General features: G+C 70.9%; 199 protein-coding genes, 1 tRNA gene, 1 pseudogene and 1 riboswitch (2 of these 202 running past the window's edge). Of the genes and pseudogenes, 97 read left to right on the top strand and 104 right to left on the bottom strand.

The window, feature by feature from the left end:
- The 4 genes in view from OG607_RS26750 to OG607_RS26735 are tightly spaced (at most 32 nt apart) and all read left to right on the top strand, a layout consistent with a single transcriptional unit that may run on beyond the window.
- Positions 1-292: the 3' portion of a dienelactone hydrolase family protein gene (locus OG607_RS26750; RefSeq protein WP_405728503.1), read on the top strand. It extends 455 nt beyond the left edge of the window; 292 of the gene's 747 nt are visible here — the last part of the coding sequence; its start codon lies off the left edge, out of view; its stop codon occupies positions 290-292.
- 32 nt (positions 293-324) lie between these two features.
- A complete protein-coding gene (locus OG607_RS26745) occupies positions 325-1,308 on the top strand; it encodes a hypothetical protein (protein ID WP_405728500.1) in 984 nt (327 codons plus the stop codon).
- 22 nt (positions 1,309-1,330) lie between these two features.
- The gene (locus tag OG607_RS26740) at positions 1,331-2,431 is read left to right on the top strand and encodes an alcohol dehydrogenase catalytic domain-containing protein (protein ID WP_405728497.1); all 1,101 of its coding nucleotides are present in this window, start codon (positions 1,331-1,333) and stop codon (positions 2,429-2,431) included.
- Entirely contained in the window at positions 2,428-4,017 is a 1,590-nt protein-coding gene (locus OG607_RS26735) for a bifunctional 3-(3-hydroxy-phenyl)propionate/3-hydroxycinnamic acid hydroxylase (protein WP_405728494.1), read from the top strand. Before OG607_RS26740 ends, OG607_RS26735 begins: the two co-directional genes overlap by 4 nt.
- Before the next feature lie 346 nt (positions 4,018-4,363).
- On the opposite strand, the pseudogene OG607_RS26730 reads toward OG607_RS26735, so the two are convergent.
- The 3 genes and pseudogenes from OG607_RS26730 to OG607_RS26720 all read right to left on the bottom strand — a co-directional run.
- Positions 4,364-4,523, bottom strand: a pseudogene (locus OG607_RS26730) (alkene reductase); the annotation flags it as partial.
- Between the two features lie 131 nt (positions 4,524-4,654).
- The gene (locus tag OG607_RS26725) at positions 4,655-5,719 is read right to left on the bottom strand and encodes a zinc-binding alcohol dehydrogenase family protein (RefSeq protein ID WP_405728491.1); all 1,065 of its coding nucleotides are present in this window, start codon (positions 5,717-5,719) and stop codon (positions 4,655-4,657) included.
- 123 nt (positions 5,720-5,842) lie between these two features.
- On the bottom strand, positions 5,843-6,694 hold the full coding sequence (locus tag OG607_RS26720) for an SDR family oxidoreductase (RefSeq protein ID WP_405728488.1): 852 nt from the start codon (positions 6,692-6,694) through the stop codon (positions 5,843-5,845).
- Between the two features lie 91 nt (positions 6,695-6,785).
- On the opposite strand from OG607_RS26720, the gene OG607_RS26715 reads away from it, so the two are divergent.
- The 3 genes from OG607_RS26715 (at position 6,786) to OG607_RS26705 (ending at position 8,348) form a co-directional block, all read left to right on the top strand.
- Positions 6,786-7,274 (top strand): MarR family winged helix-turn-helix transcriptional regulator, encoded by a 489-nt coding sequence (locus tag OG607_RS26715; RefSeq protein WP_405728485.1) that lies wholly within the window; start codon positions 6,786-6,788, stop codon positions 7,272-7,274.
- 467 nt (positions 7,275-7,741) lie between these two features.
- On the top strand, positions 7,742-8,116 hold the full coding sequence (locus tag OG607_RS26710) for an antibiotic biosynthesis monooxygenase family protein (RefSeq protein WP_405728482.1): 375 nt from the start codon (positions 7,742-7,744) through the stop codon (positions 8,114-8,116).
- A gap of 49 nt (positions 8,117-8,165) precedes the next feature.
- A complete protein-coding gene (locus OG607_RS26705; RefSeq protein WP_405728479.1) occupies positions 8,166-8,348 on the top strand; it encodes a hypothetical protein in 183 nt (60 codons plus the stop codon).
- A 553-nt stretch (positions 8,349-8,901) separates the two neighbouring features.
- On the opposite strand, the gene OG607_RS26700 is transcribed toward OG607_RS26705, so the two are convergent.
- Positions 8,902-9,654, bottom strand: coding sequence for a fumarylacetoacetate hydrolase family protein (locus OG607_RS26700; RefSeq protein WP_405728477.1), 753 nt, complete (start codon positions 9,652-9,654; stop codon positions 8,902-8,904).
- Between the two features lie 195 nt (positions 9,655-9,849).
- Here OG607_RS26700 and OG607_RS26695 point away from each other — a divergent pair, with 195 nt between their 5' ends.
- The 5 genes from OG607_RS26695 (at position 9,850) to OG607_RS26675 (ending at position 13,066) form a co-directional block, all read left to right on the top strand.
- Positions 9,850-10,344 (top strand): VOC family protein, encoded by a 495-nt coding sequence (locus tag OG607_RS26695; RefSeq protein WP_405728474.1) that lies wholly within the window; start codon positions 9,850-9,852, stop codon positions 10,342-10,344.
- A 51-nt stretch (positions 10,345-10,395) separates the two neighbouring features.
- On the top strand, positions 10,396-11,199 hold the full coding sequence (locus OG607_RS26690; RefSeq protein WP_405728471.1) for an IclR family transcriptional regulator: 804 nt from the start codon (positions 10,396-10,398) through the stop codon (positions 11,197-11,199).
- A 119-nt stretch (positions 11,200-11,318) separates the two neighbouring features.
- A complete protein-coding gene (locus OG607_RS26685; protein ID WP_405728468.1) occupies positions 11,319-11,543 on the top strand; it encodes a ferredoxin in 225 nt (74 codons plus the stop codon).
- A gap of 67 nt (positions 11,544-11,610) precedes the next feature.
- Complete coding sequence (locus OG607_RS26680; protein WP_405728465.1) at positions 11,611-11,814, top strand: hypothetical protein; 204 nt, start codon at positions 11,611-11,613, stop codon at positions 11,812-11,814.
- A 70-nt stretch (positions 11,815-11,884) separates the two neighbouring features.
- Entirely contained in the window at positions 11,885-13,066 is a 1,182-nt protein-coding gene (locus OG607_RS26675; protein WP_405728462.1) for a cytochrome P450, read from the top strand.
- Between the two features lie 83 nt (positions 13,067-13,149).
- Here OG607_RS26675 and OG607_RS26670 read toward each other — a convergent pair whose 3' ends face one another.
- From OG607_RS26670 to OG607_RS26630, 9 genes are read right to left on the bottom strand one after another with little or no spacing between them, the layout of a single operon-like run.
- The gene (locus OG607_RS26670) at positions 13,150-13,608 is read right to left on the bottom strand and encodes a MarR family winged helix-turn-helix transcriptional regulator (RefSeq protein ID WP_405728459.1); all 459 of its coding nucleotides are present in this window, start codon (positions 13,606-13,608) and stop codon (positions 13,150-13,152) included.
- 44 nt (positions 13,609-13,652) lie between these two features.
- On the bottom strand, positions 13,653-14,027 hold the full coding sequence (locus OG607_RS26665; RefSeq protein ID WP_405728456.1) for an antibiotic biosynthesis monooxygenase family protein: 375 nt from the start codon (positions 14,025-14,027) through the stop codon (positions 13,653-13,655).
- A gap of 14 nt (positions 14,028-14,041) precedes the next feature.
- Positions 14,042-15,205 carry an NAD(P)/FAD-dependent oxidoreductase gene (locus tag OG607_RS26660; RefSeq protein WP_405728453.1) on the bottom strand — a complete coding sequence of 388 codons (1,164 nt, stop codon included), beginning with the start codon at positions 15,203-15,205 and terminating at the stop codon, positions 14,042-14,044.
- Positions 15,205-15,528, bottom strand: a complete 324-nt coding sequence (locus OG607_RS26655) for a 2Fe-2S iron-sulfur cluster-binding protein (RefSeq protein WP_405728450.1) — start codon at positions 15,526-15,528, stop codon at positions 15,205-15,207. The genes OG607_RS26660 and OG607_RS26655 overlap by 1 nt, the downstream gene beginning before the upstream one ends.
- Entirely contained in the window at positions 15,525-16,763 is a 1,239-nt protein-coding gene (locus tag OG607_RS26650; protein ID WP_405728447.1) for a cytochrome P450, read from the bottom strand. Before OG607_RS26650 ends, OG607_RS26655 begins: the two co-directional genes overlap by 4 nt.
- A gap of 23 nt (positions 16,764-16,786) precedes the next feature.
- A complete protein-coding gene (locus OG607_RS26645) occupies positions 16,787-17,707 on the bottom strand; it encodes a VOC family protein (RefSeq protein ID WP_405728445.1) in 921 nt (306 codons plus the stop codon).
- A 46-nt stretch (positions 17,708-17,753) separates the two neighbouring features.
- The gene (locus OG607_RS26640; RefSeq protein ID WP_405728442.1) at positions 17,754-18,599 is read right to left on the bottom strand and encodes a fumarylacetoacetate hydrolase family protein; all 846 of its coding nucleotides are present in this window, start codon (positions 18,597-18,599) and stop codon (positions 17,754-17,756) included.
- A gap of 41 nt (positions 18,600-18,640) precedes the next feature.
- On the bottom strand, positions 18,641-19,813 hold the full coding sequence (locus OG607_RS26635; RefSeq protein ID WP_405728439.1) for an acyl-CoA dehydrogenase family protein: 1,173 nt from the start codon (positions 19,811-19,813) through the stop codon (positions 18,641-18,643).
- A 57-nt stretch (positions 19,814-19,870) separates the two neighbouring features.
- Positions 19,871-20,401, bottom strand: coding sequence for a flavin reductase family protein (locus OG607_RS26630; protein WP_405728437.1), 531 nt, complete (start codon positions 20,399-20,401; stop codon positions 19,871-19,873).
- A gap of 217 nt (positions 20,402-20,618) precedes the next feature.
- Between OG607_RS26630 and OG607_RS26625 the strand changes: the two genes are divergently transcribed.
- A complete protein-coding gene (locus tag OG607_RS26625) occupies positions 20,619-21,299 on the top strand; it encodes a FadR/GntR family transcriptional regulator (RefSeq protein ID WP_405728434.1) in 681 nt (226 codons plus the stop codon).
- A 297-nt stretch (positions 21,300-21,596) separates the two neighbouring features.
- Here the strand turns inward: OG607_RS26625 and OG607_RS26620 are convergent, their stop codons facing one another.
- The 7 genes from OG607_RS26620 to OG607_RS26590 all read right to left on the bottom strand — a co-directional run bounded on the left by OG607_RS26620 (position 21,597) and on the right by OG607_RS26590 (position 33,947).
- Positions 21,597-22,547 carry a glycosyl hydrolase gene (locus OG607_RS26620; RefSeq protein WP_405728431.1) on the bottom strand — a complete coding sequence of 317 codons (951 nt, stop codon included), beginning with the start codon at positions 22,545-22,547 and terminating at the stop codon, positions 21,597-21,599.
- Positions 22,548-22,603: 56 nt separating this feature from the next.
- Positions 22,604-23,605 (bottom strand): LacI family DNA-binding transcriptional regulator, encoded by a 1,002-nt coding sequence (locus OG607_RS26615; protein WP_405728428.1) that lies wholly within the window; start codon positions 23,603-23,605, stop codon positions 22,604-22,606.
- Positions 23,599-26,046, bottom strand: coding sequence for an alpha-L-arabinofuranosidase C-terminal domain-containing protein (locus OG607_RS26610; RefSeq protein ID WP_405728425.1), 2,448 nt, complete (start codon positions 26,044-26,046; stop codon positions 23,599-23,601). Before OG607_RS26610 ends, OG607_RS26615 begins: the two co-directional genes overlap by 7 nt.
- Before the next feature lie 52 nt (positions 26,047-26,098).
- A complete protein-coding gene (locus OG607_RS26605) occupies positions 26,099-27,409 on the bottom strand; it encodes an alginate lyase family protein (protein WP_405728422.1) in 1,311 nt (436 codons plus the stop codon).
- A 17-nt stretch (positions 27,410-27,426) separates the two neighbouring features.
- A complete protein-coding gene (locus tag OG607_RS26600; protein ID WP_405728419.1) occupies positions 27,427-30,780 on the bottom strand; it encodes an alginate lyase family protein in 3,354 nt (1,117 codons plus the stop codon).
- On the bottom strand, positions 30,777-32,312 hold the full coding sequence (locus OG607_RS26595) for a glycosyl hydrolase family 28 protein (protein WP_405728416.1): 1,536 nt from the start codon (positions 32,310-32,312) through the stop codon (positions 30,777-30,779). Before OG607_RS26595 ends, OG607_RS26600 begins: the two co-directional genes overlap by 4 nt.
- A 117-nt stretch (positions 32,313-32,429) precedes the next feature.
- Positions 32,430-33,947, bottom strand: coding sequence for an alpha-N-arabinofuranosidase (locus tag OG607_RS26590; protein ID WP_405728413.1), 1,518 nt, complete (start codon positions 33,945-33,947; stop codon positions 32,430-32,432).
- Positions 33,948-34,477: 530 nt separating this feature from the next.
- Here OG607_RS26590 and OG607_RS26585 point away from each other — a divergent pair.
- From OG607_RS26585 to OG607_RS26555, 7 genes are all read left to right on the top strand, one after another.
- Positions 34,478-35,830, top strand: coding sequence for an extracellular solute-binding protein (locus OG607_RS26585; protein WP_405728410.1), 1,353 nt, complete (start codon positions 34,478-34,480; stop codon positions 35,828-35,830).
- Positions 35,827-36,861, top strand: a complete 1,035-nt coding sequence (locus OG607_RS26580) for a carbohydrate ABC transporter permease (protein ID WP_405728407.1) — start codon at positions 35,827-35,829, stop codon at positions 36,859-36,861. The genes OG607_RS26585 and OG607_RS26580 overlap by 4 nt, the downstream gene beginning before the upstream one ends.
- Positions 36,861-37,682, top strand: a complete 822-nt coding sequence (locus tag OG607_RS26575; protein WP_405728404.1) for a carbohydrate ABC transporter permease — start codon at positions 36,861-36,863, stop codon at positions 37,680-37,682. The genes OG607_RS26580 and OG607_RS26575 overlap by 1 nt, the downstream gene beginning before the upstream one ends.
- Positions 37,683-37,710: 28 nt before the next feature.
- Positions 37,711-39,717, top strand: coding sequence for a beta-galactosidase (locus OG607_RS26570; protein WP_405728401.1), 2,007 nt, complete (start codon positions 37,711-37,713; stop codon positions 39,715-39,717).
- Between the two features lie 216 nt (positions 39,718-39,933).
- Complete coding sequence (locus tag OG607_RS26565) at positions 39,934-40,782, top strand: hypothetical protein (protein ID WP_405737069.1); 849 nt, start codon at positions 39,934-39,936, stop codon at positions 40,780-40,782.
- Positions 40,668-42,002: a TIM-barrel domain-containing protein gene (locus tag OG607_RS26560; RefSeq protein ID WP_405737066.1), complete on the top strand. Its 1,335-nt coding sequence runs from the start codon at positions 40,668-40,670 to the stop codon at positions 42,000-42,002. Before OG607_RS26565 ends, OG607_RS26560 begins: the two co-directional genes overlap by 115 nt.
- Positions 42,003-42,444: 442 nt before the next feature.
- The gene (locus tag OG607_RS26555; RefSeq protein ID WP_405728397.1) at positions 42,445-43,317 is read left to right on the top strand and encodes an amidohydrolase family protein; all 873 of its coding nucleotides are present in this window, start codon (positions 42,445-42,447) and stop codon (positions 43,315-43,317) included.
- 101 nt (positions 43,318-43,418) lie between these two features.
- Here OG607_RS26555 and OG607_RS26550 read toward each other — a convergent pair whose 3' ends face one another.
- Positions 43,419-43,826 (bottom strand): hypothetical protein, encoded by a 408-nt coding sequence (locus tag OG607_RS26550; RefSeq protein WP_405728394.1) that lies wholly within the window; start codon positions 43,824-43,826, stop codon positions 43,419-43,421.
- A gap of 317 nt (positions 43,827-44,143) precedes the next feature.
- On the opposite strand from OG607_RS26550, the gene OG607_RS26545 reads away from it, so the two are divergent.
- A complete protein-coding gene (locus OG607_RS26545; RefSeq protein WP_405728391.1) occupies positions 44,144-44,926 on the top strand; it encodes an NPP1 family protein in 783 nt (260 codons plus the stop codon).
- Positions 44,927-45,000: 74 nt separating this feature from the next.
- Here OG607_RS26545 and OG607_RS26540 read toward each other — a convergent pair whose 3' ends face one another.
- The 3 genes from OG607_RS26540 to OG607_RS26530 form a co-directional block, all read right to left on the bottom strand.
- Positions 45,001-45,699, bottom strand: a complete 699-nt coding sequence (locus tag OG607_RS26540; RefSeq protein ID WP_405728388.1) for a class I SAM-dependent methyltransferase — start codon at positions 45,697-45,699, stop codon at positions 45,001-45,003.
- A gap of 226 nt (positions 45,700-45,925) precedes the next feature.
- Entirely contained in the window at positions 45,926-46,606 is a 681-nt protein-coding gene (locus OG607_RS26535) for a response regulator (protein ID WP_405728385.1), read from the bottom strand.
- 710 nt (positions 46,607-47,316) lie between these two features.
- The gene (locus OG607_RS26530; protein ID WP_405728382.1) at positions 47,317-48,525 is read right to left on the bottom strand and encodes a sensor histidine kinase; all 1,209 of its coding nucleotides are present in this window, start codon (positions 48,523-48,525) and stop codon (positions 47,317-47,319) included.
- 386 nt (positions 48,526-48,911) lie between these two features.
- Here OG607_RS26530 and OG607_RS26525 point away from each other — a divergent pair, with 386 nt between their 5' ends.
- From OG607_RS26525 to OG607_RS26510, 4 genes are all read left to right on the top strand, one after another.
- Positions 48,912-52,274 carry a S8 family peptidase gene (locus tag OG607_RS26525; protein ID WP_405728379.1) on the top strand — a complete coding sequence of 1,121 codons (3,363 nt, stop codon included), beginning with the start codon at positions 48,912-48,914 and terminating at the stop codon, positions 52,272-52,274.
- A gap of 161 nt (positions 52,275-52,435) precedes the next feature.
- Positions 52,436-56,158, top strand: coding sequence for a helix-turn-helix domain-containing protein (locus tag OG607_RS26520; RefSeq protein WP_405728376.1), 3,723 nt, complete (start codon positions 52,436-52,438; stop codon positions 56,156-56,158).
- 123 nt (positions 56,159-56,281) lie between these two features.
- Positions 56,282-57,715: a polysaccharide deacetylase family protein gene (locus OG607_RS26515; protein ID WP_405728373.1), complete on the top strand. Its 1,434-nt coding sequence runs from the start codon at positions 56,282-56,284 to the stop codon at positions 57,713-57,715.
- A gap of 896 nt (positions 57,716-58,611) precedes the next feature.
- Positions 58,612-60,612, top strand: coding sequence for an RICIN domain-containing protein (locus OG607_RS26510; RefSeq protein WP_405737064.1), 2,001 nt, complete (start codon positions 58,612-58,614; stop codon positions 60,610-60,612).
- 310 nt (positions 60,613-60,922) lie between these two features.
- On the opposite strand, the gene OG607_RS26505 is transcribed toward OG607_RS26510, so the two are convergent.
- Positions 60,923-63,358 carry a SpoIIE family protein phosphatase gene (locus OG607_RS26505; protein WP_405728370.1) on the bottom strand — a complete coding sequence of 812 codons (2,436 nt, stop codon included), beginning with the start codon at positions 63,356-63,358 and terminating at the stop codon, positions 60,923-60,925.
- A 176-nt stretch (positions 63,359-63,534) separates the two neighbouring features.
- Here OG607_RS26505 and OG607_RS26500 point away from each other — a divergent pair, with 176 nt between their 5' ends.
- The 5 genes from OG607_RS26500 to OG607_RS26480 all read left to right on the top strand — a co-directional run bounded on the left by OG607_RS26500 (position 63,535) and on the right by OG607_RS26480 (position 71,930).
- Complete coding sequence (locus tag OG607_RS26500; protein WP_405728367.1) at positions 63,535-64,998, top strand: aldehyde dehydrogenase family protein; 1,464 nt, start codon at positions 63,535-63,537, stop codon at positions 64,996-64,998.
- 267 nt (positions 64,999-65,265) lie between these two features.
- Complete coding sequence (locus OG607_RS26495) at positions 65,266-66,132, top strand: acetamidase/formamidase family protein (RefSeq protein ID WP_405728364.1); 867 nt, start codon at positions 65,266-65,268, stop codon at positions 66,130-66,132.
- Positions 66,133-66,521: 389 nt separating this feature from the next.
- The gene (locus OG607_RS26490) at positions 66,522-67,613 is read left to right on the top strand and encodes a pectinesterase family protein (RefSeq protein ID WP_405728361.1); all 1,092 of its coding nucleotides are present in this window, start codon (positions 66,522-66,524) and stop codon (positions 67,611-67,613) included.
- 880 nt (positions 67,614-68,493) lie between these two features.
- Positions 68,494-71,124: a TniB family NTP-binding protein gene (locus tag OG607_RS26485; protein WP_405728358.1), complete on the top strand. Its 2,631-nt coding sequence runs from the start codon at positions 68,494-68,496 to the stop codon at positions 71,122-71,124.
- Positions 71,125-71,345: 221 nt separating this feature from the next.
- Positions 71,346-71,930 (top strand): hypothetical protein, encoded by a 585-nt coding sequence (locus OG607_RS26480; protein WP_405728355.1) that lies wholly within the window; start codon positions 71,346-71,348, stop codon positions 71,928-71,930.
- Between the two features lie 243 nt (positions 71,931-72,173).
- Here the strand turns inward: OG607_RS26480 and OG607_RS26475 are convergent, their stop codons facing one another.
- Positions 72,174-72,482 carry a helix-turn-helix domain-containing protein gene (locus tag OG607_RS26475; protein WP_405728353.1) on the bottom strand — a complete coding sequence of 103 codons (309 nt, stop codon included), beginning with the start codon at positions 72,480-72,482 and terminating at the stop codon, positions 72,174-72,176.
- 313 nt (positions 72,483-72,795) lie between these two features.
- Between OG607_RS26475 and OG607_RS26470 the strand changes: the two genes are divergently transcribed.
- The 4 genes from OG607_RS26470 to OG607_RS26455 all read left to right on the top strand — a co-directional run bounded on the left by OG607_RS26470 (position 72,796) and on the right by OG607_RS26455 (position 76,482).
- Complete coding sequence (locus tag OG607_RS26470; protein ID WP_405728350.1) at positions 72,796-73,518, top strand: hypothetical protein; 723 nt, start codon at positions 72,796-72,798, stop codon at positions 73,516-73,518.
- Positions 73,519-73,850: 332 nt separating this feature from the next.
- Entirely contained in the window at positions 73,851-74,663 is an 813-nt protein-coding gene (locus OG607_RS26465; RefSeq protein WP_405728347.1) for a hypothetical protein, read from the top strand.
- Entirely contained in the window at positions 74,660-76,156 is a 1,497-nt protein-coding gene (locus OG607_RS26460) for a hypothetical protein (protein WP_405728344.1), read from the top strand. Before OG607_RS26465 ends, OG607_RS26460 begins: the two co-directional genes overlap by 4 nt.
- 253 nt (positions 76,157-76,409) lie before the next feature.
- Positions 76,410-76,482, top strand: a tRNA-Arg gene (locus tag OG607_RS26455).
- Positions 76,483-76,749: 267 nt separating this feature from the next.
- Here the strand turns inward: OG607_RS26455 and OG607_RS26450 are convergent.
- The gene (locus tag OG607_RS26450; RefSeq protein WP_405728341.1) at positions 76,750-77,121 is read right to left on the bottom strand and encodes a hypothetical protein; all 372 of its coding nucleotides are present in this window, start codon (positions 77,119-77,121) and stop codon (positions 76,750-76,752) included.
- A gap of 48 nt (positions 77,122-77,169) precedes the next feature.
- Here OG607_RS26450 and OG607_RS26445 point away from each other — a divergent pair, with 48 nt between their 5' ends.
- Complete coding sequence (locus OG607_RS26445; RefSeq protein ID WP_405728338.1) at positions 77,170-77,439, top strand: hypothetical protein; 270 nt, start codon at positions 77,170-77,172, stop codon at positions 77,437-77,439.
- Here OG607_RS26445 and OG607_RS26440 read toward each other — a convergent pair.
- The 5 genes from OG607_RS26440 to OG607_RS26420 all read right to left on the bottom strand — a co-directional run bounded on the left by OG607_RS26440 (position 77,421) and on the right by OG607_RS26420 (position 84,460).
- Positions 77,421-80,810: a S8 family serine peptidase gene (locus tag OG607_RS26440; RefSeq protein WP_405728335.1), complete on the bottom strand. Its 3,390-nt coding sequence runs from the start codon at positions 80,808-80,810 to the stop codon at positions 77,421-77,423. The genes OG607_RS26445 and OG607_RS26440 overlap by 19 nt on opposite strands.
- Before the next feature lie 247 nt (positions 80,811-81,057).
- Entirely contained in the window at positions 81,058-82,056 is a 999-nt protein-coding gene (locus OG607_RS26435) for an ABC transporter permease subunit (RefSeq protein ID WP_405728332.1), read from the bottom strand.
- Positions 82,053-83,024 carry an ABC transporter ATP-binding protein gene (locus OG607_RS26430; RefSeq protein ID WP_405737061.1) on the bottom strand — a complete coding sequence of 324 codons (972 nt, stop codon included), beginning with the start codon at positions 83,022-83,024 and terminating at the stop codon, positions 82,053-82,055. The genes OG607_RS26435 and OG607_RS26430 overlap by 4 nt, the downstream gene beginning before the upstream one ends.
- A 62-nt stretch (positions 83,025-83,086) precedes the next feature.
- Positions 83,087-83,500 carry a GntR family transcriptional regulator gene (locus OG607_RS26425; RefSeq protein WP_405728329.1) on the bottom strand — a complete coding sequence of 138 codons (414 nt, stop codon included), beginning with the start codon at positions 83,498-83,500 and terminating at the stop codon, positions 83,087-83,089.
- 108 nt (positions 83,501-83,608) lie between these two features.
- Complete coding sequence (locus OG607_RS26420; protein WP_405728326.1) at positions 83,609-84,460, bottom strand: GNAT family N-acetyltransferase; 852 nt, start codon at positions 84,458-84,460, stop codon at positions 83,609-83,611.
- A gap of 135 nt (positions 84,461-84,595) precedes the next feature.
- On the opposite strand from OG607_RS26420, the gene OG607_RS26415 reads away from it, so the two are divergent.
- The 4 genes from OG607_RS26415 (at position 84,596) to OG607_RS26400 (ending at position 88,079) form a co-directional block, all read left to right on the top strand.
- Positions 84,596-84,988: a S4 domain-containing protein gene (locus OG607_RS26415; protein ID WP_405728323.1), complete on the top strand. Its 393-nt coding sequence runs from the start codon at positions 84,596-84,598 to the stop codon at positions 84,986-84,988.
- A 117-nt stretch (positions 84,989-85,105) separates the two neighbouring features.
- Complete coding sequence (locus OG607_RS26410; RefSeq protein WP_405728320.1) at positions 85,106-85,501, top strand: nuclear transport factor 2 family protein; 396 nt, start codon at positions 85,106-85,108, stop codon at positions 85,499-85,501.
- Between the two features lie 182 nt (positions 85,502-85,683).
- Positions 85,684-85,896, top strand: a complete 213-nt coding sequence (locus tag OG607_RS26405) for a heavy-metal-associated domain-containing protein (RefSeq protein ID WP_405728317.1) — start codon at positions 85,684-85,686, stop codon at positions 85,894-85,896.
- On the top strand, positions 85,896-88,079 hold the full coding sequence (locus OG607_RS26400; RefSeq protein ID WP_405728314.1) for a heavy metal translocating P-type ATPase: 2,184 nt from the start codon (positions 85,896-85,898) through the stop codon (positions 88,077-88,079). The genes OG607_RS26405 and OG607_RS26400 overlap by 1 nt, the downstream gene beginning before the upstream one ends.
- Positions 88,080-88,085: 6 nt before the next feature.
- On the opposite strand, the gene OG607_RS26395 is transcribed toward OG607_RS26400, so the two are convergent.
- Positions 88,086-88,766 (bottom strand): PP2C family protein-serine/threonine phosphatase, encoded by a 681-nt coding sequence (locus tag OG607_RS26395; protein WP_405728311.1) that lies wholly within the window; start codon positions 88,764-88,766, stop codon positions 88,086-88,088.
- 5 nt (positions 88,767-88,771) lie between these two features.
- Positions 88,772-89,185, bottom strand: a complete 414-nt coding sequence (locus OG607_RS26390; protein WP_405728308.1) for an SsgA family sporulation/cell division regulator — start codon at positions 89,183-89,185, stop codon at positions 88,772-88,774.
- Between the two features lie 186 nt (positions 89,186-89,371).
- On the opposite strand from OG607_RS26390, the gene OG607_RS26385 reads away from it, so the two are divergent.
- Together OG607_RS26385 and OG607_RS26380 are read left to right on the top strand one after the other, a co-directional pair.
- Entirely contained in the window at positions 89,372-90,910 is a 1,539-nt protein-coding gene (locus OG607_RS26385; protein ID WP_405728305.1) for a sigma-70 family RNA polymerase sigma factor, read from the top strand.
- Positions 90,910-92,064 (top strand): winged helix DNA-binding domain-containing protein, encoded by a 1,155-nt coding sequence (locus OG607_RS26380; protein WP_405728302.1) that lies wholly within the window; start codon positions 90,910-90,912, stop codon positions 92,062-92,064. Before OG607_RS26385 ends, OG607_RS26380 begins: the two co-directional genes overlap by 1 nt.
- Positions 92,065-92,139: 75 nt before the next feature.
- Here OG607_RS26380 and OG607_RS26375 read toward each other — a convergent pair whose 3' ends face one another.
- Complete coding sequence (locus OG607_RS26375; RefSeq protein ID WP_405728299.1) at positions 92,140-93,972, bottom strand: D-alanyl-D-alanine carboxypeptidase; 1,833 nt, start codon at positions 93,970-93,972, stop codon at positions 92,140-92,142.
- A gap of 506 nt (positions 93,973-94,478) precedes the next feature.
- Between OG607_RS26375 and OG607_RS26370 the strand changes: the two genes are divergently transcribed.
- The 3 genes from OG607_RS26370 (at position 94,479) to OG607_RS26360 (ending at position 96,790) form a co-directional block, all read left to right on the top strand.
- The gene (locus OG607_RS26370; protein WP_329316899.1) at positions 94,479-95,180 is read left to right on the top strand and encodes a GPP34 family phosphoprotein; all 702 of its coding nucleotides are present in this window, start codon (positions 94,479-94,481) and stop codon (positions 95,178-95,180) included.
- Between the two features lie 343 nt (positions 95,181-95,523).
- Positions 95,524-96,381 carry a helix-turn-helix domain-containing protein gene (locus tag OG607_RS26365; RefSeq protein ID WP_405728294.1) on the top strand — a complete coding sequence of 286 codons (858 nt, stop codon included), beginning with the start codon at positions 95,524-95,526 and terminating at the stop codon, positions 96,379-96,381.
- A 202-nt stretch (positions 96,382-96,583) separates the two neighbouring features.
- The gene (locus OG607_RS26360; RefSeq protein WP_405728291.1) at positions 96,584-96,790 is read left to right on the top strand and encodes a DUF397 domain-containing protein; all 207 of its coding nucleotides are present in this window, start codon (positions 96,584-96,586) and stop codon (positions 96,788-96,790) included.
- Positions 96,791-96,885: 95 nt separating this feature from the next.
- Here OG607_RS26360 and OG607_RS26355 read toward each other — a convergent pair whose 3' ends face one another.
- Entirely contained in the window at positions 96,886-97,728 is an 843-nt protein-coding gene (locus tag OG607_RS26355) for a hypothetical protein (RefSeq protein WP_405728288.1), read from the bottom strand.
- A gap of 111 nt (positions 97,729-97,839) precedes the next feature.
- Between OG607_RS26355 and OG607_RS26350 the strand changes: the two genes are divergently transcribed.
- Positions 97,840-99,039: a PLP-dependent aminotransferase family protein gene (locus OG607_RS26350; RefSeq protein WP_405728285.1), complete on the top strand. Its 1,200-nt coding sequence runs from the start codon at positions 97,840-97,842 to the stop codon at positions 99,037-99,039.
- A gap of 199 nt (positions 99,040-99,238) precedes the next feature.
- Positions 99,239-100,021, top strand: a complete 783-nt coding sequence (locus tag OG607_RS26345) for an SDR family oxidoreductase (RefSeq protein ID WP_405737058.1) — start codon at positions 99,239-99,241, stop codon at positions 100,019-100,021.
- A 142-nt stretch (positions 100,022-100,163) separates the two neighbouring features.
- On the opposite strand, the gene trxA is transcribed toward OG607_RS26345, so the two are convergent.
- The 13 genes from trxA to OG607_RS26280 all read right to left on the bottom strand — a co-directional run bounded on the left by trxA (position 100,164) and on the right by OG607_RS26280 (position 115,015).
- Positions 100,164-100,478 (bottom strand): thioredoxin, encoded by a 315-nt coding sequence (gene trxA / locus OG607_RS26340; protein ID WP_405728282.1) that lies wholly within the window; start codon positions 100,476-100,478, stop codon positions 100,164-100,166.
- A complete protein-coding gene (locus tag OG607_RS26335) occupies positions 100,475-100,882 on the bottom strand; it encodes a MerR family transcriptional regulator (protein WP_405728279.1) in 408 nt (135 codons plus the stop codon). The genes trxA and OG607_RS26335 overlap by 4 nt, the downstream gene beginning before the upstream one ends.
- 42 nt (positions 100,883-100,924) lie before the next feature.
- Positions 100,925-102,028 carry an ADP-ribosylglycohydrolase family protein gene (locus tag OG607_RS26330; protein ID WP_405728276.1) on the bottom strand — a complete coding sequence of 368 codons (1,104 nt, stop codon included), beginning with the start codon at positions 102,026-102,028 and terminating at the stop codon, positions 100,925-100,927.
- 59 nt (positions 102,029-102,087) lie between these two features.
- Positions 102,088-104,688 carry a bifunctional FO biosynthesis protein CofGH gene (locus tag OG607_RS26325; RefSeq protein ID WP_405728273.1) on the bottom strand — a complete coding sequence of 867 codons (2,601 nt, stop codon included), beginning with the start codon at positions 104,686-104,688 and terminating at the stop codon, positions 102,088-102,090.
- Positions 104,689-104,753: 65 nt separating this feature from the next.
- Positions 104,754-105,332 carry a Uma2 family endonuclease gene (locus OG607_RS26320; RefSeq protein WP_405728270.1) on the bottom strand — a complete coding sequence of 193 codons (579 nt, stop codon included), beginning with the start codon at positions 105,330-105,332 and terminating at the stop codon, positions 104,754-104,756.
- A 15-nt stretch (positions 105,333-105,347) separates the two neighbouring features.
- Positions 105,348-105,767 carry a roadblock/LC7 domain-containing protein gene (locus tag OG607_RS26315; RefSeq protein ID WP_405728267.1) on the bottom strand — a complete coding sequence of 140 codons (420 nt, stop codon included), beginning with the start codon at positions 105,765-105,767 and terminating at the stop codon, positions 105,348-105,350.
- A gap of 12 nt (positions 105,768-105,779) precedes the next feature.
- A complete protein-coding gene (locus OG607_RS26310) occupies positions 105,780-107,888 on the bottom strand; it encodes a nitrate- and nitrite sensing domain-containing protein (protein ID WP_405728264.1) in 2,109 nt (702 codons plus the stop codon).
- 197 nt (positions 107,889-108,085) lie between these two features.
- Positions 108,086-109,816: an amidohydrolase family protein gene (locus OG607_RS26305; RefSeq protein WP_405728261.1), complete on the bottom strand. Its 1,731-nt coding sequence runs from the start codon at positions 109,814-109,816 to the stop codon at positions 108,086-108,088.
- 114 nt (positions 109,817-109,930) lie between these two features.
- Positions 109,931-111,058, bottom strand: coding sequence for an LLM class flavin-dependent oxidoreductase (locus OG607_RS26300; RefSeq protein ID WP_405728258.1), 1,128 nt, complete (start codon positions 111,056-111,058; stop codon positions 109,931-109,933).
- Positions 111,059-111,165: 107 nt separating this feature from the next.
- The gene (locus OG607_RS26295; protein ID WP_405728255.1) at positions 111,166-111,921 is read right to left on the bottom strand and encodes an SDR family NAD(P)-dependent oxidoreductase; all 756 of its coding nucleotides are present in this window, start codon (positions 111,919-111,921) and stop codon (positions 111,166-111,168) included.
- Positions 111,922-111,963: 42 nt separating this feature from the next.
- On the bottom strand, positions 111,964-112,842 hold the full coding sequence (locus OG607_RS26290) for a TIGR03619 family F420-dependent LLM class oxidoreductase (RefSeq protein ID WP_405737055.1): 879 nt from the start codon (positions 112,840-112,842) through the stop codon (positions 111,964-111,966).
- Between the two features lie 162 nt (positions 112,843-113,004).
- Positions 113,005-114,240 carry an amidohydrolase family protein gene (locus OG607_RS26285; RefSeq protein ID WP_405728252.1) on the bottom strand — a complete coding sequence of 412 codons (1,236 nt, stop codon included), beginning with the start codon at positions 114,238-114,240 and terminating at the stop codon, positions 113,005-113,007.
- A 58-nt stretch (positions 114,241-114,298) separates the two neighbouring features.
- On the bottom strand, positions 114,299-115,015 hold the full coding sequence (locus OG607_RS26280; RefSeq protein ID WP_405728249.1) for an AMP-binding protein: 717 nt from the start codon (positions 115,013-115,015) through the stop codon (positions 114,299-114,301).
- Between the two features lie 256 nt (positions 115,016-115,271).
- On the opposite strand from OG607_RS26280, the gene OG607_RS26275 reads away from it, so the two are divergent.
- Complete coding sequence (locus OG607_RS26275) at positions 115,272-118,220, top strand: BTAD domain-containing putative transcriptional regulator (RefSeq protein ID WP_405728246.1); 2,949 nt, start codon at positions 115,272-115,274, stop codon at positions 118,218-118,220.
- A 178-nt stretch (positions 118,221-118,398) separates the two neighbouring features.
- Complete coding sequence (locus OG607_RS26270; RefSeq protein ID WP_405728243.1) at positions 118,399-118,530, top strand: hypothetical protein; 132 nt, start codon at positions 118,399-118,401, stop codon at positions 118,528-118,530.
- A 174-nt stretch (positions 118,531-118,704) separates the two neighbouring features.
- Here OG607_RS26270 and OG607_RS26265 read toward each other — a convergent pair whose 3' ends face one another.
- Both OG607_RS26265 and OG607_RS26260 read right to left on the bottom strand, forming a co-directional pair.
- The gene (locus OG607_RS26265; RefSeq protein WP_405728240.1) at positions 118,705-119,403 is read right to left on the bottom strand and encodes a class I SAM-dependent methyltransferase; all 699 of its coding nucleotides are present in this window, start codon (positions 119,401-119,403) and stop codon (positions 118,705-118,707) included.
- A gap of 77 nt (positions 119,404-119,480) precedes the next feature.
- A complete protein-coding gene (locus tag OG607_RS26260) occupies positions 119,481-121,046 on the bottom strand; it encodes a FadD3 family acyl-CoA ligase (protein WP_405728237.1) in 1,566 nt (521 codons plus the stop codon).
- Positions 121,047-121,104: 58 nt separating this feature from the next.
- On the opposite strand from OG607_RS26260, the gene OG607_RS26255 reads away from it, so the two are divergent.
- The 3 genes from OG607_RS26255 to OG607_RS26245 are packed head-to-tail and all read left to right on the top strand — an operon-like array spanning position 121,105 to position 123,416.
- A complete protein-coding gene (locus tag OG607_RS26255; protein WP_405728234.1) occupies positions 121,105-122,253 on the top strand; it encodes a lipid-transfer protein in 1,149 nt (382 codons plus the stop codon).
- Position 122,254: 1 nt separating this feature from the next.
- Positions 122,255-122,662, top strand: coding sequence for a Zn-ribbon domain-containing OB-fold protein (locus OG607_RS26250; RefSeq protein ID WP_405728231.1), 408 nt, complete (start codon positions 122,255-122,257; stop codon positions 122,660-122,662).
- The gene (locus OG607_RS26245; protein ID WP_405728228.1) at positions 122,631-123,416 is read left to right on the top strand and encodes an enoyl-CoA hydratase/isomerase family protein; all 786 of its coding nucleotides are present in this window, start codon (positions 122,631-122,633) and stop codon (positions 123,414-123,416) included. The genes OG607_RS26250 and OG607_RS26245 overlap by 32 nt, the downstream gene beginning before the upstream one ends.
- A 3-nt stretch (positions 123,417-123,419) precedes the next feature.
- Here the strand turns inward: OG607_RS26245 and OG607_RS26240 are convergent, their stop codons facing one another.
- The 3 genes from OG607_RS26240 to OG607_RS26230 form a co-directional block, all read right to left on the bottom strand.
- A complete protein-coding gene (locus OG607_RS26240) occupies positions 123,420-123,881 on the bottom strand; it encodes a hypothetical protein (RefSeq protein WP_405728225.1) in 462 nt (153 codons plus the stop codon).
- Between the two features lie 68 nt (positions 123,882-123,949).
- A complete protein-coding gene (locus OG607_RS26235) occupies positions 123,950-126,361 on the bottom strand; it encodes a PQQ-binding-like beta-propeller repeat protein (protein ID WP_405728222.1) in 2,412 nt (803 codons plus the stop codon).
- Positions 126,362-126,538: 177 nt separating this feature from the next.
- Positions 126,539-127,357, bottom strand: a complete 819-nt coding sequence (locus tag OG607_RS26230) for a VOC family protein (RefSeq protein ID WP_405728219.1) — start codon at positions 127,355-127,357, stop codon at positions 126,539-126,541.
- A gap of 166 nt (positions 127,358-127,523) precedes the next feature.
- Between OG607_RS26230 and OG607_RS26225 the strand changes: the two genes are divergently transcribed.
- Positions 127,524-128,171: a TetR/AcrR family transcriptional regulator gene (locus tag OG607_RS26225; protein ID WP_405728217.1), complete on the top strand. Its 648-nt coding sequence runs from the start codon at positions 127,524-127,526 to the stop codon at positions 128,169-128,171.
- A 137-nt stretch (positions 128,172-128,308) separates the two neighbouring features.
- On the opposite strand, the gene OG607_RS26220 is transcribed toward OG607_RS26225, so the two are convergent.
- Together OG607_RS26220 and OG607_RS26215 are read right to left on the bottom strand one after the other, a co-directional pair.
- Positions 128,309-128,788: a nitroreductase family deazaflavin-dependent oxidoreductase gene (locus tag OG607_RS26220; protein ID WP_405728214.1), complete on the bottom strand. Its 480-nt coding sequence runs from the start codon at positions 128,786-128,788 to the stop codon at positions 128,309-128,311.
- The gene (locus OG607_RS26215; RefSeq protein WP_405728210.1) at positions 128,785-129,954 is read right to left on the bottom strand and encodes an acyl-CoA dehydrogenase family protein; all 1,170 of its coding nucleotides are present in this window, start codon (positions 129,952-129,954) and stop codon (positions 128,785-128,787) included. The genes OG607_RS26220 and OG607_RS26215 overlap by 4 nt, the downstream gene beginning before the upstream one ends.
- A gap of 51 nt (positions 129,955-130,005) precedes the next feature.
- On the opposite strand from OG607_RS26215, the gene OG607_RS26210 reads away from it, so the two are divergent.
- The gene (locus OG607_RS26210) at positions 130,006-131,193 is read left to right on the top strand and encodes a thiolase C-terminal domain-containing protein (protein ID WP_405728207.1); all 1,188 of its coding nucleotides are present in this window, start codon (positions 130,006-130,008) and stop codon (positions 131,191-131,193) included.
- Between the two features lie 10 nt (positions 131,194-131,203).
- Here the strand turns inward: OG607_RS26210 and OG607_RS26205 are convergent, their stop codons facing one another.
- From OG607_RS26205 to OG607_RS26190, 4 genes are read right to left on the bottom strand one after another with little or no spacing between them, the layout of a single operon-like run.
- Positions 131,204-131,824 (bottom strand): hypothetical protein, encoded by a 621-nt coding sequence (locus OG607_RS26205; RefSeq protein WP_405728204.1) that lies wholly within the window; start codon positions 131,822-131,824, stop codon positions 131,204-131,206.
- Positions 131,821-132,372: a GNAT family N-acetyltransferase gene (locus tag OG607_RS26200; RefSeq protein WP_405728201.1), complete on the bottom strand. Its 552-nt coding sequence runs from the start codon at positions 132,370-132,372 to the stop codon at positions 131,821-131,823. The genes OG607_RS26205 and OG607_RS26200 overlap by 4 nt, the downstream gene beginning before the upstream one ends.
- A 7-nt stretch (positions 132,373-132,379) precedes the next feature.
- The gene (locus tag OG607_RS26195) at positions 132,380-132,787 is read right to left on the bottom strand and encodes a Zn-ribbon domain-containing OB-fold protein (RefSeq protein WP_405728198.1); all 408 of its coding nucleotides are present in this window, start codon (positions 132,785-132,787) and stop codon (positions 132,380-132,382) included.
- Positions 132,784-133,236, bottom strand: coding sequence for a DoxX family protein (locus OG607_RS26190; protein WP_405728195.1), 453 nt, complete (start codon positions 133,234-133,236; stop codon positions 132,784-132,786). Before OG607_RS26190 ends, OG607_RS26195 begins: the two co-directional genes overlap by 4 nt.
- Before the next feature lie 143 nt (positions 133,237-133,379).
- Between OG607_RS26190 and OG607_RS26185 the strand changes: the two genes are divergently transcribed.
- The 4 genes from OG607_RS26185 to OG607_RS26170 all read left to right on the top strand — a co-directional run bounded on the left by OG607_RS26185 (position 133,380) and on the right by OG607_RS26170 (position 138,638).
- A complete protein-coding gene (locus OG607_RS26185; protein ID WP_405728192.1) occupies positions 133,380-134,555 on the top strand; it encodes a flavin-containing monooxygenase in 1,176 nt (391 codons plus the stop codon).
- 299 nt (positions 134,556-134,854) lie between these two features.
- Complete coding sequence (locus tag OG607_RS26180) at positions 134,855-137,041, top strand: acetate--CoA ligase family protein (protein ID WP_405728189.1); 2,187 nt, start codon at positions 134,855-134,857, stop codon at positions 137,039-137,041.
- A gap of 58 nt (positions 137,042-137,099) precedes the next feature.
- On the top strand, positions 137,100-137,936 hold the full coding sequence (locus tag OG607_RS26175) for an enoyl-CoA hydratase/isomerase family protein (RefSeq protein ID WP_405728186.1): 837 nt from the start codon (positions 137,100-137,102) through the stop codon (positions 137,934-137,936).
- Between the two features lie 72 nt (positions 137,937-138,008).
- On the top strand, positions 138,009-138,638 hold the full coding sequence (locus OG607_RS26170; protein ID WP_405728183.1) for a flavin reductase family protein: 630 nt from the start codon (positions 138,009-138,011) through the stop codon (positions 138,636-138,638).
- A gap of 12 nt (positions 138,639-138,650) precedes the next feature.
- On the opposite strand, the gene OG607_RS26165 is transcribed toward OG607_RS26170, so the two are convergent.
- Complete coding sequence (locus OG607_RS26165; RefSeq protein WP_405728181.1) at positions 138,651-139,967, bottom strand: MFS transporter; 1,317 nt, start codon at positions 139,965-139,967, stop codon at positions 138,651-138,653.
- A 70-nt stretch (positions 139,968-140,037) separates the two neighbouring features.
- Between OG607_RS26165 and OG607_RS26160 the strand changes: the two genes are divergently transcribed.
- Complete coding sequence (locus OG607_RS26160) at positions 140,038-141,018, top strand: GlxA family transcriptional regulator (protein ID WP_405728178.1); 981 nt, start codon at positions 140,038-140,040, stop codon at positions 141,016-141,018.
- A 19-nt stretch (positions 141,019-141,037) separates the two neighbouring features.
- On the opposite strand, the gene OG607_RS26155 is transcribed toward OG607_RS26160, so the two are convergent.
- The 4 genes from OG607_RS26155 to OG607_RS26140 are packed head-to-tail and all read right to left on the bottom strand — an operon-like array spanning position 141,038 to position 145,638.
- Entirely contained in the window at positions 141,038-142,087 is a 1,050-nt protein-coding gene (locus OG607_RS26155; RefSeq protein ID WP_405728175.1) for a Zn-dependent alcohol dehydrogenase, read from the bottom strand.
- Positions 142,084-143,574 (bottom strand): aldehyde dehydrogenase family protein, encoded by a 1,491-nt coding sequence (locus OG607_RS26150; RefSeq protein WP_405728172.1) that lies wholly within the window; start codon positions 143,572-143,574, stop codon positions 142,084-142,086. Before OG607_RS26150 ends, OG607_RS26155 begins: the two co-directional genes overlap by 4 nt.
- The gene (locus OG607_RS26145; RefSeq protein WP_405728169.1) at positions 143,571-144,707 is read right to left on the bottom strand and encodes an acyl-CoA dehydrogenase family protein; all 1,137 of its coding nucleotides are present in this window, start codon (positions 144,705-144,707) and stop codon (positions 143,571-143,573) included. The genes OG607_RS26150 and OG607_RS26145 overlap by 4 nt, the downstream gene beginning before the upstream one ends.
- Position 144,708: 1 nt before the next feature.
- Positions 144,709-145,638, bottom strand: coding sequence for an SDR family oxidoreductase (locus tag OG607_RS26140; protein ID WP_405728166.1), 930 nt, complete (start codon positions 145,636-145,638; stop codon positions 144,709-144,711).
- A 95-nt stretch (positions 145,639-145,733) separates the two neighbouring features.
- Between OG607_RS26140 and OG607_RS26135 the strand changes: the two genes are divergently transcribed.
- Positions 145,734-146,660 (top strand): cyclase family protein, encoded by a 927-nt coding sequence (locus OG607_RS26135; RefSeq protein WP_405728163.1) that lies wholly within the window; start codon positions 145,734-145,736, stop codon positions 146,658-146,660.
- A 46-nt stretch (positions 146,661-146,706) separates the two neighbouring features.
- Here the strand turns inward: OG607_RS26135 and OG607_RS26130 are convergent, their stop codons facing one another.
- The 4 genes from OG607_RS26130 to OG607_RS26115 all read right to left on the bottom strand — a co-directional run bounded on the left by OG607_RS26130 (position 146,707) and on the right by OG607_RS26115 (position 150,788).
- On the bottom strand, positions 146,707-147,171 hold the full coding sequence (locus OG607_RS26130; protein ID WP_405728160.1) for an ATP-binding protein: 465 nt from the start codon (positions 147,169-147,171) through the stop codon (positions 146,707-146,709).
- Between the two features lie 366 nt (positions 147,172-147,537).
- A complete protein-coding gene (locus OG607_RS26125) occupies positions 147,538-148,467 on the bottom strand; it encodes an acyl-CoA dehydrogenase family protein (protein ID WP_405728158.1) in 930 nt (309 codons plus the stop codon).
- A gap of 6 nt (positions 148,468-148,473) precedes the next feature.
- The gene (locus OG607_RS26120; RefSeq protein WP_405728155.1) at positions 148,474-149,601 is read right to left on the bottom strand and encodes an acyl-CoA dehydrogenase family protein; all 1,128 of its coding nucleotides are present in this window, start codon (positions 149,599-149,601) and stop codon (positions 148,474-148,476) included.
- Positions 149,592-150,788 (bottom strand): amidohydrolase family protein, encoded by a 1,197-nt coding sequence (locus tag OG607_RS26115; RefSeq protein ID WP_405737052.1) that lies wholly within the window; start codon positions 150,786-150,788, stop codon positions 149,592-149,594. Before OG607_RS26115 ends, OG607_RS26120 begins: the two co-directional genes overlap by 10 nt.
- 167 nt (positions 150,789-150,955) lie before the next feature.
- On the opposite strand from OG607_RS26115, the gene OG607_RS26110 reads away from it, so the two are divergent.
- The gene (locus OG607_RS26110) at positions 150,956-152,491 is read left to right on the top strand and encodes a class I adenylate-forming enzyme family protein (RefSeq protein WP_405728152.1); all 1,536 of its coding nucleotides are present in this window, start codon (positions 150,956-150,958) and stop codon (positions 152,489-152,491) included.
- Between the two features lie 98 nt (positions 152,492-152,589).
- Entirely contained in the window at positions 152,590-153,651 is a 1,062-nt protein-coding gene (locus OG607_RS26105; RefSeq protein WP_405728149.1) for a tetratricopeptide repeat protein, read from the top strand.
- Here the strand turns inward: OG607_RS26105 and OG607_RS26100 are convergent.
- Positions 153,648-154,022, bottom strand: a complete 375-nt coding sequence (locus OG607_RS26100) for an STAS domain-containing protein (RefSeq protein WP_405728146.1) — start codon at positions 154,020-154,022, stop codon at positions 153,648-153,650. The genes OG607_RS26105 and OG607_RS26100 overlap by 4 nt on opposite strands.
- 196 nt (positions 154,023-154,218) lie before the next feature.
- Here OG607_RS26100 and OG607_RS26095 point away from each other — a divergent pair, with 196 nt between their 5' ends.
- Together OG607_RS26095 and OG607_RS26090 are read left to right on the top strand one after the other, a co-directional pair.
- Positions 154,219-154,794 carry a sigma-70 family RNA polymerase sigma factor gene (locus tag OG607_RS26095; protein ID WP_405728143.1) on the top strand — a complete coding sequence of 192 codons (576 nt, stop codon included), beginning with the start codon at positions 154,219-154,221 and terminating at the stop codon, positions 154,792-154,794.
- Positions 154,791-156,053 (top strand): maleylpyruvate isomerase N-terminal domain-containing protein, encoded by a 1,263-nt coding sequence (locus tag OG607_RS26090; RefSeq protein WP_405728140.1) that lies wholly within the window; start codon positions 154,791-154,793, stop codon positions 156,051-156,053. The genes OG607_RS26095 and OG607_RS26090 overlap by 4 nt, the downstream gene beginning before the upstream one ends.
- Positions 156,054-156,057: 4 nt before the next feature.
- Here OG607_RS26090 and purU read toward each other — a convergent pair whose 3' ends face one another.
- On the bottom strand, positions 156,058-156,936 hold the full coding sequence (gene purU, locus OG607_RS26085; RefSeq protein WP_405728137.1) for a formyltetrahydrofolate deformylase: 879 nt from the start codon (positions 156,934-156,936) through the stop codon (positions 156,058-156,060).
- A gap of 90 nt (positions 156,937-157,026) precedes the next feature.
- Complete coding sequence (locus tag OG607_RS26080; RefSeq protein ID WP_405728134.1) at positions 157,027-157,473, bottom strand: hypothetical protein; 447 nt, start codon at positions 157,471-157,473, stop codon at positions 157,027-157,029.
- A gap of 181 nt (positions 157,474-157,654) precedes the next feature.
- On the opposite strand from OG607_RS26080, the gene OG607_RS26075 reads away from it, so the two are divergent.
- Positions 157,655-158,944, top strand: coding sequence for an ABC transporter substrate-binding protein (locus tag OG607_RS26075; protein WP_405728131.1), 1,290 nt, complete (start codon positions 157,655-157,657; stop codon positions 158,942-158,944).
- 5 nt (positions 158,945-158,949) lie between these two features.
- Here OG607_RS26075 and OG607_RS26070 read toward each other — a convergent pair whose 3' ends face one another.
- Positions 158,950-160,257 (bottom strand): hypothetical protein, encoded by a 1,308-nt coding sequence (locus OG607_RS26070; RefSeq protein WP_405728128.1) that lies wholly within the window; start codon positions 160,255-160,257, stop codon positions 158,950-158,952.
- Positions 160,258-160,497: 240 nt separating this feature from the next.
- A complete protein-coding gene (locus tag OG607_RS26065; RefSeq protein WP_405728125.1) occupies positions 160,498-161,880 on the bottom strand; it encodes a transcriptional regulator in 1,383 nt (460 codons plus the stop codon).
- Between the two features lie 269 nt (positions 161,881-162,149).
- Here OG607_RS26065 and OG607_RS26060 point away from each other — a divergent pair, with 269 nt between their 5' ends.
- Genes OG607_RS26060 through OG607_RS26050 form a run of 3 tightly spaced genes read left to right on the top strand, consistent with a single transcriptional unit; the run spans position 162,150 to position 165,227 of the window.
- Entirely contained in the window at positions 162,150-162,794 is a 645-nt protein-coding gene (locus OG607_RS26060) for a bifunctional DNA primase/polymerase (RefSeq protein ID WP_405728122.1), read from the top strand.
- A 49-nt stretch (positions 162,795-162,843) separates the two neighbouring features.
- Positions 162,844-163,611: an ABC transporter ATP-binding protein gene (locus OG607_RS26055; protein WP_405728120.1), complete on the top strand. Its 768-nt coding sequence runs from the start codon at positions 162,844-162,846 to the stop codon at positions 163,609-163,611.
- Positions 163,608-165,227: a transporter gene (locus OG607_RS26050; protein WP_405728117.1), complete on the top strand. Its 1,620-nt coding sequence runs from the start codon at positions 163,608-163,610 to the stop codon at positions 165,225-165,227. The genes OG607_RS26055 and OG607_RS26050 overlap by 4 nt, the downstream gene beginning before the upstream one ends.
- 20 nt (positions 165,228-165,247) lie before the next feature.
- Here OG607_RS26050 and OG607_RS26045 read toward each other — a convergent pair whose 3' ends face one another.
- Positions 165,248-166,621 (bottom strand): PAS domain-containing protein, encoded by a 1,374-nt coding sequence (locus OG607_RS26045; protein WP_405728114.1) that lies wholly within the window; start codon positions 166,619-166,621, stop codon positions 165,248-165,250.
- Positions 166,622-166,926: 305 nt separating this feature from the next.
- Entirely contained in the window at positions 166,927-167,619 is a 693-nt protein-coding gene (pdxH, locus tag OG607_RS26040; RefSeq protein WP_405728111.1) for a pyridoxamine 5'-phosphate oxidase, read from the bottom strand.
- Between the two features lie 203 nt (positions 167,620-167,822).
- Between pdxH and OG607_RS26035 the strand changes: the two genes are divergently transcribed.
- Complete coding sequence (locus OG607_RS26035; protein WP_405728108.1) at positions 167,823-168,923, top strand: citrate synthase 2; 1,101 nt, start codon at positions 167,823-167,825, stop codon at positions 168,921-168,923.
- Positions 168,924-168,952: 29 nt separating this feature from the next.
- Here OG607_RS26035 and OG607_RS26030 read toward each other — a convergent pair whose 3' ends face one another.
- On the bottom strand, positions 168,953-169,714 hold the full coding sequence (locus OG607_RS26030) for an SIS domain-containing protein (protein WP_405728105.1): 762 nt from the start codon (positions 169,712-169,714) through the stop codon (positions 168,953-168,955).
- Positions 169,715-169,828: 114 nt separating this feature from the next.
- Between OG607_RS26030 and OG607_RS26025 the strand changes: the two genes are divergently transcribed.
- Positions 169,829-170,521, top strand: a complete 693-nt coding sequence (locus OG607_RS26025) for a metal-dependent transcriptional regulator (protein ID WP_405728102.1) — start codon at positions 169,829-169,831, stop codon at positions 170,519-170,521.
- 410 nt (positions 170,522-170,931) lie between these two features.
- On the top strand, positions 170,932-171,813 hold the full coding sequence (locus OG607_RS26020; RefSeq protein WP_405737049.1) for an alpha/beta fold hydrolase: 882 nt from the start codon (positions 170,932-170,934) through the stop codon (positions 171,811-171,813).
- A 24-nt stretch (positions 171,814-171,837) separates the two neighbouring features.
- On the opposite strand, the gene OG607_RS26015 is transcribed toward OG607_RS26020, so the two are convergent.
- Complete coding sequence (locus tag OG607_RS26015; RefSeq protein ID WP_405728099.1) at positions 171,838-174,597, bottom strand: FAD-binding and (Fe-S)-binding domain-containing protein; 2,760 nt, start codon at positions 174,595-174,597, stop codon at positions 171,838-171,840.
- A gap of 81 nt (positions 174,598-174,678) precedes the next feature.
- On the opposite strand from OG607_RS26015, the gene serC reads away from it, so the two are divergent.
- Positions 174,679-175,797: a phosphoserine transaminase gene (gene serC / locus OG607_RS26010; protein ID WP_405728096.1), complete on the top strand. Its 1,119-nt coding sequence runs from the start codon at positions 174,679-174,681 to the stop codon at positions 175,795-175,797.
- 348 nt (positions 175,798-176,145) lie between these two features.
- Here serC and OG607_RS26005 read toward each other — a convergent pair whose 3' ends face one another.
- Positions 176,146-177,147, bottom strand: a complete 1,002-nt coding sequence (locus tag OG607_RS26005; RefSeq protein ID WP_405728093.1) for a hypothetical protein — start codon at positions 177,145-177,147, stop codon at positions 176,146-176,148.
- Positions 177,148-177,324: 177 nt separating this feature from the next.
- Here OG607_RS26005 and OG607_RS26000 point away from each other — a divergent pair, with 177 nt between their 5' ends.
- From OG607_RS26000 to OG607_RS25990, 3 genes are read left to right on the top strand one after another with little or no spacing between them, the layout of a single operon-like run.
- Entirely contained in the window at positions 177,325-178,002 is a 678-nt protein-coding gene (locus OG607_RS26000; RefSeq protein WP_405728090.1) for a GDSL-type esterase/lipase family protein, read from the top strand.
- Between the two features lie 33 nt (positions 178,003-178,035).
- Positions 178,036-179,031 carry an aldo/keto reductase gene (locus OG607_RS25995; RefSeq protein WP_405728087.1) on the top strand — a complete coding sequence of 332 codons (996 nt, stop codon included), beginning with the start codon at positions 178,036-178,038 and terminating at the stop codon, positions 179,029-179,031.
- 5 nt (positions 179,032-179,036) lie between these two features.
- Positions 179,037-179,537, top strand: coding sequence for a GNAT family N-acetyltransferase (locus OG607_RS25990; RefSeq protein ID WP_405737047.1), 501 nt, complete (start codon positions 179,037-179,039; stop codon positions 179,535-179,537).
- A gap of 151 nt (positions 179,538-179,688) precedes the next feature.
- Here the strand turns inward: OG607_RS25990 and thpR are convergent, their stop codons facing one another.
- The 3 genes from thpR to OG607_RS25975 all read right to left on the bottom strand — a co-directional run bounded on the left by thpR (position 179,689) and on the right by OG607_RS25975 (position 181,692).
- Positions 179,689-180,255, bottom strand: a complete 567-nt coding sequence (gene thpR / locus OG607_RS25985) for an RNA 2',3'-cyclic phosphodiesterase (RefSeq protein ID WP_405728084.1) — start codon at positions 180,253-180,255, stop codon at positions 179,689-179,691.
- A 1-nt stretch (position 180,256) separates the two neighbouring features.
- Positions 180,257-181,000 (bottom strand): RsiV family protein, encoded by a 744-nt coding sequence (locus OG607_RS25980; protein ID WP_405728081.1) that lies wholly within the window; start codon positions 180,998-181,000, stop codon positions 180,257-180,259.
- Between the two features lie 77 nt (positions 181,001-181,077).
- Entirely contained in the window at positions 181,078-181,692 is a 615-nt protein-coding gene (locus OG607_RS25975; protein WP_405728078.1) for an antibiotic biosynthesis monooxygenase, read from the bottom strand.
- Between the two features lie 235 nt (positions 181,693-181,927).
- Between OG607_RS25975 and OG607_RS25970 the strand changes: the two genes are divergently transcribed.
- Positions 181,928-183,241: a M28 family metallopeptidase gene (locus OG607_RS25970; protein WP_405728075.1), complete on the top strand. Its 1,314-nt coding sequence runs from the start codon at positions 181,928-181,930 to the stop codon at positions 183,239-183,241.
- 10 nt (positions 183,242-183,251) lie between these two features.
- Here the strand turns inward: OG607_RS25970 and OG607_RS25965 are convergent, their stop codons facing one another.
- Positions 183,252-184,583, bottom strand: a complete 1,332-nt coding sequence (locus OG607_RS25965; protein ID WP_405728072.1) for an MFS transporter — start codon at positions 184,581-184,583, stop codon at positions 183,252-183,254.
- Positions 184,584-184,614: 31 nt separating this feature from the next.
- Entirely contained in the window at positions 184,615-184,992 is a 378-nt protein-coding gene (locus OG607_RS25960) for a MarR family winged helix-turn-helix transcriptional regulator (RefSeq protein WP_405737044.1), read from the bottom strand.
- Positions 184,993-185,191: 199 nt separating this feature from the next.
- On the opposite strand from OG607_RS25960, the gene OG607_RS25955 reads away from it, so the two are divergent.
- Positions 185,192-185,407 (top strand): ribbon-helix-helix protein, CopG family, encoded by a 216-nt coding sequence (locus OG607_RS25955; RefSeq protein ID WP_405728069.1) that lies wholly within the window; start codon positions 185,192-185,194, stop codon positions 185,405-185,407.
- Here the strand turns inward: OG607_RS25955 and OG607_RS25950 are convergent.
- On the bottom strand, positions 185,374-186,831 hold the full coding sequence (locus tag OG607_RS25950) for an NCS2 family permease (RefSeq protein ID WP_405728066.1): 1,458 nt from the start codon (positions 186,829-186,831) through the stop codon (positions 185,374-185,376). The genes OG607_RS25955 and OG607_RS25950 overlap by 34 nt on opposite strands.
- A 201-nt stretch (positions 186,832-187,032) precedes the next feature.
- Here OG607_RS25950 and OG607_RS25945 point away from each other — a divergent pair, with 201 nt between their 5' ends.
- Positions 187,033-187,326 (top strand): DUF2530 domain-containing protein, encoded by a 294-nt coding sequence (locus OG607_RS25945; RefSeq protein WP_405728063.1) that lies wholly within the window; start codon positions 187,033-187,035, stop codon positions 187,324-187,326.
- 85 nt (positions 187,327-187,411) lie between these two features.
- Positions 187,412-189,808 (top strand): HAD-IC family P-type ATPase, encoded by a 2,397-nt coding sequence (locus OG607_RS25940; RefSeq protein ID WP_405728060.1) that lies wholly within the window; start codon positions 187,412-187,414, stop codon positions 189,806-189,808.
- Between the two features lie 3 nt (positions 189,809-189,811).
- Here the strand turns inward: OG607_RS25940 and OG607_RS25935 are convergent, their stop codons facing one another.
- The 4 genes from OG607_RS25935 to OG607_RS25920 all read right to left on the bottom strand — a co-directional run bounded on the left by OG607_RS25935 (position 189,812) and on the right by OG607_RS25920 (position 195,991).
- A complete protein-coding gene (locus OG607_RS25935; RefSeq protein WP_405728057.1) occupies positions 189,812-190,597 on the bottom strand; it encodes a DUF5707 domain-containing protein in 786 nt (261 codons plus the stop codon).
- A 196-nt stretch (positions 190,598-190,793) separates the two neighbouring features.
- Positions 190,794-191,552 (bottom strand): calcium-binding protein, encoded by a 759-nt coding sequence (locus tag OG607_RS25930; RefSeq protein ID WP_405728054.1) that lies wholly within the window; start codon positions 191,550-191,552, stop codon positions 190,794-190,796.
- Between the two features lie 164 nt (positions 191,553-191,716).
- Positions 191,717-194,890, bottom strand: a complete 3,174-nt coding sequence (locus OG607_RS25925) for a sacsin N-terminal ATP-binding-like domain-containing protein (protein ID WP_405728052.1) — start codon at positions 194,888-194,890, stop codon at positions 191,717-191,719.
- A 219-nt stretch (positions 194,891-195,109) separates the two neighbouring features.
- Positions 195,110-195,991 (bottom strand): DUF3027 domain-containing protein, encoded by an 882-nt coding sequence (locus tag OG607_RS25920; protein WP_405737042.1) that lies wholly within the window; start codon positions 195,989-195,991, stop codon positions 195,110-195,112.
- A 237-nt stretch (positions 195,992-196,228) separates the two neighbouring features.
- Here OG607_RS25920 and OG607_RS25915 point away from each other — a divergent pair, with 237 nt between their 5' ends.
- The 4 genes from OG607_RS25915 to OG607_RS25900 are packed head-to-tail and all read left to right on the top strand — an operon-like array spanning position 196,229 to position 199,633.
- Positions 196,229-197,626, top strand: coding sequence for an MFS transporter (locus OG607_RS25915; protein WP_405728049.1), 1,398 nt, complete (start codon positions 196,229-196,231; stop codon positions 197,624-197,626).
- A 27-nt stretch (positions 197,627-197,653) separates the two neighbouring features.
- Positions 197,654-198,136, top strand: a complete 483-nt coding sequence (locus OG607_RS25910; RefSeq protein WP_405728046.1) for a hypothetical protein — start codon at positions 197,654-197,656, stop codon at positions 198,134-198,136.
- Between the two features lie 4 nt (positions 198,137-198,140).
- Positions 198,141-198,800, top strand: coding sequence for a futalosine hydrolase (locus OG607_RS25905; RefSeq protein WP_405728043.1), 660 nt, complete (start codon positions 198,141-198,143; stop codon positions 198,798-198,800).
- Positions 198,797-199,633: a 1,4-dihydroxy-6-naphthoate synthase gene (locus tag OG607_RS25900; RefSeq protein WP_405728040.1), complete on the top strand. Its 837-nt coding sequence runs from the start codon at positions 198,797-198,799 to the stop codon at positions 199,631-199,633. Before OG607_RS25905 ends, OG607_RS25900 begins: the two co-directional genes overlap by 4 nt.
- A 157-nt stretch (positions 199,634-199,790) precedes the next feature.
- On the opposite strand, the gene OG607_RS25895 is transcribed toward OG607_RS25900, so the two are convergent.
- Entirely contained in the window at positions 199,791-200,174 is a 384-nt protein-coding gene (locus OG607_RS25895) for a cold-shock protein (protein ID WP_405728037.1), read from the bottom strand.
- A 208-nt stretch (positions 200,175-200,382) separates the two neighbouring features.
- On the opposite strand from OG607_RS25895, the gene OG607_RS25890 reads away from it, so the two are divergent.
- Positions 200,383-200,625: a hypothetical protein gene (locus OG607_RS25890; RefSeq protein WP_405737040.1), complete on the top strand. Its 243-nt coding sequence runs from the start codon at positions 200,383-200,385 to the stop codon at positions 200,623-200,625.
- Here OG607_RS25890 and OG607_RS25885 read toward each other — a convergent pair.
- On the bottom strand, positions 200,604-201,218 hold the full coding sequence (locus OG607_RS25885) for an HAD family hydrolase (RefSeq protein WP_405728034.1): 615 nt from the start codon (positions 201,216-201,218) through the stop codon (positions 200,604-200,606). The genes OG607_RS25890 and OG607_RS25885 overlap by 22 nt on opposite strands.
- 8 nt (positions 201,219-201,226) lie before the next feature.
- Entirely contained in the window at positions 201,227-202,192 is a 966-nt protein-coding gene (locus OG607_RS25880; RefSeq protein ID WP_405728031.1) for a hypothetical protein, read from the bottom strand.
- Between the two features lie 60 nt (positions 202,193-202,252).
- Between OG607_RS25880 and OG607_RS25875 the strand changes: the two genes are divergently transcribed.
- The gene (locus OG607_RS25875; RefSeq protein ID WP_405728028.1) at positions 202,253-204,673 is read left to right on the top strand and encodes a helicase-associated domain-containing protein; all 2,421 of its coding nucleotides are present in this window, start codon (positions 202,253-202,255) and stop codon (positions 204,671-204,673) included.
- Here the strand turns inward: OG607_RS25875 and OG607_RS25870 are convergent.
- Positions 204,636-205,112, bottom strand: a complete 477-nt coding sequence (locus OG607_RS25870; protein WP_405728025.1) for a VanZ family protein — start codon at positions 205,110-205,112, stop codon at positions 204,636-204,638. The genes OG607_RS25875 and OG607_RS25870 overlap by 38 nt on opposite strands.
- A 229-nt stretch (positions 205,113-205,341) precedes the next feature.
- On the opposite strand from OG607_RS25870, the gene OG607_RS25865 reads away from it, so the two are divergent.
- The 3 genes from OG607_RS25865 (at position 205,342) to OG607_RS25855 (ending at position 210,645) form a co-directional block, all read left to right on the top strand.
- Positions 205,342-206,982, top strand: coding sequence for a DNA repair helicase XPB (locus tag OG607_RS25865; protein WP_405728022.1), 1,641 nt, complete (start codon positions 205,342-205,344; stop codon positions 206,980-206,982).
- A 494-nt stretch (positions 206,983-207,476) separates the two neighbouring features.
- On the top strand, positions 207,477-209,525 hold the full coding sequence (locus OG607_RS25860; RefSeq protein ID WP_405728019.1) for a HelD family protein: 2,049 nt from the start codon (positions 207,477-207,479) through the stop codon (positions 209,523-209,525).
- 100 nt (positions 209,526-209,625) lie between these two features.
- Complete coding sequence (locus OG607_RS25855; protein ID WP_405728016.1) at positions 209,626-210,645, top strand: aldo/keto reductase; 1,020 nt, start codon at positions 209,626-209,628, stop codon at positions 210,643-210,645.
- Here OG607_RS25855 and murQ read toward each other — a convergent pair.
- Positions 210,625-211,575, bottom strand: a complete 951-nt coding sequence (gene murQ / locus OG607_RS25850) for an N-acetylmuramic acid 6-phosphate etherase (protein WP_405728013.1) — start codon at positions 211,573-211,575, stop codon at positions 210,625-210,627. The two genes, OG607_RS25855 and murQ, sit on opposite strands and share 21 nt — an antisense overlap.
- Here murQ and OG607_RS25845 point away from each other — a divergent pair.
- Both OG607_RS25845 and OG607_RS25840 read left to right on the top strand, forming a co-directional pair.
- On the top strand, positions 211,574-211,951 hold the full coding sequence (locus OG607_RS25845; protein ID WP_405728010.1) for a hypothetical protein: 378 nt from the start codon (positions 211,574-211,576) through the stop codon (positions 211,949-211,951). The genes murQ and OG607_RS25845 overlap by 2 nt on opposite strands.
- A gap of 4 nt (positions 211,952-211,955) precedes the next feature.
- Positions 211,956-212,222, top strand: coding sequence for a DUF4031 domain-containing protein (locus OG607_RS25840; RefSeq protein ID WP_405728007.1), 267 nt, complete (start codon positions 211,956-211,958; stop codon positions 212,220-212,222).
- Here the strand turns inward: OG607_RS25840 and OG607_RS25835 are convergent.
- Positions 212,179-212,844: a hypothetical protein gene (locus OG607_RS25835; protein WP_405728004.1), complete on the bottom strand. Its 666-nt coding sequence runs from the start codon at positions 212,842-212,844 to the stop codon at positions 212,179-212,181. The genes OG607_RS25840 and OG607_RS25835 overlap by 44 nt on opposite strands.
- Before the next feature lie 25 nt (positions 212,845-212,869).
- Between OG607_RS25835 and OG607_RS25830 the strand changes: the two genes are divergently transcribed.
- Positions 212,870-213,568 carry a copper homeostasis protein CutC gene (locus OG607_RS25830; RefSeq protein WP_405728001.1) on the top strand — a complete coding sequence of 233 codons (699 nt, stop codon included), beginning with the start codon at positions 212,870-212,872 and terminating at the stop codon, positions 213,566-213,568.
- Positions 213,569-213,652: 84 nt separating this feature from the next.
- Here the strand turns inward: OG607_RS25830 and OG607_RS25825 are convergent, their stop codons facing one another.
- The 5 genes from OG607_RS25825 to thrC form a co-directional block, all read right to left on the bottom strand.
- A complete protein-coding gene (locus OG607_RS25825) occupies positions 213,653-214,768 on the bottom strand; it encodes an NADH:flavin oxidoreductase (protein WP_405727998.1) in 1,116 nt (371 codons plus the stop codon).
- A gap of 153 nt (positions 214,769-214,921) precedes the next feature.
- Positions 214,922-216,550: a chaperonin GroEL gene (groL, locus tag OG607_RS25820; RefSeq protein ID WP_405727995.1), complete on the bottom strand. Its 1,629-nt coding sequence runs from the start codon at positions 216,548-216,550 to the stop codon at positions 214,922-214,924.
- 311 nt (positions 216,551-216,861) lie between these two features.
- Complete coding sequence (locus OG607_RS25815) at positions 216,862-217,065, bottom strand: cold-shock protein (protein WP_037910665.1); 204 nt, start codon at positions 217,063-217,065, stop codon at positions 216,862-216,864.
- A gap of 399 nt (positions 217,066-217,464) precedes the next feature.
- Positions 217,465-217,740, bottom strand: a complete 276-nt coding sequence (locus tag OG607_RS25810; RefSeq protein ID WP_405727992.1) for a ubiquitin-like small modifier protein 1 — start codon at positions 217,738-217,740, stop codon at positions 217,465-217,467.
- A 43-nt stretch (positions 217,741-217,783) separates the two neighbouring features.
- A complete protein-coding gene (gene thrC / locus OG607_RS25805; RefSeq protein WP_405727989.1) occupies positions 217,784-219,073 on the bottom strand; it encodes a threonine synthase in 1,290 nt (429 codons plus the stop codon).
- A gap of 17 nt (positions 219,074-219,090) precedes the next feature.
- A riboswitch (SAM riboswitch) is annotated at positions 219,091-219,224 on the bottom strand.
- Between the two features lie 238 nt (positions 219,225-219,462).
- On the opposite strand from thrC, the gene OG607_RS25800 reads away from it, so the two are divergent.
- From OG607_RS25800 to OG607_RS25790, 3 genes are all read left to right on the top strand, one after another.
- The gene (locus tag OG607_RS25800) at positions 219,463-220,428 is read left to right on the top strand and encodes a glucosyl-3-phosphoglycerate synthase (RefSeq protein ID WP_405727986.1); all 966 of its coding nucleotides are present in this window, start codon (positions 219,463-219,465) and stop codon (positions 220,426-220,428) included.
- A 188-nt stretch (positions 220,429-220,616) separates the two neighbouring features.
- Complete coding sequence (locus OG607_RS25795) at positions 220,617-222,077, top strand: trehalose-6-phosphate synthase (RefSeq protein WP_405727983.1); 1,461 nt, start codon at positions 220,617-220,619, stop codon at positions 222,075-222,077.
- Between the two features lie 45 nt (positions 222,078-222,122).
- Positions 222,123-223,169 (top strand): 2-oxoglutarate and iron-dependent oxygenase domain-containing protein, encoded by a 1,047-nt coding sequence (locus OG607_RS25790; protein WP_405727980.1) that lies wholly within the window; start codon positions 222,123-222,125, stop codon positions 223,167-223,169.
- Here the strand turns inward: OG607_RS25790 and OG607_RS25785 are convergent.
- Both OG607_RS25785 and OG607_RS25780 read right to left on the bottom strand, forming a co-directional pair.
- Entirely contained in the window at positions 223,137-223,535 is a 399-nt protein-coding gene (locus tag OG607_RS25785; RefSeq protein WP_405727977.1) for a hypothetical protein, read from the bottom strand. The two genes, OG607_RS25790 and OG607_RS25785, sit on opposite strands and share 33 nt — an antisense overlap.
- Positions 223,532-223,903 carry an ATP-binding protein gene (locus tag OG607_RS25780; RefSeq protein WP_405727974.1) on the bottom strand — a complete coding sequence of 124 codons (372 nt, stop codon included), beginning with the start codon at positions 223,901-223,903 and terminating at the stop codon, positions 223,532-223,534. The genes OG607_RS25785 and OG607_RS25780 overlap by 4 nt, the downstream gene beginning before the upstream one ends.
- A gap of 145 nt (positions 223,904-224,048) precedes the next feature.
- Between OG607_RS25780 and OG607_RS25775 the strand changes: the two genes are divergently transcribed.
- The 3 genes from OG607_RS25775 (at position 224,049) to OG607_RS25765 (ending at position 227,524) form a co-directional block, all read left to right on the top strand.
- Positions 224,049-224,870, top strand: coding sequence for a Scr1 family TA system antitoxin-like transcriptional regulator (locus tag OG607_RS25775; protein WP_405727971.1), 822 nt, complete (start codon positions 224,049-224,051; stop codon positions 224,868-224,870).
- Positions 224,867-225,118 (top strand): DUF397 domain-containing protein, encoded by a 252-nt coding sequence (locus OG607_RS25770; RefSeq protein ID WP_405727968.1) that lies wholly within the window; start codon positions 224,867-224,869, stop codon positions 225,116-225,118. Before OG607_RS25775 ends, OG607_RS25770 begins: the two co-directional genes overlap by 4 nt.
- A gap of 168 nt (positions 225,119-225,286) precedes the next feature.
- Positions 225,287-227,524: a HelD family protein gene (locus OG607_RS25765; protein WP_405737038.1), complete on the top strand. Its 2,238-nt coding sequence runs from the start codon at positions 225,287-225,289 to the stop codon at positions 227,522-227,524.
- On the opposite strand, the gene OG607_RS25760 is transcribed toward OG607_RS25765, so the two are convergent.
- Complete coding sequence (locus OG607_RS25760; RefSeq protein WP_405727965.1) at positions 227,442-228,470, bottom strand: SAM-dependent methyltransferase; 1,029 nt, start codon at positions 228,468-228,470, stop codon at positions 227,442-227,444. The two genes, OG607_RS25765 and OG607_RS25760, sit on opposite strands and share 83 nt — an antisense overlap.
- A gap of 163 nt (positions 228,471-228,633) precedes the next feature.
- On the opposite strand from OG607_RS25760, the gene OG607_RS25755 reads away from it, so the two are divergent.
- Positions 228,634-229,623, top strand: a complete 990-nt coding sequence (locus OG607_RS25755) for a carbohydrate-binding protein (RefSeq protein ID WP_405727962.1) — start codon at positions 228,634-228,636, stop codon at positions 229,621-229,623.
- Positions 229,624-229,684: 61 nt separating this feature from the next.
- Here the strand turns inward: OG607_RS25755 and nagA are convergent, their stop codons facing one another.
- A protein-coding gene (gene nagA / locus OG607_RS25750; protein ID WP_405727959.1) for an N-acetylglucosamine-6-phosphate deacetylase crosses the window boundary here: on the bottom strand, positions 229,685-230,686 show its 3' portion. The gene runs 147 nt beyond the window's last position; 1,002 of the gene's 1,149 nt are visible here — the last part of the coding sequence; its start codon lies off the right edge, out of view — the gene reads right to left on this strand; its stop codon occupies positions 229,685-229,687.

Raw genomic sequence — 230,686 nt, 5'->3', positions numbered from 1 at the left:
TCCCGGCATCGCCGCTGGCCCGCACGCGGTCGTGGACCGGGCCAAGAACATCGACGCCCCCGTCCTGCTGCATGTCGGCTCCCAGGACCCCACCATCCCCGCCGATCAGGTCGCGGCCATCGAGGGAGCCCTCACCGCTGCGGGGACCGACTTCGAGAGCCACGTCTACAAAGGCGCCGGGCACGCCTTCGCCTGCGACGCCCGCCCGCGCCTGTATGCCGAGGACAGTGCACGGATCGCCTGGCGGCGCACCCACGCCTTCCTCGACAAGCACCTGCCCCAGGCCGCCTGACTCCCAGCATCCCGACGAAACAAGGAAGTTTCATGGGTACCGTCACCGAAGTCGTCGCCGTGGTCTGCTCCGACGAGCCGTCGCGCACCATCGAGCGCGACGAGCACCTCCTGCTCTCGCCACCGCACCCCAGCCGCCTGCCGATCAAGCTGTGGAGGGACCACGAGCCGCTGAGCGTCGTGCACTTCCCGCAGGAGTACCAGGCGCTTCCGTTCGCTCCGCCGCGGGGCGTCTACGAGAGCGCCCAACTGCGCGTCGAGTGGCAGACGATGGACGGCCGCCAGCCCTTTTACCACCGCAACTGCGACGTCGACGAGATCTCGTACCAGATCGACGGCGAGCGCACCCTGATGACCGAGCTGGGCGTCGTCGAGCACCGGCCGGGCGAGTTCTCCCGGCTGCCTCGTGGCGTCGCCCACGACAACTGGGGGCGCCGCGAGAGCCACCTGCTCTTCTACACGCCGGCCCCGGTCACGGAGGAACGTGTCGCCGCCCGGCCCTCTCAGGTGGTCATCCCGCCGTTCCCCGGATGGGAGCCCGGGGCGATCAACGAGGCGGTCACCCAGTGCATGGGCTCCCCGGGGCACGACATCACCGTCGCGCCCGTCGACGAGCTGCGGCTGCTGGAGCAGGTGCACGCGGAGAAGGAACGCCTCCAGGTCCTCAACGGTTCGGACGAACCCGGCATGACCTGGCTGTACCGCTCCTCCGGCTTCCGCCTCGGCACCGTACTGCTGACGCCCGGCGGCCCGCGGATCTACCGCCGCACCCTGGACGCCGACGAGATCCAGTACCAGATCAGCGGCCACCGCACCCTGATCAGCCAACGCGGCATCGTCGACCTCGGGCCCGGCGACTTCGTCCGCGTCCCGCTCGGTGTCGCGCACACGAGCGTATGCGCCGAAGAGAGCCGGCACATCGCCCTGTACTCGGACCGGGAGCTCCCGAAGATCACCGAAACGACCAGGACCGCCGAGCCGTACACCCCCGAACGCCTGACCGCCCTGAACGTCTGAGACAACCGAGGAGCCGCACGCCATGACCGCCATGCTCGCCGCACGGGCCCAGAAGGGCTCCGACGCACTGCACCTGCACAAGATCGCCATACCCGAGCCCGGCCCCCAGGACGTCCTGATCCAGGTGGCCTCCGCGGGGCTGGCGCCCGGCATGATGAGCCTGCTGGCCATGGGCGCCTTCAAACATCTGCCGACCACCCTCGGGCACGAGGCCGCCGGCACGGTAGCCGCCGTCGGCAGCGAGGTGGACGGCATCGAGACCGGCACCCGGGTACGGGTCCACCCGAACCTCAACTGCCGTACCTGCGGCTACTGCCGCTCCGACCGGGACATGATGTGCCCGCAGCAGGCGATGATCGGCCACGCCGCGTTCGGCGACGTCCCCATGCCGCTGTACGACCGCTACCACGACGGCGGTCTGGCCGAGTACATCCGGGTGCCGCACTGGCTCGTCGACCCGCTGCCCGACACTGTGTCCTTCGACGTCGGCGCCAAGGTCCACGACCTCGCCAACGCCGTACGCGCCCTGAAGTGCGCCGACCTGCCCCTGGGCGCCACCCTCGTGGTCACCGCCGCCACCGGCACCATGGGCACCGCCACCATCAAACTCGCCCGGCACTACGGAGTGGCACGCCTGATCCTCGTCGGGCGCAGCGCCGAACGGCTGGCGGCGGTCCGACCGCTCGCCGGGGACGTGAGCACCGACATCGTGGCGCTGGAGGAGCTGCCCGCGAACTGGGCCAAGGACGGCGGACTCACCCGCGCCCTGCGCACCCTCGCCCCCCAGGGCGCGGACGCGGTTCTCGACTACGTACCGGACGGACCGGCCAGCGCACAGGCGCTGGCCGCGCTCGCCACCGGCGGAACCCTGGTGCACATGGGCGGCAGCCGCAGCCCGCTGATGCTGCCCCTGGCCGCTGTCATGGTCAACTGCTGGCGCTTCGTCGGCACCCGTGCCTGTACCCGCACCGATGCGCGGGAGGTTCTCACTCTGCTCGCCCAGAACGCGCTCGACGTGGAGGAACTCATCACCCACCGCTACCCGCTGGCGCGCGCCGACGAGGCCGTGGCCGCCCTGCAGAGCAGGACAGAACCGATATGGATGGCGGTCGTCAACCCGTGAACCCGACGCAGCATCCGGTCCTCGTGGTGGGCGGCGGCCCCGTCGGCCTCACCGTCGCCAACCTCCTAGCGGCCCGTGGTGTTCCGTTCGTCCTGGTGGAGCGCAACCCCTCCACCAGCGACGAGGCCAAGGCCATCAGCCTGGACGACGAGTCCCTGCGGACCCTGCAGACAGCAGGCCTCGCGGACAAGGTCCTGGACATCGTGGTGCCCGGCACCGGCACCCGCTACTACGACCGCAAGGGCCGGCCGCTCTTCCACGCCCGCGGCCCGCAGCCCTACCGGCTGGGCTTCCCGTTCAAGAACCAGTTCGCCCAGCCGGAACTGGAAAAGGTCCTCCTGGACGAACTGAAGTACCGTCCCGCGGCCGATGTCCGCTTCACCACCGAGCTGGTGGACGTGGAGGAGAACGCCGACGGCAAGGGAGTCACTGCCACCGTCCGGCTCACCGGTGACACGGCCACGGAACTGCTGCCGGTCAGCTGGGTCCTGGCCTGCGACGGCGGCCGGTCCACCGTGCGCGAACTGCGCGGCATCGATATGACAGGAACCTCCCACCAGGAGGTGTGGCTGGTCGCCGACACCACCGGCGACCACCACGACGAGCGCTACGGGATGCACCGCGGCACCCCTGACCGGCCCACGGTGATCGTGCCCGGCCGCGGCGGCCGCTGCCGCTACGAGTTCCTCCTGCACCCCGGCGAGGGAGGCAAGGGGCTCCGGCCCGACTTCGAGACCCTGCGCCGGCTGGTCGCCCCCTACCGGCCGCTCACCGAGGACCAGGTGGAGCGCTGCACCGCCTACACCTTCAACGCCGTCGTCGCCGACCGCTGGCGCGACGGGCACGTCCTGCTCCTCGGCGACGCCGCGCACATGATGCCGCCGTTCGCAGGACAGGGCCTCAACTCCGGGATACGGGACGCCGCCAACGTCGCCTGGAAGATCGACGACGTGTGGCACGGCAGGGCCGGGGACAGCCTCCTGGACACCTACGAGGCCGAGCGCCGCCCCCATGCCACGGCGATGGTCCGCTACTCCGAGCGTCTCGGCGACATCGTCATGACCACCGACAGGCGACGGGCCCTGGTACGGGACATCGTCGCCCGTACTCTGCTGCGCACCCCGCCGGGGCGGCGCTATCTCACCGAGATGCGGTTCCGGCCCCGGGCCCGGCACGAGGCCGGACTCGTCATGGGCGACCACGTCCTGACGGGCACTCAGCTCCCGCAGCCGCGCGTCCTGGTGCCGCCGAGTCTGCGCCCCAGGCTCCTCGACGAGGTACTGGGAGACTCGTTCGCCCTGCTGGGCGTCGATGTCCCCGACACGGCCTGGCGGCGTTTCGACGGAACGCACTGGCCCGACGACGCCCTGGGCATCAGGCGGATCGACGTACTCCTCGGCGACCGGCTGCCGCCCGCGACGGGAGCGCGCACGTCCGTCGCCGACGCGGACGGCCGCCTGGAGGAGGCACTCGCAGCCGCCCGCAACCGGTTCGTCCTCGTCAAACCCGACCGCTACGTGGCCGCCGTCATCGGACCGGACGACATCTCCGCCGTCGCCGCGGCACTGCGCAAGGAGACCCGGTGACCACTGAGCAAGGAGATACCCAGTGACCACCGTCCCGACAACCATCGCTGCCGTATAGGTCCACGAACACGGCGGCCCCGAGAACTCATGCATGAGCGGCGGCCGCTGCCGGCCCTGGGTTCCACCGTTGTACTGGTGGCCGGGACACCGCCGCCGTCTCGGGCTGGGACCTGAAGTACCGCCGCGGGACCTGCAACCCGGCTCGAGGCTGCCCGGCCGTGACCCCTTCCCCATGCCCCAGGAGCTGGGACGAGAGGTCGCCGGAACGGTCGAGGAGGGCGGCTTCAAACAGAGCGGCGTCGGACGGCTCAACAGCCCCGCGCCCCGGCCGAGTTCCCGGAGATCAGTCGGTCACCTTGCGCCACGCCTCGACCTGCGCGGCGAAGTGGCTGCCCGGCGCGCGTCCGGGCAGCCCTGACCGACACCGATGGCTGCACTCCCTCCGTGACGGTCAGGCCGGCACTCGCCCGCTGTGTGCAGTAGGCGGCCATCAGGTCGGTCGGGCTCTCGTCCTCGACGAAGGCGCGGCGAGGGTCATCAGCGGGCTGCTCTTTCCGGCGGCCGTGACGATGGCGCGCTCACCACGCCGTCTGCCGGCGTCGGCAATCGACCCGGTTGTCATGGATCGACCCGCGTGTCAGGGCAGGAGGAGCACCTTGCCGATCTGCCGTTGGCTTTCCAGGTACGCGTGGGCCTCGGCCGCCTCTGCCAGGGGGTAGGACCGGTCGATGACCGGGTTGATCTTTCCGGCCGCCAGCAGTTCCAGGCACAGCTGCTGGTCCCGCCAGGTCGCGCCGCGCACGCTGGCGATTTTCACCTGCTGGCCGATGAGCGCGAACGAGTCCAGCTCGAGCTGGGATCCCTGGCTGGGCGGTGAGCCCAGGACGATGACCGTGCCGCCGAGCCGTGTGCAGGAAAGGGAGAGCTGGAAGAAGTCGTTGCCGCCGACGCAGTCCCAGACGGCGTCGGCGCCCAGGCCGCGCGACAACTCCCTGACCTGTGCCGGCAGTCGGGCATCGGTGGAGTGCAGGATGTGGTCGTAGCCGAGCTTCTTGAGCGCTTCGTCGCGGTCCGGCTTGGTGGTGGTGCCGATGACGGTGGCTCCGCTCAGCTTCGCCAGTTGTGCGCAGGCGATCGCCATCCCGCCGCTGGCGCCGGTGATGACCACGGTGTCGCCGGGACCGACGGGTGCTTGCCGCGCGCAGTTGAGCGGGGTGGTGTAGGTCCACATGGTGGCCGCGGCCGTCTCGAAGTCGACGCCGTCGGGGATGGGCAGGACCGCGTCCTGGCGCCGCACGACGTACTGGGCGTATCCGCCGAAGACCTGGTGTCCGGGGTAGGCGGTGTCGACGCACAGGTTTTCGAGCCCGCGCACGCACAGGGCGCAGCTACGGCACGGCGGGTGCGGAAGCTGCACCGCCCTGTCGCCGGGGCGCCACGTGGTGACGTTCTCGCCGGTGGCGACGATTTCACCGGCCGCGTCCCGGCCGAGCTGGAACGGCAGCGGCCATGCCGGCCGTCCCGGGAGAGGCTTCGGCAGGTTGCCCGCGCGGTACCGGAGATCCCAGGTGTTGACGGCCGTGGCGTGCACGCGCATCAGGATCTCATCGGGGCCGACCTCGGGTATCGGCACCTCTGTGTACTTGAGCACCTCGGGCCCGCCATGCTCGAACAGGCGGACCGCCATCATGGTCTGTTCCACTCTCATGTTCCCTTCAGATCGTTATGCGGTTCATCGGAGGCTCCATGGAGCCTCCCGCGCCTCACCCGCCCCGGTGGGACCGTGTGCGAGCGGACGTCGGTCAGGCAGCTCGACAGGGGTGGATCAGGAACTGACCGGTCCGGCGATCGGCCACCCGGTCTCGGGGCGGGTGAGCGTCAGCTCGAAGATCCGCGCCACCGTGTCCGGGTCGGACGACCGCGTCGGGTTCGCGAGCAGGTCTACGACGGTCGCGGGCGGCCCCGGCGGAACGGCGACCCGGTCGATCGGCACACGGTCGATCGGCACGGCATACCCGTTGATCTTTTCCGCCATGTCCTCGATGGTGAGATCACTCGGGCCGACGAGGTCGTAGGTACCGGCCTTGCCGAGACCGTGGGTGGCACGGACGATCGCGTCGATGACGTCGGCGGCGTGGACCGGGCGGAACTGCTGCGTGCCGTCACCCATGACGCGAACCGGAGCATCCGGGCCCTTTTGACGGAGCATCAGCTCGAACGGGCGGGGGTCATCGTGTCCACCCACCATCGGGTGGACACGGAAGATCACACTGTCGCTGACGGAGTTGACCAGGTCCTCGGCCTGCCCCTTCGTCCTGATGTACCAGTTGTCGTGCGCCGAGTCCGCGCCCACGTACGACACGTAGATGAGCCGCGCCGCAGGGTGGATCGAGTCCACGACCCTGCGCGTGGAAGCGACGTTGCCGGCCTCGTAGGTGTCGAGGTCAGGAGCGGCGAAAACGCCGCTGAGGTGGACGACCACCGACGCGTTCGCGATGACCTCGACGGCCCGCGGGGACCGAGTCCAGTCCGGGACGACTTCGTCGGCGGGCAGATCCTCCGGCGTCCGGACGAGTGCTGTCACGCGCACGTTCGGGTCTGAGACAAGGGGCAAAAGGTCGCGTCCGGTGCGGCTGTTCGCGCCGGTGACGACGACGGTGCGGGGGGTGCTGGACATCAAGAGCCCCTTCCGAATCATGCGCAGCGAGAATACATCACACAGCACATGGTTACACGGCACATGTTCGCCTGTCATCTATCATGGCGGCATGGATGCGATCGAGGAGTTCGGCCTGCTGGTCAAGGCGCTGACACGGGAGGCGGACCGCCGGATCAACGACCTGCTGCGACCGCTGGGGATCACCACGAGCCAAGCCGAGGCACTGCAGCTTCTCGACCGGTACGGTCCGCTGTCCCTCGGCGAGTTGGGCACACTCCTGATCGCGGAAGGGGGGCATCCGAGCCGACTGGTGGATCGACTGGTCGCCTCGGGGCTTCTTCAACGGGAGTCCGCCAGCGACGACCGCCGCCGGATCGAGATCTCCTGCACCCCACGCGGGCGCGAACTCGCTCACGCCGCCCGCGAGCGCAAGGAGATCTTCCGTACCTGGATGCGCGGCCGGCTGGATGGACTCGACCTGACTTCCACCACGAGCTTGTTGGCAACCTGCCTGGTCGATACCCCCCTGTCGGAGACCGTGCACCAACGCCGCACACGGCCACTCGCCGGGGAGATCCCGCAGCAGCCCGAGGCCTGAGCCAGGGGGACGCCTCGTCGAACGCGGCAGAGGAGCAGCACGCCCACTTTCTTCTTTATATTCATTATGGTAAATTGCTCGCACGGTGAACGCAGTTCCTGTAGCTTCCGGGCACAGGGACCAGGCCGAGGCGCGGCGCTCGACGCCTTCGCATCTCTTCCGCTTCGGTCCTCCCAGCACAACAGGCTGACCCGCTCATCGCGGTCGGCCCACCTCGGCACGGCTCCGACGCAACTCCTGGTTCACGGGGCCCTGCCCCTCTCCCCCACCACCGCCAGTGCAGCGATCCCACACGAACGGCACATCTCACGCTGACGTCCTCGCAGGCGCCAAGGGTCTGTTCAGGCGCCCCCCACCTGCGTTCGGGACCGACGGCCCGACCGGACCGATGACCGGGTCGAACAACAACCGGCGTCACCGATCACCAGCGTTACCAATCACCGGCTTCACCAATGAGAGGAACTCCCATGCTCGAACTGAGGCATCTCGACCCCTCGCACCCCTTCCAGGCCCAACTTCAGGGGCCGGACGACGGACAGCCCATCACCCTCGTCAACACCTTCGTCGCCCCCGAAGGGCAGGCCGAAGAGGTCATCGACATCTGGCGCCATGACGCGCTGTACATGAAGGCGCAACCCGGCTTCGTCGAGGCTCAGCTGTACCGCGGTATCGGGGACTGTCATGTCCTGACGAATGTGGCCGTCTGGGAGTCGCTGACGGCACTCAGGAACGCTTTCATGACCGATGAGTTCCAGAGCATGCTGTCGCGCTACCCGGACGGCGCGGTCGCGCACCCGGTCGCCGTGCACAAGCAGGCCGTCCCGGGTGTGTGCGTCGGATGACCAGCTCCTCCATCGACGACCTGGCCGGTGGACCGGGCACGCCGACTACATGAGGTCCCAGCCCGGCCTGCTCAACGCGCCACTGCACCGGACGCCGGGTGATGGCACCATGCTGATCGACCTCGCGGACCGGCAGTCCCCCGCCGCTCTCCGCGAGGCCGTCTGCACGCCGGAGTTCGCGGCGATCGCGGCGGATTATGCGCCCGGCCCATCTGCACGCGGCAGTTGCTGAGCAAGGCGGCGGTGGAGGGGTCTGCATGGCGTGACCTTGGTGGCAGCGCGACCACGATGACGTGACGCGCAGCCAGCCCGGTTCAGGTCCCTCACCGCGCTGATGGCATGGGTGGAATCGCTGCGCTGCTGCCGCCGGCCGCGCCCGAGTGGCTGGCCGGCGCGGTGGATGGGCCCGAACTGGCGCACCGCTACGGCCCGCGCATGGACGGGTGGAGGCTGCCGGCCTCACTGACCAAGCGGGACCGGCTCGCGGTGGTGTTCGGGCAGGACGCGCTGATGCTGTGCCGGGCGGTGCGCGCGTCCGGCGCCCCGCCGTGGCTGGTGGCGCCTCCCGGACCAGCAGACTCGAACGCCTTACCCACATGCGCACACAGCCTGACCGGCGACCGCTCGGAATGGGGCAACGGAGTCGCGCGCGGGACCAAAGCGCCCCGGGCAGCGCCAGGGCGTCCGATGCCCTGTTTTTCAGGTTGCATGTCCTGTTATGCAATGCCCATGCGGTCACGAGACTGCGGAGCCCGGCATCACCTGGCTCCGCACCTGCGAGCTGCTCAGTCCCGCGTCTCCAGGGCGCACCGGTTCACGGTCTCGCCGAGGCCCTCGATGACGGTCCGCAGGGTCTGGCCGTCCTTGAGGTACACCTTGGGGTCACGCCCGTCGCCGACACCTCCCGGCGTGCCGGTGCAGATCACATCTCCGGGTAGCAGCGTGATGATGCCGCTGACGTACGTCACGATGTCGGCGATACCGAACAGCAGGTCGGACGTGCGGGAGTGCTGCATCACCTCACCGTCCACCTCGCAGCGGATCTCCAGGTCGGGCTCCTTGCCGCCGAACTCGTCCGCGGTGACCAGCTCGGGTCCCAGAGGGGTGGTCGCCTCGAACGTCTTGCCGGCCAGGAACTCCCGCGTGCGGCGCTGGTACTCGCGCACGGTCACGTCGTTGAGGATGCTGTAACCGGCGACGAAGTCCAGCGCCTCGTCCTTCGTCGCATGCCGGGCGGGCCGCCCGATCACGAAGGCCAGCTCTGCCTCCCAGTCCACGGTGCGGCTGACTCGGGGCAGCGTGATGGGGTCGTTGGCCCCGATGAGGGCGCCGTCGTACTTCGCGAACAGCGTCGGGTAACGGGGCGTGTCCCGCCCCATCTCCTTGATGTGTGTCGCGTAGTTCAGCCCAAGGCAGATGATCTTGTTCGGGTGGGGCACCAACGGGGCGAAAGCGGCGTCGCCGACGGCGATGCGTTCGCCGTCCGTCGCTGCAGCGGCCTGGAACCAGCCGTCGCCGGAATTGAGCAGGGCACCCACGTCAGCATGGGAAAGCAGAACGTAGGACTCCCCGTCACGCCGGGCCGCTCGGTTCCCACTACCCGTCCGCAAAGTCGCAAGTCGCATGCCTGTGCACCTCTTCCTTCATTGACCGATGCCGCGACTGATCGTACTCTAGTTGCGATATACGGGACAGTAGTCCTGATAATCGAGACACACTGAGGAGTGGCAGTCATGGCCATCACCGGACTCGGTCACACCGGACTGTGGGTGTACGACCTGCCGAAGATGCGGGACTTCTACGAGCGCGTCATGGGGCTGACCGTCACCGACGAGGACGAGGGCCTGGAGATCGTGTTCTTCAGTGCGCGGCCACAGGAGGAGCATCACGAGTTCGTGCTTCAGGCCGGGCGCACCTCACCCCTCGGGGACAAGCAGCAGCACCAGATCTCCTGGCGCGTGGAGTCCGTCGAGGACCTGCGCGCCTTCCATCGGCGGTTCGAAGCGGAAGGAGTGAAGGTCCAGCAGGAGGTCACGCACGGCAACGCCCTCGGTATCTACTTCTTCGACCCCGAGGGCAACCGCAACGAGGTCTACCTGCGGATCGAGCGGGATGTGCGCCAGCCCTTCCGCAAGTCCATCGACTTCGGCCTCCCGCCCGAGGAGATCTACGCCGAGGCCGAGCGGCTGCTGAACGACGGCGGCGCCGCCTACCGGCCGGTCCAGTGATCTCGAGGATCGGCGCCCCCGACCTCCCCGGATACACGTACGATGTCCTGCATGACAGGACCTAAGTCAGAAAAGGTCGCTCCGGTGGGTCAGTACCGGGAGCGCAACTCGACCGCGGACCGCGCGCTGGACATCCTCGGGCTGTTCTCGGAGAACAAGCTTTCCGTTTCCGGCCAGGAAGTGGCCACCGCCCTGGGGACAGCCCGCTCGACCGCCTACCGGTACTTGCAGAGCCTCGTGGGGGGCGGCTTCCTGGAGGAGGATCCCGGCGGCGGTTTCCGGCTGGGGCTGCGCGTTCTGGAGCTGGCCCGGCTCGCCAGGCGAGGGTACGGCCTGTCGGAGATCGCCCTGCCCGTGATGAGGCAGCTGTGCGCCCAGGTCGGAGAGACCGTGCTGCTGACTCGCCGGGCCGGCGGAGCCGCCATCTGCGTGGAGCGGTGCGAGGCGGACCATCCTGTGCGGATCTCCTACGAGCGCGGCAGTGTCCTGCCGGCGAACGCCGGCGCCTCCGCTCTGGCGCTGCTCGCATGGCTGCCCGAGCAGGAGTGCCGTGAGCTGCTGCAAGGGCAGCGGCTGCAGCGGTTCACCGCCCGCACCATGACGGATGTCGACGCGGTCGTGGAACGGCTCGCGGACATCCGCCGTGACGGGTACTGCGTCAGCCGCGGTGAACTCGACGCGGACATCCTCGGTATCGCCGCACCCGTGCGCGGAGCCTCCGGGGCCGTGGTCGCCGCGCTGAGTGTCGCCGCCCTGGAGCACAGAGTCCCCGACCGCCGGCTCCCGCAGGTGATCGAAGCGGTGCGCAACGCGGCCGACCTCATCAACGACCAACTGGCGGTCACCGGGGACTGACGTACAGGAGTTCTGTTTTATAGGACACTTGACTTGATTTTCAGGTCGCAGCGTCTTAGTTTCAGGGTGATCAGCAATATGCCGATGGGTGCTGCACGCGGGCCACGACAGGAGTTGCGATGGAGCAACGGGAAACAGGCCGGCTGTCGGTCGACAGACAGCGGTGCGAGGGCTACGGGATGTGCGAACAGGCCGCACCGGAGCTGGTGCACCTCGACGAGGACGACGAGTTGGTCATCCACGCCGTCGAGATTTCCGCGGCGCACATGCCCACGGCCGACTCCGCAGTGCGGGCCTGTCCTGTAGCCGCCCTGACCATGTCCCGCGCATTGGCGTCGAGATGACTACTCGGCGCCACATCGTCGTCGGGAGGGTGTCCCGGGCGGGGTTCTCCGACTCCACGGACGCCGCGTGCGCACCCCGCACTGGTCGAGCGCGCTGTCCCGGTTCAAGGCCGCCGCGGCCATCCTGCTCGGTCTCAGGCCGGCCCACGCGGCCGATCCCGCGCTGCCCCTCGTCCGGACCGAGGCCTTCGGGCTGAAGGCCCACCCGGCAGGCCGTCTGCCGCCTGACGGCGAGCCCACCGTGGACGGTCACGGCACCACCCCGTGGTGAACGTCCCGATGCCGGCGCCCCGACTCGCCAGACTCGCCCAGCGCCCATGGGCGCACGGAAAGAGGCTCTGATGGAATCCATCGCCACCGTCCCGCGCTCGGATGCCGACATATTCTCCGAGGAGGTCATGGCCGCGCCGTACACGGTGTTCCGTGAACTGCGCGATGCCGGCCCCGTCGTCCGTCTGGACCGGTACGACGTGCTCGCCGTCCCGCGCTACGCCGAAGCGCGCCACGTGCTCGGCGACTGGGAGGCCTTCTCGTCGGCCGACATCGCGCTGAACGACCGGTTCAACCAGTACCTCGAAGGATCAATCCTGAGCGCGGCCCCGCCGCTGCACGACAGGCTCCGAGGCGTCATGGCCTCCCGTCTGGCTCCCCGGGCCATGCGCGACCTGAAGCCCGACATCACCCGGCGCGCGGAGGAACTGGTCGAACGGCTGGTCGCGAAGGGATCGTTCGACGCGGTGGCCGATCTCGCGTGCTGGTTCCCAGTGGAGGTCGTCGGTGACCTGATCGGGCTGCCGCGCGAGGGACGCGAGCGGTTGATGCCGCTGGTCGACGCGAACTTCAACTGCTTCGGACCCGACAGCGACCGCACCCGGGCGTCGGCCGCGAAGCTGCCTGAGCTGGCCGACTACGTGATGACCAGTGCGGCCCGCGGAGCGCTGACCGAGGGCAGCATGGGAAGCGCGGTGTACGAGGCCGCCGACGCGGGAGACATTCCGCAGGAGTCCGCTCCGTGGCTGGTGATGGGGTACGTCACCGCTGGGATGGACACCACCGTGCACGCCATCGGTCACGCCGTCTGGCTGCTCGCCGAGCATCCCGACCAGTGGGACGCGCTGCGGGCCGACCCGTCGCTGGTGCCGCAGGCGTTCCGGGAGGTCCTGCGCCACGAGTCACCGGTGCAAGTCTTCGGTCGTACCGCGGCGGCCGACTGGACCGTCGGGGACCTCACTGTCCCGGCAGGTTCGCGGCTGGCCATCCTGTACGGCTGCGCCAACCGGGACGAACGCAAGTGGGCCGACGCCGACCGGTTCGACATCACCCGGGCGAACGCGGACCACCTGGCCTTCGGGTACGGCCTGCACGGCTGCGCGGGGCAGGCACTGGCCCGGCTGGAGGGCGAGGCGATCCTGCACGCGCTGCTCAGCAGGGTTCGCCGCATTGAGGCGGGCGAGCCGGTCCGGCACTTCAACAACGTCCTGCGGGGTCTGGAATCGCTACCGGTCACGGTCAGTACCGACTGAGCGAGCCGAACGGGCGGCAGGACGAGCCCGTGCAACGAAGAGCGGCGCGCCGTGTACCGGCGCGCCGCTCGTGCCCGTCGGGCTCACCGGGACGCGGGGGTGAGGGTCCGGGCGAGCTCCCACAGGTCGGGCAGGGCGGCGGTGATACGCCGGGATGTCTCCGGGGGCAGCTGACCGAGGGCCTCGGTGATCGCGTTGTGGAGGCTGTCGTCGACCTCGCCGCCCGCGGTGCGCATCTTGTCGGTCGGGTGGAGCTCGACATAGCGCTTGTCGTGGGCGCTGGTACGGCGCTCCAGGAAGCCGTCGCGGACGAGTTGCGTGACGAGGGTGCTGACGTTGTTGGGCTGCATGCCCAGCGCCTCGGCCGCCTCGCGGACGCTGACGCCTGGGCGGCTGTCGACCAGCCGCAGGACTTCCACCTGGGCGAGCGGGCGCCGTGACTCACCGCTCGGGGGCGACTGGCGCTGGTACAGGACTCGGTGCAGGGTCCAGATGACCCGGACCAACTGCACCGAGGGCTCTCGGGTGACGGACTCACTCATCCCCGAAGAGTACATCTAGCTTTAGAGCTTTTGATCGTGGGCGATCAGGCCACACACACTCCGGCCACCGCTTCCCTGCGCATCACGACCGGGAACGCCAGCGACCCGTCCGGGTAGAGCGGCAGCGTGTTCTGGAACTCCTGGCTCATGAACGCGTTTCTCAGCGAGGTGAGGGACTCCCAGACGGCCACGTTTGTCAGGACGCGACCGTCGCCGATTGCTCGGTGCAACTGCGCGGAGACGAAGCCGGGCTGCGCTTTCATGATCATGGAATCCTGGCGCCAGACGTCGATGACCTTGTCGATCCCGCCTTCGGGAACGACGAAGGTGTTGACGAGGGTGATGGGCTGTCCGTCGTCCGGGCCTTGCAGTTGTGCCAGGAAGGGGGTCGAGGGATCGATGTCCCTGAGCTCTATCACGTGAACTCCTCGGTTCAGGTCGGTTTTAGCTGTTGGCGGGCGGAGACGTGGTCCGAAGGACGGTTGACCGACTCGACGGCCACCAGGGTTGCGCCGTGGAAACACTGCACGGAGAAACTCCCTTCGGCCGGGTCGCCCAGGAGAACCACGCGGTCATGGCCGGTGGAGTCGCCGGCGATCTGGAGCTTGAGATCCCGTTGGTCGCTCCAGAACGACGGGACTCTTCGGTAGTTCTGCGGTCGGCCGGTCGTCAGTTCCTCGGCGACGGTGCGCGCTTGGCCGACCGCGTTCTCCACGCATTCGTACCGGACCGTCCGGCAGCCGCTGGGGTAGCGGGCGCAGTCACCGATCGCGTGGACGTGCGGGTCGGAGGTCCGCAGGCCCGCGTCCACCACCACACCGTTGTCGACGCTCAGGCCCGAGCGTTCGGCGAGCTCCGTGTTGGCGCGCGCCCCTACACCGATCACGACGAGATCGGCGTCCAGTACGGAGCCCTCCTGCAGCCGGACCCCTCGCACGCGGCCCGTCTCGTCGCCGACCAGCCCCGCGACCGGTGACCCCAGGAGAACCCGGCAGCCCCACGACAGATGCGTGTCGTGGAAGAACGCGGACGTCACGGGGGACACCGCCCTCCCCAGGAGGCGATCGGTGCTCTCCACCACGGTGACGTCCTTGTCCTGGCCTCGTGCGTGAGCGGCGAGTTCCAGGCCGATGAACCCACCGCCGACGATCACCATGTCGTGCGCGGCGGCAAGGCGCTCACGCAGTGCGTCGGCGTCGGCACGGGAGTGGAGCCGGAACACGCCGTCGAGGTCGGCACCGGGCAGTACGGCGGTCCTCGGCGTCGATCCCGTGGCCAGGACCAGATGGTCGTAGCGCAGTGACTGCCCGGAAGAGAGGAGGAGGGCCTTCGCCTCGCGGTCGATCCACTCGGCGGGGTCGCCGCGACGCAGGCCGATGCGTGTGCGTTCGTAGAAGTCCGCCGGTCTGAACGCGAGGCGCTGCCCGCCGATGTCGCCGGCCAGGTACCCCTTGGACAGCGGTGGCCGCTGGTAGGGCAGGTCGTCCTCAGCCGTCACGAGCGTCACGGCTTCGGTGTAGCCCTTCTGACGCAGTGCGGCGGCAGCGGTGAATCCGGCGTGCCCCGCGCCGACGATGACGACTCCCGGCTGATCCATCAGTACTGCTCCGACGGGAGGCACACCGTGAGGTCCCCGAGTTCCGGGGTGGTCTTGAGCTGGCACGAGAGTCTGCTGCACGGCGTGCGCGGGGCCGCCGTCGCGTCCAGCATCGCGTTCTCCGCGGCGCTGGGCGGCGGCAGCCGGTCCAGGTCGGCCTCGTCGACGTACACATGGCAGGTGGCGCAGGCGAGGCAGCCGCCGCACTCCGCGATGATCTCGTCGATGCCGTTGCCGACGGCCGCCTCCATCACGCTGCTGCCGGGTTCCGCGTTCACGGTCTCCCGCTCACCGCCGGGCCGCACGAACGTTATCTTGGTCACTTTCCGTCTGCCGTCCTGTTCTGCCGGGCGTCCGGGGTCTCGGGTGTGAACCTGACGGGAAGCTCCAGGATTCTGCGGAGGTTGCCGCCGATGAGGCCGCTGAACCGCACCTCGCCGTCGGTCTCGATGTCCGGCAGCCGGGTGAGGAGCTGGGTGGCGACGGCGGTCAATTCCGCGCGGGCCAGGTGGCGCCCGATGCACAGGTGTCCGCCGAACCCGAAGGCGACATGCGGGTTGGGGCGTCGGCCGAAGTCGAACCGGTCGGGGTCTGTGAACCTCTCCTCGTCGCGGTTGGCCGAGACGTAGTTGAGCAGGATCCGGCTGCCCGCCGGGACGGGGCACCCCTCGATCTCGGTGTCCTGCAGGACGGTGCGCGCGAAATGGGCCAGTGGCGTCGACAGCCGCAAACTCTCCTCGATCACCTTGGGGAGGACCCCGGGGTCGTTCGCGAGTTCCTCCCGGACACCGCTCTCGGTCAGGATGTGGTGCAGGAGAGCGGCGATGGCCGCCGTGGTCGAGTGATGGCCGCCGATGAAGAAGGACATCAGGATGCCGCCGACCTCGTCGTCGGTCAGCGGCCGGTCTCCCAGGGCCCCTGAGGCGAGCTGGGTGAGGTAGTCGTCCCGGGGGTTTTGGCGCCGGTCTTCGAGTTGGGCGGCGGCGAACGCGAAGAACTCCTTCGCGGCCTGGGGCATCCGGTCCGTGTTCTGAGCGGCGACCATCGCCGACCCCAGTTCCCGCATGCGGGGAGCCGCTTCGGCAGACAGCCCCACCATGTGCGAGATGACCAGAGCGGGCACGGTCTCGGCGACGGCCGACGCGAGGTCGGCCCTGCCGTCCCGGGCGAAGCCGTCGATCTGTGCGCGCACGATGTCGTCGATCACCGGCCCCAGCTCGCGCACCTTGGCCGGCGTCAGCGGGGCGAGCATGAGGGTGCGCCACGCGTCGTGTTCCGGACCCTCGTATTCCAGCGGCACGATCTTGGGCAGGTCCCGGCTGGGGAGGATGACCCCGTCCGCCGCGCTGAAGCGCTCCGCGTCACCGGTCACCGTGCGCAGGGCCTGGTAACGGGTCGTGACGTAGAACCCGTTGTGGGCGGAGCTGTGCACCACCGGACACCGCTCACGCAGGTCGGCATACGTGGCGAGAACCACGTCGTGGCTGACGCTCAGACTGGGGGCGTGGTGGTCGAAGTCGGTCTCGGGCGGGGGCGTCGTCGCTTCCGTACTGCTCATATGGGGTCTCCTCGGGCGAATGGCTAGTTGCTGTGCGAGTCCGTCATGAGCGCGGCGAGGTCGTCGGGCCTGATGAAGGAGGGCGGCGGGGGCGGGCCCCAGTTGAACAGGCCCTTGGCGCCTTCGAAGACCTCCGGCTTCCACAGCTGGTCGTCGACGACACAGTCCAGGTCGGAGTAGTACTCGGAGAAGTTGCCGGCCGGGTCCTTCAGGTACCAGAAGAAGTTGGAGCCGGCGTGGTGGCGGCCCAGGCCCCACACGTGCCGTTCCGGGTGGTCCTCCAGCATGGCCATGGCGCCGCGGCCGATCTCGTCGACGTCGTCGACCTGCCAGGAGGTGTGGTGCAAGAAGGCCACCGGCGCGGCGAGCACGAGGACGTTGTGGTGGTCGGTGGAGCAGCGCAGGAACGCGCCGACGTCACCCATGAGGTCGGAGACCTTGAAGCCGAGGCCGTCGCGGAAGAAGCCGGTGGTGGCCTCGAAGTCGGTGGTGCCCAGCACCGCGTGGCCCAGCTTGCGAGGGCGGACGGGGGTGTCACGCGTGATTCCAGGTGCGCGAGTCCCACTCCGTTCTATGCGGCCGGGACCGTTGTACGGAGTGGGCGGGGTCTCCGGCTGCGCGACGCGCGGCTCGACGCGCAGGACGGCGCGGACGCCGGTGGTCTTCTCGTACGCGATGAGGGCGCCGGCATCCCGCTGGACGGGGACGCCGAGCCGGTCGAGCCGGTGGGCGGCCTCCGCCAGGTCGTCGGGGTGGTCGACGCCGACGGTGAGCTCGACGAGGCGGCGGGTGGGTGCGTGGGTGATGCGGAGCTGGCGGCCTCCGTCGCGGGTGCTGAACCAGCCGTCCGCTTCTGGGGCCAGGCCGAAGTCGGTGTAGTAGGCGGCGGTCCGTCCGGTGTCGGGAACACCCATGACGACGGAGGAGAGACGGTGCAGGGCCATACTGAACTCCTGGACGCGGAGAGATACCGGGGTGGGTGCGGGGTGCTCAGGCATGGAAGGTCTGGCGCAGTTCGCCGATCCCCCGCACATGGCTGACGAGCACGTCGCCGTCGGCGAGCCAGCGCTGAGGTGTGCGGCCCATTCCCACCCCGGCGGGGGTGCCGGTGAAGATGACGTCGCCGGGCAGCAGCGGGAGCACGGCCGACAGCCGGGACACCAGCGCGGGCAGGGAGAAGATCAGGTCGCGGGTACGGCCCTTCTGGACCTCCTCGCCGTTGATCGAGCAGCCCAGTTCGAGGTCGTCACGGTCATCCAGGGCGTCCGGGGTGACCAGGTACGGTCCCATCGGGGTGAAGCCCGGATAGGACTTGCCCAGACCGAACTGGGGAGCGGGGCCCTGTAGTTGGGTGATCCGCTCCGAGACGTCCTGGCCCACGGTGAGCCCGGCGACGTACCGCCAGGCGTCGCCCTCCCCGACCTGGTACGCCCACTCGCCGATGACGGCGACGAGTTCGACCTCCCAGTCGGTGTGACCGCCCTCCGGCAGTCGCACCTCGGTCACCGGGCCGGTGATGCTGGAGACGTACTTGGTGAAGACCGGCGGCAGGGTGTCGGGCACCGCGAAGCCGGATTCGTCCGCGTGCGCCCGGTAGTTGAGCCCTGCGGCGAGCACCTGCCGAGGGGCAGGTGCGGGCGAACCGAGGTCCGCGGTGGCGAAGGGCCTGCCAGGGGGCAGGTCGGCGACCGCCGCCCACTCGCGGAAGGCCTTCCAGTGTTCGTAGACGCTCTGGGGGTCGGGACCGAAGCGGCCATCACTGGCCTGCTCGACGTCGACGGCACTCTCGTCGTCGGTGACGAGGACGAGACGCCCGGAGAGGTTGGCGGTACGCACGTGCTGCTCCTTGCGGGTTGAGGATGATGTGCTGTGCCCCGTCAGACGAGAGGGGTGATCTTCTCGTCGATGCCGAGCAGCGCCTTGCCGTAGACCTCCATCGCTACGGTCGGCGCGGCGACCGCGTGGCGGCCGGCGGCGTTGGCGTCGCGCCAGATCCGCTGCAGCGGGTTGACCTCGGCGAAGGAGCCGGCTCCGTGCACACTGACGAGCGTGTTGATCGCTTCGAGCACGTTCTGGATGGCCCAGCCGGTGTCCGCCCGCACCCGGGCACGCTCGGTGAAGTCGGGATACGTGCCGTCCTGCGCCGCCTGGTCGATGGTTTCGGCGGCACGCCGTGCGTGCAGGGTGGCGGTGTCGATGCGCAGGGCGGCCTCGGCGATCTGCAGCTGCACGGCGACCGAGTCCGCCTGGGTCTCGTAGAAGGTGTAGGAGATGGGTTTGCGGGTGGCCTTCTCCGTGACGTAGTTCAATGCCGCGCGTCCCAGGCCCAGTTGAGGTCCGGCCAGGACGAGTGCGAGGACGGGTACGAACGCCGAACGCGACAGGACCTCGTCGGTGTGCTCGGTCGGGTAGTCGCCCTCGATGGCGGCGGGCACCGACATCACGCGGTGCTCGGGGACGAAGATGTCCTCGGCGACAAGGCAGTTGCTCGCCGTGCCCTTCATGCCGGCCACGAACCACGTGTCCTCCAGGGAGAGGTCCGTACGGGGTGCCAGGACCAGCCCCTGGTCGACGACCTCACCCTTGTGGTCGGTGAGCGGCACGCCGAGCACGGCCCAGTCGGAGTGCGAGGAGCCGGAGTTGTAGTACCAGCGGCCTGACACCTGCCAGCCGCCCTCCACCTTGACGGCCGTGGAGGTAGGGGTGAGGACACCGGTGACCCGGGCGTCCGGGTTGGCGCCGAACACGTCGTCCTGGGCCTTGGCGGGGAAGAGGCTGGTGAGCCAGTTGCAGACGTTGACGAGGGTCACGACCCAGGAGGTCGACCCGTCGCCCTCGGCCAGCGCGGCCGACACGTCGAGCATGGTGCGCATGGACGTCTGGTGACCGCCGTACCGCTTCGGGACCGAGAGCTTGAGCAGCCCGGCTTGGGTGATCGCGTCGATCACCTCGTCCGGTACACGGCGGTCGGTCTCGGTGACCGCCGCGTGCTCGCGCAACAACGGCTGGAGGGCTACGGCGCGGGCGACGAGGTCGTCATGGGTCGTCATGGTGGGGCGCTCTTTCTGTCGGTCGGCGGCTGGGAGGTCCGTGGGGGAAGCGGGCGGTCAGCGCGCGCACGCGGCGACCGAGTCCCGGACGGTGTGCCGAGGGCGGCCGGCGTAGCCCGAGTGGGTTCCGAAGGTGCGGTATCCGTAGACGAGCGGCGGCGCGGGAGCCGTACGGGCATGGGTGACGGTGCCGAGCAGCAGCAGGTGGTCACCGCCGTCCACAGCTCGGGTCAGCTCGCACACCAGCCATCCTGGGGCGGTGTCGATGCGGGGCAGACCGTGGTCGAAGTGCCAGTCGGCGCCGGCGAACCGGTCGGCGCCCCGGCGGGCGAAGAGCAGGGCCAGGTCATCCTGGACATGACTGAGGATGTTGACGCCGAAGCGTCCGGTCGCGGTGATGCGAGACAGGACCCCCGAACCGCGGTCGAGGGCCACGGTGACCATCGGAGGCCCCAGCGACAGCGACGCGAAGGAGCTGACCGTCGTGCCGTAGGGGAGGCCTTCCGCCGTGGCGGTCACGATCGTGACCGGGGCGCAGACACCCGCCATGAGGTCGCGGAATTCCTGCTCGCCAAGGACGGGGACCATGGGATCTCCATTCATCATGATGATTATGGTGATGTTGCATCCCTGTTTCGGTGGTCGTCAAGAGGTGAGAAGGTAATCGCCATAATGATTAGAAGGTGCTTGGTCGAAGGGTGGTGGGGCTGTGGCGGCGCCGCGTGAGGGAGCCTGGGGCAGTCCCGGGGGCAGGGGTGAGGACCCTCCGGCGCTGCGCCGGTCCGACTGGGGTCAGGGCGGGGGGATGTCCCGGGCGGAGGTGGCCGCCGACGTCGTGGCGCACCTCGCCGCACGCGTCGCCGCCGGCACTCGGCTGGGCACGAAGGACGAGTTGCGGGCCCGGTGCGGCGTGTCGGTGGGCACGTTCAACGAGACGCTCCGGCTGCTCCAGGTGAGAGGCGTCGTCACCGTTCAACGAGGGCCGGGGGGCGGCCTGTTCGCCGCGGAGCAGACACCGATGGTGAGACTCGCCCATTCCGTCCTGGCGTTGGACGGCACGCAGGCGGACGTGACCGAGGCACTGCGCATCCGCGACGCCCTGGAACCTCTGCTGTGGCAGGACGCGTTGTGGCATGGTTCACCCACCGACGTGAAGGACCTGCGGGCCCTGCTCGGGCGGATGGAGGAAGCCGCCGAGTCGGAAGACGCCGAGGCCTTCGTGCGGGCCAACTGGCAGCTGCACACCAGAGTCGCCGACATCACGCCGAGCGCGCTCCTGCGCTCCCTGTACGTCGGTCTCCTCGAACTGGTCGAACGCCACGCGCTGGACGTCCGCCCGCAGGACGGCGTCGCTCTCGCGGCACACGTTCGCGACCGCTGCCGGCTGCACGGGGAACTGGTCGACGCCCTTGAGGAGCGGGACGAGGAGGCCGTCGCGCGACTCCTCAGGGATCACGACACGACGGGATCCGTGGGCATGGAGTGATCGCGGAAGATCTGCCGTAGCTCATAGGCACCTCGATGTACACGCCGTGCGCGAACGTCTTGCATGCGAGGACAAGTGTCCTGTTTTATCGAACGGGAAGCAAGAGTCCTGGGTCGCTGTCCACTGAGGGTTGTCCTGCCGCGTACCGAACCGAGCCCGGAGCAGGTCGAAGAGTCAGTCGTCGATCTGGGCTGCGCGTCTCCATGCACACGTTCGCCCGCAGCACTCCAGGAGCTGATCAACACCGTCGGCACCGGCAGACCTCTTGATCTCTCCTGCCGGTCTGACAAACCACCGTCATGCAGTGGCACCGGGCCCAGGGCCCAGATCGAGTCGGACGGGCTCGTCACGGTCGCAGTGCAGCCTGCCGTCGACGACGCGTGCCGTGGCGACCTGGAGGGAGGAGCGGCGGGTCGCGTAGGTGTCCTCGCCCTCGGCGGCGGTGCCGTCTCGGCCCGGGTGCGTGAAGTAGAAGACGTAGGCCGTCTCCCGCTGGACGACCACGTCCGCGTGGAGACCGATGGTCCCGTCGTCGGGACGGTGACCCGGCTTGTCCAGTATCAACCCCTGGTGCTCCCAGGTGGCAAGGTCGTCCGAGCGCAGCACGCCCTGGCCGCGCCACTCGTCGACGAGCATCCAGTAGTGGCCGCCAAGTTCGAAGACGTTGGGGCCCTCGTGCGGGCGGTGGCCGACCGCGAGGCCGGTGGGCCGCCACCGGTACAGGTCAAAGCTGTCGGCGGCGCAGGTGAGCGAACCGTGGACCTCGTCCTTGAACCACATCCGCCAGCCGCCGCCCGGCAGCGGGAACACGCACGCGTCGATGACGCGGTCGGCGCCGAGGTCCAGGGCGCCGTGGTACGTCCAGTCGAGCAGGTCGGGGCTGGTGTAGTGGCGGATCCGGGCGGCACCGTTCCAGTCGTCGCAGATGCCGCGGAGGTAGCTGACGTACATGTGGTAGAGCCCGTCGTGCCAGATGATCTCCGGCGCCCAGAAGGTGTTGTGCCCCCACTCGGTCTCCAGCCCCGTGAGGGTTCCCCGGTAGGTCCAGGTGCGGCCGCCGTCCGTCGACGCGGCCACGCCCAGGTCGGTGCCGTACACCCAGGAGACTCCGGGGCCGGGGGCAGTGGTGCGACGGTTGGTGTAGACAAGCCACCATTCACCGGCCTGACGGTTCCAGACGACGACCGGGTCGGCGGCTCCGTCGTGGATCGGGTCACGGAAGAGCGGAGCACGGGCCACGCGGTCCACGGAATTCTCCCTTGTCGTGGGCGGAGAGGTGAGACGAAGTGAAGCGAGAACGGTCCTCAGCCGCCCGTCGACTCCCGCGTCACCAGGGAGAAGTCTCCGATGAAGTCCTGGTGCCGGGCAGGGGGATCGGTCTGTTTGATGCGTCTGATCAGGAGGTCGACCGCGCGCTCGGCCATGCCGTCGTGGTCGGGGTCGATCGTGGAGAGCGAGGGGATGAAGAACTCGCTCTCCGTGACGTTGTCGAAGCCGATCACCTTGACCTGGTCGGGCGCCCGTATCCCGACATCGGCCAGGCCCCGCAGCACGCCCATGGCCAGGGAGTCGGTCACGCAGAACACGCCGTCGAAGTCGAGGCCACCCTCCGCCATCTCCCGCGCGCGCCCGGCGCCTTCTCGCATACCGAGCCTGTCCACCTGCTGGACCAGCGCGGGGTCCAACGGCAGGCCCGACTCTTCAAGGGCCTGCCGGTAGCCGGTGAGGCGGAGGCTGGAGGTGTCGATCTCCTCCACCTCCCCGCACAGGAACGCGATACGCCGGCAGCCTCGCTCGATCAGGTGGCGGGTGGCCGCCCGGGAGGCTTCGAGGTTGGGCATCGCGACGTGGTCGACGGGCGCGCCGAAGATCCGGTCGCCGAGGATGACGACCGGGTGGTCTACCCGAAGCTGTTCGGCATCGGCCTGTCGCATACCCGCGGCGGTCAGGATGATCCCGTCGTACAGGCGGTTGCGGGACAGGGACAGGGCGTCCAGTTCGTTGTCCCGGGAGGCGGTCTGCTCGACGCTCACACGCAGGCCCCGCCGCTCGGCGGCCGCGATGATGGTGGCAGCCAGCCGGCTGTAGTAGGGGCTGTTCACCTCGGGGACGGCGAGGCCGATGGTCCCGGTGCTGCCCTTGGCCAGATTACGGGCGGCGACGTTGACCCGGTAATCGAGCCGGGCCATGGCGTCGAGAACCTTCGCACGCGTCGAGCCGCGCACGTTCGGGTGATCGTTGATGACGTTGGAGACGGTCATCGGTGAGACTCCGGCCACCTTTGCGACATCTTTGATCGTTACCACGCTCGCCCCTGCTCTGCTGTCCCGGCACCCTCTCGCATGGTATGCGGCGGGTCCGTGCGCAGAACGGTGAAGGAGTGCGGCGGAACAGCGCAGAGGGGCCCGGTGATCCGGTCGTGCACGGGCGCGGCCGGGGCCGGGCCGAAGCGGCTGTCGGTGTCCGGGGAAACGGCGAGGGTGGTGCGCGCGCAGCCGGTGTCCCCGGCCACGTCCGTCGGCCGCAGGCGGACGGTGACAGGTTCTGGCGTGGTGTTGACGATCTTGATGATGACCTCGCCGGAGGCGCTGTCGCGGACGGTCGAGACGGCGAACACTTCCGGGTCCGGCCGGACGTCCTCGACGTCGTGCAGCAGCTCGCCGTCGCGGAAGCAGCGCACGCGCGGGCCGTCCACCTCCACCCGTAGGGCGTACCAACGGCCGCTCTCCACACCTTCGAGCACGCGCTCGCTGAGGTCTTCCGGCACGCCGTCGTCCAGACGCTGGAGCCATGTCGCCCGGTTGTCCCAGCCACCGAGCCGCCACTGGTAGTGATGCTCGGACGTCATCCCGCTGAACCGCAGGACGAACCCCTCGGCGCCGTCCGTCTTCCTCGCCCGCACCGAGAAGGCGTACGACGTTCCGCGCACCGCGTCCATGAGCAGCGGGCCGGCACCGGTTCCGGCCAGTGCCCCGCCAGTCAGGTCCCATGTCCCCGACTCCGTCCGCCAGTTGCGGAAGTCGGGGGCCGGCACGAGCCCACCGCCGACCGGCCCGCAGCGGACGTCGGTGAACTCGGCGCGCGTGTCGGGTCCGGTACCGATGCGGATGTCGTTCCGGTCGCTCGGTCGGACGGCCGGCGCTTCGGGCGCTCCGGTGACCGTGACGGGCAGCGCGGTGTCGCCCGAGTTCAGCGAATGCATCTGCTGGACGTGGTAATTGAGGGTAAGCCAGACGTTCGCGTTGTCGAAGTAGACCAGGTCGGGCAGCCACTGGGTGTGGCCGCGTTTGGCGAGCAGCGGGGCGTAGGAGGCAAGCCGGACGACGTCGCCGTTGCGCTCCATGCCGATCATGTAGAGGGCCTCGGCGAGGGCGCCGCGGCCGTCGTTGCAGTGGCTGCCGTACTCGCCGACGTACAGGTGCGGGCCGTGGCGGTCCATGCGATCGAAACGGCGGCTGTTCTCCAGGAGCCAGTGCGGGGACTTGTAGGAGTGCTCGTCGACGACGGGAAGGGCACGCTCGCGGGCGAACGCCCAGCCCTTCTCCCAGTCCTCGCCGAAGGTGGCCGGTCCGAGGGTGCCGATGACGGTGATCTCGGGGTGGTGCTCGCGCAGGGCGTCGTGAATACGGCAGAAGCGGTCGCGGAAGGTGTCGGTGATGGTGTCCTCGTTGCCGACGCCGAGGTATTCGAGACCGAACGGCTCGGGGTGTCCGGCGGCGGCGCGCACGGCACCCCAGGGCGAGTCGGCGGGGCCGTTGGCCCACTCCACCAGCGCCAGCACCTCGGCGACGTAGGCGTCCATCTCCTCGTCGGGGAGGCTGGCTTGACCGGTTACCTCGCTGTTCTGGCAGCAGACGGCGGCAGGCACGACGGGCACCGGCTTGGCGCCGATGTCCTCGCAGAACTGGAAGTACTCGTAGTAACCGAGGCCCATCGACTGGTGGTAGTGCCAGATGTTGAACTGCTGCCGACGTTCGTGCAGCGGGCCGACCGTCTCGGACCAGCGGTACATGTTGCCGAGCCCCTGACCGTGTGCCAGGCAACCGCCGGGAAAGCGCAGGAACTTGGGCTTCAGGTCGGCGATGGCCTGCGCCAGGTCGGCACGCAGGCCGTTCGGCCGGCCCTTGAAGGTGTTCTGCGGGAAGAGCGAAACCAGGTCCAGGTGGACGGTGCCGGGACCGGTCGCCGTGAGGGTGAGGCGGGCGTCCGGGTCGGTGACCTCGCAGGTGATGACTGCCGCATGACGTCTCCAGGAGCCGTCCAGCGGACCCAACTCCGCCTGTCCGTTGACGCGTTGGCCGTCCCGGCTCTCGATCCGCGCGACGAGCCGGTCGACGGCGCCCTCGGCCAGCCGGGCGAAGAGGCTGACGTCGTACGCCTCCCCCGCCCTGACCGGGATGCCGTCGAACCCCTCGTTGCGCAGGCCCGCACCGGCGGGTGTGGTGCCGGTCAGGACCGCGTAGTGCGGATTGGCGGGGTGCAGCGGGTCGTCGGTGGCGACCGTGAGCGATCCGGCGGCCCCGTTGCGCTGCAGCAGCTCCCAGGCGGTGAGGGAGTGCCACTCGGGCCGGTCGGCCGGGCCGTACTCGAAGGACCTGTTCTGCACGAGTTCGGCGTAGAGACCGCCGTCCGCCGCGTAGTTGAGGTCCTCGAAGAACGCCCCGAAAAGGTCGGGCGAGATGGCCGTACCCGGGGCCCGGGTGTCCACCTCCACGACCGTCTCGGCAGGGCGGCCGGATCCACTCATGATCGTCAACTCTCCTTGTTCTCCTGCTTGTTCCCCGAGCTCACCGGAACCGCTACTTGGCGTACATCAGTTGGCCGAAGCCGAGTTGGTCGTAGCCGCCGCTGGTGGAGCCGTAGTCGCCACCACCGCCCTCGATGCCGACGAGGTCGCTGGTCATGGCCGCGATGTACTTGTCGTCCAGGCCCTTGATCCGGTTGTAGTGGTAGTGGAGCATCGCCCACACCGGGCGGATGGTTCCGCGGCTGGCGGAGGAGATCGCGGTCTGCTCGTTGTAGGTGCAGCTGCTGCCGCTGCCCCAGCTGTAGGTGGTGTAGGGCACGTCCAGGCCGATGTTGTACTTGGCGACGTACTGGGCCGCCTTGAAGAACCGGTTGTCGTCGTAGCCGTACAGGTCGACGCCCTGGTTCCAGGCCATCTCGCAGAGCGCGCCCATCTGCCCCATCCCCATCACACTGTGGCCCTGGTCGCGGCCGGACTCCTGCCACTGGCCGAGCGCATAGCCGTCGTCGTCCGTGTACAGGTACGGGACCGCGTTGCCGATGGCTCCGTTGCCCACGCCGCTCTGGAAGTAGGTGACGGCCTCGTCGAACTTGTCGCCGTCCTCGCACAGGATGGCTATGGCCATTATCGAGGCCATGTTGCACAGGTCCCAGTTGGCCCAGTAGTGGCTGTCGCAGACGAAGTTGTGGTCGCGCAGGAAGCCGTGGTTGATGGGGTAGAACACGTTCAGCATCATCTGCTGGAACGCGTCCAGGTCGAAGGCGTCGTAGTCGCGGAGCAGTTCGCCGACGTTGGCGAACTGCCAGCCGTAGATGCCCGCGGCCAGGATCGCGTCCGTGCTGCCCGTGATCGTGGTCAGGGTGCTCGACCAGGCGTTGCAGATCGCGGCGGCGCAGTCGGCGTGGGCCGTGTCCCCGCTGATCAGCCAGCGCAGGGCGTTCTGGTAGGCGGCGGCGATGTCGTTGTAAAGGATCGCGTAGTTCTGGGTGCTGCCGCCGCGGTAGACGGTCTCCTGGGGGTTGGCCGTCCAGGTGGAGGCCGAGTGGGCGTTGGCGGTCAGGACCTGCCAGTCCGCGTACCAGGGGTCGATGCCGGCGGCTACCCTGACCCGGGCCCGGTTGATGTCGCCGGGATGGTGCAGGGCGCCAGGGTGGGTCCAGACGGACGGCGCGGCGGCGAGGGCCAGGTTGCGGACACCGTGCCGCTTCCCGGCTGCGTCGGCCGAGCCTACGGAGGCGGCGCCGAGCGCGCCGACGAATGCGGCTCCGCCGGCGGCACGCAGGATGCCGCGGCGGCTCAGCAGCTCGCTGCGGAGGGACTGCGGTGTGTCTTGGTCGAGTGGGGGGAGATCGTTGCGGCTCATGGAATGTGCATCTCCAATCAAGCGGACCCCGACCGGCTCTGGTCGGGGGTGATGCTGACTTGATCGAACTGCGTGGTGCCGAGGGCCAGCGGGCTGCGGGAGCAGACCACGAGACCCACGTAGTAGGGGGCGTCACAGAAGCCGGGGATGTCGCCCTCGGCGAGGGGGGTCCAGGTGACGCCGTCATCGGTGGAGGCGTAGGCGGTGAAGGCGGTCCCGACGCGCTTCAGCCGCAGCAGGCAGGGGGTGGTCACCGCACCGTTGCCCGTGAAGGCCGATCGTCCGGCCACCGTGGTGCGCAGCATGAGCTGTGCGGTGGTGCCGCCGGTGACGATCGCTCCGGCCGCCTGGTCGAACGGCGACAGGGACTTGGCCATCAGCAGCCCCACCCGGTCGGCGGTGGCGCCGGTGCGGGACACCAGGCGGGCGGTGACCTCGCAGTCGCCGGTGACGGGCCGTCGTACGAACTGGCCTGTCATTCCCTGGTTGTTGACCGTCAGGTCGGTGCCCGCGCCGCGGACGGTGAAGGTCCCGTCGGCGTACGAAGTACTGCCGGGCGTCGTGACCGCGACCACGCCGAGCGTCCCGAGGGCGCGGTCGTCGAGGACCACGTCGCCGAGGTCACCGTACGTCCAGGGGGTGGGCGGGGGTGTGCCGACGGTGAGGGTGAGCGTGCCGGTACCGTCGCCGGTCGCGTTGCCCGCGGTGGTGGTGACGGTGAACTCGCCGGTCTCGTTGGGGGTTCCGGAGACGAGACCGGTGCGCTTGTCGATGCGCAGACCGTCGGGGAGGCCGTCCGCGGTGAACTGCACGGGTTCGTGCGAGCCGCGCAGGAGGTGCCGGAAGGACATGCCCTTGTTGGCGAACGCGGTGGTGGCAGAGGTGAGTTGGGGGACGGGCGGGGTCGGCATCGCGGCGGAGGCAGGCTCCGAGAGCGGGCCGCGTCCGCCGGTGTTCGTCTTCGTGACGACGTAGTGGTACGTCGTCCCGGGCGTGCCGGTGGCGTCCGCGTACCGGATGCGGGCGCCGAAGCCGACGGGGCCGATGTGGGGCGCGATGGTGTGGTACGGGCCGTCGGTGTCTGTGGCGCGCAGCACCTTGTAGCGGGCGGAGAGGTCCGGGTCGGTCCAGGCCAGCTCGACGGCGTCCGTACCGGTGGTCGCCGTGAGGCCGGTGGCGGAGCCGACGGGGCGGGGCACGGACCACACCTCACCCCACGCCGAAGTCACGGTGACGTTGTCGAAGGCTCCGGTGCCGGTCTCGGCGTAGTCCTCGTCGACGCCGAGGCAGGAGGTGAGGACCAGGCCCGCGTACGCGTCACGCCCCAACTCGACCTCGGTGGTGTCGACTTCCGTCCAGTGGATGCCGTCCGGGGAGATCGCGCCGGTGCAGCGGCGGCCCTTTCGGGTCACCCGCACCCAGTACGGCGCCCGCAGCCGGTACCCGTCGCCCGCGCCCTCCACGTACGGGGCCTCCAGGGGCGTCGCCGATTCCGGCAGCGTGCCCAGACTGGAGATCGGGAAGGACGCGTTCAGTGTGATCGCGTCCTGCTGGGAGGGCGGCACCGGGGTGCTGCCGGTGGCGGAGACGTCCGCGCCGGCCGCGGGGCGTACCGTCCACACGCCGCTCCAGGTGTGCAACGGGAGTCCCTGGATCAGCATCGAGGCGTGGGCGGCGTCCGCGTCGAGCCCGGCCCGGACGGTGACGCCGATCTTGGAGTACTGGGAGCTGAGCGGCCACACGATCCGCGCGGTGACGGTGCCGTCGCCGCGCAGCGGGAGGTGCGCGAGCCGGTGGGTGTCGGCGGTTCCGGACGCCTCCAGGACGAACCGCTCGCCGTCGAAGGCGGCGGAGCCCGGGATCTTCACGTCGCCGACGTCCCGGGTGGCCCAGGGCTCGGGGAGGCCTGCGGTGGCGGTGGCGAGGCTCGAAGTCGCGCTGGCGCCCAGGGAGTTGGTGGCGGTGACGGTGTAGTGGTAGGTCCGCCCGGACCGCACGCCGTCGTCCGCGTACGACGTCCCGTCGACCGCCGACGCGATCTCCTCGTACAGCCCCCCGGGCCTGGTCGCCCGGCGGACGCTGTACGTCCTCGCCCCCACGGACGGCAGCCACGCCACGGTGACCTTCTCGCCGTCACCCACCGCCGTGACCCCGGCCGGCGCCGTCGGCGGGGTCGGCGTCGGGGCCTTGGTGCCGGCGTAGGCGAAGGTGCCGAAGCCGGGCAGGTCGTCGTTGCTGCCCTCGACGACCCGGGCACCGCCGGTGCCGCGGAAGACGGCCGCCTCGGTGTACGGGGTGTCGAGGCCGCGGACGCCTGCGTAGTGGGCGTAGTACATCTCGTAGATCGGGGGCAGGGCGCCGCGGACCTTCTCTGAGACGGTCGTCTTGATGTACTTGCCGGTGCGGTCGAGGTCAGGGGTGAACGGGACGTCGCCGCCGAGGTTGTAGCGGGCGACGTACTCGGCGTTGGCGAGGATGCGGTTGCCGTCGAAGGCCCACAGGTCGACGCCCTGGTTCCAGGCGACCTGTGCCGCGTCGCCCATCAGGCCGACGGCGAGCTGTTCGTGGGCCTGGTCGCGGCCGGACTCCTGGCCCTGGCCGGCGTCGGTGACGACGCGATGGAGCAGGCTGCCGTTGCCGGCGCCGGCCGCGGCGAAGCGCAGGGCGTCCTCGAAGAGGGTGCGTTCCTCGCAGAACACGCCGATGGCGAGGACGGACTGCAGGGCCGTCAGATCCCAGTTGCCGTTGGCGTAGAGCATGTAACCGGAGATCGCCGGATACCAGACGCGCAGGAAGGACTCCTCGCAGCGGGCGATGTCGGCGTCCGCCCAGCCGTCGTAGCCGGTGTGGCGGAGCAGTTCGGCCGCGTTGACGAACTTGAAGGCCTGGAGCCCGGCACCGAGCGGACCGTCCGCACCGGTGATCATGGTGAGGGAGGCCGACCAAGCGTTCAGGATGTCTCGGGCCTTGTCCGCGTGGGCGCGCTCGCCGGTGACACACCACATCAGCGCGTTCTGGTAGGCGGCTGCCGAGTCGGCGACGGCCTGGTTCTGGAAGTTGGTGGGGCCGCGACCCCAGGAGGTGATCTGGCCGGTGTTCTGGATCGCGTACGTCGACTGCGAGCGGGCATGGGCCGCGAACGCGAGATAGCCGTCGTGGACCGGCGACTCCTTGGCGGCCACCGCGGCCTTCATACGGGCCAGGTCGTCGGCGGTGTGCAGGAGGCCGGGGTGGGCGAAGCCGCCGGCTCCGGCTGCGTTCTGTGCGGCCGCCCGGGCGGCGCCGGGCGCGAGCAGTCCGCTCGCGCCCGCCGCCAGCAGGGCCGCCGTGCCGCCGAGGAAGCCCCGGCGGCTGGTGGCAGGGAGGTTCATGACGCGGCGGCCGCCTGGGCCTGGGCGGTGGTCAGGAACTTCATGTTGGTCACGTGCTCGTTGGCGTACCACTGCACGGTGTCGGTGGTGTAGTACCAGGTGGGCTTGCGCATCGTGTCGGCGATGACCACGCCGTTGACCACGAGGTTCTCGAAGGTGACGTTCTTGATGGCGTGGTCGGCGTCGTAGCCGAGGAACAGCGAGGGCTCGGCGTGGGTCCCGGTGTAGGTGAGGTTCTTGATGTAGACGTCCTCGATGCCTCGACCGGCCGAGGTGTTGTACTTCGTGTTGTACATGACCCGGAAGTTGAGGAGCTGGCCCCAGCGGAAGTCCTCGACCCGGACGTCCTCGATGCGGATGTTCCTGATCAGGTTGGAGTCGCCGGCGTTGAGGGCGACGCAGCCCTGGTAGTTCATCTGGGGCTCGCGGTGGTCGAGGACGTCGACGTTCTGGATGACGAGGTTCTCGATCATCTCCGGGTCGTCGCTGTTGCCGTGCGTGCCGACGTTGACCGGGTGCGCGACGTCCGCCCACAGGGTGGCGTTCTTGATGGTGATGTTGCGGGTGTCGCCGTACCACTCGCCGCGGTGGGCGTAGATGGAGTGGCAGTCGTCGGAGCTGCGCACGAAGCAGCCGTCGTAGGTGATGTTCTTGGAGCTGTAGAGGGGGAGGCCGTCGCCCCACTGTCCCCACGTGAAGACGCGGACCTTCTTGATGAGGCCGCCGTCGGCCTCCCCGCAGCCCAGGCCGTTGCCGAGCAGGATGACGTCCTCGACGCGGATGTTCTTGCATCGGGTGAGCTGGACGCCGCCAACGGTGCGTCTGGGCACCAGCACGCCGCGGCCCCGCAGGCATGACTTCTCGGCTTGGTCGAAGTTGATCTGCCCGATGACGACGGCGCCGCCCGCCAGGTAGACGGTCTTGCCGCTGGGGACGGTGAGGATGTCGCCGGGGATCGAGTGCAGACCGGGGCCGTAGTAGATGACGTCGGGGTCGTCCGCGGCAGGCACGTGGTGTTCGACTCGGTTGGTGAGGACGTGGAGGCAGTCGAAGATCTCGTCGTTGATCTGGACGACGACGTCCTCCGGTTCGTCGAGCGTGAACACCAGGGTGTCGCCGCCGAGTTCGGGTGTGATGCCGAGGGAGTCCGGACGCACCCGGGCCTTGGTGGTGCCGCCCTTGAGGTAGGTGACCTCCACCTCCACGGAGCCCTGGAAGTCGAAGTACACCATCGACGAGCCCCACACCTTGCCGGAGCCCGTGGTGGGGTTGATCTCCTTCGCACCCGGCGCATAGCAGGCAAGCGTCTGCCACTCGCCGTCGGGGGCGGTGCGCACCCGCACCTTGAAGCTTGCCTGGGTGGCCACGCCGGACGGTACCGGGTAGGTGACCAGCTTCGGCGCGGGGGTGGTGCCGTCGTCCGCCGTGTCGTCGGCGTGGGCCGCCGTGGCGGTCAGCGAGGACAGGCCGGCGGCGAGGGCGGCGGCTCCCGCAGCCTGGAGGGTTCTGCGGCGGGTCAGGTCCGTGCTCATGTGCGGCTCCTTGCCAGGATGGAATACGGGTGGGAAGAGGTCTCTTCAGTCCGGGGCCGACGGCCGGCGGCGGTGCGCGGCCGGGCCGGCCCCACGCGGGACGCGGCGCCGGGCAGGTCAGCCCAGCGGGGCCCGGACGGTGACGAACGAGTGGGGCGGCAACGTCAGGGACAGCCCCCGGTCCGTCGCCTTCAGCTCGTCGAAGGGGCGCGGGCTGACTGTCTCCGGTGTGCCGGGTGTGTTGTGGTCCTGGAGGCGGTCGGCGGTCAGGATGCGGGCGGTCGGCTCGCCTGTGGTTCCGCCGCGCAGGTCGAGGGTCACCTCGACGGGTTCTTCGGCGTCGAGGTTGGACAGCGAGATCAGGACGTGGCCGTCCTTGACGCTGGCGGAGGCGGACAGCGTGTCCAGTGCGGCGTCCCCCACCTGACGACGGGCGCCGTCCGTGCTCAGATGCACCGCGAGTGAAGTGGCGTCCTGGTGCCCCTTGTTCATCTCGAACACGTGGTAGGTCGGGGTCAGGACCAGCGCGTCGCCGTCGGTAAGGACCATCGCCTGCAACACGTTGACGGTCTGGGCGATGTTCGCCATGTACAGGCGTGCCGCGTGCTTGTGGAAGATGTCGAAGTGGGTGCTCGCCACGAGCGCGTCGCGCAGGCTGTTCTGCTGGAACAGGAACCCGGGGTTGGTGCCCGGTTCGACGTCCCACCAGGTGCCCCACTCGTCCAGGACCAGGCCGACCGTGCGGCCGGGGTCGTAGATGTCCATGACCGTGGAGTGGCCGGTCAGGATGCGGTCGGTTTTCCGGGCCGCGACCATCGTGCGGTAGTAGTCGTCGGTGTCGAAGTCGGTGGCGCTGCCCTTCGCCTCCCAGGGGCCGGCGATCGTGTAGTAGTGGACGGACAGGCCCTGGAAGAAGTTCTTCGGGGTGGCCTCGCAGCCGAAGCAGCTGATCTGCTGCATCAGCGTCTCGGTCCACTTGTAGTCGTCGTCGGAGGCGCCCGAGGCGATCCGGTACAGCTTGTTGTCGCCGTGGTCGCGGCAGTAGGTGGCGTACTGGCGGGCCAGGTCGGCGGAGTACTCGGCGCGCATGTTGCCGCCGCAGCCCCAGGTCTCGTTGCCGATGCCCCAGTACTTCACGTGCCAGGGCTCGTCGCGGCCGTTGGCCCGGCGCAGCCTGGCCATGGGGCTGTCGCCGTCGCGGGTGAGGTACTCGACCCACTCGCTCATCTCCTGCACGGTGCCGGAGCCGACGTTGCCGCTGACGTACGGCTCGGTGCCGAGCAGTTCGCACAGGGCCATGAACTCGTGGGTGCCGAAGTGGTTGTTCTCCTCGACGTCGCCCCAGTGGGTGTTGACCATCCGGGCGCGCTGCTCGCGTGGCCCGATGCCGTCCTTCCAGTGGTACTCGTCGGCGAAACAGCCGCCGGGCCAGCGCAGATTGGGGATGTTCAGGGCCCGCAGCGCCTCGACGACATCGAGCCGGATGCCTCCTTCGTTGGGGATCGGCGAGTCCTCCCCCACCCAGAAACCGCCGTAGACGCAGCGGCCGAGGTGCTCGGCGAAGTGGCCGTACAGATGGCGGCTGATCGTCGGGCCCTCGATGTCGAGGTTGATGACCGCGGTGGCGTTGGGCACGGACGTACTCCTGCAGGAATGTCGTGGGGCGTGAGTGGACGTGGGGCGCGGGGCGAAGGCGGGGGTGGTGCGGCATCCCCACCCGTGGTCGGCCTCGTCGGAGGCGTCACGAATGCTTAGCAACCGGTTTCTTGTAGCGTTACAAGAAGCTGCCATCGCGCCACCCCGAGAGTCAAGAGGGCTGCGTCAGACTCTTTTTCGGCAGGCGCACCCATGGTCGGACCCGTTTAATACGGGGCGTTCCAACCTCTTGACACTGCCCTGGAGCCGGTCCTAGCGTTCGCCGAGCCTTCTCCAACCGGTTTCCATCCGTGGGCGTTTCGGGGCGTCACGCCACACGGCCGAAGTACCGGACCAGCAACACTCGACACCCACAGTGCGGGCGGTGTCGCCGACTCCTTGCCCGAAGGCTGTCCACCACGGCCGGCGCGCACCGGGCTTCCTTCTTCGCCTGCCCGTCGTGCCCTCCTGGGCCGCAGCGCCCGTCTCCCGCATCCCCGCATGCTCACCGCACGAAAGGCTGCACCGTCATGCCCGTTTCCCCCAGAGGCTCCCTCGACCGGCGCCGTTTCCTGGCCGCCTCCGCCGGCGCCGCCCTCACCGCTGCCGCCCTGCCCGGCTGTGCCTCCTCCGTCGACTCCGGGAGCGGCGCCAAGGGCGCCAAGGAGACGCTCACCATCATGGACGTCGCCTGGACCAAGGAGGACAAGCAGAAAGCCGAGCGGGCGCTCGGCATGAACCTCGACATCATCACGTTCGACGTCACCAAGCTCAACGCCATGCTGGCCGGCAACAACCCGCCGGACGTAGTTCGCGGAGTGGGGGCGACGGACGTGCCCTACTTCGCCGCGCGCGATCTGATGGCCGACCTGGACCCGTACTTCGCCAAGAGCGACGTGCTCAAGCCCTCCGACCTCGCCGCGGCCAACGACGTCTGGCGCTACGACAGCGAGGCCAAGAAGCAGGGCACCGGTCCCCGCTACGGCATGGCCAAGGACTACTCGCAGGACTGCATGTTCTGGTACCGCACCGACCTGTTCGAGGCGGCCAAGCTCGAACTTCCCAGCGACACCGAGCCGTTGTCCTGCGACGAGTGGCTGGACCTCGGCAAGCGGCTGGTCAAGCGCAGGCTCGGCAAGGTGAAGGTGTACGGCCTGAGCGCCGGGGCCCTGAACGGCCCCCTCACCACGTTCCTGTGGATGACCGCCTCGGCCGGCGGAAGCCTGTTCGCCGAGGACCTGGCCACGGTGGACTTCTCCTCGCCCGAGGCGCTCAAGGCGCTGACCTGGTACCTGGACTACGCGAAGTCCGACATCGGCCCCAGCGTCGTCAACCCCAACCCGGACGGCTGGGACTGGCCCACCTACCAGGCCAACCGGATGGCGATGGCCAACGACGGCTACTGGTTCGGCGGATCCATCGGCGGCGACGCCAAGGTCTCCGAGGTCTCGCGCTTCGCCCCCGCGCCCCAGCTCGGCAGCAACCGTGTCAGCCCCTGTTTCGGCGGCACCGGCTACTGGGTCCCCAAGGGCGCCAAGAACAAGGACGCCGCCTGGAAGTACTTCGAGTACTACTTCGGCGGCAAGCTCGCCCAGGACCGCGCGACCACCGGCTGGGGCATCCCCTCCCTGAAGTCGCTGGTCCCGAAGATGCCGCAGGACACCGCGTTCCACAAGCAGTCCTACGAGGTCCAGCAGCGGGAGCTGCCCTACTTCTCGGTGCTGCCCGTCAGCCCGTACGCCCAGATGGACGCCCTGAACGTGGTGCTCACCAAGGTTCTGCCGGACGCCGTCAAGTCCGGCACCGCGGCCGGGAAGATCGCCGACGCGCTCAACTCCCGTATCAACGACCAGCTCGCGCGGGGCAAGGAGCTGGTGGGGTGAGTACCGATCAGCTCGCCGGGCCGGACGCACGTGCGCCCCGGCGGGCGACCCTCGCCCGGCTCAGCTCGCCGCGGGCGCGCAGTCCCCGCTCCCTGCGGGCCCGCCGGACCGGGGCGTTCTACGTGTTCGCCGGCCCCTGGCTGCTGGGCTTTTGGGCCATGACGGTCTTCCCGCTGGGCTACGCGCTGTGGCTGAGCTTCACCAACTCCGACGGCCTGTCCCCGAAGACCCGCTATGTGGGGCTGGCCAACTACCGTGAGGTCTTCACCGACCCCGACACACTGGCGTCACTGGGCCGCACCGGCCTGTTCACCGTGATCACGGTGCCGCTGACGATCGCCGCGGGTCTTCTCCTCGCGGTGCTGCTGAACCAGCCGATCCGCGCCCGGGGTGTGTTCCGCACGCTGGTCTATCTGCCCGCCGTGGTGCCACCGGTCGGTTCCGCCCTCGTCTTCAAGCTGATCTTCGACCGTGACTCGGGTTCCGCCAACGGCCTGCTGGACATCTTCGGCGTGAACGGGCTCGCCTGGCTGCAGGACCCGTACGCCCGCTGGGTGCTGATCACGCTGACCGTGTGGGGCTGCGGCAACGTCATGATCATCTCGTTGGCGGGGCTCCAGGACATCCCCGCGGAACTGCTCGACGCGGCGCGCATGGACGGGGCGAGTTGGTGGCAGTCCTTCACCCGAATCACCTTGCCCCTCCTCTCCCCCGTCCTGTTCTTCCAGCTGATCACCCAGATCATCGCCACGCTGCAGAGCTTCCTGCCGCTGCTCATCTCGATCGACCCCACGCCCAAGGGCGTGGGAGCCGTCCCCGAGAGCAACCAGCTGATCATGATCGACGTCTTCACGCAGTACTTCTCCAACGGCCGCTACGGCTACGCCTCCGCCCTGCTCTGGGTGCTCTTCGCGTTCGTCATGGCCATCACCTTCCTCGTCTTCAAGCTGAGCAAGGGAGTGGTCTTCTACTCCGTGGATCCCGAGCAGACGAAGGCGAAGACCAAGCCGCGGACGATCGGAGACAGCTGATGGTCCTGGCCCGACGCAAAGTCGTCTACATGCTCCTGGTCGCGATTCTGGTGCTCATGCTCAGCCCCTTCGGCTGGCTCCTGATCAGCGCGTTCAAGGACCCCTCCGAACTGCGCGCAGTGCCCATCCACTGGTGGCCGCACCACCCGACCCTGGAGAACTTCCGCCTGGCCCTGACCCTCTTCGACTTCTTCGGCTACGCCCGCAACTCGCTGACGATCGCCGGCATCCACTCGCTGCTGATCACCCTGGCCTCGGCCTGGGCCGGCTACGGCTTCGCCCGGCTGACCGGGCCCGGCAAACGGATCATCTTCGGGCTCATGCTGTCCACGATGATGACGCCGCAGATCATCACCCTCATCCCGACCTACCTGCTGTTCTCCAAGGCCGGGCTGACCAACACCTATGTCCCGTGGGTGCTGTGGGGGCTGGCCGGCGCACCATATCTGATCTTCCTCTTCCGGCAGTTCTTCACCAACATGCCCAAGGAACTGGAGGAGGCGGCGATCATCGACGGCTGCGGACAGATCCGCATCTTCTGGCGGATCTTCCTCCCCCAGTCCTGGCCCGTCATCGCCACCAGCCTGGTGCTGTCCTTCAGCTGGAGCTGGGGCGACTACATCGCCCCCGCCCTGCTGCTGGACGACGACCACACCACGCTCGCGGTGAAGATGGCCACCGGCTACGTCACCGAGCAGGGAACCGGGCTCTACACCGTCGTCGGAGCGGGCGCCGTCCTGTACATCGTGCCCTCACTGGTCCTGTTCCTGATCCTGCAGCGCAACTTCGTCGCAGGCACCGCCACGTCCGGACTCAAATGACCGACCCAGCCGATCCCGGAGCAACCCCATGACCACGAAACCCGTCCTCTCCCTCCCCGGCATCGCCTACGGCGGCGACTACAACCCCGAACAGTGGCCCGAGGAGGTGTGGGCCGAGGACATGCGCCTCATGCGCGAGGCCGGCGTCAACTTCGTCAGCGTCGGCATCTTCTCCTGGGCCCTGCTGGAGTCCTCCGAGGGCACGTACGACTTCTCGCGCATGGACCGGATCCTCGGCCTGCTGCACGAGAACGGCATCGCCGCCGACCTCGCGACCCCGACCGCGGCCCCGCCGGCGTGGTTCTACCGGGCCCACCCGGAGGCGCTGCCGGTCGACAAGGACGGCCGCCGGCTGTCGTACGGCAGCCGCCAGACGTTCTGCCCCTCGAGCCCCGCCTACCGCGAGGCGGCCCTGCGCATCACGGGCGCGCTGGCCGAGCGGTACGCCGACCATCCGGCGGTGGCGATGTGGCACGTCCACAACGAGTACGGCTGCCACACCAACAGCTGCTACTGCGACACCAGCGCGGAGGCGTTCCGCCGCTGGCTGCGGACGAAGTACGCCGATGACCTGGATGTTCTCAACAACGCCTGGGGCACCACGTTTTGGAGCCAGTGGTACTACGACTGGGACGAGATCCTGCCTCCGCGGGCGACCGGCGCCGGCCCCAATCCGGCCAACCTGCTGGACTGGCACCGCTTCTGCTCGGACGAGTTGCTGTCTCTCTACAAGGCGGAGCGGGACGTGATACGGGAGGCGGCCCCCACCACCCCCGTCACCACCAATTTCATGGGGATCACCGACGCGTTGGACTACTGGCGCTGGGCGCCGGAGGTGGACGTGGTGTCGGAGGACCACTACGCGATGTCCACCGACCCCGAGGCGGAGATCGGGATCGCGCTCGCCAGCGATCTCGTGCGGTCGCTGGCGGGCGGCCCCTGGTTCCTGATGGAGCACTCCACGGGCGCGGTGAACTGGCAGCCCGTCAACCGGGCCAAACTGCCCGGGGAGTTGCGGCGCAACGCCCTCGCGCACGTGGCCCACGGAGCCGACGGCATCGCCTTCTTCCAGTGGCGGGCGGCGAAGGCGGGCGCCGAGCAGTGGCACTCCGCGATGGTCCCGCATGCCGGAACCGACAGCCAGATCTGGCGGGATGTGGTCCGACTGGGCGCGGATCTGAGGGCGCTGGCCGAGGTACGCGACAGCACCGGCACGGCCGAGGTCGCCATCGCCTGGGACTGGAACGCCCGTTGGGCCCTGGAGTTCCCCGCTCAGCCCAACAGCGAGCTGCGCTACCAGGAGCTCGTACGCTCCTGGTACGAGCCGCTGTGGCGATCGGGCGTGGCCGTGGACTTCGTACGCCCGGACGCCGACCTGTCGGCATACCGGCTGGTGCTGGCCCCCGCGCTGTACCTGGTCGACGACGAAGGCGCAGCGAACCTCACGGGCTTCGCCGAACGCGGTGGCACATTGGCGGTCGGCTTCCACAGCGGGGCGGTGGACGAGAACTGCCATGTACGGCTGGGCGGTTACCCGGGGGCGTTCCGCAAGGCGCTCGGCGTCAGGTCGGACGAGTACTTCCCGCTCCAACCCGGTGACACGGTCACGCTGCGCGGGGGCGGTACGGCCTCACTGTGGTCAGAACGCTTGCGCCTGGAGGGGGCAGAGGCTGTGGCGTGGTACACCGACGGGCCACTGGCAGACGTACCCGCCGTGACACGTCACGCGTACGGCGAGGGCACGACCTGGTACCTGGCCACACACCCGGACCCGACCGTCCTCGCGTCCCTCATGACCCGCATCCGCACCGAGGCCGGCGTGGAACCGGTCCGCACGGCACCGGAGGGCGTCGAGGTGGTTCGCCGCCGGTCCCCGTCCGCCGACTACCTGTTCCTGATCGACCACGCGGGCAACGGCGCTGAGGTGCCCGTCGCCGAGGACGCGGTCGAACTCCTCACCGGCAAACCGGCACCCGGCTCGGTGACGCTGGCACCGGGAGAGATCGCGGTGGTGCGGGAGCCGCGACGAGGCTGACGGCGCAGCCCCGTCCCGCCTCATCTGCGGTCCTCCGGAACAAGGACCGTGGCGCTGCGGTCCACAGCAGGCGTGGCACAGATGCCCTGCGGTGACACCTCAGCACCACCTCCATGACCGGGCCCGGCGGCCCGGGGCGGATCGCCTTCCTCCCTGCAAGCAGCTTCACGCGGGGCGCGCTGTCCCTCCTTGTCCGGGCCGCTGCCGTGAAACGTCATCCGACGGTCACCGTCGACCATCGCCACCCTCCGAGAAGGAATCCCCAGTCATGACCGTCTTCACCGCACGGGACGGCGTCCTCGAACGACACACCCCGCACGAGGTCCTCCTCATCGAGCCCTGGGGGCCGCACTCGGTCCGGGTCCGCGCCCGCCCCGGTCAGGCCCCCGACGACACACTCCCCGGCCCGCCCTCGACGTCCCCGCCGCAGGCCCTGCCGCCACCGCGACTGCGCACGCGGACGGCAGCGCCCGCATCGTCAACGGCCGCCTCACCGTGGAGGCCGGCAAGGACGGCTCGCTGCGCTTCCTGCACACCGAAACCGGCCGCGAACTCCTCTCCGACCAGCGCCCCTACGTGGCCTGGGCGTACCCGCAGGCGCGCGAATACGCACCGCTCGGCGACGGCACCCACCGCATCGAGCAGCGCTTCGAGGCGTACGACGGCGAGCGGATCCACGGCCTGGGCCAGCATCTGCACGGCTGTCTCGACCAGAAGGGCCTGGTGATCGATCTGGTCCAGGGCAACACCGTGGTCACCATCCCGTTCCTGCACTCCTCCCGCGGCTACGGCCTGCTCTGGAACAACCCCGCGATGGGCAGGGTCGAGCTGGGCAGGGACGCCACCCGCTGGGTCGCCGACACGGCCCACCAGATCGACTACTGGATCACCGCGGGCGACACCCCGGCCCATGTCATGAGGCGTACGCCGACGCCACCGGGCACCCCCCGCTGCTGCCCGAATGGGCAGCCGGTTTCTGGCAGTCCAAGCTGCGCTACCGCACACAGGACGAACTCCTGGCGGTGGCCCGGGAGCACAAGGAGCGCGGACTGCCGCTGTCGGTGATGGTCTGCGACTTCTTCCACTGGACCCACATGGGCGACTGGGACTTCGACGCCGCCGACTGGCCCGACCCGGAAGCCATGATCGAGGAACTGGAGTCACTCGGCGTCAGGCTGGCGGTGTCCGTCTGGCCCACCGTGGATCCCGGCAGCAGCAACCACGACATGCTGCGCGACGCCGGACTCCTCGTCGGCGACAGCCACGGCGGCCTGCTGACCTTCCCCTGGCCCGCCCGAGGCCACGGCCCGGACCACCAGCCGATGACCTACTTCGACGCCACCCACCCCGCCGCCCGCCGCCACCTCTGGCAACAGCTGAGCGAGCACTACCACTCGCTCGGTGTCTCCGCCTTCTGGCTCGACGCCTGCCAGCCGGACATGCCTCTCGAACTCGCCGTCCGCGCGGTCTACTCGGCGGGCCCCGGCGCCCAGGTGGGCAACCTCTACGGGAAGCTGGCCGCCCGCGCCGTCGCCGAAGGCCTGAACGAGGCCGGCGACGAGCGCCCACTCAGCCTCGTCCGCTCCGCCTGGGCCGGCAGCCAGCGCTACGGCGCCGCCCTGTGGTCCGGTGACATCCAGCCCACCTTCGAGTCGCTGGCCCAGCAGATCCGGGCCGGGCTGAACGTCGCGATGAGCGGCATCCCGTGGTGGAACACCGACATCGGCGGCTTCCTCGGCGGCGACCCCACTGACCCGGCGTACCAGGAGTTGCTGGTCCGATGGTTCCAGTACGGCGCCTTCAGCCACCTCATGCGCCTGCACGGCGACCGTGCGCCGAACCACCCCACCTTCTCCGCGGACATGACCGGCGGCCCGAACGAGGTCTGGTCCTACGGACCACAGGCCTACCCGATCCTGACCGCACACCTGCGGCTGCGCGAGCGGCTGCGCCCCTATCTGCTGGAGCTGTCCGAACAGGCGCACCGCACCGGGGCGCCGGTGATGCGCCCCCTGTTCTTCGGCTTCCCCGAGGACGCGCACGCCTGGACCGTCGACGACCAGTTCCTCCTCGGACCCGACCTCCTCGTCGCACCGGTCGCCGAAGCCGGAGCCCGCAGCCGCACCGTCCACCTTCCGGCCGGCGCACGCTGGACCGACACCGCCACCGGCGAGCTCCACGAGGGCGGCACCACTCTCGACGTTCCCGCGCCACTGGAACGCATCCCGGTCTTCGTCCGCGAAGGCGCCGCCGTCGCGGACGCGTTCACGGAGATCACCGCCTGATGACCTGTGCGCCGCCCTCGCAGCATGATGAACCGATCTGGCGAAGGCGGGTTGTGCGAGACTCGCGCATGCACGGGAGGCCGATGAGCCGGTCGCTGAGGTGACGCGGGATCTGGGCTCAGTGCATACACGCCGCACGACTCGATGAGTGGCGGGGAGCCCGGCAACGCTGCTTGGCTCCACACCGCCCCGGCCTCGTAGTTTCACCTGGGGTGAGCGTGACCACTGTGCCGTGAGCGCCGAAGCATGGGGGTGGTGGGGGTGCTGAAGGGGTAGGGAGGATCAAGAGGGTTGTTTCTGGCGGCGCGTCTACGTGACAGTGACGGTATGACCACGCGATTCGTACGGCCGCTACCTCAACGTCTACAGCTGGCACCTCAATTCCGTTGCCAGACCTCCGTGTTCCCTCTCATGCGCGGCAACGCCGGGAGGAAACGGCCCCGTGGGTGAAGTCGAGGCTGTCGAGAGGTTCCGGCGACGTATCGGGGTGCCCGGGCTTGTCGACGTACACACGCACTTCATGCCGGAGCGGGTCCTGCGCAAGGTGTGGGAGTACTTCGACACGGTCGGCCCCATGACCGGCATCGAGTGGGGCATCACCTACCGGCAGGAAGAAGACCAACGGATCGCGCTGCTTCGGCAGTTCGGGGTGCTCGCCTTCACCGCCATGCTCTATCCCCACAAGGCCGGCATGGCACCCTGGCTGAACGAATGGGCCGCCGGCTTCGCGGGACGCACGCCCGACTGTCTGCACACGGCCACCCTCTACCCCGAAAAGGGCGTGGAGGACTATGTGCGCACGGCGGTCGAGGCGGGGGCCCGGGTCTTCAAGTCCCATGTGCAGGTGGGGGCGTACGACCCCACTCACGAGCTGCTCGATCCCGTGTGGGGGATGCTGGCCGAGGCGGGAGTCCCCGTGGTCATGCACTGCGGCTCAGGTCCCGCGCCCGGCAAACACACCGGGCCGGAGCCGGTGGGGCGGCTCCTCGCCCGGCATCCGCGCCTTCCCCTGATCGTCGCGCACATGGGGATGCCGGAGTACACCGACTTCCTGGACCTGGCCGAGCGGTACGACGAGGTGCGCCTGGACACGACCATGGTGTTCACGGACTTCAGCGAGGGCCTCAGCCCCTTCCCGGCGAGCGAACTCGGCCGGCTCGCCGAACTAGGCGATCGGATTCTTCTCGGGTCCGACTTCCCCAACATCCCTTATCCGTACGTCCACCAGCTCGAAGCCCTTGAACGGCTCGGACTGGGTGATGAGTGGTTGCGCGGAGTTTGTTACGAGAACGGAGCGCGACTCTTCGGGCTGTAGGCACCGCCGCGACAACGACCGGGATTGCCGGGCGTATCACGACTCGCCGGCCGATTTCGTGCGAGTCGGCAATGCCCGGCGCGGTTGGCACAACCAGCCGTTCACCGGCCGCAGCCGGTACTGGCTGCAACTCTTCCATGGGCTGGGCCGCCTGCAGAGGAAGTGCGAGCCAGAGCGCCTGGAACGGGCACCTCGGTAACGCTCCGCGACCACACAACGCGATCTGCGCCCGAGCCTTCGGTCGGCTCCCCGAGCCGCGCGACGAGCGCGCTGTCCAGCCGCAGGTGCTCGGCGAGCGCGTCCGTCGCGATGACGCTGTCCGCAAAGGCGCGGGCAAACATCCGGCACGCCTCCTGCCACGAGCAGTCCGCCGGGATGCCGATGTCCGAGGTGCTCTGCAGCAAGGCGTCCAGGGCCACGAGCCTCAGCAGGGTCTCCCGGTCCGTGACGTGATCCCGTATGGCCTTGCGATCGGCATCGAGTCGGTCGGCGACGGCCTGCACGGTCAACCTGTCCGCGTCGAAAAAGCGGGCCGCGTCGACGACGTGCTGCAGGTCGAGCCCGGTCCTGCGGTCGACCGGTCGCCGTCCGCCGTCCGCCGGACGGAGGCGTCCGCTCCGCGACCCGTCGTCTTTGGGCGGCCCCGGGGCGTGCGGTGGGTGACGGCATCGGAAACGACCCGCCAATCCTCGGTGCGGGATTTTTCACCCTGACGAATCCGGGTGCTGAACAATGTCCCGCTGGCCAGTCTCGGTCTCGCCCCGCCGGGGATCCGGCACGGACCGCGCCGGATCCCCGGCCGACCGAACGACTGGAGACGCAACGCATGTCCCACGCAGTCAAGCGCCGTCGGAAACCCCGCGGCCGCCTCGGCAGCACCTTGCTCGTGGCGCTCAGCGCCACCGCACTGACCGTCGGCCTCCAGGGCAGCGCCTCCGCCGCCGTGCTGAACCCGCTGACCCCGAAGGCCACCGCCTTCCAGAAGAAGTACATGCCGGACTTCGACTACGACACGGACGGCTGCTTCCCCGCGGCGGCCATCGACACGAACGGAACCCTCAACGGCGGCCTCAAGAACAGCGGGTCGATCACCGGCGGTTGCCGAACCGGACACCTCGGCAAGGCCAACACCTACTCACAGTCGCTGTGCAGAAACGGCTGGTGCGCGTACGTCTACGGCCTCTACTTCGAGAAGGACCAGACGCTGAACGGCGCCGACGCCTTCGGGCACCGCCACGACTGGGAGTCCGTCGTGGTCTTCCAGAAGCAGGGCGCCGAGAAGCCCAGCTATCTGGCCGCCTCCCGGCACGGCGGCTACAGCACCCATCCGATCAACGAGGTACCCATGGACGGCAACCACGTGAAGATCGTCTACCACAAGGACGGCGCGAGCACCCACGCCTTCCGCTTCGCCAAGTCGGGCGAGGTGCCCGAGGCATGGGGCGACGGCGGCTGGGACAGGCCGGGCCTGCTCACCCTGGACCTGATGAGGAGCGACCTCAAGACCAAGCTGTCCGACGCCACCTGGGGCAAGGCCAACTTCCCGCTGGCCGGCAACCTGGTCAGCAACATCAACAAGGCCCGGCCCTCGGCGGTCCCCGCGTTCTGACGCACGGACCCGCACCGAGATGCCCCCGGCGGGCACCTTCCCTGTCCCGCCGGGGGCATCTCCGTGTCGGCGCCTCAGCACAGGGTGAAGAAGATCATGGGGTTGTCCCTGCTGTCCCGGAGATGGTGGCCCAGAGCGAGGGTCCTCTTGACGTCGTTCAGACGGTGGTGCATCTCGGGGGCGTGCGCCCGGGAGGCGGTGAAGTAGGTGTTCTCCTGTGCGGCGAGCCAGCGCAGGACCACCGCGCCCTCGGTGAACGGCAGCGGCCTGCGGCCGTGGAAGACGTCGTGGACGCACACCGGTATACCCGGCCGCATACGCGGCAGCAGGTGCTGGATGTACCAGCGGGCGAAGCTCGCCGAGTGAGCCGCGTCGATGAAGAGGAAGTCCGCAGTGTCCGGGATCTTCTCCAGGTTCTCCCGCGCGTCTCCCTGCGTGAACGTCCAGCGGCCGGTGGAGAGCCGCTCCGGGACGTTGCGCGCGACGTGGTCCACGATGTCGTACGAGTACAGGTGGCCGGTGCCGTTGTCCTTCAGTGCCTGGAGTATCCAGGTGGTGGACCAGCCGTGGAAGGTCCCGATCTCCACCACCGTCTCCGGGCGGGCCTCGCGCAGCAGGAGGTAGGTGACCTCCGCCTCGATGTCATCGAGTTGGGCCTTCAGCAAGGTCGGCGGCGCGAGCAGTTCCCGCTGCTTCTCGCGGACCCGGTCGAGATCGTGGGCGTAGGCGCGGTAGAGCCGGATGACGTGCTCGATGTCGATGTGCTGGTGCATGCGCGCTCCGTGCGAAACCGTTCTTGGTTGGTCAGGGCGCGGTGAAACTAAAACGCGGGGACGGGGCAGCACGTCACACCCAGGTGCCAACTCCGGTGTCACACCCGGGTACCAGATGCCCGGTGCCCGGGGCCTGGGGCGGGTGCCGGTGACCGGGTCGGTGGCCCGGGCCGTGATGGTGTTCGGGCGTTCGCGTCTGTGGGTTGGCCGCCCCACCGGGCGCGGATCAGGCGGACCTGCCCGGAGCGACCAAGCCCGACTCGTAGGAGATGACGACGAGTTGTGCCCGGTCACGGGCACCGAGTTTGGCGAGCAGGCGGCTCATGTGGGTCTTGACGGTCTGCTCGGCCACCACCAAGCCCGCGGCGATCTCCCTGTTCGACAGGCCCTGCGCGACCAGCAGCAGAACCTCCGCCTCGCGGGGAGTCAGTGCGTTCAACCGCACCTGGGCGCCCCGGCTCGGCGCGGGGCGGCGCCGGGCCACGTCCTCGATGAGGCGTCGGGTGACGGAAGGAGCGAGCAGCGCCTCACCGGCGGCGATCACCCGCACCGCCTGCACCAATTCGGTGACCGGGGCGTCCTTGAGCAGGAAGCCGCTGGCTCCGGCGTGCAGGGCCGCATAGACGTAGTCGTCGATGTCGAAAGTGGTCAGCATGAGCACCTTGGGGCGGTGCACCACACCGGGCGGCGGATCGAGCAGCCGCCGTGCCGCCTCCAGCCCGTCCATCTCCGGCATCCGTACGTCCATCAGCACCACGTCGGGATGCGTGCTGCGGCTGACTTCGATGCCGAGCCGCCCGTTGGGCGCCTCCCCCACGACGTCGATGTCGCTCTGCGCCGAGAGCAACGCCGCGAACCCCGAACGCACCATGTCCTGGTCGTCCACGATGACCACCCGAATAGTCATGCCCATCCCTCCTGTACCAGTCATCTGACGAACCCGTGCCGCCCGGCCGAACCGGGCTCCACTCTGCCTCGCGGCAGGGACTGCCGCCTCGGTCGAGTGGCCATGAGCAACCGGCCCGGGTGGGCGGGGATCGGCCGATCGGCCGATCCCCGCCCACCCAGCTCGGGGCGTCTCCTCCACCGTTCGGGCGGGAGACTCGCCACAGGCGCGCGTAACACTGGCCGTTCGGCTGAGGCGCATACCCATGTCGCGGCAGAAGAGTTGTGTCACAGCTTCCGCCCCGACGCAGGAGTACGGCGATGTCCCTTTCTCTCGGAGACCTCCAAGACCGCAGGCACAGCCCGGCCGGGTTCGCGGGAGGCGGTCGTACGAAACCGCAAGCGAGGGGTCACCTGGCGCGGGTCACGGCGCTGGCCGCTGCCGCGCTGGTCACCGCCCTGTGCCTTCCCGCGGGCCGGGCATATCCGGACACCGTGGAACCACGACAGCCGGCGGCGAAGGAGCACATCGTCCCCTCCGCGGCACGCTCCACCCGATGACGCTGGGGTTCGCTGGGAACAGTCATGCCCGTCCACCTGGTCTTCAGCGGAACGACAGGCCCTCGGCGAACACGCCTTTGACACCGAGCGCAGCACGCGATCAAGGACGAGGCCATCAGTCGGCCTCACTGGCACCGGTGAGCTGACGCCCCGCACGCCGCTCGGTATCCATTACGACGAGGCGTTCGCCGTGGGCAGGATCGCCGTGACTTCCCAGCCCCGGCGATCGGAGCAGGGTCCCGTAAGCAGTTCGCCGCCGAGCGCGGTGACCCGTTCGGTGAGGCCGACCAGGCCGAAGCCGCCGCCGCGCGCGGCCTGGGGCAACCGGCTGCCGCCGCGACCGTCGTCGCGCACGGTCACCTCCAGCACGCGGCCGTCGTAGGCCAGTCCGACCGTCACCTCGGTGGCGTCCGCGGCGTGCCGCCGTACGTTGGTGAGGGCCTCCTGGACGACCCGGTAGGCGGCGGCCTGCGTCTCATGGGGCAGGTCGTCGGGCACCGAGGGATCGCGGCGCAGTTCACCCTTCGGGCCGACGGGCCCGCTGAAGCCCTCCACCAGGTCGGGGAGCGCGGCCAGATCGCCCGTCGGGTGGCGGTCGGTGGGCCCGGTTTCCGGGACCTCGCGCATCAGGCCGACGGTGCGGCGCATGGAGGCCAGGGCCTCGGTGGCGGCGCGTTCGACGTCCTTCAGGATCCCGGCCAGGCGCTCGGGGTCCGACATGGCGAGGAGCTGGGCCACCTGTGCCTGCACCAGGATGCCGGTGACGTGGTGGGCCACGAAGTCGTGCAGGTCGGCGGCCATGGCGAGGCGTTCGGCGCGGCGTGTCTCGGTGATCGCGGCGCGGCGGCGGTGGTCGAGGGCCCGCAGGTACCCGCCGAGTCCGGCGACCGCGCCGGCCAGGAACAGCATTGCGAACGGGTTGACCGACGAGTCGCCGGGGGCCTGCCTGTAGGGCAGTGCCAGAACCGCCGCACCGTTCAGGACGCCGCACACCGCCACCCACCGTACGGGGCAGTCCCGCACCGCGATCAGGAGCAGACACAGCAGGATCGCGAGTTCGCCGGGTCCGTAAAGCGACTCCCGGCCGGACAGGACCACGGCCGCCGTCACGGCGCCGGAGAGGGCCGCGGGCACACCGGTGCGCACCGCCACGGTGAGCCACACCGGCCGTCCGGCGACGGGCCACAGGAGCGCCGCCAGACCGATCGGCAGCACCACCGGCTGAGGCCACCGCGGCTCACCGTCGGCGCCTGCCCACAGCAGGTCCACACCTGCCGCCGACAGCAGAAGGACGATGCCGAACGCCTTCAGAAGGCTTCGCCGACGGCCATCGGGTCCGGAAGGCGCACCGATGGCACGCACGCTGCTCAGGAGATCCACGGCGCGACCTTAACCTCCCACCGGCGCGGCGGGATCAGCCGAACGGCCACTTGCGCAACGCGGCCGGCCGCGCACATCGGCCGAACGGCCGAGTCCTCTCGCGAGCAGAGGCTCCTCCCGATTTTTCAGTGCCCCGGGAGGGACTACTGACCAATTCCTCGCGGGCCAAGACTCGATTCCGACCGACGGCAATCCCCCGCCGCCGGCTCAGGCGGCCCCGGATCTCACGCCCTGCCCCCCTGGTGCGGGCCCGGGGCCGCCCCATGCGCTCACACAGTGGCGCGACGGGGACCATCCACCGACCTACGGGGAAGCGGGACAGTACATTGCGGAACAAGCACAGGCGGAGCGGGAACCAACTGACGGCGCGGAGTGCCGCGTACGGCATGACGGCGCTGCTGGCGGTGGCCGGGCTCACCGCCTCCGCCACCGTCACCTCCGCGGCACAGAACACGCCGGCGGCCCTGTCCGCCGGAACAGCGGGCGGACCGGCCCCGGCCACCGCGCACGTGACTCTGGTGACCGGTGACACCGTCGGCGTCGACGGCCACGGCCGGGTGACCGGTGTCCGCCACGGCAAGGGCCGCGGGCACATCGGCTACTCGGTACGGCGCGCCGGCGGCCACACCTACGTCGTTCCGTTCGACGCGGCGAAGCTGCTGGCCGGAGGGCGGCTGGACCGCCGCCTGTTCGACGTCACGGAGCTGGTGAAGGACGGGTACGACGATGCCCACCGCGGGCAGCTGCCGCTGATCGTCTCGTACAAGGGCGGCAGCGGCACCCAGGACGCCGCCCGGCGGGCTCTCGCCGCCGCCGACACCGATGCGGTGCGCCGGCTTCCGGCCGTCCACGGCGAGGCACTGAGCGCCGACAAGCCGGACGCCGCGAAGGTGTGGCGGGCGCTGACCGACCCCGTCGCCGGGGGCAGCGCCGTGACGGCGGCGCCCGGCATCGACCGGGTGTGGCTGGACGGGCGGGTCGCCATGACCCCGCAGGCCGCCTCCGACCCCGATCCGAAGGGCGGGGTAGCGCAGATCGGCGCCCCGGACGCCTGGAAGGCCGGCTACGACGGCAAGGGCGTGAAGGTGGCCGTCCTGGACACCGGCATCGACGCCACCCACCCGGACGTGAAGAACAGCATCCTGGCCGCCAAGGACTTCTCCGGCTCCAGCTCCACCGACGACAAGGTGGGCCACGGCACGCACGTGGCCTCCACCATCGCCGGCTCGGGCGCGAAGAGCGGCGGAACGTACAAGGGCGTGGCACCCGGCGCGAAGCTGCTGATCGGCAAGGTCCTCGACGACTCCGGCGACGGCAGCGACTCGTCGATCATCGCCGGGATGCAGTGGGCGGTGGCGCAGGGCGCCAAGGTCGTCAACCTGAGCCTGGGCGGCACCGACACTCCGGGCATCGACCCGTTGGAGAAGGCGGTGAACAACCTGTCGGCGTCCTCGGGAGCGCTGTTCGTGATCGCCGCCGGCAACGAGGGCCCCTCCGACACCACCGTCGACACCCCCGGCTCGGCCGCGTCCGCCCTGACCGTGGCCGCCGTCGACCACTCCGACGAGATCGCCGGCTTCTCCAGCCGCGGCCCGACCGCGGACGGCGCCCTGAAACCGGACATCGCCGCACCCGGCGTGGACATCGTCGCCGCGAAGGCCGCGCACGCCAGCGAGGGCGACGCGGTGGCACCGGGCTACGTGTCGATGTCCGGCACCTCCATGGCCACACCGCACGCCGCCGGCTCCGCCGCGATCCTCGCCCAGGAGCACCCCGACTGGACCGGCGAGCGGATCAAGGCCGCGCTGATGGCCTCCGCCAAGCCGCTGACCGGCACCACCGGCTACGAGGCCGGGGCCGGCCGGGTCGACCTGACCCGCGCGACCGGCGCCACCGTCACCGCCGAACCGGCCTCCGCCGACTTCGGCACCCAGGCCTGGCCGCACAGTGACGACACTTCGGTCACCAAGACTCTGACCTACGGCAACTCCGGCACCGGGCCCATCACCCTGGACCTTGCCGTGGCCGCCAACGGTCCCGGCGGCGGCAGCGTGCCCGACGGCATGTTCACCCTCTCCCCGGCCCGGCTGACCGTCCCCGCGGGCGGCACCGCACAGGCGACGGTCACCGCCGACACCCGGACGGGCAGCGCCGACGGTGTCTACTCCGGCGCGGTGACCGCCACCGGCGACGGACAGAGCGTGCGCACCGCCCTGGTCGTCAACCGCGAGGTGGAGTCCTACGACCTCACCCTCACCGTGACCCGCAGGGACGGCAAGCGCGACGACGAACCGCAGCTGACCGTGGCCGGGCTGGACTCCGGCAAGACGTACAACCCCTACGACAACGGCACCAGCCGCAACGGCACGGTCACCCTGCGCCTGCCCAAGGGCCGCTACGTCGTCGACTCCCAGAGCATCGACACCCACGACAAGATCGCCATGATGGTCGCTCCGCGCCTGACACTGGACCACGACCGCTCCCTGGCCCTGGACGGCCGCAAGGCCAAGCCGGTCAAGGTCACCGCCCCGGACCACCGGGCGACAATGCAGGACGCCGAAGTGGTCCTCGCGGCCCACGGCGCCAAGTCCGACTACGACTACGCCGACGCCACCAGCATCTTCGCCGGCGACACCTTCCTCGGCCAGGTCGGACCGGACGCCCCCGCCGGATCCTTCATCACCCAGGCCGGCGGGATCTGGCAGCGCACCCCCACCTCACCGGCCTACCACCTGATCACCACCCACACCGGCGCCTTCTTCAACGGTCTGAACCGCACCTACTCCTCCACCCGGGGCATGGCCCGCGTGGACACCGCGGTCGGCACCACGCTCACGCACGCCCAGACCGCACCGCTGAACCTGTGGACCGTGCCCGGCTGGCCGGTGCTGAACCACGTCGTGCAGGGCGTCCTGGGCCAGTGGCGTGCGGCTCCGGCCGCCTCGATGACGCAGTACCTGACCACCGACCACGGCATGCGCTGGCAGCTCGGCGCCCGGATCGTGGGCACCAGGAACGAGGACTGGGCGTACGCCAACGGCGCCCGCCGCTTCGAGTCTGGCCGGTCCTACCGGATCACGCTCAACGGCGGCGTGTACGGCCCGATCGTCTCGCCCATCGACACCTTCGGTGGCGTGCGGGCCGGCCACTACTGGGCGGTGTGCGTGCCGATGTTCGCCGACGGCGCCGGCGACGAGACCGGCGCGGACGCCACCGTGCGTGCCCGCCTCACCTCCGGCTCGACCCTCATCGGCGACGTGACCGACCCCTGCACCGTCACCAGCAGCGGCATGCCGGCCGGCACGGCCAGGTACCGGCTGGCCATGACCGCGACCCGCGCCAAGGACTTCAAGGTCAGTGACCGTGTCGAGGTGGTGTGGGCCTTCACCTCCAGCGGCAGCGACGACGTGAACAAGGTGATCGCGCTGCCCCTGTCCGTCGTCCGCTTCCATCCGAAGCTGAGCCTGACCAGCACCGCCAAGGCGGGCGCCCGCGTCACCGTGCCGCTGTCGCTGCAGGGCCCGGCCGCGGCCAAGGGCCACCTGAAGTCGCTGACCGTGCGCGTGTCCTACGACGGCGGCCACACCTGGAAGCCGGTCACCGTCCACACGGACCACGCCGGCAAGCGGTACGTGACCCTCACCCACCCGAAGCGGCCCGGCACCGTCTCCTTCAGGGCGTCCCTGACCGACGCCGCCGGCAACACCGCAACGGAGACCATCCACACCGCGTACCGCACGGTGCGCTAGCCCCTGGACGGCGCCGCGGCGTGCCTCCGGCCGACACCGGCCGGAGGCACGCCCAGGTCGGTGCCGCGTCCGGAGAACCGGCCCTGAATTGCCTCACCCGACAGCCACACGTAGCTTGGCGTCCGATCGCTGACGTGTGTGAAGGTCGAAAGGTACGCCCGGTGGGACGACGCGAAAAGCCGGTGGACCCCGACGCCGGCCCCGTGCAGCGGCTGGCACACGATCTGCGTCTGCTGCGTGAGAAGGCGGGAAAGCCGCCGTACCGGGAGATGGCCGAGCGGGCGGGCTACTCGACGACCGCCCTGTCCCAGGCGGCCTCCGGCGACCAACTGCCCTCGCTCGCGGTGGTGCGGGCGTACGCGCAGGCACTCGACGCCGACCCGGACGAGTGGGAGGGACGCTGGCGGGAGGCGGACGAGCAGGTGCGGGCGCCCTCGGCCGAGGAGCGGGCACCATACCGGGGCCTGGCCCGTTTCGAGCCGGGTGACAGCGACCTGTTCTTCGGCCGGGACAAGCCGGTCGGCGAGCTGTTGGGCCTGGTGCGCGCGCACCGGTTCGCCGCCGTGTCCGGCCCTTCCGGCAGCGGCAAGTCGTCTCTGCTGCGGGCCGGGCTGATTCCCGCGCTGCGGCAGGCGCGGGGCGCCGACCGCCCGGCGGTGATCCGGGTGCTCACCCCGGGGGAACAGCCCGCGCGCACGCACGAGCGGGCGCTCGTCCCGCAGGACGGCGAGGACGGCGACCTGGACACCTGGGTGATCGTCGACCAGTTCGAGGAGCTGTTCACCCTCTGCCACGACCGCGCGGAACGCGATCGCTTCCTCGACCTGCTGCTGTCCGCCCGCGACCCCGCGAGCCGGCTGCGCGTGGCCATCGCCGTGCGCGGCGACTTCTACGGCCACTGCGGCGCCCACGCCGGGCTGGCCGAGGCGGTCAGCCGCGCGAACCTGCTGATCGGGCCGATGAGCCGGGAGGAGCTGCGGGAGGTGATCACCGGCCCCGCGACCGCCGAGGGCCTGAACGTGGAGCGCGCGCTGACCGCCCGCGTCATCGACGAGGTCACCGACCAGCCCGGCGCCCTGCCGATGCTCTCGCACGCCCTGCTGGAGACCTGGCGACGGCGCCGTGGCCGCACCCTCACCCAGGCCGCGTACGAGGAGACGGGCGGCGTGCACGGCGCGATCGCCGCCACCGCCGAGCAGGTCTACGGCGAACTCACGCCTGAGCAGGCCCGCATCGCCCGCCGCATCCTGCTGCGGCTCATCGCACCCGGGGACAGCGCCGCCGACACACGCCGCCCCGCATCACGGAGCGAGCTGGAGCCCGGCGCGCAGGATGTCCTGGAGCGCCTCGCTGCCGCCCGGCTGATCACCCTGGACGGCGACACCGTCGAGCTGGCCCACGAAGTGCTGATCACCGGCTGGCCCCGGCTGGCCGGCTGGATCGAGGAGGGCCGCACGCGACTGCGCGCGCAGCGGCTCCTCGGCGAGTCGGCCCGTACCTGGGAGCAGCTGGACCGTGACGCGGGAGCCCTGTACCGGGGGGCGCGGCTGACCCAGGCCGAGGAACTGTTCACCGGGCAGGGCGGGCACGACCTCGCCGAGCTGGAGCGGGCCTTCCTCGACGCCTCACGCGCCGCGCACAACGCCGAGCGGGAGGCCGGGACGCGGACCGCCCGCCGTACCCGCCTGCTCGCCGCGGGCCTCTCCGCGTTTCTCGTGCTGGCTCTGGCTGCGGGCCTGCTGGCCTGGCAGCAGAGCCGGGCGAGCAATGCGGAGGCCGCCAAGGCCACCGCCCGCCGCCTGGCCGGGGTGGCCGACGGCCTGCGCCTCGCGGACCCCCGCACGGCCGCCCTGCTCTCCGTCGCGGCCTGGCGGCTCGCCCCGCTGACCGAGTCCCGCTCGGCCCTGCTGGACGCCCTGGCCCGACCGGAGCGGGGCGCCTTCACCGACCCGCAGACGGGCGACAACGTCCGCCGCTTCCTCACCCGCCAGGGCCGCACGCTCGTCACCGTCGCTGGCGGCAAGGTCACCGTCCGCGACGTGGCCGGCCACCGCGTCACCGCCACCTACCACCTGCCCGGCGGCACGGAGGCCTCCGACGCAGGCCCCGATGCCCGCTTCCTCGTCCTCACCGGCCAGGACGGCGACGAGCTGTGGAACCTCGCCGCGCACAGACCCGCCGCCGACCTGGGCGACGCGGCCTACTGGCCGGCACCCGACGGCGGCGCCTACGTCACCGGCCCGTCGGACGGTCCCGGCCCGGTGCGGGTGCACCGGACAGGCGACGGCAAGGCCCTGTTCACCACGCACCTGCCGCGTGGTCTCACCGCCGCCGCGGTCGGCCCGGGCGGCCGCCTCCTCGCCCTGTGCCCGGCCGAGGGTGCACCGCAGGTATGGGACACCGTTCACGGCAGGCGGCTGTCGGGCGCCTGGGAGAAGGCGGGGAGCACCGTCTGCGGTACCGGCTCGGGAGCGGACGGCGGCTCCCGTCTGCTGCGGTTCAGCGGGGACGGCCGGCGCCTGGCCGCCGTCTCCGGGACCACGGTCACGGTCTGGGACGTCTCCGGCGGGCGGGACGTCGCCGACTTCGACAGCGGCGGCGTCACCGGCTTCACCGACGCGGCCCTCTCGCCGGACGGGGAGTTCCTGGCCACGGCCGACGACCAGGAGATCGCCGTGTGGCAGCTGGACCTGGGCGGCGGGCAGGTCTTCCGCACACCGCTGGCCGGCTCCGAGGTTCGCGGGCTGACCTGGGACCCGGGCAGGAACCGGACGCTGCGCTATCTCGACGGCGCCACCGTCCGCACGTACGACCTGAGCGACCGCCTGGACGCCCACTGGCAGAGCACCCCGGCCGACGCGACCGCGCTCAGCCCGGACGGCGCCGTCCTGGCCACCGCCACCCGCTCCGGCACCGGCTACCGCTTCGAACTGCGCTCCACCCGCACCCACACGCTCCTCGCCCGCACCACGCTCGGTCCCCTGCCGACCGACAGCGGCGAAGGGCCCCCGCAACTGGCCTTCAGTCCGGACGGGAGGGCCCTCGCCGTCGCCGACACCGTCTCCTCGCACGGCTCCCTGCGGCAGCGCTTCAGCGTCTGGGACGTCCCAGCACACCGGGTCCGTACGTCGTTCGAGACATCCGGTGCGGCGGACCGCAGCGTCTACGCCCTCGCCCTCGGTCCCGGCGGCCGGACGCTGCTGGCCGGACGCTCCACGGGCGGCGGCGGCGAGGCCGAGGTCTGGGACACCGCCACCCGCCGCCGCACGAGCAGCCTGAGCACCCTCTACGCGGGCAGGCTCGCCCTGCGTCCGGACGGCAGGCTGCTCGCCGACTCCGCCGACCGGTACGCCGAGCTGCCGTCCGGCCGCGTGGGCGGACGCGCCCTGGCCGACGGCCGAGAGGTCACCGCGCTGGCCTTTAGCCCCGACGGCACCCGGCTCGCCGCCGGCGACTCCACCGGGCACGTCACCCTGTGGGACGCCGACCTGCGCCACCGCATGGGCATACTGACCGGCACCTCCGACACCGTCTCCCGGTTCGAACCCGAGGCCGTGGGCGCGCTCGCCTTCTCCCCCGACGGCAGCACCCTCGCCGTGGGCGGGCAGAAAGGCACCCTGCGCCTGTGGGACACCGCCGGACAACGGCTCCTCGGCACCGACCTGCCCACCCCCGGCGACGAGATCGACACCCTCGCCTTCACCCGCGACGGCGCCACCCTGTACGCCGGCGGCCCGTACGTGCTGCTCCAACGCCATCCGGTCGCCCCGGACGACGTCGCCCGCATCCTGTGCGACCGGGCAGGCGGAGGACTCACCAGAGCTCAGTGGCGGACATACGTCCCCGAGGCGCCGTACCGGCAGGTGTGTCCCACAACACGCTGAGGTACGCAAGCGCGCACAAAGGAGGGGCTTTCTTTGTTCACAGTGACTCCGACGGTCGCTGAAAAATGCCCCTGACCTGGACGATCGGGCTCCGGTAAGTCCCCTAGCCCAGGTTCTGGTCCCATGCGCACACACGTTCTTCTCCCCTCCCTCCTGCTGCTCGGTTCGCTCTCCCTGACGGCGGCCTGCGCGTCCGAGGCGTCGCGTGCCACGACCGCCAAGGCCCGGCCCGGCTCGTCCGCCACCGCTTCCCCGGTGCGGGCCGTCGACCCCTCCAAGATCAAGGGTCTGCGGATCGTCAACGACAGCAGCGAGAACAGCTCCTGCGCATGGGCGACCGGCTACCCGGACGTACCCGGCGCGACCGCGATGACGGCCGCGATGAAGAAGGACGTGGAGCAGCGCCTGGCGACCTTCCGCTCGACGTGCGACAGCAATCCCACGGCCGCCGACGGCTTTGAGTTCAACATCAGCCACCAGTTCCTGGTGGCCTCCGGAGACGTCCTCGGCGTCCGGCTCACCACCCAGGACAGCACTGCAGCGGGGGACGGACTGACCAGGCGCACCTACTGGTACGACGGAAAGGCGGGCGCGTACCGCACCGCGCTCGCGCTCATCGGTGACGGCTCCCGGGACGCCTTCGTCGCGGCTCTGAAGAGCGAGCTCAAGGGGCGGGAAGGCACGGACGCGGACACGGTGAACGAGGCGTTCACCGACCGGTCGAGGCTCGTCGGCATCCTCGACGACATCGCCTTCACCGCGGACGGCGGGCTGCGGGTGACCTTCGACCGGGGCGAAGTGGGCGTCCCCGCCGGCGGCGCCTACGTCGTGACCTTCTCCAGGGCGACGGCCACCCCCTGGCTGTCCGCCTTCGGCAGGCGCGTCCAGCACCAGACCGTCCAGCCGTCCCGCTCGCTCGACCTCGGGGCGGCCGCCACGCCCACACCCGCCGTGCCGACCCGAACGGCCTCCGGCGACGACGACACCGACTGCAAGAAGGTCCGGTGCGTCGCCCTGACCTTCGATGACGGCCCCGCCGCCCCGGAGACAGCGACCCTGTTGACCTACCTCGCGCAGTACAACGCCCGGGCCACCTTCTTCACGGTCGGCCAGAACGTCGCCGCCCACCCGGACCTGGTGCGTGCCGAGGCCCGGGCCGGCAACGAGGTGGGCAACCACTCCTGGAACCACCCCGACCTCACCCGCCTGACCCCCGCGCAGGTCGCCTACCAGCTGAACCGCACCAGCGCCGCGATCAAGGCCGCCACCGGCAAAACCCCCACCCTCTTCCGGCCGCCCTACGGCGCCATCAACAGCACCGTCCGCCGCGCCACCACGCTCTCCCCCGTTCTGTGGACCCTGGACACGGAGGACTGGAAGTACCCGGACGCCGCGAAGATCGCCGCGACCGTCGTCGACAAGGTGAAGCGCAACGACGTCGTCCTCCTGCACGACATCCATCCCACGTCGGTCGCCGCCGTCCCGCAGATCCTGCGCACCCTCACCGCCGACGGCTATCACTTCGTCACGGTGAGTCATCTGCGCTCCACCATGTGATCCAACGGCGGAAGGACGGTCCTGATCGTCCGGCGGCGCGCAGGACCATAGCCGTGGCGCCGGGTTGTGGCCGCGGGAATGGCTCCGCTGAAGATCTGGACACGGAAAGCGGCTGAGCGCAGCCAGGCGAGGAGAAGGCGGGCGAACTGCTCGCCGCCGGTCCGAAGGCCGCCCGTCGCGGGGCATGACGTGAGCCTTGCCAGGAGCGGCGTCGCGGGGAACAGCGCCGTCCAGCCCGCGACCCGTCCGCACGTCCGCCCGTCCAGGCAAGACAGGCCGCCTCCGGCAGATGCAGCCGGACGGTGTCCGGCAGCAACCAGGCGCGTTGCGGTCGAGGAGGCAGAGCCCCGCCGTGAGCCAGGTGTCACCATGCCGCCATGCCGCGAGTGTGTCCAACCCCGGCGTTTCAGGGCCGGCCCAGCAGCATGGGCAGCAGCGCAGCGGGAGCGTCCGACCCGCCATCGCCCTGTGCCTCGGCTCTGACCCACCCGGCCGGCACACATCCCTCACCCGGGCAGCGTGACTCATGCTGCCCGGGAATCATCCTGTTCGACAGGGAGAGCACACCCGGTCTGCGCACACAGGAATCACACAGATGAGCAAGAACGATTGACGCGCACATGCCGCTGCCCTAGCTTCTGACCGGCTTGCCGAACTGCATTCGGAATACCGACCGCATATTGCCACTGCTCCCCCACGACCGTCGTCGGGCCCCGCACACCCCTTGGACCATGCATAACCCATCGTTCTCTACGCTCCCGCCGACTCTTTCCCGGCATGGCCGCACCCCCCGTGGCCATGACCGGCGCGCTCACCCTCGGTGTCGGCACCGACTACGGCCTCCACCTCGCGGACGCGACCTTCCGCGTCGGGTACCGATCATGAAAGGCACCCCCATGCCGCACAGCTCCGCACGAAGGTGGGCCGGACGCATTACCGTGCGCGTTCTCGTGCTCGCCCTCGGTCTGGCCGGCCTGACGGCCCTGGCCGGCCACGAGGCACCGGCACCGCTGCCCGCCGAGCCGGCCGCGGTCAGCACCACGCAGGCCGCCGTCACCCCGCCGTCGATGGGCTGGGCGTCCTGGAACAGCTTCGCCAGCAGCATCGACTCCGCCGTTATCAAACAGCAGACGGACGCTCTGGTCTCCTCCGGCATGGCGACAGCCGGCTACCAGTACGTCAACCTCGACGACGGCTGGTGGCAGGGCGACCGCAACGACGACGGCACCATCGCCGTCGACGCGAACCTGTGGCCGGACGGCATGAAGGCCGTCGCCGACTACATCCACAGCAAGGGCCTCAAGGCCGGCATCTACACCGACGCCGGCAAGAACGGCTGCGGCTACTACTACCCCACCACCCGCGCCGCCGCCCCCGACACCGGCATGGAGGGCCACTACCAGCAGGACCTGGAGACCTTCCAGAACTGGGGCTTCGACTACGTCAAGATCGACTGGTGCGGCGGCCAGGTGGAGGGCCTCGACCAGGAGACGACCTACAAGGCGATCGCCGCCGCCAACGAGGCCGCCACCGCCGTGACCGGCCACAACCTGGTGCTGTCCTTCTGCGAGTGGGGCACCGGACTGCCGTGGAACTGGGCCACCGGTTACGGCGACCTGTGGCGCACCAGCTCCGATGTCATCCTGTGGGGCTCGACGGCCACGACGGCCAAGATGCTCACCAACTTCGACCGGGCCCTGCACCCGGCCGCCCAGCACACCGGCTACTACAACGACCCCGACATGATGATGACCGGCATGGACGGCCTGACCGCCGCCCAGAACCGGCTGCACATGAGCCTGTGGTCGATCCTGGGCGCCCCGCTGCTCGCCGGCAACAACCTGGCCACGATGAGCACCACCACCCGCGACATCCTCACCAACCGCGAGGTCCTCGCCGTCGACCAGGACCCGCGCGGACTGCAGGGCGTCAAGGTCGCCGAGGACACCCGCAACCTGCAGGTGTACGCCAAGGTCCTTTCCGGTACCGGCAAGCGCGCGGTGCTGCTGCTCAACCGCACGTCCTCGTCGGCGTCCATGACCGTACGCTGGGCCGACCTGGGCCTCACCTCGGCCACCGCCTCCGTACGCAACGTGTGGAGCGGCAGCGACGCAGGCTCGTCCACCACGGGCTACACCACCACCGTCCCGGCGAACGACGCCGTCCTGCTCACCGTCTCCGGCGCCGAAGCGTCCGCAACGACCTACGAGGACACCACCACGGCCACCACGCCCGCCTTCAGTACCGTCACGACCGGCGCGGCGGGCACCAAGCTGGTGGACATCACCTACGCCAACGGCGGCAGCACCGCCCGCAAGGCCACCATCCAGGTCAACGGCCAGTACGGCTACGTCGTTTCCTTCCCGCCGACCGGCTCGGCCACGACCTATCGCACGGTGTCCGTACTGGCGCACCTGGCCAAGGGCACCAACACCGTGCGCTTCGCCGGGGTCTCCGGCAGCACCGCGCCCGACATCGACGCGATCCGTGTCCAGGCCGTCCCCGGCACCAACGGCGTCGCCCTCCTCGGCGCCGCCTCCAGCCGCTGCGCCGGCCTGGCGAAGAGCACCATCACCGACGGCTCCCAGGCCATCCTGTGGGACTGCTTCGGCGGGCAGAACGAGACCTTCACGCAGACCTCACGCAGCGAGCTCGTCGTCTACGGCAACAAGTGCCTGGACGCCAACGACAACGGCACCACCAACGGCACCAAGGTCATCATCTGGAGCTGCAACGACGGCACCAACCAGAAGTGGACCGTCCACTCCGACGGCACCATCACCAACAACCTGTCAGGACTGTGCCTCGACGCCGAGGAAGCGGCAACCACCAACGGAACCAAACTGATCCTCTGGACCTGCAACGCCCAGACCAACCAGCAGTGGACCCTCAACTGACCACCACCGCGACGGCGTGACGTCACCGCGCCCGCCATGCACCCGATCCCGGCAGCCGGACCTCGGTTGCCGGGGTCCGGCTTCCCGAAGCTGCACGCCGCGATCTGCGCACACGCGTCCACAGGTGCCCACCGACAACACTGGGCCGCGGGCCGGCCCGCCTCCCGACCGATGGCTCGCAGACTGAGACCCCGGGCGAGCACCACACGAGTATGCAGTCGGTCGGCCCTGATCTGGATGGCGACGAGTTGGCTGGTGGTGGCGGGGTTTACCGGTCGATGCCGTGTGCGCGTCCGGTGCACGGGGACCGTCAGGTGGTGGGGAGGGTCTGTTCGGCCCAGATTGTTTTGCCCCTGTACGTCTGGCGGGTTCCCCAGCCCTGGGTGAGCTGGGCGACCAGGAGCAGGCCGCGGCCGCCTTCGTCGAAGGTGCGGGCGCGGCGCAGGTGGGGGGCAGTGTTGCTGGTGTCGGAGACCTCGCAGATGAGGTTGCGGTCGCGGATGAGCCGGAGCTGGATGGGGGCGCCGCCGTAGCGGATGGCGTTGGTGACGAGTTCGCTGACGACCAGTTCGGTGACGAAGGCGGCTTCGTCCAGGCCCCACTCGTCCAGTTGCTGGCAGGCCTTCTTGCGGGTCTCGGCGACCGCGGAGGGGTCGGGCGGCACGTCCCATGTGGCGACATGGGCTGCGTCCAGGGCGCGGGTGCGGGCTATCAGTAGCGCCACGTCGTCGGCGGCGCGGTCCGGGAGAAGTGTCTGGAGCACAGTGTCGCAGGTGCTCTCCAAGGACGGAGACGGCCGGGCCAGCACCTCGCGCAGCGCATCAAGGCCTTGGTCGATGTCGCGGCCACGGGTTTCGATGAGACCGTCGGTGTACAGCGCGAGGAGGCTGCCTTCGGGCAGTTCGATCTCGGTGGCTTCGAAGGGCAGGCCGCCCAGCCCCAGCGGCGGGCCTGCGGGGACGTCGGGGAATTCCACGGCGCCGTCGGGGGTCGCCAGTGCGGGTACGGGGTGGCCCGCGCGGGCCAGGGTGCAGCGGCGGGAGACCGGGTCGTAGACGGCGTACAGGCAGGTCGCGCCGATCTCGCCAGTGCTGCCGGCTGCACTGTCGGCCTCGGCGGACAGGTGAATGACGAGGTCGTCCAGGTGGGTCAGCAGTTCCTCGGGGGGAAGGTCGACGTCTGCCAGGGTGCGTACGGCGGTGCGCAGCCGTCCCATGGTGGCCGAGGCCTGGATGCCGTGGCCGACGACGTCGCCGACGACCAACGCGACCCGGGCGCCGGACAACGGGATCACGTCGTACCAGTCGCCGCCGACGCCCGCCTGGGCGTTGGCGGGCAGGTAGCGGGTGGCGACGTCGACGGCGGCCTGCGGAGGCAGCCGCTGCGGAAGGAGACTGCGCTGCAGGGTGAGGGAGGTGCGGCGCTCGCGGGTGTAGCGGCGGGCGTTGTCGATACAGACGGCGGCCCTGGCGGTGATCTCCTGGCCCAGGAGCAGGTCGTCCTGCTCGAAGGGCTCCGGGCGCCGGTGGCGGGAGAACGTGGCCACGCCCAGGGTGATGCCGCGGGCGCGCATCGGTACGGCCAGTACGGAATGGAAGCCGTACCGCCGCATCCGCTCGGCCCGGTCCGGGGTCTGGACCGCCACCTGGGCTATCGCGGGGGCGGTCACGTTCTCGATCAGCGGCCGGCCGGCGATCAGACACCTGGCCGCAGTCGACTCGTCCGGGTAGGCGGCCACCGTTCCGCGCCGGACAACGGCCTCGGGGCAGCCCTCCAGGACGGACTGGTAGGCGACGCGGCGCAGCAGGACGGGGCCAGGGGGCGAGCCGGCGCGAGGGTCGTCGCCACCTTCGATGGCGGGGAGCAGGTCGACGGTGACGAAGTCCGCGAGCCGCGGGATGGCCACGTCGGCAAGTTCCTGGGCGGTACGGGCGAGGTCCAGGGTGCTGCCGATCCGGACGCTGGCGTCGTTGAGCAGGGCCAGACGCCCCCGGGCCAGGTGCTCCTCGGTCATGTCCTGCGCGGAAAGGAGTACCCCCCGCACCGTCCCCTCGGCGTCCTGCACAGGGGTCAGTGCCGTCGTCCAGAAACTCTCGCGCTCGTGGCCCGTCAGGTGCAAGGCCAGTTGTACATGCTGCTTCTCGCCGGTCTGCAACGCCCGCCGCATGCACTCCTCCGTCCGGTCGCTCTGCGGGTCGACCACGATCTCCGATACACGCAACCCCCGCATCGCCTCTTCGGACAGGCCGATCACACGTTCCATGTCCGCGTTCGCCCGCCGCAGCCGCAGGCCGGTGTCGTAGAGCGCCGTGGTACCCGGGGACTGGGTGAACGCCCGCATCACCAGCGCATCGTCCTGGAGAGGCGACGGCGGGCGTGCCAGGGGGGAGACCAGGAGCCAATGACTGCCCCCGCTGCCTCCGGTGTCCGGCTCCTGGCGGTGGGCCAGCAGATTCACGGTAAGGCGATGGCCGTCCCGGTGCAGGAGAGTCGCCGTCCCGTTCCACCTCGGCAGCGCCTCCAGGGACCGCAGCGTATCGGCTGGTGGCTCCACTGCGAGCAGCCCGGCTGCGGCCCGGCCGATGATCTCCGCAGACCGGTATCCGAGCAGCCGCCGCGCCCCTTCACTCCACCCGGTAACGAAGCCGCGCGGATCCACGGTGGCCCTGGCCGTGGCCGCCTCGACGACGGGATCCTTCCCGGGCCACGCCGCCCGGTCGTCCCCAGCAGTTTCGGAACCCGTCATCGCGCTCGTCCGCCCTCGCCTCGGTCTGTTTCCACCATGGGTCGCCCTCAGGCCAGGAGCAACCGATGGCCGATCAACATCGGCAGACATATATGATCAATAAGCCGTTATACGCAGAAAACCTCACTTTATAGTGATTCTTCACCGAACAACCAACGTGGACGGAGGGCCGAGCCATGACTGCCACCAGAGGGGGGACGTGGCCGGACACGGATGAGTGGACCGGGAGGATCTACAGCGGTGGCTGGCGGCAGTCCGAGGGCGGGATTGCGCCGGTGTATGAACCGGCCACGGGGGAGCGGCTGGCGGAGGTGGGTGTGGCTGCGCCTGCGGATGTGGTCCGGGCCGGGGCGCAGGCCGCGCGCGCCCAGCGGGCCTGGGCCGAGATGGCGCCCCTGGACCGCGCCGGGGTCCTGCTCCGTGCCGCCCGGGCGCTGCGCGACAACAGCGGGGCGATCCGCGAGTGGATCGTGAGGGAGTCCGGAGGCGTCCCGGCGAAGGGCGACTACGAGATTGCGGCCGGGCTCAGCCAGCTGACGCACGCGGCAGCGCTCGCGTCGCTGCCTCTCGGCGAGATCCTGAGCCCGTCCCAGCCTGGCGAGGCCAGTTACGCTTGGCGGGTACCGCTGGGAGTCATCGGCGTGATCAACCCCTGGAACGCGCCACTGCTGTTCGCCATGCGGGCCCTCGCGCCCGCTCTTGTGCTCGGTAACGCCGTCCTGCTCAAACCCGATCCCCACACGCCGGTGTCCGGCGGTGTCGTCGTGGCGCGGCTGTTTCAGGATGCGGGACTGCCGGAAGGGCTGCTCCATGTCCTGCCCGGAGGTATCGGGACCGGCCAAGCCGTTGTGGCCGATCCCCACGTCGCCATGGTCTCGTTCACAGGGTCCACCGAGGCCGGTCGGGCGGTCGCCCGCGCCGCCGGTGGCGGGCTCAAGCGGGTGGCCCTGGAACTGGGCGGCAAGAACTCGATCATCGTGCTCGACGACGCGGACGTCGACGCGGCGGCGATGGCCGGCGCGATGAGCTCCTTTGGCTATCAGGGCCAGGCCTGCGTCGCCGCCGGACGCCATCTCGTGCACGCCGACCTCGTGGAGCCGTACACGCAAGCGCTGGTCAGGCACGCCAAGGCGCTGCGAATCGGTGACCCCCGCGAGGAGGGTGTGATGATCGGCCCCGTCATCAGCGAGCGCCAGGCCGCTCGGATCGAGCGCATCGTGGACGAGAGCGTGGCCGCCGGGGCACGGGTGCTCGCCGGCGGACGCCGCGACGGGCTGTTCTACCCGCCCACCGTCCTGGACCACGTCGAGCGGAGCATGCCGGCCTTCAGCGAGGAGATCTTCGGACCCGTCGCCCCTGTCGTTCCTTTCCGGACCGACACGGAGGCAGTCGAGATCGCGAACGACACCGAATACGGCCTGACGGCTGCTGTGCACTCGCGTTCGGTGCCTCGGGCCACCGTCGTCGCCGAGCAGTTGCGCACGGGCATGGTGCACCTCAACGACGTGTCCGCCAAGGACGCCGCGAATGCGCCCTTCGGCGGGATGGGAGCATCGGGCAACGCTTCCCGCATCGGCGGCACCGCCAACCTGGAGCAGTTCACCCAGTGGCGCTGGATGACGGTGACCGAAGGCGCCTGACAACGCACGCAACAGCGCGACGCCCTGCTTGTGATCCGTTACGACTTCGGCGCCGCCAGGACGAAGAGTTCAGCGGAGCCTTCTACGTGCGTCGCCCGAGCGGTGGGCCCAAGCCCTGCACTCGTCGCTCCTGAGCGGACCCGCCGCCCTGCTCCCAGGAAACCGCGCGACCTTCAGCGATCAGCTGAGCGTTTCAGAATCGACGGGGTTGCGTTGCGAGCGATCTCCTAAGGAGACGGCGTAACCGGCGAAGCGGTCGTAGGAGTGGTGCTCGACGACGCCCAGCAGGTGGCTGACTCCGGCATGCTGCACGACTTCGACGATGACGGGCCGCACCTGGTCACCGGGCCGATCGCCGTGGCCGGCGCCCGGCCCGGCGATCTGCTCGCCGTGACAGTCCTCGGCCTCACCCCGCGGGTTCCGTACGGCATGGTCTCCACACGGCACGGCTTCGGCGCGCTCCCCGGCGAGATGCCGTCGCTGCCCGGTCCCGTGATGACCTTCGCGACCGCACACAAGGACCGCCACGGCGCATGGGGCCGGATGGCGGTGGACCGGACAGCCCCCTCCCGCGGCTCACTGCGCTTCCCCCTGCAGCCGTTCCTCGGCGTGATGGGCGTCGCGGTGCCCGGGAGCGAGCGACCGCACTCGGTGCCGCCAGGGCGCCACGGCGGCAACATCGACATCTCCCTGCTCGGCGAGGGCGCCACACTGTTCCTCCCAGTCCAGGTCGACGACGCGCTGGTCTACTTCGGGGACCCCCACTTCGCCCAGGGCGACGGCGAGGTCGCCCTCACCGCGTTCGAGGCGTCGTTGCGCGCCACCGTGAAGCTCGAGGTGGTGCCCGGCGGTGCGGCAGTACGGCCCGGCCACGGCCGCGTCGCCCCGTTCGCCGAAACGGACGACTACCTCGTGCCGATCGGACTGGACGAAGACCTGAACCAGGCGATGCGCGACTGCGTGCGCTGCGCACTGGACCTGCTGGTGACCGACTACCGCATCGACCGTCACCTGGCGATGGCATACCTCAGCGCCGCAGGCGACTTCGCGGTCTCCCGGGTCGTCGACGGCGTGAAAGGCATCCACGGAAAGATCCGCAAGTCCGACTTCCGCGAGGTCTGCCCGCCGCGCTGACCGGCAGACGCGCCGGTTCGGTGCCGGGGCACGGTCACACCGACGAAGGCGGGCGGGATCAGGCGGACCGGACCACGGCATCCGTTGCTCCCTGCTCAGGGTGTGCCGGTGTGCGTACGTCCCAGCCCAGCGCCCGGGCGTCTGCGGATCGCCGGCCAGGATCAGCCCCGGGCAGCGGGAGGCGTGGCGGCGGTACCCGCTCGTCCCCGGGACACTGTTCCTGCTGGACGGCAACGGCTTGGCCGGCGTCTGCAACCGCATCGCCCTGCACGCGATGACCGGCGACCGGGCAGCGGCCGCATTCCTGCGCGGGGCGCCGCCATTGGCGTGTTCGCGATGTCATGGCGCCGACCGGCAACCCCCGGCGGCTCCGGCAGCGACTGAAGGCCATGACCACCAACACGGGACACCCAACCCGAACCCAGCAGCACCGCCACCGCTGGCTGCGGCCGGCTTCAGGGCTGTCGGCCGTCCTCGCCCTCGTGGCGGGGGCCACTGCCGGCGCGACGCTCGGCAGCACGGGCACCGCGTCGGCCGCGGCCACGATCACCGTCGCCGCGGACGGCTCGGGCAACTTCACCACCGTGCAGGCGGCCGTGAACGCCGTACCGGCCGGCAATTCCTCACGCGTCATCATCTCCATCGCGCCCGGCACCTACCGCGAGAAAGTGACCGTGCCGGCGACCAAGCCCTATGTCACCTTCCAGGGCACCGGCAGCAGCCGCAGCTCCACGAAAATCGTGTACGGAGTGGCCTCGGGCAGCCCGAAGGGCGACGGGACCACCTACGGCACGGGCGGCAGCGCGACCGTGACCGCCTACGCGGACGAGTTCCAGGCACGCAACCTCACCATCGCCAACGACTTCGACGAAGCGGCGCACGACTACGCCAACGAGCAGGCGGTGGCGCTCTACACCGCCGGCGACCGGACCGTACTGGACAGCGTGATCTTCGACGGCAACCAGGACACGCTGCTGCTGCACAGCCGGTCGACCTCGCTGCGGGCACGGGTGTACGTCAACAACGCGATCATCAGCGGCGATGTCGACTTCATCTTCGGCGGCGCCACCGCCGTCATCAACAAGACCGCGATCACAGTGAAGAGCGACCGCACCAGCTACGGGATCGTGCTCGCGCCGTCGACGCCGGCCGCGTACCACGGCTTCCTGGTCATCAACAGCTCGATCACCGGGTCCGGCACCACCGCGGCGACCTACCTCGGCCGCCCGTGGCACGCGGGCGGGGACGCATCCCTCGACCCCGAGGCGATCGTCCGCAACAGCTCGCTGGGCGCCATCGTGCGCAGCGCGCCATGGACCGACATGAGCGGGTTCTCCTGGAAGGACGATCGCTTCGCCGAATACGCCAACTCCGGTGCGGGAGCGGGCACGGCAAGCTCCGACCGGCCCTTCCTGACGGTGAGCCAGGCCGCGGACTACGAGATCGCCGACTGGCTGGACGGCTGGACGCCGTCCACGTAGACCGCCCGACGAACAGCCCCTGTCGCCGCTCAGAAACCGCGTCTCCGCTTCGCCGCACGACGCCGGGCCGGCTCACCCCTCCCGGCGCCGTCAGGAACATCCGGGCGACCTCACAGCTCACCGACGACGATCACAGGCCGAAAACGTCGTAGGGCCCGCCGTCACCGGCGCCCGAGTGACGGCGACGGAGGGGCTCTTCCCTCCGGGGCCAAGACCAGCGCGCGGACGGTCTCGACATGGCCGGGCGCGGAGGCGACGGCCTTGGCGTAGCCGTCGGCGGTGAGGATGGCGTCGTTGTGACGGCCGGTGCCCCGGCCGAAGGAGCAGTACCTTCTCCCACGGCCGTGCTTGGGTAACGTCCTCGTCGGAGATGCCGTGCACCCAGCGAGCACCGTCGCTGATCGGCTCGGTGGGCTTCACGAGAGTGTCCAGCAGCCTTCTACCGGTCGCAGCGTCGATCACAGCGAACTCGATGGTCTGCGCCGGAGTTGTGCCACAGCCTCGCCGCCGTCGCGCGGACGTTGCGAACCCCCTGCGGACCCGGGACGGCCTCCCGGCTCGAAGAACAGGCACCGCGCCAAGCGCCACGACGTCGGCAAGACGGTCAAACGCGCCGAGTCGATCAAGGAACACCAAGCCCGCTGAGGTTAAACGCCAAGCTAAGGAAGCCAACGGCCTCGGCCTCACCGTCCGCTTCCAGCCCATCGCAGCAGCCTGACCCAGGACGGGCACATCTATTTTCGTGCCAGACCCGCTTCTGTGCGTAGAAACCTGGTGTCGCAGACACCTAGCCTCGGACAGGACATGAGTTCACGATCGCGAGGGAGGACGGATGGCTGGGCAGTGGCCATCGCGGCTAAGTCTTGGAGATCGCCTCCGCGTGGTCGACCGCGCCTGGACCGTGGTGGGCTTGTCCGGGGGCCGTATCGTGCTGGCCGACGCGGTCGGTGCCACGGTCGCGGTGAGTGTCACTCAGCTTCTATCGCAACCAGTCGAGCTGATCGCTCGCGGACCTGTCAGGCCGACGGACGGCCGGGCGGACGTGGTCGCCGACAAGCGTCAGCGCGCCGTGGCGACGTTCTGGGAACGCCATGTGGTGGAAGTGCAGACCGGGTTGCCTCCTGATGCGGGCCCTGGAGTAGCACCGAAGCCGGAATATGATCCGGCGGTCACCACGTTGGCAGAGCGCGAACTCGCCAAGTCGAAGGAACTCGCAGCAGCGGGACTCGATCACGGCTTTTCGGCCGGGACGGTGAGGCGCAAGCGGCAGCGCTACCAGGCCGACGGATTCGAGGGTTTGCTGGACGGCCGCAGTGAGCGAACCTCGCGGGTAGGTGCACGGATCGATCCGCGTGTCCTTGACTGCCTGCTGCAGGTGCTCCACGAGCGTAGGAACCAACCGCGGCGCTCAGTGGCGTTCTACCGCGCCGAGACAGAAGCAAGAGTGCGGGAACGTCATGGTTACGAGGTGGCGATCCCGTCCCACTCGACCTTCTACCGGCTGATCTCCAAACTGCTGAGGAGCGGCGCGGCGAAAGGCCGAGCGCGACGGCGACGCCACCTGGCGCCCGCTCGGTCGGCAAGGCCCGGGGCAAGGGCGGTGGTTGACGTAATCGACCTCTACGCGACCAGTTCGGCGGGAGCAGCAGGGGAGGGACCGCAGGCGCGGGCGACAGTAGTCCTGGACGTGGCCACCGGATCGGTGTGCGCACTGCTGCTGCACCCAGTCGGCACGACCGTGGACGGGCGTGTGCTCCTGATGCGGCTGTGCACGCCGCGGAATCTGCTGGAGCAGTTGGGATCAGCGCCGGCCGCAAGTCTGGAGGAGTCGACCGGTTCGGCGACGGCTGCGGCAGTCATCGTTCCCGAGCGTTTGGACGTCGAGGACACCTTCCTGGCGCGGTCCGTCGGCTTCCGGGCGGCGTGCCGACAGGTAGGCATCCGCGTCAGGGTCACCGATCCGCGCCTACCCAGGGACGCAGCGCATGTGGAGCGCTTGCTCGGCAGGCTCGCCGATGGCCTGACCGACGTGCTGAGCCAAGAGCTGACCGGGGCACCGGAGTTGACCTGGGAACGGCTGGCTTCGCTACAGCCTGCGGTGGACCAGTGGGTCACCGAGGTCTGGCAGAACCTACCGGTCAAATCCGGCGACAGGCACCGTGCAACGCCGGGTGGGGCGAGTCCTAACCAGATCTTCGCGGACGCGGTCACGGACGCAGGCGCGATCTCCCTGCCGCGGGCGCCACACGTAGCCCTGACACTGCTGCCCCGGATCCGACGCCACGTCACTGCCGCGGGTCTGCTCGTGGATCGCATCCACTACGACAGCCCGCGGCTCGATCCGCTGCGCGCCGCTCCCGGGCCATCGGGGCCGGTATGGGTCCGCAAGGACTTCTACGACCGGCGGCAGGTGTGGGTCGAATTGGGATGCGGGGAGTGGCTGGCCGTCCCCCAGAAGCCGCCGTCGGCTGACCAGCAACTGACAGCCGGTATCCGATCGTTCCGGCAGGGGGAGGACGCGACGTTCCTTTCCGCCCACCCTCGCCCGCCTGTGCCCGTGCCGGCACAAGTGGTCCGCCACGCGCCGCTGACCAGCCTGGAAGGCTGGCGCAATTACATCAGCGCGGCTGGTGCCCAAACCGCCGGCCCAGGGGCGGACCCACACGAGCGGCTGATCTACCACGCGCGTCTCTCCCTGGAAGACACTCCCCTGGTACGCGAGGTCCGCGAGCACGGATGGCGGCTGGCCGTGCTCAAGGAGCACACCCTGGGCCCGGGCCACGACCTGCTGGTCACCGGGCCTGCCGGCTTCGGGAAGACCACAGCCCTGATCGAGTTCGGGCGTAGCTTCGAACTGCGCGACCGCGCGCGGCACGGCCAAAGGCCCACCCGGATCCCGACCGTCTACGTGGCACTTCGCCCCACGGGGACGGCGCGCGATCTGGTGGAAGACCTCGCGCGCTTCGTGCAATACCCGATCCATCCGCGCCGTCACATGACCCGGTTCATCGACGACATCCGCGAGACGCTGACCATCACTGGCACGGGGGTGGTCCTGATCGACGACATGCACTACGCGTGGACCGGAACGCGCGAGACGGAGATTGTCGACGTGCTGCGCCACTTCGCGGACCGGCTCCCCGCTTTGTTCGTGTATGCCGGTATCCAAAGCGCAGGTCAGAAGGCTGATACCGCAGGGTTCAGGCGGATGGTGCACGTTCAGGCCGACCGTCTGACCGATGCGTCCGAGTGGGCTCGCCTGGTGGCGGAGTTGGATGTGGCACTGCGGCTCGACCATCACCGCCCCGGCGAACTGAGTGAACTCGCGGTGGATCTGCACCAGTTGAGCGGCGGGAACGTCAGCGGGTTGATGTACCTGGTGCGCGCTGCCGCCGTATCGGCGGTGCTGAACGGCAGCGAACGCGTCAGCCTGCCAGCCCTGCGGCGCGTAGCGGCAAGTCACCCGGCCGATACCCAGGCGCACGAGCCCGGGGCAGAGCAGGTGCAGTGACCAACTTGCGCAAAGAGTAGGCGCACAGAGCAGTTGAATGAATGCGATCGATCAGTGGGCCTCTCCCCGCGTGTCGTGGTCCTCAGGGCACAGATCAGAACTGACCGGATTCCACGGCGCAACGACCAACCCCGTGACGGGTTGTGACACCGCGTGGCCTTGTTTGACTGGGTGCATAAACAGGGCACACGGCGGTGTGCCCCGTCCCTACCCTGGGCCGTATGACCACTCACGCCAGCCCCCCCGGGGGGGTGCAGGACGCCGGCAAGGAATTCCGCCGCATCATCGGTGAGTGTGACCTTCTCCTCCGGGACCGCGAGGAAAGGATCAACCGGCTACAGGCCGGCGTGACGAGGATCCGGGACGTGCGTGTGGAGGCGGAGACAGCTCTCAACCACCTGCTTGGCGCCCCCGAGCGGGCACGCCTCTTGCGCAGCTCCCTCACGGAGGCCGCCGGGAGCTCGCAGCCACCGGATGCCGGTACTGATGACGGGAGTCACGAGGACGAGCAGAGCGCCGACCAGCAAACCGAGAACACCACTGCGCAGGAACCGCCACCAATCGAGATCTCGGGGAACCGCTCGATCGAGATCATGAAAGTCCTTGAGACCCGCCCGGAGCACCCGTGGAGCGCCCAGGAGGTGGCCGTCGCACGCGGCCACGGCGACGACGACAATGCGGTCCGGCTCGCCCGGTCCGGTCTGGATTTCCTCTGCGATAAGCGCGTGTTGATCAAGAGCACGACGAAGGAAGGCAAGAAACCGCGCACTCACTACACCATTTGCGCACCGTGGCGGTTCGCTTGATCACCTGAGCCGCCCTCACACCCGCGCTCTGCGCGGACCTACTGCCGCCCGGTTCCGTCTACAGGTTTGGTAGGCCAAGCCGGATCCGGGCGGCAGTTTTGTCGCACTTTCGACGGTACCCGCCAACAAGGCGTCCCGTCGGGCGTTCGACTGATTTCACGTCACCGACACCAGTGGAAGCCGAACGCCATGCGCACAACCGAATGCACGTTCCCTGGAATCCACCGCGAGGCGCGGCGCCGTTCAATCCGTCCGGGCGGCGTGCGGGCTCTCGGACGGGGCTCCCGCCTGGGCGGGCATCGTCGCCGGATCACCCTCGGCGGGCCATGCGACATGGTTCGGCCACAGCAACACCCCCAGGGCCTGCTCGATTGTCGCGATCGTCAGCAGGTCCGGCCAGCTCGCGCCGGTCAGGATGTTGGAGATCACCTGCCGGTTGACGCCGGTCTGCTGAGCCAGCGCGTTCGCGCTCAGCCGCCGCTGCGCCATCGCCTCGGCGAGCGCGCGCGCGACGGCTTGGGCGACCTGGGCACCACGGTGCTGCCGCATCATCGCCCCTGGCCACTGACCACGGGTGATGTACTCGGTCGGTTTAAGGGCACGTCGGGTTCCTCCAGGCACGCCAACAGTGTGACCGAAGTCCGGCCGGGATGCGCAGGACCCCCACCGCTGCTAGAACTATAGCAACTCGGTGCGGGCGCGGAACCCCTCCCTACCGAACGGGTTCCGCCGCGTGCCACCCGCATCGGTCCGTCACATGTCGCCCCACGGAGGACGATCCGCGATGCCCAGCCGCCGCACCAGCACACAACTCCGACTCCCCTTGCCAACGGACCGGGTTCGGGCCGATCTGCAGACCAAGATCTTGAAGGTTGCCTGCGCCTGGGACGGCGCGTTCACCACCCACGATCTCGGCCAGCACGTCGACATCGCAGCGTCCCGGATCGGCCTGTGCATGAGTTTTCTGTGCTCCTGCAAGCTTCTCGAACGGGCTCCGGGGCGCGGCACCTACCGCGCCACCAAGACCGGAGCCGCCCTGGCCGCCCCCTGGCTGCGCAGCGAACAGCAAGGTCGCTCCGCGCTGCGCGCGGCACTGCAGTCGATCTGGTTCGTCGAGGCTGCACATACCCGCCTCGGTACGGATCCGGGTCTGGCCAGCGGATTGACAGCCCACCTGCTCAGCCAGGCCCGCGCCGGCGCCGACAAGAGCCTGGCGGCAGAGGTCCTGGTCGACTTCATGATCCAGTCCGGGTTCCTGCAGGTCGACAAGCCCGGCTACCTGCGCTGGCACGCAGCTGCCACGCCCGAGTCGGCCGACCCGGGCGTCGGCCCGAACGAGCAGACGAGCGAAGTGTCGCCCAGCGGCCCGGCTCCGGCGACCGGAGGTGCCGGTATCCCCCGACCGCGTACCGAGCCCCCGCAGATCGCAGGCAACGGCGACATCGCCGCTCTGCTGGCCAGCCCGATCCGCATCGTGGACCTCGGCCGCCTCTCCACGGACGACCTCGACGCACTCCACCGCCACCTGCGCGGCCTGGCCTCCGTGATCGACAAGATCAAAGGACTGCCCACCGACCGCCCGATCTGACTGCAGGTCCGAGGCGCCGCATCCCTTGGCCGGGTGGCGCCCCGGACCCCCACCTCCACCACCACCAGCGGCATCGCCGCGATAGGAGCTTCGGCATGTCCTCAGCACGGAGGACTACTCCCCACAGTAGCGCCCGACCCGTTGGCGCCACCGCACACGACATCAATCCACGGACGGGCCACCGCCCCTCACCCGTCAGTGCGACTCCGGCAACACCCCAGCCTGAACTCCGCACAGAGATCAGCGAGGCCCTCCGCCTGGCCGGCCAACTATGGGAGCAGCGCGCCCGAGCCGGGAAAATGAGCGTTCAGACCGTGGCTCTGGACTGTGCCATGTGTGAGCGTTTCCTGGGTTTCGCCGCTGCCCACGACGTCATCTACCTCGATCAGGTCACCAGCGGACTGATCCGCCGCTTCGAAACCGCCCCGGGCCGCGACCGGCACGGACGACGAAGCGTCACGCCGGCACCGGGCAGCGAACGCCAGCGCCGCGGGGCCCTGCGGACCCTGTTCGCCGACTGCCGGAGCATGGGACTGACCACCGCCCACCCGCTGCTGGACGCGCCCGCCATCCCCCGCAGCCCGCGTCGCCCGGCCCAGCAGATCACCGACGCCGAAGTGGCCAAACTGCGCTTCCACGCCGGCTACGGAGCGCCTCGCAGCCGCTACGCCGCCCTACTCGCCCTACTGCTCGCGGGCCAGGCCAGTGCGGAGATCGCCTGCGCAACCACCGCCGACCTCGATACCCCCGGAGCCCGGATCAGCACAGCCGGATCGACGCACACCCTGGCCCGAAGCTGCCCCCTGGACGACTGGTCCCTCCAGGCGCTTGCCCAGCGGGCCGCCCGCCTCGCCGACATCGGACCGGGCCCCCACCCGCTCGTGACCACCGCGTCCTCCGCCTACCGTGCTCAGGCCAGCGTAGGAGCCGGCTTCAGCGTCATCGCCCGACGAGCCGGCCTGTCCACCGCCAAACGCCAGGTCCGCCTGCGCGACGTCACCGCCTACCGCGGCCAGCAGGTCTTCGCCCAAACCGGACGCCTGTCCGAGGTCGCCCGCGTCCTCGGCCTGACCTCCCTGGACGCGGCGGCGGCGACCATCGGCTACGACTGGCTCGCCGGCCCGGGTAACGGGGAGGCACCGTGACCGCCCCGAAGAAGCGCCGCAACAGCCGAAGCAAGAAGAGGAAGACCGACGACCCCGGCTGGGAGCTCGGGCCGATCCCCGACGACATCTTCGGCGCCGCCACCGACCCGCCGCCCAAACACAGCGACGAGGCCCCGCCCCTGACCATCACACAGCGTTTCCGCGCCGTGGTCGGCAACCCCGACATCTACGCCGTCGCAGCAGCGGCATTCCCCGAGCAGACCGGCCCACGTGTCGGCTGCCCTCCCAAGTTCCCTCCCTACGTCTACCTGATCTTCGACAGTTGCATCTCCATCTTCGAATCAGCACGCAGCGCGGCAGCGCACCTCGCCGAGGACCTCTGGTGGTCCATCCTCCGCGACTCCGTGCGCACCATCCTCGGCGACGAACACGCCGACTCCCTGCGAGAGAACGGCCCTACCCGCGGCAACTGGAACTACTTCTTCAAGACCCGCATGAAACCCGAACTCGCCGCGCTGCGCGAGGCAAGCCGCGACGCGTGGATCGCCCAAGCCCTCGAACAAGGACTCCTGGACATGGAGGAGGGAACCTGGATCCGGCCCGCCTGCGGCCAGGTCATCCACGGTGACGCGACCGTCGCCGCACCGGCCTCCCGCCAGACCGAGCTCGAAAGCGTGGACAAAAGGACCGGCGAGAAGCGGAGGCACAAGATCGACCCGGACGCCTCCTACACCGTGGAAGGAGGCGGCAACAGGGTCTACGGAAACAAATACCTCTCCATGGCAATTCGGGGCGCGAATCTTCCGCACAGCCGGGTGATCCTCGACATGGAAACCCTCCGCCACAAGAGCAAGGAAGCGGACCCCGATCACGAAGCGGAGGGAGTTGCCACGGTGCGCATGCTCAAATACATCGCCTCAAAGGTAAAGGCCCGTATCGCATACACACACGACATCGCCATTCGTGGCGTCCACCGTGCCCAGCTGATCGCGCAGGGCATCGTCGTCTTCACTCCCCAAGCCGAAGGACTCGAACCTCAACCACTGCAGGTGCATACCTGCGAATCCTGTGATCACGAGCTCTACGCCGCAGGCAGCCGGGTCTGCGAAAAGAAGCTCTCCGTCGACGGGAAGAAGATCATCTACAACCCACTCCCCGTCAGCGCCTTCCTCCCCAGAAAAGGCAAGACCTACCGCTTCTACCACCAGGTGGAAATCCCGTGCGGAAACGGTCCCACCCACACCGTTAACATCCGAGTCGATGAAACATCCGAAGACCGAGAAATCGACCCGAAGACCGGCCGCCAACGCCTCAACCGAACCGAGCATCTCAGAATCGTGCCGCCGCCCACGCCAGCAGGCCGACGCCTCAAAGGTTTCAGGCAGGACAGCGAAGCCCAACATTCCACATGGGATCTGTCCTACCGCCACAAGTGCATTCCCGCCTACGGAGCGGACGGCGGCCTGGCCATCTACATCGGCTACGCATGGCTCAACAACTCCGTCGCCCGGATCCATGGCCGCGCCACATGAGCCACCCAGTCCCAGGGGCCACGGGACCCCTGGGCCAGCTGAACCCAGTACCGCGACGCTCACCCTGTCAGGCGGAACAGCCCCTGACCTGCGCCATGCGCACAGCACAGTCCCACCTCGCCGACATCGTCGTGTGACCCGCTAGACTGTGCGGCGGCGCGGCTTCGGCTGCGCCGTCGCAGATCTCCCTGGAAGATGTGCTCCAGAACATCGCTGGTCAGCGAGTTTTTGACACATTTTCTGACAGATCCCTGCCCCAGTAGCTCAGGGGATAGAGCACGGCTCTCCTAAAGCCGGTGTCGCAGGTTCGAATCCTGCCTGGGGCACGCAGCGCCCTCGCGGCGCCACGTACGACGAAGGCCCAGGTCAGCCGGTTGACACCGGCAGTCTGGGCCTTGATCGTTCGCGGCTGGCGGATCATGGCGCCGGAGTGGCCGTGCCAGATCCGTGCCAGATCAGTCGATCTTGGGCTTCCCGGGCTCGCGCCCCTTCTTGATCTGCTGATCCACGTGGTCGGCGATCTCCTGCAACGGCACCAAACCCTCATCCCGGTCTGAAACGCCGAGCGAAACGACCTCTCGGCCTGATCAAGGTTATTCAGTACCGGCTTCGGTCTTGTGCAGCATCTGGGCCAACAGCAGGGTGCCTCCGGCCGCTGCCCCTACCGCTCCCATGGCCAGGAAACCGCGAGAGGAACGCCAGGACAGCACCGACCACCGCGACTGCGCGGAAAGCAACGATCCTGTACTCAGCCACGACCCGGTTGAGATCAGCGACATGGCGGAACCGATCGAACCGGCGGACAGAGCGCTTCCGATCGAGCCGACCGACAAGGCCGAGCCGACGGACCCCACGGACAGCACCGATCCAACCGAGCCGATCGACAACACGGAGTCCTGCGACCACAACGACAGGACCGAACCAGAGGAGGCACGACGGACCGACCATACGGACAGCTTTGTCATGAGGCCATCTTCCCCGCTGGTCGCTCTGTCTCGGGAGGTTGTGGACGGATGCGCGACTCTCGGGTGAGAACCTTCCGGCATCTGGCTCACTGGGCCGGCGTCGACGCCGCATTCGTCTACGCCTTCGCCCGCTGGGACGTGGCGACCACGGCCCTCCACGATCCGGAGGACGACTTCGACGCCTCCAGTTTCGGTGTGGTCAGGCTGGGGTGGGAGCCCAAGGCCGCCGGGCCGGCAAGGAGTACACCCCTTAGGAGTGTGCTCCTAAGGGGTGTGTACCGCCGGGGAAGCGAGCAGGGCTACTTCACCGTGCGGTAGGCCCGCCAGATGGTCTGCTTCAGGGTGTTGCCGTTCGCGTCCGTCAGGGTAACGCGGAGCGAGACGGTGCCGGCCTTGGCGGGGTGGCGGAGTTTGAGGTGCTTGCCGTTGACGACCTGGGCCTTCTTCCAGGTCTTGCCGTTGTCGTAGGAGACCTGGAAGGCGAGCTTGCGGAGGGTGGCGGGCTTGGCGGCGCCCTGGATGGTGAAGGGGACGGCGAAGGTGGTTCCGGCCTTGGCGGTGCCGGCCGCTGAGAGCTTCGGGGTGAAGCGGACCACGGACAGGGGCAGGGGCTTGGCGGCGGTGCCGGGGACGTGGGCGGAGCGGAAGGTCCACTCGGCGGCGATGCGGGTGCTCACGGGGAAGAGGGCCGGGGAGCGGGAGATGTCGGTGGTGAGGCGGTAGGTACGGGCGCCGGCCGGGAGGGTGTGGGTGGTGTCGCCGTCCAGGGGGGTGGTGGTGGCGAAGATCTTGGTGCTGCCGGCGTAGAGGGAGCTGCGTGCCTTGGTGTACGCGGAGGTGCCCAGGTGACCGGCGCCGTCGGAGAAGAGCGGGACGTAGGCCCCGAAGGTGTCGCCGAGGCGCAGCGCGCCGGGGCGGGCGTCGCCGGGGGTGAGGGTGCCGGAGGGGAGGACGGGGCCGAGGACGCCGACGTTGAAGCGCAGGGTGTAGTCCTTGCCGGAGGCGAAGGACTGGGGGGCGGCGGACTGGCCGGCCGCGGAGACCGGTTCGCCGTCGGCGCCGGCCGGGCCGTACTCGTAGGCGGCGTAGTGCCACTTGACGCCGTTGGGGAGTACGTAGTCCGTGCCGGTCAGCGGCAGTTTGCGGGTGGTCGGGGTGAAGTCGAACCAGTTGCCCGTGCCGGGCAGGAGGGGCGCGGCGATGATGTCCACGGTGCCGGCCTTGGCGAGCGCGCCGACCTGGACCTTGACCTTGGTGAGCTGGGCGCGCCGCAGCTTCTGGGTGAAGCCGGAGAGGTCGCCGGTGCGGTTCCAGGCCAGGCGGTAGTTCACCGTCCCGTGGGTCCAGGTCCCGGAGTACTGGGCGAGCGCCTCGTCGGCGGGCACCTTGGCGCCGAGCTGCCCGAAGCGCATGCTGCCGAAGGTGTCGGCGGTGTAGGTGGAGCCGTAGCCGTTGCCGTCGTTGTCGACGAAGTAGTTGAGCATGGCTTCGGTGTTCTTCGCGGCGGTGTCGGGCACGGTGACCCGGACCGGCTTGGTCCGGCGGGCGTCCATGACCAGGGTGGTGTCCTTGGTCAGCGCGAACTTCGGCTGCATCAGCAGTGCGAGATCATCGGAGCCGGAGCCGGTGGGTATCCGGCCCTCCAGGGCGTAACGCCCCTTCGGGAGACGGACGGTGACCGTGCCGTCGGATCCGTCGTAGATGTCCTTCCAGATGGTGTTGTCCAGGCCGTAGAGGCCGGTCGTGGCGTCGGCGGTGACGGGCTTGCCGTCGAGGCCGAGGTACTTGACGGTCAGGTTGTACGACTCGATCTCGCGCTGGACGCCGATGGCGGTACGCACACTGGTGGAGCCGTCGGCGGAGGTGGCGGTCAGCGCGCCGCCGAACTCGCCGTCGGCCGTGCCGACCCGGCTGTCGGCGGTGACGGTGGCGGTCGCCTGGCCGCCCGCCGGGACGGTGAGCTGCGCGGGCGACACGGTGAACATGCCGTCCGGGGCGACGGCGTCGGTGGCGAGGTCGAGGGTGACCGGCTGGTCACCGGCGTTGCGGTAGGTGACCTCCTTGGTGACGGGCTGGTCGTCGGTGTGCGGCCACGGCTGGGAGCCGAAGCTCAGGGTGGCCGGGCTGCTGGTGACCTGCTGGGTGATCGCCTTGGCGAGGTCGGTGCGCCCTGCCCCCTGGGCGTAGGAGGAGACGGCCGCGGTCGGGGTGGCCGAGCCCGTGAGGGTGGCCTTGAGCTGCTGCCCGGTCCAGTCGGGGTGCTCCTGGGCGAGGATGGCGGCGGCGCCGGCGACATGCGGGGTCGCCATAGAGGTGCCGCTCATCGTGACGTAGCCGTCGGCGGCCGGGTCGCCCATCCAGCCCTCGGCCGCCTTCGCGGCGACGATGTCGACGCCGGGCGCGGTGATGTCCGGCTTGAGGGAGCCGTCGGCGGTGGGGCCGCGGCTGGAGAAGTCGGCCATGGCGTCCTGCCCGTCGACCGCGCCCACGGTGAGAGCGGCGGCGGCGCTGCCCGGAGAGCCGACGGTGCCCGCGTCGGGGCCCTCGTTGCCCGCGGCGATGACGAAGAGGGTGCCGGAGTCGGCGGACAGGTCGTCGACCGCCTGCTCGACGGGGTCGGTGTCCGGGGTGTCCTCGCCGCCCAGGCTGAGGTTGACCACCTTGGCGCCCTCGGTGACGGCCCACTGCATCCCGGCGATGATGCCGGACTCCTCCCCCGAGCCGGAGTCGTCGAGCACCTTGCCGACCAGCAGCCGCGCGCCGGGCGCGACCCCCTTGTACTTCCCGCCGGACTCGGCCCCGGAGCCCGCGATGGTCGACGCCACGTGCGTGCCGTGGCCCGCGCGGTCCACGACGTCGTCGGCGGCCCCGGACCCGGAGAAGTTCTTCGCCGCGTCGATCCGGTCCTTCAGGTCCGGGTGGGTGGCGTCGATGCCGGTGTCGAGCACGGCGACCTTGACGCCCTTGCCGTCGTAACCGGCGGCCCAGGCGGTCGGTGCACCGATCTGCGGGACGCTCTTGTCCAGGCCGGCCTTGACCTTGCCGTCGAGCCAGATCCTGGCGACCTTCGCTGAGCTGGTCGCGGCGAGCGAACGCGCCGTGGCCCCGCTGCCGGTGAGGGTCTGCCAGAGTGCGGAACCCTGGGACTTGCGGGCCCGCAGCGCCTCGCCGTTGATGCTCGGCAGGTTCCGGCGCACCTGGGTGCCGGAGGCCGAGAACGTACTGGCGGCAAGGGACTTGCCCTTGGCGTACGTGACGATCAGCGGCAGGTCGGACCGCCTGGCGTCGTCGTAGTGCAGGCTCACCAGCTGCGTGACGTCGAACAGCCGCCGGTCGGCCTTGCCGCTCGCGACCAGCGCCTCGGCGTCCCGCGGTACGACGTACGCGTGGCCGTCGGCCTGCTGGATGCGGAACGCAGTCCCCTCGCGGCCCTCGGCGGCCACGACGCGGGTGACCTTGCCCGAGGCGTCCAGGGTGACCCGGTCGCCGGTGACGAGGGTGACGGTCCTCGCGGTGCCGGTGCTTTGGGCGACCGCGACCGGTGCGGCCTGGGCCTGGGCGGCGCCGCCGGTCACGGCCGCGGTGGCGGCGAGCAGCGCCGCCGCGACGGCACCGGCCGCCGTCTGTTTGCTGTGCTTCCTGTTCAGCTTCAACTCAGGCCTTTCGTACGAAAGTCGGCAAGAGGGCATGGCTCGGCAACCGCAGGGCGGTGTGCGGCCGGAAGTGTGTGATGGTTCGCGCCGTCGAGGCGGAGAGGGCACCCGGGTGTGGTCACCGGGATACCGGGAAGAGCGGGCCCTGCACGGCCGGCAGCACGACATGGTGATGGGGTGGTGCGTGCCGGCCGTTGCGGGGATGGGCCAACGAGGGCCGAGGCGTTCGGTGGTACGGGGTGGTGCGGGGTGCTTCAGGTTGTGCGGTGGTGCCGTTGGTACGTCAGACGATGCGCTTGCGGCCCCAGAAGAAGATGAAGGCGGTGAGGGCGGCGGTCAGGGCCAGCAGGATGGAGGCGCCGAACCACTGCATGGAGGACATCTCGGAGTAGGGGAGGTAGTCCACCCGCCAGCCCACGATGCCCTTCTGGTCCAGGCAGCCCTTCACCTTGGCTTCGGGCTCGGTGACGCAGGTGCTCCAGCCGTAGAGCTTCCCGGAAGCGGTGGTGAACCAGCGGTCCAGCTCGTAGGCGGCGTTGGGCAGAGTCGGGCTGGAGTCCAGGACGCCCTTGTTGGTGGTCAGCGTGACGCTGTTGCCGAGGTCCAGCCGGAAGTACGACCAGATGATCTGCACGGCGACCGCGAAGCCGAAGGTGACGACCATGGCCAGCAGGGAGCGGCGCAGCACCATGCCGATCGCGACGCCGCCGACCAGGGTGAACAGGGTGAGTGCGGTCAGCATGGGTCCGCTGTTGTCGAAGCCGGTACCGGAGACCCACGAGATGAAGTTCTCATGGTCCCTGACCGGCGACCAGAACCAGCTGAACACCCCTGCGAGCACTGCCGTGCCCACGGCGACCACCAGGACGGTGATAGCGAGCTTGGTGGCGATCCACCGGACACGGCTCACGGACTGCGAGGTGACCAGCTTGGCGGTGCCGTTCTCCAGATCCCCGGCGATGAGCGGGGCCCCGACGAAGACGCCGATCAGGATGGGGATGAAGCCGAGGCCGTATCCCGCCTGCGTCAGAGCGGAGTTGCTGACCTTCATGTCCCAGTCGTCCGATGTCGGGTGGGGCCACCCGAGGGCGTGGAGGGCGTCCATCAGCTGCCCACGCTGGTAGACCATCCAGCCGGCGGCGAGGATCGTGCAGCCGATGATGGTCCAGAAGGCGGCCCGGTGCTGGCGCCAGACCAGCCAGTTGATACCGCTGAGGCGCGGGCCCCGGCGGGCGGGGGCGGTGGTGACGGGGGAAGCCTGGGCGTTGGTCATGGTGGTCATGCCGCCACCGCCTTCGCGCCGTCCTGGCCGCCGACCCGGTCGCTGACCTGGGAGCTGGCGGTGAGCAACGGTGGCGCCTGTGGGGAGCGCAGGTAGGCGAGCAGGAGTTCCTCCAGGTTCGGGGTTTCGGACTGCCAGACGCCGTCGATCGGTCCGGTCGGGCGCACCAGCATGGTGACCTGGCGTCCGCTGGTGCGGGACTCCACGACCGTGTGACGGGCGAGGGAGGCGGGCACACCGGCGGTTTCGCCGTCCGGACGGGCGCCGGTCAGCAGGGTGTGGGCGGCGAGGAGTTCGTCGACCTCACCGGCGAGCCGCAGTCCGCCGTCGGCGATGACCATCAGGTAGTCGCAGACGTTCTCCAGCTCGGCGAGCATGTGCGTGGACATCAGCACGGTGGTGCCGTGCTCGGCGGCCTCGGCCATCAGGGTGCCCATGAGTTCATGGCGTACGAGCGGGTCGAGGTCGGACATCGGCTCGTCGAGCAGCAGCAGGTCGGGGCGCTTGCCGAAGGCGAGGGCGAACGCGACGCGGGTGCGCTGGCCGCCCGACAGGGTGCCGATCTTCGCCTCGAAGGGCACATTGCCCGCCCTGACGATGTTCTCGGCGGCCTGCTGGTCCCAGCCGGGGTTCAGCTCCCGGCCCAGGCGCAGCGTCTCGGCCACGGTGAAGCGCCGGAACAGCGGCTTCTCCTGGGCGAGGAACGCGGTGCGGCGGTTGGCCTCGTCGGAGCCCGGGGCCGAGCCGAACACCCGCAGGGTGCCGGCGGTCGGCTCCAGGAGGTCGGCCGCTATCCCCATCAGGGTGGTCTTTCCGGCGCCGTTGGGGCCCACCAGACCGCAGATCCGGCCGGCCGGCAGCCGGAAGGAGCAGTCCTTCAGCGCCCATCCCCGCCGGTACTTCTTTCCTGTGCCGTACGCCTCGATCGCGGACTCCTCCCCGCCACCGGCGCCGGCCGCGCCCGCCAGACCCGCGTCACGGAAGTCCGTGACGTCGTCGCTCCAGCCGTTCCCGCCGTTGCTACCGCTGCTCACCTGTGCTCCTCGTTCCCGACGGCCGCCGGGCTTCCGGCGTACCGCTCCTCCAGCACCGACGTGACCAGCGCGGTCACGTCCTCCCGCTCCAGCCCCGCCTCGCGGGCCCGGTCCATCCACTCCTCCAGCTCCCCCCGCAGCGGCGAGTCGGCCGCCGCCTGCGGGCGGGCCAGTGACCGCCGCACGAACGTGCCGAGCCCCGGCCGGGGTTCGACCAGTCCCTCCCGCTCCAGCTCGCGGTACGCCTTGAGCGTCGTGTTCGGGTTGACCGCGCAGGTCTCCGCGACCTCCTTGGCCGTCGGCAACCGGTCCCCCGGCACCAGCACTCCCAGCCGCAGCGCCTGCTTGGTCTGCTGCACGATCTGCTGGTAGGCGGCGACCCCGCTCCGTCTGTCGATACGGAACTCCAACCTCCTTCACCACCCTTTAGCTACTTGATTAGTGGAATGATGATGAAGCGCCGATCGCGAACCTGTCAAGCGACCAGGTCAAGGGGCGCGAAGCGGAGCAGGCGGCCGCTACAGGTCGAGCTGGTACGTCATCACGCGGTGGGTCGGCACGTAGCCGAGCGCGTCGTTGATCGACCGCATGTACGAGTTGCTGTCGGCGGTGTCCGTCAGCAGGCCGTCGAGGCGGGGGTGGCGGTCGCGGGCCTGGCGGATGGACTCGGCCTTGATCCAGAGGCCGAGGCCGTGACCTCGGTGTTCGGGCAGGACGCCGGTGCCGTAGTGCTGTGCGTCGCCGAGGCCGTCGGAGGGGACGACGAGTTCGGTGAAGGCGACGATGCTGCCGGTGGGCCGGTGGACGGCGGCGACGGTGTGGAGATGGTCGCCACGTTTCGCGACGGCTTCGGCGACGGAGCGGAGACGGTCCACGTCCCAGGTGACGGTGCCGTAGTCGGTGTCATCCATGGGCATGTCGTCCATCGCGCGGCGGGAGTCGGCGTACGTCTGGGCGAGGTGGTCGGGAACGGTGCCGGACCAGGAGGTGAGGACGTACGGAGGATGGGGGCGGTCGGCCATGGCGGCGGGGTCGGCCTGGGCGAGGGGGAGCCGCGCGAAGGTGAGGGTGAGGACCTTGCGGAAGCCCCGGGAGGGGAGAAACTCGGCGCCGGGCGAGCCGGCTTCGGCCTGGGCCAGGACGCAGCGCTTGCCGGCTTCGCGGGCGGCGCCGAGGGCCGCGTCGAGCAGGCGGGTGCCGGTGCCGTGGCGGCGGTCGGCGGGGTGGACGTGGAGTTCGAGTTCGGCGAGGTGGTCCTGGCCGGGGCGGCTGAACAACCGGAGGAAGGCGGAGCCCACGGGGTGGCCGTCGGAGGCGAGCCAGGCCAGGCGGTCGTCCGGGGCGTTCAGCGGAGTGATGCGGATCGGCAAGGTGTCTCCATCGCGGGGAGGTGAGAGGTGGGAGGTGGAAAGCTGTGGCGCATCTGCTGTACACCTCGTCCGCACGGCGGCGCGACGGCTTATTGAGAGGCCGCGCGGATAGGTGGGGCCTCTAAGGTCGGGAGCATGGCTGAAGACGAAGGAAGCGTGCGGGTCGACGCCTGGATCTGGTCGGTGCGGCTGACGAAGACCCGCGCGCTGGCCGCCGCGGCCTGCAGGGCCGGGCACGTACGCGTCAATGGCGAGCGCGTGAAGCCCGCGCAGGCGGTGCGGGTGGGCGATGAGGTGCGGCTGTACCACGCCGGGCGGGAGCGGATCGTCGTCGTGAAAACCGTCGTGCGCAAGCGGGTCGGACCGCCGGTCGCGGTGGAGTGCTACGTCGACAACAGCCCGCCGCCACCGCCGCGCGAGGAGGTCGTGGTGGTCGCCCACCGGGAGCGGGGCGCGGGACGGCCGACGAAGCGGGAGCGCCGGGACCTGGAGCGGCTGCGGGGGCGTGGGGACGGGGAGCAGTCGTAAGAGGCCTCGCCGATGGGGAGCGCGGGCCCGCGACGCCGCGCGTCCCATCGGCGAGGCCTCTAAGCTGGTGAGGTCAGCCGAATATGCCCCGCTTTCTCATGAAAGGTGGCGATCGTGATGGCTGAACACCCGCACGCCGCACTCATACGCAAGGGTTACGACGCGTTCTCGCGCGGTGACATGGAAACCTTGCGCGGCATCATGACCAGCGACTGCGCGCAGCACGTCCCCGGCAGCAGCCAGATCTCCGGTGACTTCAAGGGCGTCGACAACATCCTCGCCTACTACCAGCAGCTCTTCGAGCTGACCGGCGGCAATATGCGCGCCGAGCTGCGCAACGTGTTCGTCGACGGGCGCGGTCACGCGGTGTCCGTGCACCACCTCCACGCCGAGCGGGGCGGCAAGAGCTATGACGCGGACGGCGGAATCGTCTTCCGTATCGTCGGCAACAAGGCCACCGACCTGGACGAATGCATCGACGACATCGACCGGTCGGACGCGTTCTGGGCCTGATCCGGACCTGGATCCGATCCCGATCCGATCCTGATACGAGCCGCCCGTCAGGCGAAGGAGAGCCGCCTGGTGGGCGGCTCTTTTTTGTGGCGGGTCCTCGGCCGCCCCTCCGCCGGGAATACCCCTGGGGGGTATAGTGTTGGGCACTATAGGGATCGAACCGCACGCAAGGAGCGCCCACCATGACCGTCACCTACACCGTCACCGGCATGAGCTGCGGCCACTGCGAGTCCGCCGTCACCAAAGAGGTCTCGACGCTGCCCGGCGTGACCGACATCCAGGCGGACGCGAAAAGCGGCCTGCTGACCATCGCCGCCGAAGGGCCGCTGGATGACGAGGCGGTCCGGGCCGCCGTCGACGAGGCCGGTTATGAGTTGGTCGGACGGACCGCCTGATGAGTTCCACGGACGTCGAGCTGGACATCGGCGGGATGACCTGCGCCTCGTGCGCGGCCCGCGTCGAGAAGAAGCTCAACCGCATGGACGGCGTCTTCGCCACGGTCAACTACGCCACCGAGAAGGCCAGGGTCTCCTACGAAGGCCCGGTCGCCGTCGGTGATCTGATCGCGACCGTCGAGGCGACCGGCTACACGGCGGCGCTCCCGGCTCCGACGACTGCCGAGGAGGACCTGCTGCCGCTGGAGCAGCGGCTGCTGACCGCCGTCGTGTGCGCGATACCCGTGATCGCGATGGCCATGGTCCCGGCGCTGCAGATGCGCGGCTGGCAGTGGCTCTCGCTGATCCTGGCCACGCCGGTCGTCACGTACGCCGCCTGGCCCTTCCACAAGGCCACCTGGACCAATCTGCGGCACGGCACGGCCACCATGGACACGCTCATCTCGGTGGGCACGCTGGCCGCCTTCGGCTGGTCGCTCTGGGCGCTGTACTTCGGCGACGCCGGCATGCCCGGCATGAAGCACCCCTTCGGGCTGACCGTCACGCGCGGCGACGCCGGGTCCAATCTGTACTTCGAGGTCGCCGCGGGCGTCACCTCCTTCATCCTCGCCGGGCGGTACTTCGAGGCCCGCAGCAAGCGGCGGGCCGGGGCGGCGCTGCGCGCGCTGCTGGAGCTGGGCGCCAAGGACGTGGCGGTGCTGCGGGACGGGCGCGAGGTGCGCGTCCCGGTCGGCGAGCTGGCGGTGGGCGATCTGTTCGTGGTGCGGCCGGGCGAGAAGATCGCCACGGACGGTGTCGTACGGGAGGGCTCCTCGGCGGTCGACGCGGCGATGCTGACCGGCGAGTCCGTGCCGGTCGAGGTCGGGCCGGGCGACGCGGTGGCGGGCGCCACGGTCAACGCGGGCGGGCGGATCGTCGTCGAGGCGACCCGGGTCGGCGCCGATACGCAGCTTGCGCGCATGGCGCGTTTGGTCGAGGACGCGCAGAACGGCAAGGCGGCGGCGCAGCGGCTCGCGGACCGGATCTCGGCGGTGTTCGTGCCCGCCGTGATCGCACTGGCGCTGGGGACGCTCGGGGTGTGGCTGCTGACGGGCGCCGGCACGGCCGCGGCCTTCAGCTCCGCCGTGGCCGTGCTGATCATCGCGTGCCCGTGCGCCCTGGGCCTGGCGACGCCCACGGCTCTGATGGTGGGCACCGGGCGGGGCGCTCAGCTGGGCATTCTCATCAAGGGACCGGAAGTACTGGAGACCACCCGCACGGTGGACACGATCGTCCTCGACAAGACGGGGACGGTCACGGCGGGCGCCATGACACTGACCGCCGTCCACCTCGCCGAGGGCGAGGACGAGGCGGAGGTGCTGCGGCTCGCCGGGGCCCTGGAGGACGCCTCCGAGCACCCGATCGCGCGTGCGGTCGCCCGCGCCGCACAGGAGCGCGGCGGCCCGCTGCCGGTGCCGGAGGACTTCACGGCGGTGCCGGGCCTGGGTGTGCAGGGTGTGGTGGACGGCCACGCCGTGGTGGTGGGGCGGCAGCCGCAGATCCTGCCGGAGAAGCTCGCCCTGGCCAAGGCGGAGGCGGAGGAGGCCGGACGTACGGCGATCGCCGTCGGCTGGGACGGGCATGCGCGTGCCGTCCTGGTCGTGTCGGACGCGGTGAAGCCGACCAGCGCCGAGGCGGTGCGCATGCTGCGCGGGCTCGGGCTGCGGCCGGTGCTGCTGACCGGCGACAACGCGGCGGTTGCGCGAGCGGTGGCGGCCGAGGTCGGCATCGGGGAGGCGGATGTCATCGCCGAGGTCATGCCCGAGGACAAGGTCGCGGTCGTACGGCGGCTGCAGGCGGAAGGCCGGTCGGTCGCCATGGTCGGCGACGGCGTCAACGACGCGGCGGCTCTCGCGCAGGCCGACCTGGGCCTGGCGATGGGCACGGGCACGGACGCCGCCATAGAGGCCGGCGACCTCACGCTGGTGCGCGGCGACCTGCGCGTGGCGGCCGACGCGATCCGGCTGTCGCGGCGGACCCTCGGCACCATCAAGGGCAACCTCTTCTGGGCCTTCGGCTACAACGTCGCCGCTCTGCCTCTGGCCGCGGCGGGCCTGCTCAACCCGATGATCGCGGGGGCCGCGATGGCCTTCTCGTCCGCGTTCGTCGTCGGCAACTCGCTGCGGCTGCGGCGCTTCGCCTGATCCCTCTCAACTCCGCTCCGGCATACGCCGCATGCGCAGCGTCGGCCAGCGCCGGGCGGAGGGCGGTACCGCCTGCTCGTCCTGCTCGGGGTCGTCCCTGCGCATGGCGAGCAGTGCCACGTCATGCGCAAGGCCGCCGCGCAGCGCGCGCACCATGTCCTGCGGGCTGCCCAGGCGGCGGCCGCTGAGCCGGGCGCCGGCCTCGTCGACGCCGTCGGTGAGGAAGAGCAGGGTCGCGCCCGCCGGAAGGCGTACGGTCTCGGTCGCGTACGCGTGACCGGCCGGGTCGCCCAGCCCGAGCGGCGGCAGCCGCCGCGCCGGGCGCAGCGCGCGGGCGACCCCGCAGTGCAGGAACAGCGGCGGCGGATGACCGAGGTTGAGCAGCTGGACGGTGGCGAGATCCGGGCTGAACTGCGCGGCCAGCAGGGCTGTGAAGTCCGCCGAGGCGTGCCGCAGGGCGTAGCCGAGCCGGCCGACCAGGTTGTCGAGGGTCGGCGCCTGGCCGGCGGCGGCGCGGAAGGCCCGCAGGACGACGGCCCGGCCCCGGGCGTCGCCGATCAGCACGCGCGTGCCGAACGGCGTCTCCTGGACGGCCAGCAGACTGCCGGCCGTCCCGGGGTCGGCCGCGTACGTCAGCGCCGTGGCGGGAGTCGTGGCGTCCGGGGCCGCTGCGGTTCGGACGGCCATGCCTGTCACTCGTCCCCGAACAGCGCCGCCAGCACGGCGTCCACGTCCAGGTGCTGGACCTCCGCGCCCGCGGGCACGGCCTCGTAGGACCGGGACAGGAAGGCGCGCACATCCGCGACGGCCAGGTCGATGAGGGCGATGCCCTCGCGCGCCCGCAGTTCGATCATCGTGCGGCGCAGCCCGTACGGCCACACGTGCACATCGCCGTCGCCCGACGGGGCGCGCAGCCCGGCGGCGAGGAGGCCGCGGGCGAAGGTCCATGTGACGTCCGTTCCGTCCAGGGACACCGAGGCGGGGAAGGTCAGGCACACGGCCAGCGGGTCCTCGCGGTGGTAGCGCAGGGTGGCGCTGACCTCCTGGTCTCCGGCGCCGGGTGCACAGAGACGGACCTGCACGATGTGATCGATGTCGGTGAGCATGGCTGGATCCCTTCGTGATCGGTGCGCTGCTCGCACTCCTTCGACCACATAGACCGGGAACCAACGGCCCTCATTACGCGACTTACGCATCAATAATTGTGACCTGCCGCATAGCTCAACTGGCGTGTCGCCGCCTTATAGTGCCGAATGTCCGGACGCCCGGAATTCGAGAAGGGTTGCCGAACCATGGCTGAGGCCGAGGGCTTCGAAGACATAACCCCCACCTCCGTCGAGGCCGGGGACACCGAGGCCTATGCCCTGCTCTACGCGGAGCAGCACCCGCGGCTGGTCGCCTACGCGCGCACCCTGACACGCAACACCTGGCAGGCCGAGGACCTCGTCGCCGAGGCCCACTTCCGCGTCTGGCGGCGGCTGTCGGGCGGACACCGCATCGACAACGTGCCCGCCTACCTGGCCACGACCCTGCGGAACCTCGCCACGTCCGTCGGCGCCGCGTCGGCCCGCGAGATACCACAGGACCCCGGTACCGGAATCGGAATCGGCCAGCAGCGGACGACGGCCGACGACGAGGCCAACGACCCCGCGCAGCGCGTCGCGTACGTCGATCTGCTCGGCGACGTCCTGAAGCAGCTGCCCGAACGGTGGGTCCGCGCCCTGTGGCTCGCGGAAGCCGAGGACCAGCCCCTGGAGGCGGTCGGCCGTGAACTCGGCACCAACCGCAACGCCACGGCCGTGCTGCTCAGCCGGGCCCGTGAAGGCCTGCGGCAGGCCTTCCTGCGCGCCCAGCCGGGAACGCCGGCGGACGCGGCCTGCGCCGACTTCTGGGACCGGATGCCCGCTCACGTACGGGACGTCGACTCGCCCCGGCACGCGGCGGCACTGCGCGCCCACACCGAGACCTGCGAGGACTGCCGGGCCCGGATGCTGCTGCTGATGCAGGCCAACAACCGGCTGCCGGCGCTGGTCGGCCCGGCGCTGCTGGTGCTGGTCGGCGGCGGCGCGCTGCGCTTCCTGGCGGCGGCGGGTGCGGGTGCGGGTGCGGGTGCCGGTGCCGGTGCCGCTGCCTCCGCGGCGGCGGGTGCCGGGAAGGCCGGGGGCGTGGGAAGCGGCGTGGGCGGTGCGGCCGGCGGGTCCCTCGGCGGCTCCGCGGTGGCCGCCGGGGCCGCGGGCATCGCGGTGGTGGCCGCGGCGATCGCGGTCACCGTGGCCATGGCGACCGGCGGTTCCAAGCCGACGCTCGTGGAACGGGCCGTAGACGACAATCCGTCGGTGACAGCGGCGGCAGGGCAGTCGGCGCAGCCCGCGCCGGGGGCGAGCGCGTCGAACACGACGAGCACGACAAGCACCCCGAGCACGTCGAGCACATCGAGCACGCTGAGCACGCCGGCCGGCGCCCCCGCCGCGCTGACGGCCACCTCGGTCCCGCCGCTCGCGGTGCTGCCGTCCTCCTCCACTTCCTCCTCTTCCTCGCCTTCCTCCGTCGCCACCACGGCTCCGGCAACGGCCACACCGACGGCTACGGCCACGGCCACAGCTACGGCGAGCGCGACCCCCGAACCGACCGCCACGCCCACGCCCACGGCCTCGGCCTCGACGCCCGTGGAGACCCCGGAACCGACCGCGACCGCCGAACCGACCGAGACGGCACAGCCCTCACCGTCCCCGACGCCGGCGCCGACCGAGAGCGCCCCGGTGTGCCGACGGCATCACGGCAGCGGCAACTCCGTCCAGCACTGCAAACGGCCCCCGCGAGACCACAACTGATGGGCCCCGCCGAGCGGCGCGCCCGGCTTGCCCGCCGGCACCTGCTGGCCGCCGGCCACCGGGCCGCGTCCGCCGAGGCGGTCGCGGAGTCGCTCGTGGCGCTGCACGGCACGGACCCCGCCACGGTGTACCTGTCGGTCGCGGCGCGCCTGCGCACGCCGGGTACGGCCGACACCGAACGCGCCCTGTACGAGGACCGTTCGCTGGTGCGGCTGCTCGCCATGCGCAGGACGATGTTCGTCGTCGCGGAGTCCTTCGCTCCCGTCGTCGACGCCGGGGCGGCCCGGGCCATCGCCGCCGACGAGCGCAAGAAGCTGCTCAAATTCCTTGCCGAGGGCGGCGGCTGGGACGCCGCCTGGCTCTCCGAGGTCGAGGACGCCACCCTCGCCGCCCTTGCGCAGCGCGGGGAGGCCACGGCGGCCGAGCTCGGCGCCGCCGAGCCACGGCTGCGTGCGCAGGTCGTGGTCGCTCGCGGCAAGCCGTACGAGGCGACCCAGAACGTCTCCTCCCGCATCCTGCGCGTGCTCGCCGCCGAAGGGCGCATCACGCGCCGGCGCCCCGCCGGCGGCTGGACCAGCAGCCAGTACCGCTGGGCCGTCGGCACACCGCTCCCGGGCCTGCCCGCCGCCGAGGCCCGGACCGAGCTCGTACGCCGCTGGCTGGCCGCCTACGGGCCCGGCACCGAGGCCGACCTCAAGTGGTGGACCGGCTGGACCCTCACCGCCGTACGCGGCGCCCTGGCGGCGTCCGGCGCGCAGCCGGTCCCCCTCGACGAGGGCACCGGCTACGTCCTGCCCGGCGACGACTCCCCCGCCCCCGCGGGCGAACCCTGGGCCGCACTGCTTCCCGCCCTCGACCCGACCCCCATGGGCTGGGCCCAGCGGGACTGGTACCTCCCCGAGGCCGGCCCCCTGCGCGCCTCCCTCTTCGATCGCACCGGCAACATCGGCCCCACGGTGTGGTGGAACGGCGAAGTCGTGGGCGGCTGGGCCCAACGTGCTGACGGTTCGGTGGCCCACCGGCTGTTCGCCGACCGTGGCGCGCAGGCCGCCGCCGCGGTCGCCACCGAGGCCGCGGGGCTCGGCGGCTGGCTGGGGGGTGTGCGGGTGACCCCGCGCTTCCGTACGCCCCTTGAGCGCGAGCTCTCCGCCTGAGCGGCCCTCGCCCGGGGTACCCGGTCGGGTGGGGCAGACGGCCTGCCTGCCCCACCCGACCCGGCCTCACCCGGGTTACGCGACGCGCTTGAGCTTCGTGCCCAGTGAGGGTTCCACCAGGTCCTTCTCAAGGGCCACCGGGATCTTGATCTCGCTGTCTCCGTTGCCGACGGTGAGCTCGCCCACGGCGGTCCCGGCCTTGGCCTCATGAGGGATGCCGGTCTTGGCGGGGGTGAGGGAGATGTCGACCTTGAGGCCGCCCCAGCCGACCGCGGTGACGTCCTTGGTGGCGACGACGGCGGTGTGGCCGCCGAGACCGTCGTCGACGTAGCCGAGAACGTCGCCCTTCTTCACGATCAGGTCGGAGGTCAGAGCGGCCTGGGTGGCCTGGATGAGCTCCTTGCTCCTGGTGAGGACCGTGGTGATGATGGGCGACTTGTACTGGCCGAGCATCGCGCCGATGATCAGCTGCTTCCTGCCGTCGACCTCGCGGGTCGCGGCGAAGAGCAGATTGCCGCCGGCGGCGGTGCTGGTCCCGGTCTTGATGCCGACGATGTGGTTGAAGCCGGCGAGCTGGTTGTAGTTCGACTGCGAGGTGCCGTTGCTGTCCGTGTACTTGATGGTGTTGACGATCTGGGCGAAGACCCCGCCGTCCATCTCCATCGCCTTGCGGCCCAGCTTGACCTGATCCTTCGCCGTGCTGACGGTGGTGGACTCCAGGCCGCTTGGATCGGTGTAGGTGGTGTTGGTCATGCCGAGTTCCTTGGCGACGGCGTTCATCTTCGCGACGAACGCGGTCTCCGATCCGGCATCCCAACGGGCCAGCAGGCGGGCCACGTTGTTCGCGGAGGGAAGCAGTACGGCCTCCAGCGCCTCGTACTCGCTGAGCTCCTGCCCCGCCGTCACCTTGACGACCGACTCCTGCTCGGCGGACCCGCTCTCGTACTGGTCCTCGGCCTTCTGGTCGACGCGGATGGTCTCGCCCTTGGCGCCGCTCTTGATCGGGTGGTCGCGCAGGATGACGTACGCGGTCATCACCTTGGCGACGCTGGCGATCGGCACCGCCTTCTCCTTGCCGGACGAGCCCAGGCTGCCGAGGCCCTCGACCTCGACGACGGCCTGGCCCTCGCTGGGCCAGGGCAGGGAGGGCTCGCTGCCGCCGAACGTGTGGGAGGCGGCGCTGGTGAGCTTCAACTCGGGGCTGGGGAGCGGGCGCAGCGCCTGGACGGCGCCGAAGATGATCAGAAGGAGCAGGACCAGGGGCGTCCAGATCTTGAAGCGGCGGGCCACGGTCCGCAGCGGGGTCTGGGGCGGCGGAGGCGTGTTGGTCAGCTCCGCGAGCAGCTTGAGCGACTCCCCGGGGTCGGGGGGCAGCGGCATGGTCTTCGTACGCTCGCGGGGCGGCTCGCTCGGCGCGTCGTCCGTCACGAGGGGCACGAAGGTGCCCACCGGGCGGGCAGGGGGCTTGTCCGCGAGCGGCTTCGACTCGGGCGCGGCCACGCTGGACCGGGCCTCCGCGACGCTGCGAGCGGCCAGGACGAGCGTGCCCTCACGGGGCCGGTCCTCGGGCTCGGGCTCGGGCTCGGATTCAGCCTCGGGCTCAGGTTCAGCCTCGGGCTCCGCGTCGGGCTCCTCCTCGGCCTCCGGCTCAACCTCCGACTCGGGCTCCTCCTCGGCCTCCGGCTCAACCTCCGGCTCGGGCTCCTCGTTGGCCTCCGGCTCAACCTCCGGCTCGGGCTCCTCCTCGGCCTCCGGCTCGGCCTCGGCGTCCGCCTCGGTCTCGACCTCGGGCCCCGGCTCGGGCTCGACCTCGGGCTCCGCGTCCGCCGTCTCGTCGACCGGCTCCACGGCGGGTTCCGCATCCTCGGGTGCGGCGTCCTCCGTATCCTCGGCGGATTCCGCGTCCACTGCCGCTACGTCATCCTGCGTATCGGAAATACGTACATCGGACTCGGCCGACCCCTCGGGGCCGGACTCCTCCTCGGCGCCCTCGGGAGCCGTTTCGGGGGAATCCTCCGAACCGGCACCCTCATCCGCAACCGAATCGTTACGATCGGCACCGGAGGAACCTTCGGCCCCTTCCGGCTCACGGAACACCGCGAGCCTCGGATCCTTCGCCTTGCGCCCGGTCGCCTCCCCCGACGACTCCTGCTGCTCCGCCCTGCCGGGGGACTCGCCCGCCACGCAGACCTCCTCCACACGTCATGCGGGGCCGTCGTCACCCGACGCCCCGCTCTCCCAACACCAGTGTCCAGCCACAGGCTGAGAAGCCTCTGAGAGACCCGCCGTAAGCAGCCGCTCCCGCGCTAGACGAGAACGACATATGAGTCGGTTCCCGCACGAACGGGCAAGGCGCTCTCGACAGGTAGCTGTGAGAGGCGTCACCCTGTCTTCATCCACGCGGGGAGGCATGGATGGGCAGGAGCCGCAGAAGTATTCCGGAGGAGCTACTGCTTCTCGCCTTGGACCCGACCACGGGTACCACGGCGCAGCCGCAGTCGCTCGACCTAGGCCTTGCCGGGGCACAGCTAGTGGAGCTGGCTCTGGCAGGGCGAATAGCCCCTGATGGGGATCGTATCGCCGTGGTGCACCCACGGCCGACAGGAGATCCGACCCTGGACTCCGCGCTCGAACTGCTGCGGCGACGCGGCAGCCCCGTGCGTGCCGTCCACTGGATCGGCGGGCCCCGCCTGGGGCTTCGCCAGACGTATCTCGCGCATCTCGAACGGTGCGGCATGGTGCATGCCGTGGCGGGGCAGATGTGCGGGGTGCTGCCGACCACTCGCTATCAGGCGACCGACAGCGAAGTCAGCCGGGACATCAGGTCACGGCTGGACAACGCGATCCGCACCGGCGTACCGCCGGACCCGCGGACCGCGGCGCTGGCCGCGCTCGCCCATGCCGTGGGGCTCGGCAAGCACCTTTACCCGGGCAACGAAGGCCGGTCATCGCGATCGCGCCTGAGGGATCTGATCCGCTACGACCCCATGGGCGGCCTCGTCGCGCACGCGGTCATGGACGTACAGAACGGGGTCGCGGCACAGCCGAAACGACCGCCCGCGCAGGGGCGGTCCGCAGCGGCGGGGCAGAGCATGGCCCGGGCCGGCGTCCGATGAGCTGACCGAGCAGGAGAGCAGAGCCACCAGGCAGAGCCAGAACGTCAGGACGGACCGGTGTCCGGAGGCAGGGCCCGGACACCCAATTCCGCATCCGTCCCCAGCGACCCGGTCACGGGAGCCGCTGCGACGCGCGGGCCACCGACCGGTCAACACCGGCCGACGGCCCGCGCGTCGCTGTTTTTCGGCCGCTTGGGCCGCCTGAGCTGCTTGAAGAGCGGACCATACGACCATTTCCCAGCGCGATGATGACCGGTAGTGGCAGGCTGCTGACCAGCAGTACACAACAGCAGCGCACAGCACTGCACTGCAGAAACCATTCGATGCCGGAGGTGCACGTCCCGTGGCCGCCAACGTCAACCCAACCGTCAGGCGACGCCGTCTCGGATCCGAACTGCGCAAGCTGCGCGAGATGAAGGGCCTGACAGCAGAAGCGGTCGCGGCGGAACTGCTCGTCTCCCAGTCGAAGATCAGCCGCCTGGAGAACGGCCGGCGCAGCATCAGCCAGCGCGATGTCCGCGACCTCTGCGGCGTCTACGGGGTCGACGACCCCCACCTGGTCGAGTCGCTGATGAACATGGCCCGCGAATCCCGCCAGCAGGGCTGGTGGCACGCCTTCGGCGATGTGCCGTACAGCGTCTACATCGGCCTGGAGACCGAGGCCGAATCGCTGCGCACCTACGAGTCCCTGATCGTGCCCGGACTGCTGCAGACGCGTACGTACGCCGAGGCCGTCATCCTGGGCATGGGGCCCGAGGCGACCCCGGCCGAGATCCAGAACCGGGTCGAGGTGCGGCTCAAGCGGCAGGAACGGGTCGGGGATCTGGAGCACCCGCTCCGCCTGTGGGCCGTGATCGACGAATCGGCGCTGCGCCGCGTGGTGGGCGGGCCGCCGGTGATGGCCGAACAGCTGGAGTATCTCGCGGAGATGAGCACGCTGCCGCATGTCACCGTCCAGATCCTGCCGCACGACGTGGGGGCCCACCCGGGCATGTACGGGGCTTTCGCGGTGCTGGAGTTCGAGGACAGCTCGGACTCGTCGGTGGTGTACCTGGAGGGCGTGACGAGCGATCTCTATCTGGAGAAGCACGCCGATGTTCACAAGTACGCGATGATGTACGAATATCTTCGCGCACAGGCGCTCAATCCGGAGAAGTCGCGGGAGTTCATTCTTGACGCGGCGAAGGGGTACGCACCCTGACACACCCGCCGGAACGGTGCGAGAGCGGCGCGGGGGCGGAACGGTACACCCATACTCCGCAACGTGTGAGAGGCATTTGGAATATGCCATCCGGTTGGGTGAACACCCCTCACCGGACAGTGATGTTGGAGCGTAACGTCAGGTCGTGCCCAAAACGCACCGGGCACATCGCAACACATCACACACGATCGGAGCAGCGATCATGCATCGGGAAGATCCCGCCCTCTCATGGTGGAAGTCCTCGTACTCCGGAAACAACGGCGCGTGCCTTGAAGTGGCGCTCCCGGACGAGCACTCCATCGCCGTACGCGATTCCAAGGACCTGGCCGTCCCCAGTCTGAGCTTCCCCTCCCAGGCCTGGTCGGCCTTCGTGGCGGAGGTCAACCGGGGAGCTTTCACCCGCCCGTAGTGGTCCGTCAGCAAGCACGCTCCATCGCCCTCTCGACCGGTCCGCCGTCCTGGCCGAGGGGGCACGCTGCTGTCTCCTGTCCTGCCGCCTCCCAGTCAGCGCAGCTGATCGACGTACGTGTCCGTCCCCGGAACCGTCGGAACGAAGGGTGCGACCAGCTCAACCCGGCCGAGGCCGGCCGCCGCGACATCCTCGCCGAGACCCGCGAAGTGCTCCTCCCACACTTCGCGCGGGTCCCGCTGCAGGAACCACAGGAGGGTGAGCCGGGTGTCGGTGCCCTCGACCTGCTTGACGTAGGACATGCGGTCCAGCGGCAGCGGCGTGGGCTTGAACACCGTGACCATGGCGGCCGGTGAGCCGCCCGCGAGCCGCTTGGGCAGATGCCTGGCGCGCAGCCACTCCAGCAACTCCTCGCGCTGCCCGGCCGATTCGGCGTCGATGACCTGGACGACAATCCCCGCGTAGGGGTGGTCGAGGGCGTGGAAGTCGCGGGGCCCGGCGGCGCCGTCGCGGTAGACGGTGACGGCGTGGTCCTGGAAGGCCGTGAAGACGTGGGTGCGGTCGTGGTAGACGCGGGCGTCCCGGTTGAGGCGCTTGTTGATGCCGACGGTCCACTTCATGTGGTCGGCGTAGCGGCCCGCCGTGATCCAGTAGACGGTGATGTAGCAGCCCGCGGTGACGGGCTGGGCAACAGCCGATTTCTCCGGATAGCGCAGAAGCTGGAGTTCGCGGGTGGCGACGAAGCGGCGTCCCGCGTACATCCAGGGCATGGCCATGGCACCGGCGATGAAGTGGTCGTCCTCGTACCAGCGGTTGTACGCGTACTCATGGCCCGGGTGCGGCTCGACCATGGTGATCAGGGCGTGGCCGAACCCGGGTCCGTACGGGCCGAGGGCGGCCAGCTCGGCGTAGGCCTCGCTGCGCGTGTCGTCTGTCATGGTTACGGTTTAGCTGACTGGGTGTCAGATTTGGAAGGGTGTGGCGCGGGCGACCGCACTAGATGTACCTTCCATCCACTTCTGTATGAGCTCACGAGCGAAGGAGCCACCATGCGCGCACCCGTCCCCGGTATCGCCGCCCGCGCCGCCTCGGTCGGTGCCTCGCCCGTACGCGAGATCCTCGCGCTGACCGCGCGGCCCGAGGTGATCTCCTTCGCGGGCGGCCTGCCCGCCCCCGACTTCTTCGACACGGAGGGGATCCGGGCGGCGTACGACCGCGTACTTGCCGAGGATCCACGGCGCGCGCTGCAGTACTCCACGACCGAGGGCGACCCCGACCTGCGCATGTCGGTCGCGAACCGGCTCTGCGCAAGGGGCCTTACGACCGAGCCGGACGACCTCCTGGTCACCGGCGGCTCGCAGCAGGCGCTGACCCTCCTCGCGACAGCCCTGCTCGAACCCGGCGACGTGGTGCTGGTCGAGGACCCGACCTACCTGGCGGCGCTGCAGTGCTTCGCCTTCGCGGGCGCGCGAGTCGTGCCGGTGCCGTCCGACGAGGAGGGCATCGACCCGGCCGCCCTGGAGGAGCTGGTGATCCGCGAGCGGCCCAAGCTGCTCTACGTCATCCCGACCTTCCAGAACCCGACCGGCCGCACCCTCCCGGCCGCCCGGCGCGCGCAGGTCGCGGAGATCGCCGAACGGCACGGCCTGTGGATCGCAGAGGACGACCCGTACGGCGAGCTGCGCTACGAGGGCGAGCACGCGCCCTGGATCGCGTCCTTCCCGGCCGCCGCCGACCGCACCGTCCTGCTCGGCAGCTTCTCCAAGATCATGGCCCCCGGCATGCGCCTGGGCTGGCTGCGCGCACCCGCCGCAATGCGCCGCGCCTGCGTCATCACCAAGCAGGCCGCCGACCTGCACACCTCCACCGTCGACCAGGCCGCCGCCGCCCGCTACCTCGCCGACTCCGACCTCGACGCCCACCTCGCCCGCGTCCGCGGCGCCTACCGCGACCGCCGCGACGCCCTCCTGGACGGCCTCGGCGACGCCCTCCCGCCCGGCAGCTCCTGGAACCGTCCCGAAGGCGGCATGTTCATCTGGGCCCGGCTCCCCCAGGGCCACGACGCCACCGCCCTGCTGCCCGTCGCGGTCGCCCACGACGTCGCCTACGTCCCCGGCGCCCCCTTCTTCGCCGGCCCGCCCGACCCCGCGTCACTGCGGCTGTCCTTCGTCACCCACACCCCGGACGAGATCCGGGAAGGCCTGGTGCGCCTAGCCAAAGCCCTGGCAATCCAAGCCCCCAACCCCTAAGCTGACGCCCCGTCAGCAATGGCCACCGCCCACCAGGCATCTGCGGCCGACGGTAGGCGAGTGAGCCGAAGCGAAGCGGCCGCTGTCGAAAGGGAGACGCGCGCAGGGAGCGAGGCACGAGCGACCGAGCACGTCGACCGTCGACAGTGGCTGAGCGCAGCGGAGGCGAACTCGCCTCCAAAAAAAGGGGGGAGGCGTGATGCTGCTTCAGGGCAGAACCGTGGTCGTCTCCGGCGTCGGCGCGGGCCTCGGCCAGCGCGTGGCCGCCGCCGTCGTGCGGGACGGCGGCAACGCCGTCCTCGGGGCGCGTACGGAGGCGGTCCTCGCGAAGGCCGCCGAGGCGATCGACCCCGAGGGCGGCCGGACCGCCTGGCGGGCGGCCGACATCACCGACGAGGCGCAGTGCGACGCCCTGGCCGCCCTGGCGCTCGAGCGCTTCGGCGCGATCGACGCCGTCGTCAACGTCGCCGCCATGGATGCCCACTTCGGCGGTCTGGAGGACGCCGACTTCGCCACCTGGCAGCAGGTCATCGACGTGAACCTCCTCGGCGGCCTGCGCATGACGCGCGCCTGCCTGCCCGCCCTGAAGCGGCGCGGCGGTTCCGTGGTCCTCATCGGCACCCAGTCCTCGGTCGCCGCCCCCACCCAGGTCCGCCAGGCCGCCTACGCCGCTTCCAAGGGCGCCCTCACCTCCGCGATGTACTCGCTCGCCCGCGAGCTCGGCCCGCACCGCATCCGGGTCAACACCGTGCTCCCCGGCTGGATGTGGGGGCCGCCGGTGCAGGCGTACGTCCAGTACACGGCGCACATCGAAGCCGTGCCGGAGGAGGAGGTGCTGGCCCGGCTCACCGAGCGCATGGCGCTGCCCGAGCTGGCCACGGACGGCGACGTGGCGGAGGCCGTGGTGTTCCTGGCCTCCGACCGGGCCCGGGCGATCACCGGGCAGTCCCTGCTGGTGAACGCCGGCGAGCTCATGCGGTAGCGCTCCGCTTGGAGGCCTGTGTTCAGCGTGCGCCTCGTGGTGGGCTGGTCGCGCAGTTCCCCACGCCCCAAAGGCGTCCCGCCGGACCGCAGACCGCATGCGACGCGCGCGCCGTGGCGGACAGGTCGCGCAGTTCCCCGCGCTAGATCACCTCGGCCAGCTCCTGCATCAGCCGCCGCTTGGGCCGGGCGCCCACCATGGACTTCACGGGCTCACCGTCGCGGAACACCATCAGCGTCGGCATCGAGAGCACGCCGTACGCGGACTGCGTCCCGGGGTTGGTGTCCACGTCGAGCTGGACCACCTTCAGACGGCCCTCCTCCTCGCGGGCCACCTCCTCCAGCACGGGCTCGATCTGCCGGCACGGCCCGCACCAGTCGGCCGTGAACTCCACCAGGACCGGCAGGCCGGCCTTGAGGACCTCCTCGGCGAAGGTCTCGTCGGTCACCGTCTTCATCGCGTACTCCCATCGCCGTGGCCATCACTGTGGCCGTCACAGGTGAACTCGCAGCGCGGCTCGGCCCTCGCCAGCCGGGCCTCGATCCCGTCCCGGACTTCTGTCAGCCGGGCGATGCAGTCGTCCAGCTCGGTCAGCTTGCGCCGGTAGACCTCGATCGAGGCCTCGCAGGAGTCGCCCTCGGGGTGGCCCGCGCGCAGGCAGTCCACGAAGGGCCTGGTCTCCTCCAGCTCGAAACCGAAGTCCCGCAGCAGCTGGATCTGGCGCAGGAGCGCCAGATCCGTCTCGTCGTAGGCCCGGTAGCCGTTGCCCGTGCGCCGCGCGCGCAGGAGGCCCCGCGACTCGTAATAGCGCAGTGCGCGTGTCGTGGTTCCCGCCCGCTCGGCCAGCTCTCCGATCCGCATGGGCACGACGGTAGACCTTGACGCCGACGTCAAGGCCAGCGTCTACGCGTTCGGGTACCGGTCCATCCACACCGGCGAGGCGCCGTTGGGGCTGTGCAGGGTCGGGGCCTGGGTCATCTCCATGGCGAAGTCGTCCGCGAGCTGGAGGATGGTGCCGCGCCCCTCGAGCTCGGCGACCCAGGCCGGGGGCAGGGCGGTCTCGCCGTGCTGGACGCCGAGGATGTTGCCGCAGATGGAGCCGGTGGAGTCGCTGTCGCCGGAGTGGTTGACGGCCAGCAGCAGCCCGTGGCGTACGTCCTCGGCGACGAGGGCGCAGTAGACGCCGATGGCGAGGGCCTCCTCGGCGGTCCAGCCCTCCCCGAGGGACTCGACACGGGTCGCCGTCGGCAGGCCTTGGCGTACGGCCCCCAGGGCTCTCTGGAGGGCGTCGGTGGTCTCCTCGTGGCCGGGGTAGGCGGAGAGGAGGCCCAGGGCCCGCTGGACGGCGGCGTCAAGGCCTTCGCCACGGGTGAGGCCGTGGACGATGACGGCGAAGGCTCCGGCGGCGAGGGTGCCGGTGGGGTGGCCGTGGGTCTGGGCGGCGCACTCGATGGCGAGCTGGAAGACGAGCTGCGGCTCCCAGCCGACGAGGAGTCCGAAGGGCGCGCTGCGCATGACGGTTCCGCAGCCCTTGGACTCGGGGTTCTTGGGCTTGGCGAGGGTGCCCATGACGTCGTCGCCGAGGCCGCTGAGGCACGCGCGGCCGGGGGCGCGGCGGGAGTAGAGCCACTCCTCGCGGGCGAGCCAGCCGGTGTCCTTGCGGCGCTCGTCGGGGCCCCAGTCGTGCTGGGTGGCGGCCCAGCGCAGATAGGCGCGGTGGATGTCGGTGGGCGGGTGCCAGGCGCCGCTGTCGCGGCGGACCTGGGCGCGTATCAGCCCTTCGGCGGTGAAGAGCGTCATCTGCGTGTCGTCGGTGACCGCGCCGCGTCTGCCGAAGGCGACCACGTAGTCGGTGACGCCGTCCTGGCCGTGCGCCTGGCGGATCGCCTCCAGCGAGTCGAATTCGACGCCCGCGCCCAGCGCGTCGCCGATCGCCCCGCCCAGCAGGCAGCCACGGACGCGGCTGCGGAAATCCTGTTGCTGCGCCCGTCCCCACACCGTGGTCATCGCCGCGCTCCCCTCGCCACAGGATCGGTCCGACGAAGCACTCTATTTGACATAACCGGTCAGCTGTCGAGCACCGGCAGGAGCTCCGGCAGGTGGCCGTCCGAGGCCAGACCGGCCTTTTGCCTTTCCTCCGCGACTTCTCCATATGTGGTCGTACGCTGCCGGGTCGGGCGTCCCGCCAGGTCCGCGATGGCGACCAGGCCCTGGATGGACTTGTACGAGCCGTAACTCGATCCCGCCATCCGGGAGATGGTCTCCTCCATCAGCGTGCCGCCCAGGTCATTGGCCCCGGAGCGCAGCATCTCGGCGGCGCCTTCCGCGCCGAGCTTGACCCAGCTGGTCTGGATGTTGGGGATGTGCGGGTGGAGGAGGAGGCGGGCCATCGCGGTGACGGCCCGGTTGTCGCGCGGGGTCGGGCCGGGGCGGGCGATGCCGGCCAGGTAGACGGGCGCGTTTGTGTGGATGAAGGGGAGAGTCACGAATTCCGTGAAGCCACCGGTCTCCTGCTGGATCTGCGCGAGGAGCCGCAGGTGGCCGAGCCAGTGGTGGGGCTGGTCCACATGCCCGTACATCATCGTGGAGGAGGAGCGGATGCCCAGCTCATGGGCGGTCCTGACCACCTCGACCCAGGTGGCGGTCGGCAGCTTGCCCTTGGTGAGGACCCAGCGCACCTCGTCGTCCAGGATCTCGGCCGCCGTGCCGGGGATGGAGTCCAGCCCGGCCTCCTTGGCGGCCGACAGCCAGTCCCGGATGGACATGCCGGTGCGCGTGGCGCCGTTGGCGACCTCCATCGGGGAGAAGGCGTGCACGTGCATGCCGGGCACGCGCTCCTTCACGGCACGCGCGATGTCGAAATACGCCGTCCCCGGCAGGTCCGGGTGGATGCCGCCCTGCATGCACACCTCGGTGGCCCCGACCTCCCAGGCCTGCTCGGCACGGTCGGCGACCTGGGAGAGGGACAGGGTGTAGGCGTCGGCGTCGGTGCGGCGCTGCGCGAAAGCGCAGAAACGGCAGCCGGTGTAACAGACGTTGGTGAAGTTGATGTTGCGCGTGACGATGTACGTCACCTCGTCGCCGACCACGTCCTTGCGCACGTCGTCCGCGATCCGGCAGAGCGCGTCCAGCGCCGGGCCGTCCGCGTGGAGGAGTGCGAGCGCCTCGGCGTCCGTGAGCTTCGTCGGGTCGTCGGCCGCCACCCGCAGGGCGGCTTTGACATCGGCCTCCACCCGGTCCGGGACCATGCCCGGGGCGGCCTGCTCACGCAGTGCCTCCCAGTCGCCGTAGACCGCGTCGAAGTCGTCGCGGCGGTCGGCGGTGCGGCCGGTGGTGTCGATGGTCGCGTGCAGGTCGGTGCGTCCGGAGGACGTGAAGGCCTCCTCCGGCTCCTGCCACGGCAGGCCCTGCGGCTTGACGTCCTCCAGTGCGAGCCCGCTCTCCGGGTCCGCCAGGGCCCGTACGTGCGGCAGCAGCCGGGGGTCGAGCCACGGCTCGCCGCGCTGGACGAACTCCGGGTAGATCGCGAGGCGTTCGCGCAGGGTGAAGCCGGCCGCCGCCGAGTGCCCGGCGAGGTCGTCGATGTGCGGCCAGGGCCGCTCCGGGTTGACATGGTCCGGCGTGAGCGGCGAAACGCCGCCCCAGTCGTCGATGCCGGCCGCGATGAGCCTCGCGTACTCCGCGTCCACCAGGTTCGGCGGCGCCTGCAGGCAGGCCGACGGGCCCATGATGTGCCGGGCCACCGCGACCGTGGCGAGCAGGTCGTCCAGGTCCGCGTCCGGCATCCCGCGCATCGCCGTGTCCGGCTTGGCGCGGAAGTTCTGGATGATCAGCTCCTGGATGCCGTGGTACGAGCGGGAGATGCGGCGCAGTGCGAACAGCGACTCCGCCCGCTCCTCGTACGTCTCCCCGATCCCTATCAGCAACCCGCTGGTGAACGGCACATTGCTGCGCCCCGCGTCCTCCAGCACGCGCAGGCGCACGGCCGGCTCCTTGTCCGGCGAGCCGAAGTGCGGGCCGCCGGGCTCGCTCCACAGCCTGGTCGCCGTGGTCTCCAGCATCATGCCCATGGAGGGTGCGACGGGCTTGAGGCGCTGGAAGTCCGTCCAGCTCAGCACGCCGGGGTTGAGGTGCGGGAGCAGCCCCGTCTCCTCCAGGATCCGGATCGAAATGGCCCGTACGTACGCGATCGTGTCGTCGTACCCCTCGGCCTCCAGCCACTCCCGGGCCTCCGGCCAGCGGTCCTCCGGCTTGTCGCCGAGCGTGATCAGGGCTTCCTTGCAGCCCAGTTCGGCGCCCCGGCGGGCGATGGCCAGGACCTCGTCCGGGGACATGAACATGCCGTGGCCCGCGCGGCGCAGCTTCCCTGGGACGGTGACGAAGGTGCAGTAGTGGCACTTGTCGCGGCACAGCCGCGTGAGCGGGATGAACACGCTCTTCGAGTACGTGATCACGCCCGGGCGGCCGGCACTCTCCAGCCCCGCGTCCCGGATGCGGGCGGCGCCTGCCATCAGGTCCACGAGGTCGCTGCCGCGCGCCTGGAGCAGGATCCCGGCTTCCGTCACGTCCAGGGCGACGCCGTCGCGCGCGCGTTTCAGCGCACGTCGCATGCCGTTGGCGGTGGGCGGCGTGTTCTGCGCCTCCGGGCGTGGCTCGCGTTGCGTCATCCCACGAGCATAGGTCGGGCCTGTTGCCCCTGCCGTGTCACGTTGATCACGGGCAATCCGTCCGTTCAGGCGGTGAGGTCCTTGACGCTGTAGCGGGGCAGGCCGACGGTCTCGACGGTCCACCCGCCGATGGTGATCGCGTCGCCGTACGCGTACCTCAGCCGGTTGTCGTAGACGGGGCGGCCATGCTCGGTGGCCGGGCCGTGATGGTGCAGGCAGGTGCCGTCGCGCGGGTCCACGATCAGGTAGTGCGGGATTCCCATGGCCGGGTAGTCATGGGCCTTGGCCTCGTAGTCATTGGCCGGGTTGGACGGGGAGACGATTTCGACGGCGAGAAGAATCTCGCGGGGGCCGAGGGGGTCGTCGGTGTCCATCGCCGCCTCCGGGACCACGAGGATGTCCGGGATGCGCAGTTTGCCAAGGGATGCCTCCTCGACGTCTGTGGCTCCCGCCGCGATCAGTCCCGGCGCGAGCTGGGCGTCGAGTTGCCGGCTGATGAGCTTGGCCGTGAGCTGGTGGCGCGGGCGCGGGCTGATCATCATGACGATCTGGCCGTCGCTGATCTCGGGCCAGCTCAGACCGGCGGGCGGCGTGAAAGCATCGCGCAGCGCGCGCAGGTGCCGGTAGATCCCGGTTTGCGCCATGCTGCGAGCGTAGCCTCAGCCGACCGCCAGCGGGGCCTGGCGCAGCTCGCCGACCAGTTGCGGGGTGAGGAGTTCACCGGCACGGTCGGCGAGGACGGCCATCTCGTAGCCGACGAGGCCGACGTCGCAGCCTTCGGCGGCGAGGACGCCGAGGCAGGAGCCGTCGCGGATGCGGCCGACCATCATGAAGCCGCCGTGCATCTCGATCATGACGAGCTTCATGCCCTGGAAGCCGTGGGTGCGGGAAGCGTTCTGGGCCAGGGAGGTGATGCCGGAGACCACGGCGGCGAGGTGGTCGGCGCGGTCGCGGCCGAGACCGTCGGAGGCGGCCATGAGCAGGCCGTCGGAGGAGACGGCGACGGCATCGGTGACACCGTCGGCGGTGCGGACGAACTCGGAGACGAGCCAGCCGAAGCTCTGGAGTGCGGTGGTCATGGGGGGACCGTCCTATCTGGACTCGGCGCGGGCGACGCCCGCTCGGAAGCCGTTGAGCATGCTGGAGACGTTCTCGGGGGTGCGTGGGGGCTTGCGGGCCGCTGCCGGTCCGTCGGGCGGGGCGGTCACCGGGGCGAGCAGCCGGGCCGGGATCGTGACGAGGGCGGAGACGCCGCCGCCGGGGGTGTCGAAGAGCCGGACCTCGACGTCGAGGCGGCGGGCGAGGCGGCCGACGACGTAGTGGCCGAGGAAGCGGGTCGGGGCGACGAGGAACGCTTCGTCTCCGGCGAGGCGGGCGTTGGAGCGGTCGAGGTCGGCGGCGGGCATGCCGACGCCGTGGTCTACGACGGCGATGCAGTACTCGTCGCCGTCGGCCCAGCCGTGGACCTCGACGGGCTCGGTCGGGGGCGAGAAGGTGAGCGCGTTCTCGACGATCTCGGCGAGCAGGTGGGCCAGGTCGGCGACGGCGTGCCCGCGCAGGGCGCACGGCTCGACGGTGGCGACCATGACCCGCCGGTACTGCTCGACCTCGGCGATCGCGGACTGCACGAGTTCGAGCCCGTTCGCGGTGCCGTTGGAGGAGCGCGGCGTGTGCTGGCCGACGAGGACGAGCAGGCTCTCGGCGTTACGCCGCATGCGCGTGGCGAGGTGGTCGAGTTCGAAGAGCTCGGCCAGTGCGTCGGGGTCCAGCTCCTGGTTCTCCAGGCGGGTGATGAGGCCGAGCTGGCGGCGGATGAGGCCCTGGTTGCGGCGGCCGAGGTTGGCCAGGGACTCGGTGGTGTTGCGGCGCAGCACAGCCTGCTCGGCGGCGAGCCCGACGGCGGTGCGCTCGACGCCGCGCAGGGCCTCGGCGACCTTGGTGACCTCCTCGGCGCCGCGCGTCGCCTTCGCTGCCACCGTTCGCGTTTCGTCCGCTTCGTCCGCTTCATCCTCGTCCCCCTCGGCCGGCAGCTTGCCGTCCTCCTGGATCCGCCGTACGGCCTCCGGCAGCCGCTGCCGCGCGACCTCGTCGGCGTCGCGGACGAGTGCGTCCAGGGGTCGGGTGATGGAGCGGGAGGCCAGCCACCAGGCGGCGGTGACCAGGGCGAGGGCGAGAAGGCCGGCGCCGAGGTATTCGAGGAGCCTGGTGGTGGCCGCGTCGCTGAGCTGCGAGGTGCGCGTGCGCAGGTCGGCCCCGACCTCCTGCTGCACCGCGTACAGCGCGTCGACGAGGGTGGTCATGTCGTCCCACCACGCCTCGGCGTCGATGTGCAGGGCAGAGCCGTCGACTCCGCGCTCGGCCAGATCCTCGTACGACTGGGCGCTGTGGGCCGCGACGGAGCTGAAGGCGTTGGTGAGGGCCGCGCGCTGGCCGGCGGTCGCGACCTGGTTGAAGCGGTCGAGAGCCGCGAGCCGGGCGGCCCGCACCTCGGTGAAGTCCAGGAACTGGGTGCGGGTGAAGGACCCGGCGACGAACACGCCGTTCAGCGAGCCGCGCTCCAGGGCGAGGGACTCCTTCGCCGACGCCAGGGCCTGCATCGCGGCGAGGCCGTCGCGCAGTTTGCGGTCGCCGCGGGCGTCGTTGTCGGCGGCCGGGTCCTCGGCGTTGAGGGTGGTGATGGCGGCGGTGTAGAAGTCCAGTGTGGTGGTGGGGTCGGCGACGTTGATGTCGACGTCGGCGCGTACCGGGGTGAGGCGGTCGAGCTTGTCCTGCACGGAGACGACGACGGCGGGCTCGTTGCGCAGGCCGTACAGCGCGGTGTCGACCTTCTTGCGCTGCGCGCGCAGCTGCGCGGCGTACTCCTCGCCACCGCTGAGGTAGCCGTTGGTCAGGCCGCGCTCGCGTTGCAGCTCGTGGACCAGATTCTGCACGCGCAGGGAGATGTCGACCTCGGATCTCGTCTTGCGCGCGTCGTCGTAGCTCTCGATACGGCCCTCTACGGCCAGGCCCACCATCGCCAGCAGCAGACACGTCGGAACCGTGAGCACCACCGCGACCCGGCCCCGGACGGTGCGCCAGCCGGGCAAGGGGCGCCTGCGCAGGGCGCGTACGCGTCTCAGCGCGGCGGCGAGGACCGCCTGCGCCGCGGGAGGGGCGGCCGGTTTGGCACGCCGTGCCCGCACGGGGCCGGGACGCGCCACGGGTCCGGGACGCGCTTCTTCCGGTGCCGGCTCGCTCTGTGCCGCCGGTGTCTGCTCCGTCGTGCCTGTTGTCCCGCCCCTCATGCAATGAAGTTAGTCCTCCGGCCCCGATAGCCGGTTTCCGTTTTGTTAGGGCTTGTTATCGGTGGGTTGCACGTGTCTCACAGTTGCTGATGAGGCATCAGACAACTCGGTGGTCAAGCCGTGCTCACCGTCCGGGTGTCCCGGCCGGATCTCAGTACGCTGCCGGGGATCGCCCCGGTGATCTCGTCGTCCCTGATCGTCTCGACCCCGTTCACGCGCACGCTGCGCACACCCTGCGCGCGCGAGTCCAGGCGCGGGCTGTCCCCCGGCAGGTCGTGCACGAGGGTCGCCACGCCCGCGTCGATCCGCTCCGGGTCGAAAAGCACCAGGTCGGCGTGGTAGCCCTGGGCGATCCGGCCGCGCCCGCGCAGACCGAACAGGCGTGCCGGGTCGTCGGTCAGCATGCGCACGGCGCGTTCCAGCGGGAGAAGCTTGCGCCTGCGCAGGCAGTCCCCCAGGAAGCGGGTCGTGTACGGCGCCCCGCACATCCGGTCCAGGTGCGCGCCCGCGTCCGAGCCGCCCAGCATCACGTCCTCGTGCTCCCAGGTCCGGCGGCGCAGCTCCCAGCTGTCGGGGTCGTTGTCGGTCGGCATCGGCCACAGGACGGTGCGCAGGTCGTCGTTGGCGCAGATCTCCACCAGCGTCCGGAAGGGCTCCTGGCCGCGCTCGGCCGCGATGTCCCGTACGACGCGGCCGCTGACGCCCGCGTTCGCCTCCGTATATGTGTCCCCGATGACATACCGCCCGAAGTCCGCCAGCCGCCGGAAGACGCCCGCCTCGGGGCTGTCCGCCCGGCGCAGCATCTCGGTGCGCACCGCCGGGTCGCGCAGCTTCGCGATGCGCTCGGGCACCGGGAGCGACAGGATCTCGCCCCAGCCGGGGATGAGGTTCAGGGCGCAGAAGGTGCCCAGCGACATGTTCATGGGGGTCAGGATCGGCATCGTCAGCGCCACGATCCGGCCGCCCGCTTTCCGGGCCCGCTCGGAGGCGAGCAGCTGGCGCGGGACGCGCTGCGGGACGGAGGCGTCGATGGTGAGGACATTCCAGTTGAGCGGCCGGCCGGCCGTCGCCGACATGTTCACGAACAGGTCGATCTCGTCGTCCGAGAACTGGTCCAGGCAGCCCGCCACGATCGCCTCGATCTGCGTGCCCTCGTGCTCGCCGACGGCCTTGGACAGCGCCAGCAGTTCGGCCGGGCCGGCATGGCGGGAGGCGACGGGCTTTCCGTCACCGTCGGAGTGGGTGGAGGACTGGGTGGTCGACAGGCCCCAGCCGCCGGCCTCCATCGAGGCGTGGAACAGCCGCAGCATCTCCTCCAGCTGGGCGGGGCTCGGCTGCCCGCCGACCGCGTCCGGCCCCATGACGTGCCTGCGCAGCGCGCAGTGGCCCACCATGAAGCCCGCGTTGACCGCGATCCGGCCTTCGAGCGCGTCGAGGTACTCCCCGAAGGACCGCCACGTCCAGTCGACGCCGTCTTCGAGGGCGGCCAGGGACATCCCCTCGACCTTGGACATCATGCGGCGCGTGTAGTCCGCGTCCTCCGGCCTGAGAGGGGCCAGGGTGAAGCCGCAGTTGCCGCCCGCGACGGTCGTCACCCCGTGGTTCATCGACGGCGTCGCGAACGGGTCCCAGAACAGCTGCGCGTCGTAGTGCGTGTGCGGGTCCACGAAGCCGGGGGTGAGGACGAGGCCTGTCGCGTCCTCGGCGCTCCGGGCGGACTCCTTCGTGGTCCCGGGCTCCGCGATCACGGCTATCCGGCCCTCCCGGATGCCGACGTCGGCGGTACGGGCGGGGGCGCCGGTGCCGTCCACGACGGTCGCGCCGCGTATCAGGTGGTCGAGCATGGCTGCCCCTTTCCGGGGTGAATTTCAGAAGGCGCACAGCCCGGTGTGGCCCCCGGCGCCGGGGGCCGCCCCGGGCCGGGGGCCGGGCGGCGGTCCGGGAAGACGCCGCCCCGTTCAGTGACCGGCGGCGTCGCGGAACCGCGTCGTCCGGTGCACCGGATCCGTGTCGATCTTGGGGATGACGTGCTCGCCGACCAGCCGGATCGTCCTCAGCGTGTCCTCGTACGGGACACCGACCGGCATCCCGAAGGACAGCTGGTCCGCGCCCGCCGCCTCCCAGCGCTTGCACTGGGCGAGCGCGTCGTCGGGGTCGCCGATGATGATCAGCTCCTCGTCGACCAGCATCTCGACCAGCTCCTCCGTGTACTGCGGGAGCAGCTCCGGCCACTGCGGGATGTACTCAGGGCGCGGGAAGGTGTCGTGGTAGCGGAAGAGCAGCGACTGCAGGTAGTTCAGATTGCTGGACGCGGCGATGCGCACCGCTTCCTTGCGGGTCTCGGCGACGATCGCGGTCGTGGTGACCATGACGTTGTCGTTGACGTAGCCGCCGATCGGCTCGGCGTCGCGGATCGCGGTCTTGTAGGAGTCGACGACCCACTCCATGTCGGAGACCTTCTGCACGCTGAAGCCCAGCACGCCCAGCCCCTTGCGCGCCGCCATCGCGTACGAGGAGGGCGACCCGGCGGCGTACCACATGGCCGGGTGGGATGCCCCGAACGGCTTGGGGAGCACCTTGCGGGGCGGCAGGGACCAGTGCTTGCCCTGGAAGCCCTGGTACTCGTCCTGGAGCCACATCTTGGGGAACTCGCCGATCGTCTCCTCCCAGATCTCCTTGGTGGCGTTCATGTCCGTGACGCCGGGCATGAAGCCGAGGATCTCGTGGCTGCCGGCGCCGCGCCCGGTGCCGAACTCGAAGCGGCGGTTGGAGAGATGGTCGAGCATGGCGACCTTCTCGGCGACCTTCACCGGGTGGTTGACCGCCGGGAGGGGGTTGAAGATGCCGGAGCCCAGGTGGATGTGCTCGGTGGCGTGGGTGAGATAGCCGATGTAGACGTCGTTGGCGGACAGGTGCGAGTACTCGTCCAGGAAGTGGTGCTCGCTGAACCACGCGTACTTGAAGCCCGACTTGTCCGCCTGGATGACGTACTCGGTCTCCTCCATCAGAGCGTGGTGCTCCGCGTCGGGCTCGACCTGGGAGCGGAAGTTGGGCACGTATCCCTGTACGAAGATGCCGAATTCCAAGGGTTCACCGTCCCTAGCTTTTCTGACGCATCGTCAGATATCTGAAACGACTCTTCCACCGACCTGATGGACCGTCAAGTAGCTGGAGGGGCCCTTCGGAACGCCCTTCAGAACAGCGACACCCCGGCCAGCCAGCCGCCGTCGATCACAAACGGCTGCCCTGTGATGTACGAGGAGTCCTCGCTGGTCAGGAAGAGCGCGAGGCGCGCCACCTCCTCCGGGCGGCCGATCCGCGCGAGCGGCACGAGCTTGCCGTACAGCGCGTCCAGCGCCTCGCTCGTAACGCCCTCCCCGGGGTTGGACATCGGTGTGTCGATCGCCCCCGGGCACATCGCGTTGACCCGGATGCCCTTGCCGGCCAGCTCCATCGCCGCGACCCGCGTCATCCCGAGGATCGCGGCCTTCGAGGCGGCGTACGAGGTCACTCCGGCCATGCCGGTGAGCGCGACATACGACGCCGTGTTCACGATCGTGCCGCCGCCCGCCGCCTCCAGCGCCGGGATCGCGGTGCGCATGCCGAGAAACGCGCCGACCTGGTTGACCTGCACGACCTGCAGGAACTCCTCCAGCGGGGTGGTGGCCAGCTCGTTGAAGCGCAGGATCCCGGCGTTGTTGACCAGCCCGTCCAGCCGCCCGTACGTGTCGGTGGCGAGGGCGACGGCCGCGGTCCAGTCCTCCTCCTTGCTCACGTCGAGGTGGATGTACCGCCCGCCGATGTCGTCGGCCACGGCACGGCCCTGCTCGTCCAGCACGTCCGCCAGGACGAGCCGTGCTCCCTCCGCCGCGAAGAGCCGCGCCTCCTGCTCACCCTGGCCACGCGCAGCGCCGGTGATCAGTACGACCCGGCCGTCCAGCTTGCCCATCGCTTCCCCTTCGGTCTCAGGGCCTGCCCGGGGGGACAGGCCCTAGTCGAGATACGGCGCCACCTCACCGGCGAACGCCTCCATCTGGTCCGTCAGCTCGCCCCTGCTCCGGCACCGGAAGCGGACCTGCAACTGCCCCACCCCCATGGCCGCGTACGCCCTCAGGCTCTCCGCGATCGCCTCCCCCTTGCCGTGCAGCGTCCGCCGCCCGACCGGCCAGCTCGGCTCCCCCACGTACAGCGGCTCGGCGATCGCCCCGATCACGATCGGCCGTTCGATCCCGGCGGCCTCGCGCAGCTCCCGTATCCGCCCGATCTGCGCGGGCAGCCGGTCCCGGGGGTCGCCCTGCGGCAACCACCCGTCGCCCTTCAGCGCGGCCCTGCGGACCGCCGCGGGCGACGACCCGCCGACCCACACCGGCACCGGCTCCTGAACCGGCCCCGGCAGCTGTCCGCCTGCCGCCCACAGCGCCCGTACGGCGTCGATCGCCGCGTCCAGCACCGCTCCGCGCCGCTCGAAGTCCACCCCCAGCGCCTCGAACTCCGCACGCACATGCCCCGCGCCCACCCCGAGGATCAGCCGCCCGGAGGACAGGTGGTCCACCGTCGCGTACTGCTTCGCCGTGAGGAGGGGGTGGCGAAGGCCGATCACCGCGACATGGCTGAGCAGCCGTACGTTCGTGGTGACCGCGGCGAGATGGGCGAGCGTCGCCACGGGGTCGTACCAGGTCGCGCTCATCGCGGGCGCGAGATCCGGCGGGATCGCGACGTGGTCGCACGAGGCGATGTACGCGAAGCGGAGGCGGTCCGCCGCCCGCGCGACCTCGACGAGGTCGGCCGGGCCGTCGGCCTCGGCCTCCCAGGGCTCCGCGTAGAGGGTGCTCTGGGACTGGACGGGCAGTTGCATGCCGTAGGTCATCATGGGCGTCACCGCCTCCGTTCGGGGGTCCAGGGGCGGCGACGCCCCGGGTTGCGCAGCCGTCGGCTGCGCTGTGTCCTCAATCGCCGGGCGGGCTGAATTCAGCCCGTCCGGCGATTGAGGACGGAACCGGCCACCGGGACGGCCCCCGGCAAACCATTCCGGTCACCGCACCAGCGGCGCCGCGTCCGCCCACAGACCGTCGGCCGTCAGGCCGAGCAGCTCGATCGCGTTGCCCCGGACGATCCGCTCGACGACATCCGGCGCCAGGTGCCCCATCTGGGACTCCCCGACCTCCTTGGACTTCGGCCAGGTCGAGTCCGAGTGCGGATAGTCCGTCTCGTAGAGCACATTGCCGACCCCGATCGCGTCGAGGTTCCGCAGCCCGACCGCGTCGTCGAAGAAGCACCCGTAGATGTGCTCCGCGAACAGCTCGCTCGGCGGCCGGAGGACCTTGTCGGCGACGCCGCCCCAGCCTCGGTTCTCCTCCCACACCACATCCGCCCGCTCAAGGATGTAGGGGATCCAGCCGATCTGCCCTTCGGCGTACATGATCCTCAGATTCGGGAAGCGGTCGAACTTCCCCGACATCAGCCAGTCCACCATCGAGAAGCAGCAGTTGGCGAAGGTGATGGTGGAGCCGACCGCGGCCGGTGCGTCCGCCGACGTGGAGGGCATCCGCGACGACGACCCGATGTGCATGGCGATGACCGTCCCGGTCTCGTCGCACGCGCGCAGGAAGGGGTCCCAGTCGTCCGTGTGGATGGACGGCAGTCCGAGCGCCGGGGGGATCTCCGAGAAGCACACCGCCCGCACGCCCCGCGCCGCGTTCCGCCGCACCTCCGCCGCCGCCAGTTCCGCGTCCCATAGGGGGATCAGGGTGAGGGGTATGAGCCGCCCGCGCGCATGGGGCCCGCACCACTCCTCCACCATCCAGTCGTTGTAGGCGCGCACGCACAGCAGCCCCAGCTCGTGGTCCTTGGCCTCGGTGAAGGTCTGCCCGCAGAAGCGCGGGAAGGTGGGGAAGCACAGGGCGGACTGCACATGGTTGACGTCCATGTCCTCCAGCCGCTCGGGGACGCTGTACGAGCCGGGCCGCATCTGCTCGTACGTGATCGCCTCCAGCCTCACCTCGTCCCTGCTGTAGCCGACAGCCGTGTCGAGGCGGGTGAGCGGCCTGCGCAGGCCCTCGTACAGCCACCAGTCGGCGAGCGGGCCGTCATCGCCGGGCTCGCCCATGCGCGGGGCGAAGCGGCCGCCGACGAAGCTGATCGACTTCAGGGGCGCGCGGACGATGCGCGGGGCGGTGTCGTGGTAGGCCGACGGGAGGCGGTCCCGCCAGACGTTGGGGGGCTCGACCGTGTGGTCGTCCACCGAAATGATGAGCGGGAAGGTCTCCATGAGGACCACGGTAGCGCGAATCTGACGGTCCGTCAGTAAGCAGGTGGGCACCCGAGCGCTACGTGGCCACCGGCAGCAGGATCCGCCACACCGCCTCCTCCACACCGTGGGCGGACGCGATCCACCCCACGCTCTCCTCCGGCGTCCCCAGACCCGACACCCGGGCCATCTCCCCCAACAGCTCGGCCAGATCGCAGTGCCGGAGCGCCGCCTCCAGCCGGCCGCCGCCGAGCCCGTCCGCGACATACCGCTCATAGGCGGTGGCGGAGCGCAGCACGCCCACCTGCCGCCATCCCGTCGCCAGCCGCTCGACGGGCTCGCCGCCGACGCGGGCGCCGTCCGCCTCGATGACCTGCGTACGGCCGCGGTCCACGGCCAGCGCCGTCCAGGCGTCGCCGCCGGTGAGCACGGCCGCGGGCCGGCACAGGCCGACGGCCCGGGCGACGGTGTCCGTACGGTCCGGGCTGCCGCCGGCGGCCAGCGGCACCGCCGACATGCCCGCGTAGAGGCAGCCGAAGAAGGCACCGGCCAGGTCGACGCTCTGGGGGTAGGAGAGCAGGACGCGGCTGCCCGGGGGCAGCGACCGCCCGAGCCGGGCGGCCACCGCGCGGGCGCGGCGGTCGAGGTCGGCGAAGGTGCAGCCGAGGTAGGGCATCGCGTCCGGCTGGCGGGCGGCACGGCGCCGCAGCACCGGTCCCGGCAGCCGGTGGACGCCGACGGGGATCCCGCCGCTGCGACCGGTCGGGTCGTTCGGGCCGTTCACGGCCTCCGGCATGCATCGTGAGCACATGGGCAGCCCGTCACTCCCCCCGGCACACGTACACGAATCGAATTGGCCCGACACACACAGCAAAGCCCCCGCGGCGACACAGACGGAACCTCAAATTCCTGGTAACACTTACGCGCTGAGCCCTCCGATCAGGCCCCTCATGGGTGACCCGGACCGGTTGACACGGCAAACTGGCACGGCGACCACTGTTCCGGTTGGCGATGAACGATCGATAAACGCGGGGCTCGGAGGGAGGGCGGGAATGGAGAGCGGCGCAGGACTGCGCTTCACGGTCCTCGGCCCGGTAAGGGTCTGGCTCGGCGACGAGCCGATCACCGGCATGCCGCCGCAGCAGCGTGCCCTGCTCGCCGCGCTGCTGCTGCGCGGCGGCCGGCCCGCCACCGCCGCCGAGCTCCTGGACGCCCTGTGGGGCGAGGAGCCGCCGCCCACCGCGCTGGCCGCGCTGCGCGGTTACGCGTTCCGCCTGCGCAAGGTCCTCGGCCCCGACGCCCTCACCACGGTCGACGGCGGCTACGTCCTGCACACCGACCCCGGCTGCCTCGATGTGACCGTCGCCGAGAGCCATGTCGCCGATGCCGAGAAGGCCCGCGACGCCACCCCCGCCGACCTGGGCAAGGCGCGCGCCGAACTCAACCGGGCCCTCGCCCTGTGGGACGGCGAGCCGCTGGCCGGCCTGCCCGGCCCGTACGCCGAAGGGCAGCGCCACCGCCTCAGCGAACTGCGGCTCCAGCTCACCGAGACCCGCCTCGACCTCGATCTCCAGGTCGGCTGCCATGCCGAAGCCGTCTCCGAACTGACGGCGCTGACCGCCGAGCAGCCGCTGCGCGAGCGCTTCCGCGCCCTGCTGATGCTCGCCCTGTACCGCAGCGGCCGCCAGGCCGAGGCGCTGGGCGTCTACGCCGACACCCGCCGCCTGCTCGCCGTGGAACTCGGCGTCGACCCCGGCGCCGAACTCACCGACCTCCACCAGCGCATCCTCGAAGGCGACCCGGCGCTGCTGGCGCCCCCCGCCTCCCAGGAGCAGACCGCGCCCGAGCCGGTCCGCCCCGCCCAGCTCCCCGCCACGGTCGCCGACTTCACCGGCCGGGCCTCGTTCGTACGCGAGCTGGGCGAGCACCTGGCCACCGCGTCCGGCGAGACGGACGGCGGCGGCATCATGGCTGTCTCCGCCCTGGCCGGCATCGGCGGCGTCGGCAAGACCACACTGGCCGTGCATGTCGCGCAGGCCGCCCGCGAGGCCTTCCCCGACGGGCAGCTGTACGTCGACCTTCAGGGCACCGACGCCCGCCCGGCGGAACCGGAGGCCGTCCTCGCGTCCTTCCTGCGCGCGCTGGGTATCGCCGACTCCTCCATACCGGACTCCCTGGCCGACCGCTCCGCGCTGTACCGCACCACACTGGCCGGCCGCCGCGTCCTGGCCCTGCTGGACAACGCCCACGACACCGCGCAGGTCAGGCCGTTGCTCCCGGGAACCCCGGGTTGCGCAGCGCTGATAACGAGCCGCGTGCGCATGGTGGATCTGGCCGGGGCCCATCTGGTCGACCTCGATGTCATGAGCCCCGAGGAGGCGTTGCAGCTCTTCACGCGCATCGTCGGCGAGGAGCGCGTCACCAGCGAGCGCCAGGCCGCCCTGGACGTCGTGGCCGCCTGCGGCTTCCTGCCGCTGGCCATCCGCATCGCCGCCTCCCGCCTGGCCACCCGCCGTACCTGGACCGTCTCCTTCCTCGCCCGCAAGCTCAGCGACGAACGCCGCCGCCTGGACGAGCTCAAGGCCGGCGACCTGGCCGTCAAAGCCACCTTCGAACTCGGCTACGGCCAGCTCACCAGCCGGCAGGCCCGCGCCTTCCGGCTCCTGGCCCTCCCCGACGGCCCCGACATCTCGCTCGCCGCGGCCGCCGCCGTCCTCGACATGGACCTGTACGACGCCGAAGAGCTCCTTGAGGCTTTAGTCGACATCAGCCTCATCGAATCCGCCGCCCCCGCCCGCTACCGCTTCCACGACCTGCTGCGGCTGTTCGCCCGCGACTGCGCGGAGCGCCACGAGACCGAGGAGTCGCGCTGCGCGGCGCTCTCGCGCCTGCTCGACTTCTACCTGGCCTCCGCCGCGCACGCGTACGAGCTGGAGAACCCCGGCGACCGCGTCCTGGACCACCTGGCGCCCGTGGCCCGGTCCGGCGCCGCCTTCGACACCCGCGACGACGCCCTGGAATGGCTCTTCACCGAGGCGCCCGGCCTGCTCGCCTCCGTACAGCAGGCCGCCGGCGGCGGCTGCAGCGGACCGCTCCGGCGCGGCGCCGACCTGCTGTTCGCCGCCCAGGACCTGCTGGAGTCCGGGGTCTACTCCCGCCAGTACGAGCAGGCCGCCCGCGCGCTGGTCACCACCACCGGCGACTGCGCCGAACTCCTCGCCGAGGGCCGCGCCCGGGTGCTGCTCGGCCAGTTGCACGGCCTGGCCGGCCAGTTCGACGAGGCCGACCAGGAGGCCAAGCGCGCCCTCGTCCTCGGCCTCGCCGCCGAGGACCCGGTCACCTGCAGTTACGCCCCCACCCTGCGCGGGATGATCGCGGCGTACAGCGGCCGTAACGAGGAGGCCTCCGACTACTACCGCTACGCCCTCGACGCCTACCGCGACGACGGCAACCGCCATGGCGAGGCCGCTTCCCTCAGCAACCTCTCCCGCGCGCTGATCGCCCTCGGCGACGTCCCGGCGGCCGTCGCCTCCGCCGAGCAGGCTCTCGTCCTCTACCGCGAACTCCAGGCCGGTTTCCGGCTGGGCAACGGGCTCTACGCCCTCGCCATCGCCCTCACCGCCGCCGACCGCCTCGACGAGGCCTTCGCCCGCCTCAGCGAGGCGCTGGAGGTCTTCCGCGAGGCACGGCAGCCCATGTGGGAAGGCATGGCCCTCTTCCGCATGTCCGAGGCTCAACTCGCCTCCGGCAACTTCCGCCAGGCGGCCGCCCTGTCCGAACAGTCCCTGGTCCTGCTCCGGCAGATCGGCGGAACATGGCGCCAGGCAAACGCCCTCACCCTCCTGGGCAAAGCCCTCGACGCCATCGGCCAGGCCGACCGCGCCCGCGCATGCTGGCACGACGCTCTCACGGAGTTCACGGCTCTCGGCTCCCCCGAGGCCGACCAGGTACGACGCCTCCTCGGCGACGCCGACTCCAACGCACCCGACATCGCCGTGTGATCGGTCCGGCCGGGCAACACCGCAGGTCCGGCCCCGCGAGGATTCCGTTTATCAGTTGATTATCGGCTGCTGCCACGATTCCATCACTGCAAGAGCTGCCCGCCTGGTAGCGCACGGGGGTCGTTGCCAGGCGGGCTCTGTATCCGTCCACCTCCGCGACGCCCAGGGGAGAGAACGTATGAGCGAGACGACGCCCGAGACCGAGGTCGAGGAGACCGAGACCACCACCACGGACACCGACGACGAGCCCACCACCGGCACCAAGACCGGCGACGGCACGGTCGAGCCCGACGGCTGGCACCAGACCTGAGCTGAGCCTCGGGGGAACGGGGAACGGGGAACGGGGCCTGGATCCGGGGGGATCCAGGGGGAGCGGCACCAGGGGGAACGGGGAGTGGGGACGTAAACGGGGGAAGAGGACCGACCGTGGCGCGGAGGGGGCGCCGCGGCCGGTCCTTTCCGTTTTCCGTTTCCGGATGCGCGATCAGCGCTTGACGCACGTGTAGGCGCCGTACACGGACCCCACGAACCCCACATCGACGATGTCGAAGCCGGCAGCGGCGAGCATGGGCTCCAGGAGCCAGCGGTAGGTGCTGAATTCGGTGCGCAGGTGCTCCGCGTAGTCCTCGCGGGTGTAGCCCTGCGCGGGGTCCTCCACCGCGCCGTCCATCCAGCGCTCCAGGACGGTGTCGGCCTCGGACGGCCGGAAGTCGAAGACGATGTCACGCAGGCGCAGGACGCCCCCGGGGCGCAGCATGCGCGCGACGCGGTCGAGGGCGACGCCCTTCCAGAAGTCGGGCAGCTGGTGCAGGGCATTACGGGTGTGGACGGCGTCGGCCGGCGGCCCCGCGTGCTCGTAGGAGAGAAATCCGGCATGCGCGAAGCTGACGTTCGACAGCCCGGCCTCCGCGGACCGCTTGCGCAGGGTGTCCTGCATGGCCGGGGAGATGTCGACCGCCACCACCTGGCCGAAGCGGCGGGCGGCGGCGAGGGTGAACTGGCCGGTGCCCGCGGCGAGGTCGACGACCGTGGCCGTATCGCCGATGCCGTGCGCGGCGAGGGCGGCGAGGTCGTCGGCCGGGTCGGGATGGCCCTGCTTGCGGTCGTAGCCGGCGACGAAGGCGTCGTCGAGGTGCTCGTGGCCTGCGTATGCGAGTTCGTCCAACACCCAGGGTTTGGTCATGCCCCGATTCTGGCCACCGGACGGTGCGGGGTGCTCGCGATTTTCACGCGCTCGCTATTTTCACCCGCTCGCGGTTTTCACCCGCGTGTGCGCAGCTCCCCCTTCACGACTTTGCCGCTCGCGTTGCGCGGCAGCTCGGCCAGGAACTCCACTTCCCTCGGCACCTTGTAGTTGGCCATCTCCCGCCGGGACCAGGCGATGACATCGTCCGCCGTGAGCGAGGCGCCCTCGCGCCGGACGACATACGCCTTGCCTACCTCCCCCAGCCGCCCGTCCGGGATGCCGACGACCGCCGCGTCGACGACGTCCGGGTGGCGGGCCAGCGACTGCTCGATCTCGGCCGGGTAGGCGTTGAAGCCGCCGACGATGAACATGTCCTTGATGCGGTCGGTGATGCGCAGGTTGCCGCCCGCATCCATCACTCCGACATCGCCCGTGTGCAGCCAGCCGTCCGCGTCGATGGCGGCCACGGTCGCCTCCGGGTCCTCCCAGTAGCCGGACATCACGTTGTAGCCGCGCACCAGCACCTCCCCCGGCTGCCCGGGACCGTCCGAGACCACCCGCACCTCGGTGTCCGGGATCGCCCGCCCGGACGTGGCGGCGATGACCTCGGCGGCATCCCCGCGCCGGCACATGGTGGCCATCCCGGTGGTCTCGCTCATGCCGTACGCGGTCAGTACGGTGGCGACCCCGAGCTCGCCGCGCAGCCGCTCCACGAGCTCCAGCGGCACGACCGCCGCGCCCGTGACCACCAGGCGCAGCGAGCCGAGGTCGTGCGCGCCTCGCGCCGGGTGGTCCAGGATCGACTGGTGCAGGGTGGGCGGGCCGGGCAGGACGGTGACGCGCTCGGCGGCGACATTGGCCAGGACGGTGCCGACGTTGAACACGGGCTGCGGGATCATCACGGCGCCGCGCATCAGGCAGGCGATGATCCCGGCCTTGTAGCCGAAGGTGTGGAAGAAGGGATTGACGATCAGATAGCGGTCGCCCTCCATCAGTCCCGCCAGCTCGCTCCAGGTCCCGAAGGCGCGCAGCGTCTGCTCATGGGTGATCATGGCGCCCTTGGGCCTGCCGGTGGTGCCGGAGGTGAAGACGATGTCCGAGAGATCGCCGGGCCGCACCGCCTCGCCCCGCTCCCGTACCGCCTCCCCCGTCACCGCGTCGCCGCCCGCCAGGAAGTCCTTCCAGGTGCGGTAGCCCTCCGGGGCGGTGTCGGACAGGACCACCACCTGTTCCAGATCCGGCAGTTCGCGCTCGGCCCGCGCCCGCCGCAGGGAAGCCACATACGAGGTCCCCAGGAAGGTGCCGGTGATGAAGAGCAGCCGGGCGCGGGTGCGCGCGAGCACATACGCGGCCTCCGTGCCCTTGAAGCGGGTGTTGAGCGGCACCAGAATCCCGCCCGCGCACACCGCCCCCAGCGCGGCGCTGATCCAGTCCGCCGTGTTCGGGGCCCAGACTGCCACCCGGTCGCCGGGCTCGACCCCCGCCGCGATGCACGCGGCCGCGGCCCGCTCGACGCGCTCGCCCAGCTCGGCGTAGGAGATCCGCTGCCGCCCGTCGACCACCGCCTCGCGTCCGGCGTACCGCCCGGCCGCGTCCCGTACGAGCCGGGGGATGCTGCCCCACTCCAGGTCACCACGCATGAGACCAACTCCGAACCTCATAGCTGACTATCCGTCAGATTAGCGATAGCCTGACGGAATGTCAGCACTCAAGGACGCCACCGCGATAGCCGGCATAGGCCAGACCACCTTCGCCAAGCGCCTCCCCGAGTCCGAGAAGACCCTCGCCTGCCGGGCAGTCCTCGCCGCGCTCGACGACGCGGGCATCGAGCCGTCGGCCGTGGACGCCTTCGCGTCCTACACGATGGAAGAGACGGACGAGGTCGAGCTCGCCAAGGCCATCGGCGCCGGTGACGTCACCTTCTTCTCCAAGACCGGCTACGGGGGCGGCGGTTCCTGCGCGACCGTCGCCCATCTCGCCGCCGCGATCGCCACCGGCCAGGCCACCGTCGGTGTCGCCTGGCGCTCCCGCAAGCGCGGCAGCGGCCCGCGCCCCTGGACGAACACCGCCGCCCAGCTGCCCACCCCCGCCCAGTGGACCAGGCCCTTCGGGCTGCTGCGCCCCGCCGACGAGATCGCGATGCTGGCCCGCCGCTATCTGCACGAGTACGGCGCGACCCGCGACCACCTGTTCAATGTCGCCCTGGCCTGCCGCAACCGCGCCAACCAGAATCCGGCCGCCGTGATGTACGACCGCCCGCTCACCCGCGAGATGTACATGACCTCCCGCTGGATCAGCGAGCCGCTCTGCCTCTTCGACAACTGCCTGGAGACCGACGGCGCCCTGGCCTGCGTCGTCGTCTCCGCCGAGCGCGCCCGCGACTGCCGCCGCCCGCCCGTCTACATCCACTCCGCCGCCCAGGGCCTGCCCGCCCAGCACCACGGCATGGTCAACTACTGGAACGACGACCCCCTCACCGGCCCCGCCTGGACCGCCGCCCGGCACCTGTGGAAGAACGCCGACCTCGCCCCCGAGGACATCGACGTCGCCCAGATCTACGACGCGTTCACCCCCCTCATCCCGCTCTCCCTGGAGGGCTACGGCTTCTGCGGGCGCGGCGAGGGCGCCGCCTTCACCGAGGGCGGCGCCCTCGAAATCGGCGGCCGGCTCCCCCTCAACACCGGCGGCGGCGGCCTCAGCGAGGCGTACGTACACGGCTTCAACCTCATCACCGAGGGCGTCAAGCAACTGCGCGGCACCTCCACCGCCCAGGTCCCGAACGCCGCCGCCTGCCTGGTCACGGCGGGCGAGGGAGTCCCGACCTCCGCCCTCCTCCTGAGGAGTTGAGATGCTCCAGCCCCTGATCGACGACGACGGCGCCCCCTTCTGGGAGTACGCCCGCGCCGGCGAACTCCGCGTCCAGGCCTGCACCGACTGCGACCGCCTGCGCTTCCCGCCCCGCCCCTGCTGCCCGCACTGCCAGTCGTTCGGCTCGCAGTGGCGGCTTGTCAGCGGCCGCGGGCGCGTCTGGTCCTACGTCGTCCCGCATCCGCCCCTGCTGCCGGACTACGCCGCCCAGGCCCCGTACAACGTCATCCTCGTCGAGCTCGCCGAGGACCCCCGCATCCGGCTGGTCGGCAACCTCGTCACGGCCCCGGACGCGCCCCTGGGCTCCCTCGACCCGGCCCGTATCCGTATCGGCTCGGCCGTGAAGGCGGTGTTCCATGACGGCATCCCCCGCTGGCTTGCGGTGTGAGACGAAGGACGGCGTCGCGCTCGTCACCCTCGACCGGCCCGACCGCCACAACGCGATCGACCTCGCCACCGCCACCGAACTAAAAGCCCTCTGGCGGCAGTTCAGAATGACCGACGACATCAACGTCATCGTCCTCACCGGCTCCGGCGACCGCGCCTTCTGCACCGGCATCGACCGTGACGCCACCGCCGGCATCCCGCAGCCGTCATCCCCCTTCTGCGTCGACGACCCACTGCACGCCGTCGGGCCCAAGGCCAACGACCTCTGGAAACCCGTCATCGCCGCCGTCAACGGCATGGCCTGCGGCGGCGCCTTCTACTTCCTCGGCGAGAGTGAATTCATCATCGCCGCCGCCCATGCCACCTTCTTCGACCCCCACACCACCTACGGCATGGTCAGCGCCTACGAGGCCATCTCCATGGCCCAGCGCATGCCCTACGGCGAGGTCATGCGCATGTCCCTCATGGGCACCGCCGAACACCTCACCGCGCAACGCGCCTACGAAACCGGCCTGGTCAGCGAGGTCGTCCCCGGCCCCGACCTCCTCGAAACCGCCCTGCGCACAGCGGCCGTCATCGCCTCCCACCCCACCGAAGCCGTCCAGGGCACGGTCCGAGCCGTCTGGTCCGCCCACGAGGCGGCGCGCGCACACGCCCTTGCGCATGCGCCGCACCTCATCGCCCTGGGCAGTCTGCCCCTGGAGCGGCAGGCGGAGCTGTTCACCGCCAGGCGCCGCGACTTCCGCGTTCGCTGACCGTCAGGAAAGGCCGGTGACCTTGCAGGTGAGGTGACCGTCATCGAGCTCCGGGTTGTCCATCTCGACCACGACGTTCGTCGTTCCGCCGGCGGTGATGTACGCCCCCTTCCGGCCGGTGTCGACCTTCTTCCCGTCCGCGTCGTAGAAGGTCACCTCCACGACGTAGTCCCCGCCCTTGCCGCCCGCGGTGTCATCGACGACGACCACCGAACTGCCGTCACCGTCGGCGCAGGACATCACGCTCGCGGTCGGCTTCGTACCGCTGCCGGACGTACTGCCGGACGTGCTGCCGGACGAACCGGTGTTGTACGAGTGCGAGGTGCTGTGGCTGCTGCTGCACCCGCCGCCACTGCCACTCCCACTGCTGCGGTGCTTGTGCACCCGGGTCTGGAACCCGGTCAACGACACGACCACGACGGCGAGTACGGCGACAAGCCGCAGCCCGCCCAAACGACGCTGCATGAGTGAACCCCCGTTGGAATGCCAAAACGGCGATCACCCTAACAGCAGCCGGGCAGTCCCTCCGGCCATCACCCCCGCCGGGCGGCCGTGTCCGTCCCCTTCACCGCGTCCAACGCGTAAACGCACCGGTCCTTGCTGCTCGCGTACACGACACCGCCGCTCACCACCGGCGACCCCGTGATCTCACCGCCCGTCTCAAGCTTCCACCGCAACTGCCCGCCCACCGCGTCGACCGTGTACAGACAGTGGTCCTTGGACCCGAAATGCACGCGCCCGTCGGCGGCCACCGGCGAACCGACGATCTCCGCCTGGGCCGCGAAGCGCCATTTCGGGGCCCCGGACACCGCGTCCAGCGTGTACAGCCCGTTCCCGGCGCCGAGCATCACCGTGCCGCCGACCACCAGCACCGGCTCGACGGACTGCCGCTGCTCCGTGGCGATCCGCCACCGGTCACGGCCGTCCACCGGGTCGAGGGCGTACACGGTCCCCAGGTAGTCGGCGACATAGACACCACCGCCCGTGACCCCGGCCCCCGGCACATACGCGGGCGGTCCGAACATCACCGCGGGCGCGTCGAAGCGCCACCGCTCACCGCCGCTGCGCGCGTCGAGCGCGATCACCCGGGCCCCCGCCGTGACATAGACGGCTCCGTCCGCGACCACCGGTCGCGTCGGCATGCTGCCGGGAGCCGCGGAGTCCCCGGTCGGATAGGACCAGCGCTCGGCGCCGGACGCCGCGTCGAGGGCGTGCAGCCGGCCGCCGCCGTGGAAGTAGACGACGCCGTCGATGACGCACGGCCCGGACTCCGGGCTCTCGAATTCCGTCTGCGCGCCGCCGCGCTCCCAGCGCAGCCGTCCGCCGCCCGCGTCCCAGGCCTGGACGCCGCCGCCACGGGTCCCGGTGACGACGGTGGGCCCGTCGGCCCGCAGGGAGTAGATCCAGCCGTCCACGGTCGTACGCCAGCGTTCGGCGCCGTCCGCCGCGTCGAGCGCGTAGAGGCTGGGCCCGTCGGAACCGTGGATGCGGCCCTGCTGTACGGCCATCGTCCACGCGACGTCGCGGGTCTTGAACTGCCGGCGCCCGGTGGCCACGTCAAGGGCGTGGACCTCGAACGACGTGACGTACAGCCGCCCGCCCGACACCACCGGCGTGCCCCACACGTCATTGGACATACGGAAGCGCCACGGCCGCCATTCCCCGGGGGGCGGCGCCTGTACGGGCACGGGGGCAGGCGGGGACGTCTGCGCGGCGGCGGGACCGGGACCCGGCCCGGCACCGGGGCCGACGCCAGGACCGGCGCCGCCGCCACGGCCGACCCAGCCCGCGACGGGGGCCTCGGCCTGCTCCCGCTCCTTGCGGTCGGCGACCCGGAGCCCTGGCCCTATGGGCGCGGACCCGGCGAACTGCACCGGCCCGGGGACGGGCCCAGGGACGGGTCCGGGCACGAGCCCGGGTACGGGAACAGGCTCGGCCGCGGCCGTCGCGGCGTGCCGCCCGCCGGCCGGTGGCCCAGGCGGGCCCGGCGGCACGGGCGGCGGCTTCGGCGGCATGGGCGGAACCGCGGCACCCGCGCCGGGGCGCCCGCCACTGCGACGCTGCTCTATCAGCGCGACGGCGTTCGACGGCAGCCACGCGGACGCGGTCCCGGTGTCGTCACCGCCCGCCGACGAGAAGAGGTGCGGCGCGAGCTGCGACTGCAGGTCGGCCGGGCTGGGCCGCTGGTCGGCCTCCATGCGCATGCAGGCCTCGATGAGCGGCCGCAGCTCGCCCGGCAGGCCCTTCAGGTCCGGGCCCTCCCGCAGCAGCATGAAAACCGTCTCGACCGGGTTGGCCCCGTGGAAGGGCGCGTGCCCGGTCGCCGCGAAGACCAGAGTGGACCCGAGCGAGAAGACATCGCTGGCCCCGGTCACGCTCCGCGAGTCCTTCGCCTGCTCGGGCGACATGTACGCGGGCGTGCCCACCGCCACGTTCGTCATGGTCAGCCGCGTGTTGGAGACCCCGGACGCGATACCGAAATCGATCACGCGCGGGCCGTCCTCGACCACCAGCACGTTGGACGGCTTCATGTCGCGGTGCACCAGCCCCGCCCCGTGGATGGACTGCAGCGCCTCCGCGACACCGGCCGCCAGCCACCGTACGGCCTGCGCGGGCAGCGGACCGGACTCGTTGACGATCTCCTCCAGCGAGGGGGCCGGCACGAAGGCCGTGGCCAGCCACGGCACGGCCGCCCGCGGGTCCGCGTCCACGACGGCGGCCGTGTAGAAGCCGCTGACAGCCCTCGCGGCCTCGACCTCGCGGGCGAAGCGGACGCGGAACAACTGGTCCTCGGCGAGCTCCGCGCGCACGGTCTTGATCGCCACGCGCCGGCCCGACGCCGAGCGTGCGAGATAGACCAGGCCCATGCCGCCGGCGCCGAGCCGGCCCAGCACCTCGAAAGGCCCGATCCGTCTCGGGTCGTGCTGCGTCAGCTGCTGCACCACTGCCCTGCCACCTCCCCGTGGGTTCCCCCCGTCCCGGGGTCCGGGAACTGATTCTTCCTGGGATGAGTATCAGTTGCGAACCCGGGGCCGTGTCGACACGGCGATTCTTGAGACGCGTAGCCGTTACCCATGGGTACGGCTGCCGTCTGTCTGAGGTTCAGCGGAACGCGAGAGCACTCAGCCGAGCTCCTGGATGATCGAGAAATTGGCCCCCTGGTCGTCGGCCACCGCCGCCCAGCGGCCGTAGGGCGAGTCCTCGGGGCCGCGGGTGACCCGGCCGCCGAGGCGCCGAATCGTTTCTGCGGCCCGATCGGCGTTCTCGACCGCGAAATACACGTTGAAGTGCGCCGGAAGCTCGGCGGGGAGGTCCTTCCCCATCACGTAACGCCCCATGACAGCACTGTCCGGGGTCGCTTTCTTGCCCTCCGGCGCGTACACCGCGTAATCGAACCCCGCGTCGCCCTCACTGCTTGCGCCGCTCTCGCCGCTCTCGCCGCCCTCGATCCGGGCGCTGTTGTAGCCGAAGACGGTCTCGTAGAAGCGGTCGACGCTCTCCGCCTCGCGCGTGAAGATCTCCGCCCACGCGTACGACCCCGGCTCCCCGGTCTTCTCGAAGCCCGTGTGCGTACCGCTCTGCCAGGCGCCGAAAACCGCGCCCCCGGGGTCGGCGGCCATCAGCATCGTGCCGAACGAGGCCACCGCCATGGGGTCCATGACCAACTGCCCGCCCGCCTCCACGATCCGGCGGGCGGTCGCCTGCGCGTCCGCCGCCGCGAGATACAGGTTCCAGACGGTCGGCATGCGCCCGTCGGGTTTGGGCGCGAGCGCCGCGACATTCTTTCCGTCCGCCGCGAACGCCTGCGTGTAGTAGCCGAACTTCTCCTCGCCGTCCTGGAAGGTCCAGCCGAAGAGCTCCCCGTAGAACCGCTTACCGGCCTCCAGGTCGGGCAGCATGGCGTCCGCCCAGCAGGGGACACCGTCGGCGTAACCGGCCATGGATTAATCCTCTCGATCCGCTCCGAAATATCACTTCAGACGGAGTGTCTGACTTGACACGCTATCGGCGGATCCTGGCGCGCGCCCGGGGAGAATTCGAACACCTGACCATCCCCATTTGCAGGCACCGAATCGCGCGCTGATCACCAAGCCGTAAACTGACGGCATGACAGGACAAGTTCGTACCGTCGACGGCCGTGTGGCAGGGCGGCGAGGACAGGCGACGCGGCAGAAGCTGCTCGACTGCCTCGGCGAAATGCTCAGCACTTCGCCGTACCGGGACGTCAAGGTCATCGACGTCGCCCGGATGGCGGGTACCTCCCCCGCAACGTTCTACCAATACTTCCCCGACGTCGAGGGCGCGGTCCTCGAACTCGCCGAGGAAATGGCCAAGGAAGGCGCCGGTCTGACGGACCTCGTCGCCGGCCGCTCGTGGGTCGGCAAGTCCGGCGCCACGGCCGCCGACGAACTCGTCGACGGCTTCCTCACCTTCTGGCGCAAACACGACGCCATCCTGCGCGTCGTCGACCTCGGCGCGGCCGAAGGGGACAAGCGGTTCTACAAGATCCGCATGAAGATCCTCAACGCCGTCACCAACTCCCTTACGGATTCCGTCAAGGAGCTGCAGGCGAAGGGCCGGGTCGACAAGGACGTCAGCCCCGCCGCCATCGCCGGCTCCCTTGTCGCGATGCTCGCCGCCGTCGCCGCGCATCAAAAGGGCTTCCAGAGCTGGGGTGTCAAGCAGGCCGAGCTCAAGCCGAATCTCGCCCTGCTCGTGCACCTCGGCGTCACCGGCAAGAAGCCGATGCGATAGCTCGCGGGAGCTCGCGCCTTTCCGACAAGTGATCAGTAGTCCTGCCTGCACCGACGCGGGCGCCGACCGGCCCTCGGGGGAGGTTGCCGGCCCGGCGCCCGTGCGGCGTTTTCAGGGACTGCGTAATCGTGGCCGCGTCACCGCGGTGTGAGCCGGAAGAGCCTGATCTCCCTCTCGATCCGCGCCGCATACGCCGCGTACGGCGGCCAGAACCGCAACAGCTCCTCCCAGGCCGCGGCCCGCGCGTCCCCCACCAGAAGCTCAGCCGTCACCGGAATGTCCCGGCCCTTCCAGCTGACATCCGCCTCCGGGTGCCGCAGCAGATTCGCGGTCCAGGCCGGATGATCGGTCCGCCCGAAATTGCTGCCGACCAGCACAAACGTGCCGCCGTCCTCCGGCATGCACGCCAGTGGCGTACGCCTCGGCAGCCCGCTCTTCGCGCCGACCGCCGTGAGGACGACCCCCGGCAGCATCTGCGCACTGAGCAGCACCTTCCCGCCGCTCAGCCGGTGCACGACCTTGTCCATCACCGGGATGACATGCGGCGCGACCTTCGCGAAGCCCCGCGTGGAGGAAACCTTCTGCACAAACGGCCTCAGCCGCTCGATGACAGTCATGCCGCTACACCCGTCCCCTCGAAAACCCCGGCCAGGTCCGCCGCATGCGCACGCAGCGCATGCGCGGGGCCGAAGAGCAGCTCATCCGCCACGGCCCGCTTGAAGTACAGATGCGCGTGGTGCTCCCAGGTGAAGCCGATCCCCCCGTGCAACTGGATCGCCTCCCCGGCCGCCGCCCGCAGCGCCTCCAGCCCCGCCGCCAGCGCGAGCCGCGCGCTCACCGGCCCCACCTCCCACGCCGCGTAGTAGGCGGCGGACCTCGCCGCCGCCACCTGTACGTACAGGTCCGCGAGGCGGTGCTTGACGGCCTGGAAGGACCCCACGGGCCGCCCGAACTGTTCGCGCACCCGTACGTACTCCACGGTCGAGGCCAGCGCCTGATCCGCCGCACCGACCGCCTCCGCGGCCAGGGCAGCCGCGGCGAACACGCCCGTACGGATGAGCGCGGGCCCGGGATCCCCGGCCTCCTCGCCGCCCAGCAGCTGCGCGGGCACATCCCGGAGCTGCACGCGCGCCTGCGGCCGGGTCTCGTCCAGGGTCGTGAGCCGGGCCCGTACGAGGCCGGGGGCGCCGGCCTCGACCAGGAAAAGCCGCGTGCGGGTGCGGGCGTAACCACCTGCATGCGCGGCGACGACCAGCAGTCCCGCGCTGTGCCCGCCGAGCACCTGGTCTGCCTGCCCGTACAGGGCCCAGCCGTCACCGGCTCGCCGGGCCTGGATGCCGCCGGCCCGGCCGCCGCCCGCCCAGGAGGGGTCGGGCGGCCCGGTGAGCCCGAGCCCGGCCGGCGGCGCGGCGAAGGCCGCCGTGAGCGTGCCGTCGGCGAGGCGCGGGAGGACGGCCCGGCGCTGCGCCTGCGTGCCGAGCTCGGTGACGAGCGGCATGGCCAGCAGGGCCGTGCCGAGCAGCGGCGAGGGCAGCATGGCCCGCCCGGTCTCCTCGCAGGCGAGCACCGCCTCCGTCGGCCCGAGACCGACGCCGCCGTAGCGGTCCTCCAGGGCCAGTCCCGGCAGGCCGAGCTGCCCGGCGAGCTGCCGCCAGAGCGCCTCGTCGTACCCGGCCTCGCCGCGCACGGCCGTCCTGACGTCGTCCGGGCCGCACCGCTTGTGCAGCAACTCCCGCAGCGTGCGCCGGATCTCGCCCTGCTCGTGCGTGAACTCCGCATCCATCCGCGAGCTCCCGTCGATTCAATTCCCCAAATCTGATGTACCGTCAGATTCATGCCGCCTCAGCGTACTAGCAGCAGCCGCAGAGTCGCAGTCCTCGGCATCGCCCTTTCCGACTGCGGCCGGGTCGACGACGCCACGCCCTACGCCCTGCATGCGCAAGCCGCCCGCCGCGCCCTCGCCGACTCCGGCCTGGACCGCACGCGCATCGACGGCTTCGCCTCCGCCGGCCTGGGCACCCTCGCCCCCGCCGAGGTCGCCGAATACCTCGGCCTGCGCCCCACCTGGGTGGATTCCACCACCGTCGGCGGCGCCACCTGGGAGGTCATGGCCGCGCATGCCGCCGACGCCATCGCCGCCGGCCACGCCAACGCCGTCCTCCTCGTCTACGGCTCCACCGCCCGCGCGGACCTCAAGGCCCGCCGCCGCACCGCCAACCTCTCCTTCGGCGCGCGCGGCCCCCTCCAGTTCGAGGTCCCCTACGGCCACACGCTGATCGCCAAGTACGCGATGGCCGCCCGCCGCCACATGCACACTTACGGCACCACGCTCGCCCAGCTCGCCGAAGTCGCCGTCCAGGCCCGGGCCAACGCCGCCCACAACCCCGACGCGATGTACCGCACCCCGATCACCGTCGACGAGGTCCTCTCCGGCCCCCTGATCGCCGACCCCTTCACCAAACTGCACTGCTGCATCCGCTCCGACGGCGGCTGCGCGGTGCTGCTCGCCGCCGAGGAGTACGTCGCCGACGCGGCCAAGGCCCCCGTATGGATCCTCGGCTCCGGCACCGCCGTCTCCCACACCACCATGTCCGAGTGGGACGACTTCACCGTCTCCCCCGCCGCCGTCTCCGGCCGCCTGGCCTTCGAGCGGGCCGGCGTCACCCCCGCCGAGATCGACCTCGCCGAGATCTACGACGCCTTCACCTACATGACCCTCGTCACCCTCGAAGACCTCGGCTTCTGCGCGAAGGGCGAGGGCGGCGCCTTCGTCTCCGACGGCAAGAACCGCCTCACCATCGACGGCGACCTCCCCGTCAACACCGACGGCGGCGGCCTCTCCGCCTGCCACCCCGGCATGCGCGGGCTGTTCCTCCTGGTCGAGGCCGTCCGCCAACTCCGCGGCGAGGCCGGTCAGCGGCAGGTCTACAAAGCAGGGAGGCGGCTGCCGCAGCTCGCCGTCGCCTCGGGCACGGGCGGCTGGTTCTGCTCGTCGGGAACGGTGATACTCGGCCGCGACTAGGGCCTGCCCCTCAGCCCGCCTGGACCTGCTCCGCGTGCTCGACCTTCACCAGCGCCCCGTACGCCTTGCGCAGCAGCGGCTCGGCGGCCTTCGGGTCATCCACCCGGCACACCACATGACCGCGCTCGTCCGGGCCGACCGACCGCAGGTCGAATTTTCCGTCCCACCGGTGCCAGTCGTCGGTGATCCGCTTGGCCAGCGCGTCGATCTGCTTGCTGGACGCGGTGGTGTCGTGCAGCCGCAGCCGGACCTTGCCGGGAACGCCCTCGCAGAGCGCGGCATCGAACGCCTCGGACGGGATGCGGTACACATCGACCCGCTGCGTCTCCACGTCGATCTCGACACCTGTGTAGTACTTGCCGTAACGGCTGCTCGCGGCGAGCTTGCCGACCCGGCCGACGGCCTGCTCGACGGCCGAGCCGTCCACCCATGGCGAGCCCATGCCGGCCGTCTGCTGCGGCGCCGGCGTGCTCACGGACGCCGTGACGCTCGCTCCGGGCCAGGGGCAGTCCGAGCCCGCCCGCGTCGCCCCGCTGGCCGTGCCGCCGCCCGGGGCCGAAGCCAGCAGCCCTGTCACGGCCACGGCCCCGACCGCGATCATGATGACGCTGTCCGCGCGAGGCCCTCTCATCGCGCGTCCGTGGCCAGGCGGGCATGCAGATGGATGTCGCGCGGCACTCCGGCCGTGTCGATCATGGCTCCCCGCAAAACGCCCTCCAGGGTGTACGCACAGCGCCGCGCGACCCCGCAGGACGCGTCGTTGCCGACAGCATGGCCGAGTTCGAGCCGATGCAGACCGAGATCACGAAAAGCCCACCGCGTGGCCGCCTCAAGTGCATGCGACGCGACCCCGCGGCCGCGCCCCTCCGCCAGAACCCAGTACGCGACCCGGGCATTGCGCATCGTGAGGTCGATCGCGCCGACGCCCAGCTGCCCGAGCACGGTCCCGCCCTCGGTTATGGCGAAGGAGGCGCTCGTGCCGCGTTCCCAGCCCTCAGCGCGGCTGCGGATGAACGCGCGGGCGCCCGCCTCGTCGGGGTCGGGGGCGTGCGCGGTGTTCCAGCGCCGGAAGTCAGGGTCGGACAGGCCGCGCAGCGCGGCGTCGACGTCGCTTTCCTCCCAGGGCCGCAACAGCAGTCCGTACGCTTCCAGCTCGACCGGTTTCAGCACGCCGCCCATTCAACATTCAAACAGCCGGCCGGAAGACCGGAACCGCCGGAGTCCCTTCCCCCGCAGGCCGGAAGCGGACCCGCAGCGGCATCCCGACCCACAGATCACCCTCACCGCAGTCCGTGATCTCGGTCATCATGCGCGGGCCCTCCGCGAGATCGACGACAGCGGCCACATACGGCACACGGTCGCCGAACGGCGGCAGGTCGTTGAGATGGACCACGGACCACGTGTAGAGCGTGGCCAGGCCCGAGGCCTGCTCCCAGTGGACGTCTTCGCTCCAGCAGCGCGGGCAGAACTCGCGGGGGTAGTGGTGGGGAGCGCCGCAGCCGGAGGCCCGGCAGCGCCTGATGAGGAGCCGCCCCTCGCCGGCGGCATCCCAGTAAGGCCGCGTGAAGGCGTCGATCTCGGGGACGTCGGTCATACGAAGATCCCGAAGGCGGCGTCCAGCGACCATGTCTGCCAGCTCATCGCGAAGAGTCCGACCAGCGAGATGAGCGCCATCATCGCGTTCTGCCCCTGCTCGGCCCAGTCGTGGATCATGAGCACGAGGTAGAGCAGATTGAGCAGCAGCCCTCCAACCAGGGCAATCGGCGTAAGCAGGCCCACCGTAAGCCCCAGCCCGAGGGCGAGTTCGGCGTAGACGACGACATACGCCATCGCCTTGGGTCGCGGCGTGACCACTGCCGCGAAGCCGCCCTGCACCACGCTCCAGCGGTGCTTGGCGGCGACATCGGCCGCCCAGGCGATGCCCGTACCGCGCTCGAACCAGCCCTTCTTGTCCTTGTGCCGCCAGCTCTCCAGCCACCACAGGCCGAGGCCGATGCGCAGCACGGCGAGCCATTCGGCGCCGGTGAGCCATATCGTCTGCATGGCAGGCCTCCCCTGGGCACGCGATCCACCCTGATCTGACGGTACGTCAGTTCACCGGATACGGGCAGCCCGGCGCAAGGGCCCCGGGCAAAGCCGCGCTACCTTCCGATAGGACCACCACCCCCGGCCTCCTGGAGCACCCCATGCCCGACACCTCCGCAGCCCCCACCACACCCGCCGCGCCCGACGCCGCGCCCGACGCGATCGTCATCGGCGCCGGCCCCGGCGGCCTCGCCGCCGCGGCGGCACTGCACAGACGCGGTGTGCGCACGCTCGTGCTGGAGCGGTCGGACGCCGTCGGGGCGTCCTGGAGACAGCACTACGACCGGCTGCACCTGCACACCACCAGACGGCTGTCCTCCCTGCCCGGCTTCGCGATACCCCGGGCCTACGGCCGCTGGGTCGGCCGGGACGACGTGGTCCGCTACCTGGAGCAGTACACGCAGGCCCACGGCCTCGACATCGCCACCGGCATAGAGGTGTCCCGCATCGAGCGCGCGACGGACGGGTCCGGCGGCTGGGCGCTGCCCGCCACCGGCGGCCGCCGCCTCACCGCCCGCAGCATCGTGATCGCCACCGGCACCAACCACACCCCCCGCCTCCCGGACTGGCCGGGCCTCGACACCTACGACGGCGAGCTGCTGCACGCCTCCGGCTATCGCAACGGCAAGCCCTACGAGGGCCGCGACGTGCTCGTTGTCGGCGTCGGCAACACCGGCGCGGAGATCGCCGTGGACCTGGCCGAGGCCGGCGCTTCCCGGGTGCGGCTCGCCGTCCGTACTCCCCCGCACATCATGCGGCGGTCCACGGCAGGCTGGCCGGCCCAGCGCACCGGCATCCTGGTGCGGCGGCTCCCCACCCGGCTGGTGGACCGGATCGCCCCGTACGTGGAGCGGATCAGCGTCCCCGACCTGTCGGAGTACGGGCTGCCGCGCCCGGACAACGGCCTGTACTCGCGCGTGCGCGAAGGCTCCATCCCGGTCCAGGACGTCGGCCTCATCGCCGCGGTCCAGGCCCGCACGGTCGAGCCCGTCGCAGCCGTCGAGGGCTTCGAGGGCCGCGAGGTGCTGCTCGCCGACGGCTCCCGCATCGCCCCGGACGCGGTGATCGCCGCAACCGGCTACCGCAACGGCCTGGAGCCGCTGGTCGGCCACCTCGGTGTCCTGAACGAGCGCGGCCGCCCCACCGTGCACGGCTCCCGGACCCCCAAGGAAGCACCCGGGCTGTTCTTCACCGGCTACACCAACCCCATCAGCGGCATGTTCCGCGAGATGGCCATCGACGCCGAGCGGATCGCCAGGGCAGTCGCCCGTCGATAGATCAACCCCCCTTCCCGGGTATGAGTACTTCAGGACCGGAGGCCAAGGCCGTCCGACCGCACCCCACGATCCGGCGGACCGGCCGACCTGGGCCCTGTCGTCAAAATCCCGCCTGTCCCGCGACATTTTGGCGACAGGGCCCAGTCCCCCTCAGCCGGCCGGCACGTCCCCCGGTTTTCGCACTCGTACGATCCTCCACAGGTTTCCCCCAACCGCGACCATTCCTGACGGTCCGTCAGTTCAGTAACCTGACATCACGTCAGTTCTCGTGGACCTATCGGCAGGAGCGGGCGAGACCCATGCTCGGATCGACATACAGCACACGCGACCCCGACCCCGCCGGCTCCGGCCGCCTCCAGCCACGCCCGGACGACATGGACGTCGGCGGCCGCCCGCTGCACGCCACCGTCCCCGACCTCGACCGGTTCTTCCGGCCCGAGTCCGTCGCCGTCGTCGGCGCGTCGGACGCCGAGGGCCGCCCCAACACGGGCATCACCCGGCAGCTCATCGCCTGGTCCGAGCGGGTCGGCGCCCGGCTCTACCCGGTCAACCCCGGCCGCGAGACCGTCTTCGGCCTGCCCTGCCACCCTTCCGTGGCGGAGCTGCCCGAAGGCATGGACCTCGCCGTCCTCCTGGTCTCCGACCCCCTTCCTGTCATCGGGCAGCTCGGCGAGGCCAAGGTGAGATTCGCCGTGGCCTTCGCCTCCGGCTTCGCCGAGACCGGCGCGGACGGCGCCGCCGCCCAGACCCGGCTGGCCCAGGCCGCCACCCGGGCCGGGCTGCGGCTGCTCGGCCCCAACACCAACCTCAACGCCTTCGAGACCTTCCGCGAGGACCTGACCGGACCCGCCATCGCCCTGATCACCCAGTCAGGCCACCAGGGCCGGCCGATCCACACCCTCCAGGAGCTCGGCATCCGGCTCAGCCACTGGGCACCCACCGGCAACGAGGCCGACCTGGAGACCGCCGACTTCATCTCCTACTTCGCCCAGCTGCCGGGGACCGGCGCCATCGCCGCATATGTGGAAGGGCTCAAGGACGGCCGCTCTTTCGCTCTCGCCGCCGACCGCGCCGCCCGCAACAAGGTGCCGGTCGTGATGGTCAAGGTCGGCCGCACCGAGACCGGCGCCCGCACCGCCGCCTCCCACACCGGCAAGCTCACCGGCTCCGACGCCGTGATCGACGCCGCCTTCCGGCAGTTCGGCGTCATCCGCGTCGACGGCCTGGACGAACTGCAGGACACCGCGGCCCTGCTGGCCCGGGCCAGGCCCCCGGCCGCCGAAGGCGTCGTCGTCTACTCCATATCCGGCGGCACCGGCGCGCACTTCGCGGACCTCGCGACCGCCGCCGGCCTCCCGCTGCCCACGCTCTCCGAGGACAAGCAGGCGGAGCTGCACCAGTGGATCCCGGAGTATCTGAACGTCGCCAACCCGGTCGACAACGGCGGCCACCCGGTCGGCGACTGGCGCGGCCGCAGGATCATCGACGCGATCCTCGCCGATCCCGCCGTCGGTGTCCTCATCTGCCCGATCACCGGTCCCTTCCCGCCGATGAGCGACAAGCTCGCGCAGGACCTGGCCGATGCGGCGGAAGAGACCGACAAGCTGGTGTGCGTGGTGTGGGGCTCCCCGATCGGCACCGAGGACGCCTACCGCCACACCCTGCTCGGCTCCTCCCGTCTCGCCACCTTCCGCACCTTCGGCAACTGCGTCACCGCCGTCCGTGCCTACCTCGGCCACCACCGCTTCACCGCCGCCTACCGCTCCCCCTTCGACGACGCCCCGCGCACCCCGTCCTCCTCGGCCCGCAAGGCGCGCGCACTGCTCCGCCCCGGCACGCAGCTGAGCGAGCACGCGGCCAAGCAGCTGCTGCGGGCGTACGGCATCCGCGTGCCGCGCGAGCAGCTCGTCACCAGTGCCGCCGGCTCGGTGCGCGCGGCCGGCCTCGTCGGCTACCCGGTCGTCATGAAGGCCTCGGGCGCGCAGATCGCCCACAAGACCGAGCTCGGCCTGGTCAAGGTCGGCCTGACCTCGGCCAGCCAGGTCCGCGACGCCTATCGCGAGCTCACCGACATCGCCCGCTACGAAAGCGTCGACCTCGACGGCATCCTGGTGTGCCAGATGGTCGAGCGCGGCGTCGAGATGGTCGTCGGCGTCACCCACGACCCCCTCTTCGGCCCCACCGTCACGGCCGGGCTCGGCGGCGTGCTCGTCGAGATCCTGCGCGACACCGCCGTCCGTATACCGCCCTTCGGCGACGCCACCGCGCGGGACATGCTCGGCGAACTGCGTGGCGCACGGCTGCTCGACGGCGTACGCGGCGCACCGCCCGCCGATGTCGACGGCCTCGTCGACGTCATCCTCCGCGTCCAGCGGATGGCCATGGAGCTCGGCGACAGCCTCGCCGAACTCGACATCAACCCGCTGATGGTCCTGCCGCGCGGACAGGGCGCGGTGGCGCTCGACGCGCTCGCCGTCTGCCGATGAGCCCCACGGCCCGGCGAAAGCGGGCCCGCCCGGACCTGCGAAAAGGAGCTTCTCCCCCATGACATCCTCCCCCCGGGATCCCTCCGCCGATCTGGTGGATCCCGTTGACTCAGTTGTACGGCACACCACTGACAACGGGGTGTCGTGGATCACTCTCAACCGCCCGGAGGCCATGAACGCCTTGACCTGGGACCAGCGCGAGAGGGTCATCCAGCTGCTCGAAGCGGCCTCCGCCGACCGGGCCGTCCGGGCCGTAATCATCACCGCGGCCGGCCGGGCCTTCTGCGCCGGCGCGGACCTGCGGGCCGGCACCGCCTCCGGCGGCAAGCCCCCGCCCGGCGATGTGGCCCGTACGATCCGGCGCGGCGCCCAGCGCCTCATCGGTGCCGTCCTCGACTGCGAGAAACCGGTCCTCGCCGCCGTCAACGGCACCGCCGCCGGCATCGGCGCGCACCTCGCCTTCGCCTGTGACCTCGTGATCGCCGCCGACACCGCCAAGTTCGTGGAGGTCTTCGTGCGCCGCGGCCTCGTCCCCGACGGCGGCGGGGCCTATCTCCTCACCCGCCTGGTCGGCCCCCAGCGGGCCAAGGAGCTGCTCTTCTTCGGCGACGACCTCCCCGCGATCGCCGCCGAACGCCTCGGCCTCGTCAACCGCGTCGTCCCCGCCGACGACCTCGACAAGACCGCCCGCGCCTGGGCCGAGCGCCTCGCCACCGGCCCCACGCGCGCGCTCGCGCTCACCAAGCAGCTCGTCAACGCCGCCCTCGACACCGACCGTACGGCCGCCTTCGCCGCCGAAGCCGCCGCCCAGGAGCTCAACATGGCCACCGCCGACGCCCAGGAAGGCGTCCGCAGCTTCGTCGAGCGCCGCGCGCCGGACTTCCGGGGGCGCTGAGTCCTCCCCGGCTTCGCGCGCCCGGCCCGCACCGGTTCACACCCCTTCCCATCTGACGATGCGTCAGCTTCAATGGGTGGTGTGATGGGACACGCAGGCATGGCGGCCACCGCCGTGCGCTATCTCCGGTCGGTCGGCGCCCTGACTGCGGCGGAGCCGCTGGACCCGCTGCCCCGCCCGGAGCTGCGGGCGGTGCGACCGGACGAGCGCGCACCGCTGGACCAGGGCGAATTCCGCCGGGTGCTGGGCAACTTCGCGAGCGGGGTGGCGGTGATCACCGCGCCCGGCACGGACGGCGACGGGCCCGCCGGCTTCGCATGCCAGTCCTTCGCCTCGCTGTCGCTCGATCCGCCGCTCGTCGTCTTCATGGTGGGGCGTACGTCCACGAGCTGGCCCCGGATCGCCCGTGCGGGCGTCTTCTGCGCCAACATCCTGGGCGCGGACCAGCAGGAGCTCTGCCGGGCCTTCGCGGTGAGCGGCGCGAACAAGTTCGCGGGGGTGGCCTGGGAGCCGTCGCCCGCGACCGGCTCGCCACAGCTGCCCGGCGCTCCCGCGTGGATCGACTGCTCGATCCACGCGGTGCACACCGGAGGCGACCATCTGATCGTCGTCGGCCGGGTGGAGGACCTGGGCTGCGACGCCGGGAGCCCGGGCCCGCTGCTCTTCCACCAGGGACGCTTCGGGAGCTACGTGCCCAGGTGAACGACGATCACGTCACACAGGCGCACTGACGGGCACCGGAGTCTGCGGTACGCGCCGCCGGATCACGAGCGCCATCAAAGCGGCCACTGCGCACAGCGCGCCGGAGCTGTACCAGACGGTGTCGTACGAGCCGAACGCGTCACGCGCAACACCGCCCAGGAAGGCGACAAGCGCAGCGCCCACCTGATGCGAGGCCAGAACCCAGCCGAAGACGATGGCGCTGTCGTCGCCGTAGTACTCGCGGCACAGGGCGATGGTGGGCGGGACGGTGGCAACCCAGTCCAGACCGTAGAAGACGATGAACAGCACCATGGGCGGGTGCACGGTGTCGGTCATGAGCATCGGCAGGAACATCAGGGACAGCCCGCGCATGCCGTAGTAGACGGCCAGCAGCCGCCGCGGACTGAAGCGGTCGGTGAACCACCCCGAGGCTATGGTCCCCACGATGTCGAAGACCCCGATGACGGCCAGCAGCGAGGCGGCGGCCGTCACCGGCATGCCATGGTCGTGGGCGGCGGGCACGAAGTGCGTTTTGACCAGGCCGTTCGTGGAGGCGCCGCAGATCGCGAAGGTGCCGGCGAGCAGCCAGAAGGGCCCGGTCCGGGCGGCCGACGCGAGCGCCTTGAGCGCACGCCGGGCGGCGCCCGGCACAGGTGACGGCTTCGGGATGAATTCCGGTGCGCCGTACGCCGCGAGACCCACGTCGGCCGGGTGGTCGCGCAGCAGGATCCACACGAAGGGCACCACGGCCAGCGCTGCGCAGGCGACGGTCAGCGCGGCCGGACGCCAGCCGGAGTGCTCGACGATGACCGACAGCAGGGGCAGGAAGACCAGCTGGCCGGTCGCGCCTGCCGCCGTGAGGACACCCGTGACCAGGCCGCGCCGGGCGACGAACCAGCGGTTGGTCACGGTCGCGGCGAAGGCGAGTGCCATGGAGCCGCTGCCGAGACCGACGAGGACACCCCAGCACAGCACGAGCTGCCAGGGCGCGGTCATGAAGACGGTGAGGCCGGCCCCGACCGCGATGGTGGTCAGCGCGCAGGCCACCACCCGCCGGATGCCGAAACGATCCATCAGCGCGGCGGCGAAGGGCGCCGTGAGCCCGTACAGCGCGAGGTTGATGGAGACCGCGAAGCCGATCATGCCGCGCGACCAGCCGAATTCGCTGTGCAGGGGGTCGATCAGCAGGGCGGGCAGGGAAGCGAATCCGGCGGCGCCGATCAGCGTCACGAAGGCGACCGCCGCCACTGACCAGGCGCGGTGGATGCGCGTCTTGCGCAGGGGCGGTCGTATGCCGGAAGGGGCGGCGAGCTCGGGTGTCTGCGTCACCGGATCAGTTTCGGCCACCGGATGGCACGGAACGAGTGGCCCGATAGCCATGATGTGCAAGGATCGGGCCATGCCCGCAGCGCAGAAACGTCCCCATCGCGTCGCTGTCCTCGTCCAGCACGGCGTCATCCCCTTCGAGCTGGGCATCCCCTTCCGGATCTTCCGCGGTGCGAAGAACAGGGACGGCGAACCCTTCTACGACGTCCTGACCTGCACCCCGGAAGGTCCCGGCCAGGTCCGGGCGGACGCGGACTTCGAAATCAGCGTCGCGCATGGGCCGGAAGCGCTGGAGGACGCCGACACCGTCGTCGTACCCGCGGCCCACGAGCAGTCCAGCGCCCATACCGAGGGCCGTAACCCCGATCCGCTCGCCGCCGCCCTCGACCGGATCCGGCCCGGCACGCGCCTGGTCTCCATCTGCACGGGCGCGTACTTCCTCGCCGCCGCCGGGCTGCTGGACGGCATGCGCGCAACGACGCACTGGAGCCACGCCGACCACTTCCAGAAGCTGTTCCCCCAGGTCAAGGTCGAACCGGACGTCCTCTACATCGACAACGGCGACATCCTCACCTCCGCCGGCGTCGCCTCCGGTATCGACCTGTGCCTGCACCTCGTGCGCCGCGACCACGGCACCGCCGTCGCCAACGCCAGCGCCCGTGCCACCGTCGTCCCGCCGCACCGCGAGGGCGGCCAGGCCCAGTACATCCGGCGGCCCCTCCCGGAACCGCAGCTCGCCACCACCGCCGCCGCGCGCGCCTGGGCCCTGGGCCGGCTCGACCGGCCACTGACGCTGCGGGAGCTGGCCGGGCGCGAGTCCATGAGCGTACGGACCTTCACCCGCCGCTTCCGCGAGGAGGTCGGCATCAGCCCCGGGCAATGGCTCGTCGCGCAGCGCGTGGAAAGGGCCCGCGGGCTGCTGGAGACCGGCGACCTCTCCGTCGACCAGGTGGCGCGCAAGGCCGGTTTCGGCACCGCCGCGTCCATGCGGCAGCACCTGCAGTCGGCGCTCGGGGTCTCGCCGACGGCGTACCGGCGCACGTTCCGAAAGTGACCGTTCGGAAGGTGACCGTTCAGAAGGTGAGGACGCCGCGCGCGACGCGGCCGTGGTGGGCGTCGTCCGCGGCCTTGGCGAAGTCTTCGACGGGATACGTCTCCGTGACGAGCTCGTCGAGGAGGAGCTGCTTGCGGCGGTAGAGCTCCGCGTAGAGCGCGATGTCGTGCTGCGGGCGCGAGGAGCCGTAACGGCAGCCGAGAATCGCCTTGTCGAGGTACATGGACGACACCCGGAACGACGCCTCCGCGTCGGCGGGCGGGACGCCCAGCAGGATGGCCTGGCCATGGCGGTCGAGCAGGTCGATCGCCTGCCGGATGAGCGAGGTGCGGCCCACGCACTCGAAGACGTGGTCCGCGCCGGTGGGCAGCAACTCGCGTACGGCGTCGGCCGAGCCCACGAAATCCGTGGCGCCGAAGAGCCTGGCCACCGCCTCCTTCGCGGGATTGGTCTCGACGGCGACGATCCGGACGGCCCCGGCCAGCCGCGCACCCTGCAGCACGTTGAGCCCGATGCCGCCGGTGCCGATGACGACCACGGTGTCGCCACGGCCGACCCTGGCCCGGTTGAGGGCGGCGCCGACGCCGGTGAGCACGCCGCAGCCGATGAGGGCGGCGGAGGTGAAGGGGATGTCGTCGGGGATCCGGACCGCCTGGACGGCCTTGACGACGGTGCGCTCGGCGAAGGCGGAGTTGGACGCGAAGTTGAACAACGGCTCACCCCGGCGCGTGAACGGCCTGCCGGGGCGGCCGATCGCCTTGCGGCACATCGTCGGCCGGCCGCGGTCGCAGTCCGTGCAGGTGCCGCAGTTGGCGAGGGTGGACAGCGCGACATGGTCGCCCGGGGCGACATGGGTGACCCCGGCGCCGGTCCCCTCCACGATGCCGGCGCCCTCGTGGCCGAGCACGACGGGGACGGGGAAGGGAATCGTTCCGTCGATGACCGACAGGTCGCTGTGGCACAGGCCCGCGGCCCTGATACTGACCAGGACCTCGCCCGGGCCCGGGCCACGGATCTCCAGGTCGTCGACGACCTGGGCCTGCGCGCCGTCGAAGATCACGCCTCTCATGACCACACCACCGCCTGGAGTTCGCTGTACACGCTGAGGCCGAAGGAGCCGCCGTCGCGGCCGATTCCGCTCTCCTTGAAGCCGCCGAAGGGCGTCTCGGGATGCCGCTGGGCGGTGTTGATGCCGACGTTTCCGCTGCGCAGGCGGGCGGCGACGGCCCAGGCGCGGCCGGCGTCGGCCGAGAAGACGTAGTCGTAGAGGCCGTATGCCGTGCCGTTGGCGATCTCGACGGCCTCGTCCTCGGTGTCGTAGGGAATGGCCACGACGACGGGGCCGAAGATCTCCTCCTGGGCGACGGTCATGTCCGGTGTCACGTCGGCGATGAGGGTCGGGGCGGCGTAGTAGCCGGGCTTGAGGTCGGGACGTTCACCGCCGGTGACGATACGGGCGCCCTGGTCGCGGGCTCCGGCGATAAATCCCTCGACCCGATCGCGTTGAGCAGCACTGATGAGGGGGCCGACGACAGTGGAGTTATCCACAGGGTCCCCGATTGTCAGTGACTGAGCGTATTGTTCAAGTGTGGTGATCACCAGCTCGTACTGATCACGGTGTACCAGCACGCGTGTTGGGGCCGTGCAGATCTGACCGGAATGGAAAGCCCATGTCGAACCGACAGCAGATATCGCGGCCTTGAGGGTCCGGCCCGGCCGGCCCCCTTCCGCGACCGCGTCCTGAAGGACGATGGCCGCGCCCTTGCCGCCCAGTTCCAGCAGGGTCCGTTTCATCGCCCCGCCGGCCGACCGCGCGATCGCCTTCCCGACCGCCGTCGAGCCGGTGAAGCTGATCATGTCGATGTCCGGATGTGCGACCAGCGCCTCACCCGCCGTCGCACCCGAGCCGGTGATGACGTTGAACACGCCGTCGGGCAGACCTGCCTCCTTCATGACCTCACCCAGGAGGAGGCAGGTCAGCGGGTCCTGCGGAGCCGGCTTGGCGACGACCGTATTGCCCATGGCCAGCGCGGGCGCGACCTTGCCCGCAAGATTCACGATCGGGAAGTTGTAGGAGGTGATGCATCCGACGACCCCAACAGGACGGCGTACGGCGGCGGCGCCGACGAGCCCGCCCGCCGCGAGCGGCGTGGCCCTGACGGGCTGCGGCGCCAGCGGGACGGTGTCGGGTTCGACCGCGCCGCGCGCATAACGCCGGAACCGGTCAACCGCCGTAGGAATCTGCATGCTTGACGCGACCCGGATCGTCGCCCCCGTCTCCGACTGGAGCAGCGGTACGAGATCCGCCGACCGCGAAACGAGGACATCCGCGATCCTTTCCAGGACCGCCGCACGCTTCGCCGGGCTCGTACGGGACCACTGCCCGTACGCCTCCCGGGCCGCGCGCACCGCCTCGTCCACCTCCGCCGGGCCCGCTTCGGGGGCGTGCCCGACGGTCTGCTCCGTGGCCGGATTGACAACTGCATAGTGTGCTTCAGCGGGTTGCCGCCACTGTCCGCCGATCCAATGCGCGTAACGCTTCACCGGCGAGGTCATCCTCGGGGCTCCTTCGGGAGGCCGAGCACCCGCTCGGCGATGATGGTGCGCTGGATTTCGTCCGAGCCGCCGTAGATGGTGTCGGCGCGGCTGAAGAGCAACAGCCGCTGCGTCTCGTCGAGTTCATAAGGGGCTTCCTGCGCCCAGTCCGCCGGCCCCGCGGTCGCCGCCGCCCCGCGTACGGCCACCGCCAGCTCGCCGAGGCGCTGGTGCCAGCCGCCCCACAGCAGCTTGGCCACGCTGGGGGCCGCCGGATCAGTGGTGCCGAGGGTGCGCAGGGCGTTCCATCGCATCATCTTCAGCTCTGCCCACTGGCGGACGATGCGGTCGCGCACAGCGGGGTCACCGGTGGCGCCGGAGGCGGCGGCCTGCGCCACGACCCCGCTCAGCTCCCGCTCGAATCCGATCTGCTGGACCAGGGTGGAAACGCCGCGCTCATATCCGAGCAGGGCCATGGCCACCCGCCAGCCGTTGCCCGCTCCGCCGACGATGTGCCCGGCGTCGGCGTGCGCGCCGTCGAACCAGACCTCGTTGAATTCGGCGGTGCCGGTCAGCTGGCGGATCGGCCTGACCTCGATCCGGTCGGGCTGTCGCATCGGGACCAGGAGGAGACTCAGTCCGTGATGGCGGCGGGAGTCCGGATCGGTCCTGGCCAGCACAAAGCACCAGTCGGCCTCGTGCGCGAGTGACGTCCAGATCTTCTGCCCCGTCACCCGGTAACCGCCGTCGCCGTCCCGCTCCGCGGTGGTCCGGATCCCGGCGAGATCCGAGCCCGCCCCCGGCTCGCTGTAGCCCTGGCACCACAGTTCCTCTCCGCGCGCGATCGCCGGCAGGAAGCGGTCCTGCTGTGCCAAGCTGCCGTGTGTCTCCAGCGTGGGCGCGAGCAGGTTCTCCCCGATGTGACCCGCCCTGCCCGGGGCGCCCGCCCGGGCGTACTCCTCGCCCCAGGCGACCTGTTGGGCCAGGTCGGCATGCCGGTTGCCGTACTCGCCCTTCCAGGCCAGGCCGATCCAGCCGTCGGCTCCCAGCGTCCGTTCCCACTCCTGCCCCCCGGTCCCTCCCGGGTGTTCGGCCAGCCATGCGCGGGCCTCCGCGCGGAAGGTCTCGGCCGCCGGGCCGAGGCTGAAGTCCACGTCACTCCTCCGCCGCGCCGGGAGCACGGGAGGTGCGAGACGCACGGGAGGCCGCCGTCCGCATCGCTTCGAGCTGCGCGAGCATCGGCATGGGATCCGCCCCCACCGTCCCGGGCAGGCAGTCCGCGATGCGCTGCGGCGTCCAGGAGCCGCCTTCCGCGTAGGCGGACCGCAGTTCGCGTGGCTGGGCCCACACCGCGATCTTGGGTCCGGCGACGGTGTAGACCTGCCCGGTGATGGCGGCCGCTCCGTCGCTGAGCAGGAATACGACCATGGCGGCGACATCCTCGGGCTCGCCGATCTCCGTGAGGTCCATCGGCACATTGGCCGACATCCGGGTCCGGGCGACGGGTGCGACGCAGTTCGCGGTCACGCCGTACCGGTTCAGGCCCAGTGCGGCGCTGCGCACGAGCGAGATGATGCCGCCCTTGGCCGCGGAGTAGTTGGCCTGGGAGACGCTGCCCTGGTGGTTGCCGCTGGTGAAGCCGATGAGCGTGCCCGCGCCCTGCTTCCGCATGACCGCGCTGGCGGCCCGGAAGACGGTGAAGGTGCCCTTCAGGTGGGTGGCGATGACGGGATCCCACTCCTCCTCGGCCATGTTGAAGAGCATCCGCTCCCGCAGGATGCCCGCGACGCAGACGACGCCGTCGATCCGCCCGTAGGTCTCCACGGCGGTGGAGACGATCCGCTCGCCGCCCGCCATCGTGGCGACGTCGTCCGCCACGGCGACGGCTTCGCCGCCCGCCGCCTCGATCTCCTTCACGACCGCGGCAGCGACCTCGCTCGTCGGTTCGCTGCCGTCGATGGCGACGCCGTAGTCGTTGACGACGACTTTCGCGCCCTCGGCCGCGCACGCCAAGGCCACCGCGCGCCCGATGCCGCGCCCGGCCCCGGTCACCGCCACGACCTTCCCTGCAAGGAAGTTGCTCACGTCCGGTCCCGCCCCTTCTCAGAGTTTCTGACGGACCGTTAGATTCTAAGAGCAGGTACGCGCCCGAGCACAAGCCCTACGACCAGGAGGCATCGATGGCTCTCCCCGCCGAGTTCCACGACATCGCCAAACGCGTCAACAACTGGGGCCGCTGGGGCGGGGACGACGAGATCGGCACCCTCAACCTGATCACCGACGACGTGGTCCGGGCCGCGGCACAGACCGTCCGCAGTGGGCGCCGGATCCCGCTGGCACTTCCGCTCCAGCAGGACGGCGTGCAGACCGGGATGATTCCGGGCCGGGTCAATCCGATGCACACGATGGTCATGCTCAACTACGAGATGTTCGGCCCCGGCACCGTCGCCACCAGCGACGACGCCGTCACCATGGGCCTGCAGGCGGCGACCCACTGGGACGCCCTGACCCATGTCTCGCACTCGGGGCGGATCTACAACGGCCGCCCCGCCGACTCCATCACCGCACACGGCGGCGCGGCCTTCTGCGGAATCGAGAAGGTGACCACCCTGCTGTCCCGCGGCGTACTGCTCGATGTGGCCCGCGCCCGGGGCACCGGCCGCCTCCCCGGTGACCACGCCGTCACCCCCGAGGACCTGGACGCCGCCGAGGAACTGGCCGGCACCAGCGTCCGGTCCGGCGACATCGTGCTGGTCCGCACCGGGCAGATGCAGATCTGCCTCGCGGGCGACAAGCACGCCTACGCGTACCCGTCCCCGGGGCTGTCGGTGCGCACGCCGGAGTGGTTCCATACCCGCGATGTGGCGGCGGTCGCCAACGACACCATGACCTTCGAGATCTTCCCGCCGGAGATCGAGGACCTGTGGCTGCCGGTGCACGCGCTCGACCTCGTCGAGATGGGCATGCTCCAGGGGCAGAACTGGAATCTGGAGGCGCTGTCCGAGGCCTGTGCCGAGGCCGGGCGGTACGAATTCCTGCTGGACGCGACCCCGGAGCCGTTTGTCGGCGGCACGGGCAGCCCGGTCGCACCGGTGGCGGTTCTCTAGAGCCCTTGGAGCCAGGGGAGTTCCTGGAGTCCGTAGGAGGCCGGGATCAGGCCGGCCGGGACAGCAGCCCTCCGGGCTGTTTCGGCACGGTGGCCGGCGACAGTGCCGCGGCGCGGTCGATCTCGCACCAGATCTGCTTGCCCTCGCCCTCGGGCTCCCAGCCCCAGCGGTCGGCGAGCCCGTCCACCAGCTCCAGGCCCCGGCCGCCGGTCTCGTCGTTGTCCGCGTGCCGCGGCCTGGGCGGGCAGTCGCTGGTGTCGGCGACCTCGACCCGTACGGTGTCACGCTCCGGGGACTGGTCCGAGCCGAAGAGCATGCGCAGCACGGCCGGACAGCCGGTGTGCACGACCGCGTTGGTGACCAGTTCGGAGATCAGCAGGATCAGCGTTTCGGCGAGCGGTTCATCGGCCCCTATTCCGGAGCCCATGAGCCGCGAGCGCGCCCACCTGCGGGCTCGCCCCACCTCGGCAGGGTCGGGACCCACTTCAAGCTGAACCTGAAGGACCTGCACCGCTCACACCATCCGAACCGGCGGACACATCGCCTCGCGCCTTGCCACGATCACCGAGCGTGACCTCGACGCAACACAGCATGATTTACCTACGGTCACCCCAACAAGCGCTTCGGGCATATTCCAGCGCAAAGGGACATGAGTGCTGCATACTGTGCGGGGCTTATCACAGGGAATCGAACAGCGCGACGCGTGCGACGCCTCCTTCAAGAGGGCCACGCAAATGCCGCGCCTCGCCACTACTCGCACCCGATGGAGCGTACCCGAGGCAGGCCCCGACTCCACCGCGTGACGAGTCACACCTAGGACACAACCCGATGTCGGCACTCGGTCACCACTTATCTCCGACAAATCCAGCAAATAGGATCAAAAAGTCCATTCGGCGCCCTTCGCCAACTGCTCCGCGACGGCCTCCTCATAGCTCCGGTCGGACCGGCCGCGCACGCCCAGCACCCATCCCCGTTTGATGTGCAGATGCACTTCCGCCTCCCAGGTGAAGCCCATTCCGCCGAAGACCTGAAGGCAGTCACGGGCGTTGCGGCCGGCGGCCTCGCGCGCGAGCAGCATCGCCGGGAAGTGCTCCTCCGGCAGGCCGGTGACAGCCGCCGCGTAGACCGCCGTACGCGCCATCTCAAGGCGCACCAGCATGTCGGCGCACAGATGCTTGACGGCCTGGAAGGACCCGATGGGCCGCCCGAACTGCTCTCGGGTCCGGGCGTGTTGCACTGCCAGATCCAGGGTCCGGGCGGCGCTGCCGATCTGCTGGGCGCAGGTCAGCAGTTCGGCCTCGGGGCCGGCCCTGCCGGCCGCCGCGTCGTGGGGCAGGCGGTGCAGCGGCGTGAGCGGATCGACCGACCGTATCGGCTCGGTCTGTGCCGGGTACGGGCCGAGGACCCCGGTCTCCCCGAAGCCCTCAAGAACGCAGTCCGCCTCCTCCAGCCACTCGGCGGCGTCCCCGTCCACGACGGTGACCACGACCTCGCCGGCAGCCGCGCCGGGGACGATCCCGGCGGCCAGATGCGTCGCCACCAGCGGCCCCGGCAGCAGCGCGCGGCCCGCCTCCTCGAAGACCAGGACGGCTTCCGGCATCCCGAGTCCCACCCCGCCCTCCGCCTCCGGCAGCCGCAGGGAGAACAAGCCCGCGTCGCCCAGCGCCCGCCACAGCTCCCGGTCCAGCCGGGGCGGCCCGCAGCCGGCGGCGTCCTCCCGCAGCCGCTCGGGCGGATAGAGCCGCGCCAGCAGCTCCCTGGTCGCCGCCCGCAGGGCCGTCTGGTCCTCTGTGAGCCGGAAGTCCACGGCCGATCATGCCCCCTTCGGCAGGCCGAGGATCCGCTCGGCGATGATGTTCTTCTGGATCTGCGAGGTGCCTGCGGCGATGGTGTACGAGAGCGACGAGAGCCGGTCGGCGATCCACGGGTGCTCCGCGTCGAGTGCGGCCGTCCCCGGCCCGAGGACCTGGGCCGCCGCGTCGTACAGCTCCTGCCGGGCCTGCGAATAGCGCAGCTTGAACACCGAGCCGCCCACTCCCGGCGCGCCCGCGCTGACATTCCACTGGATCAGCCGCCACAGCACCCCGAACTCGATCGCGAGCCGGGCGAGTCGGCGGCGCAGCACCGCGTCGTCGTCCCACGCACCCGTCTCCTTCGCGTGGCTCACGACCTCTGCCAGCACCCTGCGACAGGCCACGACCTCACCGACGAAGGCCGTGCCCCGTTCGAAGGACAGCGTGACCATGGTGACCCGCCAGCCGTCGTTCTCCGCCCCGACCCGGTTGGCAACCGGCACCCGCACCTCGTCCAGGAAGACCTCGGCGAACTCCGTCGTCCCGGCGAGGGTGCGCACCGGGCGTACCGTGATCCCGGGGGCGTCCATGGGCATCGCGAGCCAGGTGATGCCCCGGTGCCTGGGGGCGTCCGGGTCGGTCCGCACCAGGAGCTCGCACCAGTCGGCGACCTCGGCGTGCGAGGTCCATATCTTGCTGCCGCTCACCACATAGTCGTCCCCGTCCCGCACCGCGCGCGTGCGCAGCGCGGCCAGGTCGGAGCCCGCCTCAGGCTCACTGAAGCCCTGGCACCAGACCTCCTCGCCGCGCAGGACGCCCGGCAGCCAGCGCTCGCGCTGCCCGGCCGTCCCCTCGGCGGCGATCGTCGGCCCGGCATGCAGCAGCCCGACGAAGTTCGCACCCACATAGGGCGCCCCGGCCCGCTCGGTCTCCTCCAGGAAGATCAGGCGCCGGGTCGGTGGGGCGTTCCAGTGCAGGTCGGCGTATCCGGCGTCGTAGAGCATGCGCTGCCAGCCCGTGTCGTACGCCCGCCGGGCCGGCCAGTCCGCCGGGTCGGGCTTGGGCGCCAGAGCGGGCAGGACCCGGGCCAGCCAGGAGCGCAGGTCGTGCCGGAAGGCCTCCTCGGCTTCCGTGTAGGTCAGGTCCAACGGTCCGGCTCCAGCCCGAGCATCCGGATGGCGTTGCCGCGCATGAGCTTGTAGACCGTCTCGTCGTCGAGGCCCTTCACATGGTCCAGGGCGACCTCCTTGGTGTGCGGGAAGGTCGAGTCGACGTGCGGGTAGTCGGTCTCGAAGACCGCGTTGTCGCGGCCCACGGTGTCCAGGGAGGCGACGCCGTGCTTGTCGCGGAAGAAGCAGCAGAACATCTGGCGGTAGTAGTAGGTGGACGGGGGCTCGGGGATGAGGTCCCGGACGCCGCCCCAGGCGCGGTGCTCCTCCCAGACGTCGTCGGCGCGCTCCAGGGCGTAGGGGATCCAGCCCATCTGGCCCTCGCTGTAGGCGAGCTTCAGTCGGGGGAACTTCACCAGTACGCCGGAGAAGAGGAAGTCCATCATCGAGGCCATCGCGTTGTTGAAGCTCAGCGAGGCCTGGACGGCGGGCGGCGCGTCCGGGGAGGCGGCGGGCATCTGCGAGGACGAGCCGATGTGCATGTTGACGACCGTGCCGGTCTCCTCGCAGACCGCGAAGAAGGGGTCCCAGTAGCCGGAGTGGATGCTGGGCAGGCCCAGGTAGGTCGGAATCTCGCTGAAGGTCACCGCCCGCACCCCGCGCGCGGCGTTGCGGCGGATCTCCGCGACCGCCAGGTCGATGTCCCACAGCGGGATCAGGCAGAGCGGGATCAGCCGGCCGCCGCTGTCGCCGCACCACTCCTCGACCATCCAGTCGTTGTAGGCGCGGACGCAGGCGAGGGCGACCTCCTTGTCGTGCGCCTCGGCGAAGGTCTGGCCACAGAAGCGCGGGAAGGTCGGGAAGCAGAGCGAGCCCTCGACATGGTTGAGGTCCATGTCGGCCAGCCGGGCCTTGGGGTCCCAGCAGCCGCGCCGCATCTGCTCGCGGGTGATGCCCTCCAGGGTCATCTCGTCCCGGTCGAAGCCGACGGCCGCGATGTTCCGCTTGTACGGGAACTTCAGGTCCTCGTAGATCCACCAGTCGGTCGGCGGCCCTTCCGGGTCCATCGTGATCTGGTACTTCCCGCCGACGTACGCGAGCTCGCCGATCCCGGCGGTGAGCGGCTGCGGGCCCCGCTCCCGGTACTTGGCCGGCAGCCAGGTCGAGAAGAGGTGCGCGGGCTCGATCACATGATCGTCGACGCTGATGATCCGGGGCAGTTCCATCGGCTCCATCTGCCTCTCCACCGTTTCTGACTATCCGTCAGATTCAGCGTACGCCCCGCCCGCACGGCCGTCCATGCGCACACCCTGGACCGGCGCGGCGAAGCCGCCTACGCTCCGGTTCGAGCAGATCTGACTAATCGTCAGCTCAATGCGCCGGGAGGCACCCCGTGGACGACACCATCAGGGCCCTGAGTGACTCGCCCACACTCTGGGCGCTCATCGCGGGCCGCGCGGCGGCGAGCCCGGACGCACCCGCGCTGCTGGAAGGGAGCTCCGCCGCCGAGGACCGCCGGCTGACCTTCGGTGAGCTGGCGCGGCGCGCCGAGCGGGTGGCGGCGGGGCTGTACGGGCTGGGGGTGCGGCCCGGATCGAAGTTCGCCTGGCAGCTGCCGACCCGGATCGAGTCGGTCGTGCTGTCCGCCGCGCTCGCCCGCCTCGGAGCCGTGCAGACGCCCGTCATCCCCATCTACCGGGACCGCGAGGTCGGCCACATCATCAGCCGGACCCGGGCGGAGTTCTTCGCGGTGCCGGGCGAGTGGCGCGGCTTCGACTTCACCGCCATGGCCCGCCGGCTCTCCGCCGGTCTCGCCGAGCCCCCGCTGCTGCTCACCGCCTACGACGAACTCCCGGAGGGCGACCCCGCCGTCCTGCCCGACCCGCCCGCCGACGGCACCGCTGTGCGCTGGATCTACTGGACCTCCGGCACCACCTCCGAGCCCAAGGGTGTGCTCCACACCGACCGCAGCCTCATCGCGGGCGGCTCATGCCTCGCCCACGCCCTGGAGATGCGCGCCGACGACGTGGGCTCGATCGCCTTTCCCTACGCCCACATCGGCGGCCCCGACTATCTCGTCATGCTGCTGCTCTACGGCTTCCCGGCACTGCTCCTGGAGCAGTTCGCGCTCCCCGGCAGTCTGGCGGCGTACCGCAGACACGGCGTCACCATGGCTGGCGGCAGCACCGCCTTCTACTCCCTCTTTCTCGCCGAGCAGCGCAAGCAGCCCCCCGGCGAGAAGCTGATCCCCACACTGCGGCTGCTCTCCGGCGGCGGCGCCCCCAAGCCGCCGGAGCTGTACAAGGAGGTGGTCCACGAGCTCGGCTGCCGGCTCACCCACGGCTACGGCATGACCGAGGCCCCCATGATCACCATGGGCTCGCCCCGCGACCCCGAGGAACGCCTCGCCACCACCGAGGGCCGCCCGCCCGCGTCCATGGAGATACGCATCGTCGACGGCGAGGTGCGGCTGCGCGGCGAGGCCGTCTGCCAGGGCTACACCGACCCGCTCCTGACCGCGGAGTCCTTCGACGCCGAGGGCTGGCTCCGTACCGGCGACCTCGGCCGGCTGACCGACGACGGCTATCTCGTCCTCACCGGCCGGCTGAAGGACATCATCATCCGCAAGGGCGAGAACATCTCCGCCAAGGAGATCGAGGAACTCCTCTACGCCCACCCCGGCGTCGCCGACGCCGCCGTCATCGGCCTGCCCGATCCCGAGCGCGGGGAACGTGTCTGCGCCGTCATCGAACAGCCCGCCGGCGCCGAGCGGCTCGCCCTCGCCGACATCACCGCGTATCTGCGCGAGGCCGGCCTGGCCACCCAGAAACTGCCCGAGCAGCTGGAGACCGTCGACGCGCTGCCGCGCAACGAGACCCTGCGCAAAGTACTGAAGTACAAGCTCCGCGAACGCTTTGCGAAAAGCTGACCGAGGCCGAGGTTTGACCGCCCCCGCCCGCAACACGGCGGCGGTAGCCTCCTGTCGCATACGCGGTCGGATCCGGCCGCCCGGAGGGGGCGAGCACCGTGACGGAGATATCCGCAGACGCGAATGCGGGGGCGGGGGCGGAAGCGGAAGCGGGGGCGGAGGCCACGGCTCAGCAGGGCCTCACCCTCCTACGGCTCGGCGAGGCGGCGCTGGACGCCGGGGAACTGACCGACGCCCGTAAGCACTTCACCGCCGCCGAGGAACAGCTCGCGGACGGTCCCGTCGCACAGCGCGCCGCAGCCGTACGCGGCCGGGCGCTCTCCCATCTGCTGGCCGGCGAGGTGCGCTACGCCTCCCACCTGCTGGAACAGGCCATCGGCCGGCTGGAGGTCGACTCCCCGCCCGACCCCGACGCACTGCTCCTGCTGCACGTGGCGACGATCGGTCCCTACACCGACCTCGGCGCCTACACCCGTGCCGCGCGCGCCGCCGAGCAGGCCCTCAACCTCGCCCCCAGCGCCACCGATCCGGCGCTCATCGCGCTGATGCACCGCAGCATCGCCCGCACCCTCATCGTCGCCGGCCGCACCGAGGAGGCCGAGGCCTCCCTCGCCAGGGCCCAGGAGATCTTCCACCGCCTCGACCTGCACACCGACCTGGCCCACGTTCACTGGATGCGCGGTTACGTCCACGCCCAGGACGGCGACCTGGAGCAGGCCGAACGCGAACTGCGCACCGCCCGCGACATGCTCGCGGCGGGCAACGCGGTGCTGTTCACCGTCCAGGTCGAGGTCGAGCTCGCCGACGTACTGCGCCGCCGGGGCAAGGGCCCCGAGGCGGAGCGCCTGCTGCTGGCCCTGCTGGACCAGCTGACCGCCTATCGCGGCGCCGTCCACGCCGGCGGGGCGCACCGGCTGCTCGGGCTCATGGCGGAGGAGCGCGGCGACAACGAGGCCGCCGAGGAACACTACGTATCGGCGCTGGCCCTGCTGGAACGCGCCGGCGCCGCAGGGGACCTGGCCGACATCTGCAGGCTGCTCGGCGATCTGCTGCGCCGTACAGGGCGCGTGGAAGCCGCACTTGACGCATACCGGACCGGCCTCGGCCACCGCGCCGCCGTCGGCACGACCACGCTGGGTCCCGCCCCCGCTGACTCCTAGGCCGACAACGGGCTCGCCGTGTCGTCCGTCGCCGCCACGAGGTCGGGGAAGACCTCGAACAGGCGCCGCACGCCCAGGGCCGACAGGACCCGGTTGACGTGGGAGCCGTCCGAACCGCCGTCCGCCGGAAGGATCAGCCGCAGCCGGCCGGCGCAGGAGCGCATGAGGCGGCGGGCGGCGATGAGCACACCGACGCCGCTGGAGTCGCAGAACTGCACGTCCGCGAGGTCGAGAACGATGTCACGGCGACCGTCGGCCACCGCGTCGTGCACGTGTTGCCGGACGGCGGGCGAGGTCACGAGGTCCATCTCTCCCGACACCGACACGATCGCCCAGCCGTCCCGTTCGGCCTGCGTCACTTTCAGCGCCACTGTCTTGGGCCTTTCGTCCGGCAGTGGGTCCACCGACCTTATGCCCTGCCCACGGACGCTTCTCGCAATCTTCCGGTCACACCCGGATAACGCATTACCAAAACCGGTCCTCATCGGCAGCATGTTGCCGCAAAGGGGCGTACGCCGTCGGAACCGACGGTTACATTCGATCTGAGGCAGACGAGGGGACGGCCGCATGGTGACACCCGCACCACCCCGCTGGGACCGGAAGATGCAGCAGCGCCTGGCACGCGGCGAGGAGGCCGCGCTGGGTGAGCTCTACGACCGCTTCGCCTCGCTCGTGCACAACCTGGCACATCGCGTGATGGACGACGAGCACGCGGCCGCGCAGATCACCCGCGAGGTGTTCGGGTACATCTGGGAGAACCCGGACGCCTACGACCCCAAGCACGGCTCGCTGCGCTCCTGGATCGCCGGCCTCACCCAGCGGCAGGCCGTCCACCGGCTGCGGCAGGCCCAGAACACCGGCGAGGAGACACCGGAAGAGGTCGAGGCCAGGGTCCGGGAGGCGTCCGCGGCCGCACGCGCGGACTACATCGTCACCTCGATGCCCACGCCGTTGCGCGAAGCCCTGGACCGGGCCTACCGGCAGCGCCTCGACTACCGGCAGACCGCCGCCGACCTGGGCGTCACCGAGGACGAGGCCAGGCGCCGGCTGCGGCTGGGGCTGCAGTTGCTGTCCACGGCCATGGACCACCCGCCGCAGCTCGACGCCGGCCCCTCGCAGCGCAACCGCGGACGGCTGCTGTGAACGGCCCCGCCCAGAACGGCGGCACGCCCTCCCACGGCGGCGTCCCGCTGCCGCGGGTGCCCCAGCCGCGCGAGGCCGCGGAGGACGCCGGCTCGCTGCCGGAACTGCCCCCTCAGCCGGAACCGCCGCACCCGCCGGAGCCCGGCATTCCGGAGCTGCCCGAGCTGCCCGCGTACGACCACAACACGCTGCGCTCCCTGCTCGGCGCCTGGGCGCTGACCGCCTGCTCGCACGACGAGGCCGCCGCGGTCGAGGTGCACCTCACCGACTGCGCCTCCTGCGCGGAGGAGGCGCTGCGGCTGCGCGACGCGGTCGGTCTGCTGCACCAGGAGGAGTCCCTGGACCTCGATCCGCTGCTGCGCGCCCGGGTCCTGGAGAACTGCCTCGGCCGCCGCCCGGCCCGGATCCCGGTCCCCGAGTGGGCCGCGCCCTACGACGCCGAGGCCGCCCGCCTCGACGCCTTCCTCGGCGATCTGGGCGAACCCGAGTGGAACATGCCCGTCAAGCTGCTCTGGGCGCGCGGCGAGCGCGTGCTCACCCTGCGCGGCGTCCTCGCCCACCTCGGCGCGGTCGACGGCATCGTCGCCATCTCCCTCGGCCTGGACGACCCGCTCGGCACCGGCCCGCAGCCCCGCACCACCATGGACCGCACCGATCTGGCCATCGACCTGTGCAAGGAACTCCCGCCGGTCTTCGTACGCAACAAGTGGCGCACCCAGACCCGCAACATCGTCCGCACACTGTCCTTCGCCGGTTCCGGCACCGGTGGACTGCCCGTCGACTATGTCGACTTCACCCTGCCGGCGCGGGACGCCCTGATAGACCGGGCCTTCGAGTGCTGGATCCACGCCGAGGACATCGCCAACGCGCTGGACTACCCGTACAAGCCGCCGGCCCCGCGGCACCTCAACCGGATGATCGACCTCGCCGCGCGCATGCTGCCCACCGCGATCGCCGAGCGCCGCCGGGCGGGACTCGCCGCTTCCGCCGCCCGCCTGGTCGCGGCGGGCGCACCCGGGCGCGCACTGCATCTGCATGTCGAGGGCTCAGGCGGCGGCCGCTGGAACATCTCGCTGGACTCCCCGGGCGCGGTGGCCTCCGAGGACAACATCGTCGCCGAGATCGCCGTCGACCAGCTGGACTTCTGCCAGCTCGCCGCCGGCCATCTGGCGCCCGAGCGGATCGCGACGGGCGCGTACGGCGACCAGGCGGCCATCCGGGACGTGCTGTTCGCGACGGCGAGCCTGTCGCGCCTCTGACGATTCAGGCGAAGACGACCGTACGGCGGCCGTTGAGCAGGACGCGGCGCTCGCTGTGCCATTTCACAGCACGCGCGAGCGCCTGGCACTCGACATCGCGGCCGACGGCGACCAGCTGCTCGGGCGTGACGTCGTGCCCGACGCGCTCGACCTCCTGCTCGATGATCGGGCCCTCGTCCAGGTCGGCGGTGACGTAGTGCGCGGTCGCGCCGATCAGCTTCACACCGCGCGCGTGCGCCTGGTGGTAGGGCTTGGCGCCCTTGAAGCTCGGCAGGAAGGAGTGGTGAATGTTGATGATCTTGCCGGACAGCTCCTTGCAGAGGTGGTCCGAAAGCACCTGCATGTAGCGGGCGAGCACGACCAGCTCGACGTTCTCCTTCTCCACCAGCGCGAGGAGCTCCGCCTCCGCCTCCGCCTTGTTCTCCCTGGTCACCGGGATGTGGTGGAAGGGAACACCGTAGGAGCCGACCAGTGCCTCGAAGTCCGTGTGGTTGGAGACCACCGCTGCGATCTCCACCGGCAGCGCGCCGATCCGGGTCCGGAACAGCAGATCGTTCAGGCAGTGCCCGAACTTGCTGACCATGAGGACGACCCGCATCCGCTGCTCGGCCGGGTGGATCTGCCAGTCCATGTGATACGAGTCACCGATCGCCGCGAAGCTGGCCCGTAGTTTCCCGGCGGTCACCGGCGGCTCGGCGGAGAAGTGCACGCGCATGAAGAACAGGCCCGTGTCGCGGTCCCCGAACTGCTGGCTGTCCTCGATGTTGCACCCGGTCATGAAGAGAAAGCTCGACACGGCGTGCACGATGCCCTGCTTGTCCGGGCAGGACAGGGTCAGGACAAACTGGTCGGACTTCGGCTGCGGCGACTGCGACTCGTTCACGGGCTTAGCGTCGCACACCGCCCTTGCGGCAGGCCAAAGCCGTCCGTCAGGCGGTACGCGGTCAGGACACAGGTGTCAGGACACAGGCGGTCAGGCGCTGCGCGTGTAGATCTTCAGCACGTCGAGGGAGCGCGGCGGCGTGTCCGGGTCCTCCCCGTCGGCCGTCGCGAGGAGCACATGGGCCTCGCGCGCGGCCCGTACCGCCTCCGGCCACGCGTGGTTCTCCAGGTAGGCGCTTATCGGGGCGTCCGCGCCGACCTGGTGGAGGATCTTCAGCACGCGCAGCACCGCGACATCGACCAGCGCGGCCTCCTGCGCGTCGCGGAAGATCGTTCCGACGTATTTCTCGGCGGACCAGTTGTCGAGCCAGGTGTCCTCGACCAAGCGGTAAACGGCGTCCGTGACGTCTCCGTAGCCGGGCAGGCCCGCGAGCCAGCACTCCTGCTGGAAGACCGGATCGCTGATCATGTGCAGTGCGGAGCGCACGTTACTGCGCCAGCGCCACCAGGGCATGTCGTTGAGCGGCATGCCCCCCATCGTGGATGAGCGGGTACCTCGGCGGGAAGACTTTTGCTGACTCTGCACGATGCACGATCGTACGTGCCCTCGGATCCGGCGCGATTATGCATCGATCAGCACCGGCTGTTCACCCGAAAGTGACCCTCTGTTCTTCTCTGGTCACAGTAACGTTGGGGCCGAGCCGGAATCTTCGCTTGTCATGAGTGACAGGCGTGACTCACGCGAGCGCAAGGCCGCCCTGCTGTCCGTCGCCACGTCCTGCGCGCTGCTGCTCGCAGGCTGCGGTGCGCTCCCGGGGAGCACGGGGGACTCCCCGGGGCCCATCGTCGTCATGACCTGGGCGCCCGAACAGACCAACGCCACCAACGAACCGGGCATGCCCGCGATGGCGAAGGCGTACGCGAAGTACGTCAACGCCCGGGGCGGCATCAACGGGCACCAGTTGAAGGTCCTCACCTGCAACGAGCACAACACCACCACCGGTGCGGCGGCCTGCGCCCAGCGCGCGGCCGACGAAGGAGTGGCCGCGGTCGTGGGCTCGTACAGCCAGCACGGCCCGACCTTCCTGTCCACACTGGAGGCGGAGAGCATCCCGTACCTCGGCGGATTCGGGGTCACCGAGGACGAGTTCGACAGTCCGCTGTCCTACCCGGTCAACGGCGGCCTCAGCTCGCTGCTGGCGGGGAACGGCCAGCAGCTGGCGCCCAAGTGCGATTCGGTCAGCCTGGTGCGGCCGGACACCGCCGCAGGCGACCAGTTCCCGGCCTTCCTCGACGCCGGGCTGCGCGCCGGCGGCCGCTCCGACGCCACCGACCTGCGCGCGGCCGAGGACTCCACGGACTACACCGCCACCGCCGAGCGGTCGGTCGGCGATGACGGCACCGGGGACGGGCGGTGCGTCACGGCTGTCCTCGGCGAGAAGACCGCGACCTTCTTCGACTCCTTCCGGCGGATCACCGTCACGGACCCGGTCACGGGCAAGCAGGTCGCACCCAGAGCCCGGATCGCGTCCGTCCTCGGCAGCGTCCAGCAGTCGACGGTCGACAGCTCCGGCGGCTCCGGAAGCCCGCTGGAGGGCGCGCTCATCACCGGCTGGTACCCGCCCGCGTCCGACGCCGCCTGGGACCCGATGAAGAAGGCCGTCGCCAAGTACGCCTTCGGCGACAACAGCATCGACACCGACGACCCCGGCGCGCAGACCACCTGGATCGCCTACACCGTCCTCACCGAGGTCGTCGAGTCGATGGGCAGCCGGACCGTCAGCGCCACCACCCTGAAGCAGGCCCTCGACAACGCCCACGGCATCTCGACCGGCGGCCTGACCCCCGCCCTCGGCTGGCGCGACCAGGACCTGGCCTCGGTCCCGGACCATCCGCGCCTGGCCAACGGCAAGGTCACGTACCAGGTCGTCACCAACGGCCGGCTCGTCGCCGCGCGCAAGGGCTTCGTCGACGTGACGCGGACCCTGGAGAAGGCGTCGACGAACTGACGGCGTCAGAGCTGGGTGTACTGGCGCTGCGTAAGCCCGTACTTCTTGGCGATGGTGTTCCAGAGCTTGACGGCGTCCTTCTTGGCCTGTGAGGCCGTGCCGCTGTCCCGGTTGCCGGCCGAGGTCTGGCCGGTGGTGCGGGCGTGGCCGCCCTTGCAGACCTTCTTCTGGTTCGCGGCCTGGTCGGCCCAGGCGGCGTAGTGCGTGTCGGCCGAGGCCGAGGCGTTCCAGGCCTTGGTGAGGGCTTCGGTGAGCGCCTGGTGGTCCGGAAGCTGGTCGACCGAGAGCGTGCCGAGCTGGGTGACCAGGCCCTGGCGCTGGGTGGCGGCCGCGCGCAGGTCCGACGCGGCCTGGTCGAGGTTCTGGCAGGACTGGATGCTCGACACCGCGCTGATCACCGAGGCCCGGCTGCTGCCGCTCTCCTTGAGCAGCGCGTCCAGCTTCTCCGCCTGCCCCTTCGCCGCGCTGTCGCCGTCCGACAGCGACCCCGCCGAGGTGGACGAGGACGCGCTCGCCGACGCCGACGCCGAACTGCCCGCCGCCTGCGCGTCATCCCCGCCGCCGCTCATCACGGCGCCGGCCGCCAGGCCCGCGAGGGCGCAGGCGACCACCACGATGCCGACGAGCACCGCCGGGGACGGCTTCTTACGGCCCGGGGCGTCCGCCGGTGCCGCCAGGGGCTGCTGGGCGTAAGGCTGCTGCGCGTAGGCCTGCTGGCCGTACTGCTGCTGGCCGTACTGCTGCGGCGGCGCGGGCTGCTGCTGCCACGGAGGCGGCTGCTGCTGGAACTGGGGCTGCTGGGACGGCTGGGGCTGCTGGGGGCCGTCCTGCCGGTAGAGGTGCGCGAAGTCGTCCTGCGGCGGCGCGGGCTGCGCGGCCTCGTAGCCGCCGCCGTACTGGTCGAAGCGCGGCAACTGCTCGGTCGGCTCCGCGGCGGGCACGGTCGCGGGCGCCTGCGGCACCGGGCGCAGGACCTGCGTGGCGTCCGCCACGGACGGCATGGCCTGCGGGTACGGCGGGAGCATCTGCGTCGCGTCGGCGGCGACGGGCGGCTGCGCGGGGGCCGGCGTCTGCGGGTAGGGCGGGAAGAGCTGTGTGGCGTCCCCGTCCGGCATCGGCTGGGCCGGCTGCTGCCCGTAGCCGTCGAAGGGCGAGTACTGCGGTTGGGGTTGGGGTTGGAGCTGCGGCTGCGGCTGGCCCCAGGGCTGGCCGCCTGCCGGTGCCGCTTCCCATGGCTCGCTCTGCGGGGGCAGCACTATGCCCTCACGCACCTCCGGCGTGTCCTCACCGCGCCCGCTGTGACCGCTGTGCATCACCGGAACTCCTGCCTCAACCGCACGTACGGAATCGTCGGCTCACGCTACCGGTCGTAATCGCGAGCCACCACGTCGCGGTCCGCGATGCGGGCGGCTGCGGCGTGATCGGGCTCTTTTTCTTCCCAATTGCTCCTGGCGGGCAGGGGGTCGGAGCAGCGGTGTAGGTCACGTAACAATTCCGGGTGGGTGCGGTGGAGCGGGCCGATTCAGCCCGTCCGGTGCCTGGGGGCCGCTCTCCTACGCGGCTGCCTCCTGCTCATCGAGGCGTGCGCCGAACTCGCGGACGACCGCTTCCTGGGCGTACGGCTCAAGGCGCTGCCGCAGGTCGTCGAGATACTCGGCACCGCGGGTGGAGCGCAGCGTGGAGAGGAGCTCGACGGCCTGGGTGCCGGAGTGGCAGGCCTGCTCGATCTCGCGCTGCTGGACCTGGGCCTGGGCAAGGACGAGGAGGCCGATGGCGCGGCGGCGGACCTTGGTGGGGCCGTGGCCGGCGAGGGACTCCTCGGCGCGGCGGACGGCGGCGGCAGGCTGGCCGAGGTCGCGGTGGCAGTGGGCTAGTTCGTCGGCGAGGTAGGCCTGGTTGAAGTGGGCGATCCAGTCGGGGTCGTCGTCGGGGGTGGCCCGCTCCAGCGCCTCGACGGCCTGTCCGGCCACCGCGTTGCAGGCACGGGCATCGCCCAGCAGCGCATGGCCGCGCGCCTCGGCGGCGTAGAACATGGCCTGGGCGGTGGGGGTGACCTGGCCCCGGGCGCCTTCCTGGGCGGCGCGGGCGAGTTGGGCGATCTCGCGCGGGTTGCCGAGCTGGGCGGCGAGATGGCTCATGCCTGCGGCGAGGACGTAGCCGCCGTAGCCGCGGTCACCGGCGGCCTGGGCCAGGCGCAGCGCCTGGATGTAGTAGCGCTGGGCGAGTCCGGGCTGGCCGGTGTCGATGGCCATGTAGCCGGCCAGCTCGGTCAGCCGGGCCACGGCCGCGAAGAGCTGGCGGCCGGTCGACTCACGGTAGGAGCCGGCCAGCAGCCCCGAGACGACGCTGTTGAGGTAGTGCACGACCACCGGGCGCACATGCCCGCTGCCGAAGCGGTGGTCGAGGTCGGTGAGGGCCTGGGTGGTGGCCCGTACGGCCGCGACGTCGGACATGCCGACCCGAGGGCCGCCGGCCCGGGCGACGGCCGTGTCGGTGCGGGTGATCAGCCAGTCCCGGCTTGGCTCGACGAGCGCGGAGGAGGCGACGGTGGAGCCGGTGAGGAAGTCACGGCGGCCGACGTCGCTGCGCCACAGCTCGCAGACCTGCTCGATCGCGCCGAGCACGGTGGGCGAGAAGTGCAGGCCGACGCCGGTGGCGAGGTTCTTGCCGTTGGCCATGCCGATCTCGTCGATGGTGACCGTACGGCCGAGCTTGCGGCCGATCGCCTCGGCGATGATGGCCGGGGCCCGCCCGCGCGGCTGCTGGCCGCGCAGCCAGCGGGCGACGGAGGTCTTGTCGTAGCGGAGGTCCAGGCCGTGCTCCGCGCCGCACATGTTGACCCGGCGGGCCAACCCGGCGTTGGAGCAGCCTGCTTCCTGGATGAGCGCCTGCAGCCGTTCGTTCGGCTGCCGCGCGACGAGTGGTCGTGCGGCCATGGGGTCCCCCTCATTCACTGCCGCTGCTGGCATATCAAGATCCATGCCCGGCGTACGGCATCCGAATTCGCCTCAATGTCGTTTATTTGTGGCGTGACGCATGACTACACACCCAAGGGTGATTACCCGGATCATGGGGGCATCCCTCACGCGCGCCCCCACCCATGCACCCGTGCGCCCGCCATGAGCCGCGTGTCCGGCACGTATCGGCGCGTAACTGCCCGTAACCCATGCGGTACGCCGGAGTTGTGAAGGTCGTGGAAGACACCATGGAAGCCAGCACGACCGGCGGCCAACTGCTCGACGCAGCGGTCCGATACGCCGAGGAGCGGCACTGGGACGTGCTGCCCGGCACCTGGCTCGAGGACGAGCCCGGCGGCATCGGCACGCGCTGCTCGTGCGGCGAGCCGCGCTGCGCGGCGCCCGGCGCGCATCCGGCCCGTCCCGACTGGGCGGCGCAGGCGGGCGGCAGCGCGGTGGCCGTGCGCCGGATGTGGACCAAGCAGCCGCGCTGCTCGGTGCTGTTGCCGACCGGGCGCACCTTCGACGCGATCGACGTGCCCGAGGTGGCGGGCTGTCTCGCCCTGGCCCGGATGGAGCGGATGGACCTGCCGCTCGGCCCCGTGCTGTGCACCCCGGCCCGCCGGCTGGTCTTCTTCGTCCTCCCCGGCGCGGGTGTCAAAGTCCCCGACCTGCTGCGCCGACTCGGCTGGCCCCCGGCGTCGCTGGACCTCACCGTGCACGGCGAGGGCGGCTACGTACCGGCGCCGCCGACCCGGCTCGCGGGCGGCGCGTCCGTGCAGTGGGCCCGGCAGCCCACCGCGCTCAACCGCTGGCTGCCGGACGCCGAGGAGTTGCTCAGCCCGCTGGCGTACGCGTGCGGCCGCGAGGCGGCGGCGAGCCGCGACCGGTAGGCGACCGGTAGGCGGCAGGGCCCGCCGGGCACCGCCGTACCCTGGGCCCGTGCCTAACGATGTTGTGACGCGCGGCCTCTGGAAGCGGTTCGGGCAGCAGGTCGCCGTGGCGGGGATCGACCTGACGCTGCCGGCCGGCCGCTTCATCGGGCTGGTCGGGCCGAACGGGGCCGGCAAGACCACGACCCTGTCGATGATCACGGGGCTGCTCCGCCCGGACGGCGGCACCGTACTGATCGGCGGCGCCGACGTCTGGCAGGACCCGGTCGCGGTGAAGGCGCGGATCGGCGTGCTGCCCGAGGGACTGCGGCTGTTCGAGCGGCTGTCGGGACGCGAACTGCTCGCGTACACCGGCCGGTTGCGCGGCATCCCGGGCGCGGAGACGGACCGGCGGGCCGCCCAGCTGCTCGATGTGCTGGACCTGACGGCGGCGCAGCACAAGCTGGTGGTCGACTACTCGACCGGCATGCGCAAGAAGATCGGCCTCGCCGCCGCCCTGCTCCACAATCCCGAAGTACTGTTCCTGGACGAGCCGTTCGAGGGCGTCGATCCGGTGTCCGCGCAGGTCATCCGGGGTGTCCTGGAGCGCTTTACGGGCTCCGGGGCCACGGTGGTCTTCTCCTCGCACGTCATGGAACTGGTGGAGAGCCTCTGCGACTGGGTCGCGGTGATGGCGGCCGGCCGGATCGTCGCGCAGGGCCCGCTCGCCGACGTTCGGGGCCAGGCGGCCAGCCTGCAGGACGCCTTCCTGTCGCTGGTCGGAGCGACGGGGCGGGAAGGCGGCCACGACCTGGACTGGCTGGGCGGAAGCAAATGACCGCGCTGGAGGAGTCGGCCGGGGCGGCCGGGCTGACCTGGACCTTCGTCCGGCTGAAGCTCGCGATCATCCGCAACGGCCTGCGCCAGTCCACCGGCCGCACCGTCGGCTGGATCCTCGGCACCTTCTTCACGCTGCTCTACGCCCTCGCCCTGTGCGCCGGGATGATCGCGCTGCACGGCGACAAGCACGCGCCCTCCGCCGCCATCGGCCTGGCCGTATTCCTCGCCATCGGCTGGGCGGTGATGCCGCTCTTCCTGTTCGGCGGGGACGACACCCTCGACCCCACCCGGCTGGCGATGCTGCCGCTGCGCCCCCGCCCGCTGGTCACGGCCCTGCTGGTGTCCTCCCTGTTCGGGGTCGGCCCGGTCTTCACCCTGCTGGTGTCGGCGGGCGCGGCCGTCGCCCTCGCGCGGGACGCGGCGTCGGCCGCCGTCGCGGTGGTGGCGGTGCCGCTGGTGCTGGTGCTGTGCGTCGCGCTGTCGCGGGCCGTGGCGGCGGCCAACACACGACTGCTCACCAGTCGCAAAGGCCGTGATCTGGCCGTGCTGAGCGGGCTGTTCGTCGCGGTCGGCATCCAGCTGGTCAACCTCGGGGTGTCCTCGCTGACCTCCTCCGGCGGCCTGGACCGGCTCGCCTCCGTCACCGACGTGCTCCGCTGGGTCCCGCCCGCCCCGGCCCTGGACGCGGTGCGGTCGGCCGCCCAGGGCTCGTACGGGCTGGCGGGCGTCCAGCTGGCGTATGTCGCCGCCATCCTGGGCGCGGTGCTGGTGTGGTGGCACCGCAGCCTGCACCGGCTGATGATCACCGCGGACGCGTCCACCCTGCAGGCCGCCCCGGCCACGGCGGGCGGCGGCCGCTCGACCGGGCTGCACCGACTGCTGCCCGACGGGCGCACCGGCACCGTCATGGAGCGCCAGCTCCGCTACGCGTGGCGCGACCCCCGCTCCAAGGCCGCCTGGGCGACGGCACTGGCCGTTGGCCTGCTGCTGCCAGTCATCTCCGCCGTGCAGCACGGCAGCGTCTACACCTCCTGCTGGGCGGCCGGACTTCTGGGCCTCCAGATGTACAACCAGTTCGGCATCGACGGCTCCGCGTTCTGGACCGTGGCCGCGACCATCGCCTCCCGCGAGGACGCCCGCGCGGAGCTGCGCGGCCGGGCCCTGGCCATCAGCAGCGTCGCCGTCCCGTACGTGGTCCTGGTCACCGTCGTCGCCGCGCTGCTGCTGCATCGCGGCGACGCCGTTCCCGAGACCCTCGGCCTGTCCTTCGGCCTCCTCGGCGCCTTCGTCGGCACCGGCTCGTACGCCAGCGTCCGCTTCGCCTACTCCATGCCCCAGGAGACCCGCTTCGGCGGTGGCAACGCCGCCCCCGGCCAGGGCGGCCTCGCCACCCTCAGCCTCTTCGGCGGCGGCATCGTCGGCATGCTGCTGGCCCTGCCGGTCCTCGTGCTGGTCGTCGCCCTGCATGTCGCCGGGCGGCAGGGCCTGCTGTGGCTCGTGCTGCCGGCCGGGGCGCTCTACGGGGCCGCTCTCGCGGCGGCGGGCGTGCGGTTCGCCGCGCCTCGGCTGGTGCGGCGGCTACCGGAGATCCTGGGCGCGGTCAGCAAGGGCTGAGGTCCGGGCGGCGGCGGTCGTCACGCACCCTCCGCCAGGTCCAGCGCCGCCGACACCCGCAGCGCCACGTCCTCCGCGAACGCCGCGTCCCCCCGGTCGAACTGCCGCCGCCCCACGCCCCGCAGAAACGTGAGCGCGCCCATCGTCCGTCCCCGGCTGCGCAGGACGACGCACAACCCGTGCATCGTCCCCTCGGGCCATCGCCGGGCCGCCGCCCACGCGTCGACCTGCCCGGGGCCCGCCGGCTCCGCCCCGAAGCTGGCCCGGACGGCACCGCAGCGCTCCACCGCCTGGAGGGCCGGGTGCCCGTCCCCGTACCGCACCGGAATCGCGCCGACCACGGGCAGGCAGGGCCCGGCGCCGCCGCCGGTGGGGGTGGCGGCGACGCGGACGAGCTTCGCGGAGTCGCCGGAACTGCTGGAGCCGACGGAGCCGCTGGAGCCGCCGGAGTCGGCGAGCACGTCCAGAAGGGCGTGCTCGGCGAATCCGGCCAGGGCGAAGTCCACGTAGGTCGTGGCCGCCTCCAGCGGCACCTCGCACTCGGCGGCGGCGCGCGCCGCCCGGTGCAGCTGATTCGTACGAAAGCGCAGCAGCGACCCCTCCTGCTCGGCCAGCTTGGCGTCCGTGATGTCGTGGAAGAGCCAGCCGACCCCGAGCGGCACCGGCTCCTCGCCCAGCGGCGAGCCGAGGCGTACGAAGCCGCTGCGCCAGCAGTAGCGGCGGCTGCCGCCGTCCCCGCGCAGGCTGATCCACAGGTCGGAGGGCGCGGGGGGAGCGCCTTCGGCGAGCACGTGCTGCAGCGCGTTCTCCAGTTCCTCCACGCCGTAGTCGAGCAGGTCGCCGAGCGGCCGCCCCAGCAGTGCCTCACGGCTGCTGTGCAGCACACGCGCGGCGTACGCGTTGACGACGGCCGGCCGCAGATCGGCGTCGATCAGCACGACGCCCGACGAGGCGTCGTCGAAGAGAGCCTCGCTCAGGGCGATCGAACGCTCCAGATCGATCTGCGCGTGCACCTCGGAGAACGCGCAGTAGACACCGGTCGGCCGCCCATCAGCGCCCTGCACCGCCGAGGACTGGGTACGTACGAGCACCCGCCGCCCGTCCTTCGTCAGAAGGGCGAACTCATGGACCTGCCGTCCGGGCCCGTCCATGACCCCCAGCAGCCGCGCCTGCACCTCCGCCGCGTCGGCCTGCCGCGCGGCCCAGCCGGAGAACCCGTGCCTGCCGACGGCCTCCTCCGTGGACCAGCCCAGGATGCGGGCGGCTTCGGAGTTCCAGTGCGTGATGACCCCATCGCGGTCGAAGGCGCACAGACCCGCCTCCATACCGTCGAGGAGGGCGGCGAGCAGTTGCTCGTCCCCGTCACTGAGCGGCGTCGCATCGAATGACTGCACGTCGAACCATTCAACTCCGATGTGACCCAGGACACACGCCTTTTACATAAATCACTTGTGATGCTCCGGATCGCTTCCTAAGGTATCGAGCACACACGAAAGGAGGTGGTCCCGAGAATGAGTAGCACTCGGACGCGTGAGGTGGCTGCGGGCTAAGGCCGCGCACCTTGCCTGTGGCGCTGTGCGCGACGGGCCAAATCCAACGCAGTCATCCGACCCGCGGGCTCGCCGGTACGTTCGGCCGGTGCCCGGAGCCCAGGCTCCGGGGAGCAGCCCGCGGGTTGTCCTTTTGTGAGCCCGCGGCTCTACGGGGCGAGCCTGGCCACGGACCAGATCCCGTCACCGTTCTCGTACCGCAGCCGGTCGTGCAGCCGGTTCTCCCGCCCCTGCCAGAACTCCACGCGGTCCGCCCGCACCCGGAAACCGCCCCAGTGCGGCGGCACAGGCACCTCCTCGCCCCCGGGGCCCTCCGGATAGCGCACCGCCAGCTCCTCGTACCGCGCCTGAAGTTCCTCCCGCGACACCGGCCGTGACTGCGCACTGGCCCAGGCCCCCAGCTGCGAGCCGTGCGGACGGCTGCGGAAGTAGGCCTCGGTCTCCTCGCGCGAGACGCGCTCCACGGGTCCGCCGGCGATCACCTGGCGGGCGATGGGATGCCAGGGGAAGAGCAGGGAGGCGTACGGATTGGCGGTGAGCTCCAGCCCCTTCCGGGACTCGTAGTTCGTGAAGAAGACGAAGCCGCGGTGGTCGTAGCTCTTCAGGAGCACGGTCCGGGAACTGGGCCGGCCGTCGGGGCCGGCGGTGGAGACGACCATGGCGTTGGGCTCGATGACACCGCCGTTGACGGCGTCGGCGAACCAGCGGGCGAACTGGGTGTACGGATCGCCGGCCAGGTCGGCCTCGGTCAGGCCCTGGTCGCGGTACTGCTTGCGCATGGCGGCCGGATCATGGATGTGCTGCACGCGCACATCCTGCCCCAGGGCCCGGCTTCGACTCATGCGGCCCCGCGGCCCTGGAAGCCCTGGCCGCCACCTCTGTGAACTCTTGACATCGAGAGATATCGTTTCTCCCCCGGATCCAGGTCCCCGGATCCAGGACCGGATGGAGCAGGGTGACGATCACCCTGGCGGGGCATCACCCCCACATCGCCACTGGCCAAACCTGCTGTACCCATGTCGAACACATCAAGAGGAGCCGCCTGATGTCCGACTTCGTACCCGGACTCGAAGGAATCGTCGCCTTCGAAACGGAGATCGCCGAGCCCGACAAGGAAGGCGGCTCTCTCCGCTACCGAGGCGTCGACATCGAGGACCTCGTGGGCCATGTCTCCTTCGGGAACGTGTGGGGCCTGCTGGTGGACGGGAAGTTCAACCCCGGTCTGCCGCCGGCCGAGCCCTTCCCGATCCCCGTGCACTCCGGTGACATCCGGGTGGACGTACAGTCCGCGCTCGCCATGCTCGCCCCGGTCTGGGGCCTGAAACCGCTGCTCGACATCGACGCCGAGCAGGCCCGCGAGGACCTCGCGCGGGCCGCCGTCATGGCGCTGTCGTACGTCGCCCAGTCCGCGCGCGGGCAGGGCATGCCGATGGTGCCGCAGAGCGAGATCGACAAGGCCCACTCGGTCGTCGAGCGCTTCATGGTGCGGTGGCGGGGCGAGCCCGACCCCAAGCATGTCGCCGCCGTGGACGCGTACTGGACCTCCGCCGCCGAGCACGGCATGAACGCCTCGACCTTCACCGCCCGCGTCATCGCCTCGACCGGCGCCGATGTCGCGGCCGCGCTGTCCGGCGCGGTCGGCGCGATGTCCGGGCCACTGCACGGCGGCGCGCCCTCCCGCGTCCTCGGCATGATCGAGGACATCGAGCGGACCGGCGACGCGGTCGCGTACGTCAAGCAGGCCCTGGACAAGGGCGAGCGCCTCATGGGGTTCGGCCACCGCGTCTACCGCGCCGAGGATCCGCGGGCGCGCGTCCTGCGCAGGACGGCCAGGGAGCTCGGCGCCCCGCGCTTCGAGGTCGCCGAGGCGCTGGAGAAGGCGGCCCTGGAAGAGCTGCACGCGCGGCGCCCGGACCGGGTGCTGGCCACGAACGTGGAGTTCTGGGCGGCCATCGTGCTGGACTTCGCCGAGGTCCCGGCGCACATGTTCACCTCCATGTTCACGTGTGCGCGCACCGCCGGCTGGTCGGCCCACATCCTGGAGCAGAAGCGCACCGGACGGCTCGTACGCCCCTCGGCCCGCTACCTGGGCCCGGGTCCTCGCGACCCGCGCGACGTCCAGGGATACGGCGACATCGCGCACTGAGGCAGCCCTGATCACTGATCAACCCCTGATCACTGCTGCCAGAAGATCCGGTCCCCGTACGTCCGGATCAGCTCCGCGTTCCACTCGTGGCCGCCGTCCACGTTGCCGGAGCGCAGCATCGGCGGGGTGACGCCGCGCTCGGCCAGCACGACCGCGGCGGTGGCCACCACCGCCTGGAGCAGCCCGCTCGTCACGACGGTCGACGCGGGAGCGAACGGGGCCGGGATACCCGGGTCCGTGAGCACCGTGTCGCCGACGGCGATCTTGGAATCCAGCACGATGTCGCAGTGATCCTTCAGGAAGGTCCCGGAGGAATTCCGCGAAGTGGTCTCCTTCGCGTACGCGACCGATGTGACACCGATCACTTTCAGCCCGAGGGTCCGGGCGTGCTGGGCCATCTCCACCGGCAGGGTGTTGCGGCCCGACAGCGAGATGATGATCAGCACGTCCCCGGCCCTGGCCGGGGACGTGTCGAGGACGACGCGGGCCAGGCCCTCGACCCGCTCCAGAGCACTGCCCAGGGTGGCCGGCACGACATCCACGCCGACCGCGCCGGGCACCGACAGCAGGTTGACCAGGGCAAGTCCGCCCGCGCGGTAGACGAGGTCCTGGGCGGCGAGCGAGGAGTGGCCTGCCCCGAAGGCGAAGATCCGGCCACCACCGGCGACGGCGTCGGCGAGCGCGGCGCCCGCGGCCGTAACGGCGGCGCCCTCCTCGTCCCGTACGCGCTGTAGCAGCGTGATGGCGGAATCGATGTACTGCTGGCCCGTGGGGGCTGCCGGATCGGTCATGCGGAGAACCGTGGAGGGCCGTGCGGGCCGCTGTCAACCACGCGGCGGGGCCGGTTGTCGGTGGGATGCGTCAGAATTGGTGCAGGGCCACGCACGAGCCATCGAGGGGCACGCATGTCGGGACTCATTGACACTACGGAGATGTATCTCCGCACCATCCTGGAGCTGGAAGAGGAGGGTGTGGTCCCCATGCGCGCCCGAATCGCGGAGCGGCTCGACCAGAGCGGCCCCACGGTGAGCCAGACGGTGGCGCGGATGGAGCGGGACGGGCTTGTGCACGTCGCCGGGGACCGCCACCTGGAGCTGACGGACGAGGGCCGCCGGATCGCGACACGCGTCATGCGCAAGCACCGGCTGGCCGAATGCCTGCTGGTCGACGTGATCGGCCTGGAGTGGGAGCAGGTGCACGCGGAGGCGTGCCGCTGGGAGCACGTGATGAGCGAGGCCGTCGAGCGCCGCGTTCTGGAGCTGCTGCGGCACCCGACCGAGTCGCCGTACGGGAATCCGATCCCGGGCCTGGAGGAACTGGGCGAGAAGGACGGCGCCGACCCGTTCCTGGACGAGGGCATGGTCAGCCTGTCCGAGCTGGATCCGGGGCCGGGCGGGGCCAGCGTGGTCGTACGGCGGATCGGTGAGCCGGCCCAGACGGACGCGCAGCTGATGTACACGCTGCGGCGGGCCGGCGTGCAGCCGGGTGCCGTGGTGAGCGTGACGCCTTCGGCGGGCGGTGTGCTGGTCGGCAGCGGCGGTGAGGCGGCGGAGCTGAGCTCGGAAAACGCCTCGCATGTCTTCGTGGCCAAGCGGTAGCCGGATTCCCTGCCCGGCCTGCGCCGACCGCGGCCCCGATCTGGGCCCAGGCCAGGGCCCCGGCCCCTGGCGCGGCTTCAGCGTGCAGCGAGCGCCTGCCATGGCGGCTGCCCGGCCGTACGGCTGCCTTTTCGCTTCGAGGGCCCCGACGCTTTGCGCGCCGGGGCCCCTCCTCCCCCATTCCCTCCCCTGCATCCCCTGGAGTCACCCGGAACCCCGAGCTTTCCGGGTGGCTCCCCGCTGCCCGTCTTCCCCTCCGGACCGCGTCCCGCTGAAGTCCTCCCCTCGGCACGGGCCGCCAATCCTTGAGCGTTGTCACTCGAAAGAGCGGTGTTGCGCGTGTGAAGGCGCTTTTCGAACTTAGGTTCGATAGCGTGGTGGCTGAGAACGTCACGAAGGGGGTGCGGCACATGGTCAGGCGCATCGACATCACCGGAGCGGGCTCCGTCCCGCTGACCGCGTGGGAGTACGCCGCCGAGCCGTCCGAGCCGACCCCCCAGCCGTCCCAGCCCGTCGGCCTGCCCGCAGTCCTGCTACTGCACGGCCTCATGGGCCGCGCCTCCCACTGGGGCGCCACCGCCCGCCGGCTCGCCCCCCGCTACCGCGCCGTCGCCCTCGACCAGCGCGGCCACGGCAGCAGCGGCAAGCCCGAGGGCCCTTACAGCCGGGACGCCTATGTCTCGGATGCCGAGTCGGCAATCGAACAGCTGCACCTCGGCCCGGCCGTCCTCATCGGCCATTCCATGGGCGCCCTTACCGCCTGGCAGCTCGCCGCCCGCCGCCCCGACCTGGTCAGCGCCGTCGTCATCTGCGACATGCGCGCCTCCGCCCTCGGGGAGCAGAGCCAGCGTGCCTGGGAGACCTGGTTCAACGCCTGGCCGCTGCCCTTCCCCACCCTCGCCGCCGCCCACCGCTGGTTCGCCCAGGACGACCCCTGGCTGGAGCGCCCCCGCCCCACCCGCGGCGGCTTCTTCGCCGACGTCATGACCGAAGGCCCCGACGGCTGGCGTCCCGTCTTCGCCCGCCGCCACATGCTCCGCTCCCGCGAGGCCTGGGCCCTGGACTCCCACTGGGACGAGCTCTCCCAGGTCCGCTGTCCCGCCCTCGTCGTGCGCGGCTGGGACGGCGAGCTCGGCCGCGCCGAAGCCCAGGAAATGGTCCGCGTCCTCCCCCGCGGCTCCTACGCCGAAATCCCCGACGCCGGCCACCTCGTCCCCTGGGACCAGCCCGAGGCCTGGTGCGAGGCGCTCGAACGGTTCCTGGCGGAGGTCGCCGGCACGGCCCGGATCTGAGGCCGGTTCACATCTGAGGCCGGGTCACAATGCCTCCGCCAGAAGCTCCGCCAGATGCCGTGCCCGGACCCCCGCCAGCTGCTCAAGCTGCGTACGGCACGAGAAACCGTCAGCCAGAACCGCCGCCCCCGGTGCGGCACCCCGCACCGCCGGCAGCAGCCGGTCCTCCGCACAGGCGACGGAGACGTCGAAGTGCCCGCGCTCGAAACCGAAGTTGCCGGCGAGCCCGCAGCAGCCGCCGACCAGGTCGCCCGTGAGTCCGGCGCGGTCGCGGAGCCGCCGCTCCGCCGCGTCGCCGAGGACGGCGTGCTGGTGGCAGTGGGTCTGGCCGGTGACGGGACGGTCGAGCCGGGGCGGGGTCCAGTCGGGGGCGTACTCCTCCAGGGCCTGGGCGAAGGTGCGTACGGAGGCGCTCAGGGCGTTGTCGCCCAGCAGTTCCCTGAGGTCGCTGCGCAGGGCCGCCGCACAGCTCGGCTCCAGCACCACCACGGGGAGGCCCTCGGCCAGCAGCGGGGCCAGGCGCTCCAGAGTGCGCCGCATGACGCGGCGGGCGTGATCGAGCTGGCCGGTCGACACCCAGGTCAGGCCACAGCACACATCGCCGGGCGGGAGCACGACCCGCAGCCCGGCGGCCTCCAGGACCCGAACCGCCGCCCGGCCTGCCTCCGGCGACAGGTGCTCGGTGAAGGTGTCGGGCCACAGCAGCACGGCTCGGCCACCGCCCACCGCGGAATCACCCCGCCGCCGCCACCAGCGCGTGAAGCGCTCCTCGGCCAGTCCGGGAATCGCGCGCTCGGCCGCGATCCCGCCCAGCCGCTTCACCGGCGCCGCCAGCAGCCGTACGCGCGCCAGCGCGTTGAGCGGACGCCGCGCGAAGGACGGCACCGCCCGCAGCCACACCGGCAGCCTGCCCATCACGTAATGGGCGGCGGGCCGCACCCGCCCCGCGTAGTGGTGGTGCAGGAATTCCGCCTTGTACGTGGCCATGTCGACGCCGACCGGGCAGTCGGAGCGGCAGCCCTTGCAGGACAGGCACAGGTCAAGGGCGTCCCGCACCTCCTCCGAGCGCCAGCCCTCGCGCACGACCTCGCCCGCGAGCATCTCGTGCAGCAGCCGAGCCCGCCCCCGCGTGGAGTGCCGCTCCTCGCCGGTTGCCCGGAACGAGGGGCACATCACGCCCACTGAGGACGACGCGGACGACGGCTCGCGGCACTTGGCGACGCCCACACAGCGCCGAACCGCCGCCGAGAAGTCGCCTCCGTCATCCGGATAGGTGAACTTCACATCGACCGGTTCGCGGGGCAGGACCTCGAAGCGGAGATTCGTGTCGAGCCCGTACGGTCGAACAAGCATCCCGGGATTCAGCCCACCGGCCGGATCCAGCAGATCCTTGAAACGTCCAAAGAGAGCGACCATCTCGCTGCCGTACATACGCGGCAGCAGTTCGGCTCGCGCCTGCCCGTCGCCGTGCTCGCCCGACAGCGAGCCGCCATGAGCCACGACGAGATCCGCCACCTGTTCCGAGAACCGACGGAATTGCGCGATCCCTCGTGCCCCCAGCAGGTCGAAGTCGATGCGTACGTGGATGCATCCGTCGCCGAAGTGCCCGTACGGCGCTCCCCGGAGCCCGTGCTCGCCCAGCAGCGCCCGGAAGTCCCGCAGATACGCCCCCAGCCGGGCCGGCGGCACCGCGCAGTCCTCCCAGCCCGGCCAGGCCTCACTGCCGTCGGCCATCCGGGTCGCCGTCCCGGCCGCGTCCTCCCGGATCCGCCACAGCGCCCGCTGGGCCGCCGGATCGGTGACCACGGCGCCGCTGTCGGCCCCGGCGGCCCGGAGCAGCGCCTCCGCCTCCCCCACGCCCGGCATCTCCGCGAAGAGCCAGGCGCCCCCTGCGGGCAGCAGCTCCCGGGCCGCTGCCCCGCCCACCAGGTCGGAGGCCATCCCCTCCATCGTCAGCGGCCGGTGCGCCAGGAGCCCGGCCGCGGCCTCGGCGGCGGCGGTCTCGTCGGCGTACCCGAGCACCACGAGCACGCGCTCGCGTGGTGCCTCCACGAGCCGCACCACCGCCTCGGTCACCACGGCCAGCGTGCCCTCGCTGCCGGTCAGCGCCCGCGCCAGGTCCCGCCCGCGCTCCGGCAGCAGCGCGTCGAGCGCGTATCCCGAGATCCGGCGCGGCAGTTCGGGAAAGCCGGTGCGAAGCAGCGCGAGATTCGCGTCGGCCAGGTCTCGCAGGTCCGCGCGCAGCGGCTGGTCGGTGCGCAGCCGCTGCCCGCCGTAGGTGAGCGTGTCGAGCGCGATCACGTTGTCGGCGGTCGTCCCCCAGGCCACGGAGTGCGAGCCGCACGCGTTGTTGCCGATCATCCCGCCGAGGGTGCACCTGCTGTGCGTCGAGGGATCCGGCCCGAAGGTCAGCCCGTACGCCCCCGCCTCGCGCCGGAGATCGTCCAACACGACGCCGGGCTGCACGCGGGCCGTACGGGCCTGTGCGTCCAGCTCCAGGATCCCGGTCATGTGCCGCGTGAAGTCGAGGACGACACCTGTCCCCGTCGCCTGCCCGGCGATCGAGGTCCCGCCGCCGCGCGGCACGACGGGCACGCCGTGCTCCCGGCACACCGCCAGGGCGGCCGCCACATCGTCGGCGTCGCGCGGGGCGACGACGCCGTCGGGCACGCGGCGGTAGTTGGACGCGTCCATCGTCATCAGCGCCCGGCTCTGCGCGTCGAAGGCGACATCGCCACGTACGGCGGCGCGCAGCGCCCGCTCCAGCTCCTCGCGATCACTCATGACCCCAGACTGCCCCCTGAAACATGTCTCATCGGCTGGACCAGCATCCGAAACGCCTCCGTAACGGATTAGGCTGCGCCCGTGGTCGACATCCAGATCCCCGCTGACATCAAGCCCGCCGACGGTCGTTTCGGCTCGGGTCCCTCCAAGGTGCGGCCGGAGGCGCTGAGCGCGCTCGCGGCCACTGGTACATCCCTGCTCGGCACGTCCCACCGCCAGGCCCCGGTGAAGAACCTGGTGGGCCAGGTGCGTGAGGGCATCCGGCAGCTCTTCTCCCTCCCCGAGGGCTACGAGGTGGTGCTCGGCAACGGCGGTTCCACCGCGTTCTGGGACATCGCCACCCACGGGCTGATCCGGCAGAAGTCGCAGCACCTCAACTTCGGTGAGTTCTCCTCGAAGTTCGCGACGGCCGCCAAGCTCGCGCCCTGGCTCGACGCCCCGACCGTCATCGCCTCCGACCCCGGCACCCACCCCGAGGCGGTCGCCGAGGCCGGCGTCGACGTCTACGGCCTCACGCACAACGAGACCTCCACCGGCGTCGCCCTCCCCATCAAGCGGATCGCCGGCGCCGACGAGGGCTCCCTCGTCCTGGTCGACGCCACCTCCGGCGCCGGCGGCCTGCCCGTCGACATCGCCGAGACCGACGTCTACTACTTCGCCCCCCAGAAGTCCTTCGCGGCCGACGGCGGCCTCTGGCTCGCCGCCTTCTCCCCCGCCGCGCTGGACCGCGCCGCCGAGATCGCCGCCTCCGGCCGCCACATCCCGGCCTTCTTCGACCTGCCGACCGCCATCGACAACTCGAAGAAGAACCAGACCTACAACACCCCGGCGCTGGCCACCGTCTTCCTCCTCAACGACCAGCTTGAGTGGATCAACGGCCAGGGCGGCCTCGACTGGGCCGTCGCGCGCACCGCCGACTCCTCCTCGCGCCTCTACACCTGGGCCGAGAAGTCCGCGTACGCCACGCCGTTCGTCACGGACCCGGCCAAGCGCTCCCAGGTCGTCGGCACCATCGACTTCGCCGACGGCATCGACGCCGCCGCCATCGCCAAGGTGCTGCGCGCCAACGGCATCGTCGACACCGAGCCCTACCGCAAGCTCGGCCGCAACCAGCTGCGCGTCGCGATGTTCCCGGCCGTCGACCCGGCCGATGTCGAGGCGCTGACGGCGTCGATCGACTACGTCATCGAGCGCCTCTGATCATCGTCCAGCACGGTGACCGCGAACGTTCGCGGCGTTGCGCAGCCGCCGACTGCGCCGTGTCCTCAATCGCCGGACAGGCTGAATTCAGCCCGTCCGGCGATTGAGGACGGAACCGGCCACCGGACGGACCCGGTGAACCAGCGCGGCCACCGCGCCTAGGGCCTGTCCGGCGGATCAGGGTCGGATAGGCCGCGGCGTCGCAGTGACATCAGCCGCTGGCGCGACGGGCGGTGCATCGCAAGGCGCCGGAATGCCCGCAGACTGGTTCGTCTGTGGGCATTCCGGCAACGCCGCGAGGTGCCGTGCCAGGCGTCGCGGACCCGGCCATGATCCGCCGGACAGGCCCTAGGCGCGGCGCCGGAACAGGCGCCGCCCCGCAAGGATCACGGCCGCCACGCCCGCGAGGGTGACCAGCCCGACCGTGATGTTGCCGGCCGACTTCCCACCGGAGTCGGTCGGCTGCTGCGACGAGGACGCCGGAGCCGACGCCCCCGCCGACGCCGAGCCGACCGACTCCGGCAGGTCCTTCCCGCTCAGCTCCTCCCGCGTCACATCGCTCTGCTCGCCCTCCGAGCCGTACATCAGCGCCCGCCCGTCCGGCGTGAACGTCACCGACTCTCCCTGCCGCTGCAAGGGCACGTCCAGATCACCGATGTCATGCGGCGCGCCCCCGGACCAGCGGTACATCTCAGCGTTGAAATACCCCCGTACCACCAGCCGGGTCCCGTCCGGCGAGAAGGCGGCATCCGTCGCCCACAGCGGGATGTCGGCGATCCGGCGGAAGATGTTGACCCCGGACGCGCTGAGCGTCTTCGGGCCTTCGTAGAGCCCGCCGCCGTCCTCGTTCTTGCTCACGATGTACGCCCGCCCCGTCTTCGGGTGGATCACCAGCGATTCCGCGTTACGGGCTCCGTCCTGATAGCGGACCACGTACTGGGTCGCCGTCACCGTCATGTTCTTCAGCTGCTTCGGCTCCGGAAAGCGGTAGATCCACACGTGGTCCCAGCTGCCGCCCAGGTTGTCGCCGATGTCTCCGACATAGATCTGGTCGTCCGGGCCGATCGAGATCGCCTCGACGTCGCGCGGGCTGCCTACCCCGCGCATCGTGACGGTCGCCACGGTCTTGCCCGTGGCGGAGTCGACCGCGTAGACGTACGGTCCGTCGTCGCTGTCGTTGTGCGTCCAGTAGATGCCCTTGTGGAGGCTGCTGGCCGCCAGCCCGCTCGACTCCGTGATCCGTGAGTCCGTGATCGTGAACGAGCTCGGCGATCCGTCGTCGGCGGCGGCGGGGCCCGCGGCGAGGCATGCCATGAACAGGCCGACGGCGACAACTACGAGGGAGCGCATGCGCCAAGCCTGCCACCCCGGCCCACCCGCACCCGGCGACGGGCCGTACCCGACGGCGCCGTGGCAGAGGTCACGCCGCGCCGCGTGGCCCGGGGCCGATCACATCCGCGATGATGCAACGTGCTCCGGGCACCGGTCCGGCAGAGTGCCGGACCCGGAGGGAACACCGTGCGTTTCATGTTCGTCGGGGACTCGATGACGATCGGCGCGGCGGGGGACTACACATGGCGCTACCGCATGTGGCAGCACCTGCGCGCCCACCTGGACGAGCCGTTCGCGATCGTCGGCCCGCGCAGCACCCTGCATGAGAAGGCGACGGACACCCCGACCTCGTACGACTACGCCGACCCGTCCTTCCCGGAGCGTGCCCGGCGCCACCTCGCCGGCTGGGGCGAGGGCTGGCTGCACATGGCACCGATGATCGCGGACGAGGTCAGGAAGAACCGCCCCGACGTACTGCTCATCTCACTCGGCCTGATCGACCTCGGCTTCTATACGAACGCCGAGCAGACCGAGGCGAATCTGCGCACCTTCATCGCCAACGCCCGGACCGCGAACGCGGACATCGCCGCGGTCCTTCTCCCCGTCATCCCGAACACCCGGGCCGACCTGGACCCGGATTTCGCGGGGGAGTGCGACGAGCTCAACATCCGCATGGCGAAGGCGGTCGCCGACCTCGACACCCCCGCCTCGCCACTGCTCCTGGCCTCCCGCCCGGCGGCGTACGACATCCTGCTGGACACCTACGACGGCACCCACCCCAATGCCTCCGGCGAGCACCGCCTGGCGGCCGCCTTCGCCGACGCGATGCACCAGGCGTGGGGAATCGGCGCGCCCTACGCAACGGCCCCTTGATTCGAGTGCGCTCCAAGCGATTGGCTTGCGGCCATGGAGTACACACAGCTTGGACGTACCGGTCTCAAGGTCAGCCGACTGGTACTCGGCACGATGAATTTCGGCCCGCAGACGGATGAGGCCGACAGCCACTCGATCATGGATTCGGCGCTCGCAGCGGGCGTGAACTTCTTCGACACCGCCAATGTGTACGGCTGGGGTGAGAACAAGGGCCGTACCGAGGAGATCATCGGCAGCTGGTTCGCCAAGGGCGGCGACCGCCGCGAGAAGACGGTCCTGGCGACCAAGGTCTACGGCAACATGTCCGCGACCGACACCCCCTGGCCCAACGAGGACAAGCTGTCCGCGCTCAACATCCGCCGGGCGTGCGACGCGTCGCTCAAGCGGCTCGGCACGGACTACATCGACCTCTACCAGTTCCACCACATCGACCGGGACACCCCCTGGGAGGAGATCTGGCAGGCGATCGACGTCCTGGTCCAGCAGGGCAAGATCCTCTACGCCGGGTCCTCCAACTTCAGCGGCTGGGGCATCGCCCGCGCCAACGAGGCTGCGGCGCGCCGGAATTCGTACGGCCTGGTCAGCGAGCAGTGCCTCTACAACCTCGCCGAGCGCCGCGCCGAGATGGAGGTCATCCCGGCCGCCGAGGTCTACGGCCTCGGCGTGATCCCCTGGTCCCCGCTGCACGGCGGGCTGCTGGGCGGCGCGCTGCGCAAGGAGCGCGAGGGCGGCGCGGCCCGTTCCGCGAGCGGCCGCAGCGCCGACGCGCTGAAGAACACCGCCCTGCGCGAGCAGGTCCAGGCGTACGAGGACCTGGTCGACAAGCACGGCCACCAGCCCGGCGACGTGGCCCTGTCCTGGCTGCTGACCCGCCCCGGCGTGACCGGGCCGATCGTCGGCCCGCGCACGCAGGAGCAGTTGGACTCGGCGCTGCGGGCAGTCGAGCTGAAGCTCTCGGAGGAGTTCCTGGCCTCGCTGGACGAGATCTTCCCGGGTACCGGCCCGTCACCGGAGGCATTCGCCTGGTGAGCGGCATCGTCATTCGCCAGGGTGGCGAGGAGGACATCCCCGTCCTCCTGGCGCTGCTCGACGGCGCCGTGGAATGGCTGGTCGCGCACGGCCGCGAGGGCCAGTGGGGCACCGAGCCCTGGTCCGCGCGGCCGAAGGCGGTCGAGCGGGTCCGTGAGCTCGCGCGGACCGGCACGCCGTGGATCGCCGAGATCGACGGCGTGCCGGCCGGCACGATCACCCTCAGGCAGCAGAGCCAGGACTACGTGCCTCCGGCCGACGAGCCCGAGGTCTTCATCCACCTGCTGGTGACCGACCGCCGCCATGCCGGGCGGGGCGTCGGCGCCGCGCTCCTCGCGCATGCCGTCGCCGAAACCCGTCGCCTGGGCATCGGGCTGCTGCGGGTCGACTGCTACGCCGGGAGCGGCGGCCGGCTCGTCGACTACTACCGGAGCAACGGCTTCGAGCCCGTCCAGCCCTTCACTGTCGGCGACTGGCCGGGCCAGCTGCTCGCGCAACGGGTCTAGGGCCGGGCCGGGCCTGCCTTGGGGCTGTCAGGGCCGGACGGCCGCCGCGATCACGACCACGGCCAGCATCAGCACCAGCGCGGCGGTCATCACTCGGGTACGGGTCTTCGGGTCCACGTACCGAGACTAACCGCCGGGCGAAACCCCGGGGTCACCGCCCCAGTGGGCTGGTCCGCAGCAACTCGTAGCGCGGCTGCGCCCCCGGCACTCCCGGTGCCGGGGCATGGCTGCGTACGAGAGCGATCCCGTCCGCCGTCCATGGGGTGCCCGTGAAGCCGCCGAGCGCGTCGGCGAAGGGCCGCAGGGGGACCGTGCCCCGGTTGCGCTGCCGGGCCAGTGTGAGGTGCGGGTGGAAGCCGTGCTCGGCGGCCACGGCCACGCCCGCCCTGCGCGCGGCGGCTTGCGCGGACTCGGCCAGCCTGCGCATGTCGGCCCGGGCCACCCCGGTCCAGAGCGCGCGGTCGCCGAACCGTCCGCCGCCGGCCAGCCCGAGGCCGTACGGCTCGTGCCGCCGGGCGGCGCGGTCCAGCCGCTCGGTCAGCTCGGGGAGCAGTTCCTCCGGCACCTCACCGAGGAAGGCGAGGGTGAGGTGCCACCCGGCACGCTCGGTCCACCGCAGCTCGTCGGTGCCCGGCAGCCCGTGCAGCCGCCCCCGAACGGCTGCGTCCAGTTCCTCCAGCGCGCCTTCGGGCGGCAGCACGGCCACGAACAGCCTCATCTCAGCTGCCCAGCTCGAGACTGTGCCCGGGGTGCATCGCCTGCCGTTGCACCCGCCGGCCGAATTCCGACAGCAGCGGCGCCACCTGCGCCCTCGGAACGGTCACCTCCTGCCGTCCGGCCGGCACCACGGCCACCTCGCCCGGGTCGAAGATCGCCACCAGGGACCCGTTCTCCGCGAACGCCAGATTGTCCAGCGTCGTTTCGCGCACGATCGGATCCTCCAGCGACTCCTTGGCCGTCGCGGCGTCCGCGCCCTCCCGCCCCCTGAGCGCCTTCTCCACGAGCCGCGTGTACCGGGCTACCGACCCGCCCTTGATCATCCCCAGCGCCGGTACGACCCTGCGGGAGCGGCCGTCGAACCAGTACGTGGCGAACGCGAGCCCGCTCCCCACCGACGTCGGGTACTGGCTGGTGGTCTGCACGCCCACCACGTCCCCGGAGGCGACCAGGAAGTCGAAGCTGACATCCTGCCCGCAGAACCCGAAGGTCGTCACCTGCTCCCGCAGCGTCCGCGTCAGCGCCTCCGCCCCGGGCACCAGGGGAATTCTGATCGACCCCCCGCAGCTGCCGATGTCCTTCCGGTCGTCGATGACCCGCAGTCCGCTGATCCAGGTCGGCAGCACGGTCCGGACCTCGCCGGACGCGGTGCGGGTCTCCACTGGCGCCTGCTCCGAAGACGAGTCACAGGCGCCCGCGAACAGCGCGGTGGCGGCAGCGAGCACGACGGCGAGGCGGCACTTCATGCCAGAACACTAAGCGGGCCCCGCAGCCGTCCTCCGAACCTGGAACACCACCGCTACATCCGTTACAGAACGACGACTCAGTCGAGCCGCAGCTCCGCGAAGACCACGTCGAGCTCCTCCAGCGCGTACACGCTGACATGCGCCTTCGCCGCGCCCTCGTGCCGTACCGCCGCCTGCGCGGACCGCGAGGCCGCCAGTGCCGCGCGGTCCTCGAATATCGAGTTCACGATGCCCCGCCCCCGCGCGCGGTCGAGGAACAGGGACGACGCAACCAGCCCTGGCAGCAGCTCCAGCCGGTGCTGCACCGTCCCGGTGAACGTCTCGGCGAACAGATCCGCGTCCGCCGGATCGAACTCCACCCTGCTCAGCCGCAGCGCCGCACGCCCGGCCTCCGGCTGCCGCAGCCGGTGCACGGCCACCGCCTCGTAGTTCGCGATCAGCATCGTCGCCGCGAACGGCTCGAAAATCGCCGCCCGCCGCTCCCGCAGCCGTTCGTCGCTGTCCTGCCTGGCCTTCTCGCTCTCCCACCAGGAGCCCATCACCAGCTTCCCGACCTCCCGGTCGGTGAACACCCCGATGCCCCGGAATCCGGGCTGCTCCGCCAGTATCTTCCGGCCCTCGGTGCGTATTCCGTCGACCGCCGTATCGAGCTTCTCCGGGTCGCCGGTCGCGTAGATCGTGCGTACGAACATAGCGCCTCCTTTGACACCGACCAGTCTTCTCCTCGTGGCAAACCGGGGCAAACGGTCGCCACCACCGCCCGGCGGCGGAAGGAGCGACACCGGGTTATCCCTACAACGCCCGATTTTCGTGGCGGTACGCCCGGTATGTGCTTGACGGGCATACGGAGAGACCACAGGATCATGCACACGTCAAAACTTGGCGTGTGTTCGTAAAAGTTCCCCCCACACCTTCCCGGAGTCCATCGTGTCGTCAGCACTGCAAGCCCGCTTACTCACGGCCGCGCTGAGCGCCGCCGCTCTCGCCGCCGTCGCCCTGGCCGTGCCCGCAGGGCAGGCCACCGCCGCCCAGACCCTCGCCGCGCCCGACATCTCCGTCACCAACGTCAAGGCCCACCTCACGCAGCTCCAGTCGATCGCCACCGCCAACAGCGGCAACCGGGCCCACGGCAGGGCCGGTTACAAGGCGTCCGTCGACTACGTGAAGGCAAAGCTGGACGCAGCCGGGTTCACGACCACGCTGCAGACGTTCACCTCCAGCGGTTCCACCGGCTACAACGTCATCGCGGACTGGCCGGGCGGGGACACCGACAACGTGATCATGGCCGGGGCCCACCTGGACTCCGTGACCGCGGGGCCGGGCATCAATGACAACGGCTCGGGTTCGGCGGCCATCCTGGAGACGGCGCTGACGGTCGCGAGCAGTGGCTACCAGCCGACCAAGCATCTGCGGTTCGCCTGGTGGGGGGCCGAGGAGCTGGGGATGATCGGCTCGACGTACTACGTGAACAGCCTCTCGACCGCCAACAAGGCGAAGATCGACGGGTATCTGAACTTCGACATGATCGGGTCGCCGAACCCCGGCTACTTCGTCTATGACGACGACGCCACGATCGAAGCGGTGTTCAAGGACTGGTTCACCGCGAAGGGCATCGCGACCGAGATCGAGACCGAGGGTGACGGCCGCTCGGACCACGCGCCGTTCGACGACGCGGGGATACCGATCGGCGGGCTGTTCAGCGGGGCCGACTACATCAAGACCACCGCTCAGGCGGCGAAGTGGGGCGGTACGTCGGGCAAGGCCTTCGACGCCTGCTACCACGCGTCCTGCGACACCGCGTCGAACATCAACGACACCGCGCTGGACAACAACAGCGACGCCATCGCCAACGCGATCTGGACCCTGAGCGGCACCGCCACGACCCCGCCGACCGGCACGAGCTTCGAGAACACCACCGACGTCACGATCGGCGACAACAGCACGGCCGTCGAATCGCCGATCACGGTCACCGGCGTCACCGGCAACGCGCCCGCGGCGCTCGCGGTCGCCGTCGACATCAAGCACACCTGGCGTGGCGATCTGGTGATCGACCTCGTGGCGCCGGACGGCAGCACATACCGCCTGAAGAGCTCCAGCAGCAGCGACTCGGCCGACAACGTCATCACGACCTACACGGTCAACGCGTCGACCGAGACGGCCAACGGCACCTGGAAGCTGCGCGTACAGGACGTCGCGGCCCAGGACACCGGCTACATCGACAGCTGGAAACTCACCTTCTGATCACACGGCATCACGCGGCCGCGGCGAGCTCCGGCTCACGAGGCACCAGGGCGATCAGCTGACGGTCTTTCCCCGGGTGGAGGTCGATCTTCACCTTCAGGCCGCCCACCCGGGCAAGGACCAGGCCGACGCAGGCGGCAGCGGCGGCGGCGATGAGGCCGCCGCTCAGGAAGCCGACCCGGGCGCCGTAGGTCTCGGTGACCCAGCCCATGACGGGGCCGCCGATCGGGGTGCCGCCTACGAAGACCATCATGAACAGGGCCATGACGCGGCCGCGCATCGCCGGGTCGGTGGCGAGCTGGATGCTGGCGTTGGCCGTGGTGTTGAAGGTGAGGCCGAAGATCCCGATCGGGGCCAGCAGCAGGACGAAGATCCAGTACGCGGGCGCCAGCGCGGCCAGGGCCTCCAGCATTCCGAAGCCGAAGGCGGCGGCGACCAGAAGCCGCATGCGCGTCTTGCCGCGGCGGGCGGCCAGCAGCGCGCCGACCACCGACCCGACGGCCATGAGGGTGTTGAAGAGGCCGTACATGCCGGCGTCCCCGTGGTAGACGTCGTGGACGAAGGCGGTGAGCCAGATGGGGAAGTTGAAGGCGAAGGTGCCGATGAACCCCGTCAGGACGATCGGCCAGATCAGCTCGGGGCGTCCGGCGACGTAGCGCAGGCCTTCGCGCAGCTGGCCCTTGCCGCGCGGAGCGCGCTGGACGACGTGCAGTTCGCCGGTGCGCATGAGCAGCAGGCCGGTCAGGGGCGCCAGGAAGGACAGGCCGTTGAAGAGGAAGGCCCAGCCACTGCCGACGGCGGTGATCAGGGCGCCTGCGACGGCGGGGCCGATCAGCCGGGCGCTCTGGAAGTTGGCGGAGTTCAGCGAGACGGCGTTGCGGACATCGGCGGGGCCGACCATTTCGACGACGAAGGCCTGGCGGGAGGGGTTGTCGACGACGGTGACCATGCCGAGGCCGAAGGCGATCGCGTAGACGTGCCAGACCTGGACGTGACCACTCAGCGTCAGCGCGGCGAGGGTGAGCCCGAGGGCGCCCATGGCGGCCTGGGTGCAGAGCAGGATCTGCCGCTTGGGGTAGCGGTCGGCGATGACACCGCCGTAGAGCCCGAAGAGCAGCATGGGCAGGAACTGGAGAGCGGTCGTGATGCCGACGGCGAACGAGGAGCCGGTGAGGCTCAGGACCAGCCAGTCCTGGGCGATCCGGGACATCCAGGTGCCGGTGTTGGAGACGAGGCCGCCTGCGGCGAAGAGCCGGTAGTTACGGTTTCTCAGTGAGCTGAAGGTCGTCGTCGTGGCGGTCTTCGGTTCGGGTGCGGCGTCTGATGCGGCTGCCGAACTCAATCGGGGTTCGCCTCCTCGTTAGTGGTTTTCCTTATAGCTGTGCGAGCTTCTCCAGGACGGGCGCGGCCTCGCGCAGCACCGCGCGCTCCTCGTCGGTGAGGCGCTCGGTGAGCTGCGCAAGCCAGGCGTTCCGCTTGCGGCGGCTCTCGACCAGCATCGCCTCGGCCTGTTCGGTCTGCCTGACGACGACCTGGCGGCGATCGTCCGGATGGGGGTCCCGGCGGACCAGGCCCTTGGCCTCGAGCATGGCCACGATGCGGGTCATCGAGGGCGGCTGGACGTGCTCCTTGCGGGCCAGCTCCCCCGGCGTGGCGGTGCCGCAGCGGGTGAGGGTGGCGAGCACCGACATCTCTGTCGCGCTGAGCGATTCGTCCACCCGCTGGTGGCGCAGCCGCCGCGACAGCCGCATGACGGCGGATCGCAGCGAGTTGACCGCGGCGCGGTCGTCCTCGGAGAGTTCGGTCACGCTATTTAGGCTAGCTCATTACCTACGCTAAGGAAACTCCGCGGCGGCGCGGCAAACACGTCTGTGCCCGATGTCACCCGTCCGAGTGAGTTCGTCCCGGAAAGGGCCGCGCGATGAGGTATGGGGACCGGACCCTGGCTGCATGGCTGCTACGAGAGTGCTCAGCATGCGCATAGACGGGGACCTGCTGGACCGCCTCCATGCGCATGCCGCAAAACGCGGAATGAGCGTCCAGGACTACATAGTCCGGACGCTCATCCGCGATGACTTCGACGAGCGGCTCAAGGCCTCCGTCGATGAGACCGAGAGGTTCTACGAGGCGGCCTACGAGGCCAGCCCCAGCGCCGGCATCAGGTAGTAGAAGGCGAAGACGCCCGCCACCACGTAGAGCGCCGGCGGCACCTCGCGGCCCCGCCCGACGGCGAGCCGCAGCACGCAGAAGACGATGAAGCCGATGCCGATGCCATTGGTGATGGAGTACGTGAACGGCATCAGCAGCATGGTCAGGAACGCCGGGACGGCGATCGTGAAGTCGCTCCAGTCGATGTCCCGGATGCCGCCCGCAAGGATCAGGAAGCCCACCGCGACCAGCGCGGGAGTGGCTGCCTGGGCCGGGACCATGGTGGCGACCGGCGTGAGGAACAGCGCGACCACGAACAGCAGGCCGGTGACGACCGAGGCCAGCCCGGTGCGCGCGCCCTCGCCCGCACCGGCGGTGGACTCCGCGAAGCAGGTGTTGGCGGAGCTGGAGCTGAAGCCACCGGCGGCGGTGGCGATGCCGTCGACCATCAGGACCTTGTTCATGCCGGGCAGGTCGCCCTTGTCGTCCAGCAGGTGCGCCTCGTCACTCACGCCGAGGATCGTGCCCATCGCGTCGAAGAAGCAGCTCAGCAGCACGGTGAAGACGAAGAGCGCACCGGTCAGCACGCCGACCTGGCCGAAGCCGCCGAAGAGGCTGACCTTGCCGAGAAGCCCGAAGTCCGGGGAGGCGACCGGGTTGCCCGGCCACTGCGGGACGGTGAGGCCCCAGGCGGCGGGCTTGATGTCCACGACCGCGTCGACGATGACCGCGAGCCCGGTCATGGCGACGATGCTGATGAGGATCGCGCCCGGCGTCCTGCGGATGATCAGGGTGAGGGTCAGCAGGGTGCCGAGGATGAAGATCAGCACCGGCCACCCGTTCAGGTGACCGTCCGCGCCCAGCTGGAGCGGCACGGTGGTGTGCGCGGCGTCCGGGATGCGCGTGACGAAGCCGCCGTCGACCAGGCCGATCAGCATGATGAACAGGCCGATGCCGATGGCGATCGCCTTGCGCAGGCCGAGCGGGACCGCGTTCATCACGCGCTCGCGCAGGCCGGTCGCCACCAGGATCATGATCGCGAAGCCGGCCAGCACCACCATGCCCATCGCGTCCGGCCAGCTCATCTTCGGCGCGAGCTGCAGCGCGACCACGCTGTTCACACCGAGCCCGGCGGCGAGCGCGATCGGGACGTTGCCGACGACGCCCATGAGCAGGGTGGTGAAGGCGGCGGTCACGACGGTGGCGGTGACCAGCTGGCCGCCGTTGAGGTGGTGACCGAACTTGTCGGTGCCCGAGCTGAGGATGATCGGGTTCAGCACGATGATGTAGGCCATCGCGAAGAAGGTGGCCAGGCCGCCGCGGATCTCGCGGGGGATCGAGGAGCCCCGCTCGGAGATCCTGAAGAAGCGGTCAAGGCCACTGGTCGGCGGCTCGGGGCGCAGCGGGGCTGCTTCGACCGAGGTGGGGGCCGAGGAGGACATGCGGGGTCCTTGCGTGTGCGGGCGCAGTGCGGGTGCGGCGCGCTTGGAGAGTGCGGGGTGGAGATGCAGGTCGGAGATGCGGGTTTGGAGATTGCTACGAAAGAATCCGGCCGGAACCAGACGGTTTCAGTATGAACATATAGCCGCCGCGAACGCTATCTCCGCGCGTAGATGTCCGCCCGGAGCGCATACGCTGTGCGCATGCGACTGAGCAAGTGGACGACGCCGGAGCGCGAGGCGCCCGAGGCCTTGGAGGCGAACGACGTCGCGACGGTCACGATCGGCACGATCGTGTGGTTCGCGCTCTTCGTCGTCCAGCTGCCCTTCTACGGCTGGTACGCCGACCACGGCCACACCTGGTGGATCTGGACCTGCCTGGCCGGCGCGGGCCTCGGCCTCATCGGGCTGTGGTACGTGCGCGCCCGGCGGGACGCACTGCGCCGGGCTGCGGCAGCGGTATCAGAGGAGGGCGGTACGGGTCAGCCTCAGGAATGAGGCCGACCCCGAGATACCCCTGGATGTCCCGAAGGGGACGGATCTCCAGGGGTGCCGGAGGCCATCGGCACGTACCGTCGAACTCATGACGGATCGCGTGCAGACCGAAGTGGCCCCGAAAGCCGGGCTGACCACAGCGCAGGTCGCCGAGCGGGTCGCGCGCGGGGAGGTCAACGACGTACCCGTACGGTCGTCGCGCTCGATGGCCGAAATCGTACGGGCGAATGTCTTCACGCGGTTCAACGCGATCATCGGCGGGCTGTTCCTGGTCATCCTGGTCGTGGGGCCGATCCAGGACGGCCTGTTCGGCTTCGTCATCGTCGCGAACACCGCGATCGGCATCATCCAGGAATGGCGCGCCAAGAAGACCCTGGACAGCCTGGCCGTCATCGGCGAGGCCAAGCCCACGGTCCGGCGGGACGGCGCCGCCGTCCCGGTGTCCACCTCGGAGATCGTGCTCGACGACGTCATCGAACTGGGCCCCGGAGACAAGGTGGTGGTCGACGGCGAGGTCGTGGAGGCCGACAGCCTGGAAATCGACGAATCCCTGCTCACCGGTGAAGCCGACCCGGTCGTCAAGCGCCCCGGGGACACCGTCATGTCCGGCAGCTTCGTGGTCGCCGGCGGCGGGGCCTTCGCCGCGACGAAGGTCGGCCGGGAGGCGTACGCCGCGCAACTCGCCGAGGAGGCCAGCCGCTTCACCCTCGTCCACTCCGAACTGCGCAGCGGCATCAGCCAGATCCTGAAGTACGTCACCTGGATGATGATCCCGACCGCGATCGGCCTGATCATCAGCCAGCTCGTCGTCGAACGCCACGACTGGCGCGAGGCGGTCCGCCGCATGATCGGCGGCATCGTCCCCATGGTCCCCGAGGGGCTGGTGCTGCTCACCTCGATGGCCTTCGCGATCGGCGTGATCCGGCTCGGCCGCAAGCAGTGCCTCGTCCAGGAGCTGCCGGCCATCGAGGGGCTCGCCCGGGTCGATGTCGTCTGCCTCGACAAGACCGGCACCCTCACCGAGGGCGGCATGGACATCGCCGAGCTGCGGCCCCTCGCGGACCACGACAACGCCTACGTACGCAAAGTCCTCGGCGCCCTCGGAGCCGCCGACCCGCGCCCCAACGCCAGCCTGGAAGCGATCATCTCCGCCTACGCCGCCGACGCCGACCCCGGCTGGCGCTGCACCGAGGCGCTCCCCTTCTCCTCGGCCCGCAAGTACAGCGGCGCCGCCTTCAACGAGCCCGACGGCGACAGCAGTACGTGGCTCCTGGGCGCCCCCGATGTCCTCCTCCCGGCCACGGACCCCGCCCTCGCCGAGGTCGACGGCCTCAATGACCAGGGCCTGCGCGTCCTCCTCCTCGCCCGGGCCCGCAAGGACCTCAACGATCCGGCTGTGGGGAGCGCCGTCACCCCCGCCGCCCTCGTCGTCCTGGAGCAGCGGCTGCGCCCCGACGCCGCCGACACGCTGCGCTACTTCGCCGAGCAGGACGTCCACGCCAAGGTCATCTCCGGCGACAACGCCATCTCCGTCGGCGCCGTCGCCGGCAAGCTCGGCCTGCCCGGCGCCGAACGCACCGTGGACGCCCGCCACCTGCCCGCCGACCGGCACGCCATGGGGGCCGAGCTGGACCGCGCCGCCGTCTTCGGCCGCGTCAGCCCGCAGCAGAAGCGGGACATGGTCGGCGCGCTGCAGTCGCGCGGCCACAACGTCGCGATGACCGGCGACGGGGTCAATGACGTGCTCGCCCTGAAGGACGCCGACATCGGGGTGTCCATGGGCTCGGGCAGTGAGGCGACCCGGGCCGTCGCCCAGATCGTCCTGCTCAACAACAGTTTCGCCACACTGCCCTCGGTGGTCGCTGAGGGGCGGCGCGTGATCGGCAACATCACGCGCGTGGCCACCCTCTTCCTCACCAAGACCGTCTACTCGGTGCTGCTCGCGGTACTGGTCGCCATCTGGCAGGTGCCCTATCCCTTCCTGCCCCGGCACCTCACCCTGCTGTCCACCCTCAGCATCGGCATCCCCGCCTTCTTCCTGGCGCTGGCCCCCAACAAGGAGCGCGCCAAGCCGCACTTCGTACGGCGGGTGATGCGCTACTCGCTCCCGGCCGGGCTCATCGCGGGCGCCGCCACCTTCGTGACGTATCTGCTGGCCCGCCACCACTACCGGGGCGCGGGCGCGCTGGACGCCGAGACCAGCGCCGCCACCCTCACGCTCTTCCTGATCTCGATGTGGGTGCTGGCGATCGTCGCCCGCCCCTACACCTGGTGGCGGATCCTGCTAGTGCTCTCGATGGGCGCCGGCTTCCTGATCGTGCTGGCCACACCCTCGCTGCAGGAGTTCTTCGCGCTCAAGCTGGTCGGCACGCAGGGGCCGTGGACGGCCGTCGCGGTGGCGGCGGCGGCCGGGGTGGTACTGGAGGTCGCGTGGCGCCAGGCCGCCGTGACGGACGGTGACCCGGCGCCGCGTACCGTCGCTTAGCGCTTATCTGACATCGACGAAGTCGCCGTAGGTCGTCGCGGTCCCGGTGGTGCCCGTGCCCGCGAACACGAAGCGGTAGAAGCCGTCGACCGTGGCCTTGGTGGTGGCCCTGAGCGTGCCGGTGCTGCTGGTCTTCACCGTCTTCACGTCGGTGTAGGTGTCGCTGCCCTTCTTGCGGAACTGCAGCTTCACCGACTGGGTGCTGTAGCCCCTGTACGTATGGGTCTCCCAGTTCGCGCGGCTCAGCTTTCCGGTGACCGTGATGGTCTTGCCCTTCTTCACCGGCTCGGGGGCGGCGTTGACGGTCAGCCTGGCGGCGCGCTTCACCTTGGCGTGCGAGTACTCCTCCAGGAAGACGTAGTTGCCGTCATTGCCGACGGCCTGGACGGCCACCTTCCACGTACCGGCCAGGGCGTTCTTGTAGAGATCGGTCCGCGGGTCGACGGTGATGGTGAGCTTGCAGGTCGAGCTGGTGGGATCGGACGCCGACGCGGTGCACGTACCGGCGTTCTCGTTCGGGAAGAGCCCACCGTCGAGGTCCTCTATGTTCGACCCGTGCCACAGCGCGAGCAGGCCGTTGCTGATGCCGGAGTCGTCGGTCGCGGTCACCGTGACCGTGATCTTCTTCTTGACGGTCGTGCCGAGCACGATGTCCTGACCCCCGTTGACGGAGACCTTCGTGATCGCGGTGTCGCCCTCGCCCTCGTCGGCATGCGCGACGGCCGGAAGAGCGAGCGCGGAAAGAGCCAGGGCGCCGGACATGGCTGCGCCAAGTATGCGAATACGCATGAAACCCCCCACAGGTTTTGACTGGACAGGAGGTCCTGACGAATCGTCAGAGACTGCTCCTCCCGCGGAGGCTAATGTCGGCACAGAATCTCCACAACGGCCTGAACTGTCACAAGACTGTCCCAAGGCGGAGCAAAATGCGGCAGGGCCGCCGGTCCGAGACCGGCGGCCCTGCCGCACACGTAATGACGCGTGACTACTGGACGTCGACCGAGTCGCCGGTCGCGCTCGTGCCGTGGGTGGTGCCGATGCCCGCGTAGCTGTAGCGGTAGGCACCGTCCACGGTCGCCGTGGTCGTGGCGGACAGGGCACCGGTGGAGGAGGAGGTGACCGTCTTCAGCGTGGTGTAGGAGCTGGCACCGGCCGCCTTGAACTGCAGGGAGACCGTCTGGTTGGCCATGGCGACATACTTGCCGGTGTCCCAGCTGGCGCGGGTCAGGGTGCCCTTGACCGTGATGGTCTTGCCCTTCTTCACCGGCTCGGGGGCGGCGTCGGTGGTCAGATGGGAGGTGCGCTGGACCTTGGTGGGGGCGAGGCCGCTCTTGCCGATGAGGTTTTCGTCGCTGTCCTGGGCGAGCGCCATCAGGTACCAGGTGGTGGCGTCGCTGTTGGCGAGCAGGGTCGGGTCGGCGACGATGCTCTGGACGCAGGTCGCGGTGGTCGCGTCGACGGTGGTGCAGGTCGCCGGGTTCTCGCCGACCATGACGTTGGCCGGGTCGGCCGAGGAGCCGCGGTAGAGGTCGGCCTCCACGTAGGTCAGCGCGTAGGCGTGCGTGACCGTGAAGGTCACCTTGACTGTCTTCGTGGCGGTGGTGCCGACGTAGATCGGCTGGCCGCCGTTGACCACCACGTTGGAGTACGTGGTGGGGATCTCCACGGCGTTGGCGGCAGGCACGGCGAAGGCGGAGAGAGCCAGAGCGCCGGAAACGGCAGCTGCGGCAGTACGTATGCGCATGATTCTCCACAAGACTCAGGACGTCCCGCGGCGCCCGACGGAAGGGGCGCAGCACGCGGCGACGTCAACTGGCCGAAACTCTATGCTTAATCCTCAGATCTTCACAACGCGAAAACGATCTGCACACCGCGCCGATACGAAATCTTTAGTTTTCAACAGCGGGTTCAGTCGAACCAGCGGTCCCGCGCCAGCTCCTCCGTCCGGGTCGGGTCCTCCAGCAGTGCCGCGACCTCGAACCGCCGCTGCCACTGCCCGGAGGCCCAGGCCAGACCGGCCGCGACGCCTTCCACCGTGGCCGCGTGCAGTACGCCGTCCACCCAGCGCCAGTCCACCTCGATGCCACCGTCGCCGCCCTCGACCAGCAATTCCTCGTGCTCGACGTACGAAAGCGGAGCGCCCGGCAGCAATTCCCGCACCGCGTCCGGGACCTCGTGCGGCTCGCCCTGCGAAATCACCGGGGCCGTAAAGGCCTCGCTCAGCCGGCGCACCTGGAAAAGCTCCGCCAATTCGGCGGCACGGAAAGGCGGTACGGGCAGCAGGGGCAGACCCTCGGCGAGCGGCAGCAGATCGGGAGCGTCCGCCACCAGAGCCTCGGCGGCTTCCACAACGACCACATTCCGGCCATCGACCACGGCCCGGAGGTCGTCCGGCAGGGTCACCTGCTCGGGGTCGAGGCCGGCCAGCTCGGTGTACAGCCGATGCAGTTGCGCGGGGGACACCGGCCGCCCGGGATCGGCGAGGCGGGCCAGCAGCTCGGCGGCGCCCCCGGGCTCGTCCAGGAGGGCGGCGACGGACGTCCGCACCCCCAGGGCCCGCAGCACCTGCTCGTCGGCGGCGCCGGCCTCGACCTCCTCGTAGAGCCCGGCGAGCAGCGGGTCACCGCCGGCGGAGCGCAGGCCGACGGGGCGGCGGCCGTCCAGGACGGGGTGGTCGCGGAGCCACCAGGCGGCGTACGGGCGTACGGACTCGGTGGTGCCGTCGGGCAGCAGGACCCGTACGGGCTGGGTGATCGCGTCCCGCAGCGGGGGGCGCGACAGCATGGCCAGGGCCTGCGGCCAGGCGTCGTCGTCGACGAGATCCAGGTCGCGGACGGCGATCAGCTCGGTGGCGACCGGCGGGACGTCTGCCTCGGGGAGCTGATCGAGGACGTCCTCGCACCACACGTCCACCGCGTCCAGCAGCCCGGCGTCGTCCGGCTCGGCCCACTCGCTCTCGCGCGGCTCCAGCTCGTCCGGGTCGAGGACCACATCGGTGGCCCGGACCAGGGCGAAGGTGGCCAGGACGCCGACAGCGGTCAGCGGCTGCTCGCCCCAGCGGGCGGCCAGATCGGCGTCGACCGCGCCGAGCTCGTCCTCCCGGATGACCTGCTCGAAAGCCGAGCCGGGCAGCACCAGCTCGCCGGCCGGGGCCAGCTCGCCCTCGTCGTCCGGCAGGGCCAGCGCGCCCAGCCAGGGCTCGTCGCCGGGGGCGAGGTTCGCCGCCCGTACGAGCCCGAGGACGACCTCGGCCAGCTCCTCCGGGTCCAGCGCGTCCTCGTCCCATGCCGACTCGCCCGCGTCCAGCGACCCGGCCACCGCCGCCCGCACCTGCGGGGTCGTCAGCACCGCCCGGGGCGTCGCCGGGGTCGCCCCCAGCTTCTCCAGCAGCGGATGCGCGGCCTCGGGGTCGGCCACCCGCAGCCCCAGCCGGGCCAGCTCTGCCGCGGCGGGCAGGGCGTCGCGGGCGGCGGGCTCGCTGTCCCCGTACACCGTGTCCATTTCCGGCAGCGGCAGCAGCACCTGCCGGGGCCCCACCACGGTCCGGCCGTCCGCCAGCGGCACGGGCAGACCGCTGAGGCGGTCCGGGTCCGTCCCCGCCAGGGCGTCGTACAGCCGCCGCCACCAGGCCGCCGGGCGCTCGGCCCCGCCGAGGCGGTCGATCGCGTCGCCCAGCGGCAGCCGCGCCACGCCCAGCGCCCGCAGCTCGGGGCGCCGCTCCAGCCCGTACGGCAACAGGGTCGGGAACACCTCCCCCAGCACCTCGACCGTCGCCGCGCTCGCGCCCTCCAGCACCTCGGCCTCGACCGGGCGCATGGCCTCCGGGTCGCGGTCCTCGCCGTCCTCGGGCTCCGGCACCACGGCACGCGGCAGGAACGCCGTGCGCGGCAGCGCCGCCAGCACGCGCTCCCGCAGCTTCCCGTCCAGCTCGCCCTTGCCCAGCGGCCCCGGCACCAGGTCCACGATCCCGGCGCCGACCGGACGCCACTCGGCCAGCAGCCTGACGTAGGCCTCCGCCGCCCGCTCGATCACGAACTGCGTCAGCGGGCCCGGCGCGGCATGCCGCCGGGTCGGGTCCAGCGGCAGCGACGCGATCAGCAGCGCGGGCAGCCCCAGCGGCTCCTCGGTGGGCGTCGGCGCGTGCACATACGCCGCCGTGCGGGGGCGCGCCGGGGCGCCCTCCTCGTCCACGGGCACGGCCCAGGTCAGCGACCACACCGGGCGCAGCCGCTCCTCGACCGGGCGGTCCGCCAGCAGCCCCGGCTCCAGCCGGCCGGCGGCGCTCACGGTGCGCCAGCGGGTCGTCCCGGCGGCGCTGTCCTCGATGAGGACCGTGCCGTCCTCGTGCTGACGGCGCGTCATGGTCCGTACGCCCTCCGGCGTGTCGACCACGACCTCGTCCAGGCCGGTCAGCGTCAGCAGCAGCGCGTCGTCGATCCCGGCGAGGAGACGTTCCGCCAGGTCCTCGGCCGCCCCGTCGCGCAACGGCAGCACGATCACCGTGTCGTACCCGTCCGGCGCGGTGCCCTCGGCGGGCAGCGGCAGGCGCAGCGTCGGGACGTGCCCGTCGCGCCGGCGCAGTTCGTCCGCCAGCGCCGGGATGCCCGTCACCAGGTCACGGGCCTCGGCCAGGGACCAGCGGACGCCGCCGGTCCGGCTGACGACCGCCGGTTCGTCGCTCACGGCCAGGACGGCGGAGAAGCCGACGCCGAAGCGGCCGACGGTGTCCTGCGCGTCGTCCTCGCGCTTCGCGCTGGCCCGCAGCGTCGACAGGGATTCGACGCCTGCCGCGTCCAGGTGCGCGCCGGTGTTCGCGGCGGCGAGCACGCCCTCGCGCAGCGTGAGGCGGAGCCGGCCCCGGGTTTTGCCGCGTACGGCGGCATCCGCCGCGTTCTGCGCCAGCTCGATCACCAGGCGGTCCCGGTAGCCGCCCAGCGCGAGGTCCTCCTCGGCGTTGGCGTCCTCCCGGAACCGGGCCGGTGACGCCGCCCACGCGTCCAGCACGCCGCGCCGCAGCCGCGCGGTCCCGAACGGATCGGCTCCGCCGTCCGGCTCCCGCCGCACCACTCCCGTGCCGCTCACGTTTTCGTCTCCCTGTGCCGTGTTCTGCGAAGCGTTGCCGTGCGTTGGCGACGTTACCGCGCGGCCGTGGGGTGCGTGGTTGCGGTACGGCGTCGTCTGCGGGCCGGCGGCCGAGGGAGATCCCCCACCCCGCCCCTTCCCGAAACCAGGGGCTCCGCCCCTGGACCCCGGTCCTCAAACGACGGACGGGCTGAATCAGCCCGTCCTCGGCTGAAAAACCTACGAGTGCCCCAGCTCCTCCGCCGGGCCGCCGTCCTCGACGGAACCGTGCCGGTCCGGGTGCAGCGGCAGCGGCTCGATCGCGGTCTCGTCGAGCACCGGCGCCGAGGGCTGCGGCGGCTTCGGCATCACAGCGGCCTCCGAGTGCCCGCCGCAGCCGTACGCCAGGGAGACGACACGCCCGTCGGCCGGGGAGAACTCGTTCGCGCAGACGCCGAAGGCCTGCCGCAGCGACCCCGCCAGCGGCACCAGGAAGCCGCAGCTGACGCACGGGGCAGGGGCGGCCTGGGCCATGGGTGTCTTGGGGCCGTACGCCTCCTCCCAACGGTCGGCCCCGGCGTGCAGCCCGTAGCGCGAAAGGACCCGGTGGCGGCCCATGCCGAGCTCTTCGGCGACGGAGCCGATGGAGCCCACCGCGGGCGGCCCGGCGGGTTCGAGGACGACGTCGTCCTCGCCGGCCGCGGCCGCGGTCTCGGCGACGACGGAGTTCGGGGGCGGGGTGTCCTCGCCGGACCAGCCGCCCTCCAGCCGGAGATCCTCGGCCTCGGTCGGGAGCAGGTCGCCGGGGCCCATGTCACCCGGACGGAGTCGCTCGCTCCAGGGAACCCACTCGGGGGCGAGGACGGCCTCGGGCCCGGGGACCAGGACGGTCTCGTCCAGGGTGACGGCCTTGGCCCGCGAGGCGCGCGTGAGGGTGACCGCCCAGCGCCAGCCCCGGTAGGCGGGCTCGTGGCAGGCGAAGAAGTGCGTGACGACCCGGTCCCCCTCGGCCACCGATCCGAGGTGATCGCCCACGGAGTCCGGCCCGAAGGCCTCCTCGGCCGCCGCAAGAGCGACATCGACCGCATCGGCGCACAGGCGGTCGGGGGTACGGCTTCGCATCGTCGTCGCACTCACAAGAATCGATTCTCTCCTACGCCGTTTCACGTGTGCGCCGGTCGAAGGCGGTAGCGGGGGGAGCAGCGGAGCGGACCATCGGACCGCGTCGACGCGAGCTTCCCGGACAACCTCGGGCGCACCTGTTGAACACCATTCTGCGGGATCGCACGCTATCGGTGCGCACTCTGTCCGCAAACGGAGGGTTGCAGATCGGGTAAAGATGCCGCCCGGTGGGGCAGTATGGCCAGCGTGGCACGCACGGTGACGTCCGGACCCGGACCGATTCGCAAGGCAGGGAACGCCCTCGCGCGCGTCGTGCACCGCTCGGGAAGCGCGACGCGACGCCGCGTCCGCCGCCATACGCACGCGGGCGGCGCGGGCGAGTCGGGCCTGGCGAAGCTGATCGAGCTGCACGCCGTGAACTCGGCCGGAGACATGCTGATCACGATCGCGCTGGCAAGCACGATCTTCTTCTCGGTCCCGACCGGCGAGGCGCGCGGCCGGGTGGCACTGTACCTGCTGGTCACCATGGCCCCGTTCGCCCTGCTCGCGCCGGTCATCGGCCCGCTGCTGGACCGTATCCCGCACGGCCGCCGGGCCGCTATGGCCATGTCCATGCTGACCCGGGCGATCCTGGCCTGGACGATGGCCGACCTCGTCTCGACGGCCGGGCTGGAGCTGTATCCGGCCGCGCTGGGCGTCCTGGTCGCGTCGAAGGCGTACGGCGTCGTACGGAGCGCGGTCGTGCCGCGCCTGCTCCCGGCCCGTACGACACTGGTGAAGGCCAATTCCCGGGTCACCCTCGCCGGGCTGCTGGCCACGGCGGTCGCCGCGCCCATAGGGGGCCTGCTGCACCTCATCTCCCCGGGAGCGCCGCTCTACGGGGCCTTCGTGGTCTTCGTCGGCGGCACGGTGCTGTCCTTCTCCCTCCCCCACAAGGTCGACTCGGCGAAGGGCGAGGCCCGGGCCCAGCTGACCTCGGGCGAGCACCACCTGCCCGGACACCATCCCTCCATGGAGAAGGAGGAGCCCGCCGCCCGCCCGGGGCTGCGCACCGTCGGACCCGCCGTGCTCAACGCGCTCGGCGCGAACGCGGCGCTGCGCTTCCTGTCCGGCTTCCTGACGCTGTTCCTGGCCTTCCTGCTGCGTGAGCAGCCGCTCGGCGGGCTGAGCGCGGCCTTCTCGCTCGGCGTGGTCGCGGTGGCGGCCGGCGCCGGGAACGCCTTCGGCACGGCGCTGGGGTCCTGGCTGCGGGCCCGGCCGCCGGAGAAGATCATCGCGACCGCGCTGACGTGCGCGCTGGTCGCCGTGACCTCGGCGGCGGCCTGGTACGGGCCGCTGACGATCGCGCTGGTCGCGGCGGTGGCCGGCATCTCGCAGGCTCTGAGCAAGCTGTCGCTGGACGCCACGATCCAGCGCGATGTGCCCGAGCAGTTCCGTACGTCGGCCTTCGCGCGCTCCGAGACGGCCCTGCAGATGGCCTGGGTGATCGGCGGAGCGCTGGGCATCGTGCTTCCGCTGAACGGCACGCTCGGCATGTCGGTGGCCGCCGCCGTGGTGGCGTCCGGGTTCTTGGTGGCGCTGCGCGGCCTGCGGGCGGCTCCTCGGCGCGGCGCGGGGCACCCGCGCGCGGCGTGACAGGAACCGCCCGGTAGCCTCACCCCCATGAGCATTCGCCGCCGTGCCGCCGTCATCGGTGCCGTGTCCCTCGGGCTGGTCGCCCTCTCCGCCTGCGAGAAGCCGACCCCGCTGGCGACCATCACCGTGGGCGACAAGACAGTGACCACCGAGGCCGCCTCGAAGTGCTACCTGGATGGCGGGAAACTCGCCACCGCTGCCTTCGCCGTCTGCCTGAACAACGCCAAGCCCACCCAGACGATCAAGGTGAGCGCCGGCGACACGGTGCGCATCGGAGTCGACCCGAAGATCGCCAAGAACGGCTGGCTGGTGGCCGCGGGCCTGTCCCAGAAGACCGACATCCTGACCGACAAGACGTACTGGACGCTGGGCGAGAAGGACTCCCTCTTCACCGACTCCACGACCGGCACCAGCGCCGACTCGGTGACCCTCAACATCATCGAGACCGACGGCAAGGACGCCAAGAACTACCTCGGCGTGTGGAAGGTCAAGCTCGTCAAGGAGGCGTAGTCGGTTGTCGTCCGTCCGCCTGCTCGTCGTGACCGCCGTGGCGGCCGAGGCCGAGGCCCTGGCCGCCAGCGGGTACGACGGGTACGACATCCTCGCCGCCGGGGTCGGCCCGGCCGCAGCCGCGGCCGGCACCGCCACCGCGCTGGCCAGGGCTCCGCACGACCTGCCGTACGGCCTGGTGATCTCCGCGGGCATCGGCGGCGGCTTCCAGCCCCTCGCCCCCGTCGGATCGGTGGTCGTCGCGGACGCGATCATCGCCGCCGACCTCGGCGCGCAGACCGCCGACGGCTTCGTGCCGGTCGACGAGCTCGGCTTCGGGCGCAGCGCCCACCTCCCGCCCGGCAAGCTGTCCCGCGCCGTCGCGGAGGCGACCGGCGCCGCGTACGCCCCCGTTCTCACCGTCTCCACGGTCACCGGCACCGCCGAGCGGGCCGCCGAGCTGGCCGCCCGTCACCCCCGGGCCGCCGCCGAGGCCATGGAGGGCTTCGGCGTCGCCGAGGCCGCCGCCGCCCACGGCATCCCCGTCCTGGAGATCCGCGCGATCTCCAACCCCGTCGGCCCCCGCGACCGCGCCGCCTGGCAGATCGGCCGCGCCCTGGCCGCCCTCACGCAGGCCTTCCGGGACCTCGCCCCCGTAATCGACACCTGGGAGACGGAACGATGACCCTGCGGATCGCGTACTCCCCCTGCCCCAACGACACCTTCGTCTTCCACGCCTGGTCGCACGGCCTCGTCCCCGGCGCCCCGCCGGTCGACGTCACCTTCGCCGACATCGACCTCACCAACGGCATGGCCGAGCGCGGCGAGTTCGACATCCTCAAGGTCTCCTACGCCGTCCTGCCGTACGTCCTCGACCAGTACGCGCTCCTGCCCTGCGGCGGCGCGCTCGGCCGCGGCTGCGGCCCCCTGGTCCTGACCCGCGAGCCGGGCCTGGACCTGGCGGGCAGGACGGTCGCCGTACCGAGCGAGCGCTCGACCGCGTATCTGCTCTTCCGGCTGTGGGCGGCCGCCGAAGTGCCCGGCGGCGTCGGCAAGATCGAGGTCCTGCCCTTCCACGAGATCATGCCCGCGGTGCGCGACGGCCGCGTGGACGCGGGGCTCGTCATCCACGAGGCCCGCTTCACCTACCAGAACTACGGCCTCCACAAGCTCGCCGACATGGGCGAGCACTGGGAGTCCACCACCGGCCTGCCCATCCCGCTCGGCGCGATCATCGCCAAGCGCTCGCTCGGCGAGGCGAGGCTGCGCGAACTGGCCGCCGCCATCCGGGAATCCGTACGCATGGCCTGGGACGAGCCCGAGGCCTCACGCGCGTATGTCCTGGAGCACGCCCAGGAGATGGACCCCAAGGTCGCCGACCAGCACATCGGGCTCTACGTCAACGAGTTCACCGCCGACCTCGGCGAGGACGGCTATGCGGCGGTACGGGGGCTGCTGACACGCGCGGCGGCCGAGGGGCTGGTGCCGCCCCTCGGACCGCACGCGCTGGACTTCTGACAACGGCTAGTGCTGTGGCCGGGTACGTTCGCCGGGTTGCGCAGCCCGCCGGCTGCGCTTTGTCCTCAATCGCCGGACGGGCTGAGTTCAGCCCGTCCGGCGATTGAGGACGGAACCGGAAGCCGGACGGACCCGGCGAACCATTCCGGTCACCGCACTAGACGTCCAACTGGTCGGCGACGACCCGGAGCACCGAGGCGATCTTGTGCCCGTGGGCCTTGTCCGGGTAGCGCCCGCGCTGCAGCGAGCGCGCGACATCCTCCAGCAGCGTGGTCAGGTCCTGGACGATCGGCAGCAGTTCGTCCGGCTTACGGCGCTGTGCGGCGGCCACCGAGGGCGCCGGGTCGAGGAGGGCCACCGAGAGTGCCTGGTCACCGCGCTGGCCGGCGACGACGCCGAACTCCACGCGCTGGCCCGGCTTGAGTGTGGCCACCCCGTCCGGGAGTACGGAGGAGTGCACGAAGACGTCGCCGCCGTCGTCGCGGGAGAGGAAGCCGAAGCCCTTCTCGCTGTTGAACCACTTGACCTTGCCGGTAGGCACGTCCGACCTCGTCCTCAGATGTAGATAGTGATGATGATTGCGGTGAGCGCAAAGGCGGGTCCGTCCGTAGACCCGCCTGCCCATAGGCTAGTGGCCCCAGGGGGTGTGTCCAGACGCTGTGATGCCTCTCATTCGGCCAATGCGCTGCGGGTTGCTGGACGCGACCTACCCTGGTCGGGTGACGTATGAAACCAAGAACGCGGGCGACATGCTGGTCCGCGCCGGCGCGGTCGTCTTCATCATCGGCGCGCTCGGCACACTGGCCACCGTGGCCCCGCTGCTGCTCGGTTCCGACCCGCTGCCGACGGCCGCCTACCTCGTGTCGATGCTGATGGGCGTCGGCTTCGCGCTGGCCCTGGGCGGGCTGCTGCGCACGGCGCTCGCGCAGCGCCCTCAGGCAGGTCAGGCGGGGCAGGCCGGTCAGGCAGCTCAGGCCGCCTCCGACAGGTAGCCCGCGAACCACTCCGGGAACTCCGTCAGGTCCGCCAGCACCACATCCGCGCCCGCCGCGCGCAGTTCGGCTGCGCCGACCGGCCCGGTGGCGACCCCCACGGACAGCGCACCGGCCCTACGGGCTCCGCGCACATCGCCGGTGTGATCGCCGACGTAGACCGAAGCGCCGTGTTCGATCAGCGCGGCGCCCTTCCCCTCCGCCCACAGGTCCCCGACCACCGCGTCGGCCGCGATGTCCAGGTGCTCCAAGTGCCGTACGGCGTTGCCTCCGTACTTGGCGGTGACCACCACCGTCCGGCCGCCGGCGCGGCGGATCGCCTCGACGGACTCCCGGGCGCCGGGCATGGCGAGGGTGGGGGCGATGGCGTGCACGGGGTAGATCCGGTGCCGGTACATCTCCGCGACGGCCTCGATGTCCTCGGCGGGGAACCAGTGCGCCAGCTCGTCCACCAGCGGCGGCCCGAGCCGGGTGATCGCCAGGTCGGCGTCCACGTACACGCCCGTCGTGGCGGACAGCGCCTCGAAGGCGGCCTTGATGCCGGGGCGCGAGTCGATGAGCGTCATGTCGAGGTCGAAGCCGACGGTAACCATGCCGGAAATTATGCCCGGCGGCTCCGCCAGACCAGGAAGGCGGCCGACGCCACCGCCGCGATCCGCACCACCACGGGGAAGGCCCCGCCTATCGCCGTATCCAGCTGCCCCTCTGCGATCGGCTCCCCCCACCGGCCGTCCATCCGCCCCCACAGCCACACCAGCGCGCCACCGGCGACCAGCCCCGGCACCGTCAGCGCGGCGAACTTCGCCTGCGCGCGCGTGAGCCTCGGCGAGTAGTACGCGATGAGCCAGCCGACCACCAGCGCCGGCCACGTGCCGCGTATCGGAACGGCGCCCGCCACGAGCAGCAGCGCGGCAAAGGTCTCCACAGGGGCGAGGCGGGCCCGGGCGCGAACCCTGGTCGCCGGAGCCTCCGGCCCGCCTACGCCATCCCCGTCCTCGTCCTCCTCCTCGGCTTCGGCCTCCGGGGCGGCGCGCCTCCTGCGCAGGCGGCGCCAGAGCGAGGTCTTCTCCGGCGCTTCCTCCTCCTCGGCTTCTTCCTCTTCCTCGTCCTCCGCCACGGGCCCCAGCGGCACCGTCACGCCGCCCGTCATCCCCGGCAGCCCCGCGAGCTCCTGCCCCGGAACCATTGGCTCCAGCGATTCCCGGGGCCACTGAAGTACCTGCGGCAGCTGGGGTTCCTCCGGCTGCTGGGGTCCCTGCTTCTCCCCCAGCCGCCACCATTCCCCGGCCTTGGCGGTCCGCTGCTCCGGCACCCCCGCCGACACGTCCGGCGCCGCGCCCGCCGCACCCTCCGCCGCGCCCACCACCTCGTCCGGCGACCCCAGCTTCCCCAGGATCCGCCGCACCGCCGCCGGGCTGTCACTCCCCGCGCGCCCCCTGGCCTGGTCGATGTCGCTCCGCAACCGCGTCACGAGCCGCACCCGGCGCTCCACGGACAGCCGCGTCTGAGCAAGGTCGCCGACCTTGCTCAGATAGTCGAAAATCAGGTGATCGCTCTCAGCCCCCACGCTCCGAAGTTACCGCCTCGCTGAGGTGTCCGGGCAGAGCCCCCGGCTACTGTGGGTGGGATGAGCAGCCCGCACCGCCCCCGCACGCTCGCGGAGGCCCTCCGCGCCCGGGGCGACGACGCCCTGGGCAGGCTCCTGCAGGCGCGCCCAGACCTGCTCAGCCCGGTGCCGAACGACCTGACGCAGCTGGCGACCCGGGCCGGGACGCGCGCATCGGTCGTACGGGCGCTGGAACGCCTCGACCGGTTCACGCTGCAGACCGCGGAAGCCCTCGCCGTGGCACCGGACGGCTGCCCGTACGAGACGCTGCGCGCGCTGATGACCGGCGACGCGGGCGACCCCGCCGTGGACGCAGCGCTCCCGCACGCCGTGGAGACGCTGCGCGCCCTCGCCCTGGCCTGGGGCGAGGACGACGCGCTGCGCCTCATCCGGACCGCCCGGGACCTTCTCGCTCCCACCGCCGGGGCGCCGTCGCCCACCGGGCTGGGGCCGACGGTCGCGGAGGCGACGGCCGGTACGTCGCCGGGCCGCCTGCAGCAGATCCTCGCCGACGCCGGGCTGCCGCCGACCCACGACCCGGTCAGCGCGGTCGGCTCCCTCACCGCACTGTTCCAGGACCGCGCCCGCCTCACCGCCGTCCTGGCGGAGGCGCCGATGGAGGCGACCGCCGTCCTGGCCAAGCTCACCTGGGGCCCGCCCTACGGCGAGGTGACGGATGTGACCGCCACCCAGGCCCACATCAGGTGGCTGCTGGACCGGGCGCTGCTGCTGCCCTCGGGCCCCCGCAATGTCGTGCTGCCGCGCGAGGTCGCCCTGCACCTGCGCGGCGGCCGGGCGCACCGCGCTCCGGAGCCGGCGGCGCCCCCCGTCCAGGCGACCGCGCACGATCCACAGGCTGTGGACGGAACGGCCGCGGGCCAGGCCTTCGCCGCCACCCGCACCGCCGAGGAACTCCTCAAGCACCTGGAGCTCAACAGCCCGCCCGTCCTGCGGGCCGGCGGCCTGAGCGTCCGGGACCTCAAGCGCACGGCCACCGTCCTCGACGTGCCCGAGCAGATGGCCGCGTTCTGGCTGGAACTGGCCTACGCCGCCGGGCTGCTCGCCTCGGACGGCGAGGCCGACGAGGCGTACGCGCCCACACCGGCGTACGACGACTGGCTGCCGCTGCCCGCCCAGGACCGCTGGACCACGCTGGCCACGGCCTGGCTCACCGCCACCCGCACGGCCGGCCTGGTCGGCGGCAAGGACGCGAAGGGCCGGGCCCTGAGCGCGCTCGGCCCGGAGCTGGACCGGTCACTGACCCCGGAGGTACGCCGCCGGATCCTCGAGCTGCTGGCGGAGCTGCCGCCCGGGGCCTCGGCCACCCCGGACGCGCTGCTGGCGCGGCTGCGCTGGGAGCGGCCCCTGCGCGGCAACCCCGGCCCGGACAGCCTGCGCGCGGACCTGGTCCGCTGGACGGTCACCGAGGCGGAGCTGCTGGGCATCACGGGCCGGGGCGCGCTGGCCGCCCATGCCCGGGCCCTGCTCGAAGCGGGCACCGCCGCCGAGGCCGGAGCCGCGCGGCTGCTGGCGCCGCTGCTGCCCCACCCGCTGGACCACGTCCTCCTCCAGGCGGACCTGACCGCGATCGCCCCCGGCCCGCTCCAGCCGCACCTCGCCGAGACCCTCAACGTCCTGGCCGACATCGAGTCCAAGGGCGGCGCGACCGTCTACCGCTTCACCCCCGGCTCCGTACGCCGTGCCCTGGATGCCGGCCGGACCGCCGCCGAGCTGCACGCCTTCCTGGCCGAGCACTCCCGCACCCCCGTGCCGCAGCCGCTGAGCTACCTCATCGACGATGTGGCCCGCCGCCACGGCCGGCTGCGCGTCGGCGCGGCCTCGGCATACGTACGCTGCGACGACAGCGCCCTGCTCAGCGAGCTGCTCGCCGACCGCCGCGCCGCCGGCCTCGGCCTGCGGCTGCTCGCCCCCACCGTGCTGGCCGCGCAGAGCGACCCGGTCACGCTCCTGGAACGGCTGCGCGCGATGGGGTTCGCCCCGGCCGCCGAGTCCGCCGAGGGTGATGTCCTGATCACCCGCGCCGACGCCCACCGCACCCCGCCCCGCGCCGCGCCCACCCCCGTCGCCGACGGCCCCCCGGCCCCCGCCGCGACGCTGCTCGGCGCCGCAGTCCGGGCCATCCGGGCCGGCGACCGAGCCTCGACGGCGGTGCACCGGACCGTGCCCGCCCCCGCCACAAACGGCCTGCCGCGCAGCGCCGCCGCCGAGACGCTGGCCACCATGCAGGCGGCCGTCCTCACCGGCGAATCCGTCTGGATCGGCTACGTCAACGCCGACGGCGCCGCCAGCCAGCGCGTCATCGGCCCGGTCCGCGTCGAGGGCGGCTTCGTCACGGCCTACGACCACACCGCCGACGAGGTCCGCACCTTCGCCCTGCACCGCATCACCGGCGTTGCGGAGCTTGCGGATGACCCCGCCTGATCCACTTCCCCAGCCGCCGACCCAGCACCAGATACCCCAGCAGCGCCCCGGCCGTGTTCAGGATCACGTCATCGATGTCGAAGGCCCGCCCCGCCACGATCGCCCCCTGCGTCAGCTCGACCAGCACCATCACCGTCAGCGTGATCAGCAGCACCCGCCACACCCCGCGCGCCTTGGGCGCCGCGACCGGCAGCAGCACCCCGAAGGGCACCCCCAGCAGCACATTCCCGCCCACCTGCCGGATCGCCCCGGCCATGGTGTACCGCTCGTAGTACCGGCGCAGCGACGCCCCCGGCTGCAGGTTCGAGTGCGCGATGCCCTCGGAGGCGTACGAGGGCGAAAGCGTGGCCTTGGCCAGTACGACCGCGAAGGCCACCATCAGCAGCAGCGCCACCAGCACCGCCAGGAACCGCGCGAACGCGGCGAGCGGCGCTCGCACCTGGATCTTCCGTAGTCGTGAAGGCTTCGGCTCTGAGGGCTTCGGCTCCGGCCTGGTGGCGGGCTCGGGCTCCGGCGTCGGCTTTTTCCGCAAGCGTGATGATACGACTGGACGCGTCACCCCAAGCGGCTACCCACTGCCAACATCACTACGCACGCCACAGCCGTGCATTGATGTAGGACACTGGACGCTTGTCCCCACACGGAACGCCAACGGAAAGGGCGGCGGCGTGAACAACGGGCCCCTCATCGTCCAGAGCGACAAGACGCTGCTGCTGGAGGTCGACCACCCCCAGGCCGACGCCTGCCGCCGCGTCATCGCGCCCTTCGCCGAGCTGGAGCGTGCCCCCGAGCACATCCACACCTACCGGGTGACCCCGCTCGGCCTGTGGAACGCCCGCGCGGCCGGCCATGACGCCGAGCAGGTCATCGACGCCCTCGTCTCGCACTCCCGCTATCCGGTGCCGCACGCCCTGCTGGTCGACATCGCCGAGACGATGTCCCGCTACGGCCGCCTCACCATCGCCAAGCACCCCGTCCACGGCCTGGTCCTGACCAGCACCGACCGCCCGGTGCTGGAGGAGATCCTCCGCTCGAAGAAGATCATCCCGCTGGTCGGCGCCCGCCTCGACCCCGACACCGTCGCCGTCCACCCCTCCGAGCGCGGCCAGATCAAGCAGGTGCTCCTCAAGCTCGGCTGGCCCGCCGAGGACCTCGCCGGTTACGTCGACGGCGAGGCCCACCCCATCGAACTCGACGAGAACGGCTGGGCCCTGCGCCCCTACCAGAAGCAGGCCGTCGAGGGCTTCTGGCACGGCGGCTCCGGTGTCGTCGTCCTGCCCTGCGGAGCGGGTAAGACGCTGGTCGGCGCGGGCGCGATGGCCACCGCCAAGGCGACCACGCTGATCCTTGTCACCAACACCGTCTCCGCCCGGCAGTGGAAGCACGAGCTGGTGAAGCGCACCTCGCTGACCGAGGACGAGATCGGCGAGTACAGCGGTACGCGGAAGGAGATCCGGCCCGTCACCATCGCCACGTACCAGGTCCTCACGACCAAGCGGAAAGGCGTCTACTCCCACCTGGAGCTCTTCGACTCCCGCGACTGGGGCCTGATCGTCTACGACGAGGTGCACCTGCTTCCGGCACCGGTCTTCAAGTTCACGGCCGATCTGCAGGCCAGGCGCCGGCTCGGCCTCACCGCGACCCTGGTGCGCGAGGACGGCCGCGAGTCGGATGTCTTCTCCCTCATCGGGCCCAAGCGCTTCGACGCCCCCTGGAAGGAGATCGAGGCCCAGGGCTACATCGCTCCGGCGGACTGCGTCGAGGTCCGGGTCAACCTGACGGACGCGGAACGGCTGGCGTACGCCACCGCCGAGGCGGAGGAGAAGTACCGGTACTGCGCGACGACCGCGACCAAGCGGAAGGTGACCGAAGCGCTGGTCGCCAAGCACATGGGCGAGCAGACCCTGGTCATCGGCCAGTACATCGACCAGCTCGACGAGCTGGGCGAACACCTCAACGCGCCCGTCATCAAGGGCGAGACGTCAAACGCCCAGCGCGAGAAGCTCTTCGACGCCTTCCGCCGGGGCGAGATCTCCGTCCTCGTCGTCTCCAAGGTCGCCAACTTCTCCATCGACCTTCCCGAGGCGACCGTCGCCATCCAGGTCTCCGGCACGTTCGGCTCCCGCCAGGAGGAGGCCCAGCGGCTCGGCCGCGTCCTGCGGCCCAAGGCCGACGGCCATGAGGCCCGCTTCTATTCGGTGGTCGCCCGCGACACGATCGACCAGGACTTCGCGGCCCACCGCCAGCGGTTCCTGGCGGAGCAGGGGTATGCGTACCGCATCGTCGACGCGGACGAACTTCTGGCGTAGACCCGGTTCGTGGGGGAACCTCCCCCACCCCGCTCCTTCGGGAGTGTCCTCAAACGCCGGACGGGCTGAATTGATCACCCCGTCCGGCCCAGGACGACGACGCTGAATGCCGTCGTCGCGAAGACCCGTATCGCCTGCAGAGCTGTCACCAGCGAGTTCTGTGTGTTTTCCATGTCCCCAATGTAGGAATTCCACCCCGGCCGGCACATCCGTCCCCGGTTTGAACTCCCGCCCCTGGTCGTTCCCCCAAAAGTCCTACTGCCCGGACGGCCGGTGATACCAGAGACGTACGGGAAACCCATTGGCCCCGGACCCACCGGACCGCGTAGGATCGCGCGTCTTGCCGCCTTCCGCCCGGCCCTGCCGGGCGGTCGCGCCGCCGGCCGGACGGAAACCGGCCGGCAGAGCCGATTCGTATCAGGACAGCGCACGGCCGCCCCGCCAGGGGCGGCCCGCTGAGCCATGCCCTACGTGCCGCCGGAGGCAATGCAGTCATGCCCGCCAGCAAGAGCAACAGCACCGACCCGCTCGAACGCGAGCGCGCCCACCTCAGCTCGTCCCGTGCCGCGCTGCGCGCGATGCGCGAGGACGCCGAGGCACTGGACATCAGGGATGTGGCGGCCAGTTGGGTGACCGCCGAGATCCTGCACCACCAGATCGAGCTGCGCATCAAGGCGCTGGCGGACATGTCCCACACCCCGCTGTTCTTCGGGCGCCTGGACTACGTCCACCACCCCGCGGGGAACCGCTTCTACATCGGCCGCCGCCATGTCCACGATGGTGGCGGCGACCCGATGGTCATCGACTGGCGGGCGCCGGTCTCGCAGCCGTTCTACCGCGCCTCCCGCCGCGACCCGCAGGACGTGGCGCTGCGCCGCCGCTTCGGCTACACGGGCGGGGAGCTGACGGCGTACGAGGACGAGCACCTCACCGACCCGGCGGAGGCGGACGCGACCAGTGCGCTGCTCCAGGCGGAGATCGAGCGGCCGCGTGTGGGCCCGATGCGGGACATCGTGGCGACGATCCAGCCGGAGCAGGACGAGATCGTGCGAGCGGGGATCGGGGGGACGGTGTGCGTGCAGGGCGCGCCGGGCACCGGGAAGACCGCCGTCGGGCTGCACCGGGTGGCGTATCTGCTGTTCGCGCACCGGGAGCGGCTGGCGCGCACCGGGACGCTGGTGATCGGGCCGAACGCGTCCTTCCTGCAGTACATCGAGCAGGTGCTGCCCGCGCTGGGCGAGATCGGCATCAAGCAGGCCACCGTGGACGACCTGGTGGCGCATGTCCCGGTGAAGGGGACGGACACGGCGACGGCCGCCCGGATCAAGGGCGACGCGCGCATGGCGCAGGTGCTGCGCAAGGCCGTCCGCTCGGGGATCAGGATGCCGGTCGAGCCCGTCGTGGTCGTACGGGGCTCGCGCCGCTGGCGCGTGCCGGCGTACGAACTCGAAGAGCTGGTGCGGGAGATGATGGAGCGTGACATCCGCTACGGCGCGGCGCGCGACGCGCTGCCGCAGCGGATCGCGCATGCCGTGCTCGTACGGATGGAGCAGTCGGGCGAGGCGCCGGACGACCGGGTGCAGGACGCGGTGGCGCGCAACGCGGCCGTGAAGGCGGCGGTCAAGGAGGTCTGGCCGCCGGTGGACCCGGCGAAAACCGTCCTGCGCATGCTGTCCGACCCGGAATTCCTCGCCGCATGCGCAGACGGGATTCTGACCCCGGAGGAGCAGAAGGAAATCCTGTGGTCCAAGCCGGCCCGGGGCCTGGCCTCGGCCCGCTGGTCGGCCGCCGACACCGTCCTGGTCGACGAGGCGGCCGACCTCGTCCAGCGCACGCATTCGCTGGGCCATGTCGTCCTCGACGAGGCCCAGGATCTGTCGCCCATGCAGTACCGGGCCGTCGGCCGCCGCTGCTCGACCGGCTCGGCCACCGTCCTCGGCGACATCGCCCAGGGCACGACCCCCTGGGCCACCGCCAGCTGGGAGGAGGCCCTCACCCACCTCGGCAAGCCCGGCGCCCAGGTCGAGGAGCTGACCCGGGGCTTCCGCGTCCCGCGCTCGGTCATCGCGTACGCCTCCCGGCTGCTGCCGGCCATCGCGCCGGGGCTCAACGAGGCCACCTCCGTACGCGACAGCCCCGGCGACTTCTCCGTGGAGCAGGTGACCGACCTGGACGCCGCCGTCATCGCCGCCTGCCAGGCCGCCCTGCGCAACGAGGGTTCCGTCGGCCTCATCGCCGCCGACGCCCGCATCCCCGCCCTCACCGACGCCCTTGCGCAAGCCGGTTTGTCCCACCTGGCCCCCGGCGACGAGACCACCGCCGAGGCCCGCCTCACCCTCGTCCCGGCCACCCTCGCCAAGGGCCTGGAATACGACTACGTCGTCCTGGACGAGCCCGCCGCCGTCGTGGACGGCGAGCCCGACGAGCGCACCGGACTGCGCCGCCTCTATGTGGCGCTGACCCGGGCGGTGTCCGGGCTGGCGGTGGTGCACTCGGCGCCGCTGCCCGAGGAGCTGGCGCCCGAGGACCCGGCGGCCTGGTGACCAGGATCTGGTCTGGGCAGGGCCGGGCCTGGTCCGTGCTTCCCGGGCCGGGAAGTGTGAGGCTCGGAAACACCACGAGTCCTATGGGAGGCGAACCGCAGTGAAGCGCAGGATCCTGGGCGGCACCGGCATCTCGGTGAGCGAGTACGCGCTGGGCGCGATGATGTTCGGTGCCTGGGGCAACCCCGACCACCACGACTCGGTACGGATCATCCACGCGGCCCTGGACGCGGGCATCAACTTCGTGGACACCGCCGACATCTACAGCTCCGGCGAGTCCGAGGAGATCGTCGGCAAGGCCCTGAAGGGCGGCAGCCGCCGTGACGGCGTCGTCCTGGCCACAAAGTTCCACAACCGGATGGGCGAGGACCCCAACACCGGCGGCAACTCCCGGCGCTGGATCATGCGGGCGGTCGAGGACAGCCTCCGGCGCCTCGGCACGGACTACCTGGACCTCTACCAGGTGCACCGCCCCGACCCGGACACCGACATCGACGAGACGCTCGGCGCCCTCACCGATCTCGTACGCTCCGGCAAGGTGCGGGCCATCGGCTCCTCCACCTTCCCCGCCGACCGGATCGTCGAGGCCCAGTGGGCCTCGGAGCGGCGCGGGCACGCCCGCTTCCGTACCGAGCAGCCGCCGTACTCGATCCTCGCGCGCGGCATCGAGGCCGACGTGCTGCCCGCCGCGCAGCGCTACGGCATGGGCGTGCTCACCTGGGGCCCGCTCAGCGCGGGCTGGCTCTCGGGCCGCGACGTGACGCAGGGGACGGGCCGTTCCGCCCTGGAACAGGCCAAGTTCGACACCACCGTCCCGGAGAACGCCCGCAAACTGGAGGCCGTCGCCGAGCTGAAGAAGCTCGCCGCCGACGCCGGGCTCCCGCTCACCCACCTCGCCCTGGCCTTCGTACGCGCCCACCCCGCCGTCACCTCGGTGATCATCGGCCCGCGCACGGCCGACCAGCTCACCGACCTGCTGGCGGGCGCCGACGCCGTCCTCGACGACGCGATCCTGGACCGCATCGACGAGATCGTCCCGCCGGGCACGGACCTCAACCGGGCCGACAGCTACTACGTCCCTCCGGCCCTGGCCGACCCCTCACTTCGCAGGCGGCGCTAGCGCGTCCCGCAGGCGACCGTCCGCTTCCGCCAGGAGGCGGGCGGCCGTCGGCGCGTCCACGTCGGCCAGGAGCATCAGGATCGCGTTCTTGACCTCGCCGCCGGTGGCGGTGAGGGCCTTCTCGACCGCGCCCTCGGGCGCACCCGTGGCCTGGGCGACGATCCGGCGCGCCCGCGCCCGCAGCTTCTCGTTGGACGCGCGGACGTCGACCATCAGATTTCCGTACGTCTTGCCCAGCCGGATCATCGTGATCGTCGAGAGCATGTTGAGGACCAGCTTCTGGGCGGTGCCCGCCTTCAGCCGGGTCGACCCGGTGAGGAATTCGGGGCCGGTCACGACCTCGATGCCGTGTTCGGCGGCCGCCGCCAGCGCGGAGCCCGGGTTGCACGACAGCCCCACCGTGAGCGCGCCCAGGGCGCGTGCGTGCTGGACGGCGCCGACGGCGTAGGGCGTACGCCCGGAGGCGGCGATGCCGACGACCGTGTCGTCCGGGGTCAGCTCGATCCGGTCGAGGTCGGCGGCGGCCAGGGCGGGGCTGTCCTCGGCGCCTTCGGCGGAGGTGACCAGGGCGGAGGGCCCGCCCGCGATCAGCCCGACGACCTGCCCGGGGGCGGTGTTGAAGGTGGGCGGGCACTCGCTGGCGTCCAGGACGCCGAGGCGCCCGGCGGTGCCGGCGCCCGCGTAGATGAGCCGCCCGCCACGGGCCATCCGTGCCGCGATGGCGTCGATCGCCGCGGCGATGGCGGGCAGCTGCGCGGCGACGGCGGCCGGGACGGCGGCGTCCTCGGCGTTCATGAGGCGGGCGATGTCGAGCGTGGGCCGCTGGTCGACGTCGGCGAGCTCGGGGCGGTGGGCCTCGGTGGTCAGGGCGGCGAAGTCGGTCACGTAGCGAAAGCTAGCCCTGACGGCGTTGCGCAACAATGGCGACATGGATCCGGACGACCTCGGCAACCTCGCGAACCTCGAAACGGCCCTGCACGCCGCGCGCGCACTCATCCTCGCCGACCTCGCGGCGGCCGATGTCGCCGACGCCGAGGTGGTCTCCCTGGTCGAGGACGCCGTCGCGCAGCGCCGCTGGTGGGTCGAGCAGTGGCCCGAGGGCGTGGGCTTCGTCGCGGGGCTCGTTGCGCAGGACGTGCAGGACGCCCTACTGGAGCGGTACGGCCGCTGGCCGCTGTGCCCCCGGTGCGACGAAAACCCGCATGCGCTTGCCGTGGAACCCGAGCTCGGCCCGGACCCGCACTGGGTCTGCGAGGCGTCCGGGGCCGCGCTCGCGCCGGTCGGCTCCCTGAAGGCGACCCTGTAAGGCCATGGCCGTCTACATAGACCCGCCGACCTGGCCCGGCCACGGCCGCATGTGGTCGCACCTGGTCAGCGACAGCTCGTTCGACGAGCTGCACGCCTTCGCCGCCCGCATCGGCGCTCCGCCCCGCGCCTTCGAGCGCGACCACTACGACCTCCCGGCCGAGCACTATGCCGCCGCCGTCGCCCAGGGCGCCATCGAGGTCGGCAGCAAGGAGCTGCTGCGCAGGCTCACCGAGGCGGGGCTTCGCCGCCCCAAGCACCGGCGCCGCTGAGCAGGGCCAGCTCGGTGTCGAGGTTGTGGCGGGCCGCCCGTTCCCAGCGCTCGTGGCCCGCCGGGGTACGGAACAGCCTGGGCAGGGCGAGCAGTTGCCGCAGCACATCGGCCCGGCCGGTGCGGAACAGCTCGTCCGGCACGAAGCCGTACTCCTCGCGGACGGCGGCCGCGTAGGCGGCGTACGCGGCCGGGGAACCGGCGAGCACCGCGAGGTCGGCGTCGCACAGCACCTCGCCGTTGCGGTCGCCGTCGGCCGGGTCGTGGGTGACGGTCAGCCGGACGAGGCGGACGACCTCGGCCGTGGTGGCGGCGGGGACACCGGCCTCGGGGAGGGCTCGCTCGGCCAGCGCCGCGCTGCGCTCCTCGTTCTCGGAGCGGTCGGGGCGGTAGACGGCGTCGTGGAACCAGGCGGCGAGACGGACGGCGTCCGGGTCGTCGGCGTGGGCGGCCAGCTCGTCGATGCGGTCCAGGACCGCGACCAGGTGATCGGTGGTGTGGTACCGGCGCTGCGGCTCGGCCCAGCGGGCGAGCAGATCGGCGGCGTAGGGGGCCGGATCCGCGTCCTGGGTCTGGGCGCGGCGCAGCAGCTCGGACCAACGGGTCAGGAGGGTGGCAGCCATGCGGCCATTGTGGCAGGCTGGCAACATGTCTAGACCAATTTTCGAGGTGATCGCGCTCGGCGTCGTCGATGCCGTCGCGGCGGAATCCGGCGGCGCCGACCGCCTTGAGCTGGTCAGCGGCATGTCCGCCGGCGGGCTCACCCCCTCCCGGGAGACCTTCGCGGCAGTACGGGCGGCTGTCCGCATCCCCATCCGGGTGATGCTGCGGGCCCGCGACGGCTACGAGGCGGACGACCTGGACGGGCTCTGCGCCCGGGCGGCGGCCCTGCGGAGCGAAGGCGCGGACGAATTCGTCCTCGGCTTCCTCGACCCGTCCTCCGACGGGCCCGACCTCAAGGCCGTCCACGCCCTGCTCGACGCCACCGGCCCCGGCTCCCGCTGGACCTTCCACCGCGCCATCGACCACACCCCCGACCGGGCAGCCCTGCGGGCAGCCCTCCGCGGCTCCCCCGGCCTCGACACGTACCTCACCGCGGGATCGGCGGCCGGCGTCGACGCCGGCCTGCCCGTCCTTCTCGACGAAGCCGCGCTCCCGCCCGGCGAACCCCGCCTCCTGGTCGGCGGCGGCCTGCGGGCCGACCACCTTCCCGCGCTGCTCGCGGGCGGCGTCGACGCCTTCCACGTCGGCGGCGCGGTGCGGCCCGCGGGCTGGGCGGGGCCGGTCGACGCGGCGGCGGTGCGGGCGTGGCGGGACCTGCTCGACGCGCCGGTGGGGGTGGCGTAGGGCCGGGGCTCCGCCCCGGACCCTCCCCCAAGCACTTCGTGCAGGGGGTACCCCACTCCTCGAACGCCGGAGAGGCTGGGAGTCCTACGCGAGGACTCGCAGCTGCTCCGGCGCGAACGCGCTGAGCTCGCCCACCCGCCCGCCCAGAACCTTCGCGGCCCACTCCGGGTCACCGAGCAGCGCGCGCCCGACCGCGACAAGGTCGAACTCGTCGCGCTCAAGCCGGTCCAGCAGGTCGTCAATCGTGGCGACAGCCGCCGACTCGCCCGCGAAGCCGCGCAGGAAGTCGTTGTCGAGCCCGACGGACCCGACCGTGATGGTCGGCTTGCCGGTGAGCTTCTTGGTCCAGCCCGCGAGGTTCAGCTCGGAGCCGGAGCCGTCGAACTCGGGGAGCCAGAAGCGGCGCTGGGAGGCGTGGAAGGCGTCGACGCCGGCGTCGGCGAGCGGTGTGAGGATGGCGGCGAGGTCGTCGGGGGTCTCGGCGATGCGCGCGTCGTAGTTCTCGGACTTCCACTGGGAGAAGCGGAAGAGGACGGGGAAGTCCGGGGAGACGGCCGCACGCACGGCGGCGACGATCTCGGTGGCGAAGCGCGTACGGGAGCCGAGGTCGCCGCCGTAGCCGTCCGTACGGCGGTTCGTGCCGGCCCAGAGGAACTCGTCGATGAGGTAGCCGTGGGCGCCGTGCAGCTCGACGCCGTCGAAGCCGGCGCGCTCGGCGGCGGCAGCGGCGTCGGCGAAGGCCTGGATGACGTCGTCGAGGTCGGCCTGGGTCATGGCGTGGCCCGCGCCCTCCGTGCCGTCGAGGGCGATGCCGGAGGGGCCGACCGGGGGTGCGGTCACGATGGGCGGGTCACCGGCCTTGCGGGCCATGCCGACGTGCCAGAGCTGGGGCATGATCGTGCCGCCGGCGGCGTGGACGGCGTCCGCGACCCGGGCCCATCCGGCGAGGGACTCCTCGCCGTGGAAGCGGGGGACGCTGTCGCTCTGGCCGGCCGAGGGGTGGTCGACGTACGTCCCCTCGGTGATGATCAGGCCGACCCCGGCGGCCGCGCGGCGGGCGTAGTACGAGGCGACGTCCTCGCCGGGCACTCCGCCGGGCGAGAACTGCCGGGTCATCGGCGCCATCACGATCCGGTTGGGGACGGTGGTCCGGCCCAGGGTGAAGGGTCGGGACAGGACCTCGGCGGCACGGGTTGTCACGGCGGGAGTCTCCTTGGTTAGGGGCAGGCGCTTCCCAGCTCAACCGTCCGCCCACGTAAGTACATTCCCGCGCACACACCCGAGGGCGGCACCCCCGCGATGGGGGTGCCGCCCTCGGTCAGGTACTGCTGGTACCTCCGATCCGCGAACGGATCAGAAGTCCATGTCGCCGCCCGGCATGCCGCCACCGGCGCCCGCACCGGCACCGGCCTTCTCGGGCTTGTCGGCGATGACGGCCTCGGTGGTGAGGAAGAGCGCGGCGATGGAGGCCGCGTTCTGCAGCGCGGAGCGCGTGACCTTGGCCGGGTCGATGATGCCCGCGGCAATGAGGTCGACGTACTCGCCGGTCGCGGCGTTGAGGCCGTGACCCGGGGTCAGGTTGCGGACCTTCTCCACAACGACGCCGCCCTCAAGGCCGGCGTTGACCGCGATCTGCTTCAGCGGGGCCTCAAGGGCGATGCGCACGGCGTTGGCGCCGGTCGCCTCGTCACCCTCGAGCTCCAGCTTCTCGAACACCGAGGACGCCTGGATGAGAGCGACGCCACCACCGGCGACGATGCCCTCCTCGACGGCGGCCTTGGCGTTGCGCACCGCGTCCTCGATGCGGTGCTTGCGCTCCTTGAGCTCGACCTCGGTCGCGGCGCCGGCCTTGATGACGGCCACGCCGCCGGCCAGCTTCGCGAGGCGCTCCTGGAGCTTCTCGCGGTCGTAGTCCGAGTCGCTGTTCTCGATCTCGGCACGGATCTGGTTGACCCGGCCCGCGACCTGCTCGCTGTCGCCGGCGCCGTCCACGATCGTGGTCTCGTCCTTGGTGATGACGACCTTGCGGGCGTGGCCGAGCAGGTCGATGCCCGCGTTCTCCAGCTTGAGGCCGACCTCCTCGGAGATGACGGTGCCACCGGTGAGGATGGCGATGTCACCGAGCATGGCCTTGCGGCGGTCGCCGAAGCCCGGGGCCTTGACGGCCACGGACTTGAAGGTGCCACGGATCTTGTTGACGACCAGGGTCGACAGGGCCTCGCCCTCGACGTCCTCGGCGATGATCAGCAGCGGCTTGCCGGACTGCATGACCTTCTCCAGCAGCGGGAGCAGGTCCTTCACCGAGGAGATCTTGGAGTTGACGATCAGGATGTACGGGTCGTCGAAGGACGTCTCCATACGCTCCAGGTCGGTGGCGAAGTACGCCGAGATGTAGCCCTTGTCGAAGCGCATGCCCTCGGTGAGCTCAAGCTCCAGCCCGAAGGTCTGCGACTCCTCGACGGTGATGACGCCTTCCTTGCCGACCTTGTCCATCGCCTCGGCGATGAGCTCGCCGATCTGCGGGTCGGCGGCGGAGATGGAGGCGGTCGAAGCGATCTGCTCCTTGGTCTCCACGTCCTTGGCCTGGTCGAGCAGGGCGGCGGAGACGGCCTCGACGGCCTTCTCGATGCCACGCTTGAGGGCCATCGGGTTGGCGCCGGCCGCCACGTTGCGCAGGCCCTCGCGGACCAGTGCCTGGGCGAGAACGGTCGCGGTGGTCGTACCGTCACCGGCGACGTCGTCCGTCTTCTTGGCGACTTCCTTGACCAGCTCGGCGCCGATCTTCTCGTACGGGTCCTCGAGCTCGATCTCCTTGGCGATGGAAACACCATCGTTGGTGATCGTGGGGGCGCCCCACTTCTTCTCGAGGACGACGTTGCGGCCCTTGGGGCCGAGGGTGACCTTGACGGCGTCGGCGAGCTGGTTCATCCCGCGCTCGAGACCGCGCCGTGCCTCCTCGTCGAACGCGATGATCTTGGCCATGTGAAGTGGTCCTCCCGGACGGGGTGGATTGCTCCGGACCGCGCTGGCGCCCGCGACGGACGGCCTGTCTCCCACCGGTCTCTTACCGGCGGTCGAGCGGGCCTCACCTGACCCGATCCGTGTCGTTCCTTCGATGCTTCAATCAGCACTCTCAACATCAGAGTGCTAACGCTAATGATTAGCACTCGACCCCCGAGAGTGCAAGCGGTTCGGGCCGGGGCGAGGCAGGGCCGGACGCGGAAGGGCCCGCATCCTGGTGGATGCGGGCCCTCCTGCGTGTGAGCGTGTCTGGTTGGCCGATGCCGCCCCGGTCAGACGGCGAGACGGACCATGTCCGCCTGCGGCCCTTTCTGACCCTGCGAGATCTCGAACTCGACCCGCTGGCCTTCTTCGAGGGTGCGATAACCGTCCATCTGAATCGCGCTGTAGTGCACGAAGACGTCCGCACCACCGTCGACCGCGATGAAGCCGTACCCCTTCTCCGCGTTGAACCATTTGACGGTGCCCTGAGCCATCCCTAACTCCCCTATTACTGGCCCTTCGCAGGACCGCACCTCGCGGACCCGGGTCAGACCTCACCCCCTACAGCCCAGGGGGCGTGCGCCGGAACGCGTCGACCGCCGCCGAATGTATCTGCCTGACTGCCCTCTGCAACAGGTCAATCGGACGAGAATTCTGGGCATGTTCGAACGGAAAAAGGGGATGAATTAAGGGGAATCCGGGTCAAGTCGGACTGGACATAAGTAGCCAACGCGACAATCGTCGCGCTAATTTGGCGATAAATCGCTGTCCATCGAACGGCGCGGAATTGAGTTGCGCGGGATTCCAGGGCAACTGTACCGCCATTCAACTACCGCTCAGCACACAGGTGCCCCGTCCTCCCCACGGAGGACGGGGCACCTGCGCGGGCTTCGTCAGCCTCCGGCGACCGCCGGGATGATCGAGACGCTCGCGCCGTCCGCGACCGCCGTCAGCAGGCCCTCGGAGAAGCGGACGTCGTCGTCGTTCACGTACACGTTCACGAAGCGGCGCAGCTTGCCCGTGTCGTCCAGCACGCGGGCGGAGATGCCCGGGTGGTTCTTCTCCAGCGACTCGATGACCTCGGCCAGGGTCGCGCCGTCGGCCGGCACCTCGGCCTTTCCGTCGGTGTACGTACGAAGGATGGTCGGGATGCGTACGGAAGCGCTCATGATTCGGGGTTCACCTTCAGTCGGTGCAGGCGGTCAGTGGGAATCAGTGGGCCAGACCCGCCGCGCGGAACGCGTCCACGCTGGGCTTGATCGTCGCTGTCGGGCCGGTCGTCTCGGCGACGGCGTCGAGCGTCTTCAGGCCGTCGCCGGTGTTCAGGACGACCGTCTCGGCGGCCGGGTCCAGCTGGCCGTTCTCGATCAGCTTCTTCAGGACGCCGACCGTCACCCCGCCCGCCGTCTCGGCGAAGATGCCCTCGGTCCGGGCCAGCAGCTTGATCGCGTCCACGCACTGCTCGTCGGTGACGTCCTCGACCGCGCCGCCCGTGCGGCGGGCGATGTCGAGCACGTACGGGCCGTCGGCCGGGTTGCCGATCGCAAGCGACTTGGCGATGGTCTTCGGCTTCTGCGGGCGTACGACATCGTGCCCGGCCTTGAAGGCGGTGGAGACCGGCGAGCAGCCCTCGGCCTGGGCGCCGTAGATCTTGTAGGGCTTGTCGGCGACCAGCCCTAGCTTGATCAGCTCCTGCAGGCCCTTGTCGATCTTCGTGAGCTGGGAGCCGGAGGCGATCGGGATCACGATGTTGTCCGGGAGCCGCCAGCCGAGCTGCTCGCAGATCTCGTACGCGAGCGTCTTGGAGCCCTCGCCGTAGTAGGGGCGCAGATTGACGTTGACGAAGCCCCAGCCCTCGCCGATCGGGTCGCCGATCAGCTCGCTGCAGAAGCGGTTGACGTCGTCGTAGTTGCCCTCGATGCCGACCAGCTCGCCGCCGTAGACCGCGGCCATGACGACCTTGCCCGCCTCCAGGTCGTGCGGGATGAAGACGCACGAGCGGAATCCGGCGCGAGCGGCGGCGGCGCCGACCGCGCCCGCCAGGTTGCCGGTGGAGGAGCAGGACAAGGTGGTGAGGCCGAAGGTGCGGGCGGCCTCCAGGGCGATGGCGACGACCCGGTCCTTGAAGGAGTGGGTCGGGTTGCCGGAGTCGTCCTTGATGTGCAGGCCGCCGGTGATGCCCAGCTCGCGGGCCAGGTTGTCGGCCTTGACCAGCTTGGTGAAGCCGGGGTTGAGGTTCGGCTTGTCCGCCACGTCCGCCGGGACGGGCAGCAGGGGCGCGTAACGCCAGATGTTGTTCGGCCCGGCCTCGATCTGCTTGCGCAGGGACTCCGGGTCGCCGGTCGGGAGGTCGTACGCCACTTCGAGCGGCCCGAAACACTCCTCGCAGGCGAAGACCGGCGTCAGCGGGAAGCGCGTGCCGCACTCGCGACAGGACAGCGCGGCGGCGGGCCCGAAGGCGGAGGGGGTGGTGACAGCGGTTTCGATGGTCTGCGCAGCCATGGAGGCGAGGCCCTTTCTCCTCATCTTCCCCGCGGCGCATTTCGCCGCGAGACGGAATTGGCACCGTCCCCACCTGGACCTCGCGTGCGCGGTCGGCGGGAGGGTTGCCGGGGCTTCAACGGGCCGTTCCCTCTGCCCCTCTGGATGAGCGGTATGGCGGGTGGTGTAGCGTCCCCGCATTTGTGGTCGTGCGTCGTGACATGTGCCGTGTCGTCCGCCGTGCTCAAACGTAACAAACGCTGATCATCGCGGACATACGATGGTCATGTCTCGTGTTCAAGACTGTAACCGACGACCCCGAACCTGGTCATAGGTAGTCCGTCCATCGAGACAGATGTGACAGGCCGCCCTGCCGGAGGGGGGACATCTCCGACAGAACGGAGCCGCACGTGCTCGACGAGGTAGCCCGCTGGTTGCAGCGCAGGTCGTGGTCAGCAGACCGCCGGCCGATTTCCGCACTTCTCGCCGCCAAACGCTCGGCCGGCCCGAGCGGGACGGTGAGCGTCGTCCTGCCCGCGCTCAACGAGCAAGCCACCGTCGGGGCCATCGTGGAAACGATTCGCCGCGAGCTCATGAGTGATGCCGTACCGCTCGTCGACGAGCTGGTGGTGATGGATTCCGGCTCCACGGACCGCACCGCCGCCATCGCCGAGGCCGCCGGCGCGACCGTCGTCCACCGCGACTCGATACTCCCCCGGCTGCCGGCCCTGCCCGGCAAGGGCGAGGTCCTGTGGCGCTCCCTGCTGGCCACCAGCGGCGAGATAGTCGCCTTCGTCGACTCCGACCTGCGCGACTTCGACTCCCGCTTCGTCTCCGGCATCATCGGGCCGCTCCTGACCGACCCCGGCGTCCAGCTGGTCAAGGCCATGTACGACCGCCCCCTGGAAACCGGCGGCACGGTGGTTCCGGCCGGCGGCGGCCGGGTCACCGAGCTGGTCGCCAGGCCCCTGCTCAACATGCACTGGCCCCAGCTCGCCGGCTTCGTCCAGCCCCTCGGCGGCGAGTACGCCGCCCGGCGCTCACTCCTTGAGCAGCTCCCCTTCCCCGTCGGCTACGGCGTCGAGATCGGCATGCTCATCGACTCCCTCAACACCGTCGGGCTCGACGCCCTCGCCCAGGTCGACGTCGGCGTCCGCCACCACCGCCACCAGGACAGCCAGGCCCTGGGCCGGATGGCCGCCACGATTTACCGCACGGCTCAGCTCCGGCTCGCCCGTGGGCACCTCGTGCGGCCCGTCCTCACCCAGTTCGACCGCGACGAGGACGGCTTCACCCCCCGCGTCCACGACGTCGCGACGGAGGAGCGTCCGCCGATGCTCACCGTCCCGGAATACGCCAAGCGCAAGGCGGCGTAGTGGGCGCCCGCCTGCCCCCAGCCCTTGCCGGGTTGTGGGCAGGCGTTCCGCACGGCGAGCGCAGCGAGGTGGGGGTCCCCCCACGCGAAGCTGTGGGGGAGGGTGGGCACAACCCGGCCACGGACGCAAGGCCGCCCACGCACGGCCTGCCCCCGACCCCGATGGATGATCGCCGCTAGGCTGGCCGCATGGTCGCCGCAACGCATGCCGCCCGGGTACTGGTCGCGTCCAACCGAGGCCCCGTGTCGTACGCCCTCCACAAGGAGGACGCCTCGCTCACCGCCAAACGCGGCGGCGGTGGCCTCGTCTCCGGCCTAAGCGCGATCGGCCCCGACGCGGACGCCGTCTGGGTCTGCGCCGCACTGGGCGACGGCGACCGCGAAGCCGTACGCCGCGCGGAGCGCGGGCGCCTCGACCCGGCGGACAGCGGCGGCCAGCACGTGCGCATGCTGGACATCGACCCGGACACCTTCGCCGCCGCCTACAACGGCATCGCGAACTCCGTCCTGTGGTTCGTGCACCACATGCTCTTCCAGACCCCGCTGGAGCCCGTCTTCGACGCGGACTTCCGCAGCGAGTGGGCCGCGTACGAGGCCTACAACGCCGCCTTCGCCGACGCCCTCGCCGAGGAGGCCGCCGACGGCGCCGCCGTGCTCGTGCAGGACTACCACCTGGCCCTCGTGCCCAAGCTGCTGCGCGCCCGCCGCCCCGACCTGCACATCGGCCACTTCTCGCACACCCCGTGGGCGCCGCCGGACTACTTCCGCCTGCTGCCCGACGACGTCGCCGCCGCCGTCCTCACCGGCATCCTGGGCGCCGACCGCGCCGCCTTCCTCACCACCCGCTGGGCCGACGCCTTCACCGACTGCTGCGAACGCGTCCTGGGCGCCTCCGTCATCCGCGACCAGGGCGCCGTCACCGTCACCCACGAGGGCCGCACCACCCGCATCGGCGTCCACGGCCTCGGCGCCGACGCCGACTTCCTGCGGGCCCGCTCCCACCGCCCCGACGTCGAGGAGCGCCTCGCCGCCCTCCGCGAAGCCGTCGGCGGCCCCGACCGCAAGGTCATCGTCCGCGTGGACCGCACCGAGCTGTCCAAGAACATCGTCCGGGGCCTCCTCGCCTACGGCGAGCTGCTCCGCGACCGCCCCGAGTGGCACGGCCGCGTCGTCCACGTCGCCTTCGCCTACCCCTCGCGCGGCGACCTCGCCGTCTACGTCGAGTACACCGACGAGGTCCGCCAGGTCGCCGAGGAGATCAACGAGGAATTCGGCACCCCCGGCTGGCAGCCGGTGATCCTGCACGTCAAGGACGACTTCGCCCGCTCCCTGGCCGCCTACCGGCTCGCGGACGTCGCCCTCGTCAACCCCATCCGCGACGGCATGAACCTCGTCGCCAAGGAAATCCCCGTCGTCTCCGACGAGGGCGTGGCCCTGGTCCTGTCCCGGGAAGCCGGCGCGTACGAGGAACTGGGCGACGACTCCTTCGTCATCAACCCCTACGACCTGCGAGCCACCGCCCAGGCCCTCCACGACGCCCTCTCCCTCCCGGTGCACGAGCGCGCCGAGCGCAGCAAGCGCCTGGCCGCCGCGGCGACCGCGCTGCCGCCCCAGCAGTGGTTCCTGGACCAACTGGGCGCCCTGGGCTGAGCAATTGGTCTGAACCAGGCCCATGGCGCGACCGTGCGACGGGGTATGACCGAACTGCGCACCTTCCACCTCCCCGAATCCGTCACCGGATCGGATTCCGACGTCAGCCTGGGCCGCGAACTGATCCGCACATGGCAGACCGACGGAATCTTCCAGGTCGCCGCCAACGAGGACCAGGACCGCAAGACCGCCCGGGCCATCGAGTCCAGCAAACGGTTCTTCGAGCAGCCCATGGAGTTCAAAGCCCAGCGCGTCAGCGACCTCACCTACAGCGGCTACATCGCCTCCGGCGAGGAAGTCACCGCCGGCGAGGCCGACTTCTCCGAGATCTTCACCGTCACCAAGGACATCGCCCCCGACGACTCCCGCGTACAGGCCCAGTGGCCCTGCCACGGGCCCACGCCCTGGCCCGACGACGAATACCGGCAGTCCATGCAGGCCTACATGGACGAGCTGGGCACGATCGGCGAGAAGCTGCTGCGCCTCGTGGCCCTCGGCCTGGGCCTGGACGACATCGACGCCCTGACGAAGCTCACCCACGACGGCTGGCACCACATGCGCGTGCTGCGTTTCCCCGCCAAGTCGCCCGCCACCGACCGGGGAATCGGCGCCCACACCGACTACGGCCTCCTCGTGATCGCCACCCAGGACGAGGTCGGACAGGCCCTCTACATCCGGCCGCCCGTCGAGGGCGAGCGCCGCAACCGCAACTGGCTCCCCGAGGAGAGCGCGGCCGGGGTCTTCGAGGACGACGACCACTGGACCTACGTCCGGCCGGTCGCGCGCACGTTCACCGTGTTCCCCGGTGACGTCATGCAGCTGATCACGAACGGCGCACTGCTCTCGACGCCCCACAAGGTCAAGCTCGCCGACCGCGAACGGTACGCCTTCGCGTACTTCCACGAGCCGAGCTTCGAGGCAGTGGCCCGCCCCCTCGACCCGGCCAGCACGGACGAACCGCTGCACTACGGTAGCCACTTTACTGACATGTTCATGCGGTGCTATCCCGACCGGATCACCACCCGCCGGATCCTGGACGAGGACCGCGTCTCCGTCCTGTCAAAGCTCCGGGAGGCCGCCCTGGAGGTCTGACGACCCCGCCCGGCTAATGCCCAGACGGAGGCTGCCCGCAAGCGTGTTGGCGGCGACATACGCCTCCACCGCACCCCGCGCCGCATGCGCAGGCAGTGGTTCCAGCCCGACCAGCACCGCCACCGGCCCACCCGAGGCCACGAAAGCGGCCCACCGCTTGCTCACCGGGAAGTCCACACCGTGCAGGGCCGCCCGATCCCGGCCCTGCACGGCGACCCGCTCCCCCACCTCCGGCAACCGCTCCCCCGGCTCCGCCAGCCCCAGCTCCGCCGCCAGCGCCTCCCCCTCCGGCCGCGGCGGCACCAGCAGCAGAAAAGCGACAGGCCCGAACCCGGTGTCCTCCAGCCAGCTCCACGCCCCGATCACCGCAACACCACCCACACCTGCTTGCCCCCGCCCGGCATCAGCACCGTCCCCCACCGGTCCGCCGTCCCCGCCAGCAGCAACAACCCCCGCCCGCGCTCGGCACACCCCGGCGGCGGCCCCGACGGCTGCGGCAGCAGCACCGCCGACCCGTCGCTCACAGCAAGCCGCACGCCTTCCCCCGGCCCGGGGAGCGGCGCCAGCGTCAGCTCACATTCGACGGAATCCGTGTGGTCGTGGACGTTCGCCAGTATCTCCGTCGCACAAAGCACGGCCGCGTCCACGAGGTCCTCACGGCCCCACGCTCTGAGCTGCTCCCGGACGGCCTCGCGCACGGCGGCGAAACGGGCCGGCTCCGCAACGAGCCTCATCACTGCTACGGGTGGAGATTCCGACGTCATGGCATCAACAGTCCCGTCGCATGGCTAGCCTGACCAGGTACGACCTGAATACGCGTCAGACTGGGCTACGTCTCAGCGCCCACGTGTACGCGGTGTGCGAGGGGGAGGTGAGCCCGTGTCCGGCAAGGGCGGCGGCGAAGGCTCGGCCAGCATGCGGGTGTTCGGCACGGTGTTGCGCGCAATGCGCGAGCTGGCGGGGGTCTCTACGGAGCAACTGGCCGCGCATGTGGAGTACTCCCGGTCGCTGGTCATCAAGATCGAGCGGGGCGAGCGGATGCCACCCCCGGGCTTCGTGGAGAAGGCGGAGCTGTTGCTCAGGTCGGGGGACGTACTGGCCCGTGCGGCCAAGCATTTGGAGCGGGGCGACTTTCCGTCGTGGTTCGAGGAGTACGCGGAGCTGGAAGCGGAGGCTGTCAGCCTGTACACGTACAGCACGCTGGTTCTGCACGGCCTGCTGCAGACCGAGGACTACGCGCGGGTGATGTTCAGCTCCTACTGCCCGGTCCTCGACCCTGACGAGATCGAGCGTCGCATCCAGGCCCGTGTGGCACGACAGTCGGTGCTGACCAAGTCCCTTGCCACTCAAGCCGCGTTCGTCATCGAGGAGTGGGTGCCGCGCCGTCCCGTTGGCGGATACGAGGCGCATAAGCTGCAGTTGAACCACCTGTTGGAGATCGGCGATCAGCGCAACGTCACGATTCAAGTAATGCCGATGTCTTACGATGCGCACGCCGGGATCGACGGTCCGATGACGCTCCTGGAGACACCCGAACGGCGCCTGCTCGCCTACCTGGAAGTCCAGGGGCGAAGCATGCTCATCGACGATCGCGACGAAGTCAGCGAACTGCACATCCGCTATAGCATGATCCGGTCGCAGGCCCTCGCTCCGAGGGATTCCGCGAAGTTGATCGAGCAGATTGCGGGAGAGCAGCCATGACCTCCGGACTCGCATGGTTCAAGAGCAGTCACAGCGGCGGCGCGGGCGGCGAGTGCGTCGAAGTCGCCCTCGAATGGCACAAGTCCAGCCACAGCGGCGCCGAGGGCGGCGACTGCGTCGAGGTCGCCGCCTGCCCCGGCACCGTCCACGTCCGCGACTCCAAGGACCCCGCCGGCCCCACCCTCGCCTTCGGCCCCGCCGCCTGGTCCGCCTTCGCCGCCTACGCGGCGGCTGAGCCCCGCCGCTGAGAGGCATTCGCCCCCGGACAAAGAAATACCCCGGTCCGTATTGACGGCCGGGGTATTTCTGTGCGCATATTGATTGTCCATGCCTGAATCAAAACGGACATGGAAAAGCTCGACTGAAGCCAGAATAGCGCCACGGGAGCCGAATTGTCAACCCAGTCGAAATCTTCGATCAACGACGACGAACTACGCCGGGAGCAGGAATTCGTCTACCTGCTCCATGCCCGCCTCGCCGACCTGCGGGACCGGGCCGAGGCCGCGTACCGGCAGGCCCTGGGCCAAGGGGGGAACGGGCTGCAGGCGCGGCTGGAGCGCGATGTGATGGTGGCGGAGATGGCGGGGCTGGTGGCGGCGTTCGATGCGGGGGAGAACGGGCTGTGCTTCGGGAGGCTGGTATTCCGGGACGGTCAGGACCATCACATCGGGCGAATCGGAATGCGGGCGGACGACGAGGACCGTACGCCGTTGGTGGTCGACTGGCGGGCGGAAATGGCGCGGCCGTTTTATCTGGCGACGGGGCATACGCCGATGGGGCTGCGCCGGAGGCGGCACATCGCCACGCAGGGGCGCAAAGTCACGGCGCTGCATGACGAGATCCTGGATCTGACCGACCCCGTGCGCACCGGGTACGAGAGCGCGGACGCGGACGAGGTGCTGTTCGCGTCGCTGGGGGCGGCGCGGACGGGGCGGATGCGGGACATCGTGCAGACGATCCAGGCGGAGCAGGACCGGATCATCCGGGCGCCGCATCCGGGGGTGCTGGTGGTCGAGGGCGGGCCGGGGACGGGGAAGACGGTGGTGGCGCTGCACAGGGCGGCGTATCTGCTGTACGCGCAGCGGGAGTTGCTGGCCAGGCGGGCGGTGCTGATCGTGGGGCCGAATCCGGCGTTCATGGGGTACATCGGGGAGGTGCTGCCGTCGCTCGGGGAGACCGGGGTGCTGATGCTGACGCCGGGCGAGCTGTACCCGGGGGTGACGGCGACCGGGACGGACACGGCGGAGGCGGCGCGGGTGAAGGGCGGCGCGGAGATGGCGGGGGCGCTGGCGGCTTACGTACGGGAGCAGCAGACGGTGCCGGATCCGGCGTGGGTGATCGACCACGAGGACGGGGAGCTGGTGCTGGACGCGGAGATCGCCGAGAAGGCGCGGCAGGCGGCCCGGGACACGCTGCTGCCGCACAACCTGGCCAAGCCGCACTTCGCCTTCCACGTCCTGGACGCGCTGACCGCGCAGCTCGCCGACCGGCTCGGCCACGATCCGTACGGCGGGCCGAATCTGCTGGGCCCGGACGACGTGGCGCTGCTCGGGACGGCGGTCGCGGCGAGCGAGGAGGTGCGGGAGGCAGTCGACGCGCTGTGGCCGGCACTGACGCCCGAGCAGCTCGTGGCGGGGTTCCTGGCCGACACCGACTGCCCTTCGATCCGGCGGGTCGACGGCGAGTGGACGACGGCGGACGTACCGCTGTTGGACGAGGCGGCCGAGCTGCTCGGGGCGGACGACTCCGCCGCGCGTGCTGCGGCCGAGGGCCGGCGGCAGCGGGAGATCGCCTTTGCGCAGGGCGTGCTGGACCTGTCCTACGGGTCCCGCACGTACGAGTTCGAGGACCTGGACGAGGAGGACTCGGAGGTGCTGGCCGCCCATGACCTCATCGACGCCGAGGGGCTGGCGGAGCGGCAGGAGGAGGCCGATCACCGAACGGCGGCGCAACGGGCGGCGGATGACCGGACGTGGGCCTTCGGGCACATCGTGGTGGACGAGGCGCAGGAGCTGTCGGCGATGGCGTGGCGGCTGCTGATGCGGCGTTGCCCGACCCGTTCGATGACGCTGGTGGGCGACCCGGCGCAGACGGCCGAGCCGGGCGGGGTCGGGGCCTGGGCGGCGGCTCTGGAGCCGTACGTGGGGGACCGCTGGGAGCATGTGCGGCTCGGCGTCAACTACCGCACCCCGGCGGCGGTCATGGAGCTGGCGGCCCGGGTGCTGCGGGCTTCGGATCCCGCCTTCGAGGACTTCGAGCCGCCCCGGTCGATCCGGTCGACGGCGGAGCAGCCGTGGGTGCGGCGGACGGACGACCTGCCGCGCGGGGTCGCGGCGGCGGTGGCCCGGGTCACGGCCGGGGCCGCGGGCGCCGGCCGGCTCGCGGTCATCGCGCCCCCGGCCCGCCTTGCCGCGCTCGCGCAGGCGCTGCCCGGCGCCTCCGCCGGGCCCCGGCCGGATCTGACGAACCCGGTCGTGCTGCTCGACCCGAGGCAGGCCAAGGGGCTCGAGTTCGACACCGTGATCGTGGCCGAGCCGGCGGAGTTCGGGCCGAGCGATCTGTATGTGGCCCTCACCCGGGCGACGCAGCGCCTCGGGTGCGTCCATACGGGGGCGCTCCCGGCAGGGCTGGACGTGGACAGCTCAGCCACATGAACGCCCCCAGCCCCGCCGGGTCCGTCAGGTCGGCGGCGCCCGAGGCCGCCGCCAACGCCCTTACGTAGGCCGCCGGGTCACTGGACGCCAGGGCGAGCGGCGGGCGGGCGCCGGTGACGCCCAGGCCCCGCAGGGCCTCGCGCTGGGTGGCCAGGGTGCCGCCCCCGGCGGCCACCGCGCAGGCGTCGAGCGCGACATGGGCCGTGATGTCGCAGGAGCCGTCCGGGACGGGCGGAACCTCCCGGCCGTCCCGGAAGCCCGTGAGGGTGCCGTAGGGCGGCCGGGCGGGCCGTTCGTGGGCGTAGTCGACGGCGACGGCCAGTCCGGCGCCCAGGGAGCCGACAGCGGCCGCCCAGGCGGTGTCGCGGGGGCGGCCGAGCTCGGCGCGGGCACCGGGTGAGCCGGCGATGGGCCACCAGCGCTCCAGCCAGGCGGCGTCCTCGCCGCCGACGGGGTCCGCGAGGCGTTCGGCGCCGTCACGGGGGCGTACTAGGACGTGACGTGGGACACCTTCCGCGTCGGCCTCGGCGACATCGAGCGGGATGTTGTCGAGCCATTCGTTGGCGAAAAGCAGCCCGCGCATGCCGTGCGGCAGCCGCTCGGTCCACGTGATGCGCATGTCGAGGTTCGCCGGACGGGCCGCCTTCTCCACCGCGTACGGCCGCAGCCGCGCCGCCAGCCCGGCCGGAGCGGCGGCCAGCACACCCGCCGTCAGTTCGCCCCGACCTGCGCCGACGTCGACAAAGGCCAGCTCAGCGGGGCGCCCGAGGCTTTCGTCGACCTGCGCGAGCAGCGTGGCGACGGCCGTGGCGAAGTGCGGGGAGGCGTGCACGGAGGTCCGGAAATGCCCGGCGGGGCCTTCAGGGCGAAGGAAGAAGCCTTCGGGGCCGTAAAGGGCCTGCTCAGTGGCATGCTGCCAGCCGGTCCAGTCGTCGATGTCACTCACGGGCCCACCGTAGGCCCAAGGATTCCGGGTAGGCTGCTATGGGCCGCCGTGGGTTTATCGATCATGAACATTGACCATCGGAGCGGCTGCTTCCCTATACAGGGAGCCCCGGCACTGATAGGTGCTGCAGTACAGGCCAAATGCAGTGGAAGGTGATCAGCGGATGACGGCCGGCAACAACGGCACGCCCGACCCCGGGAGCGACGACCCCTTCGCGTATCTGTACCGCCAGGAGGGCGCCGATCCGGGGCAGACAGCTGCCACCACCCCCAACGCCCAGCAGCCCCGCATGTACAACCAGGTCCGCGCGGTCGGCGACCGCCGCCCTGCCCCCCAGCAGCCCCAGCAGTACGGGCAGCCCCAGCAGCAGGCCCCCCAGCCCGGCTACGGCTACCCGCCCCAGCAGCCGCCCCAGGCGCCCTCGCAGTACGCCACCCAGCAGCTGCCCTACGACCCGGACCAGCAGCAGGGCCACCGCAGCGGCGGCCACGGCGGCGGAGGCACCCGCGGCCAGGGCGGCGGCCCCAACAGCAAGGGCCTGCTCATCGGCGCGATAGCGGTCGTCGCCGCCGTCTCCATCGGCATCGGCGTCGCCATGGCCAACGGCGACGACGGCAACGCCAACGCCAACGCGAGTGCGACCCCGTCCACCTCGGCCGGCACGAGCGGCGGCAGCGACAGCTCCGGCGATCCGAGCGCGTCCTCGTCGGCCAGTACGACCACGGGGCTCGGCCCTGTGGACGCGGCGGCCCAGAGCCTCTCGGGCGGCGCGACGAAGAGCTCCCAGTACGCCGACGCGCTGGCCAGCGGGGGCGAGTACGTCGCCTTCACGACGTCCGGCGCGACCATGACCTGGACCGTGGACATGCCCGACGCGGGCGAGTTCAGGCTGTACGTCCGCTACGCCAACGGCGAGGACGACTCGGCCAGCGCCACGACCGTCGTCAACGGCAAGGCCGCGAGCTACAAGATGGACCTCAAGAAGTACGTCAAGAACGGTGACTGGACCAACTGGTACAAGTCCTACCAAACCGTGAACCTGACGGCGGGCAGCAACACCATCGCCATCACCTGCGGCGACGGTGACTCATGCCACTTCAACCTGGACCAGGTGGCGCTCACGAAGAACAAGGCCGAGCCCGACGGCTGGTAGCCGCCCCGAGCTCGAGAACCACCCGCTGCCCCGCGTCTTGCCGACGCGGGGCAGCGGCATGTCACGACACAGAACGCGGCTCGACCACCCAACGCCCCTTGCGCAGGACGCCCACCAGGTCGAACTCCGCGTCCAGCACCACCAGATCCGCGTCCTTGCCCGGCTCAAGGGAGCCGATGCGGTCGTAGGCACCCAGCAGGCGGGCCGGGTTGGCGGAGAGGGCGCGTACGGCGTCCTCCACGGGGAGGTGGTCGATCGTGACGGCCCGTTTGAAGGCGGTGTCCAGGGTGAGGGTGGAACCGGCGATGGAGCCGCCGTCGACGAGCCGGGCGACGCCGTCGGTGACTTCGACCTCCATGGGGCCCAGCAGATAGCTGCCGTCGCCGAAGCCGGCGGCGTCCATGGCGTCGGTGATGAAGGCGACGCGGTCGGCGCCGGCGCTGTGGAAGGCCAACTCAAGGGTGGCGGGGTGCAGATGGACGCCGTCGTTGACGAGTTCGACGGTGATGCGCTCGTCCTGCAGGAGGGCGGCGATGGGGCCGGGCTCGCGGTGGTGGAGGGGCGGCATCGCGTTGAAGAGGTGGGTGGCGACGGTGGCGCCGGCGTCGATGGCCCGGAGGGTGGCCTCGTAGGCGGCGTCGGTGTGGCCGACGGCGGCGATGACGCCCTGCTCGGCGAGGAGGCGTACGGAGTCGAGCCCGCCGGGCAGTTCGGGGGCAAGGGTGACCATGCGCGCGGCACCCCGGGAGGCGTCGAGAAGCTTGCGCACGTCGGCCGGGTCGGGGTTGCGCAGGAGGGAGGGCTTGTGGGCGCCGCAGCGGTGGGGGGAGATGAAGGGGCCCTCGAAGTGGATGCCGGCGAGGTCGCCCTGTTCGGCCAGCTCGGACAGGAGGGCGGCCTGGCGGGCGAGGTCGTCGAGGTCGTCGGTGACGGTGGAGGCGAGCATGGTGGTGGTGCCGTGGCGCCGGTGGGTGTCGATGACGGTGAGGATGTCCTCCGTACGTCCGGAGGAGAAGGACGCGCCGCCGCCGCCGTGCACGTGGATGTCGACGAAGCCGGGGAG

The organism is Streptomyces sp. NBC_01537, from assembly GCF_045040445.1.
Classification (GTDB): Bacteria; Actinomycetota; Actinomycetes; order Streptomycetales; family Streptomycetaceae; genus Actinacidiphila.
This window is presented reverse-complemented; position numbering and strand designations above follow the sequence as displayed.

Bases quoted from the DNA above. Each gene is read 5' to 3' on its own strand.
- OG607_RS26540 (WP_405728388.1), bottom strand. From the start codon at position 45,699: ATGCACCAGCACATCGACATCGAGCACGTCATCCGGCTCTACCGCGCC.
- OG607_RS25955 (WP_405728069.1), top strand. From the start codon at position 185,192: ATGGCTGCTACGAGAGTGCTCAGCATGCGCATAGACGGGGACCTGCTG.
- OG607_RS26285 (WP_405728252.1), bottom strand. From the start codon at position 114,240: ATGGAGACCTTCCCGCTCATCATTTCGGTGGACGACCACACGGTCGAG.
- OG607_RS26255 (WP_405728234.1), top strand. From the start codon at position 121,105: ATGTCAGCACTCAAGGACGCCACCGCGATAGCCGGCATAGGCCAGACC.
- OG607_RS26675 (WP_405728462.1), top strand. From the start codon at position 11,885: ATGGAATCCATCGCCACCGTCCCGCGCTCGGATGCCGACATATTCTCC.
- OG607_RS26025 (WP_405728102.1), top strand. From the start codon at position 169,829: ATGTCGGGACTCATTGACACTACGGAGATGTATCTCCGCACCATCCTG.
- OG607_RS26605 (WP_405728422.1), bottom strand. From the start codon at position 27,409: ATGAGCCGCAACGATCTCCCCCCACTCGACCAAGACACACCGCAGTCC.
- OG607_RS26720 (WP_405728488.1), bottom strand. From the start codon at position 6,694: ATGTCCAGCACCCCCCGCACCGTCGTCGTCACCGGCGCGAACAGCCGC.
- OG607_RS26275 (WP_405728246.1), top strand. From the start codon at position 115,272: ATGGAGAGCGGCGCAGGACTGCGCTTCACGGTCCTCGGCCCGGTAAGG.
- OG607_RS25885 (WP_405728034.1), bottom strand. From the start codon at position 201,218: ATGGTTACCGTCGGCTTCGACCTCGACATGACGCTCATCGACTCGCGC.
- OG607_RS26710 (WP_405728482.1), top strand. From the start codon at position 7,742: ATGCTCGAACTGAGGCATCTCGACCCCTCGCACCCCTTCCAGGCCCAA.
- OG607_RS26650 (WP_405728447.1), bottom strand. From the start codon at position 16,763: ATGAGCAGTACGGAAGCGACGACGCCCCCGCCCGAGACCGACTTCGAC.
- OG607_RS26625 (WP_405728434.1), top strand. From the start codon at position 20,619: ATGTCCCGGGCGGAGGTGGCCGCCGACGTCGTGGCGCACCTCGCCGCA.
- OG607_RS26280 (WP_405728249.1), bottom strand. From the start codon at position 115,015: ATGCCGGAGGCCGTGAACGGCCCGAACGACCCGACCGGTCGCAGCGGC.
- OG607_RS25845 (WP_405728010.1), top strand. From the start codon at position 211,574: ATGGATCCGGACGACCTCGGCAACCTCGCGAACCTCGAAACGGCCCTG.
- OG607_RS26525 (WP_405728379.1), top strand. From the start codon at position 48,912: ATGACGGCGCTGCTGGCGGTGGCCGGGCTCACCGCCTCCGCCACCGTC.
- OG607_RS26745 (WP_405728500.1), top strand. From the start codon at position 325: ATGGGTACCGTCACCGAAGTCGTCGCCGTGGTCTGCTCCGACGAGCCG.
- OG607_RS26305 (WP_405728261.1), bottom strand. From the start codon at position 109,816: ATGCTCGACCACCTGATACGCGGCGCGACCGTCGTGGACGGCACCGGC.
- OG607_RS26290 (WP_405737055.1), bottom strand. From the start codon at position 112,842: ATGATGACCTACGGCATGCAACTGCCCGTCCAGTCCCAGAGCACCCTC.
- OG607_RS25940 (WP_405728060.1), top strand. From the start codon at position 187,412: ATGACGGATCGCGTGCAGACCGAAGTGGCCCCGAAAGCCGGGCTGACC.
- OG607_RS25875 (WP_405728028.1), top strand. From the start codon at position 202,253: ATGAGCAGCCCGCACCGCCCCCGCACGCTCGCGGAGGCCCTCCGCGCC.
- OG607_RS26240 (WP_405728225.1), bottom strand. From the start codon at position 123,881: ATGCAGCGTCGTTTGGGCGGGCTGCGGCTTGTCGCCGTACTCGCCGTC.
- OG607_RS26510 (WP_405737064.1), top strand. From the start codon at position 58,612: ATGCCGCACAGCTCCGCACGAAGGTGGGCCGGACGCATTACCGTGCGC.
- OG607_RS25915 (WP_405728049.1), top strand. From the start codon at position 196,229: ATGGCCAGCGTGGCACGCACGGTGACGTCCGGACCCGGACCGATTCGC.
- OG607_RS25860 (WP_405728019.1), top strand. From the start codon at position 207,477: ATGCCCGCCAGCAAGAGCAACAGCACCGACCCGCTCGAACGCGAGCGC.
- OG607_RS26080 (WP_405728134.1), bottom strand. From the start codon at position 157,473: ATGGGGGGCATGCCGCTCAACGACATGCCCTGGTGGCGCTGGCGCAGT.
- OG607_RS26160 (WP_405728178.1), top strand. From the start codon at position 140,038: ATGCCCGCAGCGCAGAAACGTCCCCATCGCGTCGCTGTCCTCGTCCAG.
- OG607_RS25995 (WP_405728087.1), top strand. From the start codon at position 178,036: ATGGAGTACACACAGCTTGGACGTACCGGTCTCAAGGTCAGCCGACTG.
- OG607_RS26070 (WP_405728128.1), bottom strand. From the start codon at position 160,257: ATGCACAGCGGTCACAGCGGGCGCGGTGAGGACACGCCGGAGGTGCGT.
- OG607_RS26265 (WP_405728240.1), bottom strand. From the start codon at position 119,403: ATGACCAAACCCTGGGTGTTGGACGAACTCGCATACGCAGGCCACGAG.
- OG607_RS26575 (WP_405728404.1), top strand. From the start codon at position 36,861: ATGGTCCTGGCCCGACGCAAAGTCGTCTACATGCTCCTGGTCGCGATT.
- OG607_RS25930 (WP_405728054.1), bottom strand. From the start codon at position 191,552: ATGCGCATACGTACTGCCGCAGCTGCCGTTTCCGGCGCTCTGGCTCTC.
- OG607_RS26260 (WP_405728237.1), bottom strand. From the start codon at position 121,046: ATGCGTGGTGACCTGGAGTGGGGCAGCATCCCCCGGCTCGTACGGGAC.
- OG607_RS25975 (WP_405728078.1), bottom strand. From the start codon at position 181,692: ATGTTCGTACGCACGATCTACGCGACCGGCGACCCGGAGAAGCTCGAT.
- OG607_RS26230 (WP_405728219.1), bottom strand. From the start codon at position 127,357: ATGGCCGGTTACGCCGACGGTGTCCCCTGCTGGGCGGACGCCATGCTG.
- OG607_RS25810 (WP_405727992.1), bottom strand. From the start codon at position 217,740: ATGAGCGCTTCCGTACGCATCCCGACCATCCTTCGTACGTACACCGAC.
- OG607_RS26200 (WP_405728201.1), bottom strand. From the start codon at position 132,372: ATGGGCGGCGTGCTGAAACCGGTCGAGCTGGAAGCGTACGGACTGCTG.
- OG607_RS26000 (WP_405728090.1), top strand. From the start codon at position 177,325: ATGTTCGTCGGGGACTCGATGACGATCGGCGCGGCGGGGGACTACACA.
- OG607_RS26135 (WP_405728163.1), top strand. From the start codon at position 145,734: ATGGCTCTCCCCGCCGAGTTCCACGACATCGCCAAACGCGTCAACAAC.
- OG607_RS26380 (WP_405728302.1), top strand. From the start codon at position 90,910: ATGGGCCCCGCCGAGCGGCGCGCCCGGCTTGCCCGCCGGCACCTGCTG.
- OG607_RS26685 (WP_405728468.1), top strand. From the start codon at position 11,319: ATGGAGCAACGGGAAACAGGCCGGCTGTCGGTCGACAGACAGCGGTGC.
- OG607_RS26295 (WP_405728255.1), bottom strand. From the start codon at position 111,921: ATGGGCAAGCTGGACGGCCGGGTCGTACTGATCACCGGCGCTGCGCGT.
- OG607_RS26445 (WP_405728338.1), top strand. From the start codon at position 77,170: ATGCGCGACTCTCGGGTGAGAACCTTCCGGCATCTGGCTCACTGGGCC.
- OG607_RS26705 (WP_405728479.1), top strand. From the start codon at position 8,166: ATGAGGTCCCAGCCCGGCCTGCTCAACGCGCCACTGCACCGGACGCCG.
- OG607_RS26185 (WP_405728192.1), top strand. From the start codon at position 133,380: ATGCCCGACACCTCCGCAGCCCCCACCACACCCGCCGCGCCCGACGCC.
- OG607_RS26630 (WP_405728437.1), bottom strand. From the start codon at position 20,401: ATGGTCCCCGTCCTTGGCGAGCAGGAATTCCGCGACCTCATGGCGGGT.
- OG607_RS26415 (WP_405728323.1), top strand. From the start codon at position 84,596: ATGGCTGAAGACGAAGGAAGCGTGCGGGTCGACGCCTGGATCTGGTCG.
- OG607_RS26400 (WP_405728314.1), top strand. From the start codon at position 85,896: ATGAGTTCCACGGACGTCGAGCTGGACATCGGCGGGATGACCTGCGCC.
- OG607_RS26155 (WP_405728175.1), bottom strand. From the start codon at position 142,087: ATGAGAGGCGTGATCTTCGACGGCGCGCAGGCCCAGGTCGTCGACGAC.
- OG607_RS26270 (WP_405728243.1), top strand. From the start codon at position 118,399: ATGAGCGAGACGACGCCCGAGACCGAGGTCGAGGAGACCGAGACCACC.
- OG607_RS26250 (WP_405728231.1), top strand. From the start codon at position 122,255: ATGCTCCAGCCCCTGATCGACGACGACGGCGCCCCCTTCTGGGAGTAC.
- trxA (WP_405728282.1), bottom strand. From the start codon at position 100,478: ATGAAGACGGTGACCGACGAGACCTTCGCCGAGGAGGTCCTCAAGGCC.
- OG607_RS26645 (WP_405728445.1), bottom strand. From the start codon at position 17,707: ATGGCCCTGCACCGTCTCTCCTCCGTCGTCATGGGTGTTCCCGACACC.
- OG607_RS26325 (WP_405728273.1), bottom strand. From the start codon at position 104,688: ATGACGCAACGCGAGCCACGCCCGGAGGCGCAGAACACGCCGCCCACC.
- OG607_RS26215 (WP_405728210.1), bottom strand. From the start codon at position 129,954: ATGGATGCGGAGTTCACGCACGAGCAGGGCGAGATCCGGCGCACGCTG.
- OG607_RS26190 (WP_405728195.1), bottom strand. From the start codon at position 133,236: ATGCAGACGATATGGCTCACCGGCGCCGAATGGCTCGCCGTGCTGCGC.
- OG607_RS25830 (WP_405728001.1), top strand. From the start codon at position 212,870: ATGTCTAGACCAATTTTCGAGGTGATCGCGCTCGGCGTCGTCGATGCC.
- OG607_RS26150 (WP_405728172.1), bottom strand. From the start codon at position 143,574: ATGACCTCGCCGGTGAAGCGTTACGCGCATTGGATCGGCGGACAGTGG.
- OG607_RS26475 (WP_405728353.1), bottom strand. From the start codon at position 72,482: ATGATGCGGCAGCACCGTGGTGCCCAGGTCGCCCAAGCCGTCGCGCGC.
- OG607_RS25960 (WP_405737044.1), bottom strand. From the start codon at position 184,992: ATGCGGCTGTCGCGGCGGCTGCGCCACCAGCGGGTGGACGAATCGCTC.
- OG607_RS25795 (WP_405727983.1), top strand. From the start codon at position 220,617: ATGGTCGCCGCAACGCATGCCGCCCGGGTACTGGTCGCGTCCAACCGA.
- OG607_RS26395 (WP_405728311.1), bottom strand. From the start codon at position 88,766: ATGGCCGTCCGAACCGCAGCGGCCCCGGACGCCACGACTCCCGCCACG.
- OG607_RS26335 (WP_405728279.1), bottom strand. From the start codon at position 100,882: ATGCGGATCGGAGAGCTGGCCGAGCGGGCGGGAACCACGACACGCGCA.
- OG607_RS26320 (WP_405728270.1), bottom strand. From the start codon at position 105,332: ATGGCGCAAACCGGGATCTACCGGCACCTGCGCGCGCTGCGCGATGCT.
- OG607_RS26345 (WP_405737058.1), top strand. From the start codon at position 99,239: ATGCTGCTTCAGGGCAGAACCGTGGTCGTCTCCGGCGTCGGCGCGGGC.
- OG607_RS26610 (WP_405728425.1), bottom strand. From the start codon at position 26,046: ATGAGTGGATCCGGCCGCCCTGCCGAGACGGTCGTGGAGGTGGACACC.
- OG607_RS26370 (WP_329316899.1), top strand. From the start codon at position 94,479: ATGGGCAGGAGCCGCAGAAGTATTCCGGAGGAGCTACTGCTTCTCGCC.
- OG607_RS26005 (WP_405728093.1), bottom strand. From the start codon at position 177,147: ATGCGCTCCCTCGTAGTTGTCGCCGTCGGCCTGTTCATGGCATGCCTC.
- OG607_RS26515 (WP_405728373.1), top strand. From the start codon at position 56,282: ATGCGCACACACGTTCTTCTCCCCTCCCTCCTGCTGCTCGGTTCGCTC.
- OG607_RS26695 (WP_405728474.1), top strand. From the start codon at position 9,850: ATGGCCATCACCGGACTCGGTCACACCGGACTGTGGGTGTACGACCTG.
- OG607_RS26180 (WP_405728189.1), top strand. From the start codon at position 134,855: ATGCTCGGATCGACATACAGCACACGCGACCCCGACCCCGCCGGCTCC.
- OG607_RS25815 (WP_037910665.1), bottom strand. From the start codon at position 217,065: ATGGCTCAGGGCACCGTCAAATGGTTCAACGCGGAGAAGGGGTACGGC.
- OG607_RS26715 (WP_405728485.1), top strand. From the start codon at position 6,786: ATGGATGCGATCGAGGAGTTCGGCCTGCTGGTCAAGGCGCTGACACGG.
- OG607_RS26015 (WP_405728099.1), bottom strand. From the start codon at position 174,597: ATGAGTGATCGCGAGGAGCTGGAGCGGGCGCTGCGCGCCGCCGTACGT.
- OG607_RS26170 (WP_405728183.1), top strand. From the start codon at position 138,009: ATGGGTGGTGTGATGGGACACGCAGGCATGGCGGCCACCGCCGTGCGC.
- OG607_RS25840 (WP_405728007.1), top strand. From the start codon at position 211,956: ATGGCCGTCTACATAGACCCGCCGACCTGGCCCGGCCACGGCCGCATG.
- OG607_RS25755 (WP_405727962.1), top strand. From the start codon at position 228,634: ATGACGGCCGGCAACAACGGCACGCCCGACCCCGGGAGCGACGACCCC.
- OG607_RS26075 (WP_405728131.1), top strand. From the start codon at position 157,655: ATGAGTGACAGGCGTGACTCACGCGAGCGCAAGGCCGCCCTGCTGTCC.
- OG607_RS25910 (WP_405728046.1), top strand. From the start codon at position 197,654: ATGAGCATTCGCCGCCGTGCCGCCGTCATCGGTGCCGTGTCCCTCGGG.
- OG607_RS25935 (WP_405728057.1), bottom strand. From the start codon at position 190,597: ATGCGTATTCGCATACTTGGCGCAGCCATGTCCGGCGCCCTGGCTCTT.
- OG607_RS26360 (WP_405728291.1), top strand. From the start codon at position 96,584: ATGCATCGGGAAGATCCCGCCCTCTCATGGTGGAAGTCCTCGTACTCC.
- OG607_RS26545 (WP_405728391.1), top strand. From the start codon at position 44,144: ATGTCCCACGCAGTCAAGCGCCGTCGGAAACCCCGCGGCCGCCTCGGC.
- OG607_RS25920 (WP_405737042.1), bottom strand. From the start codon at position 195,991: ATGCGAAGCCGTACCCCCGACCGCCTGTGCGCCGATGCGGTCGATGTC.
- OG607_RS26035 (WP_405728108.1), top strand. From the start codon at position 167,823: ATGTCCGACTTCGTACCCGGACTCGAAGGAATCGTCGCCTTCGAAACG.
- murQ (WP_405728013.1), bottom strand. From the start codon at position 211,575: ATGTCGCCATTGTTGCGCAACGCCGTCAGGGCTAGCTTTCGCTACGTG.
- OG607_RS26440 (WP_405728335.1), bottom strand. From the start codon at position 80,810: ATGCCCTCTTGCCGACTTTCGTACGAAAGGCCTGAGTTGAAGCTGAAC.
- thrC (WP_405727989.1), bottom strand. From the start codon at position 219,073: ATGGCTGCGCAGACCATCGAAACCGCTGTCACCACCCCCTCCGCCTTC.
- OG607_RS26405 (WP_405728317.1), top strand. From the start codon at position 85,684: ATGACCGTCACCTACACCGTCACCGGCATGAGCTGCGGCCACTGCGAG.
- OG607_RS25890 (WP_405737040.1), top strand. From the start codon at position 200,383: ATGCTGGTCCGCGCCGGCGCGGTCGTCTTCATCATCGGCGCGCTCGGC.
- OG607_RS26635 (WP_405728439.1), bottom strand. From the start codon at position 19,813: ATGACGACCCATGACGACCTCGTCGCCCGCGCCGTAGCCCTCCAGCCG.
- OG607_RS26480 (WP_405728355.1), top strand. From the start codon at position 71,346: ATGACCACTCACGCCAGCCCCCCCGGGGGGGTGCAGGACGCCGGCAAG.
- OG607_RS25835 (WP_405728004.1), bottom strand. From the start codon at position 212,844: ATGGCTGCCACCCTCCTGACCCGTTGGTCCGAGCTGCTGCGCCGCGCC.
- OG607_RS25950 (WP_405728066.1), bottom strand. From the start codon at position 186,831: ATGTCCTCCTCGGCCCCCACCTCGGTCGAAGCAGCCCCGCTGCGCCCC.
- OG607_RS26060 (WP_405728122.1), top strand. From the start codon at position 162,150: ATGGAAGCCAGCACGACCGGCGGCCAACTGCTCGACGCAGCGGTCCGA.
- OG607_RS26595 (WP_405728416.1), bottom strand. From the start codon at position 32,312: ATGAGCACGGACCTGACCCGCCGCAGAACCCTCCAGGCTGCGGGAGCC.
- thpR (WP_405728084.1), bottom strand. From the start codon at position 180,255: ATGAGGCTGTTCGTGGCCGTGCTGCCGCCCGAAGGCGCGCTGGAGGAA.
- OG607_RS26435 (WP_405728332.1), bottom strand. From the start codon at position 82,056: ATGACCACCATGACCAACGCCCAGGCTTCCCCCGTCACCACCGCCCCC.
- OG607_RS25980 (WP_405728081.1), bottom strand. From the start codon at position 181,000: ATGAAGTGCCGCCTCGCCGTCGTGCTCGCTGCCGCCACCGCGCTGTTC.
- OG607_RS26690 (WP_405728471.1), top strand. From the start codon at position 10,396: ATGACAGGACCTAAGTCAGAAAAGGTCGCTCCGGTGGGTCAGTACCGG.
- OG607_RS26220 (WP_405728214.1), bottom strand. From the start codon at position 128,788: ATGACTGTCATCGAGCGGCTGAGGCCGTTTGTGCAGAAGGTTTCCTCC.
- OG607_RS26740 (WP_405728497.1), top strand. From the start codon at position 1,331: ATGACCGCCATGCTCGCCGCACGGGCCCAGAAGGGCTCCGACGCACTG.
- OG607_RS26670 (WP_405728459.1), bottom strand. From the start codon at position 13,608: ATGAGTGAGTCCGTCACCCGAGAGCCCTCGGTGCAGTTGGTCCGGGTC.
- OG607_RS26490 (WP_405728361.1), top strand. From the start codon at position 66,522: ATGACCACCAACACGGGACACCCAACCCGAACCCAGCAGCACCGCCAC.
- OG607_RS25900 (WP_405728040.1), top strand. From the start codon at position 198,797: ATGACCCTGCGGATCGCGTACTCCCCCTGCCCCAACGACACCTTCGTC.
- OG607_RS26225 (WP_405728217.1), top strand. From the start codon at position 127,524: ATGACAGGACAAGTTCGTACCGTCGACGGCCGTGTGGCAGGGCGGCGA.
- OG607_RS26390 (WP_405728308.1), bottom strand. From the start codon at position 89,185: ATGCTCACCGACATCGATCACATCGTGCAGGTCCGTCTCTGTGCACCC.
- OG607_RS26600 (WP_405728419.1), bottom strand. From the start codon at position 30,780: ATGAACCTCCCTGCCACCAGCCGCCGGGGCTTCCTCGGCGGCACGGCG.
- OG607_RS26660 (WP_405728453.1), bottom strand. From the start codon at position 15,205: ATGGATCAGCCGGGAGTCGTCATCGTCGGCGCGGGGCACGCCGGATTC.
- OG607_RS26570 (WP_405728401.1), top strand. From the start codon at position 37,711: ATGACCACGAAACCCGTCCTCTCCCTCCCCGGCATCGCCTACGGCGGC.
- OG607_RS25780 (WP_405727974.1), bottom strand. From the start codon at position 223,903: ATGAGGCTCGTTGCGGAGCCGGCCCGTTTCGCCGCCGTGCGCGAGGCC.
- OG607_RS25790 (WP_405727980.1), top strand. From the start codon at position 222,123: ATGACCGAACTGCGCACCTTCCACCTCCCCGAATCCGTCACCGGATCG.
- OG607_RS25945 (WP_405728063.1), top strand. From the start codon at position 187,033: ATGCGACTGAGCAAGTGGACGACGCCGGAGCGCGAGGCGCCCGAGGCC.
- OG607_RS26245 (WP_405728228.1), top strand. From the start codon at position 122,631: ATGACGGCATCCCCCGCTGGCTTGCGGTGTGAGACGAAGGACGGCGTC.
- OG607_RS26500 (WP_405728367.1), top strand. From the start codon at position 63,535: ATGACTGCCACCAGAGGGGGGACGTGGCCGGACACGGATGAGTGGACC.
- OG607_RS26350 (WP_405728285.1), top strand. From the start codon at position 97,840: ATGCGCGCACCCGTCCCCGGTATCGCCGCCCGCGCCGCCTCGGTCGGT.
- OG607_RS26465 (WP_405728347.1), top strand. From the start codon at position 73,851: ATGTGTGAGCGTTTCCTGGGTTTCGCCGCTGCCCACGACGTCATCTAC.
- OG607_RS26115 (WP_405737052.1), bottom strand. From the start codon at position 150,788: ATGGAACTGCCCCGGATCATCAGCGTCGACGATCATGTGATCGAGCCC.
- OG607_RS26205 (WP_405728204.1), bottom strand. From the start codon at position 131,824: ATGAGAGGGCCTCGCGCGGACAGCGTCATCATGATCGCGGTCGGGGCC.
- pdxH (WP_405728111.1), bottom strand. From the start codon at position 167,619: ATGAGTCGAAGCCGGGCCCTGGGGCAGGATGTGCGCGTGCAGCACATC.
- OG607_RS26385 (WP_405728305.1), top strand. From the start codon at position 89,372: ATGGCTGAGGCCGAGGGCTTCGAAGACATAACCCCCACCTCCGTCGAG.
- OG607_RS26195 (WP_405728198.1), bottom strand. From the start codon at position 132,787: ATGACCGACGTCCCCGAGATCGACGCCTTCACGCGGCCTTACTGGGAT.
- OG607_RS26050 (WP_405728117.1), top strand. From the start codon at position 163,608: ATGACCGCGCTGGAGGAGTCGGCCGGGGCGGCCGGGCTGACCTGGACC.
- groL (WP_405727995.1), bottom strand. From the start codon at position 216,550: ATGGCCAAGATCATCGCGTTCGACGAGGAGGCACGGCGCGGTCTCGAG.
- OG607_RS26535 (WP_405728385.1), bottom strand. From the start codon at position 46,606: ATGACTATTCGGGTGGTCATCGTGGACGACCAGGACATGGTGCGTTCG.
- OG607_RS26505 (WP_405728370.1), bottom strand. From the start codon at position 63,358: ATGACGGGTTCCGAAACTGCTGGGGACGACCGGGCGGCGTGGCCCGGG.
- OG607_RS26095 (WP_405728143.1), top strand. From the start codon at position 154,219: ATGGTGACACCCGCACCACCCCGCTGGGACCGGAAGATGCAGCAGCGC.
- OG607_RS26410 (WP_405728320.1), top strand. From the start codon at position 85,106: ATGGCTGAACACCCGCACGCCGCACTCATACGCAAGGGTTACGACGCG.
- OG607_RS25770 (WP_405727968.1), top strand. From the start codon at position 224,867: ATGACCTCCGGACTCGCATGGTTCAAGAGCAGTCACAGCGGCGGCGCG.
- OG607_RS26355 (WP_405728288.1), bottom strand. From the start codon at position 97,728: ATGACAGACGACACGCGCAGCGAGGCCTACGCCGAGCTGGCCGCCCTC.
- OG607_RS26450 (WP_405728341.1), bottom strand. From the start codon at position 77,121: ATGACAAAGCTGTCCGTATGGTCGGTCCGTCGTGCCTCCTCTGGTTCG.
- OG607_RS26065 (WP_405728125.1), bottom strand. From the start codon at position 161,880: ATGGCCGCACGACCACTCGTCGCGCGGCAGCCGAACGAACGGCTGCAG.
- OG607_RS26030 (WP_405728105.1), bottom strand. From the start codon at position 169,714: ATGACCGATCCGGCAGCCCCCACGGGCCAGCAGTACATCGATTCCGCC.
- OG607_RS26330 (WP_405728276.1), bottom strand. From the start codon at position 102,028: ATGACCACGGTGTGGGGACGGGCGCAGCAACAGGATTTCCGCAGCCGC.
- OG607_RS26315 (WP_405728267.1), bottom strand. From the start codon at position 105,767: ATGACCACCGCACTCCAGAGCTTCGGCTGGCTCGTCTCCGAGTTCGTC.
- OG607_RS26585 (WP_405728410.1), top strand. From the start codon at position 34,478: ATGCCCGTTTCCCCCAGAGGCTCCCTCGACCGGCGCCGTTTCCTGGCC.
- OG607_RS26210 (WP_405728207.1), top strand. From the start codon at position 130,006: ATGCCGCCTCAGCGTACTAGCAGCAGCCGCAGAGTCGCAGTCCTCGGC.
- OG607_RS26020 (WP_405737049.1), top strand. From the start codon at position 170,932: ATGGTCAGGCGCATCGACATCACCGGAGCGGGCTCCGTCCCGCTGACC.
- OG607_RS26175 (WP_405728186.1), top strand. From the start codon at position 137,100: ATGACATCCTCCCCCCGGGATCCCTCCGCCGATCTGGTGGATCCCGTT.